The 230,686-nt window shown below is 39.9% G+C and carries 205 protein-coding genes, 8 tRNA genes, 1 other RNA gene and 3 pseudogenes (1 of these 217 cut by a window edge); 86 read left to right on the top strand and 131 right to left on the bottom strand.

Annotated features, from left to right (window positions below; all coding sequences use genetic code 11):
- The 4 genes from MMO42_RS08625 to efp form a co-directional block, all read right to left on the bottom strand.
- Positions 1-454, bottom strand: partial view of an AAA family ATPase gene (locus MMO42_RS08625; protein WP_241320109.1) — the beginning only. 506 nt of this gene lie to the left of the window's left edge; only the first 454 of its 960 coding nucleotides appear in the window; the start codon lies at positions 452-454; its stop codon lies off the left edge, out of view.
- A gap of 78 nt (positions 455-532) precedes the next feature.
- Positions 533-838, bottom strand: coding sequence for a YbdD/YjiX family protein (locus tag MMO42_RS08620; RefSeq protein WP_171067404.1), 306 nt, complete (start codon positions 836-838; stop codon positions 533-535).
- Complete coding sequence (locus MMO42_RS08615) at positions 838-2,940, bottom strand: carbon starvation CstA family protein (protein ID WP_241320108.1); 2,103 nt, start codon at positions 2,938-2,940, stop codon at positions 838-840. The genes MMO42_RS08620 and MMO42_RS08615 overlap by 1 nt, the downstream gene beginning before the upstream one ends.
- Before the next feature lie 194 nt (positions 2,941-3,134).
- Positions 3,135-3,704: an elongation factor P gene (efp, locus tag MMO42_RS08610; protein ID WP_004808248.1), complete on the bottom strand. Its 570-nt coding sequence runs from the start codon at positions 3,702-3,704 to the stop codon at positions 3,135-3,137.
- 89 nt (positions 3,705-3,793) lie between these two features.
- Between efp and epmB the strand changes: the two genes are divergently transcribed.
- From epmB to MMO42_RS08595, 3 genes are read left to right on the top strand one after another with little or no spacing between them, the layout of a single operon-like run.
- Positions 3,794-4,810 carry an EF-P beta-lysylation protein EpmB gene (epmB, locus tag MMO42_RS08605; protein WP_005145955.1) on the top strand — a complete coding sequence of 339 codons (1,017 nt, stop codon included), beginning with the start codon at positions 3,794-3,796 and terminating at the stop codon, positions 4,808-4,810.
- 13 nt (positions 4,811-4,823) lie between these two features.
- Positions 4,824-6,578, top strand: a complete 1,755-nt coding sequence (locus MMO42_RS08600; RefSeq protein WP_005295476.1) for a hypothetical protein — start codon at positions 4,824-4,826, stop codon at positions 6,576-6,578.
- On the top strand, positions 6,560-8,653 hold the full coding sequence (locus MMO42_RS08595) for an EAL domain-containing protein (protein WP_241320106.1): 2,094 nt from the start codon (positions 6,560-6,562) through the stop codon (positions 8,651-8,653). Before MMO42_RS08600 ends, MMO42_RS08595 begins: the two co-directional genes overlap by 19 nt.
- 83 nt (positions 8,654-8,736) lie before the next feature.
- Here MMO42_RS08595 and rpmE read toward each other — a convergent pair whose 3' ends face one another.
- The 4 genes from rpmE to MMO42_RS08575 form a co-directional block, all read right to left on the bottom strand.
- The gene (gene rpmE / locus MMO42_RS08590) at positions 8,737-8,961 is read right to left on the bottom strand and encodes a 50S ribosomal protein L31 (protein WP_005145945.1); all 225 of its coding nucleotides are present in this window, start codon (positions 8,959-8,961) and stop codon (positions 8,737-8,739) included.
- 198 nt (positions 8,962-9,159) lie between these two features.
- Positions 9,160-10,128, bottom strand: coding sequence for a bile acid:sodium symporter family protein (locus tag MMO42_RS08585; protein ID WP_005295481.1), 969 nt, complete (start codon positions 10,126-10,128; stop codon positions 9,160-9,162).
- A 135-nt stretch (positions 10,129-10,263) separates the two neighbouring features.
- On the bottom strand, positions 10,264-10,665 hold the full coding sequence (gene gloA / locus MMO42_RS08580) for a lactoylglutathione lyase (protein ID WP_241320105.1): 402 nt from the start codon (positions 10,663-10,665) through the stop codon (positions 10,264-10,266).
- A 2-nt stretch (positions 10,666-10,667) separates the two neighbouring features.
- Positions 10,668-12,842 carry an MFS transporter gene (locus MMO42_RS08575; RefSeq protein ID WP_241320104.1) on the bottom strand — a complete coding sequence of 725 codons (2,175 nt, stop codon included), beginning with the start codon at positions 12,840-12,842 and terminating at the stop codon, positions 10,668-10,670.
- 187 nt (positions 12,843-13,029) lie between these two features.
- Here MMO42_RS08575 and MMO42_RS08570 point away from each other — a divergent pair, with 187 nt between their 5' ends.
- Positions 13,030-15,660, top strand: coding sequence for an AAA family ATPase (locus MMO42_RS08570; RefSeq protein ID WP_241320103.1), 2,631 nt, complete (start codon positions 13,030-13,032; stop codon positions 15,658-15,660).
- A gap of 37 nt (positions 15,661-15,697) precedes the next feature.
- Here MMO42_RS08570 and MMO42_RS08565 read toward each other — a convergent pair whose 3' ends face one another.
- From MMO42_RS08565 to surE, 3 genes are all read right to left on the bottom strand, one after another.
- Positions 15,698-16,627 (bottom strand): LysR family transcriptional regulator, encoded by a 930-nt coding sequence (locus tag MMO42_RS08565; protein WP_005295489.1) that lies wholly within the window; start codon positions 16,625-16,627, stop codon positions 15,698-15,700.
- Positions 16,628-16,765: 138 nt separating this feature from the next.
- Positions 16,766-17,590: a peptidoglycan DD-metalloendopeptidase family protein gene (locus MMO42_RS08560; protein WP_241320102.1), complete on the bottom strand. Its 825-nt coding sequence runs from the start codon at positions 17,588-17,590 to the stop codon at positions 16,766-16,768.
- Positions 17,591-17,700: 110 nt separating this feature from the next.
- The gene (surE, locus tag MMO42_RS08555; RefSeq protein WP_005145925.1) at positions 17,701-18,471 is read right to left on the bottom strand and encodes a 5'/3'-nucleotidase SurE; all 771 of its coding nucleotides are present in this window, start codon (positions 18,469-18,471) and stop codon (positions 17,701-17,703) included.
- Between the two features lie 330 nt (positions 18,472-18,801).
- Here surE and MMO42_RS08550 point away from each other — a divergent pair, with 330 nt between their 5' ends.
- A complete protein-coding gene (locus MMO42_RS08550; protein ID WP_005145825.1) occupies positions 18,802-19,176 on the top strand; it encodes a hypothetical protein in 375 nt (124 codons plus the stop codon).
- Between the two features lie 94 nt (positions 19,177-19,270).
- On the opposite strand, the gene MMO42_RS08545 is transcribed toward MMO42_RS08550, so the two are convergent.
- Entirely contained in the window at positions 19,271-19,633 is a 363-nt protein-coding gene (locus tag MMO42_RS08545) for a hypothetical protein (protein ID WP_241320101.1), read from the bottom strand.
- 365 nt (positions 19,634-19,998) lie between these two features.
- On the opposite strand from MMO42_RS08545, the gene MMO42_RS08540 reads away from it, so the two are divergent.
- The 4 genes from MMO42_RS08540 to MMO42_RS08525 all read left to right on the top strand — a co-directional run bounded on the left by MMO42_RS08540 (position 19,999) and on the right by MMO42_RS08525 (position 23,154).
- A complete protein-coding gene (locus MMO42_RS08540) occupies positions 19,999-20,400 on the top strand; it encodes a hypothetical protein (RefSeq protein ID WP_241320100.1) in 402 nt (133 codons plus the stop codon).
- 127 nt (positions 20,401-20,527) lie between these two features.
- Positions 20,528-21,676, top strand: coding sequence for a D-alanyl-D-alanine carboxypeptidase PBP5/6 (gene dacC / locus MMO42_RS08535; protein ID WP_005295505.1), 1,149 nt, complete (start codon positions 20,528-20,530; stop codon positions 21,674-21,676).
- A gap of 93 nt (positions 21,677-21,769) precedes the next feature.
- Complete coding sequence (locus MMO42_RS08530) at positions 21,770-22,312, top strand: gamma carbonic anhydrase family protein (RefSeq protein ID WP_241320099.1); 543 nt, start codon at positions 21,770-21,772, stop codon at positions 22,310-22,312.
- A gap of 65 nt (positions 22,313-22,377) precedes the next feature.
- Positions 22,378-23,154, top strand: a complete 777-nt coding sequence (locus tag MMO42_RS08525) for a DUF4262 domain-containing protein (RefSeq protein ID WP_241320098.1) — start codon at positions 22,378-22,380, stop codon at positions 23,152-23,154.
- A 44-nt stretch (positions 23,155-23,198) separates the two neighbouring features.
- Here the strand turns inward: MMO42_RS08525 and MMO42_RS08520 are convergent, their stop codons facing one another.
- Positions 23,199-23,621 carry a GNAT family N-acetyltransferase gene (locus tag MMO42_RS08520; RefSeq protein ID WP_241320097.1) on the bottom strand — a complete coding sequence of 141 codons (423 nt, stop codon included), beginning with the start codon at positions 23,619-23,621 and terminating at the stop codon, positions 23,199-23,201.
- A gap of 256 nt (positions 23,622-23,877) precedes the next feature.
- Here MMO42_RS08520 and MMO42_RS08515 point away from each other — a divergent pair, with 256 nt between their 5' ends.
- From MMO42_RS08515 to purB, 4 genes are read left to right on the top strand one after another with little or no spacing between them, the layout of a single operon-like run.
- Complete coding sequence (locus tag MMO42_RS08515) at positions 23,878-24,366, top strand: NUDIX hydrolase (RefSeq protein WP_241320095.1); 489 nt, start codon at positions 23,878-23,880, stop codon at positions 24,364-24,366.
- A 4-nt stretch (positions 24,367-24,370) separates the two neighbouring features.
- Positions 24,371-25,504, top strand: coding sequence for a tRNA 2-thiouridine(34) synthase MnmA (gene mnmA / locus MMO42_RS08510; RefSeq protein ID WP_241320093.1), 1,134 nt, complete (start codon positions 24,371-24,373; stop codon positions 25,502-25,504).
- Positions 25,505-25,522: 18 nt separating this feature from the next.
- On the top strand, positions 25,523-26,254 hold the full coding sequence (hflD, locus tag MMO42_RS08505; RefSeq protein WP_241320091.1) for a high frequency lysogenization protein HflD: 732 nt from the start codon (positions 25,523-25,525) through the stop codon (positions 26,252-26,254).
- A 54-nt stretch (positions 26,255-26,308) separates the two neighbouring features.
- Entirely contained in the window at positions 26,309-27,697 is a 1,389-nt protein-coding gene (gene purB / locus MMO42_RS08500; RefSeq protein WP_241320090.1) for an adenylosuccinate lyase, read from the top strand.
- Between the two features lie 146 nt (positions 27,698-27,843).
- Here the strand turns inward: purB and MMO42_RS08495 are convergent, their stop codons facing one another.
- The 16 genes and pseudogenes from MMO42_RS08495 to MMO42_RS08415 all read right to left on the bottom strand — a co-directional run bounded on the left by MMO42_RS08495 (position 27,844) and on the right by MMO42_RS08415 (position 44,443).
- Entirely contained in the window at positions 27,844-28,305 is a 462-nt protein-coding gene (locus tag MMO42_RS08495) for a hypothetical protein (protein ID WP_241320088.1), read from the bottom strand.
- A 118-nt stretch (positions 28,306-28,423) separates the two neighbouring features.
- Positions 28,424-29,236, bottom strand: coding sequence for a hypothetical protein (locus MMO42_RS08490; protein ID WP_241320277.1), 813 nt, complete (start codon positions 29,234-29,236; stop codon positions 28,424-28,426).
- A gap of 16 nt (positions 29,237-29,252) precedes the next feature.
- On the bottom strand, positions 29,253-30,047 hold the full coding sequence (locus MMO42_RS08485) for a hypothetical protein (RefSeq protein ID WP_241320085.1): 795 nt from the start codon (positions 30,045-30,047) through the stop codon (positions 29,253-29,255).
- A gap of 26 nt (positions 30,048-30,073) precedes the next feature.
- Positions 30,074-30,883: a hypothetical protein gene (locus tag MMO42_RS08480; RefSeq protein WP_241320084.1), complete on the bottom strand. Its 810-nt coding sequence runs from the start codon at positions 30,881-30,883 to the stop codon at positions 30,074-30,076.
- A gap of 49 nt (positions 30,884-30,932) precedes the next feature.
- Positions 30,933-32,077, bottom strand: a pseudogene (locus MMO42_RS18250) (Imm72 family immunity protein).
- The gene (locus MMO42_RS08465; protein WP_241320080.1) at positions 32,078-33,160 is read right to left on the bottom strand and encodes an Imm72 family immunity protein; all 1,083 of its coding nucleotides are present in this window, start codon (positions 33,158-33,160) and stop codon (positions 32,078-32,080) included.
- A 30-nt stretch (positions 33,161-33,190) separates the two neighbouring features.
- Positions 33,191-34,783, bottom strand: coding sequence for a hypothetical protein (locus MMO42_RS08460; RefSeq protein WP_241320078.1), 1,593 nt, complete (start codon positions 34,781-34,783; stop codon positions 33,191-33,193).
- Positions 34,780-37,620, bottom strand: coding sequence for a type VI secretion system Vgr family protein (locus tag MMO42_RS08455; protein WP_241320076.1), 2,841 nt, complete (start codon positions 37,618-37,620; stop codon positions 34,780-34,782). The genes MMO42_RS08460 and MMO42_RS08455 overlap by 4 nt, the downstream gene beginning before the upstream one ends.
- Positions 37,621-37,865: 245 nt before the next feature.
- On the bottom strand, positions 37,866-39,317 hold the full coding sequence (locus MMO42_RS08450; RefSeq protein WP_005295534.1) for an amino acid permease: 1,452 nt from the start codon (positions 39,315-39,317) through the stop codon (positions 37,866-37,868).
- Between the two features lie 462 nt (positions 39,318-39,779).
- Positions 39,780-40,826 (bottom strand): arginine N-succinyltransferase, encoded by a 1,047-nt coding sequence (gene astA / locus MMO42_RS08445; protein ID WP_241320074.1) that lies wholly within the window; start codon positions 40,824-40,826, stop codon positions 39,780-39,782.
- Between the two features lie 604 nt (positions 40,827-41,430).
- Positions 41,431-41,504 (bottom strand) — tRNA-Trp (locus MMO42_RS08440).
- Between the two features lie 67 nt (positions 41,505-41,571).
- Positions 41,572-41,656, bottom strand: a tRNA-Leu gene (locus tag MMO42_RS08435).
- Between the two features lie 147 nt (positions 41,657-41,803).
- A tRNA-Trp gene (locus MMO42_RS08430) sits at positions 41,804-41,877 on the bottom strand.
- A gap of 68 nt (positions 41,878-41,945) precedes the next feature.
- A tRNA-Leu gene (locus MMO42_RS08425) sits at positions 41,946-42,030 on the bottom strand.
- A 90-nt stretch (positions 42,031-42,120) separates the two neighbouring features.
- On the bottom strand, positions 42,121-42,960 hold the full coding sequence (locus tag MMO42_RS08420) for a protein kinase (protein ID WP_241320072.1): 840 nt from the start codon (positions 42,958-42,960) through the stop codon (positions 42,121-42,123).
- Positions 42,935-44,443 (bottom strand): DUF3336 domain-containing protein, encoded by a 1,509-nt coding sequence (locus MMO42_RS08415; protein WP_241320069.1) that lies wholly within the window; start codon positions 44,441-44,443, stop codon positions 42,935-42,937. Before MMO42_RS08415 ends, MMO42_RS08420 begins: the two co-directional genes overlap by 26 nt.
- Before the next feature lie 174 nt (positions 44,444-44,617).
- Between MMO42_RS08415 and MMO42_RS08410 the strand changes: the two genes are divergently transcribed.
- Complete coding sequence (locus tag MMO42_RS08410) at positions 44,618-45,508, top strand: ATP-binding protein (RefSeq protein WP_241320067.1); 891 nt, start codon at positions 44,618-44,620, stop codon at positions 45,506-45,508.
- A 99-nt stretch (positions 45,509-45,607) separates the two neighbouring features.
- Positions 45,608-46,708, top strand: a complete 1,101-nt coding sequence (locus MMO42_RS08405; RefSeq protein WP_241320065.1) for a DUF6670 family protein — start codon at positions 45,608-45,610, stop codon at positions 46,706-46,708.
- Between the two features lie 66 nt (positions 46,709-46,774).
- Here the strand turns inward: MMO42_RS08405 and MMO42_RS08400 are convergent, their stop codons facing one another.
- Positions 46,775-47,335: a TetR/AcrR family transcriptional regulator gene (locus tag MMO42_RS08400; RefSeq protein WP_241320063.1), complete on the bottom strand. Its 561-nt coding sequence runs from the start codon at positions 47,333-47,335 to the stop codon at positions 46,775-46,777.
- A 91-nt stretch (positions 47,336-47,426) separates the two neighbouring features.
- On the opposite strand from MMO42_RS08400, the gene MMO42_RS08395 reads away from it, so the two are divergent.
- The 4 genes from MMO42_RS08395 to MMO42_RS08380 all read left to right on the top strand — a co-directional run bounded on the left by MMO42_RS08395 (position 47,427) and on the right by MMO42_RS08380 (position 50,029).
- Positions 47,427-47,969: an HPP family protein gene (locus tag MMO42_RS08395; RefSeq protein ID WP_241320061.1), complete on the top strand. Its 543-nt coding sequence runs from the start codon at positions 47,427-47,429 to the stop codon at positions 47,967-47,969.
- Between the two features lie 146 nt (positions 47,970-48,115).
- Positions 48,116-48,694, top strand: a complete 579-nt coding sequence (locus MMO42_RS08390) for a TetR/AcrR family transcriptional regulator (protein WP_241320059.1) — start codon at positions 48,116-48,118, stop codon at positions 48,692-48,694.
- Positions 48,691-49,599, top strand: a complete 909-nt coding sequence (locus tag MMO42_RS08385; RefSeq protein ID WP_241320058.1) for an EamA family transporter — start codon at positions 48,691-48,693, stop codon at positions 49,597-49,599. The genes MMO42_RS08390 and MMO42_RS08385 overlap by 4 nt, the downstream gene beginning before the upstream one ends.
- Positions 49,600-49,621: 22 nt before the next feature.
- Positions 49,622-50,029, top strand: coding sequence for a hypothetical protein (locus tag MMO42_RS08380; RefSeq protein WP_241320057.1), 408 nt, complete (start codon positions 49,622-49,624; stop codon positions 50,027-50,029).
- 71 nt (positions 50,030-50,100) lie between these two features.
- Here the strand turns inward: MMO42_RS08380 and MMO42_RS08375 are convergent, their stop codons facing one another.
- Positions 50,101-50,604 carry a hypothetical protein gene (locus MMO42_RS08375; protein ID WP_241320056.1) on the bottom strand — a complete coding sequence of 168 codons (504 nt, stop codon included), beginning with the start codon at positions 50,602-50,604 and terminating at the stop codon, positions 50,101-50,103.
- Positions 50,605-50,795: 191 nt separating this feature from the next.
- Positions 50,796-51,803, bottom strand: a complete 1,008-nt coding sequence (gene tsaD, locus MMO42_RS08370) for a tRNA (adenosine(37)-N6)-threonylcarbamoyltransferase complex transferase subunit TsaD (protein WP_241320055.1) — start codon at positions 51,801-51,803, stop codon at positions 50,796-50,798.
- Positions 51,804-51,948: 145 nt separating this feature from the next.
- On the opposite strand from tsaD, the gene rpsU reads away from it, so the two are divergent.
- Positions 51,949-52,164 carry a 30S ribosomal protein S21 gene (gene rpsU, locus MMO42_RS08365; protein WP_004652785.1) on the top strand — a complete coding sequence of 72 codons (216 nt, stop codon included), beginning with the start codon at positions 51,949-51,951 and terminating at the stop codon, positions 52,162-52,164.
- Positions 52,165-52,193: 29 nt separating this feature from the next.
- Positions 52,194-52,640, top strand: coding sequence for a GatB/YqeY domain-containing protein (locus tag MMO42_RS08360; RefSeq protein ID WP_005295570.1), 447 nt, complete (start codon positions 52,194-52,196; stop codon positions 52,638-52,640).
- Between the two features lie 77 nt (positions 52,641-52,717).
- Here MMO42_RS08360 and MMO42_RS08355 read toward each other — a convergent pair whose 3' ends face one another.
- The 6 genes from MMO42_RS08355 to MMO42_RS08330 form a co-directional block, all read right to left on the bottom strand.
- Positions 52,718-53,077 carry a hypothetical protein gene (locus MMO42_RS08355; protein WP_005295574.1) on the bottom strand — a complete coding sequence of 120 codons (360 nt, stop codon included), beginning with the start codon at positions 53,075-53,077 and terminating at the stop codon, positions 52,718-52,720.
- Between the two features lie 40 nt (positions 53,078-53,117).
- Positions 53,118-53,483, bottom strand: coding sequence for a GFA family protein (locus tag MMO42_RS08350; RefSeq protein WP_241320273.1), 366 nt, complete (start codon positions 53,481-53,483; stop codon positions 53,118-53,120).
- A gap of 30 nt (positions 53,484-53,513) precedes the next feature.
- The gene (locus tag MMO42_RS08345; protein WP_241320054.1) at positions 53,514-54,956 is read right to left on the bottom strand and encodes a M48 family metalloprotease; all 1,443 of its coding nucleotides are present in this window, start codon (positions 54,954-54,956) and stop codon (positions 53,514-53,516) included.
- 126 nt (positions 54,957-55,082) lie between these two features.
- Entirely contained in the window at positions 55,083-55,670 is a 588-nt protein-coding gene (locus MMO42_RS08340; protein WP_241320053.1) for a 1-acyl-sn-glycerol-3-phosphate acyltransferase, read from the bottom strand.
- 110 nt (positions 55,671-55,780) lie between these two features.
- Positions 55,781-56,746 (bottom strand): D-glycerate dehydrogenase, encoded by a 966-nt coding sequence (locus MMO42_RS08335; protein ID WP_241320051.1) that lies wholly within the window; start codon positions 56,744-56,746, stop codon positions 55,781-55,783.
- Between the two features lie 17 nt (positions 56,747-56,763).
- A complete protein-coding gene (locus MMO42_RS08330) occupies positions 56,764-57,411 on the bottom strand; it encodes a hypothetical protein (RefSeq protein ID WP_241320049.1) in 648 nt (215 codons plus the stop codon).
- Positions 57,412-57,692: 281 nt separating this feature from the next.
- On the opposite strand from MMO42_RS08330, the gene MMO42_RS08325 reads away from it, so the two are divergent.
- Positions 57,693-58,793, top strand: coding sequence for an MBL fold metallo-hydrolase (locus MMO42_RS08325; RefSeq protein WP_241320048.1), 1,101 nt, complete (start codon positions 57,693-57,695; stop codon positions 58,791-58,793).
- Between the two features lie 117 nt (positions 58,794-58,910).
- On the opposite strand, the gene MMO42_RS08320 is transcribed toward MMO42_RS08325, so the two are convergent.
- Positions 58,911-59,507, bottom strand: coding sequence for an NAD(P)H-dependent oxidoreductase (locus tag MMO42_RS08320; protein WP_241320047.1), 597 nt, complete (start codon positions 59,505-59,507; stop codon positions 58,911-58,913).
- Between the two features lie 99 nt (positions 59,508-59,606).
- Between MMO42_RS08320 and MMO42_RS08315 the strand changes: the two genes are divergently transcribed.
- Positions 59,607-60,527, top strand: coding sequence for a LysR family transcriptional regulator (locus MMO42_RS08315; RefSeq protein WP_241320045.1), 921 nt, complete (start codon positions 59,607-59,609; stop codon positions 60,525-60,527).
- A 68-nt stretch (positions 60,528-60,595) separates the two neighbouring features.
- Here the strand turns inward: MMO42_RS08315 and MMO42_RS08310 are convergent, their stop codons facing one another.
- Together MMO42_RS08310 and umuD are read right to left on the bottom strand one after the other, a co-directional pair.
- The gene (locus MMO42_RS08310) at positions 60,596-61,894 is read right to left on the bottom strand and encodes a Y-family DNA polymerase (RefSeq protein WP_241320044.1); all 1,299 of its coding nucleotides are present in this window, start codon (positions 61,892-61,894) and stop codon (positions 60,596-60,598) included.
- Positions 61,895-61,898: 4 nt separating this feature from the next.
- A complete protein-coding gene (gene umuD / locus MMO42_RS08305) occupies positions 61,899-62,510 on the bottom strand; it encodes a translesion error-prone DNA polymerase V autoproteolytic subunit (RefSeq protein ID WP_241320042.1) in 612 nt (203 codons plus the stop codon).
- A 280-nt stretch (positions 62,511-62,790) separates the two neighbouring features.
- On the opposite strand from umuD, the gene MMO42_RS08300 reads away from it, so the two are divergent.
- Positions 62,791-63,021 carry a hypothetical protein gene (locus MMO42_RS08300; RefSeq protein WP_005295610.1) on the top strand — a complete coding sequence of 77 codons (231 nt, stop codon included), beginning with the start codon at positions 62,791-62,793 and terminating at the stop codon, positions 63,019-63,021.
- Between the two features lie 188 nt (positions 63,022-63,209).
- Here the strand turns inward: MMO42_RS08300 and MMO42_RS08295 are convergent, their stop codons facing one another.
- From MMO42_RS08295 to MMO42_RS08280, 4 genes are all read right to left on the bottom strand, one after another.
- Entirely contained in the window at positions 63,210-63,437 is a 228-nt protein-coding gene (locus tag MMO42_RS08295) for a hypothetical protein (protein WP_005145697.1), read from the bottom strand.
- Positions 63,438-63,689: 252 nt separating this feature from the next.
- On the bottom strand, positions 63,690-64,025 hold the full coding sequence (locus tag MMO42_RS08290) for a hypothetical protein (protein WP_241320040.1): 336 nt from the start codon (positions 64,023-64,025) through the stop codon (positions 63,690-63,692).
- A gap of 178 nt (positions 64,026-64,203) precedes the next feature.
- Entirely contained in the window at positions 64,204-65,169 is a 966-nt protein-coding gene (locus MMO42_RS08285; RefSeq protein WP_241320039.1) for a LysR family transcriptional regulator, read from the bottom strand.
- 137 nt (positions 65,170-65,306) lie between these two features.
- Entirely contained in the window at positions 65,307-66,287 is a 981-nt protein-coding gene (locus tag MMO42_RS08280; RefSeq protein WP_241320037.1) for an MBL fold metallo-hydrolase, read from the bottom strand.
- Positions 66,288-66,405: 118 nt separating this feature from the next.
- On the opposite strand from MMO42_RS08280, the gene MMO42_RS08275 reads away from it, so the two are divergent.
- Positions 66,406-67,341 carry a LysR substrate-binding domain-containing protein gene (locus tag MMO42_RS08275; RefSeq protein WP_241320035.1) on the top strand — a complete coding sequence of 312 codons (936 nt, stop codon included), beginning with the start codon at positions 66,406-66,408 and terminating at the stop codon, positions 67,339-67,341.
- 29 nt (positions 67,342-67,370) lie between these two features.
- On the opposite strand, the gene MMO42_RS08270 is transcribed toward MMO42_RS08275, so the two are convergent.
- From MMO42_RS08270 to MMO42_RS08260, 3 genes are all read right to left on the bottom strand, one after another.
- Positions 67,371-67,655 carry a hypothetical protein gene (locus tag MMO42_RS08270; RefSeq protein ID WP_241320034.1) on the bottom strand — a complete coding sequence of 95 codons (285 nt, stop codon included), beginning with the start codon at positions 67,653-67,655 and terminating at the stop codon, positions 67,371-67,373.
- A gap of 321 nt (positions 67,656-67,976) precedes the next feature.
- Positions 67,977-70,319 carry a TonB-dependent hemoglobin/transferrin/lactoferrin family receptor gene (locus tag MMO42_RS08265; RefSeq protein ID WP_241320032.1) on the bottom strand — a complete coding sequence of 781 codons (2,343 nt, stop codon included), beginning with the start codon at positions 70,317-70,319 and terminating at the stop codon, positions 67,977-67,979.
- A 509-nt stretch (positions 70,320-70,828) separates the two neighbouring features.
- Positions 70,829-71,845 (bottom strand): AraC family transcriptional regulator, encoded by a 1,017-nt coding sequence (locus tag MMO42_RS08260; protein WP_241320271.1) that lies wholly within the window; start codon positions 71,843-71,845, stop codon positions 70,829-70,831.
- Between the two features lie 1,554 nt (positions 71,846-73,399).
- Between MMO42_RS08260 and pgaA the strand changes: the two genes are divergently transcribed.
- The 4 genes from pgaA to pgaD are packed head-to-tail and all read left to right on the top strand — an operon-like array spanning position 73,400 to position 79,390.
- Positions 73,400-75,865 (top strand): poly-beta-1,6 N-acetyl-D-glucosamine export porin PgaA, encoded by a 2,466-nt coding sequence (gene pgaA, locus MMO42_RS08255; RefSeq protein ID WP_277603300.1) that lies wholly within the window; start codon positions 73,400-73,402, stop codon positions 75,863-75,865.
- Entirely contained in the window at positions 75,865-77,679 is a 1,815-nt protein-coding gene (pgaB, locus tag MMO42_RS08250; protein WP_241320030.1) for a poly-beta-1,6-N-acetyl-D-glucosamine N-deacetylase PgaB, read from the top strand. Before pgaA ends, pgaB begins: the two co-directional genes overlap by 1 nt.
- Positions 77,676-78,920 carry a poly-beta-1,6-N-acetyl-D-glucosamine synthase gene (gene pgaC, locus MMO42_RS08245; protein WP_241320029.1) on the top strand — a complete coding sequence of 415 codons (1,245 nt, stop codon included), beginning with the start codon at positions 77,676-77,678 and terminating at the stop codon, positions 78,918-78,920. Before pgaB ends, pgaC begins: the two co-directional genes overlap by 4 nt.
- Complete coding sequence (gene pgaD, locus MMO42_RS08240) at positions 78,917-79,390, top strand: poly-beta-1,6-N-acetyl-D-glucosamine biosynthesis protein PgaD (RefSeq protein ID WP_241320028.1); 474 nt, start codon at positions 78,917-78,919, stop codon at positions 79,388-79,390. The genes pgaC and pgaD overlap by 4 nt, the downstream gene beginning before the upstream one ends.
- A 97-nt stretch (positions 79,391-79,487) precedes the next feature.
- Here pgaD and MMO42_RS08235 read toward each other — a convergent pair whose 3' ends face one another.
- From MMO42_RS08235 to MMO42_RS08190, 10 genes are all read right to left on the bottom strand, one after another.
- The gene (locus tag MMO42_RS08235; protein WP_241320269.1) at positions 79,488-81,209 is read right to left on the bottom strand and encodes a biotin carboxylase N-terminal domain-containing protein; all 1,722 of its coding nucleotides are present in this window, start codon (positions 81,207-81,209) and stop codon (positions 79,488-79,490) included.
- Positions 81,209-82,792, bottom strand: a complete 1,584-nt coding sequence (locus MMO42_RS08230; protein ID WP_241320026.1) for an urea amidolyase family protein — start codon at positions 82,790-82,792, stop codon at positions 81,209-81,211. The genes MMO42_RS08235 and MMO42_RS08230 overlap by 1 nt, the downstream gene beginning before the upstream one ends.
- Positions 82,793-82,824: 32 nt before the next feature.
- Positions 82,825-83,640 carry a putative hydro-lyase gene (locus tag MMO42_RS08225; protein ID WP_241320025.1) on the bottom strand — a complete coding sequence of 272 codons (816 nt, stop codon included), beginning with the start codon at positions 83,638-83,640 and terminating at the stop codon, positions 82,825-82,827.
- Between the two features lie 2 nt (positions 83,641-83,642).
- Positions 83,643-84,407: a 5-oxoprolinase subunit PxpA gene (locus MMO42_RS08220; protein WP_241320024.1), complete on the bottom strand. Its 765-nt coding sequence runs from the start codon at positions 84,405-84,407 to the stop codon at positions 83,643-83,645.
- A 35-nt stretch (positions 84,408-84,442) separates the two neighbouring features.
- Positions 84,443-85,696 (bottom strand): NRAMP family divalent metal transporter, encoded by a 1,254-nt coding sequence (locus MMO42_RS08215; protein ID WP_241320023.1) that lies wholly within the window; start codon positions 85,694-85,696, stop codon positions 84,443-84,445.
- 332 nt (positions 85,697-86,028) lie between these two features.
- Entirely contained in the window at positions 86,029-86,940 is a 912-nt protein-coding gene (gene mumR, locus MMO42_RS08210; protein WP_241320021.1) for a LysR family transcriptional regulator MumR, read from the bottom strand.
- A gap of 108 nt (positions 86,941-87,048) precedes the next feature.
- On the bottom strand, positions 87,049-87,993 hold the full coding sequence (locus tag MMO42_RS08205; protein WP_241320020.1) for a DUF4424 family protein: 945 nt from the start codon (positions 87,991-87,993) through the stop codon (positions 87,049-87,051).
- Between the two features lie 204 nt (positions 87,994-88,197).
- The gene (locus MMO42_RS08200; RefSeq protein WP_241320018.1) at positions 88,198-89,724 is read right to left on the bottom strand and encodes a TerC family protein; all 1,527 of its coding nucleotides are present in this window, start codon (positions 89,722-89,724) and stop codon (positions 88,198-88,200) included.
- Positions 89,725-90,138: 414 nt separating this feature from the next.
- The gene (locus MMO42_RS08195; RefSeq protein ID WP_241320017.1) at positions 90,139-92,016 is read right to left on the bottom strand and encodes a potassium transporter Kup; all 1,878 of its coding nucleotides are present in this window, start codon (positions 92,014-92,016) and stop codon (positions 90,139-90,141) included.
- A 19-nt stretch (positions 92,017-92,035) separates the two neighbouring features.
- Positions 92,036-92,263, bottom strand: a complete 228-nt coding sequence (locus MMO42_RS08190; protein WP_241320016.1) for a hypothetical protein — start codon at positions 92,261-92,263, stop codon at positions 92,036-92,038.
- A gap of 355 nt (positions 92,264-92,618) precedes the next feature.
- On the opposite strand from MMO42_RS08190, the gene MMO42_RS08185 reads away from it, so the two are divergent.
- From MMO42_RS08185 to MMO42_RS08160, 6 genes are all read left to right on the top strand, one after another.
- Positions 92,619-93,764, top strand: a complete 1,146-nt coding sequence (locus MMO42_RS08185) for a heparan-alpha-glucosaminide N-acetyltransferase domain-containing protein (protein WP_241320014.1) — start codon at positions 92,619-92,621, stop codon at positions 93,762-93,764.
- Between the two features lie 485 nt (positions 93,765-94,249).
- Positions 94,250-96,895 carry a DNA mismatch repair protein MutS gene (mutS, locus tag MMO42_RS08180; protein ID WP_241320013.1) on the top strand — a complete coding sequence of 882 codons (2,646 nt, stop codon included), beginning with the start codon at positions 94,250-94,252 and terminating at the stop codon, positions 96,893-96,895.
- A gap of 133 nt (positions 96,896-97,028) precedes the next feature.
- On the top strand, positions 97,029-97,205 hold the full coding sequence (locus MMO42_RS08175; RefSeq protein WP_005183455.1) for a hypothetical protein: 177 nt from the start codon (positions 97,029-97,031) through the stop codon (positions 97,203-97,205).
- 159 nt (positions 97,206-97,364) lie between these two features.
- Positions 97,365-97,694 (top strand): ferredoxin FdxA, encoded by a 330-nt coding sequence (fdxA, locus tag MMO42_RS08170; protein ID WP_005145598.1) that lies wholly within the window; start codon positions 97,365-97,367, stop codon positions 97,692-97,694.
- A 123-nt stretch (positions 97,695-97,817) separates the two neighbouring features.
- A complete protein-coding gene (locus MMO42_RS08165; protein WP_005145595.1) occupies positions 97,818-98,531 on the top strand; it encodes a D-Ala-D-Ala carboxypeptidase family metallohydrolase in 714 nt (237 codons plus the stop codon).
- Between the two features lie 134 nt (positions 98,532-98,665).
- Positions 98,666-99,334 (top strand): O-methyltransferase, encoded by a 669-nt coding sequence (locus tag MMO42_RS08160; RefSeq protein WP_241320012.1) that lies wholly within the window; start codon positions 98,666-98,668, stop codon positions 99,332-99,334.
- 119 nt (positions 99,335-99,453) lie between these two features.
- Here the strand turns inward: MMO42_RS08160 and MMO42_RS08155 are convergent, their stop codons facing one another.
- The 12 genes from MMO42_RS08155 to MMO42_RS08100 form a co-directional block, all read right to left on the bottom strand.
- On the bottom strand, positions 99,454-100,296 hold the full coding sequence (locus MMO42_RS08155) for a universal stress protein (RefSeq protein WP_241320010.1): 843 nt from the start codon (positions 100,294-100,296) through the stop codon (positions 99,454-99,456).
- Positions 100,297-100,402: 106 nt separating this feature from the next.
- Complete coding sequence (locus MMO42_RS08150) at positions 100,403-101,017, bottom strand: acyltransferase (protein ID WP_241320008.1); 615 nt, start codon at positions 101,015-101,017, stop codon at positions 100,403-100,405.
- Complete coding sequence (locus tag MMO42_RS08145; RefSeq protein WP_241320007.1) at positions 101,010-101,615, bottom strand: YigZ family protein; 606 nt, start codon at positions 101,613-101,615, stop codon at positions 101,010-101,012. The genes MMO42_RS08150 and MMO42_RS08145 overlap by 8 nt, the downstream gene beginning before the upstream one ends.
- A 150-nt stretch (positions 101,616-101,765) precedes the next feature.
- Positions 101,766-103,457 carry a D-lactate dehydrogenase gene (gene dld, locus MMO42_RS08140; protein WP_241320006.1) on the bottom strand — a complete coding sequence of 564 codons (1,692 nt, stop codon included), beginning with the start codon at positions 103,455-103,457 and terminating at the stop codon, positions 101,766-101,768.
- 189 nt (positions 103,458-103,646) lie between these two features.
- Positions 103,647-104,837, bottom strand: a complete 1,191-nt coding sequence (locus tag MMO42_RS08135; protein WP_241320005.1) for an HlyD family type I secretion periplasmic adaptor subunit — start codon at positions 104,835-104,837, stop codon at positions 103,647-103,649.
- 14 nt (positions 104,838-104,851) lie between these two features.
- Entirely contained in the window at positions 104,852-106,975 is a 2,124-nt protein-coding gene (locus tag MMO42_RS08130; protein ID WP_241320004.1) for a type I secretion system permease/ATPase, read from the bottom strand.
- Positions 106,972-108,459 (bottom strand): TolC family protein, encoded by a 1,488-nt coding sequence (locus MMO42_RS08125; RefSeq protein WP_241320003.1) that lies wholly within the window; start codon positions 108,457-108,459, stop codon positions 106,972-106,974. Before MMO42_RS08125 ends, MMO42_RS08130 begins: the two co-directional genes overlap by 4 nt.
- A 335-nt stretch (positions 108,460-108,794) precedes the next feature.
- On the bottom strand, positions 108,795-109,541 hold the full coding sequence (gene lptB / locus MMO42_RS08120; protein WP_004652734.1) for an LPS export ABC transporter ATP-binding protein: 747 nt from the start codon (positions 109,539-109,541) through the stop codon (positions 108,795-108,797).
- Positions 109,541-110,089, bottom strand: coding sequence for a lipopolysaccharide transport periplasmic protein LptA (gene lptA / locus MMO42_RS08115; protein ID WP_241320001.1), 549 nt, complete (start codon positions 110,087-110,089; stop codon positions 109,541-109,543). The genes lptB and lptA overlap by 1 nt, the downstream gene beginning before the upstream one ends.
- Positions 110,073-110,624, bottom strand: coding sequence for an LPS export ABC transporter periplasmic protein LptC (lptC, locus tag MMO42_RS08110; RefSeq protein WP_005295674.1), 552 nt, complete (start codon positions 110,622-110,624; stop codon positions 110,073-110,075). The genes lptA and lptC overlap by 17 nt, the downstream gene beginning before the upstream one ends.
- 39 nt (positions 110,625-110,663) lie before the next feature.
- Entirely contained in the window at positions 110,664-111,203 is a 540-nt protein-coding gene (locus tag MMO42_RS08105) for an HAD hydrolase family protein (protein ID WP_005295676.1), read from the bottom strand.
- Positions 111,204-111,206: 3 nt separating this feature from the next.
- On the bottom strand, positions 111,207-112,184 hold the full coding sequence (locus MMO42_RS08100; protein WP_241320000.1) for a KpsF/GutQ family sugar-phosphate isomerase: 978 nt from the start codon (positions 112,182-112,184) through the stop codon (positions 111,207-111,209).
- A 375-nt stretch (positions 112,185-112,559) separates the two neighbouring features.
- On the opposite strand from MMO42_RS08100, the gene MMO42_RS08095 reads away from it, so the two are divergent.
- The 3 genes from MMO42_RS08095 to MMO42_RS08085 all read left to right on the top strand — a co-directional run bounded on the left by MMO42_RS08095 (position 112,560) and on the right by MMO42_RS08085 (position 115,634).
- Positions 112,560-113,966 (top strand): cytosine permease, encoded by a 1,407-nt coding sequence (locus MMO42_RS08095; protein WP_241319999.1) that lies wholly within the window; start codon positions 112,560-112,562, stop codon positions 113,964-113,966.
- Positions 113,967-114,074: 108 nt separating this feature from the next.
- A complete protein-coding gene (gene cysS, locus MMO42_RS08090; protein WP_241319998.1) occupies positions 114,075-115,496 on the top strand; it encodes a cysteine--tRNA ligase in 1,422 nt (473 codons plus the stop codon).
- A 62-nt stretch (positions 115,497-115,558) separates the two neighbouring features.
- A tRNA-Gly gene (locus MMO42_RS08085) sits at positions 115,559-115,634 on the top strand.
- Between the two features lie 167 nt (positions 115,635-115,801).
- Here MMO42_RS08085 and MMO42_RS08080 read toward each other — a convergent pair.
- Positions 115,802-116,563 (bottom strand): phospholipase D-like domain-containing protein, encoded by a 762-nt coding sequence (locus MMO42_RS08080; RefSeq protein ID WP_241319997.1) that lies wholly within the window; start codon positions 116,561-116,563, stop codon positions 115,802-115,804.
- 342 nt (positions 116,564-116,905) lie between these two features.
- Here MMO42_RS08080 and ykgO point away from each other — a divergent pair, with 342 nt between their 5' ends.
- Together ykgO and MMO42_RS08070 are read left to right on the top strand one after the other, a co-directional pair.
- A complete protein-coding gene (gene ykgO / locus MMO42_RS08075; RefSeq protein ID WP_081401646.1) occupies positions 116,906-117,031 on the top strand; it encodes a type B 50S ribosomal protein L36 in 126 nt (41 codons plus the stop codon).
- A 108-nt stretch (positions 117,032-117,139) separates the two neighbouring features.
- On the top strand, positions 117,140-117,613 hold the full coding sequence (locus MMO42_RS08070) for a copper resistance protein NlpE (protein WP_241319996.1): 474 nt from the start codon (positions 117,140-117,142) through the stop codon (positions 117,611-117,613).
- A 96-nt stretch (positions 117,614-117,709) separates the two neighbouring features.
- Here the strand turns inward: MMO42_RS08070 and tsf are convergent, their stop codons facing one another.
- Both tsf and rpsB read right to left on the bottom strand, forming a co-directional pair.
- Entirely contained in the window at positions 117,710-118,585 is an 876-nt protein-coding gene (gene tsf / locus MMO42_RS08065) for a translation elongation factor Ts (RefSeq protein ID WP_005145469.1), read from the bottom strand.
- Between the two features lie 140 nt (positions 118,586-118,725).
- Positions 118,726-119,478, bottom strand: coding sequence for a 30S ribosomal protein S2 (gene rpsB / locus MMO42_RS08060; RefSeq protein ID WP_004652723.1), 753 nt, complete (start codon positions 119,476-119,478; stop codon positions 118,726-118,728).
- A gap of 213 nt (positions 119,479-119,691) precedes the next feature.
- Between rpsB and map the strand changes: the two genes are divergently transcribed.
- The 4 genes from map (at position 119,692) to MMO42_RS08040 (ending at position 124,723) form a co-directional block, all read left to right on the top strand.
- Positions 119,692-120,516 (top strand): type I methionyl aminopeptidase, encoded by an 825-nt coding sequence (map, locus tag MMO42_RS08055; RefSeq protein ID WP_241319995.1) that lies wholly within the window; start codon positions 119,692-119,694, stop codon positions 120,514-120,516.
- A 205-nt stretch (positions 120,517-120,721) separates the two neighbouring features.
- Positions 120,722-121,777, top strand: coding sequence for an OmpW family outer membrane protein (locus MMO42_RS08050; RefSeq protein WP_241319994.1), 1,056 nt, complete (start codon positions 120,722-120,724; stop codon positions 121,775-121,777).
- A 380-nt stretch (positions 121,778-122,157) separates the two neighbouring features.
- Entirely contained in the window at positions 122,158-123,504 is a 1,347-nt protein-coding gene (locus tag MMO42_RS08045) for an MFS transporter (RefSeq protein WP_005295693.1), read from the top strand.
- Between the two features lie 82 nt (positions 123,505-123,586).
- Positions 123,587-124,723, top strand: coding sequence for a porin (locus MMO42_RS08040; RefSeq protein WP_241319993.1), 1,137 nt, complete (start codon positions 123,587-123,589; stop codon positions 124,721-124,723).
- Positions 124,724-124,829: 106 nt separating this feature from the next.
- Here MMO42_RS08040 and MMO42_RS08035 read toward each other — a convergent pair whose 3' ends face one another.
- Positions 124,830-125,423 carry a TetR/AcrR family transcriptional regulator gene (locus MMO42_RS08035; protein ID WP_241319992.1) on the bottom strand — a complete coding sequence of 198 codons (594 nt, stop codon included), beginning with the start codon at positions 125,421-125,423 and terminating at the stop codon, positions 124,830-124,832.
- Positions 125,424-125,600: 177 nt separating this feature from the next.
- Here MMO42_RS08035 and MMO42_RS08030 point away from each other — a divergent pair, with 177 nt between their 5' ends.
- Positions 125,601-126,821 (top strand): MFS transporter, encoded by a 1,221-nt coding sequence (locus MMO42_RS08030; protein ID WP_241319991.1) that lies wholly within the window; start codon positions 125,601-125,603, stop codon positions 126,819-126,821.
- Entirely contained in the window at positions 126,808-126,942 is a 135-nt protein-coding gene (locus MMO42_RS18210) for a hypothetical protein (protein ID WP_277603298.1), read from the top strand. Before MMO42_RS08030 ends, MMO42_RS18210 begins: the two co-directional genes overlap by 14 nt.
- Positions 126,943-127,147: 205 nt before the next feature.
- Here MMO42_RS18210 and MMO42_RS08025 read toward each other — a convergent pair whose 3' ends face one another.
- Complete coding sequence (locus MMO42_RS08025) at positions 127,148-128,332, bottom strand: trypsin-like peptidase domain-containing protein (protein ID WP_005295704.1); 1,185 nt, start codon at positions 128,330-128,332, stop codon at positions 127,148-127,150.
- A 188-nt stretch (positions 128,333-128,520) separates the two neighbouring features.
- Between MMO42_RS08025 and MMO42_RS08020 the strand changes: the two genes are divergently transcribed.
- The 3 genes from MMO42_RS08020 (at position 128,521) to MMO42_RS08010 (ending at position 131,105) form a co-directional block, all read left to right on the top strand.
- Positions 128,521-129,279: a Nif3-like dinuclear metal center hexameric protein gene (locus MMO42_RS08020; protein WP_241319990.1), complete on the top strand. Its 759-nt coding sequence runs from the start codon at positions 128,521-128,523 to the stop codon at positions 129,277-129,279.
- 349 nt (positions 129,280-129,628) lie between these two features.
- Entirely contained in the window at positions 129,629-130,249 is a 621-nt protein-coding gene (locus MMO42_RS08015) for a superoxide dismutase (RefSeq protein WP_241319989.1), read from the top strand.
- Positions 130,250-130,478: 229 nt separating this feature from the next.
- A complete protein-coding gene (locus MMO42_RS08010) occupies positions 130,479-131,105 on the top strand; it encodes a superoxide dismutase (RefSeq protein WP_005295711.1) in 627 nt (208 codons plus the stop codon).
- A gap of 312 nt (positions 131,106-131,417) precedes the next feature.
- On the opposite strand, the gene MMO42_RS08005 is transcribed toward MMO42_RS08010, so the two are convergent.
- The gene (locus MMO42_RS08005; RefSeq protein WP_005145450.1) at positions 131,418-133,022 is read right to left on the bottom strand and encodes an isocitrate lyase; all 1,605 of its coding nucleotides are present in this window, start codon (positions 133,020-133,022) and stop codon (positions 131,418-131,420) included.
- 530 nt (positions 133,023-133,552) lie between these two features.
- Between MMO42_RS08005 and MMO42_RS08000 the strand changes: the two genes are divergently transcribed.
- The gene (locus MMO42_RS08000) at positions 133,553-134,554 is read left to right on the top strand and encodes a LysR family transcriptional regulator (protein ID WP_004652708.1); all 1,002 of its coding nucleotides are present in this window, start codon (positions 133,553-133,555) and stop codon (positions 134,552-134,554) included.
- Positions 134,555-134,753: 199 nt separating this feature from the next.
- On the top strand, positions 134,754-136,082 hold the full coding sequence (locus tag MMO42_RS07995) for a hemolysin family protein (protein WP_241319988.1): 1,329 nt from the start codon (positions 134,754-134,756) through the stop codon (positions 136,080-136,082).
- Positions 136,083-136,119: 37 nt separating this feature from the next.
- Here MMO42_RS07995 and MMO42_RS07990 read toward each other — a convergent pair whose 3' ends face one another.
- Positions 136,120-136,383 (bottom strand): 50S ribosomal protein L7/L12, encoded by a 264-nt coding sequence (locus MMO42_RS07990; protein ID WP_241319987.1) that lies wholly within the window; start codon positions 136,381-136,383, stop codon positions 136,120-136,122.
- Between the two features lie 65 nt (positions 136,384-136,448).
- The gene (locus MMO42_RS07985; protein ID WP_005295717.1) at positions 136,449-136,964 is read right to left on the bottom strand and encodes a hypothetical protein; all 516 of its coding nucleotides are present in this window, start codon (positions 136,962-136,964) and stop codon (positions 136,449-136,451) included.
- Positions 136,965-137,187: 223 nt separating this feature from the next.
- Between MMO42_RS07985 and MMO42_RS07980 the strand changes: the two genes are divergently transcribed.
- Positions 137,188-137,736 carry a DUF2239 family protein gene (locus tag MMO42_RS07980; protein WP_241319986.1) on the top strand — a complete coding sequence of 183 codons (549 nt, stop codon included), beginning with the start codon at positions 137,188-137,190 and terminating at the stop codon, positions 137,734-137,736.
- Positions 137,737-137,790: 54 nt separating this feature from the next.
- Here the strand turns inward: MMO42_RS07980 and MMO42_RS07975 are convergent, their stop codons facing one another.
- From MMO42_RS07975 to MMO42_RS07950, 6 genes are all read right to left on the bottom strand, one after another.
- Complete coding sequence (locus MMO42_RS07975; protein ID WP_241319985.1) at positions 137,791-138,138, bottom strand: hypothetical protein; 348 nt, start codon at positions 138,136-138,138, stop codon at positions 137,791-137,793.
- A gap of 90 nt (positions 138,139-138,228) precedes the next feature.
- A complete protein-coding gene (gene cysN, locus MMO42_RS07970; RefSeq protein ID WP_241319984.1) occupies positions 138,229-139,863 on the bottom strand; it encodes a sulfate adenylyltransferase subunit CysN in 1,635 nt (544 codons plus the stop codon).
- A gap of 83 nt (positions 139,864-139,946) precedes the next feature.
- Positions 139,947-140,855, bottom strand: coding sequence for a sulfate adenylyltransferase subunit CysD (gene cysD, locus MMO42_RS07965; protein ID WP_004808480.1), 909 nt, complete (start codon positions 140,853-140,855; stop codon positions 139,947-139,949).
- Between the two features lie 322 nt (positions 140,856-141,177).
- On the bottom strand, positions 141,178-142,635 hold the full coding sequence (locus MMO42_RS07960; RefSeq protein ID WP_241319983.1) for a capsule assembly Wzi family protein: 1,458 nt from the start codon (positions 142,633-142,635) through the stop codon (positions 141,178-141,180).
- Positions 142,636-142,776: 141 nt separating this feature from the next.
- Entirely contained in the window at positions 142,777-144,303 is a 1,527-nt protein-coding gene (gene lysS, locus MMO42_RS07955) for a lysine--tRNA ligase (RefSeq protein ID WP_004808486.1), read from the bottom strand.
- A 159-nt stretch (positions 144,304-144,462) separates the two neighbouring features.
- On the bottom strand, positions 144,463-144,900 hold the full coding sequence (locus tag MMO42_RS07950; RefSeq protein ID WP_005202469.1) for an SRPBCC domain-containing protein: 438 nt from the start codon (positions 144,898-144,900) through the stop codon (positions 144,463-144,465).
- Positions 144,901-145,248: 348 nt separating this feature from the next.
- Here MMO42_RS07950 and rubA point away from each other — a divergent pair, with 348 nt between their 5' ends.
- From rubA to oxyR, 4 genes are all read left to right on the top strand, one after another.
- Entirely contained in the window at positions 145,249-145,413 is a 165-nt protein-coding gene (gene rubA, locus MMO42_RS07945; protein WP_004678010.1) for a rubredoxin RubA, read from the top strand.
- 83 nt (positions 145,414-145,496) lie between these two features.
- A complete protein-coding gene (gene rubB, locus MMO42_RS07940; protein ID WP_241319982.1) occupies positions 145,497-146,678 on the top strand; it encodes a rubredoxin reductase RubB in 1,182 nt (393 codons plus the stop codon).
- Positions 146,679-146,762: 84 nt separating this feature from the next.
- Complete coding sequence (gene estB / locus MMO42_RS07935) at positions 146,763-147,707, top strand: esterase EstB (protein WP_005295733.1); 945 nt, start codon at positions 146,763-146,765, stop codon at positions 147,705-147,707.
- 6 nt (positions 147,708-147,713) lie between these two features.
- The gene (oxyR, locus tag MMO42_RS07930) at positions 147,714-148,619 is read left to right on the top strand and encodes a LysR family transcriptional regulator OxyR (RefSeq protein WP_005145424.1); all 906 of its coding nucleotides are present in this window, start codon (positions 147,714-147,716) and stop codon (positions 148,617-148,619) included.
- 57 nt (positions 148,620-148,676) lie between these two features.
- Here the strand turns inward: oxyR and dusB are convergent, their stop codons facing one another.
- Positions 148,677-149,702, bottom strand: a complete 1,026-nt coding sequence (gene dusB / locus MMO42_RS07925; protein WP_241319981.1) for a tRNA dihydrouridine synthase DusB — start codon at positions 149,700-149,702, stop codon at positions 148,677-148,679.
- An 82-nt stretch (positions 149,703-149,784) separates the two neighbouring features.
- Between dusB and MMO42_RS07920 the strand changes: the two genes are divergently transcribed.
- Together MMO42_RS07920 and MMO42_RS07915 are read left to right on the top strand one after the other, a co-directional pair.
- Entirely contained in the window at positions 149,785-150,993 is a 1,209-nt protein-coding gene (locus MMO42_RS07920; protein WP_241319980.1) for a DUF1615 family protein, read from the top strand.
- Positions 150,960-151,634, top strand: coding sequence for an HAD-IB family hydrolase (locus MMO42_RS07915; protein WP_241319979.1), 675 nt, complete (start codon positions 150,960-150,962; stop codon positions 151,632-151,634). Before MMO42_RS07920 ends, MMO42_RS07915 begins: the two co-directional genes overlap by 34 nt.
- Positions 151,635-151,659: 25 nt before the next feature.
- On the opposite strand, the gene proB is transcribed toward MMO42_RS07915, so the two are convergent.
- From proB to uvrB, 8 genes are all read right to left on the bottom strand, one after another.
- On the bottom strand, positions 151,660-152,793 hold the full coding sequence (gene proB / locus MMO42_RS07910) for a glutamate 5-kinase (RefSeq protein ID WP_241319978.1): 1,134 nt from the start codon (positions 152,791-152,793) through the stop codon (positions 151,660-151,662).
- Between the two features lie 15 nt (positions 152,794-152,808).
- Positions 152,809-154,023, bottom strand: coding sequence for an Obg family GTPase CgtA (gene cgtA / locus MMO42_RS07905; RefSeq protein ID WP_241319977.1), 1,215 nt, complete (start codon positions 154,021-154,023; stop codon positions 152,809-152,811).
- A gap of 192 nt (positions 154,024-154,215) precedes the next feature.
- Positions 154,216-154,896 carry a hypothetical protein gene (locus MMO42_RS07900; protein WP_241319976.1) on the bottom strand — a complete coding sequence of 227 codons (681 nt, stop codon included), beginning with the start codon at positions 154,894-154,896 and terminating at the stop codon, positions 154,216-154,218.
- Positions 154,896-155,639, bottom strand: coding sequence for an MFS transporter (locus MMO42_RS07895; RefSeq protein WP_241319975.1), 744 nt, complete (start codon positions 155,637-155,639; stop codon positions 154,896-154,898). Before MMO42_RS07895 ends, MMO42_RS07900 begins: the two co-directional genes overlap by 1 nt.
- A 135-nt stretch (positions 155,640-155,774) precedes the next feature.
- Positions 155,775-157,232 (bottom strand): glyceraldehyde-3-phosphate dehydrogenase, encoded by a 1,458-nt coding sequence (locus tag MMO42_RS07890; protein WP_241319974.1) that lies wholly within the window; start codon positions 157,230-157,232, stop codon positions 155,775-155,777.
- Positions 157,233-157,500: 268 nt separating this feature from the next.
- Positions 157,501-158,442: an EamA family transporter RarD gene (gene rarD, locus MMO42_RS07885; RefSeq protein WP_241319973.1), complete on the bottom strand. Its 942-nt coding sequence runs from the start codon at positions 158,440-158,442 to the stop codon at positions 157,501-157,503.
- A gap of 102 nt (positions 158,443-158,544) precedes the next feature.
- Complete coding sequence (locus tag MMO42_RS07880) at positions 158,545-159,129, bottom strand: lipocalin family protein (RefSeq protein ID WP_241319972.1); 585 nt, start codon at positions 159,127-159,129, stop codon at positions 158,545-158,547.
- Between the two features lie 120 nt (positions 159,130-159,249).
- Entirely contained in the window at positions 159,250-161,274 is a 2,025-nt protein-coding gene (gene uvrB, locus MMO42_RS07875; protein WP_241319971.1) for an excinuclease ABC subunit UvrB, read from the bottom strand.
- A gap of 250 nt (positions 161,275-161,524) precedes the next feature.
- Here uvrB and MMO42_RS07870 point away from each other — a divergent pair, with 250 nt between their 5' ends.
- Positions 161,525-162,676 (top strand): GGDEF domain-containing protein, encoded by a 1,152-nt coding sequence (locus MMO42_RS07870; RefSeq protein ID WP_241319970.1) that lies wholly within the window; start codon positions 161,525-161,527, stop codon positions 162,674-162,676.
- A gap of 160 nt (positions 162,677-162,836) precedes the next feature.
- A complete protein-coding gene (locus MMO42_RS07865) occupies positions 162,837-163,631 on the top strand; it encodes a hypothetical protein (RefSeq protein WP_241319969.1) in 795 nt (264 codons plus the stop codon).
- A 37-nt stretch (positions 163,632-163,668) separates the two neighbouring features.
- On the opposite strand, the gene MMO42_RS07860 is transcribed toward MMO42_RS07865, so the two are convergent.
- On the bottom strand, positions 163,669-163,848 hold the full coding sequence (locus MMO42_RS07860; RefSeq protein ID WP_241319968.1) for a hypothetical protein: 180 nt from the start codon (positions 163,846-163,848) through the stop codon (positions 163,669-163,671).
- Between the two features lie 213 nt (positions 163,849-164,061).
- Between MMO42_RS07860 and MMO42_RS07855 the strand changes: the two genes are divergently transcribed.
- The gene (locus MMO42_RS07855) at positions 164,062-165,297 is read left to right on the top strand and encodes a pyridoxal phosphate-dependent aminotransferase (protein WP_241319967.1); all 1,236 of its coding nucleotides are present in this window, start codon (positions 164,062-164,064) and stop codon (positions 165,295-165,297) included.
- Between the two features lie 77 nt (positions 165,298-165,374).
- On the opposite strand, the gene MMO42_RS07850 is transcribed toward MMO42_RS07855, so the two are convergent.
- On the bottom strand, positions 165,375-165,794 hold the full coding sequence (locus MMO42_RS07850; RefSeq protein WP_241319966.1) for a GFA family protein: 420 nt from the start codon (positions 165,792-165,794) through the stop codon (positions 165,375-165,377).
- Positions 165,795-165,976: 182 nt separating this feature from the next.
- Here MMO42_RS07850 and MMO42_RS07845 point away from each other — a divergent pair, with 182 nt between their 5' ends.
- On the top strand, positions 165,977-166,414 hold the full coding sequence (locus MMO42_RS07845; protein ID WP_241319965.1) for a PaaI family thioesterase: 438 nt from the start codon (positions 165,977-165,979) through the stop codon (positions 166,412-166,414).
- Positions 166,415-166,450: 36 nt separating this feature from the next.
- On the opposite strand, the gene MMO42_RS07840 is transcribed toward MMO42_RS07845, so the two are convergent.
- Positions 166,451-166,882, bottom strand: coding sequence for a hypothetical protein (locus MMO42_RS07840; RefSeq protein ID WP_241320267.1), 432 nt, complete (start codon positions 166,880-166,882; stop codon positions 166,451-166,453).
- A gap of 236 nt (positions 166,883-167,118) precedes the next feature.
- Between MMO42_RS07840 and MMO42_RS07835 the strand changes: the two genes are divergently transcribed.
- The 3 genes from MMO42_RS07835 to MMO42_RS07825 all read left to right on the top strand — a co-directional run bounded on the left by MMO42_RS07835 (position 167,119) and on the right by MMO42_RS07825 (position 167,972).
- Positions 167,119-167,194: transfer RNA gene (locus MMO42_RS07835), tRNA-Asn, on the top strand.
- 203 nt (positions 167,195-167,397) lie between these two features.
- Positions 167,398-167,473 (top strand) — tRNA-Asn (locus tag MMO42_RS07830).
- A gap of 58 nt (positions 167,474-167,531) precedes the next feature.
- Complete coding sequence (locus MMO42_RS07825; protein ID WP_241319964.1) at positions 167,532-167,972, top strand: DUF2726 domain-containing protein; 441 nt, start codon at positions 167,532-167,534, stop codon at positions 167,970-167,972.
- A gap of 19 nt (positions 167,973-167,991) precedes the next feature.
- On the opposite strand, the gene MMO42_RS07820 is transcribed toward MMO42_RS07825, so the two are convergent.
- The 5 genes from MMO42_RS07820 to glnA form a co-directional block, all read right to left on the bottom strand.
- Positions 167,992-168,195, bottom strand: a complete 204-nt coding sequence (locus MMO42_RS07820; RefSeq protein ID WP_005295775.1) for a hypothetical protein — start codon at positions 168,193-168,195, stop codon at positions 167,992-167,994.
- Between the two features lie 103 nt (positions 168,196-168,298).
- Complete coding sequence (locus tag MMO42_RS07815; protein WP_241319963.1) at positions 168,299-169,639, bottom strand: lipase family protein; 1,341 nt, start codon at positions 169,637-169,639, stop codon at positions 168,299-168,301.
- A 109-nt stretch (positions 169,640-169,748) separates the two neighbouring features.
- Positions 169,749-170,630, bottom strand: a complete 882-nt coding sequence (ubiA, locus tag MMO42_RS07810) for a 4-hydroxybenzoate octaprenyltransferase (RefSeq protein WP_241319962.1) — start codon at positions 170,628-170,630, stop codon at positions 169,749-169,751.
- 15 nt (positions 170,631-170,645) lie between these two features.
- Entirely contained in the window at positions 170,646-171,137 is a 492-nt protein-coding gene (locus MMO42_RS07805) for a chorismate lyase (protein WP_241319961.1), read from the bottom strand.
- A 391-nt stretch (positions 171,138-171,528) separates the two neighbouring features.
- A complete protein-coding gene (glnA, locus tag MMO42_RS07800) occupies positions 171,529-172,944 on the bottom strand; it encodes a type I glutamate--ammonia ligase (RefSeq protein WP_171067252.1) in 1,416 nt (471 codons plus the stop codon).
- Between the two features lie 622 nt (positions 172,945-173,566).
- On the opposite strand from glnA, the gene MMO42_RS07795 reads away from it, so the two are divergent.
- Positions 173,567-174,151 (top strand): aminodeoxychorismate/anthranilate synthase component II, encoded by a 585-nt coding sequence (locus MMO42_RS07795; protein ID WP_004652659.1) that lies wholly within the window; start codon positions 173,567-173,569, stop codon positions 174,149-174,151.
- Positions 174,152-174,506: 355 nt separating this feature from the next.
- Positions 174,507-175,871, top strand: a complete 1,365-nt coding sequence (locus MMO42_RS07790) for an L-cystine transporter (RefSeq protein ID WP_241319960.1) — start codon at positions 174,507-174,509, stop codon at positions 175,869-175,871.
- Between the two features lie 59 nt (positions 175,872-175,930).
- Here MMO42_RS07790 and MMO42_RS07785 read toward each other — a convergent pair.
- Together MMO42_RS07785 and MMO42_RS07780 are read right to left on the bottom strand one after the other, a co-directional pair.
- Positions 175,931-178,703 (bottom strand): annotated as a pseudogene (locus tag MMO42_RS07785) (M1 family metallopeptidase).
- Between the two features lie 7 nt (positions 178,704-178,710).
- Positions 178,711-181,443, bottom strand: coding sequence for a TonB-dependent receptor (locus MMO42_RS07780; RefSeq protein ID WP_241319959.1), 2,733 nt, complete (start codon positions 181,441-181,443; stop codon positions 178,711-178,713).
- 370 nt (positions 181,444-181,813) lie between these two features.
- On the opposite strand from MMO42_RS07780, the gene trpD reads away from it, so the two are divergent.
- From trpD to MMO42_RS07750, 6 genes are all read left to right on the top strand, one after another.
- Entirely contained in the window at positions 181,814-182,863 is a 1,050-nt protein-coding gene (gene trpD / locus MMO42_RS07775) for an anthranilate phosphoribosyltransferase (protein ID WP_241320265.1), read from the top strand.
- Positions 182,864-182,872: 9 nt separating this feature from the next.
- Positions 182,873-183,679: an indole-3-glycerol phosphate synthase TrpC gene (trpC, locus tag MMO42_RS07770; protein WP_241319958.1), complete on the top strand. Its 807-nt coding sequence runs from the start codon at positions 182,873-182,875 to the stop codon at positions 183,677-183,679.
- Positions 183,680-183,807: 128 nt separating this feature from the next.
- On the top strand, positions 183,808-184,245 hold the full coding sequence (locus tag MMO42_RS07765; protein ID WP_241319957.1) for a hypothetical protein: 438 nt from the start codon (positions 183,808-183,810) through the stop codon (positions 184,243-184,245).
- Positions 184,246-184,412: 167 nt separating this feature from the next.
- The gene (locus MMO42_RS07760) at positions 184,413-185,102 is read left to right on the top strand and encodes a Smr/MutS family protein (protein WP_241319956.1); all 690 of its coding nucleotides are present in this window, start codon (positions 184,413-184,415) and stop codon (positions 185,100-185,102) included.
- A gap of 91 nt (positions 185,103-185,193) precedes the next feature.
- Positions 185,194-185,742, top strand: coding sequence for a GTP cyclohydrolase I FolE (gene folE, locus MMO42_RS07755; RefSeq protein ID WP_005202404.1), 549 nt, complete (start codon positions 185,194-185,196; stop codon positions 185,740-185,742).
- A gap of 15 nt (positions 185,743-185,757) precedes the next feature.
- Positions 185,758-186,120 (top strand): cupin domain-containing protein, encoded by a 363-nt coding sequence (locus MMO42_RS07750; protein WP_241319955.1) that lies wholly within the window; start codon positions 185,758-185,760, stop codon positions 186,118-186,120.
- Between the two features lie 36 nt (positions 186,121-186,156).
- Here MMO42_RS07750 and MMO42_RS07745 read toward each other — a convergent pair whose 3' ends face one another.
- The 4 genes from MMO42_RS07745 to hemE form a co-directional block, all read right to left on the bottom strand.
- The gene (locus MMO42_RS07745) at positions 186,157-188,037 is read right to left on the bottom strand and encodes a DUF4105 domain-containing protein (RefSeq protein WP_241319954.1); all 1,881 of its coding nucleotides are present in this window, start codon (positions 188,035-188,037) and stop codon (positions 186,157-186,159) included.
- A gap of 79 nt (positions 188,038-188,116) precedes the next feature.
- A complete protein-coding gene (locus MMO42_RS07740) occupies positions 188,117-188,587 on the bottom strand; it encodes a DUF3015 family protein (RefSeq protein WP_241319953.1) in 471 nt (156 codons plus the stop codon).
- A 165-nt stretch (positions 188,588-188,752) separates the two neighbouring features.
- Positions 188,753-189,547 carry a DUF817 family protein gene (locus MMO42_RS07735; RefSeq protein WP_241319952.1) on the bottom strand — a complete coding sequence of 265 codons (795 nt, stop codon included), beginning with the start codon at positions 189,545-189,547 and terminating at the stop codon, positions 188,753-188,755.
- Positions 189,548-189,589: 42 nt separating this feature from the next.
- Positions 189,590-190,663, bottom strand: a complete 1,074-nt coding sequence (gene hemE, locus MMO42_RS07730; RefSeq protein WP_241319951.1) for a uroporphyrinogen decarboxylase — start codon at positions 190,661-190,663, stop codon at positions 189,590-189,592.
- Between the two features lie 200 nt (positions 190,664-190,863).
- Between hemE and MMO42_RS07725 the strand changes: the two genes are divergently transcribed.
- Positions 190,864-192,066 carry a L,D-transpeptidase gene (locus MMO42_RS07725; protein WP_241319950.1) on the top strand — a complete coding sequence of 401 codons (1,203 nt, stop codon included), beginning with the start codon at positions 190,864-190,866 and terminating at the stop codon, positions 192,064-192,066.
- Between the two features lie 58 nt (positions 192,067-192,124).
- Here MMO42_RS07725 and MMO42_RS07720 read toward each other — a convergent pair whose 3' ends face one another.
- Positions 192,125-193,396 carry a diguanylate cyclase gene (locus MMO42_RS07720; protein ID WP_241319949.1) on the bottom strand — a complete coding sequence of 424 codons (1,272 nt, stop codon included), beginning with the start codon at positions 193,394-193,396 and terminating at the stop codon, positions 192,125-192,127.
- A 163-nt stretch (positions 193,397-193,559) separates the two neighbouring features.
- Between MMO42_RS07720 and pyrC the strand changes: the two genes are divergently transcribed.
- From pyrC to MMO42_RS07705, 3 genes are all read left to right on the top strand, one after another.
- The gene (gene pyrC, locus MMO42_RS07715) at positions 193,560-194,594 is read left to right on the top strand and encodes a dihydroorotase (RefSeq protein ID WP_241319948.1); all 1,035 of its coding nucleotides are present in this window, start codon (positions 193,560-193,562) and stop codon (positions 194,592-194,594) included.
- Positions 194,579-195,244, top strand: a complete 666-nt coding sequence (gene rnt, locus MMO42_RS07710; RefSeq protein ID WP_241319947.1) for a ribonuclease T — start codon at positions 194,579-194,581, stop codon at positions 195,242-195,244. Before pyrC ends, rnt begins: the two co-directional genes overlap by 16 nt.
- A 19-nt stretch (positions 195,245-195,263) precedes the next feature.
- Positions 195,264-195,339: transfer RNA gene (locus MMO42_RS07705), tRNA-Glu, on the top strand.
- Positions 195,340-195,426: 87 nt separating this feature from the next.
- Here MMO42_RS07705 and MMO42_RS07700 read toward each other — a convergent pair.
- The 6 genes from MMO42_RS07700 to MMO42_RS07675 form a co-directional block, all read right to left on the bottom strand.
- Entirely contained in the window at positions 195,427-196,671 is a 1,245-nt protein-coding gene (locus tag MMO42_RS07700) for an NADH:flavin oxidoreductase/NADH oxidase family protein (protein WP_241319946.1), read from the bottom strand.
- A 111-nt stretch (positions 196,672-196,782) separates the two neighbouring features.
- A complete protein-coding gene (locus MMO42_RS07695; protein WP_241320264.1) occupies positions 196,783-198,378 on the bottom strand; it encodes a dipeptide ABC transporter ATP-binding protein in 1,596 nt (531 codons plus the stop codon).
- On the bottom strand, positions 198,356-199,366 hold the full coding sequence (locus tag MMO42_RS07690) for an ABC transporter permease (RefSeq protein WP_241320262.1): 1,011 nt from the start codon (positions 199,364-199,366) through the stop codon (positions 198,356-198,358). Before MMO42_RS07690 ends, MMO42_RS07695 begins: the two co-directional genes overlap by 23 nt.
- Entirely contained in the window at positions 199,366-200,436 is a 1,071-nt protein-coding gene (gene yejB / locus MMO42_RS07685) for a microcin C ABC transporter permease YejB (RefSeq protein ID WP_241319945.1), read from the bottom strand. Before yejB ends, MMO42_RS07690 begins: the two co-directional genes overlap by 1 nt.
- 296 nt (positions 200,437-200,732) lie before the next feature.
- A complete protein-coding gene (locus MMO42_RS07680; RefSeq protein ID WP_241319944.1) occupies positions 200,733-202,574 on the bottom strand; it encodes an extracellular solute-binding protein in 1,842 nt (613 codons plus the stop codon).
- Between the two features lie 6 nt (positions 202,575-202,580).
- A complete protein-coding gene (locus MMO42_RS07675) occupies positions 202,581-205,829 on the bottom strand; it encodes a LysM peptidoglycan-binding domain-containing protein (protein ID WP_241319943.1) in 3,249 nt (1,082 codons plus the stop codon).
- A 529-nt stretch (positions 205,830-206,358) separates the two neighbouring features.
- Here MMO42_RS07675 and dnaQ point away from each other — a divergent pair.
- From dnaQ to nudC, 3 genes are all read left to right on the top strand, one after another.
- Positions 206,359-207,717 (top strand): DNA polymerase III subunit epsilon, encoded by a 1,359-nt coding sequence (dnaQ, locus tag MMO42_RS07670; protein ID WP_241319942.1) that lies wholly within the window; start codon positions 206,359-206,361, stop codon positions 207,715-207,717.
- 127 nt (positions 207,718-207,844) lie between these two features.
- Positions 207,845-209,491: a chemotaxis protein gene (locus MMO42_RS07665; protein ID WP_241319941.1), complete on the top strand. Its 1,647-nt coding sequence runs from the start codon at positions 207,845-207,847 to the stop codon at positions 209,489-209,491.
- Positions 209,491-210,243 carry an NAD(+) diphosphatase gene (gene nudC, locus MMO42_RS07660; RefSeq protein WP_241319940.1) on the top strand — a complete coding sequence of 251 codons (753 nt, stop codon included), beginning with the start codon at positions 209,491-209,493 and terminating at the stop codon, positions 210,241-210,243. The genes MMO42_RS07665 and nudC overlap by 1 nt, the downstream gene beginning before the upstream one ends.
- 35 nt (positions 210,244-210,278) lie before the next feature.
- Here the strand turns inward: nudC and MMO42_RS07655 are convergent, their stop codons facing one another.
- Positions 210,279-211,502, bottom strand: coding sequence for an MFS transporter (locus tag MMO42_RS07655; protein ID WP_241319939.1), 1,224 nt, complete (start codon positions 211,500-211,502; stop codon positions 210,279-210,281).
- Between the two features lie 85 nt (positions 211,503-211,587).
- Positions 211,588-212,169: a TetR/AcrR family transcriptional regulator gene (locus MMO42_RS07650; RefSeq protein WP_241319938.1), complete on the bottom strand. Its 582-nt coding sequence runs from the start codon at positions 212,167-212,169 to the stop codon at positions 211,588-211,590.
- Positions 212,170-212,266: 97 nt separating this feature from the next.
- Here MMO42_RS07650 and MMO42_RS07645 point away from each other — a divergent pair.
- Positions 212,267-212,344, top strand: a pseudogene (locus MMO42_RS07645) (NADH pyrophosphatase); the annotation flags it as partial.
- 18 nt (positions 212,345-212,362) lie between these two features.
- Here MMO42_RS07645 and MMO42_RS07640 read toward each other — a convergent pair.
- The 4 genes from MMO42_RS07640 to MMO42_RS07625 all read right to left on the bottom strand — a co-directional run bounded on the left by MMO42_RS07640 (position 212,363) and on the right by MMO42_RS07625 (position 215,370).
- The gene (locus MMO42_RS07640) at positions 212,363-213,235 is read right to left on the bottom strand and encodes an alpha/beta hydrolase (protein ID WP_241319937.1); all 873 of its coding nucleotides are present in this window, start codon (positions 213,233-213,235) and stop codon (positions 212,363-212,365) included.
- 3 nt (positions 213,236-213,238) lie between these two features.
- Entirely contained in the window at positions 213,239-213,949 is a 711-nt protein-coding gene (locus MMO42_RS07635) for a BON domain-containing protein (RefSeq protein WP_005295856.1), read from the bottom strand.
- Positions 213,950-214,020: 71 nt separating this feature from the next.
- The gene (locus tag MMO42_RS07630) at positions 214,021-214,425 is read right to left on the bottom strand and encodes a YraN family protein (protein ID WP_241319936.1); all 405 of its coding nucleotides are present in this window, start codon (positions 214,423-214,425) and stop codon (positions 214,021-214,023) included.
- Between the two features lie 12 nt (positions 214,426-214,437).
- Entirely contained in the window at positions 214,438-215,370 is a 933-nt protein-coding gene (locus MMO42_RS07625) for a penicillin-binding protein activator (protein WP_241319935.1), read from the bottom strand.
- Between the two features lie 16 nt (positions 215,371-215,386).
- On the opposite strand from MMO42_RS07625, the gene rsmI reads away from it, so the two are divergent.
- Positions 215,387-216,229, top strand: coding sequence for a 16S rRNA (cytidine(1402)-2'-O)-methyltransferase (rsmI, locus tag MMO42_RS07620; RefSeq protein WP_241319934.1), 843 nt, complete (start codon positions 215,387-215,389; stop codon positions 216,227-216,229).
- Positions 216,230-216,293: 64 nt separating this feature from the next.
- On the opposite strand, the gene MMO42_RS07615 is transcribed toward rsmI, so the two are convergent.
- On the bottom strand, positions 216,294-216,935 hold the full coding sequence (locus tag MMO42_RS07615; RefSeq protein ID WP_241319933.1) for a cation transporter: 642 nt from the start codon (positions 216,933-216,935) through the stop codon (positions 216,294-216,296).
- Between the two features lie 61 nt (positions 216,936-216,996).
- On the opposite strand from MMO42_RS07615, the gene MMO42_RS07610 reads away from it, so the two are divergent.
- The gene (locus MMO42_RS07610; protein WP_241319932.1) at positions 216,997-217,446 is read left to right on the top strand and encodes a MerR family transcriptional regulator; all 450 of its coding nucleotides are present in this window, start codon (positions 216,997-216,999) and stop codon (positions 217,444-217,446) included.
- A gap of 24 nt (positions 217,447-217,470) precedes the next feature.
- On the opposite strand, the gene MMO42_RS07605 is transcribed toward MMO42_RS07610, so the two are convergent.
- From MMO42_RS07605 to MMO42_RS07585, 5 genes are all read right to left on the bottom strand, one after another.
- Positions 217,471-217,719 (bottom strand): hypothetical protein, encoded by a 249-nt coding sequence (locus MMO42_RS07605; RefSeq protein ID WP_241319931.1) that lies wholly within the window; start codon positions 217,717-217,719, stop codon positions 217,471-217,473.
- A gap of 174 nt (positions 217,720-217,893) precedes the next feature.
- Positions 217,894-219,126, bottom strand: a complete 1,233-nt coding sequence (locus MMO42_RS07600) for an FAD-dependent monooxygenase (RefSeq protein ID WP_241319930.1) — start codon at positions 219,124-219,126, stop codon at positions 217,894-217,896.
- Positions 219,123-220,334, bottom strand: a complete 1,212-nt coding sequence (ubiH, locus tag MMO42_RS07595; RefSeq protein WP_005295874.1) for a 2-octaprenyl-6-methoxyphenyl hydroxylase — start codon at positions 220,332-220,334, stop codon at positions 219,123-219,125. Before ubiH ends, MMO42_RS07600 begins: the two co-directional genes overlap by 4 nt.
- Positions 220,335-220,485: 151 nt before the next feature.
- Complete coding sequence (pepP, locus tag MMO42_RS07590) at positions 220,486-221,805, bottom strand: Xaa-Pro aminopeptidase (RefSeq protein ID WP_005295881.1); 1,320 nt, start codon at positions 221,803-221,805, stop codon at positions 220,486-220,488.
- Positions 221,806-221,874: 69 nt separating this feature from the next.
- Positions 221,875-222,507: a UPF0149 family protein gene (locus MMO42_RS07585; RefSeq protein ID WP_005295884.1), complete on the bottom strand. Its 633-nt coding sequence runs from the start codon at positions 222,505-222,507 to the stop codon at positions 221,875-221,877.
- A gap of 66 nt (positions 222,508-222,573) precedes the next feature.
- Here MMO42_RS07585 and MMO42_RS07580 point away from each other — a divergent pair, with 66 nt between their 5' ends.
- The 3 genes from MMO42_RS07580 to ssrS all read left to right on the top strand — a co-directional run bounded on the left by MMO42_RS07580 (position 222,574) and on the right by ssrS (position 223,689).
- A complete protein-coding gene (locus MMO42_RS07580; protein ID WP_005295885.1) occupies positions 222,574-223,128 on the top strand; it encodes a hypothetical protein in 555 nt (184 codons plus the stop codon).
- Positions 223,129-223,130: 2 nt separating this feature from the next.
- On the top strand, positions 223,131-223,418 hold the full coding sequence (locus MMO42_RS07575; protein ID WP_005145221.1) for a cell division protein ZapA: 288 nt from the start codon (positions 223,131-223,133) through the stop codon (positions 223,416-223,418).
- Positions 223,419-223,508: 90 nt separating this feature from the next.
- Positions 223,509-223,689, top strand: a non-coding RNA gene (gene ssrS, locus MMO42_RS07570) — 6S RNA.
- An 18-nt stretch (positions 223,690-223,707) separates the two neighbouring features.
- On the opposite strand, the gene MMO42_RS07565 is transcribed toward ssrS, so the two are convergent.
- The 5 genes from MMO42_RS07565 to MMO42_RS07545 all read right to left on the bottom strand — a co-directional run.
- Entirely contained in the window at positions 223,708-224,451 is a 744-nt protein-coding gene (locus tag MMO42_RS07565; protein WP_241319929.1) for an NAD(P)-dependent oxidoreductase, read from the bottom strand.
- 81 nt (positions 224,452-224,532) lie between these two features.
- Entirely contained in the window at positions 224,533-225,771 is a 1,239-nt protein-coding gene (locus MMO42_RS07560) for a putative solute-binding protein (protein ID WP_241319928.1), read from the bottom strand.
- A gap of 232 nt (positions 225,772-226,003) precedes the next feature.
- On the bottom strand, positions 226,004-226,204 hold the full coding sequence (locus MMO42_RS07555; protein WP_005183946.1) for a hypothetical protein: 201 nt from the start codon (positions 226,202-226,204) through the stop codon (positions 226,004-226,006).
- A 419-nt stretch (positions 226,205-226,623) separates the two neighbouring features.
- Positions 226,624-227,412 carry an OmpA family protein gene (locus MMO42_RS07550; protein WP_241319927.1) on the bottom strand — a complete coding sequence of 263 codons (789 nt, stop codon included), beginning with the start codon at positions 227,410-227,412 and terminating at the stop codon, positions 226,624-226,626.
- 64 nt (positions 227,413-227,476) lie between these two features.
- On the bottom strand, positions 227,477-230,686 hold a 3,210-nt coding region (locus MMO42_RS07545), incomplete at its 5' end, for a YadA-like family protein (RefSeq protein ID WP_241319926.1).

The following is a 230,686-nucleotide window of genomic DNA, read 5'->3' as shown; positions in this document are numbered from 1 at the left end:
CAGTCACGGCGCCTTCTTCCATCGCTTCAAGTAAGGCACTTTGGGTTTTGGGACTACAGCGATTAATTTCATCTGCCAGCAAAATCTGGGTAAAAATCGGCCCTTGCTTAAACTCAAATAGATGTTCTTTCTGATTAAAAATATTGATGCCAATCACATCACTGGCCAACATATCGTTGGTAAATTGAATCCGCTGAAAATGAAGTCCCGCCAAACGAGCCAAAGCACTGGCTAAAGTGGTTTTGCCTAAGCCGGGTAAATCTTCAAACAACACATGACCACCCGCCAACAAGCAAGTCAGTGCCAATTTGGTTTGTTGTGGTTTGTCTAAAATCAGTTGGTTTACTTCAAATAAGAATTGCTCAATCTTCTGGGCAAAGCTTTGAATATCTTGTTCTAATGCCTGATTCTGTTTTGTTTTCTCTTGAGCCGATGACTTTTCCATGCCCCACATTATTCTATCCCCCAAAATAAAACAGTGTATGTTCAACATACACTGTTTTGGTTTTTTTTCAAAGAAATCAAATAATTTCTAGCAAGGACACTTCTTCATATTGCCACCAGCTGAAGGATAACGTGCATCGATACAATGACGATAAAAAGTCTTTGCATCCATTGGCGTTAAATCAGGATGGTGCACTTTCATATGCTGCACATAAGTTTCATAATCGGGCACACCCACCATCAACCGAAAGCTCTGCTGCAAACGCTGCCATAACACGGCAATCCGTGACCAATTCTTGGGTGATAAAAGCAAATGTTTTTGCGACATGATGGTGAATTTAATAATCTTCACAATCACCGCACTGCCTTGTCGAGCAACTTTAAAATCCATCACTACTCTCCTTTGATGCTATTCGCAGTCATCGGGGTTTCTGAATAAACTGCAGGTGCTTCATTCACTGTTGGTGTTGGACTCGCCAATGCTCTGCGTACAATACCAATCGAAGCAATGATCATCACAATCGCAACAATCATAAAGAAGCCACATAGGGCTGCATTGATCTGATTCGACATGACAATGGTCTGCATTTCAGCAACTGTTTTAGCTGGTGCAAGGATTTCACCACGTGCAATTGCATCAGAGAAACGATTTGCTTGTGCCAAGAAACCAATTTTCGGATTTTCGTGGAAAATCTTTTGCCAGCCCGCAGTCATTGACGTGATGAACAAGAAAATCGTCGGGACAATAGTGACCCAAACATACTTCTCTTTTTTCATCTTGAATAGAATGACTGTGCCTAAGATCAAGGCCATTGATGCCAAGATTTGGTTACCAATACCAAATAACGGCCACAAGGAGTTAATTCCACCGAGTGGGTCAACCACACCTTGATAAACGAAGAAACCCCAACCTGCGACTGCGACAAAGGTCCCCACCAAATTACCAAAGAATGAACTTGATTGTTTAATCGCTGGAACCACGATTCCTACAGTATCCTGCACCATGAAACGACATGCACGTGTTCCCGCATCTACCGCAGTTAAAATGAATAATGCTTCAAACAGAATCGCAAAGTGATACCAGAACGCCATCATTGAGCGGTTATTAAATATCTCTGAAATGATATGCGCCATACCAATTGCAAATGTCGGTGCACCACCTGTACGAGACAAGATTGAACTCTCACCCACTTCCTGAGCCAATAAAGTCAACATTTCTGGGCTAACCACGAAGCCAAGATTACGCACTGCTTCCGCAGCGGTCTCTACCGAGGTTCCTAAAACTGCTGCTGGCGCATTGATCGCAAAATAAATGCCTGGATCAAGTACCGTCGCACAGATCATTGCCATGATGCCGACGAAGGATTCCATCAACATACCGCCATAGCCGATCATACGAATATTGACTTCGTTATCGACCAGTTTAGGGGTTGTACCTGATGCAACCAAGGCATGGAAACCTGAAATCGCACCACAAGCAATGGTAATAAATAGAAATGGAAATAAACTACCTGCAAATACAGGACCTGTACCATCAACAAAATGCGTGACTGCTGGCATTTTCAAATCAGGCATCGCAAAGATAATCCCAATCGCCAAGCCTGCGATCACACCAATTTTAAGAAAGGTCGATAAGTAATCACGCGGTGCTAATAACAACCAAACGGGTAAAACTGAAGCAATAAAACCATAAATGATCAGGGCCCATGTCAATTGAGTACCACTGAGGGTAAATAATTGCCCCCAATATGGATCTTTGGCAACATCACCCCCATAGACAATTGCCGCCATCATCAGCACAAAGCCAATGATAGAGACTTCTGCAATTTTTCCAGGGCGCAAATAACGCATGTAAATGCCCATGAATAATGCAATTGGAATCGTTGCCGCGATACTAAACACACCCCACGGGCTATGTGCCAAGGCTTTAACCACAACCAATGCCAGTACCGCAAGGATAATGATCATCACCCCCAGTGTACCAAGCATGACAATGACACCAGCAAAAGTACCGAGTTCTTGTTTTGCCATCTCACCTAAAGAGCGGCCATCTCGCCGTGTGGAGATAAAGAGAACGAGGAAATCTTGTACCGCACCCGCAATCACCACACCGACCAAGAGCCAGATGGTACCGGGTAAATAACCCATTTGCGCTGCGAGAATTGGACCGACTAAGGGCCCTGCACCAGCAATCGCGGCAAAGTGATGACCGAATAAAACGAATTTATTGGTAGGAACATAATCCAGACCATCGGCGAGACGATGGGCTGGGGTTAACCGTTTAGGATTTAATTCAAAAACTTTGTTTGCAATAAATAAACTATAGAACCGATATGCAATGCTATATACACAGACCGCGGCAAGAACTAACCAGACCGCATTAACATGCTCACCACGACTAACCGCCAATATCCCAAATGAAATTGCCCCAACGATGGCAACCAAACTCCATAGGAGTTTTGAGGGAAGTGTTGACTTTGCTTGTGTTGTCTCCATTCAAAACCTCTCAAATACATAACGCGTGGTTATTTAGATTTCCCTTTCTATATTTTCTGTAGAAGAAATATCTTTGTAAGTTTACCTTCTAGCTTCAATTATTTATCTAATACTTTGGCATAAAAAAAGGGATGATTGTTTAATCATCCCTTCGATAATTGTATATCTTGAGTAGCTCTGCCACTCATTTACAATTATGCACGCTCTAGGTAGTCACCAGTACGCGTGTCTACACGAACACTTTCTTCTTGCTGTACGAATAATGGAACACGTACTACCGCACCTGTTTCAAGTTTCGCTGGCTTACCACCACCGCCAGAAGTATCACCACGTACACCTGGATCAGTTTCAATAATTTTCAACACAACGAAGTTTGGTGGATTTACGTTCAGAGGTACGCCATTGAATAACATGATCGTACATTTTTCATTTGAATCATCTTTTAACCATTTCGCAGCATCGCCCATTGCTGTTTTATCAGCAGCGATTTGCTCGAAAGATACAGGATCCATGAAGTTCCACATTTCGCCATCGTTGTAGAGGTAATCCATTTCAACTTCTACAATATCAGCTGCTTCTAAAGAGTCACCTGATTTGAATGTTTTTTCTAATACTTTACCAGAACGAAGGTTACGTAATTTCACACGGTTAAACGCTTGACCTTTACCTGGTTTTACATATTCATTTTCCATGATTGAACATGGGTTGCCATCAAGCATAACCTTAAGGCCTGCTTTAAAATCATTTGTAGAATAATAGGCCATGAAAGGCGCACTCCAAACTTAAAACTCAAATCTATTAATGTTAGACTACACGCACAGGTGTGACACTAACACTATTTTTAACGTATGGCATGATAAACTATTTACATCAAGAGCAAAACTGGCAATCACAACTCAGTGACCTAATTACTGATCCCTTAGAGCTGTTAAATCTGCTTGAGTTATCTACCGATCAGCTATTATCAGGGGCAATCCTTGCCTCTGAACAGTTTAAATTGCGCGTTCCACGTGCATTCGTCGGAAAAATGACCATTGGTGATCCACTTGATCCGCTATTGTTACAGGTCTTACCTCATCACCTAGAACTGGAAGAGCATCCTGAATTTGTGACGGATCCTTTAGGTGAAGAAGCCGCAAATCAGATGGCGGGGGTTTTACACAAATATCAATCACGTTTTTTGCTGACCTTAACCGGTGCATGTGCGATTCACTGTCGTTACTGTTTTCGCCGTCATTTTCCATATCAGGAGAATCTTCCTAAAAATGACGATTGGCTCAACATTAAACAGTATATTGAGCAGAATCCACAAATCAATGAAGTGATTTTGAGTGGTGGTGACCCCCTCACTTTAAACAATCGAAAAATTTCTTTGTGGCTAGAACGAGTCGCATCTCTCCCTCAGATTAAGATATTGAGAATTCATTCACGGGTTCCAATTGTGATCCCAAATCGTATTGATGAAGAGCTGATTTCTATATTAAAAAACAGTAGGCTACGTATTGTAGTAGTGGTACACTCAAACCACGCAGCTGAACTCGATGATTTCACTTGCTCGAAGTTGCTACAGTTATCATTCCAGCATATAACCGTCCTCAATCAGGCAGTTTTGCTCAAAGGTGTGAATGATTCTGCAGAAACTTTAAATGCATTGAGTAGCCGTTTATTTGAAGCACGAGTAATGCCCTATTACCTTCATGTTTTGGATAAAGTTAAAGGTGCTCAGCATTTTGATTTAAGATCTTCAGAGATAGATCAGATATACAGTGATGTATTAGCGAGTTTACCAGGATATCTCGTCCCGAAACTCGTCAGGGAAATTGCGGGCGAAAAAAATAAAACACCGCTTTTTGGGGTTCAAACATTCTGAGATTGATAACACAATGATGAATAATGCTTTTTCGGATATTTTTCAAATTCCAACAGTCTTAAGACGGGACAAACTTAGCTTTTGCGATACCAATTCTAAAAGTCTCAATGAATGGATTTCAAATCTGTCCATTATGCAGTTGGGTGATACCTCCAAAGCACTGTTTGCAGCCTTATTAGAGCTAAGTGAATTAGAATGTTCGGAAACTTTACGTTTTGACTTGGTTCAAGTCCTACATCCGACTATTGAAAATGTTCTAGGTAGCCTAGAAAAGAACTTTTTTAATCAGGGCGTGATTAGTTCTGATCGTAATGAACACATTATTGAACTAGCAATGTTATTGCGTTGCTACTTTGCTGCAATCTACATCAATATTGTGCGTCGCAGTAATGACCAACTTGATCAGCAAAAGTTCTCTATTTTCGCCCTGAATCAAAAGAAGAACTTGCAAACAGCAAGAACCTTAGCGACATTTCAATCTTTACAGCAACTGACCCAACTTCTCTATCAGCAACATATGTTGTATAGCGAACCAGTTGCTGGACAATGGTTAATTGCCCATCAGCTCTATGATGCAGCAGTGACACATAAATATCAGCATACCAACCTAGACCAGTCTCAAGGTAAGCCAAGTTCAATTACCAATATTACTCAGGCCTACGCCCAACTGATTTTGATGGATATTTTTAATACCAATCAAATTCGTCAATCTGAAATACAGGCATTGTTCCAATGTAGTTTTGACTGGGCGAAAATGGTTCAGATTTTGGCGAAGGAAACTGATCTGACCAAATATGTGGTAGATACCAGTAAAGACCATCCGCCTATTTATAACAAGAAACAAAGTTCAGGCTTCAACCCAAACATTTTTATCAGTACACATAGTTTGCTGGATCATGTCACAGCAACCCTACATAAAAATGCGGAATATATTTCTAAAAATGAAAAAATCTATTTAACCCCAGCACTGAAATTTCATGTGCAAACCATTTTAGGTACAACCGCAGAACGTCGCCATGAGCGTTATGAATATTCGGCACAATTGCATATCTGCTTTGGCCTGCTCACTGCCCACTTCTATTTATCTAAAGCGAAAAACTTTTCCGAGACATTATTATTAGACCACGGTTATGGCCTGCAAAACGAATCCAAGTTTATGTCAGCTTGGGATAAAAAGAGCGCTACAGACAATCAAGAATCAGCCATCCAACGTTTAAGCCGTGAAAGCAAAGCCGTTTACCAAGCAGATATACTGGATATCAGTGTGAACGGTTATCGTATTAAATGGTCAGGCGAAGCACCGAAAAACCTAAGAACAGGCGAATATATTTTAGTCAAAGAAACATCACATGGGCACTGGCGTGGAGGGGTAATTCGTTGGCTCAAACAATCGAGCGAGAAAAGTTTAGAACTTGGTTTAGAAGTATTGGCACAGGAGATTTTCCCTTGTGCTGTGCGCTTACAGGCAGATCGGCATATCAGCAACTATCATCCAACACTTTTATTAAAAAACCAAAATTTGGATGAAACAAAAACAACCTTAATTTTACCAGGTTCACAAATTTTTAGAGAACACCAAGCTGTTCATTTAAGATTGGGGAAAGAGGAAGTCAAAGTGTATTTATTAAACGCACAATTAATTACCCAGAGTTTTGTTCAATTTGAGTTTGAACTGCTAAATGATGAGGAACTTCCTGTTCTTCAAAAATATATGGCACAAAAAAATATGGACACAATTGATCAAGATTTATGGGAAGCATTAAAGTGAGAAATTCTTTACTCTCTAAGAAACTCAAACGGACGGAAACCCGTTTACTGATTATTGATGATAACCAATTACGTTATAATCAAATTGCAGCGATTTTTACGGCACAAGACCATCAAATTCAAGCGACATTGCTAGATGATCTTAAAACATTTGAGAAACAGCTAAATTTACCCTGGGATATTGTTATTTTTGGTCGTGCTTATGACTTAAAAATTGAACAAACACTGTCTTTAATTCAGGCATCATCGCAACCAAGTTTGCCTGTACTGCTGTTAGAACCAGATGACTATAACGCTGATCAATATCAGAACTATATTCATAAAGGCATCTATGATGTATTAAATCTTAAGTCTCCAGAAAAATTCTATATCAGTATCATTCGTGCGCTGTCTTATAGTCGCCTAGTACAAGCTGAACATCGTTTATTAAACGAATTAGAAGCGGCACAATCTCAGGCGCAGTCTTTGGTTGCTGAGAGCCACAAAGCGGTTGCTATTTTACAAGAAGGTATTCATATCAATGTGAATGCTGAATATGCCAATCTATTCGGTTTCGCCAGTGAAGATGAACTGATTGGTTTACCTATTCTGGATGTGTTACAACCAGAAGATCTAAGCCAATTTAAACTTCGGTTTAAAAAGATTTCTCAAGGGCAGTTTGAGCATGGCAGTTTTGAACTGCGTACCCAAAATGCAACTGTAAAAAATAATCCCCTGCATCTTGAATTTTTGCCTTCTGGGAATGAAGAAGAAATACAACTTAATATTGAATGTGGTACGCCCTCTCATACTACAGCGGCGACCCCAGCAGTAGCAGTTTCTGCTGAAAAAGTATCAAATTTAAATACAGCTTTACAACAGATTAATCGGCAACTCACCAATCACCCAGCCAATGCCAATGCGGTTGTGCTGTTTAGCCTGAGTAGCTGCCCAAATGAAGTTTTCCAAACCGACTGGCGCGGAAGCAAAGCTTACTTTTCCAATATTCAGAACTTTATCAAAGAACAGGTAAATGCCCCTGTTTATCAGGTTGATAGCGCGATATATGTTGCTTTATTTCAAGCTGAATCTAAGAATGTCTTAAATTCGCTTCTAATTGGCTTGAACAGCTTGCAGAAGCCACAACTATTAGCGACAGCACAGCATACTTTTCCTTTGCATCTAAAATTGGGTTATTGTGAACTTGCACAAGCAATTCCAGATGAGGCACGCTTTGAACAAGTTCTCAGCAAAGCATTTGTACAAAGCTTACCTGTCTTTAATACGCCAAAAATTGATGCGGATATTGGCATTACCACAGAACATATTCCAACAGCAGTCCAATTAACCTTATTACAAGGGCTGAAACAGAAACTGGATGCAGGTGATATTCATCTTAAATATCAACAGCTCTATGATAAACAAGATCAGCATACGCATACCTATGAAGTTTCTGGTGGATTTATTTTTGACAATCAATGGCAGGATTTAAGTGATCTTGCTGATCTGAAAGATGACCCTGAATTATCCATTCAGCTTGATCGCTGGATACTGGTAGAAGCTTGCAAGCAATTACACAATTTCATTACTCAATATCCTAAAGCCAAATTGATTGTAAACCTCAATCACCATGTGCTGTTGAATGATAAGAAATTGCCTGAATTGGTTGCCAAGTTACTGACCATTATTGGCAGCAAACAAGCTCATCCATTGATTTTGCAATTCTCAGAACAAGCACTTCAACAGAACTTATCTCAAGCACAGCCACAAATTGCCTTACTCCGCCAACACGGTGCAGAAATCTCGATTCGTGGTTTTGGTGATTCCTTATATAGCGACACTCTACTGCAACAAATTGATGTTCAGTATTTGAGCTTGCATAGCAAACTGACCAAGATGCTGAGTTCAGACAAAGACATGGCAACATTACAAGAAAAAATCCTGCACTTTATAGCTCAAAAGCCAGTGGAAATTTTCTTGATGGAGCTCAATGACATGAATCTGTTTGCAAATGCATGGAATGTAGAAGCTCGCTACTTACAAGGTAACTATTTCCAGAAAAAACTTGATCGTCTGACTGACGTACAGGATCAATAAAAAATTCTCCCTCCTTTTTGAAAGGAGGGAGAATTAGAAGGCACAAAAAAACGGGCATATTGCCCGTTTTCTCTTTCTCGATATTAACGTTTGATAGAACGTGACATACCAGAGAAACGTTGTTTGAATTTGTCGATACGGCCGCCAGTGTCCACATTCTTTTGTTTACCAGTATAGAATGGGTGGCAAGCTGAACATACGTCAAGGTAAATAGTTTCTTTACCAAGAGCAGATTTAGTTTCGATTACGTTACCACATGAACAAGTAGCAACTAAGTTTTCGTATTTAGGGTGAATATCGGCGCGCATGCTCGATGCTCCTATTAGTAAGAAAGGCTTAAGCTGTTATCGCAATTGATCACTCTCAAAACGAGGAAAGCAAAGTGTTCGCACACTTGCAGATCAACACCACAACAGACCATTTCTTTTGACTCACCGAGACTCTTACGGTCAGAGCAAAGCCAACAAGTGGCAAGCATTATACGCCAAAGAATTAAATTTTGCGAACTATTCCTGCTTGGATTTTGCCCAATGATTCGCAATCACGCCACATACCATGAGCTGAATTTGATGAAAAATCATAATTGGCAGCACAATCATACCCAAAGGTTGCCCAATAAATAGAATTTGCGCCATTGGCACTCCACTCGCCAGTGTTTTCTTTGAGCTGCAAAAAAAGATCGTCACCTGATCAGCCTGATTAAAGCCCAACCATTTCGGTAAATATAAAGCAAGCAGCATAACGATCGTCAGTAACACTGAACATGCAAGGACTAGATACAGTAAGGTTAGCCCACTGACCTGATGCCATAAGCCTGCGACCACTGCACTGCTAAATGCACCATACACCACCATTAAGATTGATCCCTGATCAAAAGCTTTAACGATGCTTGGCACTTTAACCATATACGGAAAAACATAAGGACGAAGTAACTGACCGAGAATAAAAGGAACTAGCAATAACAAGGTGATTTGAATAATCGATTTAGTTGGATCAAAACCATGCTGACTTTGTCCTAAAATAAAATAACTGACCAAAATCGGGGTAATAAACATACCAATGATATTGGAGAAAGAAGCACTACAAACAGCAGCAGCGACATTGCCCTTGGCCATAGAGGTAAATGCAATTGAAGATTGTACTGTGGATGGCAAGAAGCACATAAACAGGAAACCCCAATACAAAGGCTGACCTAACAAAGGTTCCAACACAGGTCTAGCGAGTAGTCCAATGACAGGAAAGATCGCAAAAGTAAAAGCAAACACCAAAGCATGCATTTTCCAATGCATCATCCCCTCAAGCACTGCCTCACGTGAGAGTTTCGCACCATGCAAGAAGAAAAGTATTGCGATTGCGACGGTGGTTAGAATATTAAAATAATGTGCAATTTGCCCCGAAACTGGAAAAAACGTCGCCAGTATTACCATCCCAACTAATAATATGGTAAAGCGATCCAATGCCAATAATTTCAACATAACTTATCCCTATCTATTCTCTAAGAACTATAAAGCCCAGCATGACTTGTTGACCATTTGATCGAACATCATACTGGGCTCTATAAATAAAGCTAGGGCTTTAGATAAGAAATCTTGGGCTTATGTGACCAAAGATTAATTATTATAGGCATCCTGATCTTGTTGAATAAGTTCAACTTTATAACCATCTGGATCTTCAACAAAAGCAATGACCGTTACACCGCCTTTCATTGGACCCGCTTCACGTACAACTTTACCGCCACGAGCCTTGATGTCTTCACATGCTTTATAAGCATCGTCTACACCAATTGCAATGTGACCATAGGCATTGCCAAGTTCATAGCTCGCCGTGTCCCAGTTATGAGTAAGCTCAAGCACGGTGTTGTTTTTTTCATCACCGTAACCAACAAATGCTAACGTAAAACGCCCTTCTTCATAGTCACGTTGGCGTAGCAATTTCATACCAAGTACCTCAGTGTAGAACGTTAAAGACTGTTCTAAATTACCTACTCGTAGCATCGTATGTAACATGCGCATAGTTATTCACCTTTCTGCTGTGTTGTCTGGTTTTCATGGTCACGTAAAAGTTTCGCAACCCAAACCACAAGAACTAAAATTGGAATACCAATTAAAGTCGTCATTAAAAAGAAATTCGGATAGCCAATATTGCTAACGATTGTTCCCGAATACCCACCCAACAATTTAGGCGTGAGCGTCATGAGAGAACTAAAAATCGCATACTGAACTGCTGTAAATGATACGCTGGTTAAGCTGGACAAGAAGGCGATAAATGCCGCACCTGCAAGACCAGAAGCCAAATTATCCACAATAATGGCTAAATATAACCATAAAGAGCTATAGCTTTTAATTACCTTACCAGAAAGCTCGACTGTGCCTTGTTGAGCAGGATCAATCACAGCAATCGGTTGAATATCTACATTGAGCGCTGTTTCAGCATGGGATGCTGTATCAATACGATATTGTCGTGTTGCTAACAATTGATCCGTAGGATTACTTTTTAAGTTTGCTATAGCTGTAATACTTTTACTTGGCGATGCCTGTAAAATTTTGCCATCGATAACGCCACTAAATAAACCCTGTTGATCTAGCTTTGCCACAAACTCCTGACCATCTAAGCTTAAGATCACTGGACGTTCAGCATCTAAATCTTCAGGCTTAATATTCGCAAGCTGTCCTTTAATCACCAAACTTTGTTTTAACTCTTTTGCTGTGAGTTGATCATCACCACTCATGGGCAACAATTGAATTTGAGGCTGTTGCGAGCTGATTAAATATGGCACTGCCAATTGAATTTTAGAGTCAGCCTGATTTTGATATTGGGTGCTCACCTGAACTGAATCTGCCTTTAACAACGCTTCATTCGGTACCTGTAGCTTCCAATACCCCACCTCATCAGTCTGAACTTGATAACGCTGATCACCAACTTGTACTTCAACTTGATCGAGTGGTTTACCCGATTTTACCAAGCCGATAAAAATCAAATTGGTTGAGCTGGCTAAGACTGCACCGACAAACATCAATTTCATAATGTTCATACGCTGTGCCAACAAGCCACCTAAGAAACCGCCCACCAAGCTAAATAAAACACCGTAAATTTTAACCGCTTCTGCAATCTGCTCCTTACTAAAGTTCAGATCTTGATAGAACACATTGGAAATTACCCCTGCAATAATGTCAGAGATACGGAAGAAACCTATCAACAGTAACAGGACTAAAGCCAGTTTGACCCCATAACGCTTAAAGAAATCCAGAATCGGAGCGACCCACGTTTCTTTTGCCATTTGCTGGTTCACGACACCAGTCTTCACTAATCCAAAGCCCACTAATAACGCCGTTGCGGTAGCTGTTAAAAAGCGTAAAGCTTCCAAACCAAATAATGCGGCTGTATCCTTAATCCCTGCTGATTTTGAGATTGCATCTGTGACATTGCCAGAATAAATATAACTAATAACAAAGGTTGCAACTGCAATAAAGAATACAAATACCAAGCGGTAATAATCAGTAGTTTTATAGTGTTTATAAACACGATTTACCTGTGGTTCACGAACACACAAAGTGGTGATGATCCCAACCACCATCACGGCAGCCATGGTTAAATAGGTGTATTTCCAAGCTTCGTAGATGTAGTTGCCTTTCGCTGTACCCAAATAGGCAGCCAAGAACAATGCACCAGCACCAGCAACAATCATCCCGATACGATAACCTGCATTGTAGGTTGAAGCCAAAACCGTTTGCATTTCAGTTTCAGCCAGTTCAATACGGTAAGCATCAATGACAATATCTTGTGTCGCTGCTGAAAAGCCCAACAGTACAGCCCCGACCGCCATCTGGATTAAATAGCTTTGACCCAAAGATGGATCAGAAAATGCCATGATACAAATCGCACAAATAATTAAGCATTGTGCAATGAGCAACCAAGCACGACGACGACCCAAACTTTTAGTTAAAAACGGAACCGGCAATTCGTCAATTAATGGCGCCCAAACAAACTTAAAAGAATAACCGAGTGCAGCCCAACTAAAAAAAGTGACCGCACTTTTATCGATACCAGCCTCGCCCAACCATAAAGATAGGCTAGAAAAAATCAATAAAATTGGAATCCCCGCAGAGAAACCAAGAAATAACATAATTAGAGCACGGCGATCTAAAAATGCTTTAAATGCAGATGCCCAACTAGAGGCTTGAGTTGTCATTGGTTATTATTTTCCATGAACATGCGTGAATGTGCTTATTCAATCGTTTCTTGCCCTTGCTTGCAAGTTGCTTTATGCAACCATTCTTTTGTTTTGTCGATAAAAAACACAAGTTCGCTTGATCTTTAGACCTAAAACTGTATACCTTTAATTACTCAACTTTAGTTTAATTTGTTGGACAGCAACAGTGACCCAAAAACTCGATCAAATGACGGCAACAACTTTATCTTTAACACCAACAAACACTATTACTGCAAACCTTAATTCATTACCTAGCGCTTTCGAGCAGACGGACATACAACCAACACTGACTAAAACAGCATTACGTGCAGATCAACTGACTCATATTCCAGATTTAGCTGAGATACCAAGCTCAACAAAACGGATTAAACCGCTCAACAATTTTTTAGGGCAAGATCGAGCCCGCGCCTCTGTTGAAGCGGGAATATCCTTACCTTATTCAGGTTATAACATTTTTGCTGTTGGCACGGCTGGACTTGGTAAACGCACCATGATTAAGCGTTTGCTGCAGCAGCACGCCAAAACCATGCCAACCCCGAATGATTGGGTATATGTCAACAATTTCAAAAATCCAAGACAGCCCATTGCACTCCGCTTTCCAGCTGGACAAGGCACTAAATTTCAAAATGCACTGCAACAAGCGTGGCAAATCATTTTAAAACAGTTAGAACGTCGTTTTAGTGCAGAAAGCTACCACAATCGTATCGAACGTATTCGTCAAGATACTGGGGACGTGCAACAACAGGCTTTGGTTGAACTCACCAAAGAAGGTGAGGAAATCAATTTAAAATTGATTTCTCGTAATGACAAACATGTATTTATTCCGATGCAACTCAAAGAGAATGAATATCATGAATTAACTCAAAATGAGTTGAATGCTCTACCAAGCAAAGAGCGCACAGAAATCAACTCCAATATCCGCTATATGGAGAAAAAGCTTGAACGCTTAGGTTTGCATCTAGGTGATTTAGAAGATGATGCGCGTGATCGAGTTTCAAGCTTAAATCGTGACATTGCAACACAAGTGGTGATGCCACGTATTGAGTCAATACTCAATAAAAACAAAGAGGTAAATGGGCTAGAACTGTTCTTAAAGCATTATGCTGAAGACATTATTGACAATGTTGAGCTAATCTTAGAACAAGAAGAAGATGATTTTACCCCAGCTTTATTTAACCGTGTCCCTTCACGTTATCAAGCCAATGTGATCATTGCCAACAAACCAAATAGCGGTGCGCCGGTTATTTTTGAAGATTTTCCAACGCATTACAATCTATTAGGTCATGTTGAGCAGTTAACACATAACGGCACGATTACCACCGATTTCACCTTGATTCGTCCTGGTTCTTTGCATCAAGCCAACGGCGGCTTTTTAATGCTTGAAGCTGAACAACTACTTGAGCAGCCTTATGCATGGCAAGGTTTAAAACGAGCATTAAAATCAGGACAACTGAAGTTATCCTCTTTGGAACATATGTTGACCTTAACAGGCAGCATCTCGATTGAACCTGCTTCTGTTCCTTTAGATATTAAAGTGATCTTACTGGCCGAACCTGAGATTTATTATGAAATTTTAGAGCTTGAGCCTGAGTTAGGCAGCGTCTTTAAAATTCGTGCCGACTTTACTGATACATTACAACGTAATGACAGTAATGAACAAGCCTATATGCAGTTGATCGCCGACTATGTTCAAGCTGACAAGTTACTCCCTTTCGATCGCTCAGCGCTTGCCGCTTTACTCACGGACTCTAGCCGCCAAGCCGAAGATCAAAGTTCATTATCACTACATGCCTCAACACTTGGTGATTTAATTCGTGAAGCCCATCATCATGCTTTTAAAGCGGATGATAAAATCGTGATCGATCAGCATGTGAATCAAGCACTGCATCATCGTCAATATCGTCTAGGCTATTTGCGTGAGCTATATTGGCAAGATCTGTCTCGTGGCACCCAGTTGATTGAAACTTCAGGACATCGCCTAGGTCAAATCAATGCACTTTCTGTGATTCACTACGCCGATGTAGAATTTGGTCTCCCTTCCCGCCTGACTGCATCTGTTTATCAAGGTGGCGGCGATATCTTAGATATTGAACGTAGTGTTGAGTTGGGTGGTTCATTGCATGCCAAAGGTGTCTTGCTGATGTCCAGCTTCTTGAAAGCACACTTTGGTCGTGAACAAATCCTGCACTTCTCAGCGGCTTTAGCATTTGAGCAAAGTTACGGACAAGTCGATGGTGATAGTGCGACAGTTGCGGAACTTTCAGCCTTAATCTCTGCCATATGCCAAATTCCGATTGATCAATCTTGGGCCATTACAGGTTCGATGAACCAGTTAGGTCAGGTGCAACCGATTGGTGGCGTCAATGCGAAGATTGAAGGCTTCTATGATGCATGTAAGCTGCAAGGCTTAACAGGCAAACAAGGGGTGATTATTCCACGTCAAAACATGCAACACCTGATGTTACGTCAAGATGTGATTGACGCTGTGCAAGCTGGCCAGTTCCATGTCCACGCCATCGACACCATCGACCAAGCTTTAGAGATTCTCATGGCACGTCCCGTCGGAACTCTCGACAAGAAAGGACGTTACAGCAAGAACTCAATCTACGCTGCGGTCATGGAACAACTTGAGTATTGGCAAGCCATCGAAGACGGTGAAGCAGTTGAAGATGATGAACCAAAGAAAAAGAAAAAGCGTAAGAAAGCAAAAAAAGAAGCTGCTGAAGCGAAAGTCTCAGAAGAAAATGCTGTTGAAGCAAAAAGCTTAAAATCTCTTAAACATAAGAAAAAGAGATAAAAGAAAAAGCCATGTTCCTAGGAGCATGGCTTTTTTGTTAGGCTACGCCCTGTAAGGAACGTCCACCTGGCAACTGAGCAAAATATTGTTTCAACGCATCAATACAGCGATGCACTTTCATCGGGTATTGTTCACGCTTAGACGTTAATGCATGCAAGGTATATGCGGGAAGTTGCCAATCAGGTAAAACCTCAACTAACGAACCACTCACCAATTCTTTCTGAATATCCATATACAAAATACGTGCGATACCATGACCTTGCTGGCATAGAGATTTTGCCACAAAGACATTATTGGTGCCTAAACGTGATTTCATGTCGAGGTTCACCACTTCACCACTGATACCATGACGGAATGCAAAATGTTGATAGCCTTGCATTAAAGTAATGGGCAGTAATTCATGATGGCGCAAGTCTTCAGGACGTGTAATCGGCTGTGCTTGATTTAGGTAACTCGGTGAAGCAACCAATACTTGATCGACTCGCGCTAAAGGCACAGCAGCCAGTTGATGATCATCTACTTTTAAGCTCATGCGAATCGCAATATCAATGCGTTCTTCAATTAAATCGATATAACGGTGATCAGCTTCAAAATGAATTGCCAAGCCTTTATGCGCTGACATCCAATGAGAAAGCGCAGGAATGACGTGCAAAGCACCCAATTCAGGCGTGGTTGCAATACGCAGATCACCGACTAGGTCATCACGTAATTCATTAATTCTGATTTTGCCACGTTCCGCCGCAGCTAACATTTCTTGGCAACTTAAGAAGAATGCTTGTCCAGCTTCAGTAAGACTGAGTTTGCGAGTTGAACGATGAAGTAAAGTAACATCCATTTCTTGTTCTAAAGAACGGATTTGTTGACTGACCGCGCTGGTTGTAATTCCTAAGTCTCTTGCAGCACCGCTAAAAGAGCTTTTTTCGACAACACAGGCAAAAACCCCCATTGCACGCAATTGATCTAGCATAGACTTCCCTCTTACCCTTAATTTATTAATATGCTTATTGTTCTAGTGAAAGCAATCTAATTTGAGTATACAAGGAAGTCTATTTATGCACTAGTGGATTATTAATAAATAATTGAAATATTGTTAATAATCCTAGAGTTAATTTGGTAAAACCGTGACAGGGTTCACAGGTTTTCCATCTAAGCGGACTTGGAACTCCATCATGACGCGTGAAGCACCCGAAGAACCCATTTCTGCAATTTTCTGACCAGCAGTCACATTATCACCGCTCTTCACCAACATTTTGCTGTTATGTGCATATGCGGTGATATAGCCATCAATATGCTTGACCAAGACCAAATTGCCATATTCTTTTAAACCATCCGCAGCATAGACCACTTGCCCATTTGCAGCAGCAAAAATTGGATCACCTTCATTACCACCGTAACGCGTTCCTTTTACATTACTCGCCATATTATAGCTTTGGATAATTGGTCCATTCGATGGTTTCACCCAACGTAAGCTTGAAGCTAGCGTCGATGATGGATTCACTGGCACGGTTGGTACGACAGGACGTGGGATCACAGGCTGTGTTTTTGGTTGAACAGGTTGCTGCGTTGGTAAGTTAATGCTTTGACGCTGAATAGGCGCGGTTTGCGCCATCACTTGTGTTGAGGTTGTGCGTTGAGCGACAGAACCTTTTAAGCGCAAAGATTGATTCACATAAATTCGATATGGCGCAGCGATATCATTGAGTGCAGCTACATCTAAATAGTTCAAACCATAGCGATTTGAAATCGCACTTAAAGTATCACCGGAACGAACAGTATAATAATTCGGTGCTTGCACAGAACGTGTGCCACCATTCACTTGCGGTTTAGATGCACACCCTGTCATCACTGTCACTGTTGCAACCGCCATAGACAAAACGATTGTTTTAATCATCTTCTGTGATAGAAAAACCGAGACATGGTTTAAGTGCATCTTCGCCCTCATCGAAAAAACCTTAATATATTTGCGCCTAAGAGTATCAAAAAAGTGAGAAAAAACGAGTTCTCACCTCTGATATTCACAAAGTTATAACATTCAAACGCCTAACCATTTACATGAGCGTGCAAATTTTCCAGTACTGCATAGTTAGTCGCATCCATTTGGATAGGCGTAATACTGACATAACCATTCGAAACTGCAAAAAAATCAGACTGGATATCACTCGATACGGCTTGTGGATCAGTAATCGCTTCACCTGCCAATCCGATCCAATACACTTGACGACCACGCGGATCAACATGACTACTTATTGGCTTTGATTGCGCACGACGCCCCTGATAAGTGACCTGTGCCCCTTTGATCTGCTCCACATCTGGAATATTAATATTAAAGATATGACGCGGTGGCAAAACAGGTAAACCTTTGGCAATAAAATCATGAACCCATTGAGCAGCAACTGCATAATGTTGCGGATGCTCATAAGCGCGTACATTTGATCCCGCTAGTGATACAGCAATTGCTGGATGCTTCATCAAGCGTCCTTCAAAAGCAGCACCCACAGTACCTGAATATAAAACATCATCACCCAGATTGGCACCACTATTGATTCCACTGACCACCAGATCAAACTCAAAATCAAATAGTCCATTCATGGATAAATAGACACAGTCCGCAGGTGTGCCATTCACAGCCCAAACATCTTCAGAAATTTGTATAGGCCGCAATGGGCGATCTAGCGTTAAAGCACTCGAATAACCACTTCGTTCACTTTCAGGTGCAACCACCACGACGCGACCCAATGGCTTTAACGCTTGGGCCAAAGCTTGTAGTCCTGGTGCGAACACACCATCATCATTTGCTATTAAGATATTCACTAAAATTAATTCTCTATACAGTATCTGCTGGCATATTCAGCTCTACCTTGCATGAACAGCTGAAAATAACTCAAATAAGGCATGAAACCTAGGCAATGGCAATCCACTTGTCAAGTTCCATCACTGAAATTCGACTAAATTCAACCATCCTTCCTCATCTGAACAACATATCTTTCGATGTTCATACAAAATCAATGAGCAACATAAATCACAGTTAAAAATCATAGAGAGATGTCAACAACCACCAGATTACTCAGCAGTTTTCCCAATTGAATTATTCCTTGAATTATATATAGTTATGACTTCATAGTATTAGAAATTTATACAACCATGAGACATTTATCTAAGTTTATCCGAGTTTTCGGGGTGAGTTTCACACTTTTAACAGCACCAGCTGTTTTTGCTGATGAAGCGGTTTCAGTTAAAGAAGCGGATGCATTAATTAAAGATGACATCGCCAATGCACAAGTGCTTATCGAAATGTGTCCTAACTTGATCGGAAAGAACGCCAAGTTTGATCAAAATATCAAGAAAATGGTGGGTTCATATCTCAGCAATTATTCAGATAAAACAGCATCATTAGATAGCCTACAAAAAGATGGCGAATTCAAAACTTTGTTGAAAGATGCGCGTGAAGCAGCATCAGAAGTCGATAAAGCTGAACAAAAGTCTGTATGTGAAGAAGTTTTAAATTTCGAAGGCTAATCAAGCTTTGGAATAATCGTGTGGTTTTAAACCCAAATTGTTTGAAACCACTCTTCCATTATCTACCAAGACATTATTTCTATACATATAAGCATTACCAGGCATCTGGTTCGCGGACCATATGAATAATATTGGCTGGACTGCTGATCCAACCACCTTTGAAGCCCTCAGGTAAAGGCTCAATAGCATCACAACGCACCACACCTGCCTGATTCAGATATTGAGCTGCTTCGGGAAAACTATCTGTAAACAGTTCAAGCCAAAGCTCTGCTTGACTCATCCCCTCAACCACATCAATCCATAATTTAACTGGTCCAAACTCAAAACCAATCTCCGAACCTTTTTCTGTGATTTGCTTAAGACCAATCACATCACGATAGAATGCGACTGTAGCTTCGAATTGATGCGGTGGTAGTTTCAGTGCAATATCAACACCGCCTTTGAATTTTGGCTCCATGTTCTTGCTTCCTCTTTCAATATAATTTGTTATTTTCCTAATTTTTTACTCAACCTTTATATTTCACAACACACATTTAACCGCTACTTTCATTTTCATAAAGCAGCCAATTAGTTTATTTTTTAATCATATTCGGGGTGACTTCGAAGATCAAGTGAAGAGCAAAAATGCACCAAGCAACCTCTTCAAACACATACAATTTTTTAAGCCTGATAAGTCCATTAAACAATGGCTAGGTTTTCAATACTCAAATTAAAAACCACATTTTCTCCACGGTTCCTACAGCAAACATACATTTTTTAACATCCTTTTATGCTATAAGTTATTCAAATTCTTTAAGTCTTGTTATTTGAGTCTGATTTCTTATGAAGAAAAATGTTTTTAAAACACTAGGTTTATCATTGCTCATCGCCTCGAGTGCACTTACTTCATCAGCATTTGCGGCTGAGAAAAAGTCAGAAACTGAAAAGATTGAAGTCACGCCAATGTCTGACAGCGTAACCAAGCAAGAACTTGCTGCAATCTATGTGCTTTCTGAAATCTGCCCAAGTCTCATTGGTAAAGATTTAAAATTTAATAAAGCCTATGACAATCTGGTCAAAGCCTATTTAAGTAATGATACCAAGGCGGTCGAAACACTCAATAAACGCGTGAAAGGCAAAGATTTTCAGGAAGCGTTAAAAGAAGCACGAGCTGATGCAAAAGCAGCTTCTGATAATGACAATCGTCAAATTTGCGATGATGTTCGTAATTATTATTCGAAATAATCCGACCAATTAAGCTTCAGGTTACAATACTGTATGAAAAAGCCGATTTCTCCCGTAGAAGTCGGCTTTGCTTTATCCTAAAATGCTAGGCTCGTCTGCTTCATACAAGATATTGGAACCACCTAGAATGACTCAAAAAAGCGCTCTTGCTGCATTACTCCTTTTGCCAAGCTTTTCATATGCAGCAACTGTCCTATCTGCCCCACCAGAACTAAATAATAAATCCTATGTGTTGATGGATTATGAGACAGGACAGATCCTCGCTGCCAAAAACGAAAATGAAAAACTGGCACCTGCTTCAATGACAAAAATGATGACAAGCTACATCATTGAACAGAAACTTTTAAAGGGTGAATTGACTGAAAACGAACAAGTACGCATGAATGAATCTGCGTGGTGTCGTGGTACCAGTTCAGAATCATGTATGTATGTTCCATTAAATGGCACTGCAACTGTTCTAGAAATGTTACGCGGTATTATTATTCAATCAGGTAACGATGCATCTAAAGCAATGGCTGAGCATATTGCGGGCAATGAAGGTACCTTTGCCCATATGATGAACCAAGAAGCAAAACGTGTGGGTATGGTGAATACGCACTTCATCAACTCAACAGGTATGCCAGCTGAAGGTCATTACTCAACTGCAAAAGATATGGCTGTACTAGCACAACATATCATCAAAGATAGCTCTAAATACTACCCAATTTATTCAGAAAAAGAGTTTGCTTTTAACGGTATCAAGCAAGGTAACCGTAATGCCCTGCTTTATACTGATCCAAGCGTAGATGGTTTAAAAACGGGTCATACCGACGAGGCAGGTTTTTGCCTAACAACATCAAGTAAACGTGGGCCAATGCGTTTGATCTCGGTGATCTTTGGTACACCAAGCATGAATGAACGTGCCAATCAAACACGTACATTATTGGCTTGGGGCTTTGCAAACTTTGAAACTGCAAATGTTCAACCTGCAAACCAAGTTCTTGCCAAAGCAAAAGTATGGTTTGGTAAACAAGATGAAGTTCAAATCGGTTTAGCTGAGAACTTCAATGTCACCATGCCTAAAGGCCAAGCCGACAAAATCAAAACTCAGCTAGTGGTTCAACCTAAACTCAATGCGCCTTTAGCAAAAGGTCAAGTTGTAGGTAAACTCGTTGCGAGCCTTGATGGTAAAGTGATTGCTGAAAAACCACTGGTTGCCTTGAAGCCTGTTGAAGAAGCTGGTTTCTTTGCTCGTATGATTGATCATATTAAAATGTTCTTCAGCAACTTATTCTAATTTTTTAGAATAGGTAGATAAAGCATTCATGCTCTTGGGTATGAATGCTTTTTTATTTTATAATTACCCTAAATTTTCCAATCGAAAGCGACTATGCCAAAGAACATTCGTCCCTATCTAGACCAAAAACCTGATGTCGATTCAAGCTGTTACGTGGATAAAATGTCAGTTGTGGTTGGTGATGTCAAATTAGCAGAGAATGTTTCGGTCTGGCCTTTTGCCGTCATTCGTGGTGATGTAAATTCAATTCAGATTGGCAAAAATAGTAATGTACAAGATCACTGTATGTTACATGTTAGTCATAAGAATCAATCTAAACCGAATGGTTCCCCACTGGTGATTGGTGAAGATGTAACTGTTGGGCATCATGTGACTTTGCATGGATGTACCATTGGTAATCGCGTCTTGATTGGGATTAATACCGTTGTTTTAGATGACGTGATCATTGAAGATGATGTGATGATTGGTGCAGGTAGTCTTGTGCCACCACGTAAAGTTTTAAAAAGTGGTTATTTGTATGTCGGTAGTCCAGTACAACAAGTTCGTGCGCTGACTGAAAAGGAAATGGAGTTTTTACCATATTCAGCTCAGAATTATGTGAAAGTGAAGGATAATTATAAGAAGAATGAAGCTTAACCTCGTTATTATTCTCTTCCATCTTTTATACATCATTAAAAATATTAAACTTTTAGAGATATTTAATGAACGCTGATCATCCACACGACTGTCCCAGTCCTGATGCATTAATCAACCAAACCAAGTCCAATATTGAGAAATACGGACTGCAAGTTATGGGAATTAGTGCAACAGACTATTTACCCTCTTTTAGTTATAGTATTGGTTTATATGAAAACTATCAGCATCCTGAAATTATATGCTTTGGGCTACCAACGGACTTAGCACATACCATCATCAACGATGTCGCTAATCTGATCAAAAATGGAGAAACAATTGCGCTCAATCAAGAGTATGGCGATCAAATTTTTAAAGAAAGTCGTGCTCAATTTTTGCATGTAGATGTTAAAAATATTGAAGATTATTTTGGTGCTGCTTTAAATTACTATCAACACAACAACTTTTCCGCTTTGCAGTTGGTTTGGGCCCATCGCAATAATAAGTTCCCTTGGGAAGATGGATTTGAGGAAAGATTTATTCATGATCAGCCATTGTTAGATCGTAATGCTGATTTTAAATTCAGGGAAGCTAAAAATTTAGGGATTTTTACAACTCGACAATGGCTAGAGCATGCCCAACCTATTTTAAGAGTTGTCCATGATACCGATGGTGATTGGCAGTTTTTAACAGGCGACCAAGAAACCGATGATATTCGCTTAGTTGCTTTAGAACAAATGATATTAAAAGACCCGAGTCTTAATGAAGTTTTTGATCTCGATTACGGTCAAATGGCTGAAAGAGATTTCATCGCTGGTTCATGGACAAGACTCTATCTGGATGAAGAATATCAAGAAGATGAATGATGTCTCTAAGCTAAGGAGACACTCATAAAGAGTTTTTATAACCTTTAGCGTTGATATATGTTCGGCTGAGTTATTTCTAAAAAGTTCTCTGGCTTTGCGAGATCAGCAAATCCAAACTTACGATATAAGCCATGTGCATCCGCAGTCGCTAAAAGAATACGTCTTAACTCTTTTGAATCACACTGATCGAGCAATGCCTTCACAATAAGTTTAGCGTAACCTTTTCCACGAAATTGTGTTTCAACATAAATATCTGCTAGGTAAGCAAAGGTCGCATAATCTGTGATTGCTCGACCAAAACCAATGATTTGGTTATTCCTGATCAACCCCACACATAGAGAATTATTAAATGCCTTTTCAAGTACAGACTTGGGAATGTCTTTCGACCAATAGGCCGTTTTAAGAAATTGATGAACAATATTCAGATCAATTTCATTTTTATCCAGTGTAATTCGAATGTCATCCATATCCCTCTCCAGATTTGAATAAAACTTTTTTGAGTCCTAAGGACTAAAGTAGATTAAATATCTTGGGCTTCCTATACCAATCTTCAATTTAAAAAAGTACCTCATATTTTCCATACAGATAAACCAAGATTAAAATCATGCTTATCATACAAATATATATTTAGATGAGACAACAAATAACCTACACCAAAATCTCACCATAGCCAAAAACTTTCAAATTTTGTAGAATACGTTTTTTAAAACCATGGTGCTTTCTATGACCGCTTGGACACCTCATGTCACAGTCGCCACTGTTGTCGAAAAAGACGGACGTTTTCTGTTTGTTGAAGAACACAGCGAAGGCTTTGTACATACCGTGTTTAATCAACCTGCGGGACATGTAGAATGTGGTGAAACCATTATTCAGGCAGCCATCCGTGAAACCTTAGAAGAAACAGGCCATCACGTCGAAATTGATCATCTACTCGGTATCTACACCTATACACCACCGATGTTTCCTGACCGCACTTATTACCGTTTTTGCTTTCTGGCACATGTCACAGCCGTTGAGGAAAATGCGCAATTGGATACAGGTATCGTGGCTGCAGTTTGGATGAATTTGGATGAATTGCAACAATCCGCACGTGCGCGCAGCCCGTTGGTTTTAAAAGCTGTTGAAGATGCCCTTGCTGGCAAAAAATACCCTTTATCGCTTATTTATGAGCACCCTTTCTCTCCCTCACTTACTTCTCATTTGGATGCTTAATTAGATGCAACAACGTGTCATCGTCGGTATGTCTGGTGGTGTAGATTCTTCTGTTTCTGCCGCACTATTACTTCAACAAGGATATCAAGTTGAAGGCCTTTTCATGAAAAATTGGGAAGAAGATGATGGTACGGATTACTGCACAGCATTGGAAGACTTGGCAGATGCTCAGGCCGTTGCAGATAAAATTGGCATCAAACTGCATACTGCCAACTTTGCGATGGAATATTGGGATCGCGTATTTGAGCACTTCTTAGCTGAATATGCTGCGGGTCGTACACCAAACCCAGATATTCTCTGCAATAAAGAAATTAAATTCCGTGCGTTTCTCGACCATGCCATGACTTTAGGTGCAGACTTTATTGCAACAGGTCACTATGCCCGTCGTGGTGCAAGCATGCAAAATTCACGTGGCGAAACCTATGCGCCATTACTCCGTGGCGTTGATAATAATAAAGACCAGACTTATTTCTTACATGCGGTACATGGTCGTGAAATCAACAAGACCTTGTTCCCTGTTGGTGAAATCGAAAAACCAGAAGTTCGTCGCATTGCAGAAGAGTTAGATCTGGCAACTGCCAAGAAAAAAGACTCCACTGGTATTTGCTTTATTGGTGAACGTCGCTTTACAGACTTCCTGAAACAATATTTACCTGCACAAGCTGGAAAAATTGTTTTGGAATCAGGTAAAGAAGTTGGTGAACATCATGGCTTGATGTACTATACGCTGGGTCAACGCGGCGGTATTGGTATCGGTGGTATGAAAGGTGTACAAGAAGGTGCATGGTTCGTATTACATAAAGATATTGCCAACAATCGCTTGGTGATTGGTCAGGGGCATGAACATCCATTGATGCAAAGTACACAGCTTTGGAGCGAAGCAATTGATTGGGTTGCAGGTGAACAGGACATTCCATCGACTGGATTCCGATGCACAGCAAAAACCCGTTATCGTCAGCCCGATCAAGCGTGTACAATCTACCGCGATGAACAAACTGAAAATGGAATTCGTGTTGAGTTTGACGAGCCACAACGCGCTGTGACTCCTGGACAAAGCGTGGTGTTCTACTCTGGAGAGGTCTGCTTAGGTGGTGGTGTGATTCACCATACCAATGCACCTGAACCAGATTTTATTTAAGGAAATTGGAAGCGAAGCATGGTCGAGTTACCCTTTCAGCACACTCAAGCGTTGAATGTTAGACAGAACCGTGCTCTGGCATTGGCTGCGGTCTTTCAGGCAACTCAGTTAACACATATGACTGCAATGGCTGGCCAGCAAAGCATTGGCGATAGTGGTAACTTCTATTTTGAACTGTTGATCAAAGCCAGCCTGAATATTCGTCCTGCAGCGAATAATGCCTCTCAGACCTTAGATTTTTTTAATCAGCTTGCTGACATTTCACTGGGATTAAAAACCTTAGAAGGTTGTATTACACAACCTTTTAATACTTCACCCAAATCCCGTGTTCCCAAAATGTCGACGGCAAAACTGCCGATGTCCTATGCAATGGCCTTGTTGCAACTGGAAAAGAAAGTTTATAGCAATCCTGAATACGTCAAAATTATAGAAACCGCACAACAGAAAATCTTAAAGCAACTCTCATTTTTCGATAATAATTATTTGCACCCAAGCATCATTGCCAATTTAGCTCAAACCTATGTTGAAACCGCAGGACAGATCAATCCACGTATTTTAGTCCGTGGCAATGCCGAAGCTTTTAAAGACATCAATCATACCAACCGTATTCGTGCATGCTTATTTACAGGCTTACAGCTGGCGCATTTATGGAAGCAGCTCGGTGGCAGCTCTTGGAGTATGATCTTTAGTAAACGCAAATTATTGCAAGATATTCAAGCTCTCGCTCGTTTGCAGTATCAGGTGGTATAGACCGATGCTACAACGAATTTATTTTTATGTTTATTCCAAAATTAAGGAATCTGTATGAATGCTTTAACCGCACTCTCGCCACTTGATGGACGTTACGCTAGCAAATGCGATGCCCTACGCCCTTTTTTGTCTGAGTTTGGTTTAATCCACGCTCGTGTCACGGTTGAAGTGCGTTGGTTACAAGCACTTGCAAATCGTGCAGAAATCATCGAAGTTGCGCCATTTTCAAATGAAACCAATGCGGCTTTAGATGCGATTGTTGCGAATTTCTCTGAAGAAGATGCGAATCGCATTAAAGAGATCGAACGTACAACAAACCATGATGTAAAAGCAGTTGAGTATTTCCTTAAAGAAAAAATTGCCAACATTGATGAATTACAAAATGCGGGCGAATTTATTCACTTTGCCTGTACCTCTGAAGACATTAATAACTTGTCTCATGCACTGATGCTGAAAAATGGCCGTGAAGTTTTAGTTTCGACTATGAAGCAACTTCTCAATGCGATTTCAGCTTTGGCGACGACTCATGCTGAACAACCGATGTTGTCTCGTACACATGGTCAAACTGCAAGCCCGACTACACTGGGTAAAGAGATGGCAAACGTTGCTTATCGTTTAGCGCGCCAAATCAAGCAATTTGAAAATGTAGAATTACTCGGCAAGATCAATGGTGCTGTAGGTAACTACAACGCTCACCTTTCTGCTTACCCTGAAATTGACTGGGCTGCACATGCACAAGCATTTGTTGAGTCTTTAGGCTTGGCATTTAACCCATACACCACGCAAATCGAGCCACATGACTATATGGCTGAATTGTTTGATGCATTGCGTCGTTACAACACCATCTTGATCGACTTTAACCGTGACGTTTGGGGTTATATCTCGCTTGGTTACTTCAAACAAAAGTTAAAAGATGGCGAAGTTGGTTCTTCAACCATGCCTCACAAAGTAAACCCAATTGACTTTGAAAACTCTGAAGGTAACTTGGGTATTGCCAATGCAGTATTGGGTCACCTCGGTGAAAAACTTCCTGTTTCTCGTTGGCAGCGTGACCTCACTGACTCAACTGTATTACGTAATATGGGTGTTGGTTTTGCGCAAAGCTTAATTGCATTTGATGCGTGCTTAAAAGGTGTTGGTAAACTTGAGCTCAATGCTGCTCGTTTGAATGAAGATTTAAATCAAGCACAGGAAGTTCTTGCAGAGCCAATCCAAACGGTTATGCGTCGCTATAATGTTGAAAAGCCATATGAGAAATTAAAAGCGTTGACTCGTGGTCAAGCAATGACCCGTGACATGATGGTGAACTTCGTCAATGGCGATGAACTTGCACAAGTTCCAGCCGATGAACGTGCTCGTTTAGCTGAGTTGACACCTGCAACCTATACAGGTAATGCAGCAGAACAAGCAAAACAAATCAATGATTTGATCAGCAAAATCTAAAACTGCTTGACTCAAAAAAGCAGAGCTTCGGCTCTGCTTTTTATTTTACGGCAGTATTGTTATTTTTTTATAGGGTAATTTTCACAACCTATTCCTAAAAAAGTTTTAATTTTTTGATTTAATAGATTTTGCTTTAGGAATCACTCCTAATATGACTCAAATTCAGAGGGCTCAATTTTATATTTCTTAAATAGCATTTCACGAACCTTTGGATTGATATCTTCATCATATTTAATAATTAAAAATATATCTTTCTTGGTTAAAGGAATAGATTTTAAGACTCTAGGCAAATCAACAGCTCTAATTGCAGACACTTCATTAGGTTGCTTTAAGATATCAGCATCTTGATCAACAAAATTGAAATCCACACCTTGTAGATTAAAATAAACCATCACCCTTCTGTTTAAAGAATCGCTATCATCATATAAAACTGTACCCGCTGGCAAAATAGTATATTCAGAATAATTATCAAAACTTGAAGCTATTTGCAAAGGCCGATCTAATACATGTATCTTAGGCGTTTCCCTAAATTTAAATAAATATAAATTTAGGGCCAATTGTATTAAAAATATTATTCCAAGTATAACTATAGCTATATTCTTACTCAAAAAATGCCCTCTATATTAATTTATTTTCAACCAACTTCATTACAAAATTATATCTGCCATAAGGCCCAATACTTTGTCTAGAGCAAACCTCTTCTAAAAAATGCTTTAGCCTGAAAAACTATTTATTAGCATTTTTCTTTTCCTCTTCCAATTCTTCTACTGAACAATAGCTTGGAACAACCTTCATAGTTTTTACATCAAAATAATCACCACAAATTTCTCTACCATTTTCATCAGCTCTACGTCCTAATGCCTTTTTTTGCTCTTCGGTCATTGAATCCAAATAATTATAAAAATACATATGATCAATTACTTCGGGATCATTAAAACTCGTACTTAACTCGATTCCAAATGACTCACCTTTTTGATTTTCATTACAATCCACCGTAAGATTATAACTAACCCGTGTTTTTGAATGGAATTTACTTCTAATTTCATCATGCATTGGATAAGCACCAACAAGTACGCCATCTACATCGATAGCATCTTTAAATATACTTCTGACTTGTTCTGTATCAGGTTTCTTCAGCTCTTCTTCTATTTCTGCATCTGTTTCTTTCTTTATATCGTGCTCTGGTCTTTCTAAACGAAATCGAAAACTATCAATTTGCTTATCATTTTTTCTCTCAACCAATCGTACTCCTATATCATCATAGATATATAAATTGGTTAAATTAGCTCCATCCGTACTATCCACTTTTCTATAGTTTTTCCCTAGAGCTTTGATCCAAGGTTCAACGGTAGAATTCATATAGAGATCTGTACCGTTATAATTAATTGCACAGCCATGAACCTTAAACCGATGCTGCTGGTTTAGTTTCTTGATAAATACTTCTGTATCAGCGCTTGGCTGCCCTGCTGACTGGCCATTACTGCAACTGGTACATAAAAAGCTAATAAACAGAATTCCAAAAATGTTAAATTTATTCATATTCAATATATTAGATTTATTTTTTTGTAGGATAGTCTTCACAGCCTCCTCCTAAAATAGGATGATCGCGATCAGGGCCTTCACAGAACTCTTTACGCTGTCTCGCTTTTTCCTCATCACTGATAGAATCAAAATAATTATAAAAATACATATGATCAATCACTTCGGGATCATTAAAACTCGTACTTAACTCAATTCCAAATGGCCTACCCTTTTGATCATTTTCACAGCTAATAGTTAAGTTATAACTAACGCGTGTTTTTGAATGAAATTTATTTCTAACCTCATCATGCATTGGATAAGCGCCAACAAGTATCCCATCTATATCGATAGCATCTTTAAATATACTTCTCACTTGTTCTGTATCAGGTTTCTTCAGCTCTTCTTCTATTTCTGCATCTGTTTCTTTCTTTATATCGTGCTCTGGTCTTTCTAAACGAAATCGAAAACTATCAATTTGCTTATCATTTTTTCTCTCAACCAATCGCACTCCTATATCATCATAGATATATAAATTGGTTAAATTAATTCCATCCGTACTATCCACTTTTCTATAGTTTTTCCCTAGAGCTTTGATCCAAGGTTCAACGGTAGAATTCATATAGAGATCTGTACCGTTATAATTAATTGCACAGCCATGAACCTTAAACCGATGCTGCTGGTTTAGTTTCTTGATAAATACTTCTGTATCAGCGCTTGGCTGCCCTGCTGACTGACCATTACTACAACTGATACATAAAATAATGGGTAAAAAACTTAATAGAATCTTTTTAGAGTAACTTATCATTTTTATACTGATGCTGAAATTCATTGAAAAATTCCTTCTTCATTAAATAACTAAATTCTGCCACCATCCTCAACTACTTTTTCCACCAGTATCCATGTAGTTTCAACTCTTATTGGATTCTCAATTGTATCTGGTGTCGTAAAAAGATCTGGATTAGTTTCAAAGCTTAAAACCTTAGGAGCTAATTTCCAGTCTTCAGGATGCTTGGCAGACATTTTTTCTTCTTTTATCATAAAATTACAAGCAGAGTATGGCTCAATTGAACGATAAATCCCTGTCACCATGATCGGCTCGCCAGTTTTAACCATAATATTCGTATTGAACTGATATTTAGGCAAATGCTCTGGAAAATCTATACCTACAACATACTCATCTTCTAATAGATCTTTATAATCCCATTGAGCTGTATAATCACTAGCAATATAAATATTTGTTGCTCGCATTAGTACTATCTTCTCTTTAGCTTCATATTTCTCGACAGCTCCTTTTTCTACTTTTTCCATCCAGTCATAGGGATAATCTCTACCCTGTGCAATTGCCGCATTATTAATACTACTCATTCTTCTTAATATTGGTAAAAAACCATGTTGTAAATCTTCAAGACCATCTATCAAATGATGGAGGACTCCCTTAAAATTTGGTAGTACGATGGTTGCCCACACATAGTCGGCTTGATGAGATGGATGTTGGGCACGATGGTCTGGTGCTAAATAAGCACTATATTTGTCTAATAATCCTTCAGCATATTGAATCAGCTCCTCCCATAACTTTACCGTTTCATAGTAATAGTTATATGAAACTAATTGCTCAATTGCATAGATCTCTTGCGGAAATAGCTCTAGTTTATTTAAATCAACCATTTACATTATATAAATCTCAAAGTTTTAAATGCCCCGAAGGGCACTTTTGTTATTCTTCACCATCAAATTGCCAATACACTTCACCCCAGTCAGATTTAATCTCAGGTAAGATTTCACCTTGCTTAAAGTATTGACGTGAATTTTCTTGAGCCACCGTAAACCAGTACCCAGTGTTTGGGCATACTTGACCTGCACGTATACTCAAATTTCCAATAGACTCAGCATTGGTCTGGATACCTTTGATACCAATATTCTCAATATCAAAAATATAAGCTTTCTCTTCCTCTGGTATTGTTCCATCTAAATAACGTTTATCTTCCCAAATTAAACGCCATTTGACATCTACCCAATCATCAGTGCCTTCTAGTTGATAATCTGTTGCTCTCGAGCCATCTAAGAAATAGTTAGGACAACCCACTTCTCCTGTAATTGGCAACCAAGGTTCATAAATACCCGTAACTTTTACTTCTTCACCTGTAGCTATTTGCCCAATTGGATTTAGGTTAAAAGGTGGACACATTGGAATCGATTCAGGGTAAATTCTTAACGGTGGCCATTCTTTAGAGAAAAAAATAGTCTCATAAGACCATTTTTGAGATTTTCGTATTATATTCTTATCAATATATGCAAATGGCTCACTTACCTTACCTGCTAAATAACTCTGCATACAAATATTACGATAGGCTAAAGCAATTAATAGTAAGCGTATAGAACCTGTATGTTCTACTTTTCGCCCAAGTGGATCAGTCTTATAATTTACTGGTTCAAAAATATCAGTTGATCTGGAAATACCTAGACCCAATAAGATATAGAATGGATCTTCATATATTATATTTTCATCAGCATATCGATCAAATAACCAATCTGTAAAATCGACATTACAAAAACTATTATATGCTTCTCTTTTATGTTTAGTCGTTCTAAGTAGTGTCAAACCATTCTCTAACTCAACTATTTTATTCAGATAATGAACATACTCACTCTCATGTTTTTTTGTAAATACTCAGCATATGGGTGTTGCAACACTTCTTTCGGTGGATTTCTTAACTGCCTTTCAAACGCATCTAAAAATTGCTGATATAAGTTACGTGCTTGATCTAAAAAAGTATAACTTGTGTACTTCTTAATTAAATAAAATGCCCGAGCTCGCGCTTCTTCTATCTCTACTGATAAATTAGTTTTATTATTCAGCACTTACACACCATCAAACAGCCAATACACTTCACCCCAGTCGGATTTGATCTCAGGTAAAATTTCACCTTGCCTAAAGTATTGACGTGAATTTTCTTGCGCCACCGTAAACCAATAACCAGTTTTTGGGCATACTAGGCCTGCACGTATACTCAACTTTTCAATAGACTCTGCATTGTTCTGGATACCTTTGATACCAATATACTCACTATCAAAGATATAAGCCTTCTCTTCTTCTGGAATTGTTCCATCTAAATAACGTTTATCTTCCCAGATTAAACGCCATTTGACATCAACCCACTCATCAGTGCCTTCTAATTGATACTCTGTTGCTATAGTACCTTCCAAGAAATAGTTAGGACATCCTACTTTTCCTGTAATTGGCAACCAAGGTTCATATATACCTGTAATTATTATTTCCTCTCCATTGGCTATTTCACCTATTGAATTTTCATTGAATGGTGGACATTCCATGATAGATTGTGGGTAAAGACGAGGTAAAGGCCATTGTAGACCATTTAAAAGTGGCTTATAGAAAATCGTTTCATATGTCCATTTTTCAAATAATCTGTCTTCTTCTGGAATAAAATATTTTGAATCATCTCCTGATATAGATATAATTAAGGTGGATATCATTTCTGAAGCGATCAATACATTCCTGATATAACCAAAGTGATCATTTTTTAAAAATAAATTACCTGAATATTCATGTCCTAATCCCATTAGTTGATAAAATGGATCATTATCTAACCCAATTTCATCAGCATAACGACCAAATAATCTTCCCTTAAAGTCAGCAATACATAATTCATATGCTTCTGACTTATGTTTACTATTTTTTAGTAATGATAAACCTTGTTCTTGTCTTGCCATTCTCTCCAAAAAATAAATATATTGACCTTCATGCTGCTTTTGAAAATATTCAATGTCTTTACTTTGTAAAAACTCTAAAGAAGGGTTTCTTAACTGCCTCTCAAATGCATCTAAAAATTGCTGATTCAGTTTCCTAGCGTAATCCAAAAACATATAGCTCGTGTACTTCTTAATTAAATAAAATGCTTTATTTCGTGCTTCTTGTTCTTGCATTGATGACATCGTATTAGGATTTAACATAGACTAATGTTTCTCAGTTTGTGATTGTTTCTGCTGTTGATATTCAATACCCGAACGTGCTGTTGAAGTAGTTGAGCGTAACACCTGTCCCAGTTTTTCACTTTGCTGTACAATTTTTGCAGATCGTTCACGCTTTTCTAGATATTCAACCATTGTTTCCACATCATCAGGAATTTTAGCATCTGTCCAACCTGTCGCTTTTTCTTTAATCATTTTATCAATATATTCTTTTACAGGTATATGATGAGGATCTCTAAAATTAATAAAAATTTGAATATCACCACCTGGCAATAATAAATTAGTGGCCTGATGTCCTCTTTCTAAACTATTTTCATTATCAAGCTGTTCTGCAATCTTTCCACGCCAGACACGTAAACCATCCCAATCGTCAGGTACAGTTATGCCTAGCTTTCTCATTTCAGCAACAGTAGGTACATGGTCTAATACCACATATGCACCATTAGTACTCCATGCACCTTTTACAGCACAATCCAACCGCCATGCCTTACCATTTTCAGACATTTTTTCTGCCCAATAACCCCCAGATTTCCCAGGATTTACTTGCTCCACCACCCGAAACAATGGAACTTTTGAACCTGCTTTCAATAGCTTAGGTTGAATAGGAGCTTTACTACTAAAAGAGTGAATATCAGGAAAGATTATTTTCTTTGTTATTTCATCTTCTTTTTTAAAGCTTCTCAAGTCAGGCCAACCCTTTTTATGATCATAATGACTCAAAGGTGCAGGTGTATGACCCTTACTTGCAATCACTTTAGAAGCAGTTGAACTTAAACGGGCTTCGGTTGTCATAGCTTTAGTTTGAGTACCGCCAATCTTTGCCCCTGCTTCGTTCATTTGACGGATCACTTCAGAACGCACTTTATTTAAGGCTTGATCTAACTCTTTGACAGCAGAAGGAATCATCTTGTCCGCAAGACGTCCCAGCTCATCCAATTTTGGTCCCATTGAATTTACATATATTCTGACGCTTTCAGGTAACGCTTTACCCATTTTTTGGTTAATAAAAGTAAAGCCTCCTTTCATACGTGAAAGGCCATTCTTAAATTCAGCTAAAATTTTAGCTTGATACTGTGCAAAATTAAGTTTTTGGATAAACGCGACTGAATTTCCATAGCCCATTTTTCTTAAAAAAGCGAGTATCGCAGCGGCAACCTCAGCAACTTTAGTTGCATCTTTCATCACGGTAATTAAGAGACGACCAACGCCTTTTAAAATACCGCCAAAAATCGGAATAATAGGCAATAAACATAAAATGATTTTGACCCAATTAATTACTTCTGAAGCCTGTTTCTTGTCATCAGCCATCTTCAATAATACTGCAACTAAATCTCGTGCCGCTGTTACTTCACCAGCAACAGGAAACATACTTATTGCAGCATCAGTAAAGATCTGGCCTACCGTTGCTTTATCGTTAAACTCACCTTGTAAAGCCCCACCAATCCACTTCCCACCATCCACCACACCATCTTTAACTTGTTTTGCACCATCGGCTATTTGATTTCCCGCTTTCTTTGCTCTATTCCAGATATCATTACCAATTTCAATAACGGCAATTTTCTTTTCTGCACTATTCATTTATTCTTTTCCTTTAGTGCTTGCTGATATGATGCTTCAAAATCATCAATCACCCATGCCGATTTATATTCTGGGTTTTCATCTGCTATCGCAACAACTTGATACGGTCTTTGATCTTCACCAAAAATAATTCGTCCTTCACCTTCGGGAGCATCCGTAATATCTGCGATGCCTTTATTATTAACAATCCCTGAATATTGCTGTCCATTGTTATACTTAATTGTAAAGTTAGCACCTTGGACAGGCTCTTGATCATGATATTGTAGAAATAGTTGTTTCCTGATTTCATTTGGCATTAGAGGGATATCCATAGGAACTTTCGCCCCGCCCATAAACAAATGCTGCCCTGCCTTCACCTCAAACTTACCACCTGTGGTTGGGAAAATACCTGAGCCATTCAGCTTAATCTGAGAACCACCTGCGGTAATCACAATCTCTTTCGGACTAGTAATCTCAATACGATCTTCGGTCGAGATAATCTGAATCCCTTGCTTGGCAAGTAAATCCATGCCATCCCCCTGAGCATGCATTTCAAACTTACCTTTGGCAGCCACTTGCTTAATACCATTCTGTGCGGCAAACACACTGATTCGGTTTTGAGCATGTGTAATCAGGTTCTTCTGCGTACTCAAATTGATACTGTCGCCAGCAAACTGATTGATCTGTCCATCCGCGGATAGGTGAATATCTTCATTGGTGCTCAGGCCAATACCAGCGGGTGAATTCAGTAAAAGTACAGCTTTATTAAATTTGGCTATATCAGATTCGATAGACTCAAAAAATGCCTTTAACTGTACTAAAGATTCAACTTCATCTGTTTGCTGATTCTTGGCAACTTCACTTAAAGCTTTGGCATTGCTTTGGTTACTCTCAAGCTGTTGCTTGGCAACTTGTGCATCGAGGTGTTCGCCTTGGGCCTGATCTTGTTTGTGCGTGGAAAGTAGTAATCCTTCGCCTGCACGAACTGCACCCCATTGATCAGTACGAAGCTCAAAACCTTCTCCACGGTCTTCACTTTCGGCTGTGGCTTTCGGATGGCTGAGTTTACCCAGATTCAGTTGGCTCGCTGCATGGCTACTTTGCAACTGGGCACTGATCTGTCCTGTAGTGTCATCAAAGCGCAGTTGGTTATAGCCTTCACCTTGGTATTCTTTGGACTTGATCCCTGCCAGCTTCTTGGTGTCTGGGAGCTTGCCTGCATTGTCGAACTTGCTTGGGCTGCGTTGTGCTTCGTGAATGCGGCCCACCACAAACGGTCGGTCAATGTTGCCATCAAAGAAGTCAATCACTACGATTTCATCGATACGCGGTAAGAAGCGTGCACCATAGCCTTCACCTGCCCAAGGCGTCAGGACATCGACCCAAGCGGAGTCAGTGTCATTGTCATTACTACCTGCACCACCATCATGGCTATGATCGTCATTGCGGGTAAACAGGAAACGGACTTTGATGCGGCCCCATTCATCCACATGGATTTCTTCACCACTGGGTCCAACCACTTTGGCGCGTTGTGGGGATGCTGCAGGTCGATGTTGTAATGGGTGATATTCAGGTACGGTTTTGATATTACGACGTTGCAGTGTCAAATGGTTGGCTTGACGTTCTTCTGCATTGCCGTATTGGGTGGGCTGCCAATTGCTTTGTGCCAAGAGTTGATTAATCTGCTGGTTTAGATCTTTGGGCAAGTTGTTTTGGTTATAGAAGTTTTTACCTGTGATCAGGAATTCTTTGTCTGCCCCGTCATGTTGATCAATTTCAGGGTGTTCTGCCAGTTCAAACCAGTAACCGACATGGGTATCGCGTACTGTGGTATGGGCAATGAACTGTTTTGATTGTAGGTCGTAGTATTGTCCTAAGTTTTGATTGAGCTTTTCAATCTGGGCATTGCCAGATTGAGTTGCACCGTCCTCACCATTCAGGTCTTGCATCCAGGCGGGTGAAAAGTGCCATGCCTGTTCTAAGCCTAGACTGGCATTGTCATGTTGCTCGCTGTGTTTGTGCGTGCTTTGTACGCTACCTGCACCTACTTCTTGTTCCAGTGCATCGGCTTGCCAACGTTGTACATGGACTGAACTCGGCTGTAGTGTGCGTTGTCCGATTAAGCTGGTCATGCTGTCGTATTGTTCGGTGGCACTGCTGCGGTGGTAGCGAATCTGTCGACGGTCTAAGGCTTGGTATTGGCTATTGTCGTCAAGCAAACGTAGTTTTTGGGATTGGATGGCTGCACTGCTGAGTGGAACTGTGTGCGCTGCTTCGTCGATGAGCCAATTAATGCCTTCGCTACGCATCAAGCGGGTGAGAAAGTCATAATCGCTTTCATTGGATTGCATGATAAAGGGGCGGATATCGTAGTCTTGGCTGAGTCCGCTTAAATCAAGCGTTAAGCTGGATGCAAATAACGGACTTTTGCTCTGCCATTCCTTGAAGATGATTTCCACGACATCACGCACGCTCTTGTTCATAAACACGCGGCTGTTACGGCGTTGTTTCCACAGTGCAGTTGGATCTTCTAAAGTCAGCTTATATAAAGTTAGGCTACCGTCCGATTGTCCTTGTAGGGCTTGAGTAATGATGCCTGTGACACGAGTTAATTGACCTTGATCGGTCACCGTATCAATTGCAACTTGACTACCAATGAATTGTTTTAATGGAATGGCAGCATTGGTCGACAAGCAAATTAATTCTGCTTTAACACCTGCATTGAGTTGATGCTGACCATCAATGCGTTGCAGGAAAACCTGAGTATTTAAATTTTGATTCGAAAATTGAATATGAATGGCACGTTTTTGTGCTGTAAGGCCGAGACTCTCTAACGCTTGATAGATGTTGTTCAACATTTTTATAAATTTTTTTGCTTAAATTTAGGGCATTTTACCGATAGCAATACGCTTCTGTCTATACAGTATGGTCTGTTTATGACATTTTTCGTCACCCAAATTTCTTGGCTTTAAATAATACTTTTATATTCATAGATATAAAACAGTACTCAAATCATCCAATTCTAAAAATAATCTAAAAAAGCAAAGCCGAAGCTTTGCTTTATTTAAAAATACGTTGGGATGTAGCAGTTGATCAATTCAACTTAAACATAATCCACCCTACTGGTTTTTAACAGATCAAGTTGCAGCATTTTTTTCTTTTTATAGCGATACGCAATCAATAAACCAATGAACCAAACTGGTGAAAGTCCTAATGCAATCAAGGTATCATGATCTAAAGCCAAAATAACGATGGTAAAAATTAAGAATAACATGGTCGACCAAGCCATAAATAATCCACCTGGCATTTTAAACTTAGACTGTTGATGCAACTCTGGAAATTTTTTACGATAGCCAATATAGGAAAGAATAATCAGCATAAAAGTAAAAACACATAAAATAGATGTCAGTGCTGAAATAATGGTAAAAGCCGTCATTACATTCGGCACAATAAATAGAATAGAGGTTCCAATGGTGACGCAGGTCATAGAGAAAATCAGACCTCGAATTGGCACTTTCTTTTTCGATAATTTACTAAAGCTTTTGGGTGCATCATTATCCAATGCCAAACCGTATAGCATGCGACTAGTCGCGAAGATGCCGCTATTTGCAGAAGATAATGCAGACGTTGCAACAACAAAATTAACCAATCCAGCAGCAATCGGTAAACCAATTAAAGTAAACATCTCAACAAAGGGGCTTTTTTCTGGCGAAATTTTTGCCCAAGAGGTTACTGCAATGATGCAAATCAATGCGCCCACATAAAATAGTAGAATCCGCAATGGAATTGAATTAATGGCTTTAGGCAGTGATTTATGTGGATCTTTGGTTTCAGCTGCGGTTGTTCCCACTAACTCTATCCCAACAAAAGCAAAAATAGCGATCTGGAAACCCGCCAAAAATCCTGTAATACCATATGGGAACATGGACTGCGTTTCAAATACATGGCTCATAGATGCTTTGACGCCACTAGGAGAAGTAAAGCCTGTACTAATTAAATAAATCCCAGCCAGAATAAATAAAATAATGGCAGAAATTTTAATCAAAGAAAACCAGAATTCGAGCTCTCCAAACATTCGAACCGCAACAAAATTCAGGATGGTCAAAATAGCAAGAGAGGTAAATGCTGGGATCCAGACTGGAATATCGGGATACCAAAATTGCATATATCCCCCAATGACAATCACATCTGCAATTGCGGTAATAATCCAGTTACACCAATATGACCAGCCGAGGAAAAAGCCAGCCCAAGGGCCAATATAGGCTGTTGCAAAATCAGCAAAGGTTTTAAAGTTAGTATTCGCCAGCAGTAATTCACCCATTGCCCGCATGACGAAGAAAAAGAAAAAACCAATAATTAAATAAGTTAAAACAATTGAGGTACCTGAAATACTTAAGGTTTTACCAGAACCCATAAAGAGTCCTGTACCAATTGCACCACCAATCGCAATCATTTGGATATGACGATTGGTCAAAGAGCGTTGTAATTTTTCTTCATCTTGCGGACTTTCTTGCAAATCTTCATCCAGAGTTTGCGTTCCTTTATTCTGACTCATGTAATCCTTACTCCAGCTTACAACAACCGTTATCAATGCTTAATAAAAATAAATATTTTCAAACTGCCTTTAATATAGAAATCCATTTGTTACATAGAATTATTATCAAATTAATTTGTTATCCAAACTATCTCGTTCATCAATATACTCAATCCACTTTTTATCTAAGCACTCCTAAGACTCATTATTTTCCCTTAACTATTCATTAACATTATTTTAGGCGTAGGAATCATATCCTATTCTTTTCTCTGTTGAGTATAATACTCGGCATATACGTACAATTAATCACCAGTGAGTGATCTAATAGCACCCTCAAATAAGTTTATATTTTAAGCAATCATTATTTTATATTGTAACGATATCCGTATTTTTAACGCCAAGCGGGTTCATACTGCGATTAAAATGCCATATGAACCCCATAAGCTTGATTTACCGAATATTGCTTAAATAGCTATAAAGCATTTATTTATTCTTTTTATTGCCTTTAATGTTGATATTCAGTATTCGGGCTGATTCACCATCCTTCAGGTGTAATCGATGAGCTTGCGCTTGAGTCAACTTCACTACATGCTGATCGGGCTGGCTATAAACCAAGATGGCTCGATAATTTGCATAGTCATCATTGGCAACAATATAAGGCTCATCATCTAAAGTGATCTGTTCAGCCGACTCAACTTTTACACTGACAACATGACTGTCCTTGATTGCTCGCAGATTTTCAATATCAGCCTGTAAGGTAGCTCCACCATCAAAGATATCGACATAGTTCTTATAGCGCAGCCCCTCTTCAATTAAAAGATTGTAGGCAGGCACCGTATTCGGATGTACAGCACCAATTACGGCTTTGGCATCGTCTGGCAACATATCGACATAAAGTGGATGTCGGGGCATCAGTTCCGCAATAAAGGCTTTCTTGCCGGTACCACTTAAATAATCCGCTTTACTAAACTCCATATCAAAAAATTTATGTCCAACTGCATCCCAAAATGGTGAATGTCCATTCTCGTCGGAGAAACCTCGCATTTCTGCCACAATGGTTTCTTCAAAATATTGGCGAAATGCGGATAGAAACAACAGTCGAACTTTGGAGAGAAACTTTCCATTCTTATTTAAACGATAATCTGGATCTAAAAATAAAGTACAAAGTTCACTGCAATTGGTATGGTTATTACTCAGATATAAGGTTGGCAAAGACTTATAAACATTCAAAGGCTCTGAGGAATGCACTTGCGTACCCACATGAAAGTTATACCAAGGTTCTTTTAATCCCAGTGCGACCTCAATTCCACAAACGCCAACAACTTTATTGATTTCAGTGTCTTCCAATACAAATAAGTAGCCCTGCTCCGCTTTATCCAATTGACCTTCAACGGTTTTCACAGCACGATCAATACGCGCAGCCAATATTTCCATATCTGGCTGTAAAGAGGTTAAGCCAAAACCCGCTTTTTGCGCCAGTTGGTACAAATCATGGATATCTTTCTGTTCAATATAACGGATGATCATCATATGGCTTCTCCCTTATTTTGAATCACAATCAATGCAGCATTGACTCCGTGTATTGCTTTGCTGGGTAAGACTGTCTAACTCACTTTTTCTATGTTGAACCATACACATTACAAACATTTGTTATTCCTTAATTATTCATTTTCCCTAGCGACAATCCATTCATGGCTGAGCTGGCTTTATTTATCTAAGTCTTTTGTGACTTCTTTCATCAAGCTGAAATCAAATTTGAATAAGCTAAAATGATCAACAACAATGTTGATTACTCTATTATTCAAAAACTAATTGGCACAAAAAATTTAAAATTATGCAAAAAATGCACTGTTTTTTAGCATTTTATTGATTGACAGTGACAATATGAGAACTATTGAGCGAATTGTTTTTGGAATTTACTCAAAAGCATATTCAGATCATTGTTCTTTGAAAAGATAAATAAATATAACTTGAAAACAGACTACGATAGGCTTCAGTAGACACTTCTCTTCTGTAGAGAAATCTATCTGAACCCTAAGAAATACCCACCTATGAAAGATATAAAAAAAACCCACACTCAAAATAGATTAGACAATAAAAAAGCCCTTGTTTTCACAAGGGCTTTTTATTGATTTGGCAGAGGATCAAGGACTCGAACCTTGACGAACGGTTTTGGAGACCGTCATGCTACCATTACACCAATCCTCTAAACTGCATGATTAAATCATATCTGACTCAATCATAAGAAAATAAGAAATACTTACTTTCTTAAATATGGTGGGGGCGAAGAGACTCGAACTCTTACACCTTGCGGCGCTGGAACCTAAATCCAGTGCGTCTACCAATTTCGCCACGCCCCCGATGGATGTGTATATTAGTGATAAACCTTTCTACTGACAAGTCCTTTTTATAAAAAAACCATGCATCTGAAAGCTAATGCTTTTTTAATATACAGATAGAAACAACAGACGTAAAAAAAGGAACTTTATATAAAGTTCCTTTGAATTTGGCAGAGGATCAAGGACTCGAACCTTGACGAACGGTTTTGGAGACCGTCATGCTACCATTACACCAATCCTCTATAACCACATGATTAAACTCTATTTTGTTTAATCATAAAAAAAGCAAGATACTCTTGCTTTTTAAATATGGTGGGGGCGAAGAGACTCGAACTCTTACACCTTGCGGCGCTGGAACCTAAATCCAGTGCGTCTACCAATTTCGCCACGCCCCCGATGGGTATGCATATTAGTGAGAAACATTCATTCTGACAAGTGTTTCTACTAAAAAAACCAATCAAATGAACATATAATATTCAAATCAACTATTTATTTTTATTTTCAAGCAAATCTTTGACATTTAGAGCTGCTTTTGCAGCCGAAACTGAGCTAAAACGCTGTTCAACATGCTTTTCCAACAAGCCTTTAAGCAAAGGAAAAAAGCATTGCAGTGTCGATGGAAGCTGAATTTGCAATTGCTGGCAATGTAAAACAGCCCAATCATGATAACTGCCTGCCTTTAAGGTTAATTGAGTCAACCATTCATACAAAATAATACCCAAAGCATATAAATCACTTTGAATCGTTTTTCCTGTCCCCTGAAAAAGCTCTGGTGCCATGTAATGTGGTGTTGCATCTAAAGTCTGAATGGGAAACCCAATCCTAAAACATTGCTCAAAATCAATCAGCCGACATGAGCCTTCATAAAAACGGAAATGTTCTGTCTTCAAATCACCATGAATCCACCCCAATTGGTGTAAAGCATCAAGTGTGTCTAAAGCAGCAAGAATTTTCTGCTGAATGCTTTCAATCTCATTATCATCTGTCAAAGCCGTAAAAAAAGCATCTGAATTGGAGGTTAACAGCCCTACACCGCCCTCCGTTGCATCCAACTGATTCACAACATCACTGAATTGAATAATTTGATACGGCAACAGAAAGGGTTGTTGCATATGTTCATGTAACTGGTAAAAGTTGAGTTCACGCTGAAAAGCCTTTGCTAAAATATGCTGACTGTTTGCCTGATGGAATTTCAGCCAATAAGCTTGCTGATTGGCTTGGAAGGTATATATACGTCGCCCAGATGCATAACTCTGCGTTTTGGTGGAGAGACTTAAATTTTCAAATGGAATTTTGGGATCAAAGATCCACGTAGTAAAACTCATTCTGCTGCTTTTCTTCCTGCTTTCGCAATGATGTTAAACAATGCTCAATGGTTTTACCAATCCGTGCATGGATTTCAATCGAGGCGATTTTAGGCCATGTTGCCCGCTCGCCTTCTTGTTGCAGAATTTTGAACAGTTTTGGTCGTGGATTTTTTAGCATGTAGCTATAGTGCCGGAGACCATATTTGGCAATGATATTTACATCACCATAGTAGCGTTGCCCCAAAATACCATAACCATGATCAAGCATACGGCGAATCGGGAAAAAACTGCCCATATAATTGCGGGTTAAATCCATCACATCCATGGCAATAGTTTTACCTTGATGACGAATAATACGTTCAGGCCAACTCAGTACATCACGTCGGAAGCGATTGCTATCACTCTGCATAAACGGCACGATATGCGGATTGACCTGACTGGCAATGGTGTAATTAATATTATATAAACGCGCCATTTTCTCCTGCGGAAAGTCACTACGCATACTGCCATCCACCCATTTGGTATTGGCGAGATATGGCGTATGCTGACCATCATAGCGCTTACTGGTCAAATGCACAGGCGGAAATAACACAGGTACAGCACACGATGCTAATACTGCACTCCACACCAGAACATTCGGTGCAGTTAGTGCATTCATAATCCTTGGATTTTGTGCAGTGTTATAAGGTGCGACAACAATATTAATATGTCGTTTGGATTGCTTATAGGCTTCTGCAAATGTGACGTCGCCAAGATTCTGCATCAGGAACTTTTTCAAATACATCACATCAGCAACACCGCCACGTCCCCGAATCAGTTCTGTAACCTTCCTAAATTTAAATGCATCACTAAAAAAGTATTCCCCTTTCAGCAATTCAGGTACTTTCTCAGGCGGTGAGACACCAAGCATCCCTGTCATAATCGCCCCTGCACTAGAACCTGATAACACTTGTGGCATTAAATCCTGTTCGATCAGTGCTTTGCAGACTCCTGTATGAAATAGACCTAAAGTCGCTCCACCTGAAAACATGAGTGCGGGTTGCCCATAAGCTTTTTGGCATTCTTCAAAAAATTGGATTTTTTCTTTAAGCTGAAACGTAATACATTCACTTGAGGCTAAATAGCGTAGACAGTCACTCATTTCCTCAACATAGTTTTCGATAATTTTTTTAGTTCCAATATAGGTCTGTGTAAATAACATCGGATGCCCAATATTGGCAAAGTCATAAGACAGGCCTTCTCTTAACACATAGATCAGATCTAGTGTTCGATGCTGCATTCGATATTTTTTTAATAAGTTATAACGTTTAGATAAAATTTCTGCATCATAATAAGACGATTCATTGTCATATTTCCATGCTTCATGACCAGATTCTTCGTCCAGTTTTAGTGCGATTTCTTTCCATTCATCATAAGAGTTCGCATGTCGTAAGTGTTCTTGTAACACATCAACCCTATGTGTCTGATATGTATTCTTTTTCTCTTGAACTCTAGTGAACATTCGCAATCCCGATTTTCAGCATATTTTTTATATTCTTGCACCTATACAATGCAAAAAGCAGCCACAACAATCAAGGGGTAAATCGATATATTTCGATATTTCTGATGATATTTTCTTTATTTCCGTAATAGCAGTGATAGTATCCCTATTCATCATTGAGTTTGGTTTGTATTTATGGCTATCCTTGATTTACCCGAATCTATTATCCAATCGTTATCCAGTGTTTTAACACAGCTCCAGCAAGTTCTCCCTGCACCGAAACAACCGACTGATTTTTCAGCAGTCGCCTTTCGTTGGGAAAACCAACAATTGGTCGCGATACAACAACCCAAGAAGATGTATCTGGAAGATTTAAAAGGCATCGAACGCCAAAAAGACAAAATTATCAAAAATACCTTACAATTTCTGAATGGCTTACCAGCCAATGACGTCTTACTGACAGGCTCTCGCGGTACTGGAAAATCGTCGATTGTTCGTGCCCTACTCACTGAATATTCAGCTCAAGGCTTACGCTTGATTGAAATTGAGCGCGACGATCTCTCTGATTTACCTAAAATTCAAAAACTGATTGAAAATCGTCCTGAAAAATTCATTGTTTATTGTGATGATCTAGCCTTTAATGCTGAAGATGAAAATTATCGCAGTCTGAAAAGTGTGCTGGATGGTTCACTGCAATCTGGCTCAAGTAATTTCATTATTTATGCCACCAGTAACCGTCGCCATTTACTGCCTGAGTTTATGCACGAAAATACACCTGTGCGAAAGGTGGATGTCCCGCAATATACGGAACTGCATCCACAGGAAGCGATCGAGGAAAAAATTTCACTTTCCGACCGTTTTGGGATGTGGCTATCCTTCTATCCAATGGATCAACAGTTGTATTTACAAATCGTAGAGCATTACATTGTAAAAGCGGACTTGGAATATAACGATCTGGTTCGTGGTGAAAGTTTAAAGTGGTGCCAAGCACGTGGTCAACGTTCTGGACGGGCTGCCTACCAGTTTTCAAAACACTGGATCGGCTCACAGACCTTAGAAAAATTGTCGAACAAAGCTCCCGTATAAATGTCCTGAAAAGCTGTAGCTTTGTCCTTATTTCCGCTTAGCACAGGCAATTGTTTCTCATAATCTACTTTTCAACATGGATCGAGTTTAGGAAACAAAATGAAGAAACAATTGCCACCGACTTCCCTGACCAGCAAAATCTTGGGTAAAAGCCTGTTATTGGCACAAGGTACGCTCGATAAAGCAGTACAATATTCAACAACACCATTTTCAGATCCAGACATCATCCGCCCACGCACGGATGGGAATTTTTATACTTGGACGCATTATGGAATCTTCTTTCCGCTGCTTCCCGAGCCACATCGTTATTTAAATATTATGATTTTACTGGGTACCCCAGGAGCACTTGCATTTGATCATGATGATATTACCTTAGGCGACCCAAGAAAGACTGCAACTTTTTTCTCCAGTACTGCGGCAGTAGATGAGCATCTATTAAAAGCGTATCTCATTCCAGAACAGACCAATATTCAAGACAATGGAACAATCATTGAGCTAGGTGAAGAAGTCTCAATTCAAGGAACTCTACCAAATATTCACCTCAAAGGTGTTTATCATGGACTCAGCTTTGAATTTGATTTAGATGTCACTGATCAAATCTCATGGTTTATTAAAACACCGATTTATGATCATTTTAGTTTATTGGCAAACTTCAAAGGTCAGCTTGAATATCAAGGCCAAATTACTCCAGCTGAAGGTTTATGTACTTACGAATATGCCCGAGCAACTGGTGCACATGGTGTCGTTAAAAAACTACTCCCAGAGCCTTATAAATTACCGCTCGATTTCTTTACCTACCAAATTATCAACTTAACCGAGAGCACCCAATTATTGCTCACCAAAGCTGATATTTTGGGTCAAGCAGCAGCGTATACTTTACATGTTCGTCATACCGACAAACCGGCTGAGGTCTATACCAAGGTTGAGTTCAAGGTGATTGCGCATCAAGTTGAGGATTATGTTTCACCAAGCGGCAAGAAAATGCGCTTACCACAGTTGTTCTCTTGGTCGGTCAAAGATGATGCGGATCAGAAAATTTTAGATATCACTGCGGAAATCGACAGTCCATTTCGTTATGGACACGGTATTGGCTATGCCAGTGCCTATACCTTTACAGGCGAATATCTGAATCAGCCAACCCAAGGTCGTGGCTATATCGAATATGTAGATGTCGAAAATCAAAATGCCTTTAAAGATTAAATGAACAACGTGATTGGCCTTTGCTGAAATATCAAAGGCTAATCTATCTAAAAATACTTATGCCCTCTACTTCTTGAGAGGATTTAAATGATCAATGATTTGATTAATTGAATCCTTAATCTCGGCTGCCACTTTTACATCATAACCTTCGACCAGAAAGCGACTGATCAGCCCTTCTATCAGCGTATAAGTCACTTCAACCAATATCTCTGCATTGGGATAAGATTGTAGATATTCTGTGATCAAATTTCTAATCCAGACTTTATGCTCTTTTGACACCGCGATGATCTCTTGATCACCCAAATGTGACTCTGCCACTGCTCTGACAAATAAACATCCCTTAAAGTTATCCTCTTGAAACCACAGTAAATGCCAATCGATCAACCGATTCAGTGCAGTCCTTCCCGTTTCATCAGCGACATAATCCAGCAAGCTGTTTCTAAACTTTTCATCCCGCGCTTCCAAAACTGACTTCACCAATTGATTTTTATTTTTAAAATAGGTGTACATGGTGGTTTTTGAGCAACCTGATTCATCCCGAATAAGATCAACACCCACGCCAACAAAACTATTTTCATAAAATAATTTTTCTGCTGTATGCAAAATTTTATTGGCTGACTTTGACATAAAAATTTACTCATTTAGAATAGTACAGATCTGTACTATTTATAATTTTAGTTCTATTATCGCGATAAAGCAACCCTGTAGTGAGATCACCATGTTATCTTTATTCAACGGTAGAGAACATCTTGCCCCCTTACCTCAATCCATTGATATTATAAGAAGTTTAATTGGCGGTACATTAAGTATCTTGATCTTAATCCTGCTCAGTAAGCTCACCAACAATCTATTTATCATGGCTCCTTTCGGTGCAACCTGTGTCATCTTATATGCGGTATCACAATCGCCTCTAGCGCAACCTCGCAATGTAATTTTGGGGCATTTTGTCTCGGCATTTATCGGTTTATTGTTTCTTAAACTTTTTGGCATATCGGCACTCAGCATTGCACTCTCTGTCGGCTGCGCAATTGCGGCCATGCAACTTTTACGTTGTGTCCACCCACCTGCTGGCGCAAACCCATTGGTCATTTTATTAACGGCCAATACCATTCAATACCACTGGAGTTTCTTATTTTTCCCCGTGCTTTTAGGTTCAATTGCTTTGGTACTAGTTGCATGGTTGGTCAACAATCTAAAATCAGAAAAGAAATGGCCTGTGTATGGATTGGCTTTTATCCACAGTAAGAAAAATATTGAATAATTCTTCTATCGCTTAAAATGCAATTTCAGCGCTTTAAGCGATGCCATCTTTCTCATCAAAATTCAGTAAAGTTCCCAATTTTCCCTTGCAAATAATTTACTTTTCAATAAAAATAGGTAGGTCGGTATACATAATATAATTTTACTATGAGCACTAAATCAGCAAAACAAAAAATCCTGGATGCAGCATCAACCTTGTTTTATAACGATGGCATCAGCAATACAGGAATCAATACGATTACAGAGAAAGCCAACGTGGCAAAAATGTCTCTCTACAATAACTTCGCCACCAAATCAGATCTGATTACCTGTTATATCGAAGCACGCCATCAAGAATGGCTGGATTTATATCACAAGAGAAAAGCTCAAATCCAAACACCCATTGACGGTATTTTGGCTGTTTTCGATGCCTACCAAGATCATGCTGAATTCGCTTATGAAAAAGGTTTCCGTGGCTGTGGTCTACTCAATGCCGCAGCAGAATTTCCTGCACACAGTCCTGAGCGTTTAGCTGTCAAAAATCATAAAGATGAAATTGAAGCCATTCTAGCTGAGCATTTGAGTCAATTAACTGAGGATCCCAAGCGCGCAAAAGAACTGGCACTGCTGCTTTCTTTTATTTTGGAAGGATCTATTGCCCGTGCAGGTTTAGAAAGCTCCAGTGACAAAGTCTTTGCTGCAAAGCACATGGTTCAAAGCCTATTAGAACAAGAGGTTGTAAAGTGAGTACTACGTCCTTCAACCTGAGTTCACATTCTGGTTTTATCGCTGTTTTAGTCGCCTCTATTTTATGGGGAACCACGGGTACTGCCGCCTCTTATGCACCCAATCTTAGCCCTTTAGCCATTGGCGCCATTGCCATGGGTGGTGGCGGATTATTACAAGCCTTATTGGCCCATAAAAATATCCGCAGTCATTTACCTCAAATTCGCTCTTACTATCCTTTACTGTTGATTGGGATGGTCTCTGTTGCTATTTATCCACTGGCCTTTTACTCGTCGATGCGTATGGCAGGAATCACGATTGGCACTGTTGTTTCAATTGGTTCAGCCCCTTTATTTACCGCATTACTTGAAAAGTTCTTTGATAAAAAAGCACTCTCTGGAAAATGGTTTATCAGTTTCATTTTTGGCGTAGCCGGGGTCTTGCTGTTATCGATTGGTGAATCACATTCTGAAAGCGCTAGCCAGAACATTGCAACTGACCAGAAAAGCATAGGGATTATGCTTGGATTGATCGCTGCACTCACCTATTCTTTATATTCTTGGGCGGCCAAAAAGATGATTGATCGTGGGGTCGACTCAAAAGCATCCATGGGCTTAATTTTTGGCTTCGGTGCTTTAATTTTATTACCGACCCTATTTTTTACGGGCGCGAATCTGTTTGATGAACCTGTGAATTTGTATGTGGTTGGCTATATGATGCTGATCCCGATGTTTCTCGGTTATCTATTATTTGGTTATGCGTTAAAAACCATTTCAGCCAGTACCGCAACGACACTCACGTTATTTGAACCATTGGTTGCAGCATTGTTTGCCGTCTTGTTGGTTGGAGAACAATTGGCCCCGATTGGTTGGGTTGGTATGGCGTTGATTTTTGTTTGTCTGGCGGTGTTATCTAAAAATAATTAACCGATTTGTAAGAGTCTTGAATATGTGTGAATGCCAAAAGGTAAAATCTTTTTTTGCATGTCCTGATGATTTTACTGATCTTTTCAGTTTTGATTATCAAGCAAGTTATAGCTTTCCAGAATACTTCAAAGAAGAAATCCCTACAGATGAAGTCATACCTAATTTTGATTATTCTATTACGTCCTATCAATGTTCAGTATGTCAGCAATGGTGGTATTTTGAGTGCTCGCCCACAGAGAACCCATACCCAATATTCGGTATTAAGTTAGATACTAAAGATCATGTTCTATCTGACAATGAAATTAAAGCAGTCAAACAATTTCTGGCAGTTCTTAGCCACGACGGATTTTCAGCAGAGAAATGTATTCATTATGGGTGTACGAATTTAGCACTTAAAAAAATCAAAATGTGTGTAAACCATTTTATTTAATATTGGGGATTCTGCATAAATCTGCCTATCGATGCAGAAAAGTTTTCTCTGCATCGATAATCAAATTTAAATCAATACTCTTTTGCTAACTTCTCTAATGTCGCGAGCATTTTTTTCACTACACTTCTTTTATGCTGCAACATATTCTTAATATTGCTTGGATTAAAACCAGTCAATTTTGCGATACCACGACTAGTCATGTATTCACCAGTTTTCGCAAAGTGCTTTTCACTTAACTCGGTTTTCGCATTTGAGAATCGAACTGCCAGTTTATAATCGTTAAACTCAGACCATGCACCTGTCTTATATTCGTCTGCATCAAAGCTACTCTTCTGCTGAGTGGGTTTTTCTCGAAGAATATTACTCAAGCGATTAACGACTATTTTTTCTTCACTTTTTTCGATCACTTGATAGAGTTCAGTTTCTTCAAATGGGCGCCCTAAAGCGATATCTTTTCTATATTGTTCAACGACCTTTTCTTTTGACTCGACCTTTTTCTCACCTTGTTGAGTGAGGCAGAGAATCTTAAATAAAGACTCTAATCGGCCACATGTAAAAATATAAGAAATTTTCAACGTCTATACTCCACGATGAGTTTTAGCTCATCAAAATAAATAATTTATCTGATAATTTAACAAGATAGCGTTGACTACAAACCGTCACCACCACCCTGCATAAAAATAAATAATCTGATTTTTAAATAAAATAATAATGAGGATTTGTGGTAAGTTTACACACAGCATCCAAACAAAATTACGGGTACATCTTAGGTTGGGTTTAACTCTGTCATCGGCCATCTCGGTGTGGTCGTCACAGCCAAACCATCCTGTTGCCCTGCTTTTAAACGCTGATATCCAGCAAAAGCAATCATGGCACCATTATCGGTACATAAAGCAGGTTCAGCGTAATAAACTTGCGCCTTAATCTTTGCCAATGAGGTTTCTAATTGTTCACGTAATCGCAAATTGGCACTCACACCACCGGCGATCACTAAACGTTTTAAACCTGTTTGCTTTAAAGCTTTCACGGATTTTTTAACTAAGGTATCCACGATCGCTTCTTGGAAAGACGCGGCTACATCTGCATCTCGATTTTCTTCACCCAATTTTTTCAACTGTACTGAAACAGCAGTTTTCAAACCACTAAATGAAAAGGTTAAGCCTTGATGTAACATCGGACGTGGAAATTCAAAAGCTTGCGCATCGCCCTGTAAGGCCAACTTCGCAATATTTGGACCACCTGGATAAGGCAATTTCATCATTTTTGCGACTTTATCAAAGGCCTCACCCGCAGCATCATCAATCGACTCACCCAGTAATTCATATTGACCAATACCGTAAGCTGCCATTAATTGGCTATGCCCACCAGAAACCAATAATGCCACAAACGGAAATTCCGGTGGAGTTTCCGAAAGTAATGGTGCAAGCATATGACCTTCCATATGATGCACACCAATTGCAGGTTTATTCAATGCGAATGCCAAGGTACGACCAAATAATGCACCTGTCATTAATGCACCCATTAAGCCTGGGCCTCGGGTATAAGCAACTGCATCAATCGCTTGTTTTGTTACACCACTTTGCTCAAGCAGTTGATTCATCAGGGGAATCATTTTTCGAACATGGTCACGTGAAGCCAACTCTGGTACCACACCACCATATTCAGCATGCAGTTTGATTTGGCTATATAGAACCTGTCCACGTAAGCCGAGTTCGCTATCATAGAGTGCTAACCCAGTTTCATCACACGAAGTTTCTAAGCCCAAAACAATCATTAAACTGCCTTTACAACGATCAAAAATAATATCGGAGCTATTATAGACTTGTGATCTGAGTTGTAAATGAGTAAAATACTGACCTTCACTTGCGATCTAGTGCAATAGTGCGTTAGATCATATCCATCATCTTAGAGGATTTTACATGCCACAAGTTAAGTTGAAAGAAGGCGAACCAGTAGACGTAGCTATCCGTCGTTTCAAACGTTCATGCGAAAAAGCTGGTGTTTTAGCTGACGTTCGTAAGCGCGAATTCTATGAGAAACCAACTCAAGAACGTAAGCGTAAAAAAGCTGCTGCAGTTAAGCGTTATCAAAAGAAATTGACTCGCGAATCTGTACGTACTACTCGCCTTTACTAATTAATTTGTGATTGACTGCTGAAAATACTATGAATACTTTAAAAAACCAGATTACTGACGTATTAAAAAACTCAATGCGTGCCAAAGATATGGCAACAGTAACGGTTCTTCGTGGTGTACAGGCAGCAATTAAGCAAATCGAAGTCGATGAACGCATTGAGCTTGACGATGCTCAGGTTCTTGCGGTCATTGAAAAGCAAATTAAACAACGTAAAGAATCGATCAAGGCCTTTTCTGGCGCTGGTCGAGATGATTTAGCTAGTAAGGAACAAGCCGAAGTTGAGGTTATTTCTCAATTTCTACCAGCCGCTATGACTGAGGAAGAACTTGATTCCATCATTGAGCAAACGATTGCTGCTCAAGAAGCTACTAGCATGAAAGATATGGGTAAGGTGATGAATTCTCTACGTCCGATCATAGCCGGGCGTGCCGATCCTGCACAAGTATCTGCTAAAATCAAAGCAAAATTAAGCTAAGCCGCTTAACTATCCTTTCTATATTTCGCTTTATTAAAGAATTGGATTCATTTCAACAATGAACCCAAAGTATTCTGTTATTTAAAATCACACTGAACATTATATTTTGCAAGCATTTGCATTTCTTTCGATTCTGCCACCTGTTTAATTAAATCTTGCTTGGTCATACTTGCATACTGTTGCGGTAATGATGAGCGGTTTTGCTCAATCGCATCTGACATGTCCTGAATATAGCGCTGATTAATCTGACAATATTTTGCTTGCTGCTCAGGCGTAAATTGTGAAGTTTGAGGATTTAAACTGCGCAAAAAACCACGGATATCCTGCGCATACGCACCACGAATTTTCTCAACCGAATTTGCATACTGCTCAACAGATGCTGCCGAGCTGATCCCCACACTGCTTATCGCAAAAATAAAAACTAAAATTTTGTTCATAAATCTTTTAACTTCTCAGCGATTGCTTACGCACGCCATCTTATCTTAATTCAATAAAATTTGGTTTATGCTCCAGAAAAAATTCTTCTTTTGGGGCGGGTATATCGCCCTCAGTCACACTCCCCAGACGTAAACGAATGATATCAGGCAAATCCTTACGATAAGAATAAAGTGGACTGGCACAGTTTTGACAAAATACACGCGCCTTATTTGGGGTATGAAAATATTCTTTCAGTTGCTCTCGTCCAAAGGTGAGCTCAAATTGAGTCTGATCAATGGCACTATTCCAGCCCGCAATAGAACCCTGTGCCTGTTGGCAATCGGTACAGTAACATAAAATGCTGTTTTCAATTTTCCCATGATATTGATACTGCACTGCCCCACACAAACATTGTCCTTTGATCATATGCATGCCTTTAATTATTTTAATATTCATTTAGAGTTTCATACGGCGCTCATCTTGCATCTGTTTTAACCGTGCGTCAATCTTGGCCGACATTGCGACATTACCTTTTGCCAAACGCTGCGCGTGCAACATTGACTTAATCGCATTTTCTTCATAGCCAGACCAATACTCAGCCTCGGCTCGATAACCCAATACATTGACGGCTTGTAAAGGCGAACTTTTATCTAAATTGGTTGCCTGTTGCAGCAATTGCCAACCTTCAATATCACGTTGGTTTTTATGAATAAAACGTTGTACCAAAGTTTGTGCTTGTGCAACTTGCTTTTGTCGAATCAGCACCTCTGCCAATTTATAAGATAAGGCCCTATTCTCTGGCATGGTTTTCTGAATTGGATTAATACTATTAAAAGCCTGATCCAGTTTATTTTGCCCTAGGTAGATATCGGTTTGAATTAGCGGTACAAGCACATGATTCTGAAGTTTAGCCTTCACCAAATCTAAATTGGCCTGTGCTTGTGCATAATCCCCCTGCTCTAGATAGAACTTGCTCAAGGCCAATAGCCCCGCGGTATTTTTCTGATTCGCCAAGGTCTGCAATTGAATTTCAGTCGCCTGATTCGATACCACTAGAGTGTAAAGTTTTAGAATTTCAAAATCGAGATCGTAAATTTTAGATTTCACTCTAGGCAATTGATTGGCACGTAAACGTGCTTCACTCATACGCTCTGTCGTTAATGGATGAGTAAACCAAAAATCAGGTAAAAAACTGACTCGACTGGTTGCTCGATGCATGGTTTCAAAATAATCCGCCATACTTTGTGGGTTATAGCCTGCCGCAGACATAAACTGCATACCAATACGATCGGCTTCTCGCTCCTGATTACGGCTATAGCTCAACTGATTATCCATCAGTGCCGCTTGAGTACCCATCATTACAGCTGCACCCGCATTGCCATCGGTCTGAGATGCAATAGCAGCCCCGACAAGAATCCCTGCCAATGCGAGCAAACCCTGTCCCTTGAATGCTTCTTGCGAACGGCTATAATGACGCTGTGATACGTGTGCAATCTCATGTGCCATCACACCGGCAATCTCATCAAGATTCTTTGCCGAAGTGATCAGCCCCGTATTCAGCGCAAATAAACCACCAGGAACTGCAAATGCGTTAATTTGGGGATCTTTGATAATCACTAAACCAATGGGTTGGCCCAATTGAGTTTGACTGAGAATCCCTGAAAAAACTTGCAAAAATTGATTTTCCAACCATGCGTCTTGTACGGTTGGCATTTGACGATGTACTTCTCGATAGACTTTTTCACCGATAAATTTTTCTTTTTGTTGATCGAGTAAACCTATGCCACTTCCAATTTCAGGCACTTCTGTTTGCCCAGCCGTATGGGAAGGTAAAAAGACCTCAGTGTGACTCAATTGAGTTGTGGCCAATAAGCCACATGCGAGCAGCAACGATCTCAAGTGGTTTCTCTATGATTTTAATAAAGAAATTCACTATAGCATTGAAAAAAGGAGAAATTTGCAACAAAGTGTTATAAAAGGCAGGAAAATCCTGCCTTAATTTATGTTTTTTGCAAGTGGCTTAAATTATTTGTTTGCGATGTAACGCTGATCTACACTGAATTTTTCAGGGAATTTGGCATTAATTTGTGCATAGAAAGACATGATTTCAGTCATATCTTTTTCATAGTCGCCTGTAGGATAAACAATTTTTCCAACCCCAGTTTTTTTCTTGGCATAGTCCATATAGGCTAAAGCAATCGGTACACCTGCAGCGACTGCCACATGATAAAAACCAGTTTTCCACTGTTCTTGTTTGGCACGTGTCCCTTCTGGCGTAACCAACATCACTAATTTTGGATGGGTTTTAAACAAGTCACTCATCAGCTGAACCATACTTGGCCGCGCTTGCCCTTCTTGTTTAATACTGCGATCGATCCCGATACCCCCCATAGCACGCACAAATGGGCCAAATGGGAGTTTCATATAGCTGTCTTTAATGGTCAGGCGAACATTGACACCCAATGCTTTTAAGGCCAAGCGTGCATATAAGGCATCCCAGTTGCTGGTATGTGGTGCGGCAATCATGACACATTGATCGATATCCAAATCCCAATGATTGTCAATTTCCCAACCCATCAAGCCCAAACTTTGCTCAGCTAATTTCTCGAACACAGACACCCCGACACGAAATCACAAAGGGCGCAAGTGTACCAATATTAATCAGCTTAAAAAGATGGGCTCGCACAATAATGCAGCAATCAAGTTGTCAGCATTGTAAGCAATTATTCAAACTTTGGATTGACCAGATAACGTGGTGTTCGATCTTCTAAGGCATCTATCAGGTTTTGATAAGCAAGATCAACCATCTTCTTGCGTGTTTCTGCTGTTGCAGAGCCCAAATGCGGTAACGTGACTGCGTTTGCTAGTTCGAATAAAGGTGAGTTTTGCAAAGGTTCTTTGGTATATACATCCAACCCAGCAGCAAAGATTTTGTTTTGTTGCAATGCTTCAATCAATGCATTTTCATCGACGACCGAACCACGCGCAATATTCACAAATACCGCATGCTTCTGCATCAAATCAAATTGTTCTGCACCAATAAGCGCTTTTGATTCAGTATTTAAATCAACGGCAACTACAATAAAATCAGACTGTTGTAATAGCTGATCTAGCTCCCGATATTGGGCATTGAAGGCTTGTGCGACTTCAATTTTTTCACGGCGGTTATGATACAGAATATTCATATTGAAACCATAAAAACCACGACGGGCAATAGCAGCACCAATATTTCCCAAACCAATGATGCCTAAGGTTTTCCCAAACACATCTACACCGAATTGTTCAGTCGATACCGTCCGTTTCCATTGACCTTGCTTGGTCCATGCATCTAAAGATGGAATTTTACGTGCCGCACTGAGTAGTAATGTAAACGCAAGATCAGCTGTCGTTTCTGTCAGTACATGTGGGGTATTGGCAAGCCAAATTTTCTTTTGATTGAGATAGTCGACATCGTAGTTATCGTAGCCAACGGAAACCGTAGAAATGACTTTTAGTTTTTGTGCGGGAGCTAAATTGCTTTCATTGAGTAAACGCCCTGCGCCAATCATGGCATCAGCATCAACGACTTCCGTTCGAATCTGCTCGTTGATATCACCAAGTTTGGGGTTAAGTACCACCACCTGATAATCTTGCTGTAACTTCGCTAAAACGTCCTGATCTATTTGGCTGAATACAACGACTTTCTTCATGCTTGGATTTCCGATCTTTATTGCATAAGTTGCCACAACCGTCTTTTCAATAGCGGTTGAGCAATCATTTCTTCTAAACTCGCTAAATGTAATATATTAGAATGCTGGATAAAGTCCAGTTGACCTAAGCATAATATCTTTTTATTGGTTGCGGTGGCATCAATAAAACCTTGAATATAGGAAGAGAGTCCTCGGCTATCCTGAAAAGCAGCCAATGGAAATGGCCATTTCAACTCTGCGTACTGACCTAGCCTAGCCTTTTGAATATTTTGCCACAGCTGTTGTTGTGCATTAGTCAACTGACTGCTTTCTAATAAAATGGCACAGTTTTCCAAAACGTACATTTGCAATTCAAGCGTCTGAATCTGAGCCGTAATAACAATCTGTTCTTTTTCAACCGCAACTTCTTTAGCAGCTGGTTCTGCAACAACCTTCGCTTGTTGAGGACTTTCAATTTCGGTGATCGATGGCGTGTGTACAGGTGCAACTGGAATATCTTGAACAATCGGTGCAGGATCAAACGCAAGCGCTGTCGATTGTGAAACCGCATCAACCACTTGATCTCGCCATAGGCTGGGTGCAGTATTTTTTTGACATACGACTTCCCGAGGAATCCAAACATCGATTCCCAAAGTTGCTAGTATGTTTCTCTGCTGCCCAATCATCTTACCTACTCGTTCTGTAAACTTACAGCCATTGGCACGACTGTAATGTCCTTATAGTCTAGCATAAACCAAGTCCCCCTAAATGGCTTCCTTTTGCTCAATCACGTCAATACAAATCCAATTGCATGATCAAAAATCACCTCTCGTTAGTTTAGGCAAATATTCAACAGCAATAGGCAAGTTTTCATTCGTCGACTTTTAGATAATATTTCATCATTTTGTCGCTTTTACTTTTTATTAATGTTGTATCGAATGCTCAAATGAAAAGGTTGACGCTATCTATGCTTATTCTTTTTGCTATCGCTGTCGTTCTGCTCGTTGTTGGCAGTGCCATGTATACCCAACAACCCCTCTTTGGTAAAATTCCTTCTGGTAAACGCCTACAATTAATCGAGAGTTCTCCCAATTATCGACAAGGCCAGTTCCGTAATCTCATCGAGAAATCGGGGATGAGCGAAGGCTCAAGTATCGCTGTAGAACTCTACAAGACCTTTATCAAAACCATTCCGCATCGTAATCCGATCGATCCTATCCCTTCGGTTAAAACCAATCTGAAAGCACTAAATCCACAACAAGACGTCATCATCTGGTTTGGCCATTCGTCTGTATTTATGCAACTCCATGGTAAGCGGTTTCTGATTGATCCCGTCATGAGTGGTAAAGCATCGCCTTTCCCTTGGGGCACACGCGCTTATAAAGGAACCGATATTTATACGGTTGAAGACTTACCAGAAATAGATTATTTGCTGATATCACATGATCACTACGATCATCTAGATTACGAAACCACGCTCAAACTGAAAGACAAAGTCAAATACGTCATTACAGGTTTAGGTGTAGGTGAACACTTTGAATATTGGGGTTATCCAAAAGATAAGTTGATCGAAAGAGATTGGGGTGATCGCATTGAATTTGATGATGGCATTACCATCATCACAGAGACAACACACCACGATTCTCGACGTGCTTTTGATGGCGGAAAAAATCTTTGGGTCTCATTTGTCATTCAGTCCCCTCATAAAAAGATTTTCTATACAGGTGATGGCGGCTATGACAAACACTTTCTTGAAATTGGTCAAAAATATGGGCCTTTTGATTGGGCCTTGATGGAAAATGGCCAATATGATGCTGCTTGGCGTTCGGTACATTGCCATCCAGATGAAGTTGCTCAAGCTACGGAAGAGCTGAATGCACGCAATATGATTCCTGTGCATCATTCAAAATTCAGTTTGGCTAAACATGCATGGTATGAACCAATCACCCGTATTACAGAATACTCAAGCGCACGAAATTATCGTTTGGCAACACCCATGATTGGTGAATTGGTTGAACTGGATAATGATCAACAAACATTTAAGCAATGGTGGAAGAACATCCGCTAGTTAAATAATATCTCTCTTGACTGTCTTCAATCAAAGCGCATTCACAAATAAAAAAAGTCGGACAATCAGGCACCTGATTGCCCGACTCTGCCAAGATCAGCAGTAAGGGGTACAAAGTTAAATCGCGACTTGTTGGGCTTTTTGATATGCGCCTTTGAGTGCATCTTCTCTTAAAGCAGACATGTCTAGACCTTCTGCATATACAAACTCAACCTCATCAATTCCCATCAAACCTAAAACTGCATTCAAGTAAGGTGTTACTGCATCCGTTACTTGTCCTAAATGAACACCACCTCGACTGCTCATCACAATTGCTTTTACACCTACAACCAAGCCTTGTGGGTAGGTTTCCGTATATCTAAAGGTATGACGAGCGCGTGCAACCAAGTCAAACCAGTTTTTTAGTTGTGTCGGAACATTCAGGTTGTACATCGGTGCGCCGATCAACAATAGATCTGCGGCTTTTAACTCTGCGATTAATTCATCAGATAATTGGATAATTTTTTGAATGGGTTCAGCGACATTTTCTGCGCCACGTAAAGCTTGGAAAATCTCGGCATCCAGTACAGGCAGCTTTAATTTTGCCAAGTCACGAATAATAATGTCATCTTGTAAACCACGTTCAGCACGTTGTTGCAGAAATGCATCAATCAAACGACTGGTCTGAGAATCATCACCCATAATGCTTGATTTCAATACCAACACTTTCGCCATGTTCGTTCTCCAAATCTTTAATGGAGACATGTTACTACTACAATTAAATCACCAGTAGTGATAATATTTCGATCAATTGATTCCTAAAACTCTACAATAATGCAGACTGAACTCAGCACGATTTCAATTTTTGTAACGGTGGTTGAGGCTGGCAACTTTAGTCATGCCGCGGAGCAACTACATCTCACCCGTTCGGCAGTGAGTAAAAGTATTGCCCGTCTAGAAGAGCGCTTAGGTGTTTCGCTCTTTAAACGCACTACTCGAACACTGAGCTTAACCGATGAAGGGACTTTGTTTTATGAGCACAGCTGTCGCGCGCTCACTGAAATCAACACCGCAGAAACCTTATTGGATCAAGGCAAGATTAGTGCAACAGGTCTATTAAGAATTTCAGCACCAGTCCTGTTTGGGCAGCTTTATATTGCCCCGTTGATGGTCGAACTTGGACAACAGCATCCAGATTTACAGGTTGAACTTTCCTTGAATGACCGAACCATAGATTTGGTCGAAGATGGATTTGATTTGGCCATCCGTATCGGAACTTTAGCTGACACCAGCCATTTAATTGCGAGAAAATTGGGTGATCACCGAATGTTACTCTGTGCCACACCAACCTATCTGCAAAAATCTGGACCCGTACATACGCTTGATGATCTCCAATCTCATACAACCATTGCTTATCCCTATTCAGGTCATTTGCAAAAGTGGCACCTGCAAGATGAAAACAAGCAAGACTATGCCGTCAAACCCAATGCCAAATTCATGTTAAATGATATGCAAGCAATTAAGCATGCTGTTTTGGCCCATCATGGCATTGCATGGTTACCCGATTGGCTCATTCATAATGAACTGCATGATGGAAGCTTAGTTCAAGTTTTGGCACGATTTTCCAGTGTGTATTTCCCAATTCATGTGGTATGGCCTCGCTTAGCGTATATGCCACTCAAAACCCGTTTGGTTATTGATTACTTGGTCAATCATCTGCCTCAGCAATTATCTATTCAAACATCTGCTAAATAAAATACTTTGATTTGAGATTTATCACGGCAATAATCATGAGTAAATAATGAGTGGCCGCAAAAGCCAGCTTATACCACTTTTAATACCTCGTCCCACTTGGTTAAATAACTGGGAGATTTGTGATTTTGGATCATACGCCACGCTCGCCCATGCGGTGTAATTAATCGTCCTAGCGTCATACAATCCCGACCAAATCTTTTATTAATATCATCAAAAGCGATCGAAAGATTTCTTCGGGCAATGAGTTCATCCGTATCATGGAATAAATCAACTGCATGGCTACGTTGAGGAATAATATCAAGCAGAATCACTTCTGCCTTTTTATAGCGATGACCTGTCTGATAAATACGATCAAGCCCTTGTTGTACTGCTTTGATAATCTCTAAACGATCATCACTATAGTCAGATAGATACACCACGGTAAAAGGCCGATAATATGCTTCCTTATTAAAACGATTGGTGCGGATACTCACCCCAACAGCTTTGCATAGTAAGTTTTGCTTTCGCAAACGTTCAACGGCACGTAAGCTAAATTCGGTTAAAGCGCCACTCAGACTGGTTTTGTCTTCAATCGGCTGACCAAAGGAACGGCTACTTAATACCTGCTGGCGATCTGTCACAACGTCTTCGATCTCTAAGCAAGTCATACCCTGTAATTCTTTGACTGTGTTCTCCATCAGCACTGAAAAGTACTTACCCATCATTTTCGGATCAGCTTGAACCAAATCCATCACCGAATAGATATTCATTTTTTCTAAACGTTGTCGAATCTTTCGTCCGACACCCCAAACCTCACCTACAGGCATATGCCCTAACAAGTCTTCAATCACACATGGATCTTCATCCACAAGATTACACACACTATTAAAACAAGCATGTGTCTTGGCTAGATTATTGGCAAGTTTTGCTTGGGTCTTGGAATAACCAATACCAATGCAACATGGCAGGCCCAACCAGTTTTTCACCGTATCCAGAATCTGATGTGCATATTCGGTTAAATCGTAACTGTTCTGATAGGCAGTCAACTCTAAAAAGCATTCATCTATCGAATAAACTTCCTGTTCACAGGGATCCACAAAGCTGCCTAATATGTTCATAAAACGGCGTGACATTTCTGCATATAAGGCATAATTACTGGAAAAGACTTCCACTTGGTGTTGACGAATAATCTCTTCAATCTGAAATAACGGCACGGCCATTCGAATGCCAAGCCTTTTTGCTTCATAAGAACGGGAAACGACACAACCATCGTTATTTGAGAGTACCACTACAGGACGGTTTTCTAGCTTTGGATTGAACACACGCTCACAACTGACGTAGCAATTGTTGACATCAATCAAAGCAAAAATACGTTGTGGCAAACTCATTGGCTTACCTCATCGGCTTCAAGTTATACGTCACCACACCCCAGATCAACAGTTCTTGCCCTTCTGTAATATAAATATTTTGATAGTCAGGATTTTCCGCTTTTAACCACACCTTAGGTGGGCTGAAATGATGATCAATCATCAAGCGTTTAACAGTAAAATCATTATCAATCAAGGCAATCACGATATCCCCAGACTTCGCTGAAAGACTACGATCCACCACCAAAGGATCGTCAATATCAATACCAGCATCCAACATTGAGAGTGAGTTTGCTTTCACAATAAAAGTTGAGTTTTCGTTACGAATTAAAAATTCATTTAAATCCAAAGCTTGTTCAACATGGTCCTGTGCAGGCGACGGAAAACCTGCTGCGACACGTTCCGTTGCCAACGGAATATGATAAAGTCGATCATTCTTCGCTTGAACATTTTGTATTTTCATTGAAGTGGTCAAATCAGTTTGCTGATCTGTTTTGACATTATTCAGTAACCAATTTTTGATGAAATCAACTTGGGACTCGGGAACACGGATGACTTTGGTCGGCTCACTGAATTGTGCCTTTCGTCCTGCATTGGTTCTTGCGCCCCCATGCTCAAATTCAGTTTTTTTAGACATAACTTCCCCCTACCCAAGCTTAAAATACTTTCAATTAATTTAACTTGAAAAAGTTACAAATTCAAGTTGACGTACAATTAATTTTGCATAACAATAAATCCATAGATCAGATTTTGGCTTGTTTAACTTAGACAAGGATGTAAGACAAACCAAAATTAATGTTTTAAATGAATAGCTTATGCAAATACAAAATATTAAGTTATTGATCTAATTCACTAATCTATTTGATCTCTTGGCAGTTAGATTCTATTCAAATATTTTTGATGTGGAGACATGAAAAATGAACAATCAACGTGATGCTATTCTTGGTTATGCTGACGAACAACATGCTTATTTTATTCGTCTTATCGAAAATGATACAGTCCTTGGCAATTGCTACGGATTATTCTGTGAAAGCCCCAATAGTGAAGCCGCAGAAAGTATTATGACCACCCTATTTTTAAAGAAATCTTTTTGGCTCAATGGTTCTGAATTTAGTGATATTGTAAAAGGGCTTAACCCAATTCATTGATCTAACCGAGACAAAAAAGAGATGAGTTTCATATATAAAGAGCTTAGGTAACAGTTAGACCATAAGCTCTTTACTTTTTCTTATAGACTGAGTCAGGTTTTACAGAATGCTAATCCATCTCAAATAAAAACCCACTTATTGGATTGAGCATAAGTGGGTTTTTACATAGTCTAAAGACAGGGTTAAATTCAAATAAATCTTTTATCGTTCACAGGCGCAACCAGCTTATAGATTTTTCCATCGACATCACTCTCGAACAGCAAGTCAATATTTGGAAAAATGATATTTCCTTCTACTTCAATATGTTCAACCCGTTTAAAAAAAGGAATATCATGGTCTTCTAAATCATTTAACTGGGCTACGACAATAGACTCATTTTCTTCTTGGTCTTTCACAATCACTGTAATTTTATCCATAACAGTTCTCCCAATAATATCGTTCATAGGACTATGGGAAATTTTTTTAAGCTTGTCGACCAAATGGTTGTAACAAGAGTTATAAGTATTAGACTTTTATTAATTCATCAGTTAAGTGCTTGAAATTATCAGCAAATAAATAAATTCCATTAATATTTGCTTAACTGATCAGTTACAATTATGTGGAAAACGTTTCAGAATGCGTCACTACATAAACGCCAGATAGACTTAGATCTCGCACAAAAGAATAATTTACTTAGCCGTCAAATCATTGGATATTTCATTCTTATTTTTAGTTTTCTCATCAGGTTTTGTAATATTTGCGTCTACTTCACTTTTTAGCTCAAGATATTCTCGCGCATCTTCTCGCCTATGAATCCCCCCTAATTTTAATGCTTGTGTATCAACTTCAGCATCAATATCAGCCCTTTTTGTAGATTGCTTAATTAGAGAGTTTTTATTCTTTTCTGATGATACATTGCCAAGATTCGCTTGAGCTGCTGCATTGACATCTACCCCAGAAGTTTCAACTGCAAAAACAGCCGTAGACGTCATCAAAGCAAGCATCCACCATCGTATGTTTCTCATTGTTAAGTCCTAATTGATTTTTTAATTTTTAATGCCTAATTTTATCATATCTACTTCGCACGCATGCTTTATATCTCTTGCTACAGCTTCAAATTGCTTATATTTATACAATAAATCATGATCTACCCTATAAAAATACATATCGATGTAATCGGACCAGACCTCCTTAGCTCTACACTTAGATAGAAGCAACAGCTAAACCATCTAATAAATAGAGTCCTAAATTTAAAATGATAGCAAATTGAATGAAATAGCGCTCTTTTATAATTTTTGCAAAATAGTTTACTTGATCTGAATTTTTTTGATCGGCATATACAATTCCCACTTTGAGATGAATATCAAAATCATTGACAAGCACCGCTTCTAAATCTGAGTTAGTTGCTGAATATTTATCAAAAAAAGGTTTCGGAAATATCCCTAAGCCTTCACCATTTACAATACTCGTTAATTGGGCCTCTATCCCGAAAACCTCTTTATTTGCATAAAATATCGATCCTTTTTCATTGAGTTTTTTATTTAGGCTTTCTCTAAAACAGCAGCCCTCTGGATGTACAACCCACCCCTTTTTACTACACCGCTCCAAAGTTTTGTACTCTTTAACACCATTCTTGAGTGCAACTATAACTAAAGGTAAGGTTCCAATATTTTTGAAAAATAAATGCTCAGATAGTTGAAGATTGGAAGGAATCATCACAATAGCAAGAGCAAGTTCCCGCTCATCTACTTGTTGAATAAGACTCCGTCCCCATCCACTTTGCATTTCTACTTCAGTCGAATAATGGTCGTACTTATATCGATCATCGATATATTCATATAAGTCATCAACCAAGGTAATTGGAAGACCTATTTTTACCTTTTCCAGAAATGATTCGGTTTTTTGTTGATGAAAATTTTCTAGCTGCTCCATCTGTTCAAGAATATGGCGCCCTTTGAAATATACTTTTTCACCAAAATGCGTTAATTGCAGAGGTCGGCTTTTACGGTTGAATAATTTACCTTTCAATTTCTGTTCAATACTATTAATCCGCTTCGTGACAGTAGACTGATCAATACCAAGCTTTTCTGACGTCACTGTTAAAGATGAATTTTCAACAGCATATATAAAAATCTTTAAATCTCTAATATCTAACACATTCACACTCATTCATATCTTATTTAAATGCATACCAAATCTATTTACGCTTTGATTATTTAGAAGAAGCTGCTAGCTGAGTCATGCAACATGGGCTGTATCAAGTCATACCCTAAAAATAAAATTTTGGCTTTGTCGGCTTATGGCTATTACCAGTTGCCTCGACGATGGTTACTCACCCAGCGATACATGCCTTGGATATTCGGTATTTTCATCGTGCTGAAAGCTATCCAAGTCTGAACTTCAGGGCTGAATGTTACGTTACGGTAGAGTTGATCCCAGGACTGACCGCCGCGAACCAAGTCCAGTACTTGCTGATGCAAGTCTACAAGATAATTTCTTAGAGTAACCTGATCTTCACGTGTTGCAGGCGTATAGTGTCCAACATCAATAATGTCGACATCCTGACGGATAACCCAATTTAAAGTATCAATCCAGCCTGTGTAGTAGAAGTCGAGAAAATCGTTATAGGGCATACTTTTACTTTCACAAACATCAGTACATTGCAATGCCTTATATTTAGGGAAAAGCACCATCACCATACTGTCTGAATGACTGGGTGCCACGTAATGTAACAAGACCTCTTCACCGCCCAAGCTAATTTTCATATCCTGATCAAACACTCGATCAGGCAAAGCCGTTGCTAATTTTTCTCCAACAATCGGTTCAATACTGCGTTGATTGGCAACAATTGTTGCACCATCTGCCTTAAAGACTTGCCCACCACTGATATGATCCGCATGTGCATGGGTATAAACCACATATTTCACAGGCACACCGAAACGTCTTTTGATCTCATCTTTTAACCATGTAGATGTACATGTCATTGCAGGATCAATGATTAAAGCACCTTCGTTTGTAATGAGGACTAAACCACTATGTACTGCTAAACCTGCGCCTGTGGTATGCCGATAAAGATTGCCTCTCACTTGGGTTAAACTTTTCGGATTTTCAGGACACGATGCAGCCGTAAAATCATTTAAAACCGTACGATTTTGATAAGCCGACAGGTCAACAGATTGACCATTATCTTTTGCAAAAATGAAACTGAATGGCAATGACATCAATAATGCTACAAAAATTTTATGGGCTATAAATGTTCTAATCCTTTGATTTTTAATTGTACGCATACTTCAAACCTTCACTACTATTCCGAAGATCAATCTAACAAGTTAAACACCACGATAAAATCCACAAAATTCACAATATACTGTCCTAAAATTGGCAACAATGGATGCATAAAATACGATGGAAAAACTGGATGACCTATTATTATTTGCTGAAGTCGTGGAGCAAGCAGGTTTCTCCGCAGCAGCACGTCATCTAGGTTTGCAACGTTCAAAACTCAGTCGACATATTGTGGCGCTAGAAAATCGGATTGGTGTCCGTTTATTTCATAGAAATACCAGGAATGTGGTGCTGACACCCGCTGGCGAAGAAGTCTATATCCATGCAAAAGCGTTAAAACAAGCAGCGCATAATGCATTTGCAGTTGCAACAGACCTTGCAGGTGATCCTAAAGGAATTTTAAGAATCGGCTGCTCTCCAACCTTTGCACAAGCAGCTTTGGTTCCTATCCTGCATTCATTTATGCGCCAGCACCCCAAAATAAAAATTATTCTGAACACCGCAGATCACAATATCGATTTAATCAGTGCACAAGTGGATCTGGTTTTTAGAATTTCATCAAAGCCATTACAAGATTCTAGCTTAATCATTCGTCCAGTCTGTGAGTTATCCATGATCTTGGTCGCGAGTCCTCATTACATGCGAGACAAACAAAAGATTAAGCATCCGGAAGAACTTACAACCATGAACTTTATTGCTCTAGAGTTTCATAAAAAAATTGTCCATAGAGAATTTCTGCATCAAACCAATGAGCTAGTTAACTTGCAGCTCGAGCCGTATGTAAGCTGTGGAAATATGTCAATTTTAAAATCAATTGTTCTGCAAGATTTAGGCGTAGCAATCATGCCAACATATTTATGCATTGAAGAATTAAAATCAGGTCAATTGGTGGAAGTATTTGAATCTGATACGCAATGGTTCCTGCGAGACTCGCTTGTCAATGCACTCATACCAACCCGACAGAATGTATTGTTAGCAACAAAACTTTTTTTAGATTTTTCAATTCCACTGTTACGCCAAGAGCTGACTAGAAAATTAGATGAGAAAAGCAATTAGTTCCAGATTAATAAAAAATACATTTGATATCACCAGCTTAAACTACAAAAACACTCACCAAACATGTTGTATATAAATTCAACAGGTGCATCTACGGGATAGACATCCGTTTCTTCTAAATAAAAAATTTGTCCATCCTCAAGTATCTTTAAAATGCTGTCTTTTCTTTTTAGCACAACACCTTTTCTTATTATTTTTTTAATTTCTATTCCTTCTATTTCAAAGATTGGGAAAAAAACCATTTGCCCTAATCTTAGATTATTGGAATTAAAGCGCTTATATCTTTTACACTTTATACAGATCCACTCCTTCACTTAAAAATCCTTACTTATAATTTTTAATAATGATTAATTATTATTATATAAAACTTTAACAATAAAAATTAGCAATAAATCCAACAAAATATTCATTTAACATAAATCAAAGTAATTACAAACACTTAAAATAAAATATTATCTGATCTATCCACCATTAAATTTTCTCATTTTATCTATAAAATAAATATCACTTTACTTTTAATTTTCCATCTAAGTTTTATATTTTAGATCAATGCAGATGTTGGATTAAACAGAACATCTGCATTTTTATTTTAAAACCGATCTGGAATCCAGAGCAGTTTCAATACTCTCCATAAACTAGAATGATTGAGAAATGCTCAACTTATAATCACGACCTGTACCCGTCATATACTCACCTAAATACATTTTGTAATCCCGATTAAATAGATTATCAATCGAGAGATTTAACTTTGGCCCCTTCTCACCGACAGGCTGCCAGTCAGCGTAAACACCATGCAGTGAATAGCCTTTGGTTTTTGGCAAAGAAAAAGAAGTTGCTGCAATCGACTTATCATTGTCAGATAAACTCCGATCCTGTGCTGCTACAAATATACCTCTCCAGCCCATGGTCAAATGATGCTCAGGCACATTGACCCCTAACGTTGCAGTGGCTTTTCTTGGCGGGATATCGGTCATCCATGTTTTTTGGTCGAACCAAGGATTAACCGGAGAATTGTCACGACGTCCTCGAATATATGAATAGGTCAATCCTGTGAACCAAGTCGGTTGATTATAGAAAAGCTCAGCCTCATAAGCTTTGATCGTATAATCGTTCACATTGCGATAAAAACCTGGATCGTAATTGCCATTACAATCGCTCATACTGCCATTTCCACCATTGGCATTGATTTCCGCCTGTGCCTTGCAGAAGGTAGAGCGATTACGGAAGATTTCATCACTACCACGATTGCGGTGATAAGTAAGACGTACCTGTAAATGATCTTCTGTAGCAAAAACATCATCAAAATTCATTTCATTCCCAACACGAATCGCCAGCATTTTTTCAGGCAATAGGTAGCGACTGGTTGCAGACAACGAAGTACCTGCTGATTGCACATAATATTGTTCATCTACGCGTGGTGCACGCCATGTTTTACTGATATTGGCAAACCAAGTCAGATAATCCGCCTGCTTCCAAGCCAAGGCTAAACGTGGCGACCAGCCTGTATAAGTTTTGCTTGAATAATCATGCCCTGCACTTGGATCGTTATAACGTGGTGCACGGTTCGGGTTACCTGTGTTTTTGATGTGATCGTAACGTAGCGATGGTGTAATGGTAAAATTATTAATCTGATATTGATCTTCCACAAAGGCACTTAGCATTTGCTGATCGCCAGAAGGCATATAATAGGGTTCATAATAACCAAAGTTATAATCCGGCTTAGTAGCATTGTTTTTATCGTAAATTAGGGAGTTCTGCTCCATCTTTTGATATTGCACACCCACTTTTAATTTATGCGTACCGTATTCAGTCGCAATATCACTAATATTACTGAGTTTAAAAGCCGTATTGGTATACGTTACCCAGCTTTCATTGCCCAAGGTTGCCGCTGAACCATTAACGCTGGGGAGTCTTTGATCATGTTGATCCGTCTTTGAATAAGATGCCGTCGCTTTTAGATTGATGTATGGATTGGATTCTGGATTGAACTCATATCCCATCGAATAGCTGGTATCATTCTGATCACGATAAACCAAACGACGTTTCCAAGCCTCATCGTAACCATATTTTTTAATATCCGCTTCTGTAGGCACAGCATCCTGGTCACGCATCGCTGCAAATGGTTCCCAACCTTTATGTCCCCCCTGCATCGCATTTAAGGTAATTTTTTGACTGTCAGTCGGATGAAAATTCAGCTTGGCCAAATAGGTATTTTGCTCTTGTGCAGAATATAAAAACTTACTGCCATCTGGACGCTTAACATCGCCACTGTCTCGCTTGGTATAGTAGAACATTCCATCCGCAAACCCATTTTCACTTTTACCATACACTGCACTGGTATAAGTGTTTTGTGCATTATTGGAAAAACGTGAATACTTTAAAAAAGCACCTATATTTTGCTCATCTCGAAGCAGATCAGTTGCATCTTTAGTTTCCAATGTGACTTTTCCACCAAAACCACCATTTCCAACTTCAACGTTATGTGGTCCTTTGTCTAGCGTAATTTTCTTTAAAATTTCAGGCTCAATAAAGACTGAACCTTGACGGTATTTATCAAAGCTTTTAACCGAATCATCCAAGGTAATCGGGACATCTTCAACCCCACCCATTCCCAAGATATTAATCGTTTGCCCACCTGGACGTGGTGAACCCGCAGAACCCACACTCGGCATATGATCCAGCAATTGCGCAACATTATTTGCTTGATAACGATCAATGGCTTTTTGGTTTAACACACTCTGACCAAACTGAATGGTATCTTCTTTATCTGCCTGCACCACGATGCGCGTCATCTGATAAATTTGGTTCTGATCACTGGCTGTAGATGGCTTTTTGGGCAATGCTACAGTTTTGTCCGAATTCATTAAAACTGTTGTATTACTCTCCGCATAGATCTGGACTGTTAAGAAATTCATAGATAAAGCAATAGCTAACGCAAGTGGCTTCATCACTGTTTTTTGAGGGAGAACTTGGAACATACGTCTTCACCGAAAGATAAAAATTCCTCATCCGCCTAAAGAGGCGAGAAAATAATCAAGGACTTAATGAAATAAAAAATAATAAAATCAAAAAAATAATATTCAGGAAAATGCTATTTGTTCAGGTTTCAAGTAAATTTTGAAAAGATTTAAACATGGACTCATGTGCGCTATGGTAATCGGGATCACGATTTTGATTCAACAGCTGTCTATCATGCGTTAGGAGAGAATTGATCATTGAATTATGCAAACACCACAAATAATATTAATTATCATTTACATTTAGATGGATGTAAATAACTTCTCCAATTTTTTGGCATAACCAATCAAATTTCTAAATAAGATAGTCATGAAAGTCATTAGAAATACGACACTCAACATGGAGGAATAGTGATCAAGCAACAGGAAGGATAAAATACGATCAAAAAGTTATAGAGCAAATACAAGCCTTAACTTTCATTGTGACTTCGTTTTGGGTAAGGATGATAACTAAAACGCAAATAATAAAATTATGAACGATGATTTAAAATTTTTTTCTTTCGATATTGTAATGGACTCATCCCCGTCCAAGCTTTAAATGCTCGAATAAATGAGGTCTGCTCTTGATAAGCCAATAGCATTGAAATGTCCAGAATACTCAAATTTAAATCAGCAAGATAATCAAAAGCTAAATCTCTACGGACCTGATTTAATTTCTCTTTAAAAGTATATCCTTGCTGTTTTAATTTCATTTGAAAAATACGAGATGGCAAGCCAATCTGGTTCGCTATATATTCCACGCTAATATTGCCTTTATTAACTGCTTGGATAATTTCTTTCTGTACCAATTCATCAAAAACATCCAGATGAGGACGCTTTGAGAGCAATACATTCGCTTGCTTAATTAAAATATCATTCAGTACAGGGTCAGCATTTGGAACCGCGAGTTCCAGGCTATTCATAGAAATATATATTTCTACATGATCACTTTCAAACTCAACAGAACATCCAAAAAAATTTTCATAATTATAAAAAAATTTATTTTTTTGCGTACTAAAGTTTATTTTATGCACATGAATAATATTAGGATGGACCAATTGATTCAAAAAAATATAAAAAACTCCCATCAACAACTCATCCACAAGATGATTATTTTTTATGTACGGGTCTTCACTCCAACTGATAATAAGAAAATCATCTGAAACAGACATCTTTGCTGGTTTAGTTTCACAAAATAATCTTTGATATTTTATAAAAGAATTGAGAACTTCCAATATATTTTCACTAGACAGAGCAATATAACCTAAAATACCAAGATGTTTAGGCTGTGCATATTTTGAAATATCCAGTCCAAGTGTTGGCTTCGGATATTTTTGATTAATGTCTTCCAATAATTCAATCCAATCCCAAAGTGGAATTAATTCATTGGTTTTATAGTCACTCAAATATTTTGCATTTTTAAGATTATTTTTTACACAAAAATAAATCAATAGGTTTTGCATCGCACTAGAAACTAATTTAACTTGATTAGACTTACTCAAAACCATTTCACCCACTCTATCTCATATCAAGAACCACACCTCCAAGAAGGAATCAAAAACCACTCATGCAAGTACATTATTTAATCAAATTAAAAAAACCATCATCGTCTATGCTTTCAACCCCTTACAAATACGGCATAAAAACTTTTTTTTGTGATATTAGTCACATATAGTGTTAAAAATCTACTGGAAAACTGAATAAAAAAATTATCATTTCAATAAAAAAAATTATCATTTCAATGAAAGTTTGGAGATTGTGAAGCTGTCTTTAACATAAGAGATGGCAAAAATTTATTTTTATTCGGTATTCAAATCTTTAAACGGGTGATAACGAAACAGAAACTAACAGTTATTCTAATTTTTTGTTTTACCAGCAAAACAAATTTACCCAATTCAATAAAAACTGAAGAATTTAAAAATATTTTTATAATTAATTGACTTTAGCTAATTCACTATTTTCAATTACAGAGTAGACTTCTACTTTTATTATTTTTCTATAGATGATATTGATCTTATTTTAATTAACGATAGGAGAAAGCTAACTCAACAAAAATGAGTAAAAAAAAGAGCAAGACAATAACAACAAGAATAAATATTAAAGAAAAACTTACAACAAAGTAAAAATCATTTATTTTTTCCAGAAAGAAAATAAACAGATAAAAGATTAAAAAAATATAACTAATATTTGTATTCCACAAGCACATAGTAAGAACACAAACCTGCTCATTTCTTAAAAATAAACCATCATCATTTTCTTCATTCTTCTCATTCATTTTATCAAAATCTAGTACTAACGTTTTCTTATAGAACACGCCCACCCCTTAAATCTATTATAAAAATAGACCTTACCCCCTTTAAATTCAAATTTATTATCATTTAATACACAAAAACTAGCATTACTTACTTAAAATTATGACAACAATCAGCAACCTAAAAATATTTATTATAAAATTCAGATACCTAAAAGAAATAAAATACCATACCCGCCTTCAAATTTGCTCTTAAAACAATATCACCTACACAAAAAACAGATTAAATCTAAATTAAAAAAATATAAAATACAATAACTTAGAATTCTTAAAAAAGGTTACAGAAATTAATTTTCTAAACTAACTAGGTATATTTTTTGTAATTATAATCTATAGATTCATTTATTTTATATTTCCAAGCTATTTTAATTATTCATTCATTGATATCTGACATATAAAAAAAGAGCACTCTGTACAATTGTATGATTTTACTTAAAAATATTTTTAAATAAATTTAACTTAATATTTTTGATATTTACTTAAATGAAAATTTCTATATCTGAATATTAATTTCTTCCTCAATTCATGCCCTCAGAATACAAAACATAAAATACACAAACACATTGACAGAAAAAACAAAAAAACATGTAGTTATCAGCATATGAAAATTAGAATGAAAAATAAAATATTGATAAATAAAAACTTATTAAATTTTAAAACGATCATTATGGCTGTACACAAGCAAGACAATGTGTGATTTAAGTCGCATATTAGAATAAAAAAGAGAAACAACCAACAACCCAAACACTTTATGCAAAAAACTCAGCCACTTTTCCCAGCCAGCCTATTGTTTCTATTAATTTCTAATATGTCACATGCCCATACATCTGATTTTTTAAGAGAAAAAGCAATTTATCAAATTAAAAATGGGCAAGCAGCTCAAGGTTTGACAAGCCTTGAATCGTTGTTACAGCAGTATCCTGATCAACAACATGTTCTAGCTGATTACCTATTGTCAGCCTCCCAGATTCAAGCTATCCCCCAAGCTACACTAAGCGATTTAACTCAACGAATTCAGCCAAAGCGCTTCCCAGAATATGCTCAGCTCGCAACGGTTAAACTTCTACGGGACCAGAAACAATTTAATTCGGCATTAGTTCTACTCGAAAAATTTGAGCCTTATCAGATGCATAATCATATGCAAGTTGCAATTCTAAAATCTGCATTACTGGCAGAAAATAAGCAACTGGCTGAAGCAGTAAAGATATTACAAAATCTTGATACAGCAGAAATGAATGCAGAACAGTTGAGCATAGTCGCATACGTTTACCGTCTATTGGGACAATACACTTATGCATTAAAAACGATTCAGCTGGCTTATCACCAATACCCCACCAATGCTGCCATTCAAAACGAGTATTTCAATGTTTTAGTTGCTCTTGGCAGTTATGAAATGGCAACCGATTTTTCCAAAAAGCATCAACTCAAAGAGAATGCTGAGAATTTAGCTTGGCAAAATAGAATTGGAAAATTTTCACAGAATGTAAATGAGGCAATCAAACAGCAAAAATATTTATCTTCCCGTGCTGAAAGTGAAACCAGAAGTTTTGAGCAACTTGATCAAGTTTTGGAAGAAGCTGCACAAATTTCCCAACAAATTCCAACCCATCAGGCCATGTTCAATCGTTTCTATTACGACTATCTCTACGCTCTAAATTATCGAGGCCAAAAACAACAACTTTTTAGCATCTTAAAACAGGTCCCCTTGCCTCCAATAGAACAAATGCCTGCGTATACGCGCCATGCCATTGCAGATGCATACCTTGCAAATAAACAACCAGCCGAAGCTGAGATGATCTATCGCAGCTTACTGCCTGAAAAGAACTATCCCGATATTAGCCTCTATACATCACTTTATTATTCATTGATTGAACAAGAAAAATATAAGGAGGCGCATGCACTGGTTATCGTGATTGACGAACTGATTCCTACGTATGAATACAGCGAAGCCAAAGGCGTCGATAAGAATGTTCACCCAGATCGAAATGAATATCTATCGTTAGTTGCATTGGATATGGCTTATCGGAATCGCTTGGATTTATCGGAACAATATCTCAAAGATACGGTTAGCAAAGCTCCTAATAATGCTCAATATTTAAATGATTTAGCCAAAATCCAACGTTGGCGAGAAAATCCTCGCCAAGCCCAACAAAGCATTGACCGTTTAAATGGTTTAGAACCTCACTCAAAATACACACGTATCAATAACATGCAAAATACTCAGGCCATTGGTGATATCCAGTCTTGGCGCAAGCAAACCCAAGCACTGATCAAAGACTACCCAAGTGATAGTAGTATCATCAAAAGTAATAAAGAATTAGATGATCGCAATCATGCCAGTATCATCCATGAAAGCCGCCTTTCACGTAGCCGTGCAGAGCAAAACCAGTTATTACAATCACTCAAAGGAACACGTGACCATGAATCCAATACCTCGCTATATTCGCCATGGTTAGCAGACAATTATCGAGTATTTGTTGAACATCAGGATATTTGGGGGAAATATGCAGATGGAAACTTACAAGAGCAACGCTTTGGTTTGGGACTAGAATGGCAAGACCAAGGTAAAGCTTTGGCACTGGTTGCCTTTCAAAATATCGACGGGCAGCGTCAAGGTTTAAGAGCGGACTGGTCACATCAACTCAATGATTACTGGCAATACGCGTTATCCATCAACACCCAAGCCAATATTCCTTTACAAGCCATCGATCAAGGTGAAAATGGCAAATCTTATGCTGCTACGATTCGTTGGCAACAAAATGAATCCCGTCAAGCCTACGCAGGATACAGCTACACAGATATCAGTGATGGCAATAAGCGCCATGATTTTTTTGCAAACTATAATCAACGTGTTTTCCAAACCGCTCATCACACGACACAAGCTGGTTTTTCAACATTTTTAGGGAAAAATAATTTAGATAACGTGGCTTATTTTAGTCCTAAACAAAGTTATAGCCTTACGATCAACTTGAGCCATGACTGGTTGATTTGGCGAAATTACGAACGTCATTTCAATCAAAATTTCTCGATCAATGCGGGGATGTTTCACCAACAAGATTACGGTTCCAAACCTATTTTTGACGCGCAATATCGACATGAATGGCAATTGTCGCGGATCTGGGCACTGCATTATGGGATTGGTTGGAAACAACATCCTTATGATGGCATCAATGAAAAACAAACTTATGCCCTGTTCGGTTTTGGGGGGCGATTCTAATGACGTTTTTCAATCTTGTTAAAATGCTCTCGGTATGTGCATTTCTCCTTCCCGCTCACAGTTTTGCATCAGAGCAAGCAAAATTTGACGCTCAGCATTTTGTTAGCCTGACCTTTCATGATGTCCGTGACGATGTACGCAAGAGTGGTGACAGAGATATTTATGCCATTAATACTCAAAATTTAGTGCAATTTTTTGAATGGCTAAAACGTTCTGAATGGACTCCAATTACCTTAAAACAAATTATGGCATCTCGGGAACATGGCATTCCATTGCCTAAAAATGCAGTTCTGATTAGTTTTGATGATGGAGCATTGAGTGGATATAGTCATGTCTATCCGTTAATCAAGCAATATCAAATCCCTGTTGTCTTTGCTTTGGTCACCAGTTGGACCGAAGGTAACACGCAAGCCGCTTATGAAGCCTATGGTCAAAATAATTTGATGAGCTGGAAACAGCTACAAGATATTCAAAAATCAGGTTTAGTTGAATTTGCCAGCCATAGCCACGATTTGCATAAAGGTGTACTCGCCAATATACAGAAAAATGAAAAACCTGCCGCTTTAACTCGACAATATGATCCAAGCAAACAACGCTATGAATCTGAACAAGAATATAGCCAGCGTATCTACAACGACTTGCTGAAATCCAGGCAGGTTTTACAACAAAAATTAGGAATAGATTCGTTGGCAATCATCTGGCCCTATGGTGCGGTCAACCAACAAGTCACTCAAATTGCCAATCAGGCAGGCTTCCCGCTATCTTTTAGTCTGGGAACTGAAAAATTAAATGACGCCAATGATGCGACCTTTCAACGCGGCATCGTTTCGAATAATCCAACGGCGGAAAATTTACGTGAGCAACTCACAGGCTTTATGGAATATGGTCAACGTCAAGATTATGAACCGATGCGAGGTTTGCAATTTGACTTGGCTCAATTTTCACAGGACAACACGTTATACAATCAGCAATTAGGGAGTTTATTAAATAATTTAAGTGCGTTAAAAACCAATACCCTAATCGTTAATGCATTGACCAATCAAAAGGAAAATACCGAGGATCAGGCCTACTTTCCAACAACCCATCTAAAACTGGCTCAAGATATTTTAAGTCGTACTCATTGGCAGACACGAACGCGGGTTTTCCATCGAGTTTATGCACAAATGCCGATCTTCCCCGATCTAAAGCGAACTCATTTAGCAGTTGATTTAAGTAGAGACCTGATTCGAAATAATCCCAATCTGGATGGCATTATTCTAAAAACAGATCAACAACTTGCTTGTCGTTATAGCACTGTTGTGAACTCAGCTTGTCTGGAAAAAGAAGCTCAAATTTTAAAGTTAACCCAACAGGTCAAAGCGGCTGTCACGCCTTATCTCAACCAAAGTAATCCCTTTCATTTAACGCTACAGCTCTCACTCTCTGATTTAACAGATCAGGGCTTAGAGCAAATTGTTAAGACCTATCTGCCCTACGTGTCATTACTAAATATTGAAATAGACAGTCTGAGTAATCCAAATGCTTATCAAAAATTTATAGCGCAAGTTGGTTATTTAACGGCCGCAGAAAAAGCCAGACTGATGGTCACCCTGGTGAACCAAGACCAGACTTCTGCAAAGGAATTACAGCTCCTGCAACAACAGTTTTTAAACTTACAAAGACATGGAATCCAAAAATTGGTTTTAAGCAATTACCGCTTTGATAATGCAAAAGCGGTGCATGAACAATTATTTACACCGCTCAGTTTAAATGAGAGTCCGATCAGTTATCGCAATCCATTTATCGATCAACACGTAAATGGAGCACACCCATGACCCTAATGGAAACTCTTTTTTTATTTGCTTTTCTCTATCCATTGGTCATGGCATGGACATGGATGGTTGGTGGATTATGGTTCTACTTTAAACGTGAATATAAGCAAGACAGATTACCTGCAATTTCAGAGCAAGGATGCAGCATTATCATTCCTTGTTTTAATGAACAAGACCAAGTTCGAGAAACCATACGTTTCGCGCTACAAACACAATATCCAAAATTTGAAGTCATCGCTGTCAATGATGGTAGTGCTGACGACACTGCAAAGATTTTGGATGAACTAATGCTTGAACATCCAAGTTTACGGGTCGTGCATCTGGCAGAAAATCAGGGTAAGGCCTTTGCCTTACGTTCTGGCATGATGGTGAGCCAATATGAATATCTGATTTGTATTGATGGAGATGCTTTGCTACATCCACATGCGGCCATTTGGATGATGCATCAACTGACAGCATTTAATCAGGTCGGCGCAGTGACTGGAAATCCTCGAATTTTGAATCGCTCAAGTATTTTAGGGAAATTACAGGTGGGTGAGTTTTCCTCAATTATTGGCTTAATTAAACGTGCCCAACGTACTTATGGACGTATTTTTACAGTCTCAGGTGTCATTGCTGGCTTTCGAAAAACAGCACTCATGCAAGTCGGTTTATGGTCAGACGATAAAATCACCGAAGACATTGATATCTCATGGAAACTGCAACTTGCTGAATGGGATATTCACTATGTTCCTAACGCCCTGTGTTATATCTACATGCCTGAAACCTTTAAAGGTTTGTGGAAGCAGCGATTGCGCTGGGCTCAAGGTGGTGTCGAAGTCATCAAAACTTACCTGCCCAAGCTATTTAAAATTTCAGCACTCAAAATGTGGCCTGTCGCGCTTGAAGCGATCACCAGCATGATCTGGGCATATGTCATTTTTCTGATCATCATTTTATTTTTCATTGGGTTATTTGTCCCTCTATCAGCAGAATGGCACATTAAATCTCTATTGCCGCAGTGGTACGGCGTTATTTTAGCGATCACCTGTCTGATTCAATTTTTTGTCAGCTTGTTCATCGACAAGCGATATGACGGAAATCGTTTCTTTCGAAATTATTTTTGGGTCATTTGGTACCCCTTATTTTTTTGGATGCTAGGGGCGATGACTACTGTCGTTGCTGTCCCCAAAGCTTTATTTACACGGAAAAAAAGAGCGAGATGGGTTAGTCCAGATCGTGGTTTTAAAGGTGAGGCAGAATGAACAAACAACAATTGAATATCATTGAGGACGTATCACAACTCGATATCCCTGAATATATTGAGCAACACAGCTATGTGAAAAACAAAGGCGCACATTATTTGCTGCAAGGGATTGGTTGGGCACTCTGGACCCTCTTGTTTTTACCCTTATTGGCAATATTTTTATGGGTATATCAAGGCAAATTGATTAAAAACTATATTTTTGCAGAGCAGCTGAGTGTACAGCTCCATAATTTCTTTTGGCTCGCAATCATGGTCGCCGTCTGTTGTACCTCTCTGCTGTTATGGGCAAGCTATAACTGGTTGCGATATCGTAAGGCGGAAAAAACCACCATCAGTAATGTGACACATTCGATTCTGGCCGAGGGCTTTTTGATTCCCATGGATGAGCTATCAAAAATTCAACATTCCCAAAATATTGTTCTGCACTATAACCATGAAGGTGTTTTAGCTGACTACGAACTTAAATAGCTCTTCACTCGATAGAAATAATAAAAGAGGCAAATCCCTGCCTCTTTTATTATCCGTTTTACTTTTTAATTTCAGGAATAAAAAGGTATTTCAAGTATCATTCAATCACCCCAATAATTGATTCCGCTTGATAAGTACTCCCCTGTTCTGCCCCGATTTGTATCATGCCACTGCGATGTGCCAACACAGGTACCTCCATTTTCATGGCTTCCATAATGGCAATCACTTGTCCTTCTGTGACCTGTTCACCCTGTGCAACTTTCCAAGCGCTCATCACACCATTAATGGGTGCAAGTAAATGTTCAGCTCTTATTTCTGGTTCGGTAGATTCTGCTGGAGTTACCGTTGTTACAGAACCTTGTGCAAACATCCCCGCAGGTAAACCTAAACGATGTAATTTCCCATCAATTTCAATGTAGCTGAGCAACATCGGTTGTTGATGGTTTGGAATACCACGTTTGGTCGGCTTTAACTCTTGTTTAAAGTCATTTTCGATCCAACGCGTATGTACTTTAAACTCATTGCTAAAATCAGGCTCATTTAAAACCGCACGGTGAAAGTCTAGAACTGATGCCACACCTTCAATTTTAAATTGCTGCAAAGCACGTTTGGCACGCGCAATCGCAACTTCACGGGTTGGACCCGTCACGATCAGTTTTGCCATCAGCGAGTCAAAATGACTGGACACCAATGAGCCAGTTCGAACCCCTGTATCGACGCGTACTCCATGACCAAATGGTGCTTCAAACAAACTCAATACACCAAATGCAGGAATAAAACCACGTGCTGGGTCTTCGGCATTAATACGAAACTCAATGGCATGACCTTGAACTTTGGGTGTCTCTTTAATCGAAAGCTCATGGCCTTGCACGACACGGATTTGTTCTACCACCAAATCAACTTTTGTTGTTTCTTCAGTCACGGGATGCTCAACCTGCAAACGGGTGTTCACCTCTAAAAATGACAGCTTGCCATCTCGACTGAGTAAATATTCAACTGTTCCTGCACCCACATAGTTTGCAGCCTGACAGATGTTTTTTGCCGAGCTTAAGATGTGTTGGTAGGTCTCATCGCTAATAAATGGTGCTGGTGCTTCTTCGACTAACTTTTGGTTACGGCGTTGCAATGAACAATCACGTGTACCAAGTACCACAATATTGCCATGTTGATCGGCAATCACTTGCGCTTCGACATGACGAGGTTGATCGAGGTATTGCTCGACAAAACATTCACCACGGCCGAAAGCAGCTTTCGCTTCTCGTACTGCGGATTCATAAAGCTCTTTGACTTCTTCGAGTTTCCACGCAACTTTTAAACCACGGCCACCACCACCAAACGCAGCTTTAATGGCAATCGGTAAGCCAAATTGTTTGGCAAACTCTAAAGCTTCATCTGCATTATTAAGTGGGTCTTGAGTCCCCTGAACTAACGGCGCACCGACCGAAGCAGCAATTTTACGCGCTTCAATTTTATCACCCAATTTCTCAATCGCACTTGGTGATGGCCCCACCCATTTTAAACCTGCATCAATCACGGCTTGGGCAAATTCAGCACGTTCGGATAAAAAGCCATAACCCGGATGAACCATGGTCGCTTTGGATTTTTTTGCAATCTCGATAATGGCAGCAATATTTAAATAGGTTTCACTGGCAGTCGCCCCAGCCAAGCCCCATGCTTCATCTGCAAGTTCGACATGCAGACTATCAATGTCATCATCTGCATATAACGCGACCGATGCAATTCCCATGTCACGGCAAGCATGAATAATACGAACGGCAATTTCACCACGATTCGCAATCAATAATTTTTCTGTATTCATCATTCATTCTCAAAATCTGTAAATTCGGCAATTTTTTTAAATTTGATGCGGCAACCTGCTGGAATCTGTGCCACCAAATCCCAATGGTGTTTAGCAACAGAGCCAATGACTGGATATCCGCCCGTTAAAGGGTGATCATTCATAAATAAAACGGGTTGGCCGCTCGGTGGTATCTGCAAAGCACCAATACATGTGCCTTCACTTTCCAGTTCATGGGTAATTTTGCGAGTTAAAGACTGCGCACCTGAAAGTCTTAGCCCGACTCGGTTGCTTTCATTGGTCACGAGCCATTCTTGCTGACAGAGCAGCTCAATACTGTCTTGTTCAAACCAGTCTGTACGCGGCCCCATCACAATATCTAACTCGATCAACTCGCCAGCTTTTGGTAAATCGTTTCTGCCCACTTCATTTACACTAATGTTAGCTGCCTTCACTTGTCCTTGATAAATGGTATCTCCGAGCTTTAAAGGTTCTGGCCCTAATATCGCCAAGCTGTCAAACGAAGCGCTATTGAGTACAGGTTCAACGTCTATACCACCGCGGGCTGCCAGATAGTTTCTTAAGCCTGTAGTTGGTGGCTGAATCTGAAATTCATCACCTTCATCCAGATCAATCGGTTGATAGCTTGCAAAGTTCGTGATTTGACCATCGGCAAATTTCACACGGATATTTGAGATGGCACCTGCAACTGCAATAACACCTGCATGCTGCATTTTTGCTTTTAAGCCGCCATTTAACACTTCTATGATAGGAGTATCGATTGGATTCCCCACAATACGATTAGCACTGTGCATGGCAGCTAGGTCCATTGCACCAGCCATTCCAACCCCAATATTGGTCTGGTTGAATCGTCCTTCATCTTGAATCAGCATTTGTAGACTTGGCGCAGTGATCGTAAACAGTGGCACAGATTGTTTCGGTTCAACCGTACGCGTGATTTGCTGCGGTACACTCACAGTTGTCGGACGATGCGTGACATCTTCAAAATATACCGTCATACCCGGTAACAGCAATGCAGGATTTTTACGCTCTAAATCCCACATTTTTTCTGATGTTGACCCAATCAGTTGCCAACCACCCGGACTGTCTTTTGGGTAAATACCAGAGTATTTTCCAGCCAAGCCCAAAGATCCTGACGGTATTTTTTTACGTGGAACTGTTAAGCGTGGAATATCGGTAAAAGGTCTGTCGGGACTACTCATATATGCAAAGCCCGGCGCAAAACCAATAAAAGCCACATTCCACACGCTTTCATGATGTTTTCTAATCACATCGGCAACAGACAGCCCTTGTAATTCGGCAACCTGCGCAAGGTCTTCGCCATCGTAACGAATCGGCACAATCACTTCTTGGCCACTACGCTCAAATCCAGAATCAACTTTAAGGCTCTGAATTGAAACAACTAGTGTTTTAAAGTTGGTTTCGATCTCGTTAAAAAAAACCAAAATTGTTTTTGCAGCAGGGACTAAGTCTTTAATTCCATTCAATTGCGTATTTTGCAATTTATTGTACAACGCCAAAGTTTCTTCGAGGCTCGCAAGCTCAATCAGGAAACAATCGGCGTTTACCGATAAAAAACGCATTTGCTTATCCTTTTAATTGTTCTTTATTCCAATTAGCCCATCCAAGCACGGTCAGGAATGTCGGTAATCAACATGTGACCCGGCGCATGACTAATCGCAAAAGGAATTTTCGAGTTCATGACAGCTGCTTGCGGTGTTACCCCACATGCCCAAAACACAGGAATTTCGCCCGCTTCAATGCGGGAAGCATCACCAAAGTCTGGCTTATTTACATCCAAAATTCCTAAGCTTTCAGGGTGACCAATATGTACAGGTGCACCATGCACACTTGGCATACGTGAAGTAATTTTTACCGCTTCACTAATTTGATGCGATGGAATGGGTCGCATAGAAACCACCATATTTCCTGAAATACGCCCTGCTGGTTGGCACTGAATATTGCTTAGATACATCGGGACATTGGTATTGTCATGAATATGACGAACTTCAATCCCCGCTTCTTGCAAAGCCGTTTCAAACGAAAAACTACAACCAATTAAGAAAGTCACCAAATCAGGATGGGCATTATAAATCTCGCTCGCATCAGTCACCTCATCGACCATTTCGCCCTCTTTCCAAATGCGATAGCGCGGGAAGTCAGTGCGGATATCTGAATCTGCTGCAAGCTGAGTTGCATAAATGCCTTCTTCAAGCACCTCAAGTACTGGACAGCTTTGTGGGTTACGATGCGCATAAAGTAAAAAGTCATATGCCCATGCTTTAGGCACTGAAATCATGTTGACCTGCGTCATGCCCGCAGCCATACCTGCTGTCGGTTTATCAAATCCTGCGCGGATTTTTAAACGTGCATCTAACGCAGCTTCAAGTTGAGCTGGATCGACTTTAATATCCTTATACATTGTGCTCATCCTTATGCTTTGTTTACAAATGGTCGAATTTCAATATTGTTTTTTAGCAGTTCGGCTTTAATCGCTGCCGACATTTCTAAAGCACCGTCAGTATCACCATGTAAGCAAATGGTATCGGCTTGAATTGGGGTGAATACACCGTCAATTGACTCAACCCCACCATTTTTAAGCATAGACACTATACGGCTCGCCACAAATGCCGAGTCGTGTAAAACCGCACCTTCTAAACGACGAGAGACCAGTGAACCATCACTGTTATAAGCACGGTCTGCAAATGCTTCAGACACAACCTTCAAACCAGCCGCATAGGCCTGCTCTACTAAATTTGAACCAGCCAAAGCCACTAAAACCAGTTCAGGGTTATACTTTTTAATCGCATCAATCACAGATGCTGCTTGCGCTTGGTCATGGGCAATGGTGTTATAAAGCGCGCCATGCGGTTTAACATATTGTACTTTTGAGCCTGCCACTTTTGCCAAACCATCCAGCGCCGAAATTTGGTAAAGCACATCGGCAATCAGTTCGTCTCGTGACAAATCCATATTACGGCGACCAAAACCAACAAGGTCAGGATAAGACACATGCGCACCAATGGTCACACCAAGCTCCACTGCTTTACGAACCGTTTTTAAAATGCCCAGCGGGTCGCCAGCATGGAAGCCACAAGCAATATTGGCACTGCTCACCACAGGTAAAATCTGATCATCATTACCCATTTTCCATGAACCAAAGCTTTCACCCAAATCACTATTTAAATCTACAAACATGGCATTATTCCTTTATCAATTCACAGTCATCTGGCTTACAGTTTGGTCAAATAGTTAAACACGGTTGTAAACGACATATAGCCCATCCACCACGTCAATACACAAGTGAGTGTACCTAAAACAATTAACCATTTTGGATAATTATAATTGCCCATCAAGTCTCTACGGCAAGCCGCAACATAGACAAAAATGGTAAGTCCGATCGGTAGCACTAAACCATTAAAACCACCCACGAAAATTAACAATCCTGCTGGTGTCGCACCCAATAACACATAGAGTAATAAGGCTAATGCAATGAAGGTAATGGTGGTGTAATTACTTTGCTTTGGCGTTAAATTCTTTTTAAACGCAGTAAAGAATGAAACCGACGTATAGGCTGCACCAATGGTGCTACTGATCCCCGCTGCCCAGAAAATTAAACCAAATAATTTATAACCGAATGTACCTGCAGCATATTGGAATGCTTGAGCTGCTGGATTGGCATTATGACTGGCGAGATCAATGCTTGCACCACTGACCACCACACCCAAGAATGCTAAAAATAAGACATAGCGCATGATCCCAACCACAACAATGCCCTTGGTCGCTGCTTTTGCCACTTCATCAATATTTTCAGGGCCAACTGCACCCTTATCGAGTAGGCGGTGCGCACCCGCATAGCAGATATAACCACCCACCGTACCGCCGACAATCGTGGTAATAATGGCAAAATCAATCTGATCTGGGGCAAAGGTTTGTTGTACTGCTTGTCCAACAGGAGGCATCACAATCACGGCCACGATGATGATTAGGATGATTTTCAGCAATCCCAACACGATCATGCTTTTATCCATCGCAAGCGTTGCTTTTCTTGAAGCGAAAATCAAAATCGCCAAGGCACCACTCAGAATCCCTCCCCATTTGGTATCCAGACCAAATAGCGCATTGAGACCTAAAGCCGCACCTGCAATATTCCCAATGCTAAAGAAAAAGCCACCCAAAATGACCAGAAAAGCAAGTAAATAACCACTGCCTGGTAAAGCCTTATTGGCAATATCAGATGCACGCATTTGCGTCAGGGTCACCACACGCCAAATATTTTGCTGCACCACATAATCAATCAAAATGGAAACTAAAATGGCAAAACCAAATGCAGCACCTAATTTCACCGTAAATACAGCCGTTTGGGTTAAAAAACCTGGCCCCATTGCCGAGGTTGCCATCATAAAGATCGAGGCAACAATGGCCCATTGACGATCTGATAGAAAAGAAGATTTCAGTAAAGACATATTAATGCGTTCCTCATCCATTTGAGCTTCATAACGCTATTTTTAACTTGATCCAGAAACACCATTTTTACAAATGATCTTCTTCAATCCCTTTAAATAACAAAGATTCCCTGTTCTCCCACAAAGCTGGGTAATCAAATCTTCTATTTAAGATAAAAACATAAGCGAGCCTGCTGAACAATACGACTTTTTACAGAAATAATTAAAACTAAAACCATGAATTTATTTAATTTTTATTTTTTAAAATTTTCAATATAAATTTTACTTATCACGTTCCATAAGCTGCTTTTATGGCTCATCCAATAAACACCCTTTTCTACAATAGAGAAATACCCTAAAAAGTAAGTAAGCCTCTATTTTTTGATTTGTTGATTCAGCCTTTGCATTGCACTTTCGGACACCATCACGGCTACATCAGTTAATTTTTCTTTTAAAGCCGAATCGTTGCCTTGAATATAGATCGAAGTAAAATGAAAAGTCTTTAACTGGATTGGGGTGTTTAATATCTCCAATCTGCCATCCGTGATTTCTTTTAAAGCGGTTAAGGTCGGCACCACGGCGATCCCCAAACCTTGCTCAGCCAAACGTAGCAGTGTGGCTAAGGAATAACTGGTTATGGAAAGCGGCTCATCTAGCCCCTGTTCCTTCATTTTTGCCTTGAGCTCTTTATAGGGATAGGTAATTTTGGGATAGGTTAAAATCGTATGTGACATCAAAGTTTTAAATGACATTTGCCCAACACCACCTTTGAATGAAGGCGAAGCCAAGAAGCTGAGTTCAAAATCACAGAGTGCCTGTTCAATACACTCAAAAGCCAGTGTTGGCCCCAGTAAAAAGGCCATATCTAGATCGCCTGTGCGGACTCCTTCCTGTAAGTTAGGTGTTAGATCGACCACAATTTCGACCGAAATTTTTGGAAATTCCTGTTGCACCTTTTCGATATATTCCACTAGCCATGTATAAACAATCGTTTCTGAAACACCTAAGCGAATTGTACCCGTCAAATGCTGATTGTCCGTTAATTCCGCGATGAGTTCAGTTTCCAAGCGCATTAACTTTTCGGCATATTTGAATAAAGTCATGCCCTTATGCGTCGGTTTGAGCTGACGAAAGCTTCGATCTAAGACCTTAAATCCTAAGTCATTTTCAAGAGCAGTGATTTTTTGCGATACCGCAGGCTGGGTGGTTTGTAATTTAGCCGCAGCCTTGTTAAAACTATTTAGCGTCACAACCCAATAAAATGCTTCCAGATTCTTTAAATTCACGTTCAATCCTGAGTTACACGTCCCTCTCAACGCATATAGTATGAAAGGGAAAAGCCTGATTAAGCTATCTATTTATTGAATTTTCTTGAGGCTTATTTTCAGAGTTGTTTATTTCACTCTTACAAAGATGATGTCTAGATCCTGTTTGGGCACAAAGTTGCGCTTGGTCATTTGAAATTGTGTTGGACTAATTTTTTCGACTTTGCCATTCCAACAAAATGAAACCAGCTCATTTTTATCACGCTCAATGGTCAACTTAAAGTTCTCAATCGGTTTAGCCCAATTAGCACCTGTGGTCAAAATATAGCTCAAGGCATTAAAAGGCGAATTTTCAGCTCTGGCTTTTTTTAAGCCCTGTTTAAATTGAGTATCCATACAAAAGTTCTGATTGTATTCATCAGGATATAACGCAACAGAGCCACCCACCAAAGGTCGGTATTGATGCTGAATTTTGGTTAGGCCATTGGCCTTAAAGGTTTGCTTCCAACTGTAAACGACTTGAGCTGACCAAGGAATCTCGTCATCTTGTTTAAAATCCGCCAAGATTTTCTGCATTTTGGGCTGCTTACATTGCCTTACTTTATTTACATAATAGGCAGAGTTATCATTGTTACGAACCCAAGGATTGAGCATTTCTGTTTCAGTAAAACCACATTGTTTAAATACATCTGTTGCATCAATCAGCGGAGACTTTTCATCTTTCTGGATAAAGGTGCGGACATGCATTTCGGGTTTTATATTTTTACCGTCGACGATGATCTTAAAACTGTTTAAAAGCTGTTCCGTATGGGCAAAATCTGCCTCAAAGAAGTTATCAATGCGGGGTAATGGAAATAAAATGGTTTCAGTGACATCTTTAGAACTTAAATTCTTATACAGATAATCAACCTTAATCAGTTTTTTGCTAATAAATAAGTCTTCGCTTTGCATCGCAATATGCGCATTTTTAAGATATGCCACCCCACCCGTGCCGACATAACCGGTTGAATCATTGGCTAGACTATAGCTCGGTATTTGAATCAAAAAAGAAAATGCCAAGAGGATATTCTTCATTTTTAAGCGTCCAATTTATGACTATGATTATCAGGATTTATCAGCAATCATAGCTGTTCAAGGGCCTTCGATGTTCACTTTTTTTATTTATTCCGCATTTAAAAAGGAGCAGCTTGTCGATTACAAACTACTCCTTTGGCTCAGCTTTTTACATTAAAGTTCAAAACTTTATCAAGTTATGAATCCTGCTTTGAGCAAGATGATTTACTTTAATCGAATCATGACGGTTTTAATGCGATTGCTCTCCATCTCGACCACTTCAAACTGTAAGTCTTGATAATCCAGCATTGAGCCAACCTGCACTAAACCATTACTCTTATCCAGAATAAGTCCAGACACCGTAATATAACCCGTCTCTTCATCGACTAAATCAACGCCCAGCTGTAACTCCAATTGGTACAGATCTAAAGTACCTGAAGCTTTCCAAGTATTTTCATCCACTTGAATCAATTCGAGCTGTTCATCTGCATCTGGGAATTCACCAGCAATCGCTTCAAAAACGTCTAAAGGCGAAATTACACCCTGTACATTTCCAAACTCATCATTGACTAACACCAATGAGCCTTTCGATGTACGCAGTGTATTGATCACATCAATCACTTTCATTTTTTCGAAAATAAAAATCGGGCGCTGTGCTTTGATCAAAGATTTTAATTGCGTTTCATCATCCAGTACATCCAAAATTTCCTTGGCACGAACGACACTTAGAACCTTATCTAAGCTCCCTCGACATACGGGAAATAAACTATGGGGTACAGATAAAACCTGCTCACGTATTTTCTCTGGCGTTTCATCAATGTTAATCCAAGAAATTTGACTGCGTGGTGTCATAATTGATGCCACAGATCGTTCTGCCAGCATTAATACGCCACCAATCATGTAACGTTCTTGATCATCAAAGGTATCTTGCGCTTCCAAATGTTGCAGCGGATTGGTCGCAGTGGTTTCTGTCTTACCCCCCATCAGTTTTAAAATCGTATCCGCAGTTCGATTACGTAACGGGATTTTCGACTCATGTTTGGATCTATTTCGCTGCGTGAATTGATTGAACGCTTCAATCACAATCGCGACACCAATACCCGAATAGATATAACCTTTAGGAATATGGAAACCAAAACCTTCCGCGATCAAACTAATACCAATTAACAGTAAGAAGCTTAAGCAGAGAATAATGACGGTTGGATGACGATTGACAAACTCAGTTAATGGTTTAGAAGCAAGCAGCATCACCAGCATGGCCACAACCATGGCCACCATCATGACGTAGATATTATCCACCATGCCAATGGCAGTAATCACCGAGTCTAATGAGAAGACTGCATCCAGCACCACGATTTGTGCTACGACTGCAGTAAAGCTTGCATACACAACATTGGTGGTAATTTTGACTTCAGCTTTTCCTTCCATCCGCTCATGCAATTCACTGACAGCTTTATACAGTAAAAATAAACCACCAAATAAAAGAATGAGATCACGACCAGAAAAAGACCAGTCAAAGATGAAAATAAGCGGCTTCGTTAATGTCACTAACCAAGAAATGGCGAACAACAAGCCCAAGCGCATAATCAATGCGAGAGATAAACCAATGACTCTGGCTTTATCACGTTGTGAAGGAGGAAGTTTGTCTGCCAAAATGGCAATAAAGACGAGATTATCAATTCCTAAAACAATCTCTAAAACGATCAGAGTAAGCAAACCTACCCAAATCCCTGGATCTAATAAAAATTCCATTATTTACTCCTTTTACAAAAACAAGGAGTTATGAAATTGTACCTTAATTTTTTACCCGACGAGGGATCCATGTATATAGACCTTTTTTACAATAGTTGCTCCGATTATGCCTAATCTTTCAGAATTGAGTTTAATTTTTTAAGAATCATATACAAGCTAAACAAAATAATAAAAATAAATTAAATATCAATATGATATATAGATTTTAAGTTTGTAATTTAATTAATTTTTGAATAATTTGTTACACATTAAACGCAGCCAAAAAACAATAATGGGTCTTTAACAAACCAGTTCAGGTCATTTATTAAAAAATAAAACAGTCTCGATATAGGACTTATTATCCAATGTTTCTACAACAAATATGAAGTGGAGGCTTTTACCACCACTTCAGATAAAACTTAGCATGTAATTTTTTTAAATTTCAATCTGACTACCCAACTCCACCACTCGATTGGTAGGAATTTGATAGAAATCACTGACAGGGCTGGTATTACGTTGCATTGAAATAAATAGATGCTCTCGCCAAGGCGCCATCCCATCCCCCACGCTATGCATGATACGTTCACGCGAGATAAAGAAACTAATCTGCATCAAATCATATTCAAACTCTAGCTTCTCATAAGCTTGAGCCAATGCTCGTGGTACATTCGGCTCGTCTTTAAAGCCATAGAAAATTTTGATCCGATAAAAATGATTATCTAAAGTTTCAACACCGATGCGTTCCTCTTGTGGAACGAAAGGAACATCTTCAATCACCACAGTCACCAGAATATTACGCTCATGTAGCACTTTATTATGCTTAATATTGTGCAACATAGCATGTGGGACCACATTCGGCGTACCTGTGAGGAATACTGCATCACCGGGTACTCGATGCACATTATCACCAATACTTCTTAAAAATAAATCGAGCGATAAGGTGTCATGTTCAAGCTTGGCAAAAGTAAGTTCACGACCTCGCTTCCAAGTCATTAGAATGATCATTGCAACAGCACCAATTAATAATGGCACCCAACCGCCTGCGAATATTTTTAAAGATGCGGCAGCAACTAAAACTGACTCGAGAATGAAGAATGGAATAATAAGGAGAAATACCTTTGGTAAGCTCCATTTCCAAGCATAGTAAATAAAGACAGCGACCAAAATCGTATCGCACAGCATGGTCAATGTCACAGCTAGACCATAAGCACTGGCAAGGTTTGAGCTGGTTTGAAAAATTAAAATCAGAATTAGAATCGCAATCAACAATAACCAGTTTAAAAAAGGCACATAAATCTGCCCTTCTTCGGAATCAGAAGTATGCTTAATCCCTAATCGTGGTAAATAACCCAATTGAATGGCTTGGCGTGCCAATGAGAACACCCCAGAAATAACCGCTTGTGAAGCAATCACCGCCGCCATCGTCGCCAAGATAATCATCGGGTATAACGCCCAACTTGGCACCAATAAATAGAATGGGTTTTCAATCGCTGTCGGGTTACGCAGTAATAATGCACCTTGGCCTGCATAGTTTAAAACCAAGCAAGGCAACACGACACTGAACCATCCAAAACGAATTGGACGTGGACCAAAGTGTCCCATATCCGCATAGAGTGCTTCTCCACCAGTGACCGTTAATACCACTGCGCCCATAATAAAGAAAGACTGTACAGGATGAGTCAAAATAAACTGTATTGCCCAATGTGGACTGACCATGCCTAGGACAACAGGAGTCTGTATTACACTGGCAATACCTAAAATTCCAAGTGACAAAAACCAAACTAAGGTGATGGGTCCAAAGAACTTACCCACAAAGGCTGTACCATGTTTTTGCATGATGAATAGCGTGGTTACGATCACAATCGCGATCGGCACAATAAAGGGGTCAAGTACATTGGTCGCAATGGATAAGCCTTCAACCGCAGAAAGAACGGAGATTGCTGGAGTGATGATCCCATCTCCAAAAAATAAAGATGCCCCGATAAAACCAATCGCGATGAGATAGATCTTTTTTGTATCTGATAATTTCGCTTTACGTAGGTTCAATGCTAATAATGCCATGATCCCGCCTTCGCCATTATTATCAGCACGCATAACGATAGCGATGTATTTAATACTTATAATCAGCATTAAACACCAAAAAATAATAGACAAAATACCTAAGACATTCCCAGGTTGAATGCCTAAACCATGGGCGGCATGGAAGGATTCTTTTAATGCATATAGAGGGCTTGTTCCAATATCTCCAAACACTACCCCGAGGGCTGCCAAAGCTGTGGCAGGCAATGCTGCTTTTTTTGTAGTACTCTGCATATTTAGTTTTCTTTAGCGTTTATAGGACAAAACTTTTTTCATTCGCTTGTTTAAGCATATGCTCTATTTCTTGTGAAGAATACCCTCTCTCCTTAAGAATCTGCACAATAATCTGCTGTATTTCTTTTGGTGCATCTACGTACTTTTCAGCCAGCATTTCTACGCTATAACCATTCAATATGTCTTTTTTATTAAGCAGCATGTTATGAAAATGATTACTTTGATCAGACGTATTAAAGAAACCCATTAACCTACCCACAAGAACGATTGCATAGTGTATTTTAATAAACTTAAAAAATTGGCCGCGTAAAATTTGCGTAAATTTTTATGCTAGTGAACCTAACCATAGGGTTTAACATTCTTATTTTTATTGCTAGGTCTTACTCAACGTTAAACAAAAAATTCAAAGTCCAAGTTAGCAGCTATAAGCACTTTGGAATCTCGTAAACATGAGTCTATGACTTTTGCTATAACTCATCCATATAAAACGCCTCAACTATATCGACCTCCTCTTCTCCCTCGTAACTAATTATTGTTTGTTAAACTATCTCAAACCATAAATATGATACATTATAACATATCATTAATTTCTTACTTAATTTATGTCTATATCTTCTCAACGCTTACAAGCAATTGATGCTCTTAGAGGTTTGGTGATCTTAATCATGATGGTCGATCATGTAAGAGAAACTTTTTACCTTCACCACCAAGTTCCTGATCCAATGCTTGTCCCAGGTACTGAAGAATCTCTTTTCTTAAGTCGAATATTGGCACACTTATGTGCACCTGTTTTTCTACTTTTAACGGGGCTATCCGCTTATCTTTATCAAGCAAAGAATAATCTAGCGATGACAAGAGAGTTTCTTTTAAAGCGGGGATTATTCTTAATTTTCCTCGAGCTAATTGTCATTAATTTTGCATGGACTGGAACCTTCCCACCTGACGTTGTTTATTTACAAGTCATCTGGGCAATTGGTATTAGCATGCTTGCCCTAGCAGCTCTCATCGGGTTACCAAAAAAATTGCTTTGGTTCATTAGCTTGCTGATCATTTTTGGGCACAACTTACTCGATCATCTTTCATTTGAAAATGTTCCAATTCTGCATAACTTGTGGTTAATTCTCCATGAAAGAGGCTGGATTGTATTTGGAGATGTCATTCGTTTTAGGACTTCTTATCCTGTTTTGCCCTGGATCGGTATCATTACATTAGGATACTGCATTGGTACTACAGTATTTCATCAATCCAAAACAATGCGTCAGAAGAACCAGATCTTACTCAGCTTTGGGCTAGCGAGTATCGCAACCTTTGCTTTTTTACGGTATTTGAATTTTTATGGCGATCAAGCTTGGATTGTGATGCCTTCATTTACCGAAACAGCAATGAGTTTTATGAATCTTACTAAATACCCACCCTCACTTCTATTCACGCTTTTCAATGTAGGTGTTGGACTGATTCTATTAGTTCTGTTGCAAAAAGTTGAAAGTAAGCATTGGGTTAAACCTTTAATTGTATTTGGTTCTGTGCCGATGTTTTTTTATATCGTCCACTTATATGTGTTGAAAGTTTTATACCTTATAGCTGTCAATATTTTTGGTAAAAATTACGGCGAATATTACGGTGTTGAAAGCGTTTCAACGCTTTGGGCGATTGCTATCGTCCTCAGTGTATTACTGTATCCTGTTATTGTTAAATTTTCTGAGTTTAAACATAGAAATAAACATATCACTCTGCTGAAGTATTTCTAATATTCGCTCTTTTAAAAATATGTGATTGGAAGTGGTTAGATCAACTAAGCACCTCCAATCTTCTAGAATATTAAAAAATAAAATGCAACTTTTTACATTAATGAATATGTCCTGTTTGGAACTCCTCTACCTCAAGAGCTTCATATTCATGTGTTACATCACTGGCTATCCATAGCCATTTTTCATCCGCTAAAACTTTTCTATTATAAAAGCTAACTGAGCAACTTTCTTTTTGTTGCTTATTTCTTCACACGTCATGGATTCCTTTTTGTGAATCTTACTCAATTTGTTAAGATGATCATACTGAGTAAATCATTCAATTTCTCATACACTGTTGACTCAATTTTGACAGAAAAGAAACTCACAGAAAGGTATACTTCTTTCTTCATTCAAGTCGAAGTTATGCATTGGCTGTTCGCGTTAGTGAGGCAGCTGAACTTTAGAATTAAACTTATTTATTATTTAAATTTAAGGATTTAACATACATGAATAGCGCTGAAATCATGGCTGATCTTTCATCTCATACGCCGATGATGCAGCAATATCTCAAAGTCAAAACAGACTATCAACATGCATTACTGTTCTATCGTATGGGCGATTTTTATGAACTTTTCTTTGAAGATGCTCACTTAGCAGCCAAACTTTTAGGTATTACCCTCACGCATCGTGGCAAAGCCAGCGGCCAACCAATTCCAATGGCTGGTGTACCTTATCACGCAGCTGAAGGATATCTCGCGCGTTTAGTCAAAGCTGGACGTACTGTTGCGATCTGTGAGCAAGTGGGTGAAGTCACAGGCAAAGGCCCCGTTGAGCGTAAAGTTGTCCGTATCCTAACGCCAGGAACATTAACCGATGATGCGCTACTCGGCAGCTATCAATCATCAAATCTGGTTGCATTGTGCATTCAACAAAATCAAATTGGTTTTGCTTTACTCGACTTGAGTGCAGGTATTTTTAAAGTTCAACAACAAGACTATAAACCAGAACAACTTGCTATTGAGTTGGCACGTTTAATGCCAAGCGAAATCCTGATTGACGAAGATCTTATCGATAAGAATATTATTGAACAAATTAAGAAAAATTTAGATTGTCCAATTACCAAGCGTCCAAATGTTGATTTTAATTTAAACAATGCGCAAAAAACTTTATGCGATCAATTTGCTGTATCAACCTTATCAGGATTTGGATTAGACCCTGTCCCGCTCGCCAAAGCAGCGGCGGCAGCGTTGATTCACTATGCCAAAGAAACCCAAAAAACAGCATTACCCCATATTCGTTCCATTCAGATTGAACAAAGTACCGATTTTATTGCACTGGATCCAATCACACGTCGCAATTTAGAGATTATTGAACCCTTGTTTGATCATGGCACCTCATTATTCCAATTGATTAATGATTGCCAAACAGCAATGGGCGGACGCTTACTGAGCCGTACCTTAATGCAGCCAATTCGTGATACTGCTGTTTTAGATGCGCGTCTCGATGCAACTGAGCAATTATTAAAAGGCTATCATGAGTCACCATTACGCCTAGTGCTCAAAGAAATTGGTGATATTGAACGTGTGCTGAGTCGGGTTGCTTTAGGCAGTGCGCGGCCACGTGATTTGGTCCAACTGCGTCAAGCCTGCGCACAGATTCCATTCTTGCGTCATGCACTTGAGCCTGTTTTAAAAACACAGCAATCCAAGCTGTTAACCCAATTAGATGAAGAACTGGGTGACTTTAAAAGCCTGCACCAGCATTTGATGGCAGCAATTGTTGAGAGTCCACCTGTATTATTACGTGATGGCAATGTAATTGCAGAAGGTTATGATGATGAACTGGATGAGCTACGGAAAATCCGTGATCATGCAGGACAGTTCTTAATAGATTTAGAAATAAAAGAGCGTGAACGTACTGGTATCAATACCCTGAAAATCGGCTATAACCGTGTCAGTGGTTATTATATCGAACTCACTCGTGCGCAGGCAGAACAAGCACCGGCCGACTATATTCGTCGTCAAACCCTCAAAAATGCTGAGCGATATATCACGCCAGAACTCAAAGGTTTTGAAGATAAAGTTCTTTCCAGTGAATCCCGTGCCCTCGCCCGTGAAAAGCTGCTGTTTGAATCGTTGTTAGATGAATTACGTCAAAACATCGCACATTTGCAAATGATGAGTGCTGCGATTGCATATATTGATGTGCTCGCCAACTTCGCACATCAAGCTCGTCTGAACAATTGGGCTAGACCTGAGTATACCCCTGAAACCAGTATCAAAATTCAGGCAGGTCGCCACCCTGTGGTTGAAGCTTTAAACAAAGCTCCATTTACACCGAATGATACCTTTTTAGATACTCAGCATCGTATGGCGATCATCACAGGGCCAAACATGGGTGGTAAATCGACCTTTATGCGTCAAACCGCGTTGATTAGCCTACTTGCCTATTGCGGGAGTTTCGTACCTGCTAAATCGGCAAAACTGGGTTCGATTGACCGTATCTTTACGCGAATCGGTTCTGCCGATGATTTATCGACTGGTAAATCAACCTTTATGGTCGAGATGACTGAAACTTCACAAATTTTACATCATGCGACCAGTCAGTCTTTGGTGTTGATGGATGAAGTTGGTCGTGGCACCAGTACTTATGATGGTCTTTCTTTGGCTTGGGCTTGTGTGGTTGATTTAACCAAACGCGTAAAATGTCTGTGTCTATTTGCAACACATTATTTTGAATTGACAGAACTGGGTAGCGAAGCAGGTATTGATAACTGTCATGTCACCGCGCAAGAACTGAATGGCAATCTAATTTTGCTACATAAAGTTCAACATGGTCCCGCGAGTCAAAGTCATGGCTTACAAGTGGCGAAGTTAGCAGGTATTCCAGCCAATGTGATTAAAGAAGCGCAAAAACGTCTGAAGATTCTGGAAAAGCAACAGCATCAACATTTGCAAAGTAGCGTGCAAAATGATTTGTTTAGTGCTGTTGAGCATGAGATCGAAACACAAGTGATTGAGGTTGAAGCAAAATCTCCAGCATTAGAGTTGTTACAAAATATTGATGTAGATGACCTGACACCACGTCAAGCCCTAGAGCAACTCTATCAATTAAAGGCTTTATTCAAGACAAGTCAAACGCTTGAAAGCTGATATCCTTCAATAAGCTCTATCATTCGTGATAGAGCTTATTTACATAGCCAGTCTTAAAATGAACAATTACTCACCAACTGCCCCCACCGAGCATGCTAATCCTGTATTAAAACCATATATAGAGGAAATAATCATGTCACGTGGCGATAAATCTGCTTATACAGCAAAACAGAAAAGACAAGCAAAACATATTGAGGAAAGTGAATTAGAGCAAGGTCACTCTCAAGAAGAAGCCGAACGGATTGCTTGGGCAACGGTCAATAAGCAAGATGGTGGCGGGTTAAAAAAGCGACACAAATCGAGTCATTAAGTCTGTTTTTGAGAGTTATTATCAACAAAAGTCATATAAATAAGTCCATTTCATTGATACGAATAATAAATATCAATAAAAGGAATTGTTTATGTCGGTCTTTTTTGCCTAAAATACACCATTGAAAATGAAAACCATATTTTTTAGGTAGCTGCCGCCATGACCTTCGTTGTCACTGAAAATTGTATTAAATGTAAATATCAAGATTGTGTTGAAGTTTGTCCTGTTGACTGCTTCTACGAAGGTCCTAACTTCCTTGTGATCAATCCAGATGAATGTATTGATTGTGCGCTGTGTGAGCCTGAATGTCCTGCAAATGCAATCTTCTCTGAAGATGAGTTACCAGAAGGCCAAGAAGTCTTTATTGAGCTCAATGCTGAATTGTCAGAAAAATGGGCAGGCAATAACATCACGCAAATTGGTGAACAACCGGCTGACCGTGAAGATTGGAATGGCAAACCAGACAAACTACAATATTTAGAAAAATAAGTGAAAAGGCCAGTAATACTGGCCTTTTTTATACCTGAATCACACATTTCTTTGCAATTACATCATTATTCATGCGTTCTTTTGCATTAAAATAGTACGCCTACAGATTTGAACTGCCTTTTTATGATGCGAAATAAATTACAGGGTCTATTATCATTATTTATCATCCCTGTGATGATGGTGGGTTGTACCAGCTCCACAACAAAAGTAAATCAAAACCAAGGTAAAAGAATTTATATCCCACAAGAACAAGTCACTTTTACGCGCCCGATTCCCAATAAAGTCGAACCAGCCTCTTACCGCCAATGGCTCAATCAAGGCGATAACTACGCACGTGTCCGTGAATACGAGCAATTCCTAAACCGTAATAATGTTGCCCATATTGTTCCAAGTTTTGAGTTACTCCGTACTGCACGAGACTGGCAAAAATGTGGTCGTTCAGAATATATGGTGCCGAACCGTGAGTTATGGGGCAATGCCCTTCCAACCTTACGTGCCTTTAAATATTTGGTCGCAGCAAAAGTCTTAACGGATTTTGAAGTCACTTCTGTCTATCGTGATTTGCCATTGAACCAGTGTGCTGGCGGTGCAGGTTCTTCAAAACATTTATTCAACTCAGCAATCGATTTCCGTATTGGGCCAGAATACCCACAGCCACAAGATTATGCTTTTATTGAGCAAACTAAATTCAAGCTCTGCCAATTCTGGGCTCAGCATGGTCAAAGTCTAGACTTAGGCATTGGCTTATATAGTTCAGGTCAAATCCATATTGATACCCAAGGTTATCGTACTTGGGGGCCAGACCTTACTCGAAACAGCTCAATGTGTAATTTCTAAATCAGATATCACAATAAAAAGAGATCTAAATGATCTCTTTTTTGTTTCATGATGATGTTTCATGTGCCAATCAAATTGCACTCTGAGTATAAATGTTTAAAATGCAGCTAACAGATTCATAGGTAAACTTGATTATGCAACAGATGTGGACCGAGATTGATGACTATATCAATTCACATTTAATTCCCACAGACCCAAGACTTCAACATGCATTAGACAATACTGATACTCAGGGCTTTTCTAATCATTTGGCTGTTGCACCAAATCAAGGCATGTTTTTGCAAATGTTGATTCAGATGAATCAATGCAAACGTGTATTGGAACTCGGTACTTTTGGAGCTTACAGTACCATTTGGCTGGCCAAGGCCCTTCCTGAAGATGGTTATCTACTCACCGTTGAAGGCCGTGATACTCATGTCATCATTGCACAGGAAAATATTGATTTTGCAAATATGCCAACCACAATCGAGCTCAAAAAAGGTCGTGGTGCAGATATCATGAACCAGTTGATCGCAGAAGGCAGTGAGCCCTTTGATTTGATTTTCATTGATGCGGATAAACAAAGTTACCGTGAGTATTTTGAATTAAGCTTAAAACTTGCTCATTCAGGGACCATTATCGTACTAGATAATGTGATTCGTGCAGGAGATATTTTGGATAAAAATAACAAGAAACCAAGTATTGAAGGGATTCGTGAAGCATTCACGGCGTTAAAAGATCATCCTCAACTACTTTCTTGCACAGCTTTGCAAACCGTAGGCTCAAAAGGTCATGATGGTTTTGCCATTGCGATCGTAAAATAGAGATTAAAAAACAACCTATTTAATTTAGTTGTGCAATATCAACAAATTATATTTATCTCCAGTGCTTTTCCATACAGTTATCCACAGGAATTGCGGATAACTATATGGAATAAAATGAATCACTTAGCAACTAATAGTGGAACATTGGCATTCCGGAAAATAGTTGTAGTGATACTACCCAAGAAGAATTGATGAATTTTACTGTGGCTAAATGCACCCAATACAATCAATTGAATATCATGTTCTCTTTGATATTCAAGGATATTTTGGGCCACATCACCATAACGATACACTGAAACGACTTCTAATCCGGCATCCGTCAAATACTTTTCAGGCTCAGTCAGCATCTCAGGATGATCACCGACATACAGTAAGTGACATTGCAGTTTTTTCAACAGATCACTTTGCGCGATACGTTGCAGCATTTTCTGGCAGGTTGGTGAATATTCATACGCAAAGATAAAGCGTTTCGGTGGCTGGAAATGTTCCCCGACGGTAATCACCGTACAATTTGCACCACGAATAAAGTTTTCAACATTACTTCCAATCGGCTTGTTCTTCTCGGCAGCACGTTCACCTACCCGTCCCATGATGACAACGTCATTTTCATTGAGGATATTAAAACTTTGTTCAAGGAAATCACCTTTTTCCTGAATCTTAGTACTGGTCAAGCCGTATTGTTTTTCGATCAGTTCGGAAATGTGTTTAAGTAAATTATTACTATAATCGAGTGCCAACTCACTTTGTTTTTGTTCCAACTCCGCAAGTTCTTTGAGTAGCATGGCATTACTTTCAAAGCCAATCACGCCACTGATTTCACCTAAATGGTAGCTAGCTGGGTAATAGTCCAAGATTTGCAACAGTACCAACTCTCTTTGCGTTTGTTTCGCAACCCACACTGCAGCTTCTGCAACAGCATCAATACAGGGTGAAGAATCAATACATGCAATTACACGGTTCATTTTCGCCTCTCTCTAGGTATATACCTTAGGTCTTCTACTTGTTTTTAACTTAACATAGATGAAAGCATGGTAGGTTAAATTTATGTATCGAATCTCATACGCTTTTTTATTCAGTTCGATAACGAATTAATTTTGCAGGATTCCCTGCAACAATCGCATAATCCTCAACATTCTTGGTCACCATACTGTTCATACCCACCACGGCATGATCGCCAATCTTGATTCCATCCTTAATACCCACATGTGCCCCAAGCCAAACATCACGGCCAATCTCAATGCCTTTGGAAGTCACGGCTTGTTGATAGATTGGACGATCCATTTCCATCCCATGATCAAACGCATACAAATGGCTATAGGCTGCTATCCGAACCTGATCATGTAACTTAATCCCTGTACGTCCCCCATCTAAAATGCAATGATGATTAATCGCCACTTCATTGCCAATCTCTAAAGGACCATGCAAGGTACAATCTGCGGCGATAAAAGTATTTTCTCCAATACTGATTTTGCGACCACGCTCTGCAAAAATATGAGCCAAAGGTGAAATAAAGCAGTTCTGACCAATTTCGACAGTTTCCATTTCCATCAAATAAGCCTGATATTCCGTCTGCCATGCTTCAGCCCATTCCCGATGTTTCGGTTTCAAAGACCAATACAGCCAAGGCATATAGTTCAAGCGTTGCTTATGTTGCTCTCGGTATTTTAATAAAGGATCACTCATTTTTATCTTGCTCTTCATCAACCAAGCGCAATTGCTCACGGCCTCTCGTGACATCTTGAAGTTTGAGTTTTAACGGCTCAATCTGATGGACTTGAACACGTGCATCAACAACAACACCTGTTTCAGTATAATTTTCTTGGTACTCAATCTGTTGTTGCATTAATTCATATTGAATAATGGCCCATTCATTAAACCAACAGCTGAAGCGGATTTGTTTTTTTTCAATCAGCTCAATTTTCTCAGCGAGAAGCAAACATTGTCCTGCACATCCGCCATACGCACGTACTAAACCCCCAGTACCCAATTTAATACCGCCATACCAACGATTCACCAGCACAATGATATTGGTCAGATCATTGCCTTCGATGGTAGCGAGTATGGGGCGTCCTGCTGTTCCCGAAGGTTCACCATCATCATTAAAACGAACATGATGACCTATCTTCCATGCCCAACATTGATGGGTCGTGGATAAATCTTTGCTTTCTTCTAAAAAGGTCTTCACTTGCTGTTCATTTTCAACAACTGCCGCAATCGCTTGGAAACGACTTTTCTTAATGTCTTCTTCAAAAGTGACTGAACTGGCAATGGTGAATGGCATAAAACATAAATATAAAATTTAAAACAAGATTATAGCTTTTTACCACCTAAATAAAAAACCTCACATTGTAAGAGGTGGTCAGCAAATAACGAGATGAAGGCTGATCCGAGATATCACTCAGCTTTAAAAACAGCCTGATTGTGTTAAGCCTTAACGCCAATACTTATATTTACTGGTTTTGCCTATCCCTGGATTAAAACTATTGGTTGGATCCAATTGTTTTAAATGCGTAGCATATTCAGAAGATGCTTGATAAAGATGACCGATATTATGTTCAGCGGGATATTTGGCACCGCGTTGCTGCAAATAGCTCAGTACTTCATCCTTAAACTGCTGAGCATTCACACCTTCTTTGAGCAGATAGTCTTGATGCAAGACAAAGCAAAAAAAGTGACCTGCACTAATTTCCATAATCACCTGTTGCTGAAGATGCTCAGGCAGCTCGATCAACCATTGCTGATCATTGCGTCTAAAGGCGACATCAAACGAGACCAAGCGTTCATTGGGATCAATTGCTGCACGATCACAGTAATAAACCATACAGCCGCCAACAGCAAAACGGATCAAAAAAACATTTTTCTCTTCTTTTTCATTACATTGAAAAAATTGCTCTGTTTGCCCCTGAAAAAAATCCATGAATAAATGCTTTAACTCATCATTTTGCTGCATATCGATTTTCAGCATCAGTAGATGCTGATATTTTTGCTGAAATGCCTGTAACCTCGGCTCAACCCATGTTGGTGTGAGACGATTAAACAACTGAATCAAACGATCTGTCATATTGCTTGGCAGTATCGGCACGCGTTTAAAAAGCGCATCTACTCGTGATTTCAACGACAAGAGCATCGGAATTTTTTCAGCTCCCCAGATCTCAATCGCCTTGTACATATGCTTGGCATAGCGTTGTGTATGTTCGAAGCTCTGTCGATGCATATATTCAGCTTGGCTGGGAAGTACAGACAAATGTTGCAATAAATATTTACGTAGCTGAATCAGTTCTGACGCATCATGACTTCCGATGAAATAGGTGCTGGTTTGCATCGCGGCTTCAAACGTCGGTAATCGAACAGCAAAAACTGCTAATTTACCCGAGCAGCCTGCACTCTCGTGTAAATATTCAGGATTGCCATTAAATCGGGTTGGTGTTGGAGAGATGGTATCACGCAAACTATCCGCATAATTGTCTGCCCAGATTCGTCCTGACCATGTAGCCGCTTGGCCCGTAACATACTTTTGCTGTTCTAAATTGCCAAAAATTTCCTCAGGCGTTTCACCTAAATCAATGCCTAGATGATTGACTAGAGTGAGCTTGCCCATGTCATCAATCTGGGCGAATAAAGATTTTTCAGTATAAGTCGGCCCACGATGAATTAAAGAACCACCTGAATTATTACAGACGCCACCGATCACGGACGCACCAATACATGAAGAACCAATCACTGAATGCGGTTCACGCTGATAAGGTTTGAGCGCATTTTCCAATTCGGTTAATGTGGTTCCAGGGAACGCAATCACTTGAGTGGCTTGCTCTAATAACTGTAAGCCCTTTAATTTTCGTGTACTAATAACTAAAACATCACGGTCATAATGATTAGAATCTGGAGTTGAACCACCTGTGACACCCGTATTCGCGGCCTGTAGAATCATGATCACATCATGTTTGACACAACACTCCAATATTTTCCAAAGCTCTAATAAGCTGTCAGGAATAATCACTGCTAAGGCTTCACCCTTTCCAACCCTAAACCCTTTTAAATAAGGTACCTTTGCGATTGCTGTGGTGAGAATCTGATAGGGTTTCAATACAGCTTTAAGTTCATAAATAATCAAATTATTTTGCATAACCATCCCTTTTTATCTTTTCAATTCCGTTCTAATTACGTGACTTTTCTAGTAATTCAATTTACTTTATCAGAACTGATCAATATTTGAATGGTGTAATCTTGTTATTTGAGATGCCTTCTTTCCAAAATTCATCTTTGTCGAGCGCAAAAAAACCTCGCATTGAGCGAGGTTTTTGATCCATAGAAATTAGCGTTCGCGTAAAGCTTCTTTGGCTTTATTAAACGGTTTCAACAAGTAATCCATAATAGTTTTTTGCCCCGTACGAATATCAACGGTTGCCACCATACCTGGGGTAATGCTAAAAGTTTTCCCTGCTTTGTTGTATAAACGGTCTGAATCGGTACGGATATATACACGATAATAGAATTGATCCTGCTTCACCTCATCACGAATGGTATCTGGTGAAATCACCGTAACCTTCCCGTTTAGGCCACCATAAATAGAATAATCATAAGCTGTAATTTTAACTAAAGCTTCTTGCCCTGGATGGATAAATGCAATATCTCGCGGTGAAATACGCGCTTCAATCAGCAACTTATCTTCCAAAGGTACAATCGTCATGAGCTTGCCATTTTGAGGAATGACACCTCCCAATGTGGTCACGTCAATTTCTTTAACTACACCACGTACTGGTGCTTTAAACACGGCACGTGCCAAGCTGTCATTTCGACCATTCACCACTTGTTGCTGAGTTTGAATATCAGTATTGGCCTTAGACAATTCTTCTCGGGCTTTTACATAATATTGATTTCGTGTGTCATTGATTTTATTGTTTAAATCATTGGCTTCACGCTTTAACCGTAATACCTCAACCTCGCTGGCTGCACCTTTCGCAACCAATGGCTCAGTCATCGCAAGTTCTTGACGTACCAGTTTAGAAGCCTGTTCATAACCTTCTATTGACTGGTCTAAATTGGCACGGCGAGACAAATATAGTGCCGTCTCTTCCTGTACAAGTTTAGGATTTTTCTGAACTTCCTCAGGGAAACTTAAAGGCGTACCATTCACTTCAGCACGTAAACGCGCTGCGGTTGCCTGCGCAGAAATCAGTAAAGATTTCGATTCCCCAACATTTGATGCAAGACGCGTAGGATCAAGCTGTGCAAGGACTTGCCCTTTCTCAACCACATCCCCTTCATTTACATCAAGCTTGGTTAGAATTCCACCTTCAAGCGATTGAATAATTTGTTCTTTTGAAGATGGAATGACTTTGCCCGTACCTGTCGAAACTTCTTCTAGATTAAATAACCACGCCCAGATTAAGAGTGAAAATAAGCCAATCCCAATCATCCAAACAACGAGCGTCGAACGAGGTAACTTAGGTTCCTTATAAGTTACATTCATTGGACGGCTGCTGTTTTGTTGTTGTTCACTCATAAATTTTCCTCTAATTAAACTATTTTTTGTTTTATTGATGATTGTTGTAAGACTTGTTCCACTGGTCCATCCATGACAATCTTGCCTTCATTCATGACAATAATTCGGTCAACCAATTCCAAAACAGCACGTCGATGCGTCGCAACAACTAAAGTTCGATAACCTAACCAAGTTCTCAAATGATCAATCAATTGTTTCTCAGCCACATCATCAATCGCAGCTGTTGGTTCATCTAACAACAAGATATTCGGTTGACGAATCAATAAGCGTGCTAGCAATAAAGCTTGTCGTTGCCCTCCAGAAAAACCAACGCCCCCTTCTAAAACTAAATGGTCTAAACCTTCTTTTTTCTCATGTACAAAGCTCAGTGCTCCAGTGACTTTCAAGGCTTTCAAAATATCTTCATCACGTGCTAAAGGTGCGCCAAGGGTCAAGTTTTCACGAATGGTGCCATAAAATAAATGTGAATTTTGATTGAGCAATCCCATATCACGACGGACATCAGCAGGGTCAATCAAACTAATATCTAAATCATCTAAATGCACCGAACCTGCATTCGGAAATTGCATCGCAGACAAAATTTGTAGGAGTGTTGATTTACCTGCACCATTCCGTCCCAAGATCGCAATGCGCTCACCTGCACGAATTTTAAGGTGAGGAATCGCAAGGCTTGGTCGTGGATCATCTTCCGTATATTGAAATGCAACATTTTTCAGTTCGTAGTCACCATGTAATACTTCTTTATGGACCAGATGTGCTTGATCGGCCTGATCAACCGGTTTCTTCATCAATTCATCAAGGCCTTTTTTCGCTACTTTTGCCTGCTGTAAACGACCTAAAATACCTGTGATTTGTGAAATCGGCGCCAACATACGAGAAGATAAAATCGAACAAGCAACCAAAGCACCCGTCGTCATATCACCTTTCATCACCGCAAAACAGCCTACTAGAATCACTGCTGCATAAGTTAAACCTTGAATTTTTTGTGTCCAAGCCGTAAGGATGCCCACAATTTTCCGCTGCTGCATACTGATATCAGCCGACACTTCATTCATATGGTTCCATTGGTTTTGGAACCGAGACTCAGCGCGTAATAACTTAATATCTTCAATCCCTTGTACAGCTTCGACCAAAATCGCATTACGAATCGAAGATTCACGCATCCCTTCTTGTGCCAACTGTGCCAATTTCTTTTGAGCCAAAATCGCAGGTAAGATCATTAAAGGAACCACCAACAGCATGACCCAGAATAAGTTGCCACCAATCACTGCAAAAATTACGAGGAATAAGAAGAAGAATGGTAGATCTGCAATTGCCCCCATCGTTGTTGAGGTCACCAACTCACGTACACCTTCTAGTTCACGAATTTGTGAAATAAAGGTCCCTGTCGATTTAGAGCGTTCGCTATTTTTAATTCTCAGCGCATGACCGAAAACTCGATCCGAAATGCGTAAATCCGCACGTTTACCAATAATATCGGAAATGTAAACACGGGATAGTCTGAGTACAAACTCGAAAATGGCCGCAATCAGTACACCACCCGCCAGTACCCAAAGCGTAGGGATGGATTGCGATGGCACCACACGGTCATAGACTTGCATGGAAAAAATGATGGTCGCCAATGCCAAGATATTGGCAATCATGGACGCCAACATGATATCGATATAACGTTTCCAGTCTTGCAACACAATGGACCAGAACCAACTCTGCTCAAAAGGCTTGATATATTCGTCAACACGCGCATCAGGAACAGACTGTTCAGGACGAAGGACATACACATTCTTGATAATATGTTTTAACGCACCAACAGCAAATTTCTGTGATAGGCCTTGATCACCACTGAGCTGGATACTGACATGACCCGCTCCGTCAGCCTTATCAATGACGCCCACCTGCCCATCAGCCAGTTCGACTAGAACAGGCAATCTCCAAGGGTTGATCACCTCATTAGTAAAAGCAACCTTTCTGAGGTTTAAGCCAATTTGTCGACTAATGAGCACCAGAACTTCATCCAAATTTTGGTTCTGGTTCCAGTCAAGTTGTAAACGAATCCGTTCCTCAGAGGGTTCAATTCGATAATGCTTGGCAATGGTTAAAATTGCTTGTAACCATGGCTGATAAGTTGTTTTTGTAATCATGGCTGTACCTCAAATCCTTGAATTTTTATATTATTGAGGTCATAGGCTTGTCGAGAACGTCCTGTTGCAGCGATGTATTGTGCAATACTGCTGTAAATGTCGTAACGTGCTGTTTCTGCCTCTGAATTCGCACTATGAATCGCTTGTTCTGCATTGAGCAGATCGACCAAAGTTCGTGTTCCCAATTTATATTGTTCTTGATAAAGTTCTCGGGTTCGTATTGTTGTTGCTTGTTGTCCTGCCAACACCTGCATTTGGCGTTGCTTGTTTTCAATTTGTTCTCGACTGGTTCTGATCTGATCCAGTACTTTTAAATAAACTGCATTCACCTGTGCTTTTGCTGCCTCTTCAGCAAAACTGGCAGCTCTTGTTTTTGAGGCGGTTGCTCCCCCTTGATAAAACTGACTGCTGGCTTCAAACATAATGGCGCTATCAAAGCCACCCTCTTTATCATTGCCTGGATTTCGTCCATGCAATGCCTGACTCAGCTCACCTTTTAAAGCCAGTGTTGGATAATTACTTACCTGTGTCTGTAATTTTTGATTACGTGCAACTTCAATTCCAGCCTGTGCTGCAATCATTTGTGGAATGGTATTAAACTGCGGTGGTGCATATAAATCGGACTGTTTCACAAACTCATCTGAAATTGCCCATTGTGTATTTCGGGCATCAAAACCTAACAAAGTATACAAATGCTGCTGGTATTGGCCCAATAAGGATTGCTGCGCGATCATCGCGGATTGTGCCGATTGCAAGTAGGATTGTGCTTGTATTGGATCGGCCTGACTGCTGATCCCTGCATTTGCTCGCAGGTTTGCCATTTCTTGAATACGTTTAATCCCTGCAATCTGCTGATTGGCAATTTGGATTAACTTTTGATAACGCTGAATATTAATGATGGTTTGTGCAGCATCTAAGGAAATATCGTCAATTTTCACCAGTACATTGGCTTGTCCAACCAAAACTTTAGCTTTTTCGACATCAACCCCAGACTTAACTTTACCGAAGTCATAGATCATTTGAGTGGCACTTAAGGTGAGTAACTGCTGACCACGCGTGCTTTTTTTACCTAAGTCACCTGTGCTTACTCCACCACCCACTTGTGGGTAGTAACCCGCTTTTGCAACATCAATATTGGCATTTTGTGATGCCAGCGCTGCAATCCCTTGAGAGATTTCAGGATTCCTTTGTACTGCAATCTGTACAGCATCTTTCAACACTTTCCGTTGATTCTGCCAAAAAGCAGCAGGAACCATATCTTGCGGACGCCCAGAACCAACAACAGGCAAATCACTACCCAGAGAAGCATCTACAGAAAAATTACTCAATTTCTGCATTTGAGCCACTTTAAACTCATCACTACTTTTGGGGACAAAAAGCTTAGAAATATTGTTCTTTAAAGTGTGATACTGTTCACTCGGTGTTGTTGCATGTGTCATTGGCACAGATAGCGTTGCTACATAAAGTAACCACTTAAAATCCATACTTTTTTTCCATGATCCATTATTCACTTTTATATCGTTCTGCAAGTTCATATTTTTTTCGTATTGTTATCATTTCAGCATTTTCATTTTAAGCATTTTTTTATAAAAAACACTACGTTCGACACACAATTTCGTCGCTAGTTATGTGTATATTTTTGTAAATCAGTTCACATTTTTATAGATTATGCCTAGATAATTAAATTTATAAAATAGTTATCTATCAATAGATTATTTAAAAACTTTCATATTTCCATTTAGACAAGTCAAGCTTTTAAAAATTTCGGCATAAAAAAAGAACCTCGCGGTTCTTCTTTAAAAAGTGACAATCGGTTGATTTAAACGACGAAGTCATCACCTAAATACACTTTACGCACTTGCTCATTATCTAGAATTTCTTGTGGTGTACCCTCTGCAATCACAGAACCCTCACTCACAATATAGGCTTTCTCACAAATCGCAAGCGTTTCACGCACGTTATGGTCGGTAATCAGCACACCAATGCCACGATCTTTAAGCGTCTGGATAATATCTTTGATATCACCCACAGAGATAGGATCAACACCTGCAAAGGGCTCATCCAACAGCATGAACTTTGGATCAGCAGCCAGAGCGCGTGCAATTTCCGCACGACGACGTTCACCGCCTGACACGCTCATTCCCAATGAGTCTTTAATATGATTGATTTTAAAGTCACTTAACAATTCATTCAGACGTTGTTGGCGTTGCTGTTTGTTCAAATCTTTACGGGTTTCTAAAATTGCCATAATGTTTTCAGCAATCGTCAACTTCCTAAAGATAGAAGCTTCTTGCGGCAAATAACCAATACCCTTACGCGCACGTTCATGCATCGCGAGATCAGACAAGTCAAGGTTATCTAAATGAATCTCGCCTTTGTCCATACGAACAAGACCGACCACCATATAGAAGCTCGTCGTTTTACCAGCACCATTCGGTCCAAGCAAACCCACAATCTGTCCACTTTGCATGGTAAAAGATACATCTTTTACCACCCAACGTTTACTGTAGTTTTTGGCTAAGTGCTTAATACAAAGCGTTTGTGGTTGCTGCACTGATTGTTCCATTAATCACGCGCCCCTGGAAAACTTTTTGAACTTGAAGGTGGAATAATAATTTGCACACGATTGCTTGAAGAACCTTGTGCTTCAACATCACCTTTGTTCATGCTGTATTTTAAACTATTACCACGAATACTTGAGCCATCCTGCAACAGATAAGCCTTACCCGTTAAGGTAAGAATACCTGTATCAGCGTTATAGACTATGGTCTGTGCTTCACCACGCGCTAAACCCTTATTCGCATCCATTTGCTGCTGAAACTTCGCAGGCTGACCTTTCGCGGTAATAATTTGAATCTCTTTTTTGCTATTTAAATTTGCCACAATCGAGTCAGCCTGAAGCTTCATCGTACCTTGCTCGATCACAACATTACCAGTATAAGTGGTCACACCACTTTTATCGTTATATGTTGCACGATCAGCAACCAAAGAAAGCTGTTGATTACGGTCTGATGGCAAGGCAAAGCTTGCCGCAGAAGAAAATGCAACAACGGCAACACAAGTGACTTGTTTCAGGAAAGTAGAACGAGATTTAGAATTAAGAACTTGGCGCATACTTTCCTCGAATTTTATAAAATTCATATTGACCATTATTTAAATTAGCCTTGAGACCTTGACTCACAAACTCAGCTGACGGTGATTGAACCGTGACTGGATGTTGCGTTTCAAGCTCTCTGGTTTTTGGGTAACCTGTGAGTTCATCAGTATGAAACTCCATTTTGTTTCCCTGATCGGACAACTTTGTCGCAACAACATCACCAATCAGTATGACTTTACTATTGTCATCATAGCCATTGGCTTTTTTTGCATAAAACGTTGCGTCCGGTTTGCCCTGTTTGTACATCACTGCATTCAGTTGATCAAGCGTAGACGTTTTCAATTGCATATTTTGCTGCAACTGTTTGACTTCAGCTCGGATATACAAATTACCCTGCTCATCCGTTTGGGTTAAATGAACACCCTGTGCTGAATAAGTCATATTCTTTGCAGAATCAACATCCAGCTTTTTTGCTTTGCCACTGTAATAATAATAGCCACCACTGACAGCAGCGACGGCAACAGCAACAACATATAAAATTTTGGTATCCATAAACAGGGTTACCTAACCTTTGAGCAAATCAACAGTATATTAATGTGGTACCGCAAGATATTTTTCAAGCAGTTCTTGGTAAACACCTTTTGCCATCAACAACATATCGCAAACTTCGCGAACTGCTCCACGACCACCCATTGCTTGAGTCACCAAGTTAGCACGACGGCGTACTTCCTCATGTCCATTTGGTACGGTGACTTTCATACCCGCGATAGCAAATGCAGATAAATCAGGCCAGTCATCGCCCATATAAATACATTCTTCAGGCAATAACCCTAATTGGGCACAAGCTTCACGCAATGCAACGCCTTTGTCCTCACGCCCTTGAAAAATCAGATCAACACCGAGATCAGACATGCGCTTTTCAACAATCTGACTTTTGCGTCCTGTGATGATAATCACTTTCATACCAGCTTTTTGGACCAGTTTCATTCCCAAGCCATCACGGATATCAAATGATTTAAGCTCATCACCTGAATTGGTTAAAGTAACAAAGCCATCGCTTAAGATTCCATCCACATCAAGCACCAGTGCCTGTAAATGACGTGCTTGTTCTTGTAAAGCATAAGATGCCATGGCTTAATTTACTCCTGCCTGAATAAGGTCATGCATACTAATCACACCAATGACTTTATTGGCATCATCAACCACCACGAATTGATTCACTTTTTTCTCATGCATTTTTTCTAATGCCTTCACTGCTCTTGCTTCCTGAGAAATCGTAAGGGGGTTTTTGGTCATCACTTCAGAAACAAGCAAACTCACATCAAAACCTTGTTGCTGATCAATCATTCGGCGTAAATCACCGTCTGTGAAAATACCCAATAACGTGTCATTTTCATCGACGATGGTGGTTAAACCTAAGCGCTTATCCGAAATTTCATATAACACTTTGTTCATTGGCGTATCAGGTCGAACTTTAGGCAGTTCATCACCTGTATGCATCAAATGCTTTACATGCAAAAGCAAACGCTTGCCTAATGCTCCCGCTGGGTGTGAGCGTGCAAAATCATCAGCGGTAAATCCACGTGCTTCCAACAATGCAACAGCAAGAGCATCACCCAAAACTAAAGTCGCAGTCGTACTTGAGGTGGGTGCCAAACCGAGAGGACACGCCTCATCTGCCTCGCCTAGGGTCAGGGCAACATCTGCATTTTGTGGCATCGGCCCTTTATCATCACGGCTGATGGTGATTAACGGCACTTCTAAATGTTTGATTAATGGCATCAACATCATGATTTCATCACTCTTACCCGAGTTAGAAATCGCAATCAGTACATCACCACGTACCAGCATACCCAAATCACCATGCCCAGCTTCACCAGGGTGCATAAAGAATGAGGGTGTGCCTGTCGATGCAAAGGTAGCTGCCATTTTACGGCCAATATGACCAGATTTGCCCATACCCGTAATCACAACACGCCCTTTGCATTGCAAAAGTATTTCACATGCAACATCAAAACGTTCATCAATTTGGGCAGCAAGGACTTCGATTGCTTGTTGTTCGACACGCAATGTTTCTAATGCGCTTTTCTGGAAATCTATGGCTTGTGACATATGAGTTTGACTCAAAATAATACTCTATCCACCTGATGGTAGATGATTTTAATCAAAAGAATGGTGGAGATTCTAGCATATTTGCACATCATACACGTTTCTAAATGTATAAGTTTTCATGAAAAATGGAGAGCGTTTCAGGGTGTAATCGCCCATCACAAATGTGTGTTAACTACAAAATTTTCGTCATTATTAGCCGTATAGGATTTACGGCTTAACCATGGACAGAAGGCTTACCTTTCTTAACACAAATAAATTTGCTCGAATTTAAAACAAGTTGTATATACATATACACATTAGATCATACATGAGTATACCAAACCCCAATCATGTATTTTCCATAACAATCAATGCTTCATGGATCAGGAGTAAAAGATGAGCTCATTGGATGAGAAAGAAAAGCACCAGTTTGTTGAAAACCGAAGTATTGACTTCATTCCAGAACATGAACGACATGGCAGTGTATTTGGTCAATTTACCCTGTGGTTTGGCGCCAATTTACAAATAACCGCAATCGTTACGGGTGCTTTGGCCATTGTGCTTGGCGGCGATGTGTTTTGGTCCATTATTGGCTTGTTTATTGGACAATGTTTTGGCGCTATTGTGATGGCTTTACACGCGGCACAAGGTCCAAAGCTTGGCCTTCCACAAATGATTTCAAGCCGTGTGCAATTTGGGGTATATGGTGCTTGTATTCCAATCCTCTTGGTTTGCCTGATGTACATCGGGTTTACAGCCACAGGTGAAGTTTTGGCGGGAAAAGCTATCGCACAATTGATCAATGTCAGCAGCACAACGGGTATTTTAATTTACGCATCTTTTATTGTGATCTTTGCAACCATTGGTTATCGCTTAATCCACTGGGTCGGAAAAGTTGCCAGTGTGATTGGCGTCATTGCATTTTTGATTATTTTGAGCCAAATTCTGACTCATTCAAATTTTTCAGCCTTAATGGCAGTTCAAAAATTTAGCTGGCCATCATTTTTATTGGCAATTTCGCTTTCAGCCTCTTGGCAAATCTCATTCGGTCCTTATGTGGCTGATTATTCCAGATATCTACCATCAAATACCTCCTCCACTCGTGTCTTTCTGGCTGTTGGTTTAGGTTCACTCCTCAGTTCGCAAATCTCCATGACTTTAGGGGTATTTATTGCACAGATTTCACAAGGTGGCTTTGTCGGAAATGAAGTGCAATATGTGGTGGGTATGAATGCAGCCGCTCTGGTAATTACTTTTTTATATTTCAGCATTGCTTTTGGCAAAGTCACCCTGTCGACGCTGAATGCTTATGGTTGCTTCATGTGTATTGCAACCATTTGGAATAGCTTCAAACCCAAATATCAAATTTCCAAACTCACGCGGTTATGTATCGTACTCAGTATGGTTGCTATTTCCACCATGATCGCCATCTTGGGTGAACATACCTTCTTAAATACCTTTAAAGCATTTATCCTGTTCTTGCTCACCTTCTTTATCCCGTGGAGTGCAATTAATTTAGTCGATTACTATTTTATTTCTAAAGAAGAGTGCGATGTGGCCGCATTATATGATCCGAACGGAAAGTATGGCCGCTGGAATAGTATTGGTATTGGCTGCTATGTGATGGGTGTTTTATTACAACTTCCCTTTATTCACAGTAAGTTTTTTACGGGTACAATCGCCACAGCTTTAGGTGGTATAGATATATCTTGGCTGGTCGGTATTTTGGCAACAGCGGTGATTTATTATTACTTTGCCAAAAAGGCCCAGCTTCGAGCGACCAGTAAATTCAGTTTTGAATAAAGAAAAATATTGCGAACCAAGACCATCTTTTTTCTCCTGATAACTTTATGAAATATGGTGCATACGTTATGATGAATAACGATTTTTGTAGAGTGTTTGAAAACCCTTATGCAACCTTTTGTTCTATATAATTCTGAGCAACGTAAAAAAGTTGAATTTGTCCCACGCAAAGAAGGTCAAATCGATATGTATGTCTGTGGTATGACAGTCTATGACTACTGTCATATCGGACACGCTCGAGTTATGGTTGCATTTGATTACATCATTCGCTTCTTACGTAGCCAAGGCTGGAAAGTTCGCTATATCCGCAACATCACTGACATTGATGACAAAATTATTGCGCGTGCCAATGAAAATGGTGAAAGCATCCAGCAACTCACTGCACGCTTTATCAATGCCATGAATGAAGATGCAGCTAACTTAGGCTGTGCTGCCCCAGATGAAGCGCCAAAGGCAACTGAGTATATTGATCAGATGCAAAGCATGATCAATACCTTAGTTGATAAAGGTGCTGCTTACCCTGCTGCCAATGGCGATGTCTATTTTGAAGTCACCAAATTCGATAAATACGGTCGTCTATCTGGCCGTAAATTGGATGACATGCAAGCGGGTGCTTCAGAACGCGTTGATGTTGAAGTTGAGAAGAAACACCCATTTGACTTTGTTCTTTGGAAACATGCCAAGGAAAATGAACCCGCTTGGGCATCACCTTGGGGCAATGGCCGTCCAGGTTGGCATATTGAATGTTCTGCAATGTCGACTTGCTGCTTAGGCAATCACTTTGATATTCATGGGGGTGGTTCAGACTTGATGTTCCCGCACCATGAAAATGAAATCGCACAAAGTGAGGCTTCAACCGGTGAACAATATGTAAACTATTGGATGCATGTTGGTTTCATCAATGTCGATGGTGAAAAAATGTCTAAGTCTTTAGGCAACTTTTTTACCATTCGTGATGTAATGGAAAAATTCCATCCAGAAGTGATTCGCTACTTCATTGTGTCATCACATTATCGTAGTCCAGTAAACTTCTCTGATGTGGCCTTAAAAGAAGCTAAAACAGCGCTGAGCCGTTTCTATCATTCATTTAAAGCTTATCAACAGGTCTATGGCCAAAAAACTGTTGAGCGCTTAGAACAGAGCTTTGTTGAACGTTTTAACAATGCCATGTGTGATGACTTTAATACTGCTGAAGCCATGGCGGTCCTTTTTGAGCTCAACAAAGAACTGAATCGTGCGGTTAAAGATGAACAGGCTGAGCAAGCCACACTGCTTTACTCTACCCTGCGCCACTTAGCCAACATTCTTGGTTTAGTCCAACATGACGTTGATGAATTCCTCAAATCAGATATTGGTCAAGAAGCACTTACCCTTTCTGATGCTGAAATTGAGAATTTTATCCAACAGCGTGTTGATGCGAAAAAAGCCAAAGACTTTGCTCAAGCAGATGGCATTCGTCAGTCTTTATTAGATCAAGGTGTGGTTTTGGAAGATACGCGTCAAGGTACAATTTGGCGACGTGCTGATTAATTCAACACTTAGCATTATAAAGAGTTGACACTTGAATGAAACTCTCTATAATGCGTCCTATTGCGGGAATAGCTCAGTTGGTAGAGCATAACCTTGCCAAGGTTGGGGTCGGGAGTTCGAGTCTCCTTTCCCGCTCCAGATTCAAAAAAGCCCTCATCGAAAGATGAGGGCTTTTTTTATTTACTCCAATTTTAATCCACACAAGGCACTCAACAACCCAAAAGTAATTATAACGATTTTAGAAAATCTGAATGCAGGGACCAAGGTAACATAATTGAAACGTAACAATTAAAGACGTTATATATTCACTTAATATTTAATATCTTAATAAACTCTTTTGCAAAAGCTTCTGACTGTTCTCTTTGCTCGATTATCGTAATATTTTCACTATTAAAACTCGCTTTATTAGTCCAGTTAAATGACCCAGTAATAACTTTTTTTAAATCAATAACACAAAATTTATTATGCATGATATTTTTATATACAGCATTTGTAGGTGAAATCTTATGATATTCCATTTTCGATTCTTCAAAAGCAATCCCCCTTGTTCTTGTTAAATCATCATCATTTACGATAATTCTTACATTTACTCCTTTTTTATGCTGTTCATAAAGCGCCTTCGCAATCGGACGGGATGTAAACCAAGCTACGGCAACCCAAATTGAGAATTGAGCCAAACCTATATGTTCAATAATTGCATTCTCAATATCCTCAAAAACAGGTTTTATAGTAGCTCCTTCTAGCATCTCTCCAGCGTTCAATCTGTAGATATCATCTACCCCTTTTTCTAATACATACCCATCGTGTTTTAATATTTTATTTATTAAACTCGCCCGATGATCAGGATTAGAACACCTTCTATCATCTACCAATGTCTCAATAAACCCTTTTAAATGAATAGTCCCATTAATTTCTGATATTTTATTTTTTGCATAATCTTTTCTTGATGGGAAAGATGATGCTTTATTCATCGTATGATAATCATCCCGAGAACCAAAGATATTAAAAAGATCGACCAACTTAGGACCTGATAAATAATCTGGGGATGTATCCGCAATTGTAATCATGGCCAATTCAGATATAGATAAGGGTGAAAGATTCATAATTTATATAAGCGCTTATTTTTGTTCTTAAAAATTATACTTTACATATAAAAAAATTGTAAAAAATCCTCGATATAAAGAACACAAGACATTGTTTTTTTATAAAACATAGCCTTACCAAGGTTTTTGGTCGCTAGTTTAAATCTCAGCTCTCACTCCAAATTCAGAACACCCTCATCGAAACATCTGAACCTTTTTATTATCGGCAAATATCTCCCCTAACCCTATTATCAAAAAATCAGACAAACTTTACACGCCCCAATTAATGTAATAGTATAACATTACATTAACTACAGAGACTTAAAAATGAAAGTTTGCTCATCCCTTAAAAGTGCAAAGCGTCGTAGCCCTGATTGCCAGATTGTAAAACGTCGCGGCAAGTTATTTGTCATCTGCAAATCCAATCCTCGCTTCAAAGCAAGACAAGGTTAACTTGTCTTGCTTTACCAAAGATTAAACAACCCTTACATTCCCTTACTACCATTTCTCCTTTAAATTTCATAACTTAGATATTACTGTTTTCATGAGGTTATATCTAAGATGAAAAAATCACTAATCGCAATTTCTTTGGCATCTATTTTTTTAGTTGCATGTAATAAAGCAGAAACCCCAAAAACAGATGAGCAAACGCCTCCAGCAACTTCAACCGAAGCCACTTCTGAAGTTGTAGATGGTGCACATACTGCAGAAAACTCATTAGACTGGAATGGTACATATACAGGTGTAGTTCCATGCGCAGATTGTGAAGGGATCAAAACCGAGCTTGAACTCAACCAAGATAAAACATTTGAGTTAAAAGAGACTTATCTTGGCAAAGGTGATGGTAAAGCGTTTGAAAGCAAAGGTAGCTTTAACTTCGATAGCCAAAACACCTCAATTATTGAGCTAGACAAAGCTGGTGATGGCCGTAAATACTTTGTTGCTGAAGGCTACTTAAAAGCTTTAGATACTGAAGGCAAAGAGATCACAGGCGAATTAGCAGAGAAATACGAACTTAAAAAAGAAGCTGAATAACCAGTAGGACCTCCGAAATCCATAAGTCAAAATGAGATTTTAGCAGGCAATAAAAAAACCCAGTCACAATGACTGGGTTTTTTTAGAAGATACGAATTACTTCGCAGCAGCTTGAGCAGCAGCAACTTCTTCTGCAAAGCTCATTTCAGCTTTCTTCTCAATACCTTCACCCACTTCGAAACGAGTGAATTGAGCAACAACAGTACCCGTTGCTTTTAATACATCAGCAACTTTCTTGTCGTTATCGATTACATACATTTGACGATCAAGAGCAACTTCATTCAAGTATTTTTCAACTGAACCAGTTACCATTTTCTCAACGATGTTCGCTGGTTTACCAGATTCTAACGCTTTCGCTTCAGCAATTTCTTTTTCTTTAGCGATCAAGTCAGCTGGAACAGCTTCTGCATTTACAGCAACTGGGTTGAACGCAGCAACGTGCATTGCAATACCTTTACCAGTGTCAGCATCACCTGTGTAAGAAACAACAACACCGATTTTTAAACCGTGTTTGTAAACAGCCAAGTTTTCGCCTTCAACGATTTGAGCACGACGAACTTGAATGTTTTCACCGATTTTTTGAACAAGTGCAACACGCGCTTCTTCTACAGTTGCGCCGTCTTCAAGTTTAAGTTCAGCAATTTTTGCAGCATCAGTTTCGCCAGCAGCAAGTGCAGCAGCAGCAACTTTATCAGAGAAGTTTTTGAAGTTTTCGTCTTTAGCAACGAAGTCAGTTTGACAGTTAACTTCAACAAGAATTGCTTTGTTACCGTTTTGAATAATAGTGATCGCACCATCAGCAGCAATGTTACCTGCTTTTTTAGCAGCTTTTGCTTGACCTGATTTACGAAGGTTATCAATCGCAAGTTCGATGTCACCGCCTGCTTCTGTTAATGCTTTTTTGCATTCCATCATTGCAAGACCAGTACGGTCACGTAATTCTTTTACCATGCTCGCAGTAACTGCAGTCATGTTGATCTCCTAAAATCGGTAGAAAATAAATCTGTTCAACAAAAACGGCCCAAAGAAACTCTGGGCCGTTTGCACTCTCGACGCTTTAATTTGCCACCATTACATGTCGCAAAAATGACAAGCTTGCGTCAAAAAACGCATTAAGCCTCAGATGCGTCTTTCGCAGCATCGTCGCCTTTTGCTTGTGCATTAGCTTGTGATTGAGCGTATTCTTTACCAGCAAGAATCGCATCAGCCATAGCTGAAGCATACAAAGTTACCGCACGAATCGCATCGTCGTTACCCGGAATAACGTAATCAACGTTGTCTGGGTTAGAGTTTGTATCAACGATACCGATTACAGGAATACCTAAGTTTTTCGCTTCTTTGATTGCAATCGCTTCGTGATCAACGTCGATTACAAATAATGCGTCAGGTAAACCACCCATGTTCTTAACGCCGCCTAAAGCACGTTCAAGTTTTTCCATCTCACGAGTACGTTCTAAAGCTTCACGTTTAGTAAGCTTAGCAAAAGTACCGTCTTGAGATTGAGTTTGAAGATCTTTTAAACGGTTGATAGATTGGCGAAGTGTTTTCCAGTTCGTCAACATACCACCTAACCAACGGTGATCTACATATGGTTGACCAGCGCGTTGAGCTTGTTCACGGATGATGTTAGAAGCAGCACGTTTAGTACCAACGAACAATACTTTGTTCTTTTTGCTTGCAAGATTGTTAACAAAGTTCAAAGCATCATTTAACGCAGGAACAGTGTGCTCAAGGTTGATGATGTGAATTTTGTTACGCGCGCCAAAAATGTATTGACGCATTTTTGGGTTCCAGAAACGAGTTTGGTGACCAAAGTGTGCGCCTGCTTGAAGAAGGTCGCGCATGCTTACGTTGTAATCTGCCATTTTCTTTACCTTAAAGTTTGGGTTAGGCCTCCATATATCCGCATTCTCCACCTATTGCTAGGCACCCAGAGTAATGTGTCGATATATGTGCGGATTTTGTACGACTATCATTATCAGATATTTTCGTAAAATATATTCACGAAAAGCATTTGATAAAATAGGCGGCTATTTATACCATAGACACTTGCAAATTACCAAAAGTTTTTAGAGATCATGAATACAACTTATACAGCCCCACGCCGATTAATCAAAACAGCTGAAGAAATTGAAAAGATGCGTGTTGCAGGGAAATTGGCGGCTGAAGTTCTAGACATGATTAAACCGCATATTAAAGCGGGTGTGAGCACACTAGAACTCGATACAATCTGTCGCAATCATATTGAAAATGTTCAACACGCGATTCCTGCCTGTGTAGGTTATGGTGCTGCACCAGGTCGCCCTGCTTTTCAACATTCAATTTGCACTTCGGTGAACCATGTGGTTTGTCATGGTATTCCATCTGAAAATAAAACATTAAAAAACGGCGATATTCTGAATATTGATGTAACGGTCATTAAAGATGGTTATCACGGCGATACCAACATGATGTATGTGATTGGTGGTGAAACCTCTATTCTTGCAAATCGTCTGTGCTCAGTGGCCCAAGAAGCGATGTATCGCGGGATGGCAACCGTTAAAGATGGTTCATACCTTGGTGATGTAGGTTATGCAATTCAGCAATATGTTGAATCTGAGCGTTTCAGTGTTGTCCGTGAATATTGTGGCCATGGTATCGGCAATGTTTTCCATGATGAACCACAAGTTTTACACTATGGGCAAAAAGGCACAGGTATGCGCTTAGAAGCTGGCATGACCTTTACCATTGAACCAATGGTAAACGCAGGTGTTTGGCAAACCAAGCTTTTAGGTGATAAGTGGACGGTCGTCACAAAAGATCACAAATTGTCGGCCCAATATGAACATACGATTTTGGTAACAAAAACAGGCATTGAAGTTTTGACTGCTCGTCCTGAAGAAGACTTATCTCGTTTTATGTAATTCATTTCATTTAAATTTTTTTTAAAAAGTCACCTCGGTGGCTTTTTTTATATATTCACAATTTCTTCATCAATTTATTTAAATCAAACAAAAAGATTCATAAGCATAACAATTATAAAATTTAACTAAACAAAGCGTGTATAAAAATAGCGTTATGGTGGGCGCAAGAAAAATCCTAAATATTTTTTGGACATGGAGTCCCACGATGATGAAGAAGTCATTCGCTTGCCTGCTTACAGGTTTATGTGCCCTACCCACAGTTGTTTTCGCAGACTCACCATATTTCAGTCTAAAAGATGGTGATGGTTTTAAACGCTTTTCTGTTTCCGCGGGTTGGTTACACGCCATGCCTCAAGGAAGCGCAAATCCAGTCAATATCAATACCAGTGTTGCTGAAGGAACGACATCCAAAGTTGGTGATGTTTCTAAACAAGCCGTACTTGCTGCCGCCGATCGGGATTCAAACAAACTTCTTTATGATGCCATCAAAATACAACCCTTGGATCCAGTCCCGGGTCTTTTGACAGGAACCGCAACTGTAAATGGCCTCTCAAATTGGCAAAGCCAAGGAACAGGCTTAGAAGCAGATAAAGTTGATACTGTAGGTATTATGGCTAATTACCATTTTACCGATAATATCTCTTTAGAAGTTAAAGCAGGTATACCACCAAAAGTTGATATCAAAGGTAAAGGTGACATCTACGCGCCATTAACTGGTAAAGCTGACACAGCCCTCGGATCAATCGGTTTAAAGCAGGACATCCATATCACCGATCTTACCCAAGGCGATAAAGCAGCAACAGCACGTGCTTGGTTACCTGCTGTTGAACTGCATTACCAATTTGGTAAATCAGGTGTGAACAAATTCCGCCCTTATGTTGGTGCAGGTGTGATGTATGCTTATTTCAATGATTTAAAAATCAACTCAGGAATTGAGTCTGACTTAGTCAAAGCAGGTCACATGATTCAAAACATTCATGATGGTAAAGCCGGTGCTGCCTTAGATGGTAAGACATCCTCTGCTGATCCAATCGTAAAACTTAAAGCAACAGATACCTTTGCCCCAATTGTGACTTTAGGTGCAACTTATGACTTTAATCCGAATTGGTTTGCAGTTGGTTCTGTGTCTTATTCAAAAATGAATAATGAAGCAAAAATTTCTGTGACTGACCGCAATACAGGTAAAGAGTTAATTCGTGCCAATACCAAAATTGATATCGATCCACTAATCACTTATGTCGGTGTCGGCTATCGCTTCTAAATCTCATTTCACTTAAAAAGCAGCATCAGCTGCTTTTTTTGTGATCTTTAAAAATACTATGATCAAAAATCATGCACCAAGAAAAATCAATTTTCAGACGCTTGTCTAACATCAATATGCAAAACCATCTTGCCATTTCTTACAAATATGTAGCTTGCCCCACCCAATATTCCTATAAACACCTTGATGATTAACATTTTAAATTATTCATTTGGTTAATTTATTTTTCTGGCATGACACTTGCTATATATCAAACAAAATGAATCAACGACGATTCATAAACTAATTTGATGACGGCCAATGACGTCCGTTCTGTTCGATTTGCTTAGGCAGCGTAACTGCCAAGCAAAAATAAATAACGTGCAGTTCAGGAGAAAGTTATGTCTTCACCAATGAATATAGATGCAAAAAAAGCCACCGAAATAAAATTATTCAGCTTTTCAACACCTGCCATGCGTGCCTTTCATATGACATGGCTGGCATTCTTTGTCTGTTTCTTTGCGTGGTTTGCCTGCGCACCACTTATGCCTGTCATTAAAGGTGAATTCAATTTAACCAAAGATCAAATCGCCAATATCAACATTGCAGCGGTTGCGATTACCATTCTAATTCGCCTCATTGTTGGCCCGCTCTGTGACAAATACGGCCCACGCAAGACCTACACTGCACTTTTACTGCTTGGTAGTATTCCCGTGTTCGGTGTTGCTGCTGCGAACACCTATGAATCCTTCTTATTCTTTCGCTTATTGATTGGTGCAATTGGCGCGAGCTTTGTCATTACCCAATACCACACCAGTGTGATGTTTGCACCAAACGTTGTTGGCACTGCCAATGCGGCTTCTGCAGGTTGGGGAAATGCGGGTGGTGGTGCGACCCAAGCAATTATGCCGCTTATCTTGGGTGCGATTGTTATGTTTGGTGTTGAACAAACCATGGGCTGGAGAATTGCACTGCTCGTACCTGGCATCATGATGCTGATTGTAGGTGTGCTGTACTGGAAATTTACTCAAGATTGCCCTCAAGGAAATTTTAAAGAGCTTCGCGAGCAAGGCATTGACGTTGGTAGTGGCAAAAAAGGTGGTGTTGCCATCTTGATGCAAGCTGCTCGTAATTACCGTGTTTGGATTCTCTTTGTCTCTTATGCTGCATGCTTTGGTATTGAAATTTTCATTCATAATATTGCAGCGATGTATTATGTCGATCACTTCAACATGGGACTTAAAGAAGCAGGTTTGACTGCGGGTATTTTTGGCCTGCTCGCCCTATTTGCTCGTGCACTCGGAGGTTATCTCTCAGATAAGGTTGCGATCTCAAAAGGTTTAGATGGTCGAACTAAAGTTTTGTTTATCATGATCCTATGTGAAGGTTTATTCCTCATACTTTTCTCTCAAATGAATACAGTAGCACTTGCGATTATCAGCATGACCGTTTTTGCACTCTTTACACATATGTCTTGTGGTGCAACCTATGCACTTGTGCCTTTTATTGATCGTAATGCCTTAGGTGGTGTCGCAGGTATCATCGGCGCGGGTGGCAATGTTGGTGCTGTAGCCGCAGGTTTCTTACTCAAAGGTTTGCTTGACGTGCAAACCTGCCTGATGATTTTAGGCGCACTGGTTACCGTGGCAGCGTTTAGCGTCGTCCTCATTCGCTTCTCGGTCGAACATAAAGCCAAAGAACAACAATTGTTTGAGCAAGCCGTCTTAGAACGTAACTCTCTCGCTTAACCACAACACATTTGGTGTGGGAGAGCACATCCCACACGATTTTCAAATGAAATACTTCAACACCATTTTCAGGGGTCTCAATATGAAATTGAATCTTCTTAGCTTCGCTATGCTCAGTTTTTTAAGCAGTGCTATTTATGCAGCACCAACGCTATACGGCGAAATTGATGCCAGCATCGATTATTTACCAGAAAAAAATGCCAACAGCTCAAATAAAGATGTCTGGGAAATCAGCTCAAATAGTTCATATCTCGGTCTTAAAGGGGATGAAAAACTCACTGAAAGGCTAAGTGCTGTCTACGGTATCGAATGGGGATTTAGTGCTGATGGCGATAGTAATGACTGGGTACAGCGTAACCGCTTCGTTGGTTTAAAAGATACCCAACTCGGAACGATCAAAGTGGGTAAACATGATACGCCAGTCAAACAGCTTTCAAACACAGTTGATATCTTTAATAACTACGTGGCAAATAAAGCGGATATTGGCGGAATCTTGGTCGGAGAAAACCGAATCGACAATGTTGTTGTTTATGAATCCCCTGCCATTAGCCTCACTAAAGGCGTAGTTAAATTCAATGCCCTGCTCGCTAGCGGAGAATCCTCTGGCATCAAGACTTCCAGTGGTGGTGCAAAGGTTGCAGGTCGAGGCTTAGGTGATGCATGGTCAGCCAGTCTGGTCTATGAACATCCATTTTTTGTGGCAGGTCTTGGCTATGACAAAGCCATTCCAAGTACTTTTGCAGGACGTGGTTTTCTTAATGTTGCTACAGGACAGTCTTATACTGCCGACACACAAGCTTTTGCTGCCGCCAATACCCTTCGCGCCATTGGACGTTTAAATCCAATTGAAGGTCTATCCATCAAAACCTTGTACCAACGCTCCGAAGTTGAAGAAACCACATATGCAGATCTAGCTGAAGCAACCAAATGGGCAACGAAGGCGAATAATATTGATGACGCTCAAGGCTGGTTAGTGGGTGCCGAATACATACTCCCCAATGCCAAAAAATGGATACTCAAAGCACAATACAGCCAAAATGATACGAGCTTTAAAAATAATATGGCTGATTTTAAAGCCAAACAAATCATGGCTGGTGCTGACTATGCTTTCAGTAAACAAGTGAAAAGCTATGCCTATGGGGGGTATTTAACGCTAGAACAAGCAGATAAAAAAGATAGACAACCCGTCGTTGGAGTCGGTCTAGAATTTAAGTTTTAACAACTCAGTCAATAAATAAAAGTAAGAAAAACAGGAGTAACTAGAGGTTATTTCTGTTTTTTTAGATTTAATCATTACTGCCTTTCTGCTTTGATTCATCAAAGCCTCAGACCTTATAATGTGCAAATAAATGATGCTTGACAGTATCAAGTATTGTTAATGCTAAATCATGGTCAACAGACCGAGCTAATGTGAGCGCACCAGATAACAGACTCAACTGGATAATAGCATTCTCAGATATTTGTTCTTGATCTTTTGAGCTTAATGAATCAAGCGAACTTAAAATAGAAAGCAATGATTCCACGCCTTGATGAAATGATTGTTTTACCGGTTTTTCACTAGATTCTCTTGCAACATCGCTACTTAAGGAAGATAGAGGACAACTTACTCCAGGATTTTCTAAATTTCGCTCAGATAAATAACGATTAAAAATCTCATGTAGTGCTGATTTTTCACTATCAGATTCATCTATGATGGCTTCCCACTTCCCCACAGATTGCTGAAAAATATCTTTGCAGGCAATATCAATCAACTCATCTTTATTTTGGAAATGTTTGTAAAATCCACCATGTGTTAAGCCTGCAGCTTTCATTAAATCCGCAACACTCACAGCAAAGCCCTTTTCGCGTATCAATCGCGAAGTCGTATGTTCAATATTCTTTCTATTTTCAATCGCTAACTGTTTGGATACACGTGGCATAAATAAACCTTCTTAACTCAATAGAAATTAAAAAATTAGCAATTCATCACTCATGATAGAAGCTACTTTAGCATTCCCAATACACTTTATTATAGATTATGATTATAATCTATTTAATATTATTGAATCATCATCTGACAGATCGCCCTTATATCAAATGATAAATACGGACAGTGTATGAACAACAACCATGATTCGAATTTCTCTAAAACCTTAATTATGATGCTCATTGGAAGTGCACTGGTACTCGCACTTTCCTTAGGTGTGCGTCATGGTTTTGGGCTATATCTGGTCCCAATGAGTGATGCATTTGGTTGGGGACACCATATTTTCAGTTTCGCAATTGCCATGCAAAACTTAATCTGGGGCGCAGCACAACCCTTTACAGGTGCGATTGCAGATAAATACGGAACCAAGAAAGTCGTTGCAGCGGGTGGTTTACTCTATGCCATTGGCTTAATTCTTATGGCATTTAGCTCCACAGGATTGTTACTCAATCTCAGTTTAGGTCTTGTCATTGGACTTGCCTTGTCCGCGACTTCATTCACAGTCCTTCTCTCCGCTGTTGGTCGCGCTGCGCCACCAGAGAAACGTAGTATGGTGATGGGGATTGCCAGTGCAGCAGGTTCATTTGGACAATTTATCATGCTGCCATCGACGTTGCTTTTACTCAAAAGCATCGGCTGGTCATCTGCATTATTGGTCAGTGCTTTCGCCATTGCGTTTATTGTTCCCTTGGCTTGGCTATTAAAAGCTCCAACTTCTACTGTACCAAAAGCGATTGCTCAGCCCAGCTTAAGCTTTAAACAGGTTTTAAAAATCGCAAGAGACCACAAACCTTTCTGGTGGCTATCACTTGGCTTTTTAGTCTGTGGTTTCCAAGTGGTCTTTTTAGGGGTACATCTTCCTGGTTATTTGATTGATCATGGTTTTGATGCCACCACTGGCACGATATTTTTAGCACTGGTTGGCTTATTTAATATTGTCGGAACCTATGGTGCAGGCTGGCTAGGTGATCGCTATTCCAAACCAAAGCTCCTCATGTTGTTATATGGCTTACGTGGTATTGCAATTATTGCATTTTTACTCCTGCCTTTAAGCACATTGACCGTTTATGGCTTTGGGATCATCATGGGATTACTGTGGTTATCAACAGTGCCACTGACCAATGGAATTGTCGCCAACATGTTTGGTGTCAAATATTTATCCATGCTCAGTGGGATCGTGTTCTTTACCCATCAAATCGGCTCATTCTTTGGCGGTTGGTTAGGTGGCGTAAATCATGATTTAACAGGTAACTATAATTTGATCTGGCTGACCTGTTTAGTCCTGAGTATTTTTGGTGTAGTTATCCATCTTTTCGTGAATGAAGAGGCTGTGATCCATGACAAGTATTGAACGAAATTTTAAGCTGATCTTGGTCATCTTTATTTTTGGTCTGATTAGTATTTCAATTGCCATCTGGTTTCAAACACCAGATTTATTTGAATACTTTAATCAAGCCTTTTGTGCGCATTGAGCAAATATTTCAATCATTATTATTTGTCATATAAAGACAAAAAAACTGTCATCAAATCATCAAATTTCGATGGTGTAATGAAAAATAAAAAAGTCTATAAAATGCAAAAAGCGTGTTGATCGAATGAATCAACACGCTTTTTTATTACCTAAAATCAATAAGGGCTGCTCATTAGCAACCCTTATTCACTTAAAATCAAATCAACTTATTGTTGGCGTTTAGGTAGTGGAATATATTGCGATTGCGCATTTTGCTGCACTTTACGCTCACCCACTTTCACTTGGACTGTTTGCTGCTTTCCTTCACGCTCAATGATCACATCAATCAAACTTTCCGGTGCTTGCAATGCCACATAATTAATTAAATGCGAGGCAGAAGAAATTTGCTCATTGTTGACTTGAATGATCTTATCACCACGTTTAATCCCTGCAGAATCAGATGGTCCGCCACGTAATACATCTGCAACTGTGACGCCAATCGGTTTCGCGGCTAGTACATCTTCATCCAAATTATTTGGAATTAAGCTAATGCCTAACCATCCACGGACCACACGCCCATCTTTCAAAATTGAATTCAATACTTGCTGACAAACTTTCGCTGGTATTGCAAAACCAATCCCTAGTGAACCACCAGATTGAGAGAAGATTGCGGTGTTTACACCTATCAGATTCCCTGCAACATCAATCAATGCACCACCAGAATTACCTGGGTTAATTGCAGCATCGGTTTGAATAAAATCTTCGTAAGTATTAATCCCCAAGTCAGAACGACCTGTCGCTGAAATAATGCCTTGTGTAACCGTTTGGCCCACACCAAATGGATTACCAATCGCGAGAACAACATCACCCACTTCATTACCACTCAACTTAAATGGCAATACTGGTAATTTGTCTAGCTCTATCTTGATCACAGCCAAATCTGTATCGGGGTCAGTCCCAATAACCGTCGCTTCAGCACGACGACCATCATGCAGTGCCACAACAATATGTTCAGCCTGTGCAATCACATGGTTATTCGTCAAGATATAACCATCAGCGCGCACAATCACACCTGAACCCAGACTGTTTTCATTTTGAGGTTGCTGTGGCATTTGGTTGCCAAAGAACTCACGAAATACAGGATCATTCAGTAATGGATGATTCATCTGTTTAACTTTCTGAGTGGTAAAAATATTCACCACGGCAGGTGCAGCCACTTTGACTGCAGCACTATAGGAAACCACACCACCAGTACGTGATGTATCAATCAATGGTTCAACCTTTTCTGCTGGCATTTTTACGCCATCAGCAGCCACTGTCGGCTTTGGTTGATGTGATTTCTGCCAAGCCAGAAAACTAAATATAACAAGAATGAGTAATACCCAAGGTAACCATGTAAATGCACGGCGCACGTCTATAATCCTCTAGGCGAAATTATGTTATTAACGTAATTTATTGAAGAACTGGAAGTTTCCACCATTGTAAAGTAAATTGCTTAAAATCAATGCAAAAGTTAAAAAAGTTTTGTCTAGCTTTAGTTACATTTAAAAATATGTTCTCATTAATGCTGAGACAAGATGTAAATCATTTGAGGAATCGCATGGCAAATTTGCATGAAATTGTGCAATGGTGTAATCAAACTTTAAAGGCCAATGAATTTAAAGACTACGCACCAAACGGCTTACAAATTGAGGGCAAGCTTGAAGTGAATAAAATTGTGTGTGCTGTCACTGCATCTGAAGATGCCATTGATGCCGCAATTGCACAACAAGCCAATGCTTTGCTGGTACATCATGGTTATTTCTGGAAAGGTGAAGCCTACCCAATTAGAGGCATGCGCGGCAATCGCATCAAAAAACTCATTCAACATAATATTTCCTTGATTGCCTATCACCTGCCTTTGGATGCTCACCCGACACTCGGAAATAATATCGCCATTGCAGATTTAATTGGTTTACAAAATCTGGAAGCTTTAGATGCAACAGAACAACACCCGATTGGCAATGTTGGCTATTTAGACGATTCGCTTAGCCCAGAACAATTTAAAGCGAAGTTACAGTCTATTTTTGATTTTAACGTGATTCATTTACCGAGTGACAAAACGGCAATCAAAAAAGTAGGCTTCTGCACGGGTGGCGCGCAAGATTTTATCAATAAAGCAGCCCAAGAAAATTGTGATGCCTATATTTCAGGTGAAGTCAGTGAACGTACTTTTTACGAAGCCAAAGAACTTGGGGTACATTATTTCGCATGTGGTCACCATGCAACTGAACGTTATGGTGTACAGCGCTTAGCACAGGCAATTGCAAAGCAGTTTTCGATCGAAACAGCATATTTTGAACTTAACAACCCGATCTAATTCGATTCAATCCTTTGAAGGAGTGGAATTATTTTTGCTCCTTCTCTTCTCAATCTATCGCAGTTTTTTATCAATCTTTAAGATTTGCACTAGCCATACCATCATCGCAATGTCTTTACCATTTCTTTGGACTTATAAAGCCTCACTCAGAAAAAATCCCCTTCTTTCGTTGGCAAGTCAATTCAAGACCCAAACAGTAAATGATAAATAAAATTTATTCTTTATCCAGTTTCACCAACATTAAAGTAAATGAAAAACATATTGATTATCATTTGCAATTATATAAATAATGAAAGCGCTTTTAATTTACCGTAATAAAACCACATTGATTACAAAAGGAATCAAACCCATGGCTTATTCTTTACCTGCGCTTCCTTATGCATATGATGCACTCGAACCCAATATTGATACCAAAACGATGGAAATTCATCATAGCAAACACCATCAGACCTATATCAATAATATTAATGGCGCAATTGAAGGCACAGAATGGGAAAAACTATCAGTAGAAGAACTGGTTGCCAAAGTGAATGAAGTCCCCGCAGATCTTAAAAATATGGTGGTCAATAATGGTGGTGGGCACGCCAATCACTCACTGTTTTGGACAGTCATGAGTCCACAAGGTGGTGGAGAACCGACAGGTGATATTGCTGCAGCCATTGATCAACAACTCGGTGGCTTCGATGCTTTTAAAGATGCATTCACTAAAGCAGCGATTAGTCGTTTCGGAAGTGGTTGGGCATGGCTCAGCGTCACTCCCGAAGCTAAAATTGTTGTGGAAAGTAGTGCCAATCAAGACTCACCTCTCATGCATGGCAACACACCTATTTTAGGTCTGGATGTCTGGGAACATGCCTACTATCTCAAATACCAAAACCGTCGCCCTGAATATATTGCTGCATTTTATAATGTGGTGGATTGGGATGAAGTGAATCGTCGTTATCATGCAGCGTTACAAAGCAAAGCTTAAGCATTTCTCCGATTTGAAGATCAACCATTATTGATCTTCAAACTTGGTTAGAGTCATCTAAAAGCTCAATCCATGAGCGACCGACTCTAACCATAAGTTGTGTATCGTATATGTCTCATAGCGAAATTTTTTGCATATTTTGTGTATTAAAAGACTGCCCTATTGCCTATAGAATCATTTACAATAAAGGCACTTAATGTAAAACCCAGCAATTTGCAAGGAATGACACATGACAACCATTACTTTACCTGAACTTCCATATGGCTATGATGATTTAGCGCCACACATCACTCGCGAAACTTTAGAATACCATCACGACAAACACCACAATACTTATGTTGTTAACTTAAACAACTTAATCAAAGGTACTGACCTTGAAGGCAAAACTTTAGAAGAAATCATCAAAGCTTCTGCTGGTGATGCGTCTAAAGCAGGTATCTTTAACAATGCTGCGCAAGTATGGAACCACACGTTCTACTGGAACAGCATGAAGCCAAATGGTGGTGGTAAACCTACAGGCGCGATTGCAGCGAAAATTGACGAAGCTTTTGGTAGCTACGAAAAGTTTGCAGAACAATTCACTGCTGCTGCAACAACTCAATTCGGTTCAGGTTGGGCTTGGTTAGTTGCTGACGAAGTAAACGGTACATTATCGATTACTAAAACTGCCAATGCAGACACTCCACTTGCACATGGTCAAGTTGCAGTATTAACTATCGACGTATGGGAACACGCTTACTACATCGACTTCCGTAACTTACGTCCTAAGTACATCGCAACTTTCTTAGAAAGCCTAGTAAACTGGGACTATGCAAATGCAAAACTTGCAGGTCAACCAGCAGGTGTTGAGAAATAAGTGATTATTTCTTAAATAAAAAACTGCTCTTCATGGGCAGTTTTTTTATGTCTATATTTTGATGGAATCATTCGACTCTGCCATCCAATTCACTTGCTCTTATTAAAATAAAGTCTCTTTTACATTGTTCTTAGATTAATAAAGATAGACCTACTCTCATTGAATAAGTGCTTTCAATAGAAAGCGTCTCATCACTAATAATCAGAAAGGCCATAATTCATTTTCTTGACACAAAGATTCAGTCTTAAGTATTTATTTTAAGGCAATAAAAAACCCTGCTTTCGCAGGGTTTCTTTTGAATCAGTTCAGTGCTTAGTGAGCAGCGAATTGGTTCATTGTGTTTTTAGCATCATCGTGCGCTTTAAGAGCGTTGTCACCAGAGAAGATTTCTTTGTGATCATCACCGATGTCAGAACCCGCCATTGCTTGGTGTTTAACACAAGCGATACCACCACGGATTTCTTTACGTTGTACGCCAGCAACATAAGCCAACATACCTTCAGAACCGAAGTAACCTTGTGCAAGCTCATGCGTAGAAAGAGCAGCAGTGTGGTAAGTCGGAAGTGTGATCAAGTGATGGAACACACCCGCTTCACGAGCAGCATCTGCTTGGAATGTACGGATCTTAGCGTCTGCATCAGCAGCTAATTCAGTAGCATCATACTCAGCGCTCATTAATTTAGCACGGTCGTAAGCAGAAACGTCTTTACCTTCAGCAACCCAACGGTCGTAAGCTTGTTGACGGAAGTTTAAAGTCCAGTTGAACGATGGGCTGTTGTTATAAACAAGCTTCGCATTTGGAACTGTTTCACGTACACGGTTAACCATGTGAGCGATTTCTTCTACGTTTGGAGTCGCAGTTTCGATCCAAAGAAGGTCAGCACCATTTTGAAGGCTAGATACACAGTCAAGTACAACACGGTCAATTTGAGTGTCAGCACGGAACTGATATAAACCAGAAGCTAAACGCTTAGGACGGTGTAATTTACCATTACGTTTGATCAAGATTTCATCTTCTTGAGCATCAGCAATGTCAATTTCAGTTGTATCTAAGTAGCTGATGTATTGAGAAGCGATGTCGCCTGGCTCTTTAACCACTGGGATTTTTTGAGTCAAGTCAGCGCCTTCAGAGTCAGTACGCGCAACGATGATACCGTCATCAAGACCCATTTCTAAGAATGCATAACGTAATGCATGGATTTTAGAGATGAAGTCTTCATGTGGAACAGTTACTTTACCAGCTTGGTGACCACATTGTTTCGCATCAGATACTTGGTTTTCGATTTGAAGTGCACAAGCACCCGCTTCGATCATCTTACGTGCAAGTAAATAAGTCGCTTCTTCGTTACCGAAACCAGCATCGATGTCAGCAATAATTGGCACGATGTGAGTTTGGAAACCGTCGATTTGAGCAGTGATTTCAGCAGCTTTAGCAGTATCACCAGCTTCGTTTGCTTTTTTAAGCGCACGGAATAAATCGTTAAGTTCTTTCGCATCAGCTTGGCGTAAGAAAGTGTAGATTTCTTCGATCAAAGCAGGTACAGAAGTTTTTTCATGCATAGATTGGTCAGGAAGTGGACCAAATTCTGAACGAAGTGCAGCAACCATCCAACCAGAAAGGTAGATATAGCGACGCTCAGTTGTACCAAAGTATTTTTTGTTCGCAATCATTTTTTGTTGCGCGATAAAACCGTGCCAGCAACCTAATGATTGAGTATATTTGCTAGAATCAGCATCATAAGCAGCCATATCACGACGCATAATCGCAGCTGTATATTTAGCAATATCTAAACCAGTTTTGAATTGGTTTTGCATTTGCATACGCGCAGCATCTTCTGGGCTAATATCGCGCCAAGTGTCGCCGAATTTTGCTTTTAGTTCGCGGATTGCATCAATCGCTGTTTGATATGTAGACATGATATATTCCTTTTGCGGATTGGCATCGAATGATCGCTAAAAAATCCTGATTTTATTTAGTCTAGATTTAAAGCACGTCATCAACATGTATCACAGCTTAGTCTTTGGCAAGTGTTTTATCCAATATTCTAGCTTAATCTTCAGTATTTTCTAAAAAAATATATGTATAACCATTTTTCAAAAATACAAAAAATACCACATAAATAGTTGTTTTAATTATTCTTCCTAAATACACAGCTTGAAACAACTATCGAATTTCAGCCCCATTTTCTAGACTCACCAGTTCAGAAAAAGCGATCTTTGCGTTATCTAGCCTACAGAAAATGACCATTTCTATCTGTGTTTTCTCTCAATTTGAATCAAAAATCACGCCATAAAAAGCCATCAAAATTAAATAAATTGACAAAACATGCCAAGTTAACGAAGCAGCCTGTTCGCTGTTGTTTTTATGTAGGATTAAGTTACACAAATAGCTTGGGATATGTCATAATTCAAGACAATTCAAGGATTTTATTTTCGGTATTTTTTTTATGAATCTGGAGCGCGTCGATCTTAATTTATTAATTTATCTTGACGTATTGCTTCGTGAAAAAAATGTCACGCGTGCGGCAGAGCAATTGGGCGTTACCCAACCGGCAATGAGTAATATTTTACGTCGTTTGCGTAATTTATTTAATGATCCTTTACTCATTCGCTCTTCTGAAGGTATGACTCCGACTGAACGTGCATTGGAATTACAACCGCGTATTCGTGATGCATTGTCAGACCTTTCAATGATCCTTGAGCCACGTACCGAATTCCGTCCTTATACCAGTAATCGTGTGTTCCGGATCATGACATCCGATTATGCCGAAGCAACGCTAGTTCCTCGTTTAGTCAAAGCATTACGTTCAGAAGCACCCAATGTTGTCTTGGACTTCTTAACCCCAAGTGATGTGTCATATCGTGATATGGAACAAGGTAAAGTTGATTTAGCAATCAACCGCTTCAATGAAATCCCTCAAAGCTTCCATCAGGTTTTGGTATGGCGTGACAGTTTTAGCTGTATTCTGAATGATAAACATCCTGCGGTCACCCATCTCAATTTAAAAAGCTATTTAGATGCACAACATATTTGGGTATCTAAAACAGGTATGGGGGTCGGCTTTGGTGTCAATCCAGAGAAACAAGCTGGATTAGGTTGGATTGATCAAGCTTTAGAGCGTATCGGTCAACGTCGTAAGATCTCTGTATTTACCCGTCATTACCAAATGCCAGCACTCTTGGCTCAAAATGTAGATTTAATCGCAACGCTACCAACGCGTATGGCGCGCCTACAAACACAGAACCCTAGACTGGTTATAAAGGATCCTCCGTTCTATATCCCAGAATTTGAACTAAAAATGGCTTGGTGTCCATTATTGCATCACCACCCTGCACATCGCTGGCTCAGACAACTTATTCTGTTTGTTGCACGCCAAATGATTGAGGAAGAAAACCGCGAGTATTTGTTGAATAATGGCAATTCACAATTACCGCACAGCTTTTTCTAAGTGAACAAATGAGCAAGATTAAATTTCAGCCATACCACCGCTATGGCTGACTGTTTTAATAACAATATCAATAAAAACTTATTTCTTTTACTTACTGATACATTATATTCTCTTATAGATTAGCGAGTGAAATAATAGGTTAGAACGATTATTTGCATAAGCGATTTTATAGGCTGTGTCCTACCAATATAGGTGAAGTATGGATGTTTTCCAAAGCATGACGATTCTAGTGATCTTAGTCGCATGTTCATTCTTTTTATCCTTATCTGAAATCGCGATTGCTGGATCACGAAAACTCAAACTTAAACTGATTGCTGAAAGCGGTGAAGAGCGCGCAAACAAAGTCATTGAGCTGCAAGAAAATTCAGCAGACTTCTTCGCATCAACCCAAATCGGTGTAAATGCTGTTGCCATCTTAGGTGGTATTGTTGGTGAATCATCACTTCGCCCTTACTTTCAAAACCTTGCCACTGAACTTTATCCTGGTCCATGGGCAGACACCATCGGCTTTAGTTTATCCTTTTTAACAGTCACCTCGCTGTTCATCTTATTTGCGGATTTAATGCCAAAACGCTTGGCTATGATTTTCCCAGAAAAACTGGCAATCTCAGTCATTAATCCAATTACTATTTTTATCAAAATCTGCAGACCATTAGCTTGGTTTATTAATATCATTGCAAATTCAATTTTTAGAATCTTTAAAATTGATACCAAGCGTGATGACAGCATGACCTTTGACGACATTTCAGCCATCGTCAATGCAGGTGCGCAAGCAGGGGTTTTACAAAAACAAGAACATCATTTCATTGAAAACGTGTTTGAACTGGAAGAAAGAACTGTCCCATCAAGCATGACAGCACGGGAAAACATTGTTTATTTCACCTTAAATGAAGCAGAACAAAGTATTCGTCAAAAACTGGCTGACCACCCCTATTCAAAATTCTTAGTGTGTAGTGAGCACATCGACCAAGTGATTGGTTACGTCGATGCCAAAGATATTTTGGTGCGTATCTTAAACAATCAATCCTTTACACAACTCAATGAATCGACCATCCGTAATGTGTTGATTATTCCAGATTCTTTAACCTTATCCGAATTACTCGATCGTTTCCGCTCAACCAAAGAGAAGTTTGCTGTTGTAATCAACGAATATGCTTTGGTTGTTGGGGTGATTACGCTCAGTGATATTATGATCACAGTCATGGGAGATTGGGTCACACCAATGGATGAGGAAAAGCAGATCATCAAACGAGATAATCATTCTTGGCTGATTGATGGCAGCACGCCAATTGAAGATGTGAAACATGCTTTAACCATCGAGGAATTCCCAGAGAATGAAAATTACGAAACGATTGCAGGCTTTATCATGTATCGTTTACGAAAAATCCCTCGCCCTGCCGATGCAGTAGAATATGCGGGCTTTAAGTTTGAAGTTGTCGATATCGACCATTATAAAATTGACCAATTACTGGTGACTCAAGTTTTACCAAATTTGGAAGGCGAATCTCCAGCCCCGAAAGACGATTAATCTTGATCGCTAAAAAAAGCCCATCTATGGGCTTTTTTTATTTCACAACAAACCAGATAAATGCAGCCAATATGAATAAAATCAAAATAAAGATTTTAATTCCACCACGGCTACGCTGTGCCAATTGCTCTTGAATCTGCACCTGCTCTTGTGGGTGATCCTGCAAATACTGATCAATTAAATCTTTAGATTCCTTTAGGCCTAAACCTGTTTTTTCTCGCGTGATCTTGATCGCATCAATCAACTGCCCTGCGCGGAGCACATCCAAAGCTTCTGGTGGAATCGTCGGTGGTAAATTCATAAAATTAACAATCCTTGTTATTTTCTATTGGCAACCGCAGTGCTCAGAACAGGTTTTATAATGCCTTAATTCCCGCCATACAATGAAATGAGTTCATCTAGCGTCGCTTGATAGTGAATACCAATGTCTTCTGCCAATATCTTATAAGCATTATCAAACTGAACCATTGGCCAACCTTCTTTCCAAAATGGGAAAATATTGTGCAAACCTTCAGTCACAATCGCATCTTCTCGAGTAATCGCTTGAGCAACCTGAGCTAAAACCTGTGCAGTTTCCGCGCCATCAATGGCTAAGTAATCAATACCACGCACTTTTAAAATACGGATACGGTCCTTTTTATAGCGGATTTTTTTCGCTTGACCAGCGTTTAGGCCCAATGCCAAAGTCACTGCTTCAACAAATTTTTCTTCAAAACTGGTATTAAGTACAACCAAAGCTTGTTTATGTGCTTCCTGACGACCTGCTTTCCCCCCATTACGGATTATCTCATTTGCTTCCGTATCCAGCTTATCTTTTTTCATAGACTGTAAAATGTCTAAAATTTCGATATCGCTTAAAGATTCAGGAGATTGCTCAATCATGGGAGTCCTTATACACATAAATAAAGAAGTATTGTCTCATAAAAGTGATTTCAAAGCTGAATAAAAATTAAAAATGGCATTCTATCTTCATTATTTTTTATATGGTCAATTCCAACGCTTAGGCCAATGAAATTGAGTACTCTCTGAATATTGATTTATGTGTTTGCATAATTACTTTTACCCTGATAATATATTTTTACCCGTATAAAATAATTTAAAGAAAATGAATACTCAACCAACCTATACCGCTTTTTCAGGCAATACATTTCTAGCAAATGGCCAAGCTGCTGAACTTGCAATAGAAATTAAACGAATTTCAACAACCACTGACAATATTCTAATTTTTAATGATCAAACTGGACAACAAATTGATCTTGATCTCTCTGGCTCAGAGCTAGAAATTCAACAGCGTTATAGCGAACCTGAACCTGAGAAAAAAGTTGGACGACCGAAACTCGGGGTCATTTCTCGTGAAATCACCTTACAGAAAAAACATTGGGATTGGTTAGACCAACAGAGTGCAAGTGCTTCTGCTGTGATTCGCAAATTAATTGATAAAGAGCTAAATGACCCTAGTTCTGAAAGTAATATCATGCTCGCGAAACAGTCTACAGATCGCTTTATGTCTGCCATGTTGGGCAATATGCCGAATTACGAAGAAGCAACCCGTGCTTTATATCAAGGTGATCAAGCGAATTTTTTGAAGAACATAAAAGAATGTCCAATGGATTTAAAAGAATATTTAATTATAAAAACCAAAAATATTTTTTAATTATGGTTGTTTCACTTATAAAAGGTGAAACAACCAAGCTTTATCACTAAAGCCCTATCCACTATTCATTGAAGATGTTATGCCCATATCAATATTTTTATAATCAATTACTTCTAAACACCTTAGGCATTTCTCTTTTAATTGATCAATCATTTCTTGTTGCTTTATCTTCCCATTCTCAAAGCAAGACCAAACATCAATTTCATCAAAACATCCGATTACATCTTTCAGATCATCAGAAATCATGGTTGATTTTAAGACTTCACTAGAAAAACTTGATCTTGATAAAGACCATATTCCAGCTTCAGGAGAAACAACACCTTGTTTTATTCCTTCTAAAATTCCTAAGGCAAGCGAAGCTAGATAAAATTCAGCATTTTTATTATGAGTATCAAGTTTCATATATTAGAAATGCACTTAAATAAAATATAGAGCATACATAATACAATAAAAAACCCGCTTCCGCGGGTCTTCTTAAATTCATTCGATCTATTAAAGACGAACCAATTCCGCAATTTTTTCAGCTGCTTCTTCAACCGTTTCAGCTGCTTCTTCAACCGTTTCAGCCGCAATCTCTGTATCAGTACCGTCAACAACTGTAGTAATAACCACTACACCTGTTTCACGTAACAATGCAATTTGCTCAGCCGTTAAATTTGCTTTTGCAATCGCAACCACACCCTGTTGAATCAATAAACTCTCTAAAGCTTGAGCCTTCTCGATTAATTGTCTAGAAACACCAATCACAGCAGGTTTCTGACCTAAACGAGCAGCACGATCTTCTGCAGTCACAGGATTGCTATGCGCTGTCCATTCAACCGCAGCTTCAACCATACCTGCACCAACCGTCACATTGCTTAGACGGTCAATAAAGATAAATGAACCTGTGTAACGGCTGTCTTGGTATTGGTCAAAGACTACTGGTGCATCAAATTCGACTACAACATCCGCAATTGCATTCAACTCTAGTTCTTCAACTTGCGTGTGCTCCAATGTATTCACATTGACACGGAAGTTAATTGCAGTCACTTTAGCAGGAACAGTTTGCGTACCAATTTTGACGTTGTACAGCTTCCCTTTCACCAAAGGATGTTCATTCATCCAAACAACAGATGCACGCACACTACGTGAAATTAATGGCTGTTCACCTGCACGTACTAGTACGTTGCCACGTGAAATATCAATTTCATCATTTAAGGTTAAAGTAACAGCTTGGCCAGCAACCGCTTGTTCAAGATTTCCATCAAAAGTTACAATCTCTTTAACTGTTGATTTTTTCCCTGATGGCAATGCAATAATTTCATCACCAACATTAATTTCACCCAGTGCAATGGTACCTGCAAAACCACGGAAATCAAGGTTTGGACGATTCACATACTGAACAGGGAAACGGAACTCACGCTTATTTGATTCACGTTTAATTTCCACTGACTCAAGCAGGCTCATCAAGGTTTGACCCTTGTACCATGGCGTACTTGCAGATGGATTAACAACGTTATCGCCATTCAATGCCGAGATCGGTACGAATACAATATTTTCAGGGCGACGATCACCGAGTTGACTTACGAACGCATCATATTCAACTTGGATATCATTGAAACGTGTTTCCGAGAACTCAACCAAGTCCATCTTGTTAATTGCAACAACGATATTTTTAATACCCAATAAGCTTGCAATAAATGAATGGCGGCGAGTTTGTGTTTGCACACCATAACGCGCGTCAATCAAGATAATCGCAAGATCAGCCGTTGATGCACCCGTTGCCATATTACGTGTGTATTGTTCATGTCCAGGCGTATCTGCAATGATGAACTTACGCTTTTCGGTAGAGAAATAGCGATAAGCCACGTCAATGGTAATACCCTGTTCACGTTCAGCCTGTAGACCATCTACCAGTAAGGCAAGGTCAGGTGCATCACCTGTTGTTCCTACTTTCTTACTGTCGCGTGTTACGGCTTGCAATTGATCTTCATAAATCAACTTTGAATCATAAAGTAAACGACCAATTAAGGTACTTTTACCATCATCGACGTTACCGCACGTCAAAAAGCGTAATAAATCTTTTTGCTCATGCTGTTTTAAATATCCCAAGATGTCTTGGCTAATAAGATCTGATTGATGAGACATTGCTCAAAACTCCACATATTCTTTAGAAATCGGTTTTAATCTCCCTAAATCCCTCTTTAAAAAGAGGGACTTGCTTAAGGAAATTAGAAATAACCTTCTTGCTTTTTCTTTTCCATCGAACCTGCTTCGTCGTGGTCAATCATACGACCCTGACGCTCTGAGCTGGTCGCTAAAAGCATTTCTTGGATAATTTCAGGCAAGGTATCTGCTTCTGACTCAACTGCACCTGTTAGCGGATAACAACCAAGCGTACGGAAACGTACCGATTTCATTTGTGGAACTTCACCCTCTTTTAAACGCATGCGTTCATCATCCACCATGATTAACGTACCACTACGTTCAACCACAGGTCGAACCGCAGAGAAATAAAGAGGAACAAGTTGAATATTTTCCAAATAGATATATTGCCAGATGTCTAACTCAGTCCAGTTCGACAATGGAAATACACGAATACTTTCGCCTTTGTTCACTTTACCGTTGTAAAGATTCCAAAGTTCTGGACGTTGGTTTTTTGGATCCCAACGATGTTTATTATCACGGAATGAATACACACGCTCTTTGGCACGCGATTTTTCTTCATCACGGCGTGCACCACCAAACGCAGCATCAAACTGATACTTATCCAAAGCTTGTTTTAAACCTTGGGTTTTCATGATGTCAGTATATTTTGAACTGCCATGATCGAACGGGTTAATCCCTGCTTCACGACCTTCTACATTTTGATGCACGATCAAATCAAAGCCATGGGTTTTTGCCATGTTGTCACGGAAAGCAATCATGTCTTTAAACTTCCAACCGGTATCTACATGCAGTAGTGGGAATGGAAGTTTCGCTGGATAGAATGCTTTTAATGCCAAATGCAACATCACTGCCGAGTCTTTACCAATCGAGTAAAGCATTACAGGATTTTCAAATTCAGCTGCAACTTCACGAATAATATGAATACTTTCTGCCTCAAGTTGCTTGAGGTGAGTTAATCTATTTTCAGTCATGTACAATTTCCTCCTTATCCATGCTATCCATAAAATCTATAAGCGGTATTAAACCACCACTTTGAAGACTGTGTGGAGGAACGAGTGCCATAACAACTCCAATTTTTCATGATATCGATATTCTTACCGGTGGCAGAACAGCCACTCAATAAAGGTTATTCATTATAATAATTTAGATTCAGTTCTTTAGCTTGTTTTTTCATATCAATATGCAAAATTATGATATGAAAATAAGATTCAGGAATAACAATACAATCAATTTCACATGAATTAAATTAAAAAAGAAGCCTATAAAGACTTCTTTTTAATGATAATACTTAGCTTAGAAGCGGAACATATTGCGTTCTAATGGAATTTCAACACCTACTGAAACACCGCCATCACTTCCATTTAAATCAGAGTCACTGACCCAACCATTCACTTTTAATGGAATTGTTGGTTTTAAATAATGCGTCCAAGTGAGGTCAAGACCTTTTACGGTATCTTGTTTTGGAAATGCTGCATTGATTGCCAGATTTGATTGATTCAGTTTGGCATAAATCACGCGACCATTTAAACGGTTCATCGTATCAAAACGGATATCGCCGCCAGCAGAATACATTTGACTATCACCACCAATTGCATGTCCAAGTGAAAAACCATGCTGATAATAACCATCCGTATATTGATGATGGCTATAAGAAATACCTTTCACTTCACCATTGGTACGTGTATCCGCCCATTCTGCATAGAGCTGATAAGGCATATTTTTATAACTTGAAGAATAATCTGCACCCGCTAAATACAAATATTTTGCAGGTAAACCACCTGCTTCATCTTCACCAACGAATTGGCTATATAGACTCACAGGCACATTCAATAATGGTTGAAGCAATAAACGTCCATCAAAACCAGCAATTTGGTTAGAGGCATTTTTATCACCAACGCAACCATTGTCATCACAGCCGTTGTCACGACCAATCATGGCATTCCAATATGCTTTAAAGCTATTCGGCTGTCCTTTACCACCAATTTGAATTGCACGTGAAGCTCCAAGCTCTAAGTACGGCAAGGGCTGAGCCGTAAAACGTAAACCAATTAATTTAGTGTCAGGTACAGCTTTATAATCATCCAACTGTCCAGCAAAAGCTTGGTATTGCCATGGACCAATCCAAGATAGCCATTTTGTTTCAAATGCATTTTGCACTGCACGTTGCACAGTCACCCCATAGACAGGACGACTTGCATCACCACGGATCAAACTACCATCATGTCCAGGTCCCCAATAGGTCGGAATCTGGCCAGCAACGACCCATTGATTCCACAGCTTGCCTGCAAGATAAGAGCCTTCAACATTCGCATCATGCCCATTATCAATCAACGGATCTTTTTCACCATTCACACGAAGCTTGGCATCCCAATTTTCACCACCTGCATTGAATTCAACAGCAGCTTGGTATTGAGATTTCTGATTATCACCAAAAGTTTGAGGAACAGTTTTTAAGTCAGTGCCTGCATGTAAACCAAGTTTTACCGTTTCATTATCCGCTTGTAGTGCATTGATCACAGAATTCACAACTTTCTGCTGTGCATTGTTGCTCACTTTTGCTTGAGATATAGCACGCTTAACCTCATCACCACTCAATGGCCAAGTCGAGGTACTGATTTGAATCACACCTTGCTGATTCAACCAATTAAGGTCTGTACGCAAGTTTGCATCATTTAAGATGAGACCTTGGGCAAAAGTGGCAGAAGAAAGCGAAGCAAATAATGCGACATAAAGCGATTTTTTTAGAAACATTTCTAAATTGTTCTCAAATTTATCTATGTGCATATAATCGTTTTTTTACGATGTCTTTTCAATCATCAAATCCAATAATTATGATTTTTAATTATGAAAAAAAGCCACTTCTTTAAAGTGGCTTTTTTATTGAACAGTAAATTAATCTTTACGGCGCATATGTGGGAACAACAACACGTCACGGATACTCGCTGCATTTGCGAATAACATGACTAAACGATCAATACCGATCCCCTGACCTGCTGTCGGTGGTAAACCATATTCCAATGCTTCGATAAAGTCAGCATCGTAATGCATCGCTTCATCATCACCCGCATCTTTCTCAGCAACCTGTGCTTGGAAACGCTCAGCTTGATCGATTGGATCATTTAACTCAGAGAAACCATTGGCCAATTCACGGCCACCAATAAAGAACTCGAAACGATCGGTAATATGTGGATTATCATCGTTACGACGTGCAAGTGGTGAAGTTTCAGCTGGATATTCAGTAATGAAAGTAGGCTGACGTAGCTTAGTTTCTACCGTTTCTTCAAATACGATGGTTTGCAATTTACCTAAACCAAAACCAGGTTTCACCTGCTCTTTTAAAACATCTTTGGTAAATTTCGCCAAGAACTCGCGATCATTCACATTTTCAGGTGTGAAATCAGGGTTATTCTCAAGAATTGCATCAAACATTGAGATCTTTTTGAATGGACCTTTGAAGCTATAGACTTCTTCACCATAAGGCACATCAGTAGAACCCAAGATATCAACTGCTAATTTTTCAAGCATATTTTCAGTCAATACCATCAAGTCTTTATAATCTGCATAGGCTTGATAGAATTCAATCATAGTGAATTCTGGGTTATGGCGTGTCGAAACCCCTTCATTACGGAAGTTACGGTTAATTTCAAACACACGCTCAAAACCACCTACAACAAGGCGTTTTAAATAGAGTTCTGGTGCAACACGTAAATAAAGCTCCATATCTAAAGCATTATGATGCGTTACAAATGGTTTTGCAGAAGCACCGCCAGGAATGACATGCATCATTGGCGTTTCAACTTCCATGAAGCGTTCATTGGTTAAGAATGCACGAATCCCTGCAACCACTTGGGCACGAATTTCGAAAGTTTTACGTGTTTCTTCATTTACGATCAAATCTAAATAACGTTTACGATATTTCGCTTCTGTATCGGTTAAACCATGGAATTTATCTGGCAGCGGACGCAGTGATTTGGTCAGTAATTCAAAACCTTCAAGGTGTACATATAAGTCACCTTTACCAGAACGACCAATATAACCTTCAGCAGCGATAATATCGCCAAGGTCTAAACTTTTAATGGTTTCTAAAATGTCAGCTGGCAAACCTTTACGGTCTACATAAAGTTGGATACGACCTGTCATGTCTTGGATCACCATAAATGATCCACGGTTGAGCATCACACGACCCGCAACTTTTACATACACTTTTTCAGCGCCTTCAATTTGCGCTTTGTCTTGATCTTTAAACTGTTCTTGCAAATCAGCTGCATAGTGCTCACGTTTAAACGTGTTTGGCCACGGGCTCTTACCCGTTTGTTTTGCAGTCTCTTGGATTTGCTTTAATTTGGCATGACGCTGTGCGATTAAATCGTTTTCGGAAAGTGTTTGTTCAGAAGTCGATTGAGCGTTTTGTTGCGTCATCTCTGCCTCGATTAAGTAAAAAATGAAGTGACATAGAATAGCAGATCACAACTCATTTTCGTATTATTTCAACTAGACAATTCAAAAAAATGAAGATTTATCAATTTTTGAATAGTGATAACACAACAATTGCCCTGTCCTGATGATTACACTTACAACTTATTTTTCAGCCAGATGCTTGACCATGGCAAGTCCCTGATCAAAGCCTTTATTCATAAATTCTGCATGCTCTGGTTGAATATCGACTTCTACATGCAGTTGCGTTTCACCATTAAAATCAAACAGCATATATTTTTCCAAAGCACCTGCCCAAGACTTCACAGCCTCACTTTCCAGATCTTCTTTGCCGTTCTCGATCATTCCTAGATGTTTAAAAACAATCTCTTTAGGCTCATCAATACTTTCAATGGTAGAGATCATGCCATTGCCTTTACCATCACCAAAATAGGTTTTACCACCGACTTTCCAATCCGTCGTCATGGTTGAATCGCATGCAAAGAATTTTGTCCATGCTTGATAACTTTCTGGAGTCCAAAGCACTTCCCAAACTTTCTCAGGGGTCGCATAAATTTTTATATTATAAGATAAGGTTTCCATGTTTTATTCTCCTTGCTCATTGTTTTCATCATCATATCTTGATTCTGAATGTTTGTTTTTTATACACACTATATTTATACATTTCGGCTTTTTTTAATTGTATAAGCGTTATATTTTTACAAAAAATTAGAGTAATTGCTCAAATAACAAGAGTTTCAGATAGAATTGCCATATCACTTTTTGAATAAATGATTAAACTCTTGCATTTACTTTACTTAAATGTCGTTCTGCGTAAAAATCTAACTCCCGATTAGCATAAGTTAGTTCCTATTGCAGCGATCATAGCGACATTACGGAATAGTTTTACTGAAAGGCAACTTGAACATACCTATCAGTTTGGAGAGTCACATGAAAAAATATCAATGTATCGTTTGTGGTTGGATTTACGACGAAGCAGAAGGTTGGCCACAAGACGGCATTGCAGCAGGTACCAAATGGGAAGATATCCCTGATGATTGGACTTGCCCAGATTGCGGCGTTTCAAAAGCTGATTTTGAAATGGTTGAAATCTAAATAGATCTAAAAGGCCATGACAATGATCATGGTCTTTTTTTTCCTATCATTTGTTTTTAAATAAGAAAATATTGGAGAATAGAATGCATCCTATCGTTATCATCGGATCGGGCATGGCAGGTTACACCGTAGCGCGAGAGTTTCGTAAACTAAGTCCTGAACAAGAACTGGTTATGATCTGTGCAGATGATGCGGTAAATTATGCAAAACCAACATTATCCAATGCCTTTGCAGGGAATAAAGCACCAGAACAAATTGCTTTAGGCGATGCGACTAAGATGGCAACCCAATTGAATATGCGCATTGATGCAGACACATGGGTGAAAGCCATTGATGCTGAAAAGCATGAGCTTACATTAGAAAAAAATGGGCAAACCATTACCCAACCTTATTCAAAGTTAGTATTGGCTGTCGGTGCAAATCCAATTCGATTAGCGATTGCGGGTGATGGCAGTGATGACATTCATGTCGTAAACTCATTGGTCGACTACCGTATCTTCCGTAACAACCTTGCAAACCGTAAAGACAAACGCGTGGTTATTCTTGGTGCAGGTTTGATTGGCTGTGAATTTGCCAATGACTTATTGCATAGCCAATATGATGTTACTGTAATTGACTTAGCTCCTCAGCCACTGGGTCGTTTATTACCAAACCATGTCGCTGAAGCTTTTAAGACCAATTTAGAACAAGCAGGCATTAAGTTTGCACTCTCTACCACGGTTGAAAAAGTCACCAAAATTAATAATGGTGAAGACTACGAAGTCACTTTAGCCAATGGTAAAACACTGGTCGCTGATATTGTTCTTTCTGCAATTGGCTTACAACCGAATATCTCGTTAGCAAAAGCAGCAGACATTCAAACCAGTCGTGGCATTATTACCAACACGCTTTTAGAAACCAATCAAGCTGATATCTATGCTGTTGGTGACTGTGCAGAAGTAAATGGCACGTTATTGCCATATGTGATGCCAATCATGCAACAAGCACGCGCTTTAGCAAAAACCCTCAGTGGTCAAAGCACAACGGTACACTACCCTGCTATGCCAGTTGCAGTAAAAACACCAGCTGCGCCATTGACGGTTTTACCAGCACCGCTTAATGTGGATGTGAACTGGGAAACTGAAGAGTTTGATGATGGTATGCTTGCAAAAGCAGCTGATGGGGAAGGAACCTTAAGAGGTTTTGTACTGTTAGGTGCAACGGCAGGCAAACAACGTTTAACGCTCACCAAGCTGGTTCCAGACTTGATTCCAGCACAAGTTTAAGGTTTAAATATGAGAGTTTGTTGAGAATAGAATTTCCTTCAAACTCTCTGAGCAATAAGAAGAATACTATTTGGAACGAAGATCATGAACAGTGCCCTCCAATTTAACGTGTCGCCCTATGCTTCTTTTATGCAGGAAACCAAAGTTACTTTGGGCAATGGCATTGAACTACATGTTGAAATGGGTGGTAATCCAGAGCATCCAACAATCTTATTGATCATGGGCTTAGGCGCACAAATGCTGTTTTGGCCTGATTTCTTCTGTAAGGCATTAATCGACCAAGGTTTCCGCGTTGTTCGCTTTGATAATCGTGATATCGGTTTATCTTCTAAAATTCGCAATAAAGGCAAACGACTGAATACCATGAAACTGATGAGTCGCTTCATGTTTGGTCTGAGCAATGAAGGTGCACCTTATACTTTATATGATATGGCCGACGATGTAGCGATGCTGATTGATCAATTAGGCATAGAGAAAGCCTACATTATTGGTGCCTCAATGGGCGGAATGATTTCACAGATTGTTGCTGCGAAATATCCAGAAAAAGTAGAAAAAATAGGTTTACTCTTTACCAGTAATAATCAACCATTTTTACCTCCCCCTTTTCCAAAGCAGCTTTTTAGCTTATTGGGTAAACCTGAAGGGCATGATGAAGAAACAATTATTAATCATAGTTTAAATGTTTTCCGTATTATCGGTTCCCCTGGTTATGTCAATCCAGTCGAATCAATTCAAACGATTCGCAAATTATATAGACGTAGTTTTTATCCAGCGGGTGTACTTCAACAATTTTTAGCAATATTATGTACAGGTTCTTTGTTACCATTGAACAAGACGATTACTCAGCCGACCTTGGTTGTACACGGATCAAAAGATCGCCTGTTACCGCCAAGTCACGGGAAAGCTGTTGCAAAAGCAATTTCTGGTGCTAAGTTTGAATTAATTCAAGGAATGGGGCATGATATTCCTGCACATTTCATTCCGCAACTTAGTGGTTTGTTTACTCACCACTTTAGATCATCACACTAGGACACTATGGCTGCATTACCCTCATTAAGACAGCTATCATATTTAGTTACGTTGTCAGAAACTTTACATTTTACTGAAGCAGCGCGTCGTTCCTTTGTCACCCAGTCAACACTGTCTGGTGGCATCATGGAATTGGAGCGTTTATTAGGTGGCGTCTTAGTTGAGCGTGATCGTCAAAACGTCCGTTTAACCCCATTAGGTGAGCAAGTCGTGGCTCGAGCGCGAGTGTTGCTTGCCGATGCCCAAGACCTGATGCGTTTAAGTCGAGAGATGAGTGAACCATTAACGGGCGATTTGCATCTCGGTATTATTCCAACAATTGCACCTTTTATTCTGACTCAACTCTTAGATGAAGTTCATCAGCAATTGCCGAAAATCCAACTACACTTGCATGAAGCTCAAAGTGAGAAGATTGTAGAGAAGTTAGAACACGGTAATTTAGACATGATTGTGCTTGCGCTTCCGTTTGATACGCGCAGTCTAAAAGTTGCCGAAATTGCAAAAGAGCACCTGTTCCTTGTGTATAACAAGAAAGACACCAATGCTGCCAATGCCAACTCATTAGATGACTTAGATTTATCTCGTTTAATGTTGCTTGAGGAAGGACATTGCTTACGTGATCATGCTTTAAGTGCCTGCCCTGTGGGTGAGCGTAAGAATGATCATCGCTTAAAAGCGAGTTCATTACCAACACTGGTTGAAATGGTATCGTCTGATTTAGGCTTTACCCTTTTACCTGAAATCGCACTCAAAAACAGCATGATTCACTTCAATGAAGAGATTGATGTGAAAGCAATTGAAGCTGCACCAAGCCGTACATTGGCTTTAGTGACCCGTAAAAGCACACCATTACAAAGTGAATTTGATGTGATCTTGCAAATTCTGCAAAAAATCACGGCTCATTTATCGTAATAAAAAAGCCTGTAATTCAGATTGAATTACAGGCTTTTTCTTCATCAATAACAATAATTATTGAATCTCTAATAAATTCACTTGTTCAACTTGTACATCGCTCATACGTAAGCCTTGATCCAGCAACTGATCAAAATACCCTTCAACCACTTTAGCCTGATCAGCTGTACTTTCAACTTTATACATATTCTGGCGAAATTCATTACTTGAACGTAAGCCCTTGGTGTACCAAGCAATATGCTTACGCGCAATACGACAGCCTGAGTATTCACCATAGAACTGATACAATTCAGCCAAATGTCCCAATAGAACAGCTTTGACTTCTGCAATATCAGGTGCAGCCAAATGCTCACCTGTTTCTAAATAATGGGCAACTTCTCGGAATATCCAAGGCCGGCCTTGGGCAGCACGACCAATCATAATGGCATCTGCTCCCGTATAGTCCAGCACATATTGGGCTTTTTCAGGGCTATCAATATCCCCATTGGCAATCAATGGGATATCAATCAATTCTTTCACCTGCTTAATCAGTTCATAACGTGCAGTATTCAAATACATGTCTTCACGGGTTCGTCCGTGCAAGGCCAAGGCTGCTATCCCCGCTTCTTCTGCACGTTTCGCGACACGCAAGATATTTTCATGGCCATTTAAAAAACCCAATCGGGTTTTTAACGTCACTGGTACATCAACCGCTGTGACCACTGCATCGAGAATACGTGCAACTAAATCTTCATCTTGTAATAACGCTGAACCCGCAAGTTTGTTACACACCTTTTTAGCAGGGCAACCCATATTGATATCAACAATTTGTGCGCCATTGGCCACTTGGTAGCGTGCCGCTTCAGCAAGCTGTTCAGGATCAGAACCTGCGATTTGTGCGGAGATTGGTGCAAGCTCACCATCAAAATTGGCCCGATAGAGACTCTTTTTACTCATGCGCAGAGTCTTATCTGCAGTCATCATTTCACTAACCGCATGCCCTGCACCAAAGTACTTACACAGTGTTCTAAATGGGCGGTCTGTTACGCCAGCCATCGGAGCAACGACCAAATTATTTGACAGTTGATATGGACCAATATACATATATTTTCTTACAATTTCTGATCAACATAGTATACTTCATTCGCCCGTTCGGCTCATCTTTTTGTGCGGTGTTGTCTTCATTATGAACAAATCGTTTTCGACTCGTCCTCTATTCAAAACATTTAGCCTATTGGCAATCAGCATAAGCTTAGCGGCTTGTGGTGATAATGCTTGGTGGTCAAATAATAAAGAACCCGAAATGAAGGCAGAGCAAATTACAAAAGTGCTGCCACCACGCGTAAATGATCGTCAGTCCTGGTCGCAAGATATTTTTGATATCATGCAGCAACTGAGCATTCCCAAAACCAAGCAAAATGTATGCAGCATTGTGGCTGTGGTCGATCAAGAGTCTAACTTTGTCGCTGATCCTGCTGTGCCAGGCTTAGGTGAAAAAGCCGTTCAGGAAATCAATACCCGACTCAAAGAGAAATTTGAAGCTAAATTAGGTGAAACCATTGGCGGCACAGTGGCTGGTTATTTTGAGGATGTGCTCAAAAACCAACCTTCACTAGAAAATAACTACATGAGCCAAATGCGCAAAGTAAAAACTGAGCGTGAACTCGACCTGCTCTACCGTGAAATTTTTGACTATATGTCGAAGCATTATCATGTCAGTGCATTAACAGGCGCTGCAAAACTGGTTGGACAAGATATTGGCGAGAAAATGAATCCGATTACCACCTTGGGTTCAATGCAAGTGCATATCAATTATGCCAAAGAACATAAGCGTCAAAGTGGTAATATTGCCGAACTGCGTGATGACCTGTATACCCAATATGGCGGTTTGTATTACGGTATTCACCGTTTAATGGAATATTCTGCTGATTATGACAAAGCCATCTATCGTTTTGCTGATTACAACTCAGGTATGTTCTCGAGTCGTAATGCTGCTTTTCAAAAAATGCTTGAAGTTATACAAGGTAAAGACCTTGATTTAGATGGTGATTTATTACTTTACAATAAAGATGGGAATGTACAATCAGCACTGAGCCAATCCGAAAAAGAAGTGATATCAGCGTTTACCAACAATAAGATTTTAGTTACTCCGCGCCAAATTCGTGCGGATTTAAAGAAAGAAAAAGAGAAGAAGTTCGAAGATACGCAAACTTATTTAGCCATTCAAAAGTTGTATCAAAATAAAACCAATAAAGAACCGATTTATGCAATTATGCCTGAAGTCGTTATTTCTGGCCCTAAACTTAGCCGCGATTACAATACCAATTGGTTCGCCAGTCGCGTAAATGGACGATATGAAACATGCATGCAAAGAGCGAAACGCATAAAACTCTAAACCTTGCTTTATTTGATTTCGATGGGACACTTTATCCAAGAGACAGTTTCACTGGATTTATTTTCTTTGCGCTTTCAAAGCGTCACATTATTAAAAGAGGCTTGAAAATCCTACCATGGATTCAAGCCTATTATTTACGTCTCTACCCTGCACATGCCATGCGACCACGCCTATTTGAAACCATGTTTAAAGATATTCCTGCTGACGTGGTTGAAAAATTAGCCCAAGAATATGCGCAAAAACTGTTAAAAAAATTGGATCAGGATTTATTGAGCCAGCTGCAACAACACCAACAACGTGGTGACCATATTGTTTTAGTGTCTGCCTCAGTCGATCTTTATCTGGCCCCAATCTGTGAATTTCTGAATATTGATTTAATTTGCACGCAAACTGAAGCCCAAGACGGACTTTTAACAGGTAGTTACAGCTCAGAAGATTGCAGTTGTGAACAAAAGAAAATACGTATTTTGCAAAACTACAATTTAGATGACTATCACGCTATTTATGCCTATGGAAATAGTGAAGAAGATCTGGATATGCTTTCACTGGCAGATCATGCCTATATGATGGGTGAAGAAAAAGTATTGCCCCCATTAGAACCCAGCCACTTAAAAACAATAGATATAAAAAAGCCCGCTTGATGCGAGCTTTTTTATTGATGGTAATTTAATAAATCGCCATATGATCACGATGAATCATTTCTAGCGAACGTGCTTCACCGAGAACTTGATAGACTTTTTCCGAAGATAAACCTTTGATCATTTCCGCGGAACGTGAACTAAAATTTACACGTCCAACCGCGATACGACCGCCATGTTTATCAACACACTCCACTATATCGCCACGATCAAAATGCCCTTCAATCGCTTTTACACCAACAGGTAACAAACTACGATGCTTAAGCTTAATGGCTTCAACAGCACCATCATCAATCACTAAACGGCCCGCAGTTTGTAAGTGTGCAGCCAACCATTGCTGATGCGCTGTGACGCGATCATTATCGGTGGTAAATAAAGTACCCAACATCTCGCCCGCCATTAAGCGAGCAAGCACATGGTCACTTTCACCACTAGCAATCAAAGTTGGACAACCTGAGCGTGCCGCAAGACGTGCCGCACGAACTTTCGTCACCATGCCACCACGACCAAGCACACCACCGCCGCCAGCCATTTCAAACAAGCTGTCATCGAGCGCTCGAACGGCTGAGAACAGTTTTGCATTTGGATTGCTGCGTGGATCTGAATCAAACATGCCTTGCTGATCCGTGAGGATAATCAGCAATTCTGCTTGAACCTGCCCTGCAACCATCGCGGCCAAAGTATCATTATCGCCAAAACGGATTTCATCGGTTGAAACCGTGTCATTTTCATTAATGACTGGAATCACACGCCAATCGATCAAGTTCTGCAAAGCATCACATGAGTTGAGATAACGACGACGATCGGCAAGATCATCATGTGTCAGTAAAACCTGTGCTGTCTGGATGCCATGTTGATCAAGTACACTTGACCAAGTATGGATCAGGCCCATTTGACCAATGGCTGCACAAGCTTGCAAACTGGGTAGATCAGTGGGTCGACTCGCAAGTTTCATGCGTACCATCCCTTCTGCGACTGCACCTGAAGACACGAGAATAATTTCATGTCCAGCATTGTGTAGATCTGCAATTTGTTTCGCCCAATGCGAAATTGCATTTAAATCTAAACCTTGCCCATTTGCAGTGAGTAAAGATGATCCGATTTTAACAACGATTCGTTTACACGCATTGAGCTGACGTTGCCCATCGACCACTTCTATCATTTTTCCCTCGGTTTACTAGTCACGAATGTAGACGCTTTCTACATCACCATCGTCTTCATCATCAAAGTCTTCATCATCATCCAAGCCTTCTTCACGCTGAGCCTTACGCATAGCACGATACGCTTCTTTTGCTGCGATGGTTTGCTCACGTGTCTCAGACTCAAGCTGTTCACGGAATGCTTTAACTTCTGCTGCATACTCTGGATCTTCAACTTCTCGCTCACGTTGTTGTTCGATTTGATCCATCAAGTAATACACAACTTCTTTGGTCCCTTCTGACATAAGACCAGAAGTTTTAAATACAGGACCTTCCCATTGCAATTCATCAAGAATGTGCTGACACCACTCTTCTCTTGATTCTTCAGGGAGTTGGTCAAGTTTGTTTAGTACAAGAACCACTGGAAGTTTTGCCAAAGTTGGTGAAAATTTTACTAACTCACCTAAAATCGCTTTTGCATTATGCGCAGGATCTGAACCATCAATCGGTTGAACATCAACGATATGCAACAGGATACGGGTACGCGCCAAGTGCTTAAGGAAGCGAATCCCTAAACCAGCACCTTCTGCCGCACCTTCGATCAACCCAGGAATATCCGCCATAACAAACGAGCGATGACGATCCGCATCGACCACACCTAAGTTAGGCACCATTGTGGTAAATGGATAATCTGCAACTTTTGGTTTTGCCGCACTAATGGCACGAATGAAGGTTGATTTACCGGCATTTGGCATACCCAGCAAGCCAACATCGGCAAGTACTTTCAACTCTAAACGCACTTCACGATATTCACCTTTGATACCGTGTGTACATTTACGTGGCGAACGGTTGGTTGATGATTTAAAGTGAGTATTCCCTAAACCACCATCACCACCATGCGCAACTTTTACACGTTGGCCATCAGCAACCAAGTCACCAATGATGTCACCTGATTCAGTATCAACAATGGTTGTACCGACTGGCACTTTTAAAATAATGTCTTCACCGCCACGGCCAGAACAGTTCGCACCCGAACCATTTTTACCGCGCTCTGCACGATATCGGCGTGTATAGCGATAATCTACCAGCGTGCTGGTATCATCATCGGCTTGAATATAAACACTTCCACCACGTCCCCCGTCTCCACCATCTGGACCACCAAAAGGGACAAATTTTTCACGGCGAAAACTGGCTACGCCATTGCCACCGTCGCCAGCCTCTACGGTAATGACTGCTTCATCAACAAAGCGCATGTGCCAATCCTCTGAATTCTGTAAAACGGGCTATTTTGCCACATTTTAATAAAATTCTCGAATAGAAAAATCAGCAAATTGATTTTTTTAAATTTATTATTCGTTCAACATTTCATTTCGCTATTTTAAGGTCTGTAAAACAACATAAATATCGAGCCTAAAATATTCAGGAGATATGGAATGTATAAGCAGCTACGGTCTCACATTCTTCAAAGGCAACTCCATTTGCATATCTAAATTGGCTTTGGTCTGTTGCACCGAGTTATACATGATCGCATCAAAGGAAGAAATCTTACTCATATTAATCGCATCATTCATATAAAAGCTTGGTTTAAATTGATGCTTCACTGGCAAATCAACTGTTTCATCAAAAGCAAAATATACTGGCCCGTCAAACACAATTTTCACTGGCACGGTATAGGTTCTTTTCAGTTGAAATGGAATATCCAATTTCACTGGAATATTCAGACTCAAAGGAAACTTAGGCAATAATTTATTTTGATAGATCAAATCTGTACTGGTTTCAATCGGCACAACTTCATCCACTTTCAGCATGGTTTCATAATTGATATCCACCGTGATCGGGGTTTCAACTTCAAAACTCAGATCAGCCAAATATTTACCTTTTAACGGCAATTGCAAGCTACGATCAATATTTAAAACCGTATTCAATTGACCTTCTGATTTTACGCGTAAATGATCACCCACCTGAATCTTGGTTCCCAATGACTTAGGTAAACGAATATCCGCCTGCTGTGCTGAAACGATCAAAGAAGCCTGTATATTCAGATAGAACCAAAACAAAATCGCCACCAAGGTGGTCACAATCACAAAACTGATTAAAAAACTTTTGAGTGTTTTTGGCATTTCCATTACTCACCTGCTTTTACATCATTTTGAGTGACGGGAGCTTCTACAGGCTGAGTTTTGACACGATCCAAATACATGGTTGATAAAGGAATCTTTAATTCACCCTGCGCGATTTTGACAGGTAACGTATTTTTTACATCCACTGTAGCATTGAGTTCAGAGGTAATCGGAACATTCAAATTGCCTTGAATTGGAATATTAGCATTCAGTTGCGCTTTCAACGGAATATTTAAATTTTCCTTGAGTACAGTACGGACAGGCGCATCAAATTTTAAATGTACTTTTTGCTGTAACGGTACTTGAATATCGATTGGAACATCAAGCTGTAGAGGAATTGAACCCTTCAAAGGCAAAGTCACATCTTTACCTAAAATCTTTACCTGAACTTTGGTATCGATTGGCAAACTTTGATTGACTTTAATGGTTTCCTTGACTGGAATCGTCGTACTAATCGGAACCACATTATCAAAATAAACTCGTGGTGTGAGTGTTTGAGTTAAAGGAACATTCAGTTGTTCATTGATTGGAATTTTTGCATCAACACGTCCATTGATATCAACATTTAAAGCATCTTTGACTTTTACCCGTACCTGCAAAGGCTCTTGTAAATCGATGGCGACATCTTGATTCTTCAACGGAATATAAATATTAAAATGCTTGAATACCCACATTGCGATATACACACCACATAAGTTGGCCACCACAATTAAAGCAAATACGATAAATAAACGTCTAAACTGCAACAATGAATGATTCCTTGATTAATTATGTCCCTTTTCCATCATTCTCATCGATTTTTATGTTTTATTCAGCATATATTCTGTACAGTCAATAAAAAGCCCAGTCAAACTGGGCTTTTTATTTATCGCTCTATAAACAAATTATGCATTTGTTTCAGCAGGAATTTTTGTATAGCTTACACCACACATTTGTTCAGCGATACGTAATACTTGGCAGCTATAACCTACTTCGTTATCGTACCAAACATAAGCGGTTAAACGAGTACCTGAAGTGATTGTCGCTTGCGCATCAAACACACCCGCTGTACGAGAACCGATAAAGTCACTTGATACAACTTCAGTCGAGTTTGTATAACCAATCTGACCTTGTAAGCTAGAGTTGATCGAGATTTGACGAATGTATTCGTTCACTTCTTCACGATCTACTTCTTTCTCCAGGTTTAAGTTCAAGATTGCAAGCGAAACGTTTGGTGTTGGAACACGTACAGAATTACCTGTTAACTTGCCTTTAAGGCCAGGTAAAGCTTTAGCAACTGCTTTTGCAGCACCAGTTTCTGTAATCACCATGTTCAACGTTGCAGCACGACCACGACGATCAGCTTTATGGTAGTTATCAATCAAGTTTTGGTCATTGGTGAAAGAGTGAACTGTTTCAACGTGACCATTTAATACTTTGTATTTGTCGTCTAAAACTTTTAATACAGGTGTAATTGCGTTCGTTGTACAGCTTGCAGCTGAGATGATTTTGTCTTCATCTAAAATATCAGTGTTGTTCACACCAAATACAACGTTCTTCATTTCGCCTTTACTTGGTGCAGTCAATACCACACGTGCAACGCCTGCACATTTCAAGTGTTGGCTCAGGCCTTCAGCATCACGCCATTTACCTGTGTTGTCGATCAGAAGCGCATTTTCAATACCATAAGCGGTGTAGTCCACTTCGCTTGGGCTTGAAGCATAAATCACTTTGATGAACTGACCGTTTGCAATGATTGCTTCGTTTTCTTCATCTACAGAAATCGTACCATCAAAGGTACCGTGAATAGAGTCACGACGTAATAATGAAGCACGTTTCGCCAAGTCACCATCCGATGATTTACGAACAACGATTGCTTTAAGGCTTAAACCACGGCCTAAACCAGATTGGCTGATGATTAAACGCGCTAAGATACGACCAATACGACCAAAACCATAAAGAACAACATCTTTAGGCGCAGCAGCAGTCTCTTTACCTTGAATTGAAGCAACAGCATTTGCAACAAAAGCGTCAACATCACCGCCTGCATTTTTGAATTCAACTGCAAGTTTACCGATATCAACTTCAGCAGAACCGATGTTCTCAACTTTCATTAACGCTTCCAAAATTGGGAAGGTATTTACAACAGAAAGTTCAACATCAAGCATACGTGTACGACGATGTGTTTTTAAAATCTGGATTACTGAACGGTTGATTAAAGAACGACCGTAAACAGAAACAACAATATTTTTCTCACGATACAATTGACCGATTAAGGTAATCATACGTTCCGCGATTTCTTCACGGTTTTTCCAACGACCTTGGTGTTCTGCGTGTAGGGCAACGATTGTTTCTTTGCTCACAGTTACGTCCTCTAATTTATATATACTGGGCGTGAATTTTTAAAACGCCATTATTGTAATAGAATTATCATCAAGATTGAATCAAAAGCTGCTAAACGCGCTAAGATTTTGTCCTAATTGACTATAAATTCATAAAATACCTATAATTATTTTTGTGAATTTTGGTAAAACGAACTCGCCTTCATCACAATATGTTCAATTTAATCAACGCTTATAACAGTTTTATTGATATTTTTTGCTTCATGAAAAAGTAAATCGCAGATTTGTCCTATTTTTCATCTATCCCCACCCGTTTTGAATATTGTTTCACATTAAGGTGCAAATGCTGTTTACGTTGCTTTTGCTGTACTAAATGCACTGCACCTTCAATCACTAAAACAAGCACTGCCAACCAAATTGGAATATAAGTAAACCATTCACCTGCTCCAATTTTTTCCCCAAGCAGCATAGACACCAAGGCCAGTAAGACCGGTTCCAAATACCCCAACAAACCAAAGATGACCAGTGGAAGGTAGCGGCTGGCAAGAATATAACTGCCTAAGCCAATTGCACTGAGCAACCCAAGTCCAATCACCACAAATACCAAGCTTGGGTGTTCTAAGAATTTGAGATACGGCGTATCGCCTGTTTGAGCAAAGAAAATTGCAATGGGTAGAATCAATACTAAATCCCACCAAAACCCACCTAAATTATCCGTTTGGATTTTTTTACGAAGAATAAAATAAGCTGCATAACCGATTGCGACAAAGACTGTTTCCCAAGCAATACTGCCTAAACGCCATATTTCATGTCCAACCCCTAAAGCAGCGAGCAATACAGCGAGGTACTGAAATTTTGAAAGCTTTTCACCATATAAAACATTTCCAGCCAACACTAAGACCAAAGGCAATAAGAAATAGCCCAATGAAACCTGCAAACCTCGACCATGCATAGGTCCCCACAAAAACAGCCACAGCTGTGCCGAGGTTAAGATAGAGGTCATCATTAAAAGCAACAGAAGACGAGGTCGAGCTAAAATCCGTTTAAATATTGTTTTGATATGAATTAAATCACCGCTAAACCACATAAATAGCGTCAAAAATGGCAGTGTTGCAACAATACGCCAGCCAAAAGTTTGTTCACTATCAAATGCACCAAGCAGTTGGGTATAAAAATATAGAACCCCAAAGGTCACAGAAGCCAAAACTGAATAAGCAATTCCTTTAAACACTTTGAACCTCTGGAGTTGAGAGAATTAAAAAATATGTGATTTATCCACTATATAAAAATAAAAAAACCATGCAAGCATGGTTTTAAAACAAGTATATCTTATTTAGTGATGTTCAGGATAAATCACATCCGCAATATCATAGCCCAATGATTTAGCGTAATTTAGATATTCATGAATAATTTCTTTTTTCGGATTGGGTATACGTGAAAGTACCCATAAGTATTTTCGGCGTGGCTCTCCAACCAATACGGTTTGATAATCATTATCCAGCTTTAAAATCCAATAATCACCACGAATCACTGGCACCCAACGCACAACCTCTGGTAGAAAGCTGACACGTAATTTACTGTTAAATGGTGCATTGGCAACAAAGGCTTCACCGACACTTTGCTGTATATTGCCTTCACTGTCATAGCATTTGTTATCAACAACAATATTGCCATTTTCATTTAGGGTATAAGTTGCGGTAACGTTATAAGCGCACTTACGCTCAAAAAACATCGGTTTTCGAGCGACTTCATACCAAACACCCAAGTATTTATCGAGTTCAACTTTATCTACTGTCGGTAAAGGTTTTGCTTGCGCATAAGCAATGGTTCCAACAGCCAAACCTGTTAAGACGGCCCCACCAATCGCAATCTTTGCAAGGCGCCAACTCGCTTTCGGGAAATTTTGAATAAAAGGCATGAGAAATCCTCAAAACAGTAATTTGTTATAAATAGTCATATAGTTAGCTATTAAAAATAGCCTACTTTATAAACAAAAACTGTTGCGATATGTATCCCTTTTGAGGATTTCTCTGTCTAATTAAGATTGCAGCATATGTGCTTTTAAGCGCACGATCTCGTCACGCAATCTTGCTGCCTGTTCAAACTGAAGCTCTTTAGACGCTTTTAACATCTCTTTCTCAAGCTTGCTGATGTGCTTAGCAAACAATTTTGGATCGGATAAAAGATGCTGTTCATCCGCGCTAATCGCCCGCGCCTGCTCAAGCACATTTTCATCAATCTCATCATCAGTCAACACTTCACCAGTATCGATTTCTTTAATCGCTTGGCGCACAGCACTACGTGGCGTAATCCCATGTAATTCATTAAATTCAATTTGCTTGTTACGACGGCGATCCGTTTCATCGATTGCTTTACGCATCGAGTCGGTAATACGATCCGCATATAAAATCGCTTTACCTTTCACATTACGTGCAGCACGGCCAATGGTCTGAATTAATGAACGCTCGGAACGTAAGAAACCTTCCTTATCTGCATCCAAAATCGCAACCAAAGAAACCTCTGGCATATCCAAGCCTTCACGCAGTAAGTTAATCCCGACTAATACATCATGCACACCGGTACGTAACTCATGGATGATCTTGACTCGTTCAACGGTATCAATATCCGAATGTAGATAGGCAACTTTCACACCATATTCTTTTAAATATGAGGTTAAATCCTCAGCCATACGTTTGGTTAAAGTCGTGACCAATACACGTTCATTCAGTTGCTTACGAATATTGATTTCAGATAACACATCATCCACCTGTGTTAACACTGGACGTACTTCAATTTCAGGATCAATTAAACCAGTTGGACGCACCACCTGCTCAACAATTTGATCAGATTTTTCCAGTTCATAACGGGCAGGTGTAGCACTGACAAAAACCGTTGTTGGAACAATTCGCTCCCACTCTTCAAATTTCATCGGGCGATTGTCTAAAGCACTTGGCAAACGGAAACCATAATTGACCAAGTTTTCTTTACGCGAACGGTCACCTTTGTACATCGCACCAATCTGCGGGACGGTCACATGTGACTCATCAATAATCAGCAATGCATCTTCGGGGATATAATCAAATAAGGTTGGTGGTGCTGCTCCAGCGCTACGACCTGAAAGATGGCGTGAATAGTTTTCAATACCGTTGGTATAGCCTAGCTGTTGCATCATTTCCAAATCATAACGCGTACGCTGTTCAATCCGCTGAGCCTCTAATAATTTGTCATGCTCTTTGAAAAATTTCAGTTGATCTTTTAACTCATCTTTGATGGTATCAATAGCACGAGTTAAATGGTCTTTCGGCGTTACATAGTGACTTTTTGGATAAATAGTCACGCGAGGAACTTTACGGACCAATTTTCCTGTCAGTGGATCAAACCAACGAATCGAATCCACCTCATCATCAAATAACTCAACTCGAATCGCATCTTTGTCCGATTCCGCTGGGAAGATATCAATGATTTCACCACGAATACGATAGGTACCGCGTAAAAACTCAAGTTCATTGCGAGTATATTGCATTTCGACCAAACGGCGAATAATTTCATCACGGCTGACGCGATCGCCTTGTACGATATGCAATAACATTTGCATATAGGCATTTGGATCGCCCAAACCATAAATTGCAGAAACCGAGGCCACAATAATGGCATCACGACGTTCTAATAAAGCACGCGTTGCAGACAAACGCATCTGATCAATATGGTCATTGATAGCAGAGTCTTTTTCAATAAATGTATCTGAAGATGGCACATAGGCTTCAGGCTGATAGTAATCGTAATAACTAACGAAATACTCAACTGCATTATTGGGGAAAAATGCCTTGAACTCACCATAGAGCTGTGCGGCAAGCGTTTTATTATGTGCCATGACAATGGTTGGACGTTGCGTTTGGGCAATCACATTGGCCATGGTATAGGTTTTACCTGACCCAGTAACCCCGAGCAGCAATTGATTGCGAAAACCTTGATCGATACCGCTGACCAATTTTTCAATCGCCTGTGGTTGATCGCCCGCAGGTTGATAGTTGGTGACTAACTCAAAAGGTTGGTTTTCGCTCACGAGAGTTCTCTTTGCTGAATATGCGTTATTTATGGAGTCGATCGACCCAATTTACAATCAATTTTATCTACTTTAAATGCGAATTTTCAGATGTGTATATTAGATTTAAATTATTATTTTCGAATTCACATATTTTTTGAAGACAAAATAACAAATTTACTTAATATTTAGAAACAAAAAATATTGAATATTCATATAAAAAACATTAACCTACACCCTTTAAAAAGATCAAGAACTTTGAAATTTTTCTGTGAATTCAGTTAATACACAATATTTTATATTAATCGTTCCCAGCTGCCTATTTTTCATTGGTTTGGCATTTACATTTTCTCGCTTAATTTTCAGAGCTGATATTTTTTTACTATGGATTGGTTTGGCCTATACGATTCCATCTATTGCCCTCTTTATCCAGTGCTTAATGACCAATCCTCAACTGACTATTGCAGCCCCATTTACCGCAGTTCTTTATTTATTCGGGAGTTGGATTGGTGCCTATGCCATCAGTGTCAAACTCAATACCCCCTTCAAGCATCTTCCCGCGTTATTTCTCACTGTCTTTGCCTTTATTGCGCTCGCCTATTTTTCATATGTAAATCCGCAAATATGGTTAAGACTGATTATTTTGAATGCCACGCTAGGATTGATTGGTCTTATTAGCATTCCTGCTGTATTAAAATATCTGCCTACCAGTCAATCATTTGATCGCTGGATTTTGATTTTCTATTTGCTTAATGTTTCTTATTCCTTTTGCCGTGCCCTCATCAATTTTATATTTTTAGATAGCATTGATCGAGACCATATCATCTTAACCTCCTCAACATGGTGGTTATTAGGAATGTCGGTCAATATTATTTTAAATATTTTATTCGCAATCGTAATCAGTGGCGGTGCAGTCAAGGATGTTATTCAGCGCCTCAACAATGAACGTCTGCATGATCCGTTAACACAATTACTGAATCGCCGCGGCTTTTTCGAACAAAGTGAAAAGTTACCCTTCAATAATCAACCTTATTTTTTAGCCTGCTTAGATCTCGATCACTTTAAATCAGTGAATGACACCTGGGGACATTACATTGGTGATCAGGTCTTGCAAAAAGTAAGCCGCGTGATGCTACAGCACAAAAAACCGAATGATCTAATCGCCCGCTTTGGTGGTGAAGAATTTATTTGCTTAATCGCTGCCAAAGATGCAACTGAGGCACTTTCTCGTATAAAACAGCTGAAAGTACGACTTGAACAAGCCACGTTTACCCATCATAAAATTAAAATGACGGCCAGCTATGGCCTCACAGAGATACATGACTTTCATGAAATTGAACAAGCATTGCAACGTGCGGATGATTTGCTTTATCAAGCAAAACAGAATGGAAGAAACCAGATTTCTTTTGACTTGGTGGTGTAGATACTCGATCCAACACATTTAAAACAAGCGAATTCAGCTAAGTAAATACTCCGCCACGCCGCCCATCAAAATAAAATATAAAAGAAAAATACAAACAGCGCTTGACCCTTTTAGCAATCAACTGCAACATGAACTTATACTTTATTTCAATGATAAAAATATGGCTTACCAATACCATGACGAAACAATCGTAACGGAACTCCCAGAAGATACAGTCTTTGTTTTTGGCAGTAACTTAGCGGGTATCCATGATAGCGGTGCTGCACGCGTCGCTGCCCAGCACTTCGCTGCCGTGACAGGCGTTGGTCGTGGTTGGGCGGGCCAAACTTTTGCGATTCCAACACTGAATGAACACTTACAACAAATGCCATTGTCTCAAATCGAGCATTATGTGGATGACTTTAAAATCTACGCCAAAAACCATGCAAAAATGAAATACTTTTTGACAGCTCTAGGTTGTGGTATTGCGGGTTATAAAGTGTCAGAAATCGCGCCATTATTCAAAGGCATCCATTCGAATGTGATTTTTCCCGAATCTTTTCGCCCTTATATTGAAGAAGATGCGGTTTCACAATTTCCCAACTTAACCGCCGCAGCGGTACATGCCTTTATTACCGATGAAGTGATTTTCTACTTCAATCATGGTTATGAGTCTTTTGAAGAGGCACTGGGTAAAACCAACTTAACTGCAGCCGAAAAAGCCATTGCACTGGTGGTTTTAAATGAAGAGCTTTATCCACGTGATCGTTATGGACGCGGGCGTGAACATGAAATCAGCGATATTCTCGGCAAGCTCAACGGCAAGATTTTTAATTTCCATGACAATACTGAAGGTGCAATGATTTTTGTCAGTGTAATTATTGCCTTAATGGAACTTTACGATATTGATGAATATGATTTTATTAAACTTTGGCGTGGTGAGTTAGAAATACAGCATCCACTAAACCGCCATTAAACAATAAAAAAGCCAATCAAGATGATTGGCTTTTTTATTAACGCTTCCCCATCGAACGACGAGTACCACGTGGTGGCATCCAAGTACGATCGGCATATTGTTCAGGTTTTGGACGAACCTGATTATGCGTTGCATCCTCAGAGTCATCCTGAGCAGACGGCATAGGGAATGGTAATTGCACCAAAGCTTTTTTTGCTTTAGGTTGTTGAGCACTCATTGAAATTCTCTCGAAATCTAGATTTCTAGCCGCTATTGTAATGGATTTTTGCTGTTTTGATAAAAATAAAATATGTAAAAAAATAGAATGCGCTCGCGAGCTAAAATTTGGTAACTTTTTATGCGATTAAGGCAAGTTTCAGCCACAATCAAGTCTATTTAGGCTAAGATAACCTGCTTTTTATCTTTTAATCCCATAAGAAGGAATAATGCCGTGGACGTACGTCTCTCTGATCGTGTCAATGCCATCAAACCGTCCCCTACACTTGCAGTAACCAACAAAGCTGCTGAGCTTAAAGCTGCCGGTAAAAACGTGATTGGTTTAGGTGCAGGCGAACCAGACTTTGATACCCCTCAACATATCAAAGATGCTGCAATTGAAGCGATTAATAAAGGCTTTACCAAATATACAGCGGTAGACGGTACTCCAAGCTTAAAAAAAGCAATTATTGCGAAACTCAAACGCGATAATAATTTAGATTATCAAGCCAACCAGATTTTGGTTTCTTGTGGTGGTAAACAAAGTTTCTTTAACTTGGCACTTGCTTTGTTAAACAAAGGCGATGAAGTGATCATCCCTGCTCCGTTCTGGGTAAGCTACCCAGATATGGTGATTATCGCTGAAGGTACACCCGTTATCGTAAAATGTGGTGAAGAACAGCGTTTCAAAATCACACCAGAACAATTAGAAGCAGCAATCACAGCAAATACACGTTTGGTTGTATTAAATAGCCCGTCTAACCCAACAGGGATGATCTATACCAAAGCTGAGCTCGAAGCGTTGGCTGAAGTATTGCGTCGTCACCCACAGGTTTTTGTTGCATCTGATGACATGTACGAACCAATCCGTTGGGAAGATGAGTTCTACAACATCGCAACTGTTGCACCAGACTTATATGACCGCACGATCGTTTTAAATGGTGTATCTAAAGCCTATGCAATGACAGGCTGGCGTATTGGTTATGCAGCTGGTCCTGCAAAAATCATTGGCGCAATGAAAAAAATCCAGTCACAGTCAACCTCTAATCCGACTTCAATTTCGCAAGTTGCAGCTGAAGCCGCGTTGAATGGTCCACAAGACGTTTTACAACCGATGATTGAAGCATTTAAACGCCGTCATGATTTAGTTGTGAATGGTTTAAATGACATCAAAGGCATTTCATGCTTACCTGCTGATGGTGCTTTCTATGCTTATGCAAACATTCGTCCATTGATCCGTGCCAAAGGCTTAAAATCTTGCACAGAATTCTCTGAATGGTTGCTTGAAGAAACTGGCGTTGCTGTTGTTCCTGGTGATGCGTTTGGCTTAGGCGGATTTATGCGTATCTCTTATGCAACTGCTGACGAAGTTTTAGTCGATGCTTTAGCACGTATCAAAAAAGCGGCTGATTCAATTGATGGTGTTGATGCTGCAATTGCATCTATCCAAGCAGAAAAAGCGGCTCAATAATTTGAGTTGCAATAAAAGAAGCTTCCATTTGGAAGCTTCTTTTTATCTCTTTATTTCTAAATCAAAAATGACCAGCCCTATTCTGAGGATTCTCCGCTAAATAGTGCGACCACCTCAGCTTCGGTCATTTTCTTGGTCGAGTTTTCAAAAGCATAAAACTCAGGTTTACAATCAATATAAATTTCTAGATCAAGATTCAAATCATTCGGTGGCTCATTCAATGCAAAAGCATTGATATTGCAATAACTCTGGTCTTTGGTTCGCCAAAATAAATTGGTGCCGCAGGCATTACAAAAACCACGTTCGCCCCAAGCGGATGAGTTATACACCGACAAATGATCTTGTTTTAAAAATTTTAGACTGTCTCGCTTAACATCAATGGTCATAATCACACCACTGGTTTGTCTACGGCAGATTGAGCAGTGACAGGCATGCACATCATGATTGCTTAATTCAACTTCAAATGTGGTTTCACCACAAACGCATTGTCCGTTCATTATCATTTACCTTTTATTCAGAATTGTTATGCATGATTTTTCAAATAGCATAAAACAATCCAAATCTTTAGCAACGAACAATTTGTAAAACAGATGCTTAGTGGCTGTGATACTTGACACTTGCAACCACAAAGTCTATTTTATATACGAGTTCTATTTTGGAACTATAAAGGATAAATAAGATGAAACACCCGAAAGAAATGAACGGACTTGAATTTTTAACTGCAATGTGTGAAGGAAAAATTCCACCTGCCAGTATTAGTGAAACCATCCCAATGCAACCAGTCGAAGTTGCAGAAGGATTTATCAAATTTGAAGTTCAAGCAGATCAACGCCACCTTAATCCCTTAGGCGGTGTACATGGTGGTTTTGCTGCGACCGTACTCGATTCAGTCACTGGGTGCGCTGTTCATACACTTCTAGAAGCAGGTGTAGGTTATGGCACCATCGATCTGAATATTAAAATGTGCCGCCCTATTCCTAAAAACCAAAAGCTCATTGCAACCGGTAGCATCATCAACATGAGTAAGAACCTCGGCATTTCCGAAGGCAAGATTGTCGATGCGGATGGAAAGCTTTATGCACATGCTACCGCCACGTGCATGGTTATTCGCCCATAACAATGTTTAAGGCAGATGGGCTATTTGCTTATAGCCCTATGCAATCGCTTGAGTTGCTTGAAACTTTTTTGGGCGAATACACAAATGACTAAATACCGCATATTGCCAAATACTTTTGACCTGTACAGTAACAACCTTCTGTTCCGCAACAGACCAAGCCAGTGCTGTATTGGCACCTAAAAACAGTTCACCGCCTAACTGAAATAAATACAGCGGTGCATGCTCATCAAGTGTTGCTGTATTTTTTTGTACTAACAGATTTTTTGCATTTTCGATTTTCCATTTACTACCAAACCATAGTTGTAACAAATCACCGAGATACAAGGCTTGTTGTTTAAACGGAAAAGTATTTAAAAATGAATTTTCGACGGGCGTATAATATTGCGCAGAATCTTGAATAATTTCGAGATAATGCTCTTGATAAAATGAAAGGTTTGAAAAAATAGATTGAATGCTAAGAATCGTCATCACGATCTCCAGTTTAGCCATTTTAGTGCTGGCAAGTAGGGTTAAATCCACACTGTTTAGATGAATATCTAAACGCTCTTTCTGATTCGAATCTAGCAATAGCCTGTTCAAAGTTCAAGTTATTTTTCCTACTTTATCGTAATTGTGCAAATAAAAAGCATACGATGCAAAAATGAAAGAAACATGACACTTTTATCTTGACCAATTTTAAAAGCTGCCTATAATGGCACTCAGATTCTCCCATAGCTCAGTCGGTAGAGCGACGGACTGTTAATCCGCAGGTCCCTGGTTCGAGCCCAGGTGGGAGAGCCAAGATTCTAAAAAAGCCCAGATCACTGATCTGGGCTTTTTTATTGTATCGCTAAAATCTACACACTATTTATGATTACCAAAGCGATTCAGATGAACAAAACAGCTGAAATGCTGATAAAAAGTACAGTTAAATCAATATTTAAATTTTTTCTTATGAATCGCTTGACCACTGCCCCCTTCATGCATAGAATGCATATCCAGATTCTCCCATAGCTCAGTCGGTAGAGCGACGGACTGTTAATCCGCAGGTCCCTGGTTCGAGCCCAGGTGGGAGAGCCAAGATTCTAAAAACCCACTCTTAATTGAGTGGGTTTTTTATTTGCTCTTTGATAAATACATGTTTGAATCAAATCACCTCCTATTTCTAACCATTGGGTTTATAAGTACAGCTATATTGCTATTCAGCTGCATACGTCCTTTCTTCCCCAAGCAAAAGTTCTTTGCCCGACCTGTCATCACTTCGTTTGAATCGCGTATGTTTATGCGTTTACAGCAAGCATTTCCTCAGCATCATGTTCTGGCTCAGGTTGCATTTAGTGCATTGATTACCAGCGACCATTATAAAATTCGCAGCAAGTTCAATCGCAAGGTCACAGACTTTGTAATTATGGATCAGGAAATGAATGTTTTGGCGATTATTGAGTTAGATGACCCAAGCCATTTAGGCAAAGAGCTAGAAGATAAAAAGCGCGATCAGATGCTACAAGAAGCAGGTTATCAGGTACAGCGTTACACTGAAATTCCATCCATAAGACAATTACAGATGGATCTTCGATAATCTGTCTTTCTAAGAAAAATTATTCTGTCTTTGCTTGTTCAGCATTTTTCTGTTGCTCAAACTTTTTTGCAATCTCAGCACGTTGTTGATCATATTTTTTCTTGGTTTGCGCATCACTTTTGGCAGCAACAAATGCCATACCTACAATAAAAATTGGAATCAATAATCCCAAACTCATTAATAACCAAGGGACTGACTTTTTCTCAACAGGTGGCTGGCTCATAAGTGATTTAAACTCAAATTGCATGGCTTTAAACAGTGCAACAATATAACAAAAAAGAGCCCCGATAAAGAGACTCTTTTTTATTAGCTTGAAACCACAAATATTATGGCTTCACACCTGTACATTGCTCATTTTTACTTGCATCAATCTTAGCTGGATCAACCACTATATTTGTTTTAGCAGGCATCTTAGATTGAATGAAGTTATATACATCAAGGTTTCTACACACAATTGCCTGAGTATGCGTTGCATTTACAACAGGGTCCAGTTTAACACTTGGTGACCCTAATGCTTGCAAATTAGCAACCAATACCTGTGTAACAGGGAATGGAACATTTGTATCCGCAGTTCCCTGAACAATATAAACTGGCTTATCAATACGTTTCGTTCCAGGTTGGTTTGCAACTAGAAACTTCTGCACTGTTTCATTATTTTTAAAGTTATTAGTATCTAACCCTGGATAGTCCATAACTTTTTTATCAGGATTATCCGTCATAAACTTAATGATATCAGCTTTAAACTTCTCAATAAGACTTAAGCTTGGATCAGCTTCATTATCTAAACAAAGACCATTTTCACCTGTGGTACCTTCAGCAAATTCTGCAAGAGATTTTGCACGTTCTTGGAAAATGTCTCGATAATTGAATCTTGGCTCATATGCTTTAATCCCAACACCTGTCAATGCAGCATAAGCAAGTAAAGTTGCATAGGAATCAACAGATACTCGTTTTGCTAACGGTACTCCTGCTGCTATTTCTTTTAACTCAATCCCTGCCAAAGCAGTAGGTGCAACCTCTAAGATAATCTTTCCTAAACTCGATGCAGGTGCTCCAGCCACAGATCCCTTATAGGTTGCATCCGCATTTGCATACTCCGCAGTCCCTAAAGATGCCTGACCACCTTGAGATTGACCAGCAGACATCCACTCCCCATTTAGCTTGGCACCATAATGATCTTTAGCTGCTTTTACAGCTGCAATCGCAGATTTCGCCTCACTACCCAAGTTAAGATATGGATGAATACCTGGCGTACCTAAACCTTCATAATCAGGCGCAACAACAACATAACCTGCCTCTAATAAGCTTTCAGCTAAAATTCTAAAGCGAGCCCCGATTGCATTGTTACTTGGTGCACAACTATCCGCAACACCAACTGTGCCATGTTCCCAAACCACAACTCGGTAACCATCAGTAGGTTGAGCAGCTTTTGGAAACATCACTAGTGCCGTCGCTTTTGCTGTACGCCCTTGGACATTGACCATGTTATACGTCATTACTTTAATTGACGATGCATTATCTACTTTATCTTTCGAATAAGTAGTTTCAGACAGATAGGTTTTTTCCGAATCCACCCCGGTATAATCATCATCATTGTCATTACACGCTGTTAAAAATAATGCAGAAATTGAGAAAGTTACTGCTAAAGCAATGTTTGACCGTTTCATAAAATATCCTTTTAGTCCTTGTTTTATTTTAAGCATGAAACTACATGCCACATTATTAAGGCATAAAAAAAGTGCTCTGCATAGAACACTTTTCAACTATTCAGTCAGTTTAAGATATTAATTCTAAAAAAATTCCAATAAAAATAATCAGCCCTACCCAGCGATTGTGACGGAATGCCCAAAAACAAATTTGTGGATCACGATCTTTGGTTTTAAATGCCTGATAGGCAAAATCAGCAGCAACGATCAATAAAGCAATCAATCCAAATGGCAATAGCAGATTTTCTAAATATAAAGCACCACCGATAAGGAGCAAGCTGAGGATCTGAAGCAACCCAATGATCTGGATATCATAACGACCAAATAGAATTGCGGTTGATTTCACCCCAATTTTCAAATCATATTCACGATCTGTAATCGCATATTGAGTATCGTAGGCAACCGTCCACGCCAAATTACCGAAATACAAAAGCCAACAGGTTAAATCGAGTGGTTTACCCATCGCAGTAAAAGACATGGGAATTCCCCATGAAAATGCCATACCCAAAACAACTTGTGGTAAGTGGGTATAGCGCTTCATAAAGGGATAAATAAATGCCAGCACCAGCCCCGCAAGCGCGCAATAAAACGTGGCAATCGGCAGGAAAAATAAAGTGCAGGCACTTGCTGCGACTAATGCAAGAAAAACATAAACCGCTTCACATGGACGAATAACACCTGTTGCCAACGGACGGGTTTTGGTTCGCTCTACATGTGCATCGACTTTCCGATCTGCAAAATCATTGATCGCACAACCCGCTGCACGCATAAAAATCGTACCCAAAACCATCGCAATCAGAATCTGCAATGGAGGTAGTCCCCCCGCAGCAATCCATAAAGCCCACATAGTTGGCCAAAAAACCAGTTCTGTGCCAATCGGTTTATCGAAGCGACATAAATAGTAATAGGCTTCTAAACGTTGTCGCCAAGTTGTGTGTTGCACCGTTTCCATGATGAATCCTTAGAGTCAATGCTGTCGAATAAATTGTTCAAATGCAGGTAAAAATGTTTCTTGCACAATAAATTTACATCCATGCCATGTATAGCAACTCTGCCGCGTCCACCCTTCTTCAAGATGAATCACTCGTCGCTCGCAAGCAGGATTTGTTCTTTGAAATAAAAACCAGCCAATCGGCTTATTACGGATATGCCGAAACAAGCGTGCTTTTTTCTGCATACTCAAAATCGGGAAAATACTTTTTGCTTTGACCCATGCCTGCTCTTGACTGCCATAAAGATAAGTTTCACGCACCCAACCAATATGCTGAGGTGGCATCTGCATCCATTGACTATCGGCAAAGGTTAAACGCTGATAATGTTCTTTCAATCGCTCAACATGGAACTGGCCATGACCTAAATCGGTTAATTGTTGAGTAAGTGAACCAGATGCATACAACCATTTCTTTAAATCAATCGGGATTTCTTTCCCCTTTATTCTGTTTGGTCGTAAATTTCGCATGCTTGGCTCACTAAAAACATCTTTAGGGTCTGTTGATACTTCAACCATGCATTGCGTTATAGGCTAAAAGCACACAGACAAGGCATGGAACGTAGACAATGGCGATACCCTTGTCAAGTTTCATAACGAAGTTTGGGGGAGTTTTAGCCATAACCCTTCGGGACAGGGAAATTTTTTGATGTTACTACGTTAGCTCGTATTTTTTTAGAATCACTAAATTTCATACGACCTGCCTTGTAGCATCTAAAAAATGCCCTCTGTCGCAAGCATCTGTGAAATATCAGCAGCACCTATGAGTGTACATGATTTTTTTCAAAAAAGAGTATGACTTTCAATTGAATCAAAAACATAAAAAAAGCTCGCCGAAGCGAGCTTTTTTGAATTGGATGTATTACAGGCTGTAGTACATATCAAATTCAACTGGGTGAGTTGTCGTGTTAAGACGACGTACATCTTCAGTTTTAAGTTCGATATATGCATCAAGCATTTCTTTAGTGAATACACCACCTTTCAACAGGAACTCATGGTCATTTTGAAGCGCTTCAAGTGCCATATCCAAGCTGTGAGCAACTGTTGGGATTTTCGCTTCTTCTTCAGGAGGAAGATCATACAAGTTCTTATCAGCAGCTTCACCTGGGTGAATCTTGTTTTGGATACCGTCGATACCCGCCATCAATAATGCCGCAAAACCTAAGTACGGGTTCATCATTGGATCTGGGAAACGTGCTTCGATACGCTTGCCTTTAGGGCTAGAAACGTAAGGAATACGGATAGATGCAGAACGGTTACGCGCTGAGTAAGCAAGCATAATTGGTGCTTCGAAGTGAGGAACCAAACGCTTGTACGAGTTCGTAGAAGGGTTTGTGATCGCATTTAATGCACGAGCATGCTTGATCACACCACCGATAAAGAATAATGCCATTTCTGATAAGCCAGCATATTCATCACCAGCAAACAAGTTCTTGCCATCTTTAGAGATTGACATGTGAACGTGCATACCAGAACCGTTGTCACCTACCATTGGTTTAGGCATAAATGTTGCTGTTTTAGCATATTGATGCGCAACGTTCCAAACTGCATATTTGAACTGTTGAACTTCGTCCGCTTTACGAACTAAAGTATTGAAGCTCACACCAATTTCTAATTGGCAAGATGCAACTTCGTGGTGATGTACTTCTACACGACCAGGACCCATGATGTCTTCGATTTTTGCACACATTTCCGCACGCATATCTTGTGAAGAATCAACAGGAGGAACTGGGAAGTAACCACCTTTAACACGTGGACGGTGACCAGAGTTACCCGCTTCGTAATCTTTACCAGTTGACCATGCAGCTTCTTCAGCGATCAATGTATGACGCGCGCCAGACATGTCGATGTCCCATTTTACTTCGTCAAAAACGAAGAATTCTGGTTCTGGACCAAAGAATGCAGTATCACCGATACCTGTAGATTTTAAATATTCTTCAGCACGACGAGCAATCGAACGTGGGTCACGCTCGTAACCTTGACCAGTAGATGGCTCAATAACGTCACAAGTCACAACAACTGTAGGCTCAGCAAAGAACGGGTCAAGAAAACCTGTTTCAGCATCTGGACGTAAGATCATGTCAGACGCTTCAATGCCTTTCCAACCAGCGATTGAAGAACCATCAAACATTTTACCGTCTTCAAATGTATCTTCATCAATCGTGTCAGCTGGGTAAGTTACGTGCTGCTCTTTACCCTTAGTATCAGTAAAGCGAAAATCGACCCATTTTGCGCCACTTTCTTTGATGAGTTGAAGGACCTTGTTCGCCATGCTCATTTGCTCCAATGAAATTTCTATGCACCTGTTAAGTGCGTGTTAGTTGTTGATATCTAATTAGCAATTATCATACCAACAATTTTAAAGCATACCTAAAACATTGAAATTCTTTGCAGAAAAAATGCTTTAAGCTCCATGTCCTATGTCTACTATAATGCTTATATCCGAAAACGCACCATATTTACACATTCCTATTTCGGAGCGTCCCTAAAAAAGACAAAATGAACCAAAATAGTGCAATACATATAACAAAGAACCAATGTAGTGCCAATTACGCTATTATTCTTAGCATAAATTGGCTTTTTATATCATTCTTTTCAAGATCATTCCAATCAATTCATTTAGACTTTCGATTCACTTTCTTGTTTTTTTACCAAGTCTTTCAATTACAAAATTTATTCTCGATTAAGCAGGTATTGCAAAGCAATAAAATCTACCAGATTTCAACCAATGCCTTGTTTCAAAATTTTCCACATTAATCATCGGTTTTGATATGATGATTTCCCGCTAGCGCTAGAATAATCCTTCTTCTATTAACAACAGATGAAATCAAATAGCGTTCAGATCGGTTTATCGAATTCAATAGCACAATTAAGTGCATATTTTTCAAAAGGTTATAATCATGCTTCTAATGATTGACAATTATGACTCATTTACTTACAACATCGTTCAATACTTTGGCGAGTTGAATCAAGAAGTAAAAGTTGTTCGTAATGATCAAGTGACATTAGAGGATATTGAACGATGGCAGCCAAAATATCTTGTGATTGGCCCTGGCCCGTGTTCACCAAGTGAAGCAGGTATCTCAATTCCAGCCATCAATCACTTTGCTGGCAAAATTCCGTTACTGGGTGTTTGCTTAGGTCATCAAGCGATTGGACAAGCCTTTGGTGGCAACATCATTCGTGCTAAAACGGTGATGCATGGTCGCCTATCTGACATGCACCATAGCGACAAAGGAATTTTTAGCAATTTGCCCTCTCCGTTTGCAGCGACACGGTATCATTCATTGGTGATTGAACAGGAAACTTTGCCTGAATGTCTAGAAGTCACCTGCTGGACCAATCAAGCAGATGGTACGATAGAAGAAATCATGGGTGTAAAACATAAGACACTGCCTGTTGAAGGTGTCCAGTTCCACCCCGAGTCTATTTTAAGTGAACATGGCCATCAAATTTTCAAAAACTTCTTGGATATTTATGCTTAGTCTCGAGACTTGAGCATACTTCATCTTTAAACAGCCTATTTTTTATGAATAGGCTGTTTTTATTTTGAACATATAAAAACAATATACAACTCATACATACTGCATAAATTTACAGCATTAAAATAAAAGTGAAAAAATACATTTAAAACAAGTCATTCTTTTTCAATAATTAATCCACTTTTCACACGTTATAAAAAGTAAGTTCAATACGTGATTTCTAGCAGCGTGAATTGCTTTTTACTTTTTTAGATTAACTATAGTCATAGGAATGATTAAGTTTCAGGGCAGCTGGATGATAGAATCTAAGTCATTGTTCTTAGCATTCCCCCTGAATGATTTATCAGGATAACCTATTGTGAATACCTTGGTTTTATTGAATATTATTGTTTTCGTCCTGCTCATGGCAGGATTGTTTTTTAGCTACCGTAAAGATTGGAGCCTCTCCAAAAAAGTTCTGATCGGTATGATCGTAGGTATCTTTTTTGGTTTAGCACTGAAAGCGATCTACGGCGACAACCCTATTATTGAACATTCAATTGCATGGATTAACCTCGTCGGTAATGGTTATGTGCAACTATTACAAATGGTGATCATGCCACTGATTTTTATTTCAATTTTAAGTGCGGTGGTGAAACTACACCAAACCACATCACTTGGAAAAATCAGTGTGCTCGTGATTGGTATCTTGCTCGTCACAACGGCTATTGCGGCACTTGTCGGTGCTGGGATTACCAACTTATTTGGCTTAACCGCTGAAGGATTGGTGCAAGGTACCAAAGAAGCGGCTCGACTAGCGACCATTCAAAGTCAATATATTGGTCAAGTCACAGATTTAGATGTTCCAAAACTACTACTTTCTTTATTTCCGCAAAACCCTTTTGCTGATTTGACTGGGGTTCGCCCTACCGCAATTATCAGTGTTGTGATTTTCTCTGCATTTTTAGGTGTAGCAGCCTTAAAACTGATGGATAAAGACACCATTAACGGCGAAAGAATCAGACACGGAATTGAAGCACTACAAGCTTTGGTCATCAGTCTGGTACGTTTGGTCATGCAATTTACGCCTTATGGTGTATTGGCATTGATGACTAAAATGGTAGCAACAGCGAACGTAGCTGATATCGTAAAACTCGGTGAATTCTTAGTTGCCTCTTATCTTGGCCTAGCGATTATGTTCATCGTACATACACTGATTCTGCTGTTTGTACGTGTCAACCCAATCGACTTTTTCAAGAAAGTTTTCCCTGTTTTAACCTTTGCATTTACCAGTCGCTCAAGTGCAGCCAGTATTCCATTGAATATTGAAGCGCAAACCAAGCAACTGGGTGTACCCGAAGGCATTGCCAGCTTCTCGGCTTCATTTGGTGCAACCATTGGTCAAAATGGTTGTGCTGGTTTATACCCTGCAATGCTTGCAGTGATGGTTGCACCAACAGTCGGCATTAATCCACTTGACCCATTATGGATTGCCCAATTGGTTGTTGTGGTTACCCTCAGTTCTATTGGGGTTGCAGGTGTGGGGGGTGGTGCGACTTTTGCTGCTTTAATCGTGCTTCCTGCGATGGGCCTACCGATTACTTTAGTGGCATTGCTCATTTCAATTGAACCATTGATTGATATGGGACGTACTGCATTAAATGTGAATGGTTCTATGACGGCAGGTACTGCGACCAGTCAATTGTTGGGTGTTCGAAATCCTCAGCCCGATAATGATGCTTAAACGATCTACAAATAAAAAAAGCCAACGATGATCAGTTGGCTTTTTTATAGCTGAATAAATTACAATTTTAGCTGTTGCACGATAGATCCATCTTGTTTCGCGACCAGAGATTCACAGAGTTGGATACGTTCTTTAGTTTGATTTAAACCCCGCTCAACTCCGACCAACTCTTTGGTTCGTGGTGCAAAGAATGTATTTAGCTGCGTAGCTTCTTGCTGTGAACATGCTGCTCCGCTAAATAATGCAGGGAAACGTCCTGCTGAAGACTTACCTAAACGATCAAACACAGCATCATGATTGGTTTTAAACCAAGACCACAGTCCACCTTGTTCACCGCTATAGTTATTGATTGCATTAATCACAGTCCGTACTTCACCAACTTTCACACGTGGATCAAGAACGAGCTGACGTGCCTGCTGACGTGTATCTGCCTGATTGGCTGAACCTAAAGCAGACAGAATCGCCAGACGTTGTGTCGGTTGCGTGATGCGTTGCAACTCCCCCACTAAACGATCAAATGCAGGCTGTCCTTTTTCTTGGACACGTACAGCCAAAATCGTCGGTAATAATTCTGGCGTAAGCTGAGCAAAGTTCAGTTGCGTCTGTTCAAATAAAGCATCGGATTGCTTTAAGAGTTTTTGACGAACTTCTGGCACCTGAATTTCCAATGCAAGGAACTGTGCTAATTCGCTTCGCCATAAGCTATCTTCGGCAGATTCACCTGCTTTACTGGTATAGCCCAACTGATTCAATTTTGGTAAATAGAAATTCGCCAAAACCTTTCTCAAGTGTTCACGTTCTGCCTCGGTCTTCAACACATGACGTTGTATAGCGCTAAGCTGCTGAAACAATGCTGTACTAATTTGGCGACTATTCGAGTTGGCAAATTTCTTCGCCACATCCACCACCGCCAGCAAGTTAATATCCCCATGGTTAAATGCTGCCGAAACCGCATAGGCATAAGCCAATTGTTCAGTGTTAGAAAGTTTCTCTGTCGCATGAGTCAGACGAGCAAGCTCTGGTTCAGGCAAACTAAATTGGTAATAGCCTGCTGCATCTGCATTTGGAATATACCAACTGTTAATACTTGCGCCTTTGAGTTCAATTTTGGCTTCCGCTCGGTCAACCAGTTCACATTGAACTTTGCTTGCAGCATTTGAAACTTCGTAGCGTACACATAATGGTACACCCCAAAGACTATTTGCATCTCCAGTTGAACCGACAGGTAAATAACGCGTTTGCTTCACATTTAAAAAGACTTTATTGCCTTGTTGCTGCAATGAAGTACTCAGCAAAGGTACACCGGGTTGATCAATAAAGCTTTTCACCGCTTTGCTAAAACGCTCAGCCTGTCCAGACTGCTCTGCAAGGGAACTGATTAAATCATTGGCGGTGGCACTACCATATTGGTGCTTGTTAATATAATTTCGCACCCCTTGTTTGAATTTTTCCTCGCCTAAATAACTTTCAAACATATTTAAAACAGCTGCGCCTTTTTGATAGGTAATACCATCAAAAGCAGTTTGAATATCTGCGTTACTTAAAATGGGCTGACGGATACGACGTACACTGACCAAACTATCGCTTTTCATTGCACCTGCAGTATCGACCACACGTTCAAGATCAGCATTAAACTCTGGGTGTAATTGTTGGGTTATTTTACTTTGCATCCAAGTGGCAAAAGATTCATTCAACCACAAGTCATCCCACCACGGCATCGTTACCACATCTCCAAACCATTGATGTGCCAACTCGTGTGCATTGACATTAAAAGAGCTCTGTACAAATGACACAGGAGAGTCTTTGTCCAATAGCATCAAATAATCTCTAAAGGTAATCAACCCTGGATTTTCCATTGCACCTGCAGCAAAGTCAGGTGCAGCAAGTAAGTCTAATTTGTCGAAGGGATAGCCAAAAGCAAAATAATCTTCTAGCGTTTTTAAAATTGCAGGGGTTTCCGATAAAGCCTGCTGCATTTTTACGGCCTTAGCATCCGGTGCAATACCACGCAATTGAATAGCATCTTTGCGCCATCGTGTTGCAGCAATATCTGGACCTTTTTGTAATTGCCAAGGCCCGACTGCCAGCGCAAGTAAATAAGTCGGTAATGGTTTGGTCTGTGCAAAACTTAAAGTTTTCCAGCCCGACTTTTCCGCCTGCTCCGATGTCTGATTAGTATTGGCAAAACCTGAATATTTATCAGGGATGGTCAAGCGAATATTAAACGGCGTCTTAAAACGTGGTTCATCAAAAGATGGAAAGGATTGACGGGCACTAATGGCTTCCATTTGAGTCATGACATAAGGCTTACCTTCAAACTCAATTTTATAGATCCCATCGAGTTGCTGATCATAATCTGCATTAAAATCCAGTACTAAACGATATTGCCCAGCAGCTAATGTCTTGGCAAATTTAATCACACTCACCCCATCGACTTCTGAGGCCTGTTCATATTTGGCTGTGGTTTTCTGTCCATTTAAGGAGACGATACTGGCCTCTTTTACCGACAGCGATTTACCATGAATCCAGAGATGGTCGGTTGCTTGGGTCAGTTTTAAATGAATGGTGGTTTTGCCCGTATAACCTTTTTGAGCAGGATCAATTTTAAAGTCTAAATCATAAGATTCGGGCACAGCCCATTCAGGTAATTTGCCAATTGGAATTTGTTCATTGATATTCGACGCAAAAATCTGTGTTGCAGATAAAGAGAGTAATGTTGTAAGCAGCAATCGTTTTTTAAATGAAGGTTTGACCAACATAGGAGATCTGTCCTCTGTAGTTTTTAAAATAAAAAGACGCAGCAAATGGTGTACCACTTCGCTGCATCCACACATCATTGTTAGAATTTATAATTAAACTCCAGCCAACCCTGACGGCCGAATGGTGAATACGATCCTACTGGATAATAAGGCCAGCCGCCTGTGTCATCGTGTTTCACTTTGTCAAACAGGTTATTCACCATGATTGAAGCAGAAGCTTTTGGCGAAATTTGGTAGGTTCCACTCCAGTTCACCAAATATGTTGAGCTTAGATAAGTCGTTTGATCACCGTTTGGAATTTTGCCATAGCGATTCACCAGCACGGTCGATGCCCAATCACCTCGATTCCAACTCAAGCTGGTATTGAAACGGTCTCTCCAATCTGGAATGGTTAAATCTTTTAAGTAGTTATCTTTCTCACCGTCTTTTGATTGTTGATATTCACGTTCAAGCACGCGGCTATAATTCACCGTCCACAAGAAGTTACCCAGATTTTCTGTTTTCCAGCGCCATCTGCTGGTGAAATCAATACCACGAGTATGATCTGAAGCCGCATTAATCGGAACGATATTAATATTCTTGATCACATTTGGATCAACTACTGCATTCGTCGGGTTCCGTTCTACACGCGCTAAAGCATCGACACATTGTGCCGAGTTGATATCTTGTGCGCCCAAACGGCAATCTGCTTCTAAACGTAAAATTTTATCTTCACTTAAATTGGTCACTAGATTATCAATTTTGATATCCCAATAATCGACGGAAATATCAAACTTATTACTGGGTGACCAAACGAAACCTGCACCATAAGATTTACCCTCTTCTGGCTTTAAATCCTTGTTGCCCGTTAAGGTATAGTTTGCCCCTGGTGAATAATCTTTAAAACTACATTTATCTAAAGCTTGTCCCGTCTGACTGCAACGTAAATAATCGGTGGTACTTGGGAAATAGCCCTTTTGTTTATTTAAAAACAGATAATTCATATCTGGCGCGCGGAAACTCGTCGCGTAGTTACCTCGAACCAATAAGGTTGGATGTGGCCTAAACTCAAGTCCTGAACCAAAGGTAAATTTATCAATACTGTTATCTGACAAAGCATAGCGGTCATAACGTCCAGACAGCGTTAAATTTAATGGCTTTGCTAGCGGTAAGAATAATTCCGTACCCAATGCTTGACGAGTCCGTGCTCCACCATATTCACCACTGGAAGTTGCATTATAGAATTCACCATTTTCTAATGCCTTATCCGGTTTGATTGAAAAACCTTGGCGTCCAATTTCTGCCACAACAGCAAGCTTGGCCGTTCCTGCCGGGAGTTCAAACACATCACCATTGGCACTTAAAGTTAAGCTCTGTGCCCAAGACTTATCTTTTTCTTCTGTCGTACCCGAAATAGCTCTAAATTCACTGGCTGTTAGTGGTCGACTTAAACGATCCAGATTCGGTGAATAAATTGGAATACCATCTTGATCAGTACCCAATCGCTGACCTAAGAAATATTCATCAACATTCGAACGTACCAGACCTTGTTTGCGTAATTGACTGGTATAAATCGAGCCATTATAGGCAGCTTCATAACGCCAGCTGCTGTCCCCGATATCACCGCGAATACCAAAATTCAAATTTGTGGAGAGCTCTTTCCATTTTTTATTGGCTTGTTCCACACCACCCAACTCTTCTGGTGCAAAACGACGACTCCAAATTTCATAATTTCCTGTATCTTGGTTTAAGAAATAGCCACTACTTGCACCTAAAGATGTCCATGTCGGACCACGGGTATTATTTTCAATTTGATTGGCACCAATCAACACATCAGCAAATAATTGTGTTTTTTCATTCAGTTCATAATCCAAACCGAGATAACCATTTTGGCTGCGATTCTTGGTTTGAACGGTCCAATAGGTTGGTCGAGCTAAACCGCTAGCACAGTTATCGGCACCGACCTTTCCTGCATTCTGGACGGAACCCTTAAATAAACCATCAAATGCTTGGCAACCGCCAATTGAGAGATATTGCCCTGTCTTGGCATTTTTACGTCCAACGATATTGTCTGGTTTTTCTCCTCGACGCGTTCGGCTCGACATAAAATCACGATCAGCCGCCCAAATCGGTTCACGTCCACTCAGTTCAAGTCCATACACTAGATTGAGTTGATCCAGTGTTTTACTGCCACTCAGTTGTAAACGTAAGTTTTCTCCACCCTCTTTGGTTCCACCTGCCTTGATATTAAATTGGGTTCCATCGGTTTTCTTTTTCAGAATAATATTCACCACACCCGCAATGGCATCAGAACCATAGATGGCAGAAGCACCCCCGTTTAAGATTTCGATTCGATCAATAATTGCGGTTGGAATATTGGCTAAATTGACAAAATTCACAGCACCATCATATGGTACAGGATAGTCGGCCACCCGATGTCCATTGATTAAAGTCAGGGTATGATTCGGCCCCAAACCTCGTAAACTAATCGCATTGGCGGCAGGCGTAAAGGTATTGCCATAGTCAGCCCCCTGCACAAAGCCTGTATTTTGGGTCAGATTGTTGAGTGCATCAAAGGCATTGCTAAAGCCCTGTTTTTCGATATCGGCTGCGGTAATCACCGTTACACTGGTCGGGCCATCTTTTTGAGCTTTGGAAATACGTGAGCCTGTGACTGCAACACGCACCACTTTATCCGATGTCACATTGCTTTGTGGCTTTTCTACATTTGTCTCAGCATAAGTTTCTAATGGATGAAGGCATGCAATAAATACAAAAACAAAACGACCTTTGTTTTTAACAGCCCCAAGATATTTCAAGTAATTTAGGTACATATTTATAAATGAATAAAATTAAGACCGACCTAATATATCCACTTTTATTTATTTGATTTATACGCATTTTTTATAGAGATATGCGCGAATAAGATATACCAAATGGTTGATTATTTATCATAAAAACTCAGATAAACCCCTCATAAAATAATACCTTTTTCATTCAATCACTCCCAACCATAAATTTATCAACTGACTTAAACGGGTTAAATTTTAAAAACTCTCTAGCCACAACCTAAATCTTGAGTTATTTTCTGCTAACATAGCCCTTTAGCGGGTGGCATACACCCCACCAATAAGCTGAGCTTTCCTTCATCATCAACCACTTTCATCCAAATTTTTTAATCATTAAATGCTGTAACTCATGACTATGAATATCCAACAGGCACTCAATAATATTACCAAGAACATCCATCTGACCCAGCCACAAATGGAAGATGTCATGCGCAGTATCATGCAAGGTGAAACCACTGATGCACAAATTGGTGCGCTGATGATGGGCTTGCGCATGAAGGGTGAAAGTATTGATGAAATTACAGCTGCCGCACGTATCATGCGTGAATTCGCAATTAAAATTGATGTCAGTGATATTCCTCATCTCGTCGATATCGTGGGTACGGGTGGCGATGGTCAAAACTTATTTAATGTTTCAACGGCTTCAAGTTTTGTAATTGCAGCTGCGGGAGCAACCATTGCTAAACATGGTAACCGTGGCGTATCCAGCAAATCTGGTTCTTCTGATGTACTTGAACAAATTGGCATTCAACTTGATTTAGACATGCAGCAAACTGAACGCTGTATCCGTGAAATGGGGGTCGGCTTCCTGTTTGCGCCGAATCATCATAAAGCCATGAAATATGCAGTGGCCCCCCGTCGTGAATTGGGCATCCGCAGCATTTTCAATTTGCTTGGCCCTTTGACCAATCCGGCTGGCGTGAATCGTTTTGTGATTGGCGTATTCTCAGATGAATTATGCCGTCCAATTGCCGAAGTACTCAAACAGCTCGGTGCAATTCATGTATTGGTTGTACATTCAAAAGATGGCCTAGATGAAATTAGCTTAGCTGCACCAACCGCTGTGGCAGAGCTTAAAGATGGCGAAATTACAGAATGGACCTTGACCCCAGAAGACGTCGGGATCGCTTCTCAAACCCTCACCGGCTTAGTGGTCAATAGTTCAGAAGAAAGCTTAAAACTGATCAAAGATGCTTTAAGCCGTGACAAATCAGACGTTGGTGAAAAAGCAGCAAATATGATTGCACTGAATGCAGGTGCAGGCATTTACGTCGCAGGCATTACCAAAACCTATAAACAAGCCGTTGAGTTGGCTCAAGATATTCTTTATGGCGGACAAGCGCTAGAAAAAATGAGTATCTTGGCTGAATTTACCAAGACATTGAAACAATATCAGGCAGACTAAGGACTTCTCATGATCGATATTCAAAATACCATTTTAGGTAAAATTGTTGACCGCAAACATGAGGAGCTTGCAGCACGTTTAAAACAACGTAGCTTGCATGATGTTGAACAGTGGGCAAATGAAGCGACTCCCGTTCGTGGCTTTGCCAATGCCCTACAGCACAAGCGCCCAGCCGTGATTGCTGAAATTAAAAAAGCATCACCGTCTAAAGGTATCATTCGTGCAGATTTCAATCCTGCTGAGATTGCCCAACAGTATGAGCAGGCAGGTGCTGCTTGCTTGTCCGTATTAACGGATGTGGATTTTTTCCAAGGTGCAGACGAAAATATTGCAATTGCACGTCAGCATTGTGCCCTGCCAGCGTTGCGTAAAGACTTTTTGATTGATCCTTATAATGTGGTTGAAGCACGTGCTCTACATGCGGATTGTATTTTACTAATCGTCGCATGTTTATCAGATCAACAGCTGGAAGAAATGTCAAAAACCGCTTTTGAACATCAGCTTGATGTGTTGGTTGAAGTGCATGATGAATATGAGTTAGAGCGTGCTTTAAAACTTTCTGAACAATGCATTTTGGGTGTGAATAACCGCAACCTTAAAACCTTTGATGTGGATTTAAACACCTCATTACGTTTAAAGAAATTATTGCCTGCTTCTCGTGTTTTAGTCACAGAGAGTGGAATTGCCACACCTGCTGACGTAGAAATGATGCAAGCTAATGATATTCATACTTTCCTTGTCGGTGAAAGTTTTATGAAGCAACCTCGCCCTGATCAAGCATTTAATGCATTGTTTGGGCAGCCTGAGCAAATTTAAGTAAATAAGGTTCAAGGTGAGATTTTACCTTGGACCTTTAAAATGACGCTAGAACCAAACATAAGCGCTTAATAAGTAATAAAAATCAGAATTCCAAAATACTAAAAGATTAAAACTGATGGAATAATATGCGTAATTTTTTATTCATCCTAGGACTAATCTTTCTAGTCGGCTTTCCAATTTATAGCCATCTATTTTTCTACGAAAAAATTCAGAGATTGAAAGATCCAAGAGTTTTTTACTACTTTACGATCATTCCTGGATGCATTCTGATTGGTATCGCAATGTATTTATCTCCCGCAAAGACCTACATCAAAACTGAAGAATGTGGTGTTGTAGAACAATACAAAAAATTTCCAAAACGAGGAGGAGGTCATTTCGAGCGACTGGCGATTGTTATGGATCAATCTGGTTATATTCGTTACTTTGACTTTGATAACACTTTGCCTCGCGTTCAAGCGAATCAGCATATCTGCTTTGAACTCTATGATCGTTTTAAAAATAAAGGGTTAAATCAATCAAGAATTACAAAGATTCTAACAGCCTCTGAAACTCAGTTATTATAGATAAGCGTTTCCATAAACAAGCTAAATGAATTTGCTCTCCTCTACTTTGAGCAATTTCTAACGATTTTAAAATCCATATCCTTTGATGAATGCAAGACAGTTCAAATCAACACAGATTCGGACTATAATTTTACGCCTCTCTGCTATCTTGCCTGTTTTCTAAAATTATGAGTAAACATGATTCATCGCTTTCTAAAGATCAGTTTAATTTACTGAAAGCCTTTAAAAAGCAAATCTCCAACCCACAGTCTAGCGCTGTTGCGAAACAAGCCGAGTCAAAAAAGACTCAAGCTGTTGCTGAAGAGCTGGAAGATACAGAGCTTTTTAAAAAAGCCCTTTTAGGGGTAAAGCCAATCGACAATCAAAATATTGCCGATACTCGAGTTGTGCGTAGCAAAAAAGTCGATGCCCAAACCTTAGCAAAACGTGCCGCTGCTGAAGGCGGAACTGAACAAGAGCTCACAGAGATTTCAGATACTCAAGCGATCTTAAATCCTGTTGCAAGCCAAGCGACTTTAAGCTACCGCATTGCAACTTTACAGCACAAAGTATTTGAAGACTTAAAAGCAGGTAAAATCCGCTGGTTTGAAGCAGTCGATCTGCATGGTTGTACTGTTGAACAAGCACGAGCTGCTGTTTTACAAGTACTCCAAATGGCAAAAGATGAAAATCAGAATGTCGTTAAAATTGTGCATGGTAAAGGTCCTGAAGCAATTTTAAAAACTTATGTCAACGGTTGGCTCAGACAGCATCGTGATGTGCTTGCTTTCGTCAGCGCACCTGAAAATCAAGGTGGTACAGGAGCAGTTTTAGTCCTGCTCAAACGTGCCGAAAAGAACCCTAAGTACAAACAGTAATCGGCATTTTTATCAAAACTAAGATTTCCAATCGTTTTCTGATACAATTGCCGTTTTTGTTCAACCCACCTAAGTGAACATTGTTATGTCTATGCAGCAATCGTACGCAAATATCTTAACTGCCGTTGGCGAAGACCTAAATCGCCCGGGCTTAAAAGATACGCCAATGCGTGCGGCTAAAGCTTTTTCTTTTTTAACTTCTGGCTATAGCAAAACGCTTGAAGAAGTTACAAATAGCGCGCTCTTCCCTTCCGATAACCATGAAATGGTATTGGTCAAAAATATTGAATTTTATTCACTGTGTGAACATCACCTGCTGCCATTCTATGGCCGTGTTCACATTGCATATTTACCTGAAGGTCAAGTTTTAGGTTTATCTAAATTTGCACGCATTACAGAAATGTTTGCGCGTCGTCTCCAAGTTCAAGAGAACCTGACACAGCAAATTGCAGAAGCAGTTGCTGAAGTAACACAAGCACGTGGTGTTGCTGTGGTGATTGATTCTGCTCATATGTGCATGATGATGCGCGGTGTAGGTAAGCAAGAGTCGACCACACGTACTGTTTCTTTTGTTGGTGATTTTAAAACCGACAAAGATGTACGTCGTGAGTTCTTAAGCGCTGTTCCTGAAAATTATTAAGCTGAGCAGCCTAGAATGTCATCTGTTCAGTTAGCAGGTTTTGGTGATTTAGTTCAAGGTGAAGCCAGTATTGATTATCCTCGTCCCGATCGTCTGGTGCGAGGTAATCCTGAGCGTTTAACCTATAGTTTATATGAACATCCACATATGGACTGTGGCATTTGGCAATGTGAGGTTGGTGCCTGGAATATTCAATTCGCTGATAATAAACAAGAGTTCTTTCAAGTCATTGAAGGGATTGTGCGTATCCATGATGCAAAGACCAATACTTTTATTGAAGTCACTGCTGGCCATGCAGGGATTATCCCTCCCGCATTTGTTGGTACATTTGAAGTCATTGAAGCGGTTAAAAAATACTACGTCATCGTTGAAGTCTAAATCTTGGAAATTGGCCTGATCCCAATGATATTTTATCTAAAAAAACAGAACATAGCTTAAACCTACTTTATTCCAGTCTTTATGATCTTGTTGTTCAAAATCCCAATTCAGACGCAGAGCATGATTTGTATTCAGACTATATTGAAGCTGTGTACCGACTCTTAAATTCCACTGACTCTGATCTTGCCAATACGGCAATTCCACCTGCACCACACTATTAATATTGTCCGTCCACAGATTCATACAACCAACTGTGGGGCCTGCACCAACGCGCCAGCCTTGATCTAAATCTCTCCCACCTTGAATATGACTTTGTAGTTGGGCATAACACAGATGTCGACGATCATAATCTGCCATGCTATAACCAACTTGCATATTTAGATTCATCACGCCATGTTGAGCTTCTTCACTAAACTGCCCATTTTCAATCGCTTCCTGTTTCCAACCGAGATTAAATCCCCAAGTGAACGGCGATTTAAAAGGTTGAACTGGATTATAAGAATTCACCGATAATAGATCTAAATGTTCGAGCTTGAGCTTGTCATCACGATATTGCAGACTACCATCTAAAAACAGTAATTGTGTGCCTGTGCGATAGCCCCCTTGTGGATCAATCAAATCGTGATAGGCCTGACGATGACCCAGCTCCACAAACTTTTGTCCTTGCACCTCACCCACATTCACAGACAAATTACGTGCATGATGCCCTTCTACAGGCTGCTTTTTCGGACGTATCGGTTCTTGACGCTGTTTATCAACATCAATCTGACTACGCTGAGCGAGTAGCTGACGTAATTGCGGTTGAGCAAAATCTGCATCGACTTGGTGGCTAATATATTGTAGATATAAATCATCATAAGCCATTTCTAAAATCTTGGCCTGATCTTGCTGAGTATAGGTTTTTAAAATGGATTGAACTTGGTCAGTCTCGGTAAAAGCAACTTGGTGGGCAACTTTAGCCAGCTGTGTACCATGCTGTTTGGCCTGCGAAAGCAGTTGTGTTTCCAAAGCAGGACGATAGACCACTTCTTTAACCAGATCCTGCTCATCGACCGCTTTCAAGGTTTCAATTGGAATCGCAGCATAATTAAACTGCTGTTTTAAGTTTAAATTTGGGCGGACTAAGTCGATTAAGCCCAATAAACGATAAGCACAATTATCACTGACGAAATAATAAGGAAAACTCACATGCTGCATTTCCCAAATATGTTCAACCAAAAAGCGGGTTTCTTCGGGTGTTAGATTAAGCTCGTATTCCCACAAGTCACGGCTTTCAAAATCACCATATTCTTTTACCTTACGATAATACGGCATTAGTGAATATTCACCAGGATACTGCCCTGTTAAGCCCTTCCAAGCATAAGACCAGTTATCATCACCTTTAACCGTTGCCGCATAATTCACCGCATAGGAAACCAGATTGAGTTGCTTCTGATCTTTAGGGTCTAAACGCAGCAAAGTATGCCCAAACATCGAACTCGGATTGCCCATAAAGTCTGTTGCGTAAATCAACGTGGCTTTATATGGCTTGATTTGATTTATCCAATCGTCAAATTCAACGCAATTTACTTTTGAAAGTTGTTGTACATCAATGCTGAGTTGCTGCATCAACCAACGGCTACGTGCGGGAAATTTACAACGAATCGATTGATTATCGGCAGCTTCAACAAATAAGGCCTTAATATCTGCTTGTAATTCACTCTTTAAATTTGTTTTGCCATCTTTGGCATAAAAATAGCCTGCATAAGTGACTTCACTGTTTTGTTTTTGATCGGCATACATCAAGCGTTGCCATGTGGTTTGCTGATCTAATTGTTTTTGTTGAGCAAGATCTAAATACTTCTGTAAATCAGATTCAACCGAGGCATGTGCAAAATGACACATCAAAGACGCAAATACAAAAGTAGCTAATTTCATTCAATCGCAATTTTTTAAAATAATCAGAATAGGTATAAGAAAACCCTGCCATCAAGACAGGGTTTTATCAGGCAATAAATTAAACGTATGCTTTAAGCACGGCGTCTTTTGCCATCACACTTTGTAACGCATCTAAAACTTGAAGTGAGTTTGCATTTTTGCTTGAATAAATTTCAGCAAAGTTTGCTTTAGATACAGCAAAGAAACGTGCTTTATCATTGGCTTTAATTTGCATTAACTCTGCAAGCACATTTAAGCTTTCGCCTTGGCCAACTGACATATCACGTGCTAAAGATTCAGCATTTTCATTGGTGAATGTCACCACTTGCGCTGTTACTGTACCACCTTGACGGCATCCTAAAGTACCGAATGTAATACCGAGTAATTGGTTCGTGAAGATACCATTGGTTGTCGCAGCAAGAATTTTAGGTGCAACACCTTTTTTACCTGCCCAAATTTGCGTACCAGCACCACAACCGACATCATTATCAGCCATTGCTACTGTTGAACCAGCAGCTAATAAAGCGGCTAAGGCAATTTTCTTTAACATAGGAACGATCTCCAGCATAAATTATATTAACTATTTTTTATCACTATTGTATTGTGTAATTCTTCTTACACAGAAGTTAAAATAACCAGCTTGGCCTGTTTTAGCAAATAAATTTTGAAATATATCTGAAATATTCATAACCTAATTGAATGAAAGATAAACAGCTTAATTCAATTGCCAAGATCCGTTTTTATCACGCGTACCCAAAATTTTTAATACCAAGACCAAGCTAAGTAGTAATAAGAGATACCAAGAACCTAACTTGCCCCAACCGACCATATGCCATGCATCGACTTGGCTTGGGTACAACCAGATTTGATAAAAAGTACTGATGTTTTCTGCAATCCAGATCAAGAATGCCAAAAGTAATAATATTGGCAACATAGGAACTTCAAAACGATGTTGTTGCAGTTGAAAATGAAGTTTCGTCTTCCAGAAAATGACCACACTCCAAATAAATAAAGCAACTCGAATATCGGGAATAAAAAACTTGGTCATAAAGTTTAAATAAGATAAAACCGCCAAACACAGCATATTGCTAAATTTCGGTAAGTTTTCGAAAGAAACTTTATACAGTCGCAAAGATCGAGCAAAGAAACTTCCCACTGCCGAATACATAAATCCTGCAAATAACGGGACTGTATATAATTTAAAAACAGCTGGTTGTGGGTATTGCCATGAAGCAATGGCTGGATGGGTGAGGAAAACTTCCATTCCCATTGCCATGAGATGAAATAAAGCAATGACCTTTGCTTCAGCCCATGACTCAAGTTTTAAATAAAGCAGACAAAGCTGAATCAGTAAGGCATAAAACAACAAATAATCATAACGGAAGAAGCCCCAATATTCATGGCTCCCCATTGGTGCAGTGACTGCAAATGCAATTAAAAGCAGTAATCCAAATAAGGCAGCCGAAGCTGCCTTAGTGATAAAATTGAGTGGTAATACAATCAACTGCACGAAATTGGTCCTAACCTATTTATTGGGGATAAGCGAATGATATCAGCCTAAATATTTCGCACTATACTCATGAACAGTATCAACAAAAATCTTAGGTTGCGCTGGATCAACCCATTGGGTAATACCATGACCTAAGTTGGCGATATAACCTGTCTTCTCACCGTTGGCGTAGGCATCATCTAGCATTGCTTTGACTGATTTTTCAATCGAAGCTGCTGAACCATAAAGTACGGCTGGATCTAAATTGCCTTGTAAGGCAGCTCGCCCTGCAACCACATCCCGTGCGGTATAAAGCGGTGTAGTCCAATCCAATCCAAACGCATCAGCACCAGTCGTCAACATGGCTTCTAACCACTGACCGCCACCTTTGGTAAACACAATAATTGGAATACGTCGACCATCTTTTTCACGTTGAAGACCCGCAATAATTTTGGTCATATAATTCAATGAGAACTCAACATATTCTCGATGTGCCAATGCACCGCCCCAACTATCAAAAATCTGAATCGCTTGAGCACCTGCATCAATTTGCGCATTCAGGTAATCGATCACTGAGTCAGCCAAATGATCCAGCAATGCATGCAACACTTCTGGCTGCGCGTACATCATATTTTTGAGGAAACGAAACTCTTTGCTTGAGCCACCTTCCACCATGTAGGTCGCTAAAGTCCATGGGCTTCCAGAGAAACCAATCAAAGGAACTTGGCCATTTAAAGCTGAACGAATGGTCGATACTGCATTCATCACATAAGCAAGATCAGACTTGGCATTTAACTTTGGCAGATTCGCAACATCTTGTTCGGTACGCACTGTCTTATGAAACTTTGGACCTTCGCCCGTTTCAAAGTACAGACCCAAGCCTAAAGCATCAGGTACTGTTAAAATATCAGAAAATAAAATCGCAGCATCGAGTTCATAGCGGCGTAAAGGCTGTAAAGTCACTTCACAAGCAAATTCAGTATTTTTGCATAGCGATAAGAAATCACCTGCCTGCGCACGAGTTTCACGATATTCTGGTAAATAACGCCCTGCTTGACGCATCATCCATACAGGTGTGGTGTCTACAGGCTCACGTAATAAAGCTCGTAAAAAACGATCATTTTTCAACGTTGTCATGACCAATCTCTAAATTTTCTCGTGTAGGCGGCATGATAGCAAAGTTGGCCCAGAATTTATAATTCCAATTGCACAGCATAGGCCAGTCTTCAAAAATAAATTTCGTTTTTACACAAAACTGCTACTGCAAGCTGCATTATTTTCTGTAATACTTGCAACATCTTATATCCCAATATGAATAATTCTTAAGGTTGAATTACATGTTTGTTCGCTCATTACTCGCTATGAGTTTAAGTTGTATTCTTGCTAATGTTGCTTTTGCTGCTCCAACAACTGAGCAACCATTAAACCCAAAAAAAATCTCAGCAGCGGTACAAGATCCAATTGATCCTTTAGCTGTTGACCGTGCTGCATCAGATGTTGCCGTAGATCCAGCTTCAAGTGTTGTTGCAACAGCAGCATCTGAGCCACAAGTGAATACTGGGGCTGCATCAGTTGTATCGCAAAAATTAGAAAATGCACCTGATGCCACCACGACAACAGCTACCCCTGCTGCTAAAATTTCATGGACTTTGGAAAGCATGAACAATGCTGAATGGCCTGAAGGCTTACCAAAAGGACAACTGCCTGCATATGCCCGAGCACATGTGATGCTAAACAATGCCCATGCATCACCAGGGGCGATTGATGGCTCAAATGGTAAAAATACATTAAAAGCGATTGCCTCATTCCAGCAAATGAATGGTTTGACACCCACTGGTCAGCTCACCAAAGAAACCTGGGATGCTTTGGTTGCAAAGCAAACTAAGCCTGCCTATGTTGAGTACACCATTACTGATGCTGATCTAAAAGGTCCTTATGCAGATTCAATTCCTTCAGACTATGCGCTACAAGCAAAAATGAAAGGTTTGTACTACACTCGCGTAACAGAGATGTTGGGTGAAAAATTCCATATGGATGAAGGTTTCTTAAAGAAATTAAATCCAACTGCAACATTTAAAAAATCGGGTGAAAAAATTATTGTGGCCAATGTCCGCAATGACCTCCCTGAAGATATTCATTTGATCGTTGCACATAAAGGCGCAAGACAGCTTTATTTATTCAACAGTCGTAATCAAATGATTGCATCTTTTCCTGCAACAATTGGCAGTACTGACACGCCTTCTCCAGCAGGTACTTATAAAGTAGTCGGTGTTGCAAAAAACCCTTGGTATAGTTATTCACCATCTAACTTTGTGCAAGGTAAAAATCTTAAACCACTTTCTCTACCACCAGGTCCAAATGCACCCGTTGGTAATATCTGGATTGGTTTAAGCAAAAAATCTTTTGGTATTCATGGTACGCCAAACCCATCTTTAATTTCTAAGACGGCATCACACGGTTGTATCCGTTTGACCAACTGGGATGCAAATGACTTAGGTGCTAAAGTACGCTCAGGTGTAACTGTAAAATTCTTAGAATAATCTTAATTATTCAAGTCAAAAAACCGAATGTCTTCACAGATATTCGGTTTTTTTAATGCTAAATATTTTCTTCTATATTCGGCAAAGGCTGATAGTAAATTTGATTACGCCCCAGCTGTTTTGCCCGATATAAAGCCTTATCTGCAGTATGAATCAAAAGATCTTGGCTAATTCTCGGATTCCCATTAAAAACCGTAATCCCCAAGCTAATCGTGACATGATTAGACACCAATGATTTATCGTGTGGAATCATTAAACGGTCAATTGCTCGGTAAATATTGGTAGCAACTGCATAGGCCCCTTGAGCTGAAGTTTCTGGTAATAACACCACAAATTCCTCTCCACCATAGCGTGCAATAAAGTCCATGTGTCGAATTGAACTTTTGATGGTCTTGGCAATGGCTGAGATCACCTGATCCCCCATCTGATGCCCATAAAAATCATTGTAGTTTTTGAAGTAATCAATATCGATAAATAAGACCGAGAGCGATTTTCGCTCTTTGCAAGCGGCCTCATAATAATAGGTACACATCTCTTCAAAAGTACGTCGATTCGAGACATTGGTCAGTTCATCATGCTGACTTAAATGTAGTAGCTCAGAGGCTTGTATCCGTAAAATTTGCTCATCAATTTCTGAGATTTTTGACTTTATAAAGATTTTCCGCTCTTTAGAAGTCAACATCACACTGATCGAGAAACCCAGTAGCAAGCTTCCAATCAACGTGCGTCCGATCATGAGAAAATCACTAGGATTATCGAACCAATACAAAAGAAACAGGATGGCAATTGCAGCAAACGAACCAATCCACAGCATATGCAATGGACGAATTCCACTGAGGATAAAGCCCAACATATAAAGAAAAGCAATCAAGACCATCGCTTGATTTTGCAGAACCAGATTAGAAACACTGATCATCAAAATTGACGTCAAAACAATGGTCAAGAAAACAATGATACAGGCAGCAGGATAAAATAAAGGATTGAGTTTTTTAAACCGAGAGAATGCCCAAAATAAGAACAGTGCAATCCCGACAACAATCAAACTGAGAATGCTGTAGATAAAATCAGAGACAAAATGTTCACTTCCGTGAATCACGACAAAATTAGAAGGCAAAATCAGCAGAATAAAAATGGTATAGGTAATGACACCTTGACCAAAGAACTGAATCGCATTGAGGCGCGTTCGGTCAACATTGAATTTCCAAAATTCATTTTCTAATTTTTGCGGTAAAGTTCGATGTGCGCTTTTGGATTTAGAATGTTGGGCAACAAGCTGCTCTAGGTCTTCTTTTGACCTCCGCAATTGATCAAGATCATAGCCGTTGTCCATCCCATATACTCTTTTTATACTGCACTATTTTTGTGCCGCATAAAAAATAACATAATTTCTCGTTTTGTCATGCGCTTTGCTTAACCACTTATCCGTAATTCTAGTTACCATTTTCACACTTTATGCATTATTATTTGTATTATTTTTAAGTTTGAAGTAGACCTTGAATACTCTTACACTTTTACAACCCGATGATTGGCACGCACACCTGCGTGACGGTTTAGCTTTAAAACGTACTGTCCCTGATTTAGCCAAACAATTTGCCCGCGCAATTTGTATGCCCAATCTTGTTCCACCCGTCAAAACTGTAGAAGAAGCTTTAGCCTATCGCGAGCGTATTCTTGCTCATGTTCCAGAAGGGTTGAATTTCGACCCGCGCATGGTGCTGTATTTTACCGATCATACTTCTCCAGATGAAGTTCGTAAAATTAAGGCATCTGAGTTCGTCAATGCAATTAAACTTTATCCAGCTGGCGCAACCACCAACTCGGATAATGGTGTAAGTGATATTCGCAAGGTATATGCAGTCATTGAACAACTTGAAGAACATCAAGTTCCTTTACTGCTTCATGGTGAAGTCACGCATAATCACGTGGATATTTTTGACCGTGAAAAACGCTTCTTGGATGAAGTGCTGTCGCCGCTACTAAAACAGTTCCCACAGTTAAAAGTCGTGTTAGAACACATTACAACAAGCGATGCGGCTAATTTTGTGCTCGAACAAGATCGTAATGTCGCAGCAACCATTACCCCACAACATTTATTATTCAACCGTAATGATATGTTGGTGGGTGGTGTCAAACCACATTTCTATTGCTTGCCAATTTTAAAGCGTCAAACACACCAAACCACCTTATTAGAAGTTGCAACCAGTGGTAATCCAAAATTCTTCTTGGGTACAGACAGTGCACCTCACTCGCAAGATGCCAAAGAAAATGCTTGTGGATGTGCGGGTTGTTACAGTGCGCCAAATGCCATTGAGCTTTATGCACAAGCCTTTGATCAAGTGGGTAAATTAGAACGCTTAGAAGGCTTCGCAAGTTTATTTGGCGCGGACTTCTATGGTTTGCCACGTAATACCTCAACCATTACCTTGGTCAAAGAAGACATTACTGTCGCTGAATCTTTTGACTATCTTGATGGCCAAAAAATCATCCCACTTCATGCAGGTAAAACCTTGCATTGGAGAAAAGTGTGACCCAAGAAGAAAACAAAGCCCCTGTGATCGGACAACGTTTTCGTGGATTCTTGCCTGTCGTTGTCGATGTAGAAACAGCAGGTTTTAATTCGCAAACCGATGCCCTACTCGAAATTGCGTGTATTCCAATCGTTTATGATGAGCATGGACAATTTGTACCAGGTCCATCATTTCAGGCACATATCAATCCTTTCGAAGGTGCGAATTTAGACCGCCGTTCCTTGGATTTTATTGGTATTGACCCATTTAATCCAATGCGTGTAGCAATGGCTGAAGATGAACGCACTGCTTTACGTCGTATTTTCAAATCATTGACTGAAGTCCGTAAAGCCCAGCACTGTACCCATGCCGTGTTGGTGGGTCACAATGCACACTTTGATTTGGGATTCTTGCAAGCAGCGATTGCACGCACAGGAACAAAAAACCAAAATCCATTTCACAGCTTTTCGGTATTTGATACCGTGACACTCAGTGCGGTCATGTTTGGTCAAACCGTGTTGGCACGTGCATGTATTCAGGCTGGAATCGAGTTTGATGGTAAAGAGGCACACTCTGCATTGTACGATACACAGAAGACGGCTGAACTGTTTTGCTATATTTTGAACAAACTGTCTCCTCACCTTCTTGACAGTTTGGTGACAGAACCCTAATATACACCCACCTCAAGAAGTCCCTATCGTCTAGAGGCCTAGGACATCGCCCTTTCACGGCGGTAACCGGGGTTCGAATCCCCGTAGGGACGCCAAATTCTAAAAAGCCACTGCATCGTTTAGACAGTGGCTTTTTTATTTGCTCAGATAAATAAAAAGGACTCCGAAGAGTCCTCAAAATATTATGCAGATTTACGTGAATTAACTCGGCCTTTCACCACCGCTTTGATATTGCCTTTCGCATAGTTTAGGAATACCAACAAAGGTGATAATTTTGGATTTGGTTTTTTGCCTTGTCCAATCGCTTTGAACTGTGCTGCATACCAAATGATTTCCATAATCGCCATTTTATCTACAAATGGAATGCCTGTTTTGATTTGATTCACAGCATAACGAACATCATGACCTGCAATTAAACGTTCAGGTAAATCAACCTCAACCGCTAAAGGACGGGCAATCCCAATAAAATCACATGCACCACTGGCCAAGGCTGCATTCATGCCCTCCACAGTCCTGAAACCACCTGTAACCATCAACTTACATGAAACATGTTGGCGAATTTTCTCTGCAAATTCCAGGAAATAAGCCTCACGTGCAATGGTACTGGCCTTACGTTTTTCTGCCTTCGCCCCTGCCATCGCTGGCGCTTCATAAGTTCCGCCAGAAATTTCAATAATATCAACGCCAGCAGCATCAATCGCTTTAAATACAGTAATCACATCTTCTTCAGTAATCCCGCCACGTTGGAAGTCTGCAGAATTCAGTTTTACCGAAATAATGAAATTTTCAGATGTTACTGCACGCACAGCTTTATAGATTTCAAGCAAGAAGCGCATACGATTTTCAATTGAACCGCCCCATTGGTCTGTACGCTTATTGGTCAGTGGTGATAAAAATTGGCTGATCAAGTAACCATGTGCACCATGGAATTGTACACCTTCAAAACCTGCTTTTTCACAAACTGCCGCAGCTGTTGCAAACCGTTGAATAATATCCAAGATTTCTTCATGCTGAAGTTCACGTGGTGTTCCGAACATTGCAGCCAGCATTGGGCTAAAAGGCACAGCCGAAGGTGCAACTGTTTCTTTATTTAGACCTTTTGGACATTGGCGACCAGGATGTGATAATTGAATCAATTGCACCATACCGTGTTTTTTACCCACAGCGGCCCATTGCTTTAATTTTTCCAAATCACGTTCAGTTTCAATCGCAACCACACCCGGCTCATTCTTTGCCCCAATGTTGACCATCACATTTCCAGTAATAGCACAACCTAAACCACCTTTAGCCCAAGCTTCATATAAACCAATCAGTAAATCATTCGGTTGCCCTGCATCATTCGCAAGCGCTTCACTCATCGCCCCTTTGATAATACGATTTTTAAATGTGGTGTTCCGAATCTGGATACTGTCTGCAATCTGACTCATGGTCATCCTCTGCTACAATTAGAGTATTTGCTCTAATTTAATCTGATTATTGTTACTGTCAAGCGTTCTTCCGATGAACTGACAATAGCATATGTCAATTTAATTACAATGCTAAAATTCACTCGCAGAAATCAACTGACGGGTATATTTCGTCTGAGGCTGGCTAAATAAAAGCGCTGTTGCTTGATATTCCAAGGCTTTGCCCTGATGCATCACCAGCACTTTTTGACACAGTGCTTTTATGACTTGTAAGTCATGACTGATAAACACATAACTCATCTGTTCCTGTTGCTGCAATCGACGCAATAACTGAATAATCGCCAATTGTGTTGTACGGTCTAAGGCAGAAGTCGGTTCGTCCAAAATGATCAACTTCGGTTTCAAAATCAATGCTCTTGCCAATGCAACCCTTTGTCGCTGTCCACCAGAAAGTTGATGTGGATATGTGTGTCTAATATCCACAGGTAATTCAACTTTTGCGAGAACTTCGGCAATTTCTACTTCACATTGCTGTTTTGAAATGGAATGAAGGCTCAGCCCTTCTGCAATAATCTGTTCGACTGACAAGCGTGGATTTAAACTGCCAAATGGGTCTTGGAATACAATTTGAATCTCACGGCGTAATGGACGTAGCTGCTTTTGATTCAATTGATTTATATCTTGCGCTTGAAAATAGATTTCACCTTCACTGGCGATTAGACGTGCAATAGCCAAAGCCAATGAAGATTTACCAGAACCACTTTCTCCCACAACCCCTAAGGCTTCACCTTGCATCAAACTCAAGCTCACCGATTCAGTCGCAATCTGATACGCAGTGACCCGATTCAACACACCATGTTTGATGGGATATTTAACGGTGACTTTGTTCAACTCAAGTAATGTTTCAGCCAGAGGTAAAACCAAGGCTTGTCCAAAATCATGATTAAGCAAACTTTGCGTATAAGCCGACTGGGGACGTGCAAAAATTTCAGCAGTCGGTCCTTGCTCCTTAAGCTCACCGTGATTAAGCACCAATACATGGTCAGCATAACGTTTCACAAGATTGAGATCGTGACTGATAAAAATCATCGCCATCTTACGCTGCTGCTGTATGCTTTTTAATCGCCCCAAAATCTGTGCTTGTAATAGCACATCTAATGCAGTGGTCGGCTCATCCGCGATTAGAATATCGGGTTCTAATGCCAATACCATTGCAATCAGAACACGTTGTCGCTGCCCGCCAGACAGTTCATGTGGATAGCATTTTAAAACGTGCTCAGCCTCTACCATTCCTACATCTTGCAACAAGACCAATACTTTTTGCTGAATCTCAGTTTTAGCATCACCTTGCAGATAAAAACTCTCCCCAATTATTTTTTCAACTGAATGTAGCGGGTTTAATGCAGTCAGAGGCTCCTGAAAAATCATGGCAATGCGTTTGCCTCGAATGCGCTGCAATTTCGGCTGATCCAAAGCCAAAAGATTCAGGCCTTCTAGCTCAATCTTACCCTGCACTTTTAGATTGTCAGGTAATAAACCTAGCAGAGCCAAAGCACTCATCGACTTACCCGAACCACTTTCGCCTACAAGCGCAACAGTCTGTTCAGGATATAAGTCAAAGCTCAAATCTTTAACTAGGCTTTGTCCTGTTTCATTGTCGATACTGAGTTGCTGAACTTTCAATAAAGGTGTTTGCTGAATCTTGTTATCGTCTTGGGTCAAATGCATCACGTGCGGCCTCCCCAATATAAATCAATAAAGAAAGAACGATCGCCAAAGTAAAAAAACCAGACAGCACCAGCCACGGCGCATCTAGATTATTTTTACCCTGTAATAATAATTCTCCCAATGACGCAGCATCAGGTGGTAAACCATAGCCTAAAAAATCCAGTGCCGTAAGTGCAATAATATTTGCGGTCAACATAAATGGAATTTGCGACAGGCTTGAGCTGGTTGCATTTGGCAAAATATGCTTGAAGATAATTTTATGATCGCTCACGCCCAAAGCTTGAGCAGCTCTAACATAATCAAAGTTTCGGGCACGTAAAAATTCGGCACGTACCAAACCTACGAGCTCGGTCCAGCCAAACAGCAACATGATTAAAAATAGCCAATACACGCTCGGACTGAACATGCTGACTAAAATCATCACGATGAACAACATCGGTAAACCGCCCCATACCTCTAAAATACGTTGTCCAATCAAATCCATCCAGCCACCATAATAGCCCTGTATTGCACCAACAATGATGCCTAATACAGCAGAACACAGTGTTAAGGCGAAACCAAATAACAGGGAAATTCGCAGACCATACAGGATTCGGGCAAAGACATCACGACCTTGATCATCAGTGCCTAACCAATTTTGCGAACTTGGTGCTGAAGGAACAGGTACTGCCAAGGATAGATTTGGGGTTTGATAAGAAAAAGCCACGGGGGGTGAAATCATCCACCCTTGCTGCTGAATTAATTGTTTTACCGCTGGATCTTGATAATCTGTCGCTGTTTCAAACTGGCCGCCAAAAGTCGTTTCTGGATAATCTTTTAAAACAGGAAAATACAATGCATGCTGATAACGAACCAACAACGGCTTATCATTGGCAATCAATTCTGCAAATAACGACAAAACAAAAATAGCAAAAAAAACAATCAGGCAACTGAAACCCAGTTTATTTTGCTTAAAACGTTCGAAGCGTGCGTGCATCAAGGGTGACATCATTTTCCACCTCTTGATTCAAAATCAATACGAGGATCAATCACTTGATACACCAGATCACCGATTAAGCGTAGCATCATGCCAAATAAGGTAAATAAAAATAAAGTGCCAAAAACAACAGGATAATCACGCTGGCTAATCGCTTCAAAACCCAACAAGCCAATGCCATCTAAATTAAAAATGATCTCGATAAATAAATTGCCAACAAAGAAAATGCCAACCAGTGCTTCTGGTAAAGCCGCAACAACCACTAAAATCGCATTACGAAAAACATGTCCATAGAGTATCTGATTGTCATTTAATCCTTTACTGCGGGCAGTCAGCACATAGGGCTTTTGTAGTTCTTCAACAAATGAATACTTCGCCAGATAAGTCAACGCTGCAAAGCTGCCGAGCACCATGCTTACGATTGGCAGACACATGTGCCAAAGATAATCTTTGACTTTGCCAAGCAAGCTGAGCTGTGCAAAGTTCTCTGACACTAGCCCCTGTAAAGGAAACCATTGTAAATAACTGCCACCAGCAAAGAAAACAATCAATACAATCGCAAAAACAAAAGATGGAATGGCATAGCTCACTGCCAGCAATAATGATGTGGACTGATCAAACAGCAAGCCTTTATTTTTGGCTTTTTTAATCCCAAGCGGTATTGCAATCAAATAAATAAGAAAAGTACTCCACAGCCCCAAAGACAAGGTCACAGGGAGCTTTTCGTACAAGAGTTGAGTAACAGGTTTATCTTTGAAAAAACTGGTGCCAAAATCAAGGCTCAAATAGCCTTTTAGCATCAGCCAAAAACGTTGGTGTGCAGGGCGATCAAAACCATACTGTACTTTGATCTTTTCAATCATCTCAGGACTTAAACCACGTGCGCCTTCATACTGCGCCAATGTACTCAGACCAGACTGTGTACTATTTCCCGCCCCCAACCCTTGGGCATTTTGGATCTGTTGCATGGCCTGTTCCACAGGCCCACCTGGTGCAATTTGCACAATGCAAAAATTAATCAATAAAATGAAAAATAATGTCGGGATCATCAATAACATTCTTTTTAGAATATAGTGAACCATTGAAGTCGAACCCTTATTAATTTATTTACTAAGTTTTTATGAAATCTAACATGAGATAAAATACGCGGAAACGTCATCCACAACCTGCGTGTTTTAAACAAGATAATGTTTTTGCGAAATAATAAAAGAGGTCCAATAAGTAAACAGGTTTTGTGGATGACAATGCCTTTGGTTACTTTGGGCAAAACCAAAGTAACTCCAGCTGAAAGCTTATCTTGAAATTAAGATGAGAACTCGGTAAGACTCCGTTATATTAATCTAACGACTTCATCAAACGCTAGTCAAAACCATTCTAATTAATGCTTTTGTATAGACAGCTCCTGTTTCTTCGACTTATCTGCATCCACCCACCAATATTCCCAGCCCACAGAAAGCTTTGGCTTAATTTGAGGCTGTTGATACATATCCCAATAGGCAAACCAGCGCTCTGGCTTGCCATAAGTCAAGATTTGATAATAACCCGCACGCAATAACCGATCGAGTACACGGGTATATAACACTACTTCTTCACGGCTTTTGGCCGCCACAATTTTCTCGATCATCTGATCAATTGCAGGACTCTTGATGCCCGAATAGTTATAGTTCCCCGCCTCATCTGCTGCTGCACTGCCCCAAAACTGAGCTTGTTCCTTACCTGGTGTTAAGGTCTGCGGTAATTTCAGTACCATCATATCAAAATCTTGATGGCGAATCCGTTCCATATACTGTGGTACATCGACCTGTCTGAGCTGAACTTGAATCCCCAAACGATTCAAATTGCGAACAAACGGCATCAGTTCACGTTGTGGATTCTCTTGTTGCATCAACAGTTCAATTTGAATAACTTTGCCTGCACGATTATACAATTTACCGTTACGAACCATATAGCCAGCATCTTTCAAGATTTTTTGTGCCGTCAATAAATTCTGTCGATTAAAACCACTGCCATCAGAAACTGGGTAATGCCAATCGGCTAAAATGCCTTGTTGCATAATCGGATGCAGTTGCCACAAATATGGCTTTAACACCTTGAGCTCTGCGGCACTGGGTCGACCAATTGCAGCTAAATCAGTATTATCAAAATAACTTTGTAAACGTCGATTTTGATTAAAAAATAAGGCCTTATTCTGCCATTCAAAATCATAAGCATAGGTCAATGCCTGACGCAGATGAATATCACTGAGTGGCGAACGGCGAATATTAAACACCAGACTTTGAATATCAAGCGGAGTTCCCAACCGCGCTTTATACTTTTTGACTAAACCAGCTTGTGCTGCTGGAAAGTTATAAGCTGTGACCCAATTGCGAATATTTTTTTCTTCATATAAATTGAATTGCCGCGATTTAAACCCTTCAAAACTCACTTCCAAATTTCGATAATACACATATTTCAGTCGATCAAAATTATAGCGACCTTGATTGACAGGCAAATCTTTGGCCCAATAGTTTGGACTACGTTTATAAGTAATACTACGCCCTGCATCGATGCGATCGACCACATAAGGGCCTGAACCTACAATCGGTTGAAGGGTAACACGGCTGAAATCTTTATTTTTCCAATCCAATTTCGAATAGATCGGTAGACTCGCCACAATCAATGGCATTTCCACATTGTTTTTGGATTTAAAAATAAATTTAATTTGATGCTTCGATAACACTTCGGTTTTAGCCAGATCTGACAAATACATTTGAAAGCCTAAATTGGCTTTGGTCTGATACGTATCGAAGGTAAATTTGACATCTTCTGCCGTCAAAGGCTGACCGTTATTAAATTTCGCCTGTGGGTTTAAATGAAAAATAACGGATTGCAGATGATCTGGATCATAACTGACTTTTTCAGCAAGCAGCGGATACATGACACGCGGTTCATCCAGCGAACGATCCATCAAACTATCAAACAGATAGTTCACACCTTCAGTTGAACTGCCCTTGCCATTCATGCTGTTTAAATTATCAAATGTACCCAAACTGGATTGGCTCAGTGTACCGCCCTTCGGTGCATTTGCATTGGCATGAGGCATTGCTTTGAGCTGAGTATATTTCGGCTGCACATGCATGGCCAAATATGGCGTCGTTTGCATGGCAGCAAATGAAAGCTGAGCAAAAAGGCTTAGTCCAGCATATAGACTAAGCCTTTGGATTGAACGTAAATGAATCATTTACAATTACAGGTTAGGTACTTTAATCACATCACCGATACGTAACTGGGTGCTTGGTGTTAAATCATTCATTTCCGCGAGCGCACCAGTATCTAAGCCATAGCGACTTGCCAAACCAATCAGTGTATCACCACGTTTTACTTTGTATTCACTCACTGTTTTAGGAACAGAAATGCTTTGACCGCGTTGCAGACTTGCATTGGCTTTTAGATCATTTAGCTCAGCCAATTCACGTCCAGACATTCCAAAACGATTGGCAATACTGTTCAAAGACTCGCCCGCTTTGACAGCATACTTCTCGGTATTGCGACTCGGAGCTGATGCTTTTGGTGTTGATCTACTGTTCTCTACTTTTGCTGTTTCAGCCTTAGGTAAATCCCCTGTCAATTTGAGCTTTTGACCAATACGAACGCTACTGCCACGTGTTAAACCATTCAAACCTGCAACATAGTCGAGCTGTAAATTATGACGGCTGGTGATATTGCCTAAGGTATCTCCAGACTTAACGGTATAAATATCTGGCGTAGTTTCTTCTCTCGATTTACTCGTAGTGCTTGCAGTGGTTTTCGCAGGTGCATCACCCGTCAGTTTCAAACGTTGCCCAACACGGACTCCCGATGTACGTTCCAAACCATTTAGATCGGCAATATAGCTGAGTTGAAGATTGTACTTGGCTGCAATCGCATTCAAGCTATCCCCCGACTGCACTACATAACTGTCAGGTACAGTCGAACCTGCTGGAATCTTTAAGCTCTGACCTAAACGCACACCGCTGTTTGACTTCAAGTTATTCAGTTCAGCCAATTCACTCAAGCTAATCTTTGACTTGGTTGCAATACTCGATAAGGTATCGCCACGCTGTACGCTATAACTTTCAGTTTTATAGCTGGTCGATGCGCTTACATTTTCGTATTTAGTACTGCTTTTAGTCGACTCGGGTGTTTCCTGAGTCTGAGAAACTTCATGTAATGGTACATTGATTTTTTGTCCTACGAATAAGCTACTGCTAGCGGTTAAGCCAGAAGTTAAATCCGCCAATTCCTGATTGGACAATGCATAACGATCCGCAATCAGCTTTAAATATTCACCACGCTTTACCGTATAGGATTTGGTGGCAACCTTTTGAGTTGAAGTTGCCTTACTGTCAGTCACACGTGCTGTCTGCTGAGTGGTACGGCTATTATTCTTCGGCTCAATCAATGTCAGTTTTTGCCCAACAAATAAACCGTCAGTAACAGACAAATTATTATAATCCGCTAGCTGTTTTAGACTTAAATCAAAGCGTGAAGCCAAGTTAGTCAAACTATCGCCAGACTGCACCACATAGCTCTCTGGCTTTTCAGCAGCTTTTGGTGCTTCTGGTTTAGCATCATATAAATATAAGCTAGCACCCACGAACAATGTGCCATTTGGATCAATCTGGTTCCACTTGGCAACATCACGCCAGTTCACGCCATTTTTTTGCGCAATCACCGCTAAAGTATCGCCAGGCTGTACCACATAGGTACTGCGCTTTCCTTTTGGTGCAACAACCACAACATCGGTATCCGTTTTAATATATGGCTTACCTTGGTTACGTTTAGCATCTTCACTGTTTGCAGTAGCAGTATCTTCAACCAAGTTTTTTGGATAAGAGAAACCTCGGCTGACCTCTTGACCTTTTTCATCAGCAACCGATTGACTGGTTTGAATTGCCGTCAATTTAATTTTGCCATCGAATGGATCAACAATTTCTGTGCCTTTTGGTGCAATCGCCTTAATTTCTGCAACAACCTGATCTTTCTCAGCTTGAGTCGCTTGTGGCTCTAAAACTTGTGCAACCGTTTCTTTTTTACCTTCTTCTTTGATTGCAGCGGTAATTTGCTCACGTTCTTTAAATGAAATCGGTGGCTCAATTTTTACTGGTTTAACATTTGCAGCAGGCGTAATCGCAACAGGGATACGTGGTGCACTTGGTACATCTGCTCCCGCAGCAAATGAAGCCAATGCATCTGAACCTCTAGGTGTATTGACTTTGCTGGTACTGATTGATGAGGTTGGGCGTGTTGTATTACTTGCCGTTAAATTGGGTGGTGTTGCAGTCGATGCCGTATTACTTTGCCCATTAGTGGTGGTACGAATCGTCGTTGAACTACTCAACGGATTATTATTCATCGCAGGTGGGGTTTTATTGCTTGCCCAGAATCCACCAGAACTGGCTTTACCAGAACGTAATTTTGCATCAATCGAAGGACTTAAATCTGCTGGAATCAAAATCCGCATTGGACTCATTGGATCAACACTTTCACCACGGTATGCAGGGTTCAATGCATACAGTTCAGCACGACTTAAACCTGTAATAGATGAAATCTGATTGAGTTCCATAGGTGCAGATAAACTGACTTCACGAAAGTGAGGACGGTTGGCAATTGGCGGTAAACTCACGCCATAATTGCCTGGATTTTTAATAATTTGCGCTACGGCCAAGAAACGAGGAACATAGTTCATGGTTTCTTGTGGAAGTTTCAATGACCAGTAATCTGTGGGTAACCCTGCTGCACGGTTGCGGTTAATCGCCTGTTGAATACGACCCGGTCCCGCATTATACGCAGCTAAGGCAAGTTCCCATGAACCAAACTGGTTATACAAGCTACCAAAAAACTCATACGCAGCACGAGTCGACTCGACCACATCACGACGCCCATCATAGAGACTGGTCTGCTGCAAACCATAAATACGTCCTGTACTTGGAATAAACTGCCATAAACCTGCTGCTGCCGCACTACTGGTCGCTGCTGGGTCATAAGAGCTTTCGATAATCGGCAGTAATGCCAATTCAGTCGGCATACCACGGCGTTCAGCTTCTTTTACAGTGTGGTATAAATAACGGCTGGCACGTGCACTTAAACGATCTAAATAAGGTTGGCGAGAAATAAACCAGCTACGTTGTGCTTCAATACGAGAATCCCAATGGTTCAAATCCATCTTGAATCCAACCGTCATTCGTTTCCACACATCACCGTGTTTCAGAACCAATAAACGATCACCTTCCACCGCACGCATATCTGTTGCAGAAAGTAAGTCTTCAAGTGAATCTAAACTGCTTGCATCCAGATAACCTGAACCAACTTGCTTTGAAGATGAAGTTTTACTTGATTGAGGTGTTGAAGAACAACCTGTGGTGATTCCCAACGCAACGAGAGCAGAAGTGAGTACAGTAATTTTGAATAATGATGTTGCAGATGTTTGCGACACCAATGTGCTCGATTTATACATAAAAACTTCCAGTCAACTCACGCTAGTTTATTTCTTAAGTAGGGTCTATTGATATTTAAACATGCATTGCGTTATAGGCGCATACGACTCAAACAAGGCATGGGCAAAGACAATGGCCTCCCCTTGTCAAATTTCACAACCAAGTTTGGGGAAGTTTTAGCCATAATCAGAGCGAACAGCAAAGCACTGCTTTGATCGCAACACAAAGTTCTTCTGTCATTTGTGCAACGTCAACAGACCTTAGCCATTGTAGTAAAGCATCTCACTTAGACAAGGCAATAATTTAACGTGATTTGCATGGAAATGTTACAAGAAATTAAAAAAGATGAGTTTTGTAACGTTCAGAAGCCAAATTTAGCTTTACAATAGCTGTTATTGTCATGGGGATGCTAAAATTCCCAACTCACTTTAGCTCAAGTAAAAGTCTTGTTCTTTTGTTATATGCTTAAGTAACACTTGAATATTGACCATCCTTTGCTGCGATTAAAAATATTCAATTTCTTATTCTGCTTATTGTTCAGGTTCAAATATGTCACAAACAATCACACTTTACGTTGATGGCGCATGCAAAGGTAACCCAGGTCTTGGGGGTTGGGGCGCGTATGTCATTACCGAGCAAGGTGAACACAAGCTGTTTGGTGGTGAACCTGAAACAACCAATAACCGTATGGAACTCCAAGCCGCAATCGAAGGTGTCTCTTTTTGCCCTATCGATGCCCGTTTAATTATTTGGACAGACTCCAATTATGTAAAACAAGGCATTACTGAATGGATTCACGGTTGGAAAAAGAAAAACTGGAAAGATGTTAAAAACCCTGATTTATGGAAAAAACTTGATGCTGTCTGTGCCAACCGTGAGATTGAATGGAACTGGATTAAAGGCCACGCTGGACATGCAGGTAACGAAATGGCAGACCAATTGGCAAATTTGGGTGCAGAACAAACAGCTCAACAACTCAAATCTTCGACACAGGCTAACGCTGATACAAAAAAGCCTGAATCCGACTGGCTCTTAAATGACCCTTTCGGATTAGATCTTGATGTTGATACAGACGAAATGATTGAAGAATCAGAACCTGAAGAAATCATGGATAATATGGACGAAAATGCAGTATCGGCTGAAGTAGTAACAGCAGCTTCGCCAACAAATCAGCACCCGAACATTGTCATTACTGAAGCTAAAATACATCTTCAAGGCCCTCGCCAACTCATTCTCGATACGGAAACCACAGGTTTTTACTATCAAGATGGCGACCGTATTATTGAAGTCGGTGCGATTGAAATGATCAACCGCAAGCTCACGGGCAGTTCAATTCATATCTATATCAATCCAGAAAAAACCGTCGGGGATTCTGAAAATGTGCATGGTATTAGCGATGACTTTTTAAAGGACAAACCGAAATACGCAGAAATTTCTGATGTTCTGTTTGACTACTTAAAGGGCGCTGAAATTATCGCGCATAACGCGACCTTCGATATGAACTTCTTGGATATGGAGTTCAAACGCACTGGATTGCTGCCGCTTTCAGAGGTTTGCGAAGTCACCGACACCTTGGCACTAGCTAAAAACAAACACCCTGGGCAAAAGAACTCATTGGATGCTCTGGTACGCCGTTATGAAATTCCAGCGCGAGATCGTACGTTCCATGGTGCCTTACTCGATGCTGAAATCTTAGCCGATGTTTACCTTGCGATGACGGGTGGGCAAGTCTCCTTTGATATGGATGCCCTTTCGCAAGCAGAACAAAATCAGAATAAATCGACCCGATCTCGTGTCCAAGTTGACTTACCTGTGATTCCGCCTTCCGAACAAGAATTAAATGAACATGAGACGTGGGTCAAACAATTCGAACAAAAACATGGAGAGCCTTGCCTTTTCGCAAAATAAATTTTCCAGTCAATGTAATTTTTTGTATTTCAAGCCTCTAAAGTTAAGTTATATTAACCTTTAAAGATTTAGGCCTCCTAAAAAAGGAGGTCCATGGATATAACAACTTAGGAAAGGTGTAGGTCATATGTCTTACCAAACCTCGATTCATTTCGACCCAACGGCATTATTAATAATAAAAAATGAAATCGACAATTCGATTAAATTGGTAGAAACAGCAGTCAATACCCTTGCCGAAGAACAAGCATTACCTTTCGGGATTGATGATGCACTCAACCAGTTTGAACAATGTACGCAAGTTCTCGCGTTAATTGATATGCCGCATTTATCACAAATTACGCAATACTCTGCTGAGCTGATGCGCAAAATCATGGCGCAACCGCAGCAAATTCAAACCAATGATGTGATTGCGCTCAGTGAAGGCACCACCATGCTGAAGCGTTATATCGAATTCATCTGTTTGCGTGAAGTGAAAGTTCCACAATTCCTGCTCGATACACTGAACCGTTTAGAAAAAGCGCTCGGCAAACCACTGACCAAAGAAGGTCAAACGGTCCAGCCTTTGCTTGAGTTCATCACACCGAGTTTTAATTTGCCGCAAGCACCAAGCTTGGAACAATCACAATATATTCATCAGCTTTACAAATTGTGTTTAAACAAGCTCATTAAGCAATCAGAAACCCCACTTGACCTACAAGGGATCAAATTGGTGGGAGTTTATCTTGCAGGCTTAGCAACGGGTCAACCAAGCCAGCAATACTGGCAGTTGGTTAATGTTGGTTTAAGCCATATCGATGAGCTTTCAATTACTGAAGCACGCCTACGCACGTTGATTCAAATTGAAACCAATATCGGTAAATTCTTGGCTCAAGCTACCAGCTTTAAAAACACCATTGCCGATCTTGCAGACATCTTGTGTATCTGTATTAGCCAAGAAGATGATGTGTCACAACATATTCGTGATCAACTCAATATTGGTGATGAGTTACTCAGTGATACGCAACTGCAAGTCTTGAGTCGTCATTTATATGGCCCAGACTATGAAACTGTGCATACCATTAGCCAGTTAATGACAGATGAGATGGCTCAAATCCGTAATGAAATTGAGTATAACCATCAAAACATGTCAGCGGAAAAGACGCAGGAACTGCAACAAAAATTACATCAGCTCTCTAATGTCTTCAAAGTACTGAATTTAAATGAAGCAGCGCGAGAACTCACCCAACAAGCGGAAAAATTAAGCCAACCAAATACTTTAACGGATGCGACTTCGGTACAACAGTTAATGAACAGTATTTTGGCTTCAATGAATTCAATCGGGATTTTGGAACGCAACTACACGTCTAGTCGTTTACAGCTACGTGTCAATAACATGCAAATTTCGCTGGATCGTTTAGATGAAGCGCATAAAGCCTTATTGACTGAAACGAAAACCCTGATTGATACTTTAACGCAAACTTTGAGTCTCTATGTGCAAGATCCTACAGCACATAGCTTAGAAGCATTGCCAGTGTATCTGAAAGAGCTGGCTGGTGCTGCCCTGTTCTTGGGTAGTTCAGCGCAACAAACCGCTTTATTAGGCGCAGCTCACTTTGCTCAACATCGTTTAGCACAAAACCAAGCGTTTGATGCAGAGCAGGTCAATTGTATCTTGAATGTAGTTGCAGGTTTAGATTTACTGGTTGAGAACTTGAAGAACAAGCAACCAGTATTGCAATCTATGTTTGATGTGGCATTATCAAACAGTCAGCAATTACAAACTCTAGCCGCATAATGACTCAACTATCACTTGCTTATATTTTTCAGCACCAAAAACTGTTAGTCGACCAAAACTTACAACTGCCACAGGTTGAAAAATTAGCAAGTGACCTGCCCATTCATCACAATGATCAGGTCATCGCACGTGATTTACTTGAAGATGAAGTGATTCCCGAAGGTTATCAACTCATTCCAATTCGGGAACTCATTCAAACTTGGTCAAGCCGTGACTTTTTACAAGCCAGTCGCGCAGTACAATTGCTCGAATGGCGACGTAACCACAAATTCTGTAGCCACTGTGGTCATGCGACTGAAATTCACCCGAAAGAATATGCAATGGTTTGCCCAAGTTGTGCTTACCATCAATACCCACGTGTGCAGCCTTGTATCATTACCATTATCACCAAAGGTAATGATGAGATTCTGCTTGCCAAATCAGCACATAACAAAAGTAATATGCATGGCCTGATTGCTGGTTTTGTTGAAGTGGGTGAAACATTGGAAGAAGCCGTGCAACGAGAAGCGTTTGAAGAAGTCGGGCTCAAACTTAAAAATATTCGTTATATGTCGAGCCAACCTTGGCCATTTCCAAGTAATTTAATGATCGCCTTTCATGCTGAATATGATTCAGGTGATATCAAGTTACAGCTCGAAGAAATCAGCGAAGCGGCATTTTTTAAGTTTGATCAACTCCCCGAAATTCCGTTTAAAGGCAGTATCGCCCATAGCATGATCATGCAAATTATTGACAATAAAAAAGCATCTTAAAAGATGCTTTCTAGCTCTATATATTTTTAACTCATCTATACACGATGATGGATACAAAAACTATGATCTTTAGCCCGATATACCAAAATCAGTGTAATAAATGACAAAATCAACGCACTCCACGCAAAAGAGTGAATCCCCCATTGATCAAAGAGAAGACCACCCACTATCCCACCTCCAGCAACAGCAATGTTGAATATGGTCACCAACATAGATTGAGCAACATCTGTCTGTTCTTTCGCAATATCGGCCAGTGCCGTTTGTAGCAGTATAGGTGCACCACCAAATGAAATCCCCCATGCAATCACTGCTATACAAACCATCCAGATGGAATGCATAAAGATGCCAAAGCATAAAGCTGAAAAAGCAAATATAACAAGACTCGCCAAGGTTAAGTGTCGTAGATATTGATCAATAAAATGCCCAGTGACAAAAATACCGACAATCGCTGCTAGGCCAAAAATCAAGAGCATGAGATCAATATGTTCTCCCAAACCCACTGCTATTAAATATAAAGAGATATAGGTATATAGAATATTATGTGCCAAGACCCAGACAAACAGGATTAATAAAATTAGCCCAACACCTTTCATTTTAAGCGTTTGCCCAAATGCTACTTTTTGCTGTGCAGGATCAACCATGAAACGGGGAATAAACAATCGGACCCAAATAACCAAGATCAATGCCAAAATTGACATCATCCAGAAGACATTACGCCAATCAAACAACGTTCCAAGTAATGTTCCCAGCGGTACACCAAAACACAATGCTAATGGCTGTCCAATACCTGCAACAGCTAAAGCACGTCCTTGTAAATGTGGAGCAACCAAATAACGGACATAGCTCACAAACACTCCCCAAATAACACCTGCTGCCATCCCTGCGCAAAAGCGAACAAACAAAGTAAAAATATAATGTGATGAGATCGCCGCTAGGCCATTAAAAACACATAAGCTTCCTAAAGTGAATAACAATAAACGGCGCTTGTCCCAATGTTTTGTGAGTACGATAATAGGTATCGCTGCACAAACAGAGCCTAACGCATAAAAGCTAACCAATTGTCCAGCCCACAGCTTTGATATCTGCAAATCATGGCTAATCTGTAGCAATAGGCCAACAGGCATGGTCTCCGTCATGATCGTAATAAATCCGATCAATGAAAAAGCTAATAACTTCCAAATAGGAAATTGCTCTGCTGATTTCTGAGTGACTAAAGTTTGTAAGGATTGATTTACATTAATACTTGGCGGACTCTTCATGTAGTTCTCGGATAAAGGAATGATCATTCCACAATGGAATAAATAAAAACCCACTACCGAATAAAAGTAGTGGGTTTCTGGCTAATTACAAAATGCGAAGTGCAATATCAATAATATCTAATAAACACTGTCGACGCTGATGAGTGGGTGTTCCTTTTGCTACAACCCTCATTCCTTGTATCGTGTTCACAACAAAAAATGAGAGTGCTTCAGCATTAATTTCTTTTGAGATTTCACCTTGCTGCTGCGCTTTTTGGAATACATTTAGAATCGCTTTTTGAAAACGTTGTAAATTCAGTGTTACTTTTTCTGCAATCAACGTGTCTTGTCCTGCTAGTTCCAGACTAGCATTGGCAATCAAGCATCCACGGTGTAAAGGATCAGCCAACTCATCTTCAGCGATCTTCATCAACAGGCTTTTAATGGCTGCTTTGGCACTTTCTTCTTGTTCTAAACAATGTATATTGGCGGTTGTCACAGCATCATATCGATCTAGTGTTTTTTGATATAAGTTATATTTACTTTCAAAAGTTCCGTACAGGCTACTTCTTGAGAGACCTGTGCCATCCACTAAATCCTGAATGGAAGTTCCTGCATATCCTTTTAACCAGAAAACCTGCATAGCAGCATCTGTCACTACATCTAAATCAAATTCTTTTGGGCGCATTAGAATCAATTACGGAACAATCATTCCACTAAAATAAGTAATATATAAAAAGAAATCAAATATAAAAACAACATGTCTAACTTTTAAGCTTAGCCCACTCCCCGAAATTCCATTTAAAGGCAGTATTGCACATAGCATGATCATGCAAATTATTGACAATAAAAAAGCATCTTAAAAGATGCTTTTTTATTATTTAAGGATCTAAAGCTTCATCCAAGAAATGTAAGATGGTCCGCTTAGTCTTGAAATAATGGCTCATCAAGCTCGCTAGTGTTGCGACAATAGTAATATGCCCTGTCTTTGGAATTACGGCGATATGACTGTGATTGCCTTTTTCTCTAAGCGCCTTATCCAGATCAAAACTATTCTCTTTGCCAACCAACTGATCTTGTTCAGCCATCAGTAAATAATGCTTAATCTGATTCGGCTCAATAAAATAGTACGGCATCACTTGTTGGTACGACACTTTTTGATCAAAAGCATGCTCAGCTAGCGGATCACCTTTATAATCAAAGTGATAAGGCCCTGCCATCCCCACAATTGCTCTGATATTTTCTTTGTATTTAAAATTTTGTGAATAAGCAGAATACACCACAGACATCACATTAAACGCACCCGCAGAATGCCCCATTAAGATGATATTGTCTGTCGAAATATTGAGCTTGGCTTGATTCTGGTTTAAATAATGAATGGCTTGAGCAATATCATCGATAAAAGTCGGAAAAATATGCTCAGGTGCAAGATGGTAGTTAATCACTGCAACATCATAACCTTCACGGGCAAAGGTTTCCCCGATAAACAGATACTCACGTTTGTTGCCATGCTGCCAAGAACCGCCATGTACAAATATGATAAGCGGTCTTTGCTTTTTAGGGGTTTTAGTTCGATAAAGATCCAAACGCTGTCTTGCTTTCAATCCATAGGCAAGATGCTCTTCTTTTTCAAAGGTATCTTTTGGCGTAAGGTAATTGATCGAATAACTGGCAAAATCATAAAGGCGAAACTCCTGATAAAGAGTTTTCGCCTTTATTACATTTTCTTGTACTTGTTGAATAAGTTGCTTCATAAATTAAGGATTAGTTGGAGTAATGGTCGCAGGTTCCGCCTGATCAGGATCAATTGCAACAGGTGTCTCAACTAAAGGTTGTGTCGTCGCAGTACCCACCATTGGTGTTGCTGCTGTTGAACTAGCGACAGTGCCTGAAGCTTGATCCGTATTGTCAATGAGTGTCACAATTTTAGTCACATTTCCAACTTTTTGTAAGACGTCATCTAAATCTCTTGATTCAGCGGTATTTAAACGCCCCATCACATACAACACACCATTTTCAGTATGTACCAGAACTTTGCTATCTGAAACAACGGGTGCTTTCATCAGCAAGCCACGGGTATTCGCAGTCACCGTTGCATCTTGCATAATGGTGTTATAACCCACCTTATCGCCAACCGTAATGTAGTTATGTACGGCTTTAACATCTGACATTGAACGCAAGTTATCTTCAGCCAGTTGTTTTAAATAAGGATCAGGTACTTGCCCTGTCAATAAAATATTGCTGTGGAAGCTTTCAATGTTAATGCGCGACTGTTTAAAACGATGATCTAATTTATACAAATTGATATTTGCAGTACGCTTGATTGAAGAATCAATAAAAATCTGCCCGAGACTACGCTCACCACTATTCGTACCAACAGGTGAACTTCCTGTGCCGCCAGAAATAAAACTCGCACACCCTGATAAACTTGCAGCGCAAAGCAACGTAATCGATAACCGTTTTAACACTTGGCAAGACTCCCTATCCACAAACAAATTTGTTCAATTTTCAATATTTAGCGTTCCTCTAGACTCATCAATCAATCTAAAGTAAATGCATGCTTAATCCATTGCTGATCATACTGCAATTTTGAAAAATCTGGTTGTACTGTTTTTGCAATTTTCTGTGGAAAATCAAAACAAATCACATCAAAACGACAATCAAAGTCATAATAATGTGGATGTTTTTGTAAAAACAATTGAGCTGTCTTAATTATTTTACGTTGCTGAGCCAGAGAAATAACTTCACAAGCTTCAGCATAACTCCCTGCTGATCTGGCTTTGACTTCTACAAACACCAGTTCATTGTCCTTTTTAACAATTAAATCAATTTCACCATAACGTGAGTGATAGTTTCGATCTACATATAAATAGTGCTGAGATTGCAATACCGCAAGAGCTGTTTGTTCAGCCCATTGCCCTAAGTCATGCTGTTGCTGTGACATATTTAATCTATCTTACTTTAATACTTGGATACCTTTTTTTTGTTGTTGATAGCAATAAGGCTGTCTGTACACCTTGCCATCTTTCACATCAATCGTCCCAGTTCGACCTTCAAAAGAAAAGTGTCGATCTGAGCTGGTTAAAAATTGCTGGCTAATACTCCACGCATCACCACCAAAAGCCAATAAACGCTGGAATGCCATATTTTCAGGTTGTTCTTTATATGCACTGATTACATCGGCCCATTGTCCATTATATAAAGCAGGTGTATCACAGAAACTCAATCCCATAGGAATCGGTTTTTCCTGCTCAATACTCAGCGCCGTGGCATAAATGTTTTTTTCAGGCAGTGGTCCCAGTTGTTCCAACCACTGTTGATCGCCCAGTAACAGTAATCCTTCTTTACGCGCAAGCTTCTTCGGTCGCTCACTCACCACATGGACATCTGAACCAAATTCAGACATGAGTGCCATCATAAACAGCTCTGTAGCGGACTCAGTCCCTGCTTGGCGCAATACCAATAAGTTTTTAATTTTGTCTTTCTTGAGCAATTGATTAAGCGCAATCGCATCATGTTGCTTCGCTAAACTAAATTGCCATACATTGGTGGTTTGAGTATTTACATCATTGAGTGCCAGTACAGGGATTGCTGGATTACGTTGCATCACATTTTCAATATCAGGTCGTGCCAATGGTCCAACAATCAATCGCGTCTTATTATTGACCCGTTTCTTAAAAATCGTATCGATGTTGTTTTTCGCTGAATCTACAAAAATGATTTTTTCTTTACTGCCAGATGCTGTATAAGCGCTCAAGAAACCACGTTTGATGCTCTGACCAGCTCGCGCCATCGTACCAGATTCAGGTAGAATCACCAGTACGTCCGCATAAACTGGACTCACACATGCCGCTAAACATAGTAGCAGCCAATATTTTTTGTAATACATTAGGGAGTTACCTTTTATGAGTGCTCAATTATTTGTTGTGGCAACCCCGATTGGGCACTTAGATGACATGACCTTTCGTGCAATTGATATTTTAAAATCTGTATCGGTAGTTGCCGCAGAAGACACTCGTCAATCTGCTCAATTATTCAAACATTATAATATCTCAACTCCACTCACAGCGTGTCATGATCACAATGAAAGTAACAAAATTGATCAACTTCTCCAAAGAATGTTAAAAGGAGAAAATGTTGCATTAATCAGTGATGCTGGTACGCCCTTGATTAGTGACCCTGGTTTTAAACTGGTTCGTGCCGCGCAAGAACATGGTATTCGCGTGATTCCAGTCCCTGGTGCTTGTGCAGCAATTGCAGCATTAAGTGCGGTTGGCTTGCCAAGTGATCGTTTTAGTTTTGAGGGATTTTTACCTTCAAAATCATCACAGCGAATTAGCCAGCTTGAAAAGCTCAAGGATGAAACTCAGACCTTGATTTTCTACGAAGCCCCTCATCGCATTTTGGACAGTATCAAAAATATGGCGCAAGTTTTTGGTGAAGATCGTCCCGTCGGTTTTGCACGTGAAATTACCAAAACCTTTGAAACTATCAAAAAGATGACGTTAAAAGAATTGGTTACTTTTATTGAAAATGATCACAACCAAGAAAAAGGTGAAATTGTGGTTGTGGTGGGTGGAGCATCTGCCGAAAAAGACCTAGAGCAAGATAAGCTGGATGAGTTGTTAAAACGCTTATTACAGGATTTATCGGTAAAAGCCGCATCACAATTGGCCGCTGACTTGACGGGTATTAAAAAGAAAGTCGCTTACCAACGCGCTTTGGAACTCAACCAACAAGATAAATAAAGCATAAGGGGAGATTATAAAAATCTCCCCTTATCATTTAAATATGCAATAAGAACAATATATCTTAAGCCTTGGTCATGATATTGCCTTGATCGATTTTTCTTTCCGCTCTCGCTTGCTTAATCACACTCAACCCCGATGAAACACCCAAATACGCGATAATAAACGCCACAAATAAATCAGGGAACATGGTTCCAGTTCCAAATACACCAAATGCGGCAATGATGATTGCAATATTGGCGATTGCATCATTTCGACTGCATAACCATACGGAACGCATATTCGAGTCACCATCACGGAATGCATAGAGCATCAACGCAGAGATCACATTCACAGCCAATGCCAGTACACCAATCGCCCCCATGAGCATTGGTTCAGGTGTTACACCTAGCCACCATGACCAAAATACTTTAACAATCACAAAAATACCAAATGCCGCCATGGTGATGCCTTTGACTAAAGCTGCGGTCGCACGCCAATACAAAGTCATGGATAGCACTGCCAATGAAATGGCATAGTTAGCGGCATCACCCGCAAAATCCAGTGCATCGGCCCATAACGATACAGAGCGTGCATGTGAGCCGCCAATAATCTCTACAAAGAACATCAATGCATTTAGAATTAACGCAATCCATAATGCTTTTCTAAATTTGGGACTAATTTGCTTTGCTGGGGCACATGCTGTATTGCATCCACATCCTGCCATGACTTTTCTCGCATAATCTTTTATAGTGATTTAAAACCCTAGAGTAACTCCAGAGTCAAGCATGATCAGTTTTAGCATTGGACAATTGGCAAAAAGGTCAGGCGTGTCTGTCGACACCATCCGTTATTATGAAAAGATTGGATTACTTGAAAAAGCCAAGCGAACGGCGGGCAATTACCGTCATTATTCGGAACACATGCTTTCAGAATTGCTATTTTTAAAGCATTGTCGAGAATTGGGCATCACCTTACAGGATATTCAAAAGCTCAAGGGCTTAACCGAAAATCCGAATCAAACCTGTATGGAAGTCGATCATCTGATTGATCAATATCTCGCAGAGGTTTCACAAAAGATTCGAAACCTAGAACATCTCAAACAAGATCTGAGCCATTTAAAACAGCAATGTTCACAACATCGTACCATTGAACAATGTGGCATTTTAAAAGAGTTACATCAGCCACTTGAGTGTGAACATGAATCACATCAACACAAAAAAGCACCACAACCGTGATGCTTTTTCTATGTCATAACTGACTTAATCTTGATGTTCATCTGGAGGAACTTCAGTAATGCGCCCACCTCTTGCTAGAAATGCAGCAACTTCATCTTCCAAAGCTTGACGCTGTTTCAGCTTGGCAGTCACTGTTAAGCTCTCTGCTTCAGCAAGATCAGTGTCATTGGTGCTCGACTCTTCGCTATCTGCACCAGTTTCTGCCGCTTTCGCCTCTTCGTCGTCTACAGCAGAATCTTCTGTGTTGTCGTCGTAATCATTCATTTCCGTCATATTAATCTCCCCACAATGACTAAATTTCTCATCATCGCTATTTGGCCATCAGAACTTGGTGAAATTTAGCAAGCTCTCGTCAATTCGCAAAGTACAATCTTGATTAAATCGTATTTTTTGCGACCAAATTCACTCTGATTTATAAATGATTGTTTAAAAAATATCTACTATTTTTTAACACGCATATTGTGTGTCTTTCAATGTCCCTAATCCATTGGCTTGTTGCATAAAACGATCTTTGAACCAATCGAATTGTTCAACCTGTTTTAAGCCGAAATTTCGCGCCCAAACAAAGGGAAATAGCTCCGAACTTTCTAGCCAGCCAATCGCAGACATACTATGCATCATGGCATCATTCTGCCCTTTACGCTGGTGCTCATAACGTAATAAGGTTTGATCATTGGCCCACACACCACGCTTTAAATCGTGCAGTAATACATCACACAGTACCGCGGCATCTAAGCAACCAATATTCACGCCCTGTCCAGCCAAAGGATGAATCACATGCGCAGCATCGCCAATCAATGCCAGACCTGATTTAATATAACGCTGAGCAGCACGTGCTTTCAGTGGAAATTGAGCCCGAGAACGGACCTCGACCACGTCTCCTAACATATGCAAACTTTCTTGCGTCAATAATTGCTTAAAATCTTGATCACTTAATGCTGAATACTCATCGGCATAATCATCAGGCAATGTCCAGACAATCGACTGCCAATAGCCATTCTCTTGTGCATTGAGGCTTGCCATTGGCAAATATGCCAAAGGTCCTGTCGGCAAGAATATCTGACGAGCGACATATTGATTGGGTTGCGTGGTTTTAATCGCACAACTGATCGCAGCTTGTTGGTAATCCAAGACATCTAAATCGATATACGCCTGCTCACGTACAAAAGAATTCGCCCCATCTGCACCAATGAGCAACTTCGTTTTTAATGTTGTACCATCCGCCAATTGAATCGACCAACCTTGAGGAATCTGCTCAATACGAATCACTTTGACTTGAGTACGATAATCGTTGAGCTGCTGCAACATTTTTTGTTGAATCGCTACATTCAAAACACTCGGCTCGACCATCGAACCTAAGGCCTGATCTGCATGTGGTGGCTGCTCAGAAGCATGTCCAAAATTGATTTCGCCATAGCCATTTTTATTCCAGACCTGCATCCCTGAATATGGCATTTGACGTGCTAAATCATCCCAAACATCGACGGTTTTAAGCAGATGTATGGTCGCCTGACTCAGTGCCAACACCCGTGGATTCATCACCGCAAGTGTTTTGTCTTGATCAAGTACAGGCGCTGCATCCAGCACTGTAGCTTGCACGCCACCTTGAGCCAACAATAAAGCGGTTAGACCACCAACCAAACCACCACCGACGATGACAATATCTAACATTTCACTCATGCTTTTAGTCCCATCGCATAATTGGCAACCAGAGGCTTAACACCCGGAATCACGTCAAATGCAATCAATCCTGTATTACGTAATAATTTGAGAATTGGATTCTGATTGCTAAAGCCACGCACCACCGAATCACAGAACTTAATCACCCGTTGCTGATCCTTTAAGCGAGATTGCTCATAGGCCAATAAATTTTCTGGTGTGCCAATATCATCAGACTTCGCCAATTGTTCCATCAAGAAACGAACCAACACATCTGCATCACGCAAACATAGGTTAAAACCTTGTCCTGCCACTGGATGAATCGTATGTGCTGCATTCCCCATCAACACCACACGCCCAACGGCTTGCTTATCTGCTAACACTTGTGACAATGGATAGCTAAAACGCTTACCTGTTTTTTCAAATTTTCCAGCACGGTCACCATAGGTTTCCTGTAAAGCATCGAGGAAGTGCTGATCATTTTCTTCACCCAACCATTCTGCCTCAGTGCCCTTCTTCACAGGCCATACCACTGAGCGACGGTATTCACCCGGTAGAGGTAAGAGAGCCAATGGTCCTAATGCGCTAAACCGCTCAAAACCAACGTGCTGATGCGGTTTAGAGGTTTGTACGGTCGTCACAATAGCCACTTGATCATAATCATGCTCATCGACACCCACGCCAATGGCCTGTCGGCAGAAAGAATCACGACCATCTGCCGCAATCACCAACTTGGATTTTAGCGAATGAATATATTCACCGTTACGCATCGCTTCAATTTGGACTTGGTCTGCATCTTGTGTGAGTGAGGTGACTTGCACACCATCAATCAACTCAATCAACGGCTGCTGACGAACCTGTGTCAGCAATACACGACCTAACCACGCATTTTCAATCACCTGCCCAAAGCTTTCTACTTTTTCTTGTTCAGCAACTAAGCGTGCCTTACCAAAACTGCCCTGCTCAGTAATATGCACTTGCAGAATGGGCGTAGCATGTTGCTGTAAGGCTTCCCATAAGCCTAGTTTTTGGTAAATCTGTACACTACGACGTGACAACGCGGTATTACGTGCATCAAAACTGGAATGATAAGGGGCAACATTTTCGTCATCGTAATTCGGATATTTCACAGCTTCTAATAGCTTTACTGCGATATTAGATTTTGCCAACATTAAAGCAAGGCTGAGTCCAACCATACCTCCACCGACAATGATGACTTGTTGCTGCATAATATTATTCCTTATCAGTTTTTCATGACTTGATGTTTCGGGACCTATCTTACTCTAACTCAAATCAGGAAGGGAATTTGTACTTTGTTTGGTCTATGTTTTTAAAATAAAAAAGGCCTATCTATTGATAAGCCTTTTTCTCAATCTCAACTTAACGACTCGCCATCAAACTTTCAATTTCCTCAACGGTTTTCACCACATTCTTGGTTAGAACCAATGGGCCATTTTCAGTTACGACAATGTCATCTTCGATACGAATCCCGATACCACGCCATTTTGCATCAACCGTTTCATCATCGGGTGCGACATATAAACCAGGTTCAACGGTTACGACCATACCTGCTTCATAAGCACGCCAGTCTTCGCCAGTCTTGTACGCACCAACATCATGTACATCCATACCAAGCCAATGCCCTGTACCATGCATAAAGAACTGACGGAATGCTTCGCTTTCAATCAATTCATCGACATCGCCACTAATCAAACCAAGATCAACCAAACCTTGAGTTAAGATTTTCACTGCGACTTGATGCGGATATTTATAATGATTGCCGATACGCGTCGCATCAATTGCTGCAAGCTGAGCGTCTAACACAATATTATATAAAGCCTTTTGTTCAGGGCTAAACTTACCATTGACAGGGAATGTACGCGTAATATCAGAGGCATAGAATTCATATTCACATGCCGCATCAATCAGCACTAAATCACCATCATTTAATGGCTTGTTATTTTCAACATAATGCAAGATGCAAGCATTTTCACCCCCACCCACGATACTGTTATACGATGGCACACAGCCGTTTTTCCCAAAGATATAATTGAGTTCTGCTTCTAATGCATACTCCATCATATTCGGTTTAACGGTTTGCATGGCACGGGTATGCGCTTCGGCACTAATATTCGATGCAATCTGCATCAACTCAATTTCTTGTGCTGATTTTTTCAGACGCATTTCATCAACAATACGATCAAGCTGAATTAACTCAGCAGGTGCAGCACTACCACGACGCTGTTCTGCATCCGCTTTCTGAATCCACTGACTGACACGTGCATCAAACTCAGCTTGCTGACCAATACGATAGTAAAGGCGTTGTTTATTTAAAAGTTTTTCGATGATTTCTTCATCTAATAAATCAATCGCATATGCTTCATCTGCATCATAGATTTCAATCGCACCATCAATTCCTGCACGATAACCATGCCAGATTTCCATTTCACGATCACGTTCACGGCAAAACAGACTGTAGCTATACTCCTCACCTTCCTCAAAGGTTTCGATCACAGCCACTGCCTCTGGCTCGGCAAATCCTGTTAGATAATAAAAACTACTGTCTGCACGATATTTATAATCAGCATCGCGATTACGATACATTTCTGCTCGTGTCGCAATAATTGCAATGCTATTGCTACCTATTTTTTCAGCAAGAAGATCACGGCGGTGTTTAAAATCGGCTTGACTTAATTTCATATAGTCCTTCTGATGAAGATGAATGATTGTAAGTATCTTTATTTATAAGCTTTTAAGGCATCGCCCGAGTTAACTCGGACGATGTGGGGTAAACATTTCGACTACAGTTTGAGGGTCAGCTGCCCCTTCTTGATTTCTGCTTTTAGCATGAAAGTTTTGCAATAATGAACTTTCGGCTACAGGAATCTTGGTGCGGCCAATCGACAAGCTCACAGGAATCAAGCGTACAAACTCATACAGCTCCTGATAGCTTTCTTCACCCTCTTCATCATTATCCGAATCTTCAAACTCGACTGCTGCAACATCTTGTAAATGTTCAATCAGTTCTTGCTCTTCTGCACGAATATGACCTGAAGCCAAACCAAAACCAAGGACCACACCTGCACACCAATCTGCCAAGGCTTGGACACGATCAGCGAGCAAATGATTATCATCTGGGAGCATTGGTAAATAATCTAATTCATCATCCGATAAAGCATGTGCAACATCTTCTGCTTCATCCGTCAAACTTTCCAGTGCTTCTGGTTGTAAAGCAGGCACATTAAGGGTGTTTAAAATTTGTGACCATTCATCGGTGGTTGGCGCTTGTGTCACACAAACTATACCTGTAAGTAAACCATGTAACTCACTTGGACTTGAAATTTCTTCAATTCCATCAAAATGGGCATTCCATTCCGTCCAACCTGAAATATCGTCTTGCATTCGTTTATCCAATCTCTATACTGCTGTATATATTACCTTTGATTGCAACTCTGTGCGACCTTCGTTATGTTAGAACAATTACAGCGTCTACAAGCGCATATTGGTGTTTTAAAAACACGCTTACATCATTTAGAGCGAGAAAACGCGTCGCTCACTGAAGCTAAACAATTAGCTGAAACTGATCATCATGCACAAGTTGTGCAGAAAAATAGCATCATCACGCAAAAGCAGGAAGAAGTTGATAACTTAACTGAACAACTCACTCAGTTACAAGATCAATTTAAACAACTGAATCAAGACGCAACAACTTTAGCCGAGCGTTATAGCCGTTTAGAGAAGAGCACGACTGATTTAAAAAATCGCTTCCAAGAAATCTTGGCGGAGCGTAATGACTTGCGTGTGAATAAAGAAAAGTTACAGGCACAACAACGTCATAGTCAGCAAGAAATTCAAGATTTACAGCAAGACCGTGATCGCTTGTTGCAAAAAAATGAACTTGCGAAATCTAAAGTTGAAGCGATTATCCAGCGTCTTGCAATTTTAGGTACAGCTCAGGATCAACATGCACAAGAAATTCAGCAGCTTGCACATCCAAATGCTGAAACTCAAGAGGAGACCTGATCATGAGTGAACCTATCGTTGTCGAACTTCGCTTAATCGAACAGACTTTCCGCCTCAACACAACTGAGGATAAACGTGAAGAGTTAGAACGCGCAGCTGAATTGTTAAATCAAAAATTTCACGATATGCGCCGCAATGCGCCACGCGTAGAACATAATAAACTTGTGATTATGGTCGCGTTGCAAATGGCTCAGGAAGTATTCAGCTTGAACAAGTCGTTGCAAGAATATGCACACTGCGAGCATCTACTCCAAACCATTTTGGAAGATGTCGAACAAACTGTTGAGTAAAATTGCACAAAGCCCCATCAATTAGTAAGTATCTTTACAGATAAGTCTCCTGCAAGGATTGTCATCGTGTAAAGATCAGTTATACTAAAGCTATCTCTAGGGTGTTCGCCAGTACGTCTATTCCCCTGCCGATACTTAAATTTATGGATGTGTTCTGTGTATTTTGAGTGTATGCCTGCCTCGAGTAGGAAACCCATTAAGTATACGTCACCTCCACCTTGAACTCATCGGGTTCAGGGTAACGACCATGCAGCGGCACCTCTGGAGTATCTTTTAAGTATTTAATTGCTTAACAAATATAAAAACGATAATTTGGATCAAAACTTAAGTCATTCTTAGCTTTTATATTCTTATAAATTAAATCATCTTCGACAATTTGATAAACTCCCTCTCCATTCTCAATTGCCAAATAAGCAGCATGTGCAGCAGCATCTACATTGACTTTGCAAAGCTCAGCTGGTAGAGAGCCTGTCGCTTTTCCATAAAGCTTACCATATCTTAAAATGGCATGATCTAGCCCACTCAGTAGTACCTGCTGTTCTAATGCATAAATACCCTCTGCGTTCAGTTTCAATATCGGATTAACTGAGTTCAAGTCCAACTCTGATTGTTCATCATAACAAGATTCATTAGGTATATAAGCAAAAGCGATGCTTTGAACAATGAGCTTACAAGATTTCGTTTTTAAAGCCTGAATAAGATTATATGTCCCTTCTTTACGGATACGTGCTGTATTGATTCGCGCTTGCTTCATACCTTCTGGACTTAAACCGTAAGGTAAGTCGGTCAGTTGGTGTATGACTACATCTGGATCAATTTCATTCATCAACGCTTTAATTCGTTCAGCTTCAAAAATATTAGCGATTACGGGTATCACACCAATGGCTTCTAAAAACTTAGCTTTCTCAATAGAACGTGTCATACCGTAAACAGTATATTTATTTTGCTTGAGAATCAGACAAAGTTTATAGCCTATAGCACCCGTTGCTCCAGCAACAAAAATAACGGATTTTTCAGAGTTATTACTTTTCATTTTCTTAACTGGCAATCAAAATAAAAGCTATAAAATAATGACTGTATTTACAGCAATATGATATAGCTTAATTTAAATCATTTACTCATCTTTCAAAGCGCATTCATAATTGCTTGGATCTTGTGAGCAACGTACCTGTTTCAACAACTTCATCATATCTTTGTCGTAAAAACCTTCTTTGGTCATTTGAATCCGCGCTTCACGCATCAAGCGAACATAACCAGGTTTATCACTTTCATTCAATTTTAACCAAAATTTATCAGGAACTTTGGCTTCAATTTTATCGACAAATTCAAAGGCAGGAGTTAACTGCTTGGAAATGACTTCACGTGCAATCGATCCCATTCTCGCTGGAAATTTATTGCGTTGCATAATCAAAGTTCCTGTCACTTGAATCACAGGAAATTTAATGATCCCACCCACAGCTTTACCTGATTTATCGGTCATCCCTTTTTGCAATTCAAGCGGCTCAAATAAAATGGCTGGCCCTGCCATGATATCAACTTCTTTATTATTAAATTTCCCACCCACCGTGACCAAATCAACAGAGACCGGTTGAGCACCGACGTTCTGTACCAATTTCTTTTGAGTTTCATCGAACTGGAATACCGCAACTTTCTTACCTGCGGCTTTTGCCAAAGTATTAATATTACGATCTGTGACCATGATATAAGCAGCGCCAAGCGGTACAACACCAACCACTTCATAGTCTTTATTTATCATCTTTTCATCGAATTTTGGATTAGCTAACACCTGAATTACAGAACTCAGTTGTTTATAGGTTTGCAATGCACCAATCGCATCAATGCTTCCTACAAATTTATTAAACTGCTTTGCACGTAAATTACTGATCCCCGCCCCATCACAGCGTTTACTACGGAAATCCTCAGTCAGTACAGCTTCATTGGTATAAACCTTGAGATTTACCAAAGTCGATGCCTGTTTTTTCAATTTTGGATAGTCAAAATCTAATTTGAATTGTAAATGTGAAGGACGCGTCACATTCATGTTCACACCAAACTGCTTGGCTACACGAACAATACTTGGAATTTCGGTAATATAACTGGTTGCTTGCTCAAACGCTTCACTATGTTCGCCATTCGGAGAAAATACACATAACGTGACTTGTTTTGGAATCTGCTGCCAAGTTTTAGGATCATTCAATAATTGCTTCACTTTGTTTTGTGAATGCGGAGAAAGCGTTAAGTCCAATTTCCCTTCAGCTGCAGCATAACTTGGACTCATCACCCCAAATGATGATGCCAAGATACATGACATCGCCAAAGGTCTTAAAAATGTCGTGAATTTATTATTTTGCATCGCCTGTTCCATCCTTAGCTATTTCCCAATAGTTTTTATTCAAATTAAGGATAAAGCATAGAAATAGAATTGACTGCTTTTATTTGGATAGTGTCAATTGAGTCAAAATACCTAGCAATATTCACGATATGAGAATAGCGTTCTTAATCGAAAAATTATGCTAAAAAATAAACCATTGAATAATAAAAACTTAAAATAAGAATTTACATGTCAAATGCTTATTCTTCTTAGCTTAAATAAACGACCAAACGACATTTTCATCTTGTCGCTTTAATAGAAAATTGGTCTGATGATCATCCTCGACCACAATATGTTGATTTGAGATCATCTTTACTTTTAGTAAGGTGTCATTTTCATAAACCAAATCATTTTTGCCTTCTTTAGTCAGGACAAGTATCTGATCAAGTACGATGAGCTCTTTAGAATCCAACATTGTTTTTCCCTCGATAAACCCGCTGCTCAAATATTGAATATTTTTATCAAGCCTAAAAGTGAAATACTCTTATAACTTGCACCCCAAATATTCAATGAAATTATTAAAATACATAAAACTGACATCTAAAAATGTTAGTTTATGCCGCGCATATTAGATCACTTTTTAAACAAATTTAAAATAAATTGTCAGACAGTTCACAAAAATTACATTTTATGCAAAATCAAATTAGTAAAATTAAAAGCCACATAAAATCAATCAATTAAAACCCATGAATTTGATCGAAAAATAGACGAATATTAATATTTTTTACAATGAAGCGCTGAAAGACACTCAAATCAAGGAATATTTTTTTCCATTCGGTATTATTTAAGTATAAAAAATGGCTACCCTTGAGTAGCCATTTTAATTGAAGTGAATTACCAGCTTACATTGACACGTCGATTCGGTGCCAAACAACCGACCAACTGTGCATTTGCTTTATTGCCTGCACATTGCTGATATAAATCAGTTTGGCTGTTAGCCTGAATCTGAATGCGGTTTGCATCAATCCCTTCATTCACCAATAGTTTGGCCACAGTATTGGCACGTTGTGATGATAACTGTTGATTATAAGCAAACTTACCTAATGTATCTGTAAAACCTGCAACCACAATTGGGCCTGCTGAATTACTTTGCTTAATACGTTGTGCAATCGAACTAACTGAACTTGAACCTTGCTCAATCGCATTGGCATTGAAACGGTCAAAGGCAAAAAATACACTGCCTGAACGAGCAGAATTCAAATTTGCATCATTAGGCACCTGATTATTTGCACCCCATGCCATTAAACCTTCACATGCCTCACCTTTCCAAGATAATCTTTCTGAAAGATATTTCTTGTCAAAATCAACACGCAGCTGGCAACGTAAATAATCCTGACTATTCGGTTGGCGAATATCTAATACATAGTTCCAAGTCTTTACAGAGAACACGCCTTCACTAAATTGAGGGTTACCCAATACATGTCGTATTTGGTCTTTAGTTAGACCTGTACCTAAGCGCGCAACATTATCATATTCATAACGTTGTACTTGTTTTAGATAGCTCTTTTCAACTGTAGGAAATTTGACTTCTTCTTGCTGAACAACAGCCTCATCTGACGCGAATGTAGCCATTGCAAAACTGGAAACGATACCGACTAGCAATGCTTTTATCATATTTTTCATATTCTAACTCTCTTTATCAATTGGAGATGAGGAGAGCCTAAGGGCTCTCCTGAATAACAAACCCTTAGTCAATTACACCACTGATACCAACACGTACACTTGGTTCACCTTGAGATGCAGCAGCGACACCGCCTGTGATTGACCAACGACCATTATCTGCAGTCTTACGTAAGGTTACGCCGACTGCATTTTCACCACCATGATAAGAAGCACCTGCTGCATATGTATATTTACCTGCAATATATGGCGCCGCTTCCAATGCCATTGCAGCTGCAATACCTGCATTTGCTTTTTTCTCAACATCATCAATACGTTGATTGGTTGAGTAGAAAGCTTGCTCAAGTTTGTTATCAAGGTTATCAATACGATTACCCAATGCTTGATCCGCTTTATTTAAAGCATCAACAGCTCCACCAACATTGTTATAATCTTTACCGCCCACATTATAAGTTGGGCTGGTAAAACTATTGGTAATATTGTCATAGCCAGCTCCGCCGCCTAAGAATTCGACAACTTTCTTATTTGTTGCATTCAATTGAGAGCCATTTACAGCATCTTTAGATGTTGCATTGACTGCACCGTCTTTAACTCCCGTAACAACACGATCACCATCTTTACCAGCGACATTGACACTTGTACCACCAGTATCCTTAGCAACGGTAACCTCAGCACTGCTATTTGCCTGTTTGACCAGACCAACCGTACCATTATTAATATCATTTTTAATGTTATTAATATCATTGGTGTTGTTGGTAATTTGACCCTGCAAATTATCTCTAACTTGCGCAAGCTGACCGCCATTCACAGCATCTTTAGAACCTTGAGCGACATTACCATCTTTCACATTAGTAATCGTGGTTCCATCTGCTCCACCAAGGGTGATCTTGTCTTTTTTGGCATCGTCGTATTTCACAGCATTATTGGCAAGCTCATTCACATTGTTATTCACATTGCTGATTGCACTATCCAATTGACCTTTGTTCACTGCATCAGTTGCATTAACACCCGCAGCAACATTGGTCACCTGCTTATTGCCAGCATTGATACCTTGAGTCGTAACGCTTGGTCCACCTGCAATAATGAGTCCAGTGTTGTTTATCACAACTGCATTATTACCAATTGCGATGCCAGCATTATTTAAAACCGTATCGCCTGCTTTCACAGAGTCAACTGTTAAATCTTTTGCTGTTGCAACTTCATAGTTATCAGAACCATCTGCATTTTTGCTCTTATTCACAACAACATTCTGACCATTTGTCACAGTCGTTTTTGATGTTGTTGCAGCAGAGCCAATCGCTTTGTCGAGTGCAGTTAATGCATCACCAACATTGCTTTGATTTCCTTGAGCGACATTATAAGTAGGTCCAGTAATTGTACCGTCAGCATTAACCTTAGCATTACCACCAAGACTGTTTACAAGCGCATTTTGGGTTGTCACAACCTGATTACCCACCGCTTTCAACTGAGCAACGTTCACTGCATCAGCATCTGCACTACCCGCTGCAACACCAGTGATTTGACGATAGACACCACTCGATGCATCACCTACAGCAACTGCTCCAGTTGTTGACGTTGTTTTATCAATCGCTGCTTTATCTGCACTTGTTACAGCAGATAATGCATATCCTGCAACACCTGCACCTGTTGTTGCCGCCGAATCAGTACCTAGCACAACTGAGCCAGTCATTGTTTTGGTCACATTGTTACCGAGAACAAAAGTATCATCTGTCAGCACTTGGTTATTATTACCTACAGAGTAACTGTTCGAACCATCAACAATAGTCGGGTCACCAATCGCACCTGAATGATCACCTTTCACTTTATTACCAGTACCAATACTGATTGATTGTAAACCTGTTGCCTCGGCACCTTGACCAATTGCAATGGACTCTTTTCCTCCAGCTTTACTGTTGTGCCCTAAAGCAACTGCACTGTCTGCACCAGTTGAAACAATTGCATTTACACCAATGGCTGTAGAGTTGATACCTCCTGCGCTTGAATCATTGGTTGCACCTAAATCGCCTTTTGATGTATCAGCATTGGTATGGAAGAACTTGATACCATCGGTATTCATCTTCTGAACCGTTTGACCAATCGTCAAGCGATCTGTTGTCTCTTGTCCTTGCTTATCATAGGTTAAGAACAATGAGTCCTGGTTTTTGTTGTCAGGTTTTGTATTTACAACCTGATCAACAATATTCACCTTGTTACCATTACCATCTACAACTTCAGTAATATTGCTAGTAATCGCACTCTTCAATTGCTCCTCAGTCGCTGCTCGACCTTTGGTTGCAAAATCACTTGCCTTAATATCTTTATTACTCAAGCCCTCAATAGTGTTAGTTGTCTTATCAACAACAACACTACCCACAGTCACCTTGTCGAAGTTTACGTCTTTCGCTGTCGATACTTGGTAGTTGCCTGAACCATCAGCATTGGTCGTTGGTGTTACAACAACGTTGTCTCCTGCCGTTACCGTGCTCTTCGCTTTGGTTGCTGCATCTTTAACACTGCTGATCGCGCCATCAATCGTGTTCGAGCCTGTACCACCAATTTTACTGGTCGTGATGGCACCTGTCGTCGCATCAATCGTGGTTGCACCACCGACAATATTCTTCACATTGTTGGCTGTGTTGAATAATTGGCTGCCGTTGATGGCATCGGTTGAAGTCGAATTCACCGCACCCGCTTTCACATTGGTGATGGTCGTGCCAGCTGCACCTGCAAGCGTGATCTTGTCTTTGGTCGTTGCATTGTCGTATTTAACTGCTGCATCGTCTAAAGATCCCAACTTGCCATCAACTGCTGCCAATTGATCTTCTGTTGCCGCTTGACCTGAAACCGCTGTGCCGTTCCATGTCTTGTTGCTTAAGCCGCCAATCGTGCCTGCTGTGCCATCAATGCTGACTGGATTTGCAGTACCCACTTTGATGGTATTACCTAAACCAAGTTGGACCCCATCTGCTGTGGTGGTGCTGGTGATGTTGCTATCACCTTTCACATTCAGCGTATCGCCTAATGCAAATTGGTTATTGCTGCTACCATTACCAAATTTGATGCCTTTGTCCGCTGTCGCTTGCGCTGCATCAGCTGCAGTTTGCGCAGTAGTGACATTTTGGTTGGTGGTGAATAACTGACCACCATTCACTGCATCTGTTGATGCCGCTGAACTGATGTCTCCCGCTTTCACATTGGTGATGGTCGTGCCACCTGCACCTGCAAGCGTGATCTTGTCTTTAGTCGTTGCATCGTCGTATTTAACGGCTGCATCGTC

The organism is Acinetobacter sp. ANC 3882 (assembly GCF_022549545.1).
Classification (GTDB): Bacteria; Pseudomonadota; Gammaproteobacteria; order Pseudomonadales; family Moraxellaceae; genus Acinetobacter.
Note: the sequence above shows the minus strand (reverse complement) of the source record. Positions and strands in the feature narration are given on the sequence as shown.

Bases quoted from the DNA above. Each gene is read 5' to 3' on its own strand.
- MMO42_RS08360 (WP_005295570.1), top strand. From the start codon at position 52,194: ATGAATACTTTAAAAAACCAGATTACTGACGTATTAAAAAACTCAATG.
- MMO42_RS08400 (WP_241320063.1), bottom strand. From the start codon at position 47,335: ATGTCAAAGTCAGCCAATAAAATTTTGCATACAGCAGAAAAATTATTT.
- dnaQ (WP_241319942.1), top strand. From the start codon at position 206,359: ATGTCACAAACAATCACACTTTACGTTGATGGCGCATGCAAAGGTAAC.
- MMO42_RS08595 (WP_241320106.1), top strand. From the start codon at position 6,560: ATGGGAAGCATTAAAGTGAGAAATTCTTTACTCTCTAAGAAACTCAAA.
- MMO42_RS07995 (WP_241319988.1), top strand. From the start codon at position 134,754: ATGGATGTTTTCCAAAGCATGACGATTCTAGTGATCTTAGTCGCATGT.
- lptC (WP_005295674.1), bottom strand. From the start codon at position 110,624: ATGGATACCAAAATTTTATATGTTGTTGCTGTTGCCGTCGCTGCTGTC.
- MMO42_RS07825 (WP_241319964.1), top strand. From the start codon at position 167,532: ATGTTTGAATCAAATCACCTCCTATTTCTAACCATTGGGTTTATAAGT.
- estB (WP_005295733.1), top strand. From the start codon at position 146,763: ATGAACAGTGCCCTCCAATTTAACGTGTCGCCCTATGCTTCTTTTATG.
- MMO42_RS07860 (WP_241319968.1), bottom strand. From the start codon at position 163,848: ATGAGTGCTCAACAACCTAAAGCAAAAAAAGCTTTGGTGCAATTACCA.
- MMO42_RS08260 (WP_241320271.1), bottom strand. From the start codon at position 71,845: ATGGTTTTGAGTAAGTCTAATCAAGTTAAATTAGTTTCTAGTGCGATG.
- MMO42_RS08480 (WP_241320084.1), bottom strand. From the start codon at position 30,883: ATGGTTGATTTAAATAAACTAGAGCTATTTCCGCAAGAGATCTATGCA.
- MMO42_RS08205 (WP_241320020.1), bottom strand. From the start codon at position 87,993: ATGAAGAATATCCTCTTGGCATTTTCTTTTTTGATTCAAATACCGAGC.
- map (WP_241319995.1), top strand. From the start codon at position 119,692: ATGAATACAACTTATACAGCCCCACGCCGATTAATCAAAACAGCTGAA.
- MMO42_RS07820 (WP_005295775.1), bottom strand. From the start codon at position 168,195: ATGAGCCAGCCACCTGTTGAGAAAAAGTCAGTCCCTTGGTTATTAATG.
- MMO42_RS07700 (WP_241319946.1), bottom strand. From the start codon at position 196,671: ATGAGTCAGATTGCAGACAGTATCCAGATTCGGAACACCACATTTAAA.
- fdxA (WP_005145598.1), top strand. From the start codon at position 97,365: ATGACCTTCGTTGTCACTGAAAATTGTATTAAATGTAAATATCAAGAT.
- tsf (WP_005145469.1), bottom strand. From the start codon at position 118,585: ATGACTGCAGTTACTGCGAGCATGGTAAAAGAATTACGTGACCGTACT.
- MMO42_RS07580 (WP_005295885.1), top strand. From the start codon at position 222,574: ATGTTAGAACAATTACAGCGTCTACAAGCGCATATTGGTGTTTTAAAA.
- MMO42_RS07745 (WP_241319954.1), bottom strand. From the start codon at position 188,037: ATGAAATTAGCTACTTTTGTATTTGCGTCTTTGATGTGTCATTTTGCA.
- MMO42_RS08465 (WP_241320080.1), bottom strand. From the start codon at position 33,160: ATGCAAGAACAAGAAGCACGAAATAAAGCATTTTATTTAATTAAGAAG.
- MMO42_RS07815 (WP_241319963.1), bottom strand. From the start codon at position 169,639: ATGAAACGGTCAAACATTGCTTTAGCAGTAACTTTCTCAATTTCTGCA.
- MMO42_RS08315 (WP_241320045.1), top strand. From the start codon at position 59,607: ATGCAGACTGAACTCAGCACGATTTCAATTTTTGTAACGGTGGTTGAG.
- trpD (WP_241320265.1), top strand. From the start codon at position 181,814: ATGAATATCCAACAGGCACTCAATAATATTACCAAGAACATCCATCTG.
- MMO42_RS08005 (WP_005145450.1), bottom strand. From the start codon at position 133,022: ATGTCTACATATCAAACAGCGATTGATGCAATCCGCGAACTAAAAGCA.
- pgaD (WP_241320028.1), top strand. From the start codon at position 78,917: ATGAACAAACAACAATTGAATATCATTGAGGACGTATCACAACTCGAT.
- MMO42_RS07615 (WP_241319933.1), bottom strand. From the start codon at position 216,935: ATGGCAGGATGTGGATGCAATACAGCATGTGCCCCAGCAAAGCAAATT.
- MMO42_RS08040 (WP_241319993.1), top strand. From the start codon at position 123,587: ATGAAATTGAATCTTCTTAGCTTCGCTATGCTCAGTTTTTTAAGCAGT.
- MMO42_RS07960 (WP_241319983.1), bottom strand. From the start codon at position 142,635: ATGTTTCTAAAAAAATCGCTTTATGTCGCATTATTTGCTTCGCTTTCT.
- MMO42_RS07950 (WP_005202469.1), bottom strand. From the start codon at position 144,900: ATGGAAACCTTATCTTATAATATAAAAATTTATGCGACCCCTGAGAAA.
- MMO42_RS08585 (WP_005295481.1), bottom strand. From the start codon at position 10,128: ATGTTGAAATTATTGGCATTGGATCGCTTTACCATATTATTAGTTGGG.
- pgaA (WP_277603300.1), top strand. From the start codon at position 73,400: ATGCAAAAAACTCAGCCACTTTTCCCAGCCAGCCTATTGTTTCTATTA.
- MMO42_RS08095 (WP_241319999.1), top strand. From the start codon at position 112,560: ATGAGCTCATTGGATGAGAAAGAAAAGCACCAGTTTGTTGAAAACCGA.
- lptA (WP_241320001.1), bottom strand. From the start codon at position 110,089: ATGCGCCAAGTTCTTAATTCTAAATCTCGTTCTACTTTCCTGAAACAA.
- MMO42_RS07555 (WP_005183946.1), bottom strand. From the start codon at position 226,204: ATGTTGGATTCTAAAGAGCTCATCGTACTTGATCAGATACTTGTCCTG.
- MMO42_RS08035 (WP_241319992.1), bottom strand. From the start codon at position 125,423: ATGCCACGTGTATCCAAACAGTTAGCGATTGAAAATAGAAAGAATATT.
- MMO42_RS08280 (WP_241320037.1), bottom strand. From the start codon at position 66,287: ATGCGTACAATTAAAAATCAAAGGATTAGAACATTTATAGCCCATAAA.
- MMO42_RS08175 (WP_005183455.1), top strand. From the start codon at position 97,029: ATGTCACGTGGCGATAAATCTGCTTATACAGCAAAACAGAAAAGACAA.
- MMO42_RS08300 (WP_005295610.1), top strand. From the start codon at position 62,791: ATGAACAATCAACGTGATGCTATTCTTGGTTATGCTGACGAACAACAT.
- MMO42_RS08615 (WP_241320108.1), bottom strand. From the start codon at position 2,940: ATGGAGACAACACAAGCAAAGTCAACACTTCCCTCAAAACTCCTATGG.
- MMO42_RS08145 (WP_241320007.1), bottom strand. From the start codon at position 101,615: ATGCCATTCACCATTGCCAGTTCAGTCACTTTTGAAGAAGACATTAAG.
- MMO42_RS07725 (WP_241319950.1), top strand. From the start codon at position 190,864: ATGTTTGTTCGCTCATTACTCGCTATGAGTTTAAGTTGTATTCTTGCT.
- MMO42_RS08545 (WP_241320101.1), bottom strand. From the start codon at position 19,633: ATGGAGCCAAAATTCAAAGGCGGTGTTGATATTGCACTGAAACTACCA.
- MMO42_RS07690 (WP_241320262.1), bottom strand. From the start codon at position 199,366: ATGTCACCCTTGATGCACGCACGCTTCGAACGTTTTAAGCAAAATAAA.
- MMO42_RS08230 (WP_241320026.1), bottom strand. From the start codon at position 82,792: ATGCGTTTTTTATCGGTAAACGCCGATTGTTTCCTGATTGAGCTTGCG.
- MMO42_RS07980 (WP_241319986.1), top strand. From the start codon at position 137,188: ATGAATACTCAACCAACCTATACCGCTTTTTCAGGCAATACATTTCTA.
- MMO42_RS08050 (WP_241319994.1), top strand. From the start codon at position 120,722: ATGATGAAGAAGTCATTCGCTTGCCTGCTTACAGGTTTATGTGCCCTA.
- cysN (WP_241319984.1), bottom strand. From the start codon at position 139,863: ATGTCTCATCAATCAGATCTTATTAGCCAAGACATCTTGGGATATTTA.
- glnA (WP_171067252.1), bottom strand. From the start codon at position 172,944: ATGAGCATGGCGAACAAGGTCCTTCAACTCATCAAAGAAAGTGGCGCA.
- MMO42_RS08490 (WP_241320277.1), bottom strand. From the start codon at position 29,236: ATGAATAAATTTAACATTTTTGGAATTCTGTTTATTAGCTTTTTATGT.
- MMO42_RS07665 (WP_241319941.1), top strand. From the start codon at position 207,845: ATGTCTTACCAAACCTCGATTCATTTCGACCCAACGGCATTATTAATA.
- MMO42_RS08185 (WP_241320014.1), top strand. From the start codon at position 92,619: ATGTCTATATCTTCTCAACGCTTACAAGCAATTGATGCTCTTAGAGGT.
- MMO42_RS07695 (WP_241320264.1), bottom strand. From the start codon at position 198,378: ATGCATTTGACCCAAGACGATAACAAGATTCAGCAAACACCTTTATTG.
- MMO42_RS07850 (WP_241319966.1), bottom strand. From the start codon at position 165,794: ATGAACGGACAATGCGTTTGTGGTGAAACCACATTTGAAGTTGAATTA.
- MMO42_RS07640 (WP_241319937.1), bottom strand. From the start codon at position 213,235: ATGAAGCAACTTATTCAACAAGTACAAGAAAATGTAATAAAGGCGAAA.
- MMO42_RS08070 (WP_241319996.1), top strand. From the start codon at position 117,140: ATGAAAAAATCACTAATCGCAATTTCTTTGGCATCTATTTTTTTAGTT.
- MMO42_RS08200 (WP_241320018.1), bottom strand. From the start codon at position 89,724: ATGGAATTTTTATTAGATCCAGGGATTTGGGTAGGTTTGCTTACTCTG.
- MMO42_RS08540 (WP_241320100.1), top strand. From the start codon at position 19,999: ATGAAGAAAAATGTTTTTAAAACACTAGGTTTATCATTGCTCATCGCC.
- gloA (WP_241320105.1), bottom strand. From the start codon at position 10,665: ATGCGCATGTTACATACGATGCTACGAGTAGGTAATTTAGAACAGTCT.
- MMO42_RS07760 (WP_241319956.1), top strand. From the start codon at position 184,413: ATGAGTAAACATGATTCATCGCTTTCTAAAGATCAGTTTAATTTACTG.
- MMO42_RS08455 (WP_241320076.1), bottom strand. From the start codon at position 37,620: ATGTTGAACAACATCTATCAAGCGTTAGAGAGTCTCGGCCTTACAGCA.
- trpC (WP_241319958.1), top strand. From the start codon at position 182,873: ATGATCGATATTCAAAATACCATTTTAGGTAAAATTGTTGACCGCAAA.
- MMO42_RS07845 (WP_241319965.1), top strand. From the start codon at position 165,977: ATGAAACACCCGAAAGAAATGAACGGACTTGAATTTTTAACTGCAATG.
- mutS (WP_241320013.1), top strand. From the start codon at position 94,250: ATGAATAGCGCTGAAATCATGGCTGATCTTTCATCTCATACGCCGATG.
- MMO42_RS07630 (WP_241319936.1), bottom strand. From the start codon at position 214,425: ATGTCACAGCAACAGCATGACTTAGGGCAATGGGCTGAACAAACAGCT.
- dusB (WP_241319981.1), bottom strand. From the start codon at position 149,702: ATGTATATTGGTCCATATCAACTGTCAAATAATTTGGTCGTTGCTCCG.
- MMO42_RS07985 (WP_005295717.1), bottom strand. From the start codon at position 136,964: ATGATTGAGCAATCTCCTGAATCTTTAAGCGATATCGAAATTTTAGAC.
- MMO42_RS07585 (WP_005295884.1), bottom strand. From the start codon at position 222,507: ATGCAAGACGATATTTCAGGTTGGACGGAATGGAATGCCCATTTTGAT.
- MMO42_RS07605 (WP_241319931.1), bottom strand. From the start codon at position 217,719: ATGACGGAAATGAATGATTACGACGACAACACAGAAGATTCTGCTGTA.
- MMO42_RS07575 (WP_005145221.1), top strand. From the start codon at position 223,131: ATGAGTGAACCTATCGTTGTCGAACTTCGCTTAATCGAACAGACTTTC.
- MMO42_RS08410 (WP_241320067.1), top strand. From the start codon at position 44,618: ATGGCTATCCTTGATTTACCCGAATCTATTATCCAATCGTTATCCAGT.
- MMO42_RS07880 (WP_241319972.1), bottom strand. From the start codon at position 159,129: ATGCCTTTTATTCAAAATTTCCCGAAAGCGAGTTGGCGCCTTGCAAAG.
- dld (WP_241320006.1), bottom strand. From the start codon at position 103,457: ATGCAAAATAATTTGATTATTTATGAACTTAAAGCTGTATTGAAACCC.
- MMO42_RS07600 (WP_241319930.1), bottom strand. From the start codon at position 219,126: ATGAGTGAAATGTTAGATATTGTCATCGTCGGTGGTGGTTTGGTTGGT.
- MMO42_RS07680 (WP_241319944.1), bottom strand. From the start codon at position 202,574: ATGATTCATTTACGTTCAATCCAAAGGCTTAGTCTATATGCTGGACTA.
- MMO42_RS08265 (WP_241320032.1), bottom strand. From the start codon at position 70,319: ATGTTCCAAGTTCTCCCTCAAAAAACAGTGATGAAGCCACTTGCGTTA.
- MMO42_RS08045 (WP_005295693.1), top strand. From the start codon at position 122,158: ATGTCTTCACCAATGAATATAGATGCAAAAAAAGCCACCGAAATAAAA.
- MMO42_RS07920 (WP_241319980.1), top strand. From the start codon at position 149,785: ATGAACAAATCGTTTTCGACTCGTCCTCTATTCAAAACATTTAGCCTA.
- MMO42_RS08565 (WP_005295489.1), bottom strand. From the start codon at position 16,627: ATGCTAGATCAATTGCGTGCAATGGGGGTTTTTGCCTGTGTTGTCGAA.
- tsaD (WP_241320055.1), bottom strand. From the start codon at position 51,803: ATGATTGTTTTGGGCTTAGAAACTTCGTGTGATGAAACTGGGTTAGCA.
- MMO42_RS07655 (WP_241319939.1), bottom strand. From the start codon at position 211,502: ATGAAGAGTCCGCCAAGTATTAATGTAAATCAATCCTTACAAACTTTA.
- ykgO (WP_081401646.1), top strand. From the start codon at position 116,906: ATGAAAGTTTGCTCATCCCTTAAAAGTGCAAAGCGTCGTAGCCCTGAT.
- MMO42_RS07990 (WP_241319987.1), bottom strand. From the start codon at position 136,383: ATGAATTTACCACCGACGATTCCACCAGAAGCTTTGGATGTGCTCCGC.
- MMO42_RS08290 (WP_241320040.1), bottom strand. From the start codon at position 64,025: ATGAGAAACATACGATGGTGGATGCTTGCTTTGATGACGTCTACGGCT.
- oxyR (WP_005145424.1), top strand. From the start codon at position 147,714: ATGGCTGCATTACCCTCATTAAGACAGCTATCATATTTAGTTACGTTG.
- rpsU (WP_004652785.1), top strand. From the start codon at position 51,949: ATGCCACAAGTTAAGTTGAAAGAAGGCGAACCAGTAGACGTAGCTATC.
- MMO42_RS08000 (WP_004652708.1), top strand. From the start codon at position 133,553: ATGAATCTGGAGCGCGTCGATCTTAATTTATTAATTTATCTTGACGTA.
- lysS (WP_004808486.1), bottom strand. From the start codon at position 144,303: ATGACGCAACAAAACGCTCAATCGACTTCTGAACAAACACTTTCCGAA.
- MMO42_RS08325 (WP_241320048.1), top strand. From the start codon at position 57,693: ATGCTTATTCTTTTTGCTATCGCTGTCGTTCTGCTCGTTGTTGGCAGT.
- rpsB (WP_004652723.1), bottom strand. From the start codon at position 119,478: ATGGCAGATTACAACGTAAGCATGCGCGACCTTCTTCAAGCAGGCGCA.
- MMO42_RS08160 (WP_241320012.1), top strand. From the start codon at position 98,666: ATGCAACAGATGTGGACCGAGATTGATGACTATATCAATTCACATTTA.
- MMO42_RS08395 (WP_241320061.1), top strand. From the start codon at position 47,427: ATGTTATCTTTATTCAACGGTAGAGAACATCTTGCCCCCTTACCTCAA.
- MMO42_RS08380 (WP_241320057.1), top strand. From the start codon at position 49,622: ATGTGTGAATGCCAAAAGGTAAAATCTTTTTTTGCATGTCCTGATGAT.
- MMO42_RS08165 (WP_005145595.1), top strand. From the start codon at position 97,818: ATGATGCGAAATAAATTACAGGGTCTATTATCATTATTTATCATCCCT.
- MMO42_RS08335 (WP_241320051.1), bottom strand. From the start codon at position 56,746: ATGAAGAAAGTCGTTGTATTCAGCCAAATAGATCAGGACGTTTTAGCG.
- efp (WP_004808248.1), bottom strand. From the start codon at position 3,704: ATGGCCTATTATTCTACAAATGATTTTAAAGCAGGCCTTAAGGTTATG.
- MMO42_RS07750 (WP_241319955.1), top strand. From the start codon at position 185,758: ATGTCATCTGTTCAGTTAGCAGGTTTTGGTGATTTAGTTCAAGGTGAA.
- MMO42_RS08020 (WP_241319990.1), top strand. From the start codon at position 128,521: ATGGCAAATTTGCATGAAATTGTGCAATGGTGTAATCAAACTTTAAAG.
- MMO42_RS07675 (WP_241319943.1), bottom strand. From the start codon at position 205,829: ATGTATAAATCGAGCACATTGGTGTCGCAAACATCTGCAACATCATTA.
- ubiA (WP_241319962.1), bottom strand. From the start codon at position 170,630: ATGGAAACGGTGCAACACACAACTTGGCGACAACGTTTAGAAGCCTAT.
- MMO42_RS08355 (WP_005295574.1), bottom strand. From the start codon at position 53,077: ATGAACAAAATTTTAGTTTTTATTTTTGCGATAAGCAGTGTGGGGATC.
- MMO42_RS08195 (WP_241320017.1), bottom strand. From the start codon at position 92,016: ATGCAGAGTACTACAAAAAAAGCAGCATTGCCTGCCACAGCTTTGGCA.
- MMO42_RS07765 (WP_241319957.1), top strand. From the start codon at position 183,808: ATGCGTAATTTTTTATTCATCCTAGGACTAATCTTTCTAGTCGGCTTT.
- MMO42_RS07780 (WP_241319959.1), bottom strand. From the start codon at position 181,443: ATGTACCTAAATTACTTGAAATATCTTGGGGCTGTTAAAAACAAAGGT.
- dacC (WP_005295505.1), top strand. From the start codon at position 20,528: ATGACTCAAAAAAGCGCTCTTGCTGCATTACTCCTTTTGCCAAGCTTT.
- MMO42_RS08390 (WP_241320059.1), top strand. From the start codon at position 48,116: ATGAGCACTAAATCAGCAAAACAAAAAATCCTGGATGCAGCATCAACC.
- MMO42_RS08330 (WP_241320049.1), bottom strand. From the start codon at position 57,411: ATGATTGGGCAGCAGAGAAACATACTAGCAACTTTGGGAATCGATGTT.
- rpmE (WP_005145945.1), bottom strand. From the start codon at position 8,961: ATGCGCGCCGATATTCACCCTAAATACGAAAACTTAGTTGCTACTTGT.
- cysS (WP_241319998.1), top strand. From the start codon at position 114,075: ATGCAACCTTTTGTTCTATATAATTCTGAGCAACGTAAAAAAGTTGAA.
- MMO42_RS08220 (WP_241320024.1), bottom strand. From the start codon at position 84,407: ATGTTTGTAGATTTAAATAGTGATTTGGGTGAAAGCTTTGGTTCATGG.
- MMO42_RS08420 (WP_241320072.1), bottom strand. From the start codon at position 42,960: ATGAGTTTTACTACGTGGATCTTTGATCCCAAAATTCCATTTGAAAAT.
- MMO42_RS07560 (WP_241319928.1), bottom strand. From the start codon at position 225,771: ATGCAAAATAATAAATTCACGACATTTTTAAGACCTTTGGCGATGTCA.
- MMO42_RS08010 (WP_005295711.1), top strand. From the start codon at position 130,479: ATGACAACCATTACTTTACCTGAACTTCCATATGGCTATGATGATTTA.
- MMO42_RS07550 (WP_241319927.1), bottom strand. From the start codon at position 227,412: ATGAAAAATATGATAAAAGCATTGCTAGTCGGTATCGTTTCCAGTTTT.
- MMO42_RS07900 (WP_241319976.1), bottom strand. From the start codon at position 154,896: ATGGAAATGCCAAAAACACTCAAAAGTTTTTTAATCAGTTTTGTGATT.
- MMO42_RS08130 (WP_241320004.1), bottom strand. From the start codon at position 106,975: ATGATTACAAAAACAACTTATCAGCCATGGTTACAAGCAATTTTAACC.
- MMO42_RS07610 (WP_241319932.1), top strand. From the start codon at position 216,997: ATGATCAGTTTTAGCATTGGACAATTGGCAAAAAGGTCAGGCGTGTCT.
- MMO42_RS08560 (WP_241320102.1), bottom strand. From the start codon at position 17,590: ATGCACTTAAACCATGTCTCGGTTTTTCTATCACAGAAGATGATTAAA.
- MMO42_RS08135 (WP_241320005.1), bottom strand. From the start codon at position 104,837: ATGAGTGAACAACAACAAAACAGCAGCCGTCCAATGAATGTAACTTAT.
- MMO42_RS08520 (WP_241320097.1), bottom strand. From the start codon at position 23,621: ATGGATGACATTCGAATTACACTGGATAAAAATGAAATTGATCTGAAT.
- MMO42_RS08485 (WP_241320085.1), bottom strand. From the start codon at position 30,047: ATGAATTTCAGCATCAGTATAAAAATGATAAGTTACTCTAAAAAGATT.
- MMO42_RS08015 (WP_241319989.1), top strand. From the start codon at position 129,629: ATGGCTTATTCTTTACCTGCGCTTCCTTATGCATATGATGCACTCGAA.
- MMO42_RS08080 (WP_241319997.1), bottom strand. From the start codon at position 116,563: ATGATTACAATTGCGGATACATCCCCAGATTATTTATCAGGTCCTAAG.
- MMO42_RS08575 (WP_241320104.1), bottom strand. From the start codon at position 12,842: ATGACAACTCAAGCCTCTAGTTGGGCATCTGCATTTAAAGCATTTTTA.
- MMO42_RS08155 (WP_241320010.1), bottom strand. From the start codon at position 100,296: ATGAACCGTGTAATTGCATGTATTGATTCTTCACCCTGTATTGATGCT.
- MMO42_RS08150 (WP_241320008.1), bottom strand. From the start codon at position 101,017: ATGAGTGATCCTTTATTAAAATACCGAGAGCAACATAAGCAACGCTTG.
- MMO42_RS08225 (WP_241320025.1), bottom strand. From the start codon at position 83,640: ATGAGCACAATGTATAAGGATATTAAAGTCGATCCAGCTCAACTTGAA.
- MMO42_RS08525 (WP_241320098.1), top strand. From the start codon at position 22,378: ATGAACGCTGATCATCCACACGACTGTCCCAGTCCTGATGCATTAATC.
- MMO42_RS08530 (WP_241320099.1), top strand. From the start codon at position 21,770: ATGCCAAAGAACATTCGTCCCTATCTAGACCAAAAACCTGATGTCGAT.
- MMO42_RS07840 (WP_241320267.1), bottom strand. From the start codon at position 166,882: ATGACGATTCTTAGCATTCAATCTATTTTTTCAAACCTTTCATTTTAT.
- cgtA (WP_241319977.1), bottom strand. From the start codon at position 154,023: ATGCGCTTTGTTGATGAAGCAGTCATTACCGTAGAGGCTGGCGACGGT.
- rsmI (WP_241319934.1), top strand. From the start codon at position 215,387: ATGAGTGCTCAATTATTTGTTGTGGCAACCCCGATTGGGCACTTAGAT.
- MMO42_RS07795 (WP_004652659.1), top strand. From the start codon at position 173,567: ATGCTTCTAATGATTGACAATTATGACTCATTTACTTACAACATCGTT.
- cysD (WP_004808480.1), bottom strand. From the start codon at position 140,855: ATGACTGAAAATAGATTAACTCACCTCAAGCAACTTGAGGCAGAAAGT.
- MMO42_RS07975 (WP_241319985.1), bottom strand. From the start codon at position 138,138: ATGAAACTTGATACTCATAATAAAAATGCTGAATTTTATCTAGCTTCG.
- MMO42_RS07740 (WP_241319953.1), bottom strand. From the start codon at position 188,587: ATGTTAAAGAAAATTGCCTTAGCCGCTTTATTAGCTGCTGGTTCAACA.
- pepP (WP_005295881.1), bottom strand. From the start codon at position 221,805: ATGAAATTAAGTCAAGCCGATTTTAAACACCGCCGTGATCTTCTTGCT.
- astA (WP_241320074.1), bottom strand. From the start codon at position 40,826: ATGATGATCATCCGTTATATTGAACAGAAAGATATCCATGATTTGTAC.
- MMO42_RS08215 (WP_241320023.1), bottom strand. From the start codon at position 85,696: ATGGATGAGGAACGCATTAATATGTCTTTACTGAAATCTTCTTTTCTA.
- lptB (WP_004652734.1), bottom strand. From the start codon at position 109,541: ATGGAACAATCAGTGCAGCAACCACAAACGCTTTGTATTAAGCACTTA.
- MMO42_RS08460 (WP_241320078.1), bottom strand. From the start codon at position 34,783: ATGAATAGTGCAGAAAAGAAAATTGCCGTTATTGAAATTGGTAATGAT.
- hemE (WP_241319951.1), bottom strand. From the start codon at position 190,663: ATGACAACGTTGAAAAATGATCGTTTTTTACGAGCTTTATTACGTGAG.
- MMO42_RS08415 (WP_241320069.1), bottom strand. From the start codon at position 44,443: ATGTTCACTAGAGTTCAAGAGAAAAAGAATACATATCAGACACATAGG.
- mnmA (WP_241320093.1), top strand. From the start codon at position 24,371: ATGCAACAACGTGTCATCGTCGGTATGTCTGGTGGTGTAGATTCTTCT.
- proB (WP_241319978.1), bottom strand. From the start codon at position 152,793: ATGATAGAAGTGGTCGATGGGCAACGTCAGCTCAATGCGTGTAAACGA.
- MMO42_RS08600 (WP_005295476.1), top strand. From the start codon at position 4,824: ATGATGAATAATGCTTTTTCGGATATTTTTCAAATTCCAACAGTCTTA.
- MMO42_RS08235 (WP_241320269.1), bottom strand. From the start codon at position 81,209: ATGAATACAGAAAAATTATTGATTGCGAATCGTGGTGAAATTGCCGTT.
- MMO42_RS18210 (WP_277603298.1), top strand. From the start codon at position 126,808: ATGACAAGTATTGAACGAAATTTTAAGCTGATCTTGGTCATCTTTATT.
- rubA (WP_004678010.1), top strand. From the start codon at position 145,249: ATGAAAAAATATCAATGTATCGTTTGTGGTTGGATTTACGACGAAGCA.
- MMO42_RS07650 (WP_241319938.1), bottom strand. From the start codon at position 212,169: ATGCGCCCAAAAGAATTTGATTTAGATGTAGTGACAGATGCTGCTATG.
- nudC (WP_241319940.1), top strand. From the start codon at position 209,491: ATGACTCAACTATCACTTGCTTATATTTTTCAGCACCAAAAACTGTTA.
- rubB (WP_241319982.1), top strand. From the start codon at position 145,497: ATGCATCCTATCGTTATCATCGGATCGGGCATGGCAGGTTACACCGTA.
- MMO42_RS08100 (WP_241320000.1), bottom strand. From the start codon at position 112,184: ATGTCACAAGCCATAGATTTCCAGAAAAGCGCATTAGAAACATTGCGT.
- MMO42_RS08310 (WP_241320044.1), bottom strand. From the start codon at position 61,894: ATGAGTTTGCCACAACGTATTTTTGCTTTGATTGATGTCAACAATTGC.
- hflD (WP_241320091.1), top strand. From the start codon at position 25,523: ATGGTCGAGTTACCCTTTCAGCACACTCAAGCGTTGAATGTTAGACAG.
- MMO42_RS08350 (WP_241320273.1), bottom strand. From the start codon at position 53,483: ATGATCAAAGGACAATGTTTGTGTGGGGCAGTGCAGTATCAATATCAT.
- MMO42_RS07865 (WP_241319969.1), top strand. From the start codon at position 162,837: ATGGCTTACCAATACCATGACGAAACAATCGTAACGGAACTCCCAGAA.
- MMO42_RS07915 (WP_241319979.1), top strand. From the start codon at position 150,960: ATGCATGCAAAGAGCGAAACGCATAAAACTCTAAACCTTGCTTTATTT.
- MMO42_RS08285 (WP_241320039.1), bottom strand. From the start codon at position 65,169: ATGAGTGTGAATGTGTTAGATATTAGAGATTTAAAGATTTTTATATAT.
- MMO42_RS08030 (WP_241319991.1), top strand. From the start codon at position 125,601: ATGAACAACAACCATGATTCGAATTTCTCTAAAACCTTAATTATGATG.
- MMO42_RS08190 (WP_241320016.1), bottom strand. From the start codon at position 92,263: ATGGGTTTCTTTAATACGTCTGATCAAAGTAATCATTTTCATAACATG.
- pgaC (WP_241320029.1), top strand. From the start codon at position 77,676: ATGACCCTAATGGAAACTCTTTTTTTATTTGCTTTTCTCTATCCATTG.
- folE (WP_005202404.1), top strand. From the start codon at position 185,194: ATGCAGCAATCGTACGCAAATATCTTAACTGCCGTTGGCGAAGACCTA.
- MMO42_RS08550 (WP_005145825.1), top strand. From the start codon at position 18,802: ATGAGACATTTATCTAAGTTTATCCGAGTTTTCGGGGTGAGTTTCACA.
- epmB (WP_005145955.1), top strand. From the start codon at position 3,794: ATGATAAACTATTTACATCAAGAGCAAAACTGGCAATCACAACTCAGT.
- MMO42_RS07805 (WP_241319961.1), bottom strand. From the start codon at position 171,137: ATGCGAAATTTACGACCAAACAGAATAAAGGGGAAAGAAATCCCGATT.
- MMO42_RS08125 (WP_241320003.1), bottom strand. From the start codon at position 108,459: ATGGATTTTAAGTGGTTACTTTATGTAGCAACGCTATCTGTGCCAATG.
- umuD (WP_241320042.1), bottom strand. From the start codon at position 62,510: ATGTCTAAAAAAACTGAATTTGAGCATGGGGGCGCAAGAACCAATGCA.
- MMO42_RS08295 (WP_005145697.1), bottom strand. From the start codon at position 63,437: ATGGATAAAATTACAGTGATTGTGAAAGACCAAGAAGAAAATGAGTCT.
- MMO42_RS08515 (WP_241320095.1), top strand. From the start codon at position 23,878: ATGACCGCTTGGACACCTCATGTCACAGTCGCCACTGTTGTCGAAAAA.
- pgaB (WP_241320030.1), top strand. From the start codon at position 75,865: ATGACGTTTTTCAATCTTGTTAAAATGCTCTCGGTATGTGCATTTCTC.
- MMO42_RS08275 (WP_241320035.1), top strand. From the start codon at position 66,406: ATGGAAAAACTGGATGACCTATTATTATTTGCTGAAGTCGTGGAGCAA.
- MMO42_RS08320 (WP_241320047.1), bottom strand. From the start codon at position 59,507: ATGGCGAAAGTGTTGGTATTGAAATCAAGCATTATGGGTGATGATTCT.
- MMO42_RS08105 (WP_005295676.1), bottom strand. From the start codon at position 111,203: ATGGCATCTTATGCTTTACAAGAACAAGCACGTCATTTACAGGCACTG.
- MMO42_RS07720 (WP_241319949.1), bottom strand. From the start codon at position 193,396: ATGGACAACGGCTATGATCTTGATCAATTGCGGAGGTCAAAAGAAGAC.
- MMO42_RS08450 (WP_005295534.1), bottom strand. From the start codon at position 39,317: ATGAGTCAGAATAAAGGAACGCAAACTCTGGATGAAGATTTGCAAGAA.
- purB (WP_241320090.1), top strand. From the start codon at position 26,309: ATGAATGCTTTAACCGCACTCTCGCCACTTGATGGACGTTACGCTAGC.
- ubiH (WP_005295874.1), bottom strand. From the start codon at position 220,334: ATGCAGCAACAAGTCATCATTGTCGGTGGAGGTATGGTTGGACTCAGC.
- yejB (WP_241319945.1), bottom strand. From the start codon at position 200,436: ATGGTTCACTATATTCTAAAAAGAATGTTATTGATGATCCCGACATTA.
- MMO42_RS08405 (WP_241320065.1), top strand. From the start codon at position 45,608: ATGAAGAAACAATTGCCACCGACTTCCCTGACCAGCAAAATCTTGGGT.
- MMO42_RS07625 (WP_241319935.1), bottom strand. From the start codon at position 215,370: ATGTATTACAAAAAATATTGGCTGCTACTATGTTTAGCGGCATGTGTG.
- MMO42_RS07565 (WP_241319929.1), bottom strand. From the start codon at position 224,451: ATGAAAAGTAATAACTCTGAAAAATCCGTTATTTTTGTTGCTGGAGCA.